Below are 218858 nucleotides of genomic sequence, written 5' to 3'. Positions count from 1 at the left end.
GCCGTCTCCGTCCTCGCCCCGCCGGCGCGGCTCGGCCCCGATCTCGACGCCGTCGCGGCCTACGGCCGACTCGACTGTCCCGTCCAGGTCTGTTACGGGGAACGCGACACGACCGTCGACTGGGAGCCGATCGTCGATCGAGCCCGTGAGCGGGGCGACGAGGTCGTGACGTTCTCGGCCGACCACTTCTTCGTCAACCAGCACGACGCGATCGCGAGCGAGGTCGGCTCGTTCTTCGAGCGGACGGTGGCCGGCGCCGCGTAGCGATCGGCGACTCAGTCCCGCCCGTGGCGGGTCAGGCACTTCGGGAGGCCGATCAGTTCGACGGGTTCGGAATTGTCCGGCGAGTAGACGACCATCTGTCCTTTCTCCATGTAGGGCACCTTCGACTCGAGGTTGCTGGGGATGTTGACGCTCTTGATCGCGTCCTCGTCGCCGAGGTTCAGGACGATCGTGGTGTTGATCTGCTTGAAGACGGCGTCGTCGATGTCCTGGGGGTCCTGGGTGATGAGGAACAGCCCCAGCCGTTCTTTGCGGCCCTGCTTGGCGGCCTCGGTGAACTTGCGGATGACCTTGCCCGCCTGCACCGAGTCCGCGTCGGTCAGGAAGTTGTGGGCCTCGTCCATCCCGAGCACGAGGGGCGTCTCCTTGATCCGATCGTAGGTCGGATCGTTCGAGAGCTTCTGGTCGATCAGCAGCGAGGAGAGCGCGAGGACGACGGCCTCCGTCGCCCGGGTGTCGTTGACGTGGTAGGTCGGGACGACCGAGAGGCCGCCGGGGCGGACGAACTCGTGGACGAGGTCGGTGATCGGGCGAGCGTCCTGGTCGAAGACGTGCCCGAAGCCAAGCACGCGCCGGCGCACGGCGTCGAACGTCGCCTCGTGGACCCGGCCGGACTCGTCGAGTTCCTCGCGCAGGGCCGGATCGTCGAGGAAGGTGGTGAACTCGTCGTAGGTCCCGTCCCAGCCGTACTGCTCGCGGAACCGGGGCAGGAGGACGCTCGTCAGCGCGCCGTACTGGTTGTCGTTCAGTCCGCTGCCCGCGACCAGCCACGGGTTCTCGTGGACCATCGTGAACGGAATGGTGAACTCGACCTGCTCCGCGCGGTGGTGGCCCGCCGAGTACGAGGCCGACCCGACTCTCGGGACGAACACCGTCGTGTCGTCGTGGCCACCGTAGGCGATCCCCTCCCGATCGAGCCGTCGCGCGAAGTCGTCGTCTAGATCGGGGTTGTCGTCGTGCATCTGGGCGTACTCGTCCTGCGGGTCGAACTGGACGACCGCCGGTTGGACCGATCGGCCGTCTTCCATGGGATACCGGCGCTCGTCGGCGAGATACTGGCGCAGAACGTTCTTCGCGCCGTGGGTCTTCCCCGACCCCGTGCCGCCGGCGATGAGCGTGTGCCGGAAGACGAGCGGATCGCCCGCCGCGTAGTCGTCCTTGAGGCGATAGTCGATCGTCGGCGGCGTCGCCGCAGTCTTCACCTTCTCGCCGCCGACGGAGAGGTGCCCGAGGAAGACGCCGTCGTCGGGCATCTTCAGCCCAGTCTTGATCTGCTCGGTGTCGGTCGCCCGCTCGATCACCGTCTGGGGCTTCGGGACGCGGTCGGTCATTCGTCGCTTCAGTTCCCCGTCGTCGCCGGACTGCGTCCGGCTGCTCGCGGAGCTTTGCTCCGCGCTGTCGTCGTACAGGATCGCGACTGGCTCGAGACTCGCGACGAACTTGTAGTCGGCCTCGTCGACGCCGTCGGTCCGCATCGCCCGGCGGGCGTGGATCTCCGTCGCGTCGTCCGCGTGGTACTGCTGGGCGTACTCGAGTCCCGTGATCCGGCAGAACAACGACTCCCCGTCCGGATAGGACGCGATCAGGTAGCTCCCGATGCGGATCGACGATCGGTTGCCGCGGGTGACGTACGCCCGGAGCGAGGTGTCGTCGTCGTCCTCGGCGATACGAAGGCCCTGGGAGACGCAGATGGTTCCGATGCCGACGTCGTCCCCGCGTGGCTCGACGGACGTATGTTCGAACTCGTCCTCGTCCGCGGCGTCCGGTTCGTCGTCGGCCGTCGACGCCGGGTCGGTTCCGCCGCCCGCGGCCGAATCGTCGGCGCCGTCCGCAGTAAACTCGCCAAAGTCGCCCAGATCGGTCATGGTACAGTCATCCCGCCGGTTCCACAAACACGTTTCCCTCCGACGGACTGTCTCCGATCGGCGACGATCCGCGTGGGAGGACGATCAGTCGAACTGAACCGTCGCAGACGCGGCTACGAACGAGCGTTCGACAGGGACGCCAGGAAGGGAGTTCAGACGAGTGTTCGACGGGGACGCCAGGAAGGGAGTTCGGACGTTCGGGTATCGACGGTTCCGTCGATCGAGACGAGACGGTTCGTGGATCCGTGGTGGTTCTCAGACCAGCGTGGGGAGCGAGTAGTCGGTTTCGCTCACCAGGCGGGAGTCGGCGTCGTACTCGAGGAGGGCGGCGTCCTCGAGCGCGGGGAGGTGCGAGTGGTGGAGTTCGATCCTGGCCCGGTCGGCGTCGACGACCACGTCTTGCTCTGCGAGTTCGGCGGCGAGTTCGTCGAGCGAGAGCGGCCGATCGCTGTCGGCGAGGATCGAACAGAGCGGAAGCCGGACCGGATGGACGATCGTCTCGAGGATCGCGGCCCCGTTTTCGCAGTCGGTGTACTCGAGCAACGCCGACAACTGGGCCGGCGCGATCGGGAACGAGTCGACGAGTTCGGCGCCGGTGCCGACGTCCCAGTCGACGACGTCGTACTCGGCCAGTCGTGGCAGGTGATTGTGGACGAGACTTACGCGGACGTCGTGGCGCGCCTGCCCGTTCGCGAGGTCGCGCGATTCCCGGGCGAGGAGTTCCGAGGTCAGTTCGGCGAGGCCGAGTCGCGCTCCGTGGCTACCGAGAATCTCGAGGATCCGGATCCGCCGCGGATTCCGGAGCGCGTCGTAACACTCCGCCGGGACGGTCGTCGGTGGCTCCCGCGTACTCCTACCGCCGATTGGGGCGTCCGAACTCATTACTCACTGCAACTGGTGCAAGGGGGATAAGCCCGTTTCCAAAACGATTTGGGTTGTGAATGTGACATTACTTTGCCGGCGCGGAAGTAGTTCCCCTATACGCCCGATATCGGCACGTAGCGCGTTCGTTCCGGCTCTCGTGACCGTCTGCCGATCGCGGTAGTGTCGGCTCCCGAACCAACGTTATCGGCGCTTACTCGCGATCGCGTCGATCGGCGGCTGCAGTAGCGGGTGATTTCGGAACCGCGATTCCGGTTTCGGCCGTCGATCTGCCGGACTCCACGGTCTTTTTGCGTCCACACCACGTAGAGGACCGTATGCTCATGGTACGCGGTTGCGCGGGTGGGACCGAACTCACCGGGACGCTGTACGAACGCGGTGAACGGGCCCCCTCCTTTCGTGGCGCGCCCGACGAAGACGCCGCGTACGTCTGGGTCTGTGACGAGTTCTACGAGGTTGACAGCGGCGGAACGACCCAGCTCGTCGACGGCCGGGAGGTAAACGTCGCGTTCGAATCCCCGATGCCGCGGGGGTTCGACACCCGCGACCAGGCGCTCGAACAGGCGAAAGAACACGTCCGGACGCAGTTCGCCCGGATCGGCGTCGATCCGGACGCAGTCGAGTTCGAGGTCGAGAAGGACGATCACAGCGACGCCGAGTGACCGTGTTCGCGGTCGCGATCGGTGGATGACCGCTGGACGTCCCAGATCCGCAGTCGCAGTCGGCCCGACCGCCGGTCGTTCTCCGGACGGCTAGCGATACTCCTCGTCCCAGCGGTGATCGTCGTAGGTCCGGTCCTGGCTCGTGTCGAACTGCGTCTCGAGCGTCTCGCGGAGCGATCGCTTCTCCGACCGGCCGATCCGGGCGAGTTCGTCGGCCTTCTCGACGATGGTCGGCGGCCCGTGCGCGATGGCCACGTCCTGGAGGAGTTGCATCGTCAGCCGCTCGCGGGTCTCCGGGTCGCGGGTGAACGCGTAGGGGGCCTCGATCCGGTAGCAGAGGTCGTCGCGCGGGTCGTAGACGACGAAGAACGTCACCTCGTACTGTTCGGGATCGAGATCGCGCTCGACGCCGAGGGCGTCGCCGTCGATCGAGAGGGGCCGATCGACGCCCCCGCGCGATCGGAACCAGTTCGTGTACGTCAGGGCCGACGTGTCGCGCTCCCAGCGCTGGCCCTCGATATCGTCGACGTACTCGCCGCGCTCAAGGAGGCGGGTGAACAGGGCGGCGTCGTCGGCCCACGGGGCGCTGACGTCGGCGTCGCGCTTCGCCTTCAGCGTCCGCGTGATGACCCGCGTCGCGGGGTTCTTGACGAAGCCGACGAGCGGCCGGTCCAGGTCGACGAACCGCTCGACCAGCCGAACGTAGTTCTCCAGCACCGTCTTCGGCTGCGGGTTCTCGAGCAGGAAGTCGGCGAGGTCGGGGTGCTGGTCGGCCCAGCGAAGCAGGCCGCGCGGGTAGAGCGGCCCGTCGAGCACGAGCAGGTCGGCGACATCGTCGGCGTGGTCGCGGGCGTGGGTGCTCTCGGCGAGGTACAGCGCCAGCGCGTGGACGACGCCCTCGGCGAACCGCGGGAGCGGCGGGATCTTGACCGCTCGGCTCCGGCTGTAGCCCTCGTCGAACTTGTCCCAGGACTCGTCGACCGTCATCGTCTCGTCGTTCGAGTGGACGGTCATCACGGTGGTCCGCGATCGGTGGAGGTCGAGGTCGCTCGGGGTCGCGCTCATCGCGGCCTGTGCGATGTCGATGACGAGACCGTTCTTGAACGTCGTCGGATTGATCGTCCCCGCGTCGAGGCCGTGCTCGGTCGGGTACGGTCGATCGCGCAGGGCGACGTCCTCGCAGTCGACGAGTCGCCGGGCCTGTTCGTCGACCGGGTCGACGATCGTCCGGCCCTCGTGGACGAGGGGGTCGAGGAACGCCGCCCAGACCGTCTCGGCGAAGGCACGGCGGTCGCGCTCGTCGGCACCGTGGTCGATCCGCCGCGCGAGGCGGGCGATGCCGTCGAAGTGGACCGGATCGAGTGTCATGCACGGTGGCTCCAACCCCATCCCCAAATATCCAGTGGTCGGCCGTAGTGGCGTACCGAGCCTGATCCGGTGCGGGAAACCGATGGCGTTCGTCCGGGTTCCCGCATCGGCCGATGCTTGGGGGTACCAGTCCGTGGTTAACTCGTGAGCGGGTAAATTATCATCAGAAAAATTATATGACGTGGTCGCATGGCTGCGGATACCCGATGTCAAAGCGAGGTCTGGAGACGGCCGACGTGACCGACGATTCGATCAACTGGCGACAGACGAACTCCGGCGTGACGGTCTACGACGAGGCCAATCCCGAGGCCTGGGTCCACATGGAATTCGAGGCCGGCGTCTCCCCCGAACACCGACTGTTCATGGTCTGTGATGAGTGTGGTGCCGTCTTCGCCCAGCGGAGCAAACCCGGCAGCGGCACCGTCTGTGGCGACTGCGGCGCGACGTTCGATCACGACCACGCCTGACGGCGCGCGCCGGCCGATTCGTCCCGATCGGGCGTCGTTGATCGATCGGCGCGACGCAACGTCACCTTTCTTATACGTTCGGTGACGAACGGCTGACACACCCCACTTCGATTCACCCCGATCGACCCGGAATCGACAACGACAGCTAGTTACGCCCGGATCCGTTCCCGTCGCACATGGACGCTGCGTTGATCATCCTCGACGGCTGGGGACTCGGCGACGGCGAGGGACGGAACGCGATCGAGGCGGCCCGAACGCCCGTTTTCGATCGGCTCGCCGGCGCGGGCGCGTACGGGACCCTGGAGGTGGCCGGCCGGCGCGTCGGCCTCCCCGAGGGCCAGATGGGCAACAGCGAGGTCGGCCACCTGAACATCGGCGCCGGCAGAGTCGTCTACCAGGAGTACACCCGCATCTCCGACTCGATCGCGGACGGTTCGTTCCGAAAGAACGACGCGATCAACACGGCATTTACCAACGCTCGCGAGAACGACGGGAAGATCCACTTCGTCGGCCTCGTCAGCGACGGCGGCGTCCACTCGGACCACGAGCACCTCCACGCGCTGATCGAACTCGCCGGCGATCGGGACGTCGAGGCGGTCACGCACGCGATCACGGACGGCCGCGACACCTCGCCGACCGGCGGCCGCGACTACCTCGCGACGCTCGAGGACGTCGTCGACGAGCACGGGGCCGGCGACGTGGCGACGGTGACCGGCCGGTACTACGCGATGGACCGCGACCAGAACTGGGACCGCACGAAGCGGGCGTACGACGCGATCGTGAGCCGCGAGGCCGAGTACGAGGCCGCGTCGGCGGTCGACGCCGTCGAGGCGTCCTACGATCGGGGCGAGACGGACGAGTTCGTCGAGCCGACCGTTATCTCTGGACGGCCCGCGCTCGAGGACGGCGATTCGGTCGTCTGGTTCAACTTCCGCTCCGATCGGGCCCGACAGCTCACGCGGATGCTCGCCGACATCCGGCCCGCAGACTGGGCCGACGAGTTCGAGACGTGCCCGCCCGACGCGGCGGTCGTCATGCTGACCCAGTACGACAAGACGTTCGACCTCCCCGTGGCCTACCCGCCCACCCAGCCCGAACAGGTGCTCGGCGAGGTGCTTTCCGACGCGGGTAAGACGCAACTGCGGATCGCCGAATCGGAAAAGTACGCCCACGTCACCTACTTCCTCAACGGCGGCCGCGAGATCAAATTCGACGGCGAGATCCGGAAAATCGTCGAGAGCCCCGACGTACCGACCTACGACCTTCAGCCCGAGATGAGCGCCCCCGAGGTCACCGACACGGCGATCGACACCGTTCGATCGGACGATCCCGACGTGCTCGTCCTCAACTACGCCAACCCGGACATGGTCGGCCACACCGGGGATTACAAGGCCGCGATCGAGGCCGTCGAGGCGGTCGACGCGCAACTCGGCCGACTCGTGGACGCCCTCGAGGGCGTCGGCGCGGACGTGCTGATCACCGCCGATCACGGTAACGCGGACGACATGGGGACCGAGGACGATCCGCACACGGCGCACACGTACAACGACGTGCCGTTCGTCTACGTTGATTCGCGCGGGACCGATGGCGGCCGGACCGTCCGCGAGGGCGGCACGCTCGCCGACATCGCGCCGACGATGCTCGAACTGATCGAGGTCGACCAGCCGCCCGAGATGACCGGCGAGCCGCTGCTCGAGTGAGACGGTCCGCTGTACCGAGTTCCCGGCGCAATCGCGAACGTCCTGCGGTTGCGCCGAAACTGACGGACAGTAGTCGTCTGAACGGCCCCGGAACCCGATCGCAGACGTCGCGATTCGACCGCGGGAGTCGGACGCGGCGCCTGCTTACGCGTCGATCGCTGGTGGTCGCCACGCGAGGCCGTGCGATCAGCGTGCCGCCGGGAATCCGAATTCGTTCGGCGAGAACCGGGATAGCGTCCGATTTTGCAGCTACTGGGAGGATTATCTTCCTCCGGTGGCAGGCACCGGTTATGGGAGACCGCAGCGACGATCACCGTTTCGCGACCGACAGCATCCACGCCGGGCAGGAACCGGATCCGACCACGGGGGCGCGCGCACCGCCGCTCTACCAGACCACCTCCTACGAGTTCGAGGACACCGAGCACGCGGCCGCCCTGTTCGGACTGGAGGAGTTCGGCAACATCTACTCGCGGATCATGAACCCGACGAACGCGATGCTCGAGGAGCGGATCGCGACGCTCGAGGGCGGGGTCGGTGCCCTCGCCACGGCCTCGGGGATGGCCGCGTTCGACCTCGCGACGTTCATCCTCGCGGACGTCGGGGACAACATCGTCTCCTCGTCGTCGCTGTACGGCGGCACCTACACGTACCTCACCCACACCGTCGCGAAACGCGGGGTCGAGACCACGTTCGTCGACACGCTCGACTACGAGGCTTACGCGGAGGCGATCGACGAGAACACCGCCTTCGTTCACCTCGAGACGATCGGCAACCCCGCCCTGGTGACGCCGGACATCGAGCGGATCGCCGACATCGCCCACGACCACGACGTGCCGCTGTTCGTCGACAATACGTTCGCCACGCCCTACCTGTGCCGGCCGCTCGAGCACGGCGCTGACCTCGTCTGGAACTCCACGACGAAGTGGATCCACGGCGCGGGGTCGACCGTCGGCGGGATCCTCGTCGACGGCGGATCGTTCCCCTGGGACGAGGGCGACTACCCCGAGCTCGCAGAACCCAATCCGGCCTACCACGGGGTCAACTTCCACGAAACCTTCGGCGAGCAGGCGTTCGCGATCGCAGCACGCACTCGTGGCCTCCGTGACCTGGGGAACCAGCAGTCGCCGTTCGACGCCTGGGTCACCCTCCAGAAACTCGAGTCCCTGCCCCTGCGGATGAAGAAACACTGCGAGAACGCCATGGCCGTCGCGGAGTACCTCGAGGACCGTCCCGACGTCGCGTGGGTCAACTATCCCGGTCTCGAAAGTCACGAGACCCACGAGAACGCGAACGAGTACCTCGACGGCGGCTACGGCGGCATGATCACCTTCGGACTCGAGGGCGGGTACGACGCGGCCGAAACCGTCTGCAACGAGGTCGACCTCGCCAGCCTGCTGGCGAACGTCGGCGACGCGAAGACGCTGATCATCCACCCCGCGAGCACGACTCACCAGCAACTCACGGAGGAAGAGAAACTCGCAAGCGGCGTCACGGACGACCTCGTGCGCCTCTCGGTCGGCATCGAGGACGTCGACGACGTGATCGCCGATCTCGATCGGGCGATCGAGCAGGCCTGAGTCTGCACCGATCGCGATACTGTCGGTCTCGGCCGACGGCCCCCGTCTCGAGGCGTACGAAGCCGTTCCGGCCGTGTTAGACCACGATTTCGTACCTCGGGTGACGCGAGCGACCGGCTAGCGATCGTCTACGTGCTCCGGGTTCTCTTCGGAATCGGACCGCGAGGACGGTGGCTGTCCCACGCTCGACTCGGACCCGATCGGGAGGCCCGACCCGAGTTCCTCGTGGGTACCGAGCAGTCGTGCGAAGCGCTGGCGCTCGACGGCGTGTCTGTCGAGAGTCATGCTGACTAACATACCGGGATCCGTTGTAGTAATGCAGGGCGTTTGCCCACGGAAATCCAGCACTACCGTCACGAAACGGCTCCCGTTTCGGCTGGCGGTTTCACGGTCAAGTGTCACTAGAAACGGAGTAGGACAGCGTAACACCCTTTTTTGCCACGCCCGTCTAGTCGCTCGATGACCGACCTTCCAGCGCCCGTCGAGCGCGAACTCGACGCCCACGACGCCTTCGCGTCGGCCGACGACGGCTACGAACTCACGACGACGGTCTTCGACGCGATCGTCACCGCCGACGAGGCGGAGGGGAAACGCGACGGTCGCTTCACCGCCACCGTCCGCCTGCCGACCCTCGACGCCGCAGTGGCCGGTGAGTCCGTCGCGCCCGTCGTCGAGGACGGGTGGTTCGAGACGCTCGAGCGCCGCCTGCAGGACGTCTTCACCGTCGCCCACACGAGTACCCACGAGGAGCCGGCGGTCGATCGGGAGGGCGACGACGTCACCGTCACGCTCGAGTACACCGCCTGGGACGCCGGCGAGGGCGTCGAGGACGCCAAGGCCCTGATCGAGTTCGTCGAGGGAACGTACGCACAGGGGATCATCCCGGGCTACGAGTACCGCGGCGAAGCCGCAACCTTGCTCGAGAACGCCCAGAACCGCGGCCAGCAGGCTGCGGACGGAGACGAGAGTAGCGGCGGGATGCCGATGTGACCGCTGTTCCGATCGCTGTGGCCGGGAGCGCGACTCGAGAAAACCGAGAGCCGCGCGACCCGGGGGCGGGAAGGCAGGTCAACCGATCACCGACCGCGGGAGAGCGCCACGGGCACTCTCGAGCGGGCCGACGACTGACCTGGAGTGAGCGATAGCGCGGCGCGTGGCGCCGCGAGTCGAGCGAATGAAAGGGAAGGAGGAGTGCTTTTCGTCCAAGTTTTGCCGAGTGCGTTCGCGCAGCGACAGCACGCAGCGCAACAGTTGGGTTCTAGTCCATCGCGATATACGTCTGCGTGTCCTCGATGCCGTCGATACCCTGGATCTGGGTCGCGGCGATCTCCTTAACCGCGGCGGGCGTCTCGACCCGGGCTTTCGCGATGATGTCGACGTCCCCTGCGACGATGTGTGCCGACTGCACGCCCTCGATCGATTCGACGCTGTCTCTGAGCCGATCCGCCTCGCCCGTGTTCGCTTTGATCATGACGAATGCCGTAACCATCAGTTGACACCTCCGGCGCCCGCGTTGGCGGCCGCGAGATCCGGATTCTCGCCGACGAGCAACTGTCTGACGTCGGAAAGCACCTCGAAGTCCGCGAGGACGACGAGGCGATCGCCGTCCTCGAGCGAGAGGTCCTCGGTGGGGATCTCGAGGGGTTCGTTGCGCTTGCCGAACGCGAGGACGGTCGCGTCGGCCGGGAGTTCCAGTTCGCTGATCGTGTAGCCGTTGACGGGGGCGCCGTTCGTGACCGTGAGTTCGACGACCTGCAGGTTCTGGGCGATGTCCGCGATCGCGCGGATCGTCCCGCCGAGGAGGGCGTTCTTGGCACCGATCGCGCCGAGTCGCTCGGGGTAGATCACCTCGTCGACCTCGTCGGCGTACTTCCGGTAGATCCCCTCGCGGTAGGCCTCGTCGATGCGCATGATCGTCCGGGCGCCGTAGTGGTCCCCGATCATGCAGGCGGTGAAGTTGACGTTCAGGTCGCCGGTCAGCGCACCGAGCGCGTCGGCCTCGCTGATGCCCGCCTCCTCGAGGAGCGCCTCTCGGGAGCCGTCACCGACGACGACGGTAAAGCCCTGGTCCCGGGCCCGGTCGGCTTTCCGTTCGTCGCGTTCGATGACCGTCACCTCGTGGCCCTCCTCGCGTAAGACGCGCGCTGTGCGCAGACCGACCCGTCCCGCGCCGATGATCACGAACCGCATGGGCAGGGGTACGCCCGCCCCGGTCAATAAGTTTGCCCTGGTGTCTCATACCAATCGATCGCCGATCGACCAAAGGCTTTAGTCGTGTGATAGTGTACCACACTACCGAGAGAGATGGTTCACGCGTTTATTATGGTGAAGACGGCCGCAGGGAAATCCGAGGGCCTCCTCGCGTCGATCAGGGATCTCGAGTCGGTCGCCGACGCCCACATCGTCGCCGGCAACTACGACATCATCACGGAGGTCGACGCCCAGGAGGTCTACGACGTTCTGAAGGTCGTCTCGTCGAACATCCAGGGCCTCGACGGCGTCACCGACACGAAGACGTACATCGCGATGGACTAGGGCCGAACTGTTGCGCTGCATGCGGTCCCAAAGCGACCGCACTCGGCAACACGTCGATGAAACGCCACCTCCCTCCGTTCGCTCGACTCCCGGCTTGCGCCGCTCGTCTCTCCGCGGCGCGTAGCGCCGCGCTATCGCTAACTCGCTCATATCGGACGGCGGCCCGTTCGCTCTCGCCAGTCGCTCACGGTCGATGGTCGGCGATTGGCCTGCCCTCCCCCGGGTCACGAGATTCTCGAGTCCCCTCTCGATCGGGTCGTACGGATCCGGCGACGATTTGTGTGCGATACCGAGTGACCGGCACACCCGCGACCTGTCCGCGGGTGCGCCGGAACTGACGGACAGCGGTCCGTATCAGTATTCCAGTTCCCGGACGTCTTCCGCCGCCGTGAAGTCCTCGAGCCACGCCCGCTGGTCGGCCAGTCTGGGCGGCACCTCGTCGTAGACGGGGTCGAACACGTCTTCGGGATCGGGCATGGGCGTCGATTCGGCGATTTCGACCGCCTCCTCGAGTTCCCGCTCGGCCTCGGCCTCGATCTCGCCGACGAGGTCGTCGTCGAGCACGCCCTCCTCGCGGAGGAACGACTCGTACCGATCGAGCGGATCGGCGGTGCGCCAGTCGGGCAGGTCGTCGCGATCGTCGCGGTACCGCGTGGGGTCGTCGCTGGTCGTGTGGGCGCCCTGCCGGTAGGTCAGGCTCTCGACGAGGACGGGATCGCCCTCGCGGGCGGCGTCGAGCGCCTCTGTGACGACCTCGCGGACCGCGAGCGGGTCGTTGCCGTCGACGCGGACGCCCTCGAAGCCGTACGCCTCGGCCTTCTGGGCGATGGTCGCGCTGGCGGTCTGGCGTTCGCGGGGGAGCGAGATGGCCCAGTGATTGTTCTCACAGAAGAAGACGACCGGGGCGTCGAAGACGCCGGCGAAGTTCAGTCCCTCGTGGAAGTCCCCTTCGGAGGTCGCGCCGTCGCCGAAGTAACAGCAGATGGCCTCCTCGGAGTCGGTGTAGTTCGCGGCCATTCCCAGCCCCGCCGCGTGGGGGATCTGGGTCGCGATCGGTACCGCCTGCGGGAACACGTTCAGGTCGTGGTCGGACGTGTACTCGGGGTAGCCCCGCCGAAAGAGGAGGATGTCGCTCATCGGCACGCCGTGTGCGATCTGCATCGCGTTCGATCGGTACGTCGGGACGAGCCAGTCGTTCTCGGCGAGGGCGTGGGCGGCCCCCACCTGCGAGGCTTCCTGCCCCTTGAACGGGGGGTAGCCGCTCATCCAGCCCCGCCGCTGGAGGGCGAGTGCCCGCTCGTCGAACCGACGCGTCCGCACCATGTCCCGGTAACACGCGAGGGCGTCCTCCGCGTTCACTCGGCTCGCTGCAAGCGACGTCTCACCAATGACGCGGTGCATGGGGGGTCGTCACCGCGGGCCGTGAAAGTGATTGCGAAATGACCTCCGAAACGAACCCGTGTCCACCGACGTCGCCGGTCGTCGCCCCGTCGTAGCCACTGAAACGGTTTACACACCGATCGCAACGCCGTCCTGCGGTCAGGTGGACACTGACTGTCAGTGGCTACTGTACTCGTCGGATTCGAGCGCCGACGCGAGGACGCGCTCGACCCGATCGAGCACCGCCGCTGGCTCCCGGCTCGCGTCCACGCGAACGAATCGATCGGAATCGCGCTCGACAAGTCGCTCGTAGTTGTCCCGGACCGCGGCGAGGTACTCGGCGTGCTCGAACTTGTTGGTTGTCCCGGCCCGTTCGGCCGCCGTCTCGGGGTCGAGGTCGAGGTAGATCGTCAGGTCGGGCTGGATCGAGAACGGGTCGTGCACGTCGACGACGTACTGGAGCGGATCCGCGAGTCGATCGCCGAGTCGCTCGTCCGCTGCGAGCGTCGCGCCCTGGTAGGCAAAGCGGGAGTCGGAGTACCGGTCGGAGACCACGAGGTCGCCCCGCTCGAGGGCCGGTTCGATCACGCGCGAGAGGTGGTCGGCGTGGTCCGCGGTGTACAGAAAGAGTTCCGCCAGCGGGTCGGCGTCGTCGTCCGCGATCGATCGGGAGACGGCCTCGCCGTACCACGAGTCGTCCGTCGGCTCGCGGGTAAAGACGGCGTCGGGATACGTCTCCTGCAGGGATTCCCAGACCGTCGTCTTGCCGCTGCCGTCCAGTCCCTCGAGCGTGACCAGCATGCTCCCCTCTCGTCGTGACTGGTACTACAATCTGTCGAGAGGTTACGTCCCCGCCGCGATCCCTTACAGTGTAGCCGTCCAGTTATTTACCGTCTCGAGTACATGTTCTCGGTATGAAGGTCCTCGTCGCCGGCGGCACCGGCTTCATCGGAACGAACCTCTGTGCGGAACTGGACGACCGCGGCCACGACGTCGCGGCGCTGTCCCGCGACCCGGAGGGGAGCGATCTTCCGGCGAGCGTCGCCCTCGCGATGGGGGACGTCGGCGCGTACGACTCGATCGCGGAGACCGTCGCGGACCACGACGCCGTCGTCAACCTCGTCTCGCTGTCCCCGCTGTACAAATCCCGCGGTGATCGGAGTCACGAGGACGTCCACCTCGGCGGGACCGAGAACCTCCTCCGCGCCGCCGAGGACGGTGACGTCGATCGGTTCCTCCAGATGAGCGCCCTCGGCGCCGATCCGAACGGCGACACCGACTACATCCGCGCCAAGGGGAAGGCCGAACGGGTGGTCCGGGAGTCGGATCTCGCGTGGACGATCGTTCGCCCGTCGGTGGTGTTCGGCGACGGCGGCGAGTTCGTCGAGTTCACGAAGACGTTGACGACGCCGTTCGTCACGGCGCTCCCCGGCGGCGGCGAGACCCGGTTCCAGCCCATCTGGGTCGGCGACCTCGTTTCCATGCTCGCGGACGCGCTCGAGGACGACGCGCACGTCGGCGAAATCTACGAACTCGCCGGCCCGCAGATCGTCACGCTCGCGGACGTGACGGAACTGGCCTACGAGGCCGAGGGCAAGTCCGTCACCGTCCTGCCGATCCCGATGCCGATCGCGAAACTCGGACTCACGGCGGCGGATCCGCTCCCGTTCGTCCCGTTCGGTCCCGACCAGGCGCGATCGCTGGAGTTCGACAACACCGTCGTCGACAACGACGTCACCGCGTTCGGCGTCGACCCGGACGAGTTGCGGACGCTCCGATCGTATCTCGGTATCGAACCACGCCCCGTCCGAGAGCGACAGTCGGCGTGAGCGCCTCTTCCGATCGATACGGGAGTCCCCGGGACGACGCGGCCGGGCCGGTGGCTATCGGCCCAAAGACTTCCCATAAAGGGATTTCACTCTGATAGTAACACCTGTTTTCTCGATCAGAATACGCCCCCGAATAGCCGTGCTGTCGACTGGTTTCGAGTAATACAAAATTATGAGAGAAATTCACATAATCAGAAGATTTATATCCTTAATACCACTGTTACCAATCCAACGGAGCCCCCTGACAAACAATGAAGCTGGCGATGATCGGATTCGGACAGGCCGGTGGCAAAATCGTCGATCGATTCCTCGATTACGACGATCGCACCAACAGCGGGATCGTCCGCGCGGCGATCGCGGTCAACTCCGCGAAGGCGGACCTCATCGGTCTCGACAACATTCCACAGGAGAACCGCGTACTCATCGGCCAGGCCCGCGTGAAGGGCCACGGCGTGGGTGCTGACAACGAACTCGGCGCGGAAGTCGCCGAGGAGGACATCGACGAGGTCCAGAACGCGATCGATCAGATCCCGACCCACGAGGTCGACGCGTTCCTGATCGTCTCCGGCATGGGCGGCGGGACGGGTTCCGGCGGCGCGCCCGTTCTCGCGAAACACCTCAAGCGGATCTACACCATCCCCGTCTACGGGCTGGGCGTCCTGCCCGGGACGGACGAGGGCGGGATCTACACGCTCAACGCGGCCCGATCGTTCCAGACGTTCGTCCGCGAAGTGGACAACCTGCTGGTCTTCGACAACGACTCCTGGCGACAGACCGGCGAGTCGGTCGAGGGCGGGTACGAACAGATCAACGAGGAGATCGTCCGACGCTTCGGGATCCTCTTCGGTGCGGGCGAAGTGGGCGACGGCCAGGAGGTCGCAGAGAGCGTCGTCGACTCCTCGGAGATCATCAACACGCTCTCCGGGGGCGGCGTCTCGACCGTCGGCTTCGCGAGCGAGGAGGTCGAACTCAACACGGGCGGTGGCCTCCTCTCGCGCTTTACCGGCGACGGTGGCGGCAGCGACGACGATCTCGACGCCGCGAACACGACCAACCGCATCACCAGCCTCGTCCGCAAGGCCGCACTCGGCCGGCTGACGCTTCCGTGTGAGATCGAAGGCACCGAACGCGCCCTGCTCGTGCTCTCCGGTCCCTCGGAGTACCTGAACCGGAAAGGCATCGAACGCGGCCGCAAGTGGCTCGAAGAGGAGACCGGGAGCATGGAAGTCCGTGGTGGCGACTTCCCGCGGGGCGAACCCGAGGTCGCCGCCGCCATCCTGCTATCCGGCGTGACGAACGTCCCGCGGATCAAGCGGCTCCAGCAGGTCGCGATCGAGGCACAGGACAACATCGACGACATCCAGTCCGAGAGCGAGGAGAACCTCGAGGAACTCGTCGAGGACGACGAGGACGAACTGGAACCGCTGTTCTGAGCCACCGGCAGTTTTCGACGGCGGACGCCGACGGCAGTGAGACGCACTCGGGAAAGGGGGCGGACCGATCGTCGCCCGACGCGTCGATTCGCGAGACGCGATCGAACGGGCGTCGGGCTACTAGAGACTCCGACGTGTTTTTGAGCGCGTACCGGCTACGTCCCCCAGATGCAGGTCGTCGTCCCGTTCGCAGTCGAGAACCCGAAGACCCGGCTCGAGCCGGTGCTCGATCCCGACGAGCGATCGACGGTCGCGCGAGCCATGCTCGCGGACGTCGTCACTGCCGTCGCCGACGCGGGCCACGAGCCGACGGTCCTGGCGACGGAGCCCCTCGATCTCGCGGTCGATACGGACTCGGTCGCGGTCGACGACCGGCCGCTGACGCCCGCGGTCAACGCACGGCTCGCGGCTGCGGACGGCCCCGTCGCAATCGTCATGGCCGATCTGGCGCTGGCGACGCCGGCGGCGCTCGCACGACTGTTCTCGGCGGACGGTGACGTGGTGATCGCGCCGGGGCGGGGCGGCGGAACGAACGCGCTCGTCGTTCGCCACCCCGAGTTCCGTGTCGACTACCACGGCGCGTCGTATCTCGATCACCGTGCGATCGCCCGCGAGGTCGGGGCCGCCGTCGAGACGATCGACTCGTTCCGGCTCGCGACTGACGTCGACGAACCGGCGGATCTCGTCGAGGTGCTCGTCCACGCCGACGGCCGGGCGGCCGACAGGCTTCGGGAGTTCGGGTTCGAACTCGACGCCTCCGACGGCCGGGTCGACGTCGCCCGCGTCTCGTCGGCGCGGGACTGAGGCAGAACCGATCGAAGGTGAAGCCTTATGTGCGCCGCGGCGACACTCCGAGGTGATGCTTCCCGGGGCGAGCGAGTACGGTATCGATCTGTCGATCGACGACGCGGCCGTCGAGCGGTTGCTGGACGTCGAACCGGGCGACGTCGCCGGGCCGTCGGAGCTGACGTTCGCGCGCAACGTCTTCGTCCCCCTGACGACGGCCTGCCGCTACACCTGTACCTACTGCACGTACTTCGATCCGCCGGGACAGGCCTCCCTGCTCTCTCTCGAGGAGGTCCGGGAAATCTGCCAGCGCGGGGCCGACGCGGGCTGTACGGAGGCCCTCTTTACCTTCGGCGACGATCCGGACGATCGCTACACGGCGATCCACGACCAGCTGGCGGAGTGGGGCCACGACTCGATCCACACCTACCTCCGCGAGGCCTGCGAGGTCGCGCTCGAGGAGGGGCTCCTGCCACACGCCAACCCGGGCGACCAGACTCGCGAGCAGATGGCCGAAGTCGCCGACGTCAACGCCAGCATGGGCGTCATGCTCGAGTCGACCGCCGCGGTCGACGCCCACGCCGGCCCGCGACGGAAGGAACCGGCCCAGCGCCTGCGAACGATCCGGACCGCCGGCGAACTCGACGTCGCCTTCACCACGGGGATCCTCGTCGGTATCGGCGAGACGTGGCGCGATCGGGCCGAGAGCCTGCTCGCGATCGCCGAGATGCACGACCGGTACGACCACGTCCAGGAGGTGATCGTCCAGCCGGTGGTGGAGAACGAGCGGTGGTCCGACGGCTCACCCGACCTCGAAACCATGCGCCGCGTGACGGCGATGGCCCGCGTCGCCTTGCCGGCGGAAATCTCCGTACAGGTCCCGCCGAACCTCGCGCCCGCCCGGGACCTGATCGACTGCGGCGTCGACGACCTCGGCGGTGTCTCGCCGATCACCGACGATCACATCAATCCCGACTACAAGTGGCCCGCCCTGCGGGAACTCGAGGAGATCGCCGAGACAGCGGGGCTCCCTCTGCACGAGCGCCTGCCCGTCTACGAACGGTTCCTGCCCGCCGACCTGCGACCGGCGGAGTTCGACGGGGTGCCCGCGGACGGGGCGGACGACGGCGACCGGGCGTGGATCTCCCCGACGATCCGATCGGCCCTCGCGGCCGACGACGCGGCCGGGGACCGATACCGGAGCGTGCTCCGGGACGGCACTCCCGACTGACGATCGACGCGGGCGTTTTCCGCGCGTCACGGCCGTTTCTCCGCACGTCGCGGCCGCTTTTCCCTCCGTCGCGACCGTTCTCCTCCCCACATCCGACGACTTATTGTGGGCTGACCACTACTTCCTGGTATGGTGTGTCACAACGTACCAATTCAGTCCGTTCCCCGGATCCGCGGTGGTGAGCCGGCGTGAGCGACGACCGACCGCCGACGGAGGACGATTCCTCTGCGGACGGGACACCCGACGGCGGCGACGATCGAACCGGCGCGAGTGGATTCCGCTTCGAGGTCGGACTTCGGTCGCTAACGGACCTCCTCGATGCCCTCGTCGACGTGACTGTCACCGACGTCCTGCCGCCACCGGCCGAACGGATCGATCGGCCGACTGACCGGGGACGTCGGTCGGACGACGACTCCGACCGATCGACCGTCGGCGATCGATCGAGCGGCGTTCGCGCGACGCGTCGGCGGCCACCATCGGCCGCCGGGCCCCTCGTCGACACTCGGCGCGCCGACGGCGAGTTCGTCGTCACCGCCGACGTTCCGGACGCGAACGGGGACGACGTCTCGGTCGGTATCGATCCGCGGACGAGCGAGCTGGTGATCACCGTCTCGGGGGTCGTCCTCGAACGAGTCGCGACGCCGTGGCGATCGGTCGAGGCGACCAGGGTCCGGTTCAACAACGGCGTGCTCGAGGTCAGGCTGCGGCCGGACAACTCCTGATACGGACTGCTGTACCGATGTACCGGGCGATTGCCGGCGGGTCGCTGTTGCGCCGAAACTGACGTCCAGCAGTCCGCACGACCCCGAGTCGATCGGCGGGCTATCGGGACGCGATCCCGAACCGATCGTCGTCGGTCCGTTCGAGGGTCGCTTCCTCGCGGAGTTTCACGACCCGGCCCGTCGGATTCGACTCGACCGCGGCGCTGGCGTCGATCGACTCGAGGGTGCCGAGCAACTGCGCTTTCGGCGGCTTCTGTGCGGCGGCGCAGTCGTAGATCGTGAGCAGTCCGCGATCGCTCGCCTCGCGCTCGTAGACGACGACCCGGGCGTGGTTCGGCAGGTGCCACCGGTCGTCGTCGATCGGGACGAGATGATTCATATCGGGGGAACGGTCGGAGTCGGGAAAAAGCTGATCCGGCCTCATACGGTTTACTGTAAGTCAGTTCCGGCGCAACCGCGATCCGGGCGGCGGTTGCGCCGGGACATCGGTACAGCAGTCCGTATCAGTCGTCGGCCGGCATCGGTCGTTCCTCGTCGGTCAACAGCGGCGTCCCGTCCGCCTTCGGCCCGAGGCGGGGCCCGAACGGCGGGTCGTCGGGGTCGATGACGCGCCGTTCGTCGTAGCCGGTCGATCGCTCGACCGGCACGCGGCCGATCGAGGCGATCATCTCGACGTAGTCGGCGACCGAGCGGTACTCGCCGTACTCGCCGCCGGCGCGTTTGGTGATCTCCTCGGAGAGGATCGTTCCCATGAAATCGTCCGCGCCGCACGAGAGCATCTTCAGTCCGCCCTCGTCACCGTACTTGACCCACGACGACTGGATGTGATCGACGTTGTCGAGGAAGAGCCGCGAGACGGCGATCATGAGTTCGTCCTCGGCCTGCGAGGCGCCGCCCGACACCACGTCGTGTTCGAACAGCGGCGTGTTCTGGTGGACGAACGAGAGCGGAACGAACTCCGTGATCGCGCCGTCGACCCGCTCTTGCAGGTCGCGAACGCGCTTCAGGTGCAGGGCGCGGTGGGCCTCGTTCTCGACGTGACCGTACATGATCGTCGCCGTCAGCCCGAGTCCGACGTTCGCGGCGGCCTCCATCGCTTCCAGCCAGTCGTCGGTGCCGATCTTGCCGGGACAGATGACGTCGCGAACCTCGTCGACGAGAATCTCCGCGGCCGTCCCGGGGACGGTGTCGAGTCCCGCCTCCTTCAGGCGGCCGTAGACCTCCTCGTAGGACCAGTCCGTGCCGCGGCGGGCGTGGTACCCCTCCTCGGGGGTCATCGAGTGGACGTGGACGCCGTCGACGCTCATCGCCGACATCTGATCGACGTAGGTACCGGGACTCGTCTCGTAGATGGCCGGCGATTTGTAGTTGACTTCCTTCGGCTCCGGGTGGGCCTCCAGGATTTCCCGGTGCTCCTCGTCCAGCGCGAACGCCGGGTGGAGGCCGGAGACCGAGGTAACCTCGTAGATCCCGCGAGCGACTGCGTCGGCCACGATCGCGCGGGACTCGCTCGGCGTCTTCGTGAAGCCGGCGGTCTCGACCGCCGCGTCCCGCTCGAAGGTGTGGGCGGCGTCCTTGAAGTTGCAGAACAGACAGCCCACGTTACAGGCCGTCGTGACGTTGTTGTTCAGGTTCGCGACGAAGGTGACCTCCTCGCCGACCACCTCGGCGCGGCGCCGATCGGCCGCCTCGAGCACCCGCTCTTTGCGATCGCGGCGGATGCCCTCGACGTCCGTTCCCGTGGTGAGTAACTCGATCGCGTCGTCGACCGTGAGTCGATCGCCGTCGCGCGCCTTTGCCAGTGCGTTCTCGAAGGACTGGTCGGTCTCGGGAACGTAGTCGAACGTGAGGTTGGCGTCGGTCACCGGTCGCTCCATCGTCGTACCGATGCCGGTACAGTGAGAAAAGCGTGATGGTCCCAGCGACGGGCATGCAGTTCCGGAGCGTGACCGATGCGGGCGTTTTCCGATCGCCGTCGGCAGCGACGGCCCGCCACAACGATACTGAAACCTTCTTACCGTCCGCCCACAGCAACTGGTGTATGAACTGCGGCCCGCGTGCCCGGGGGTGTCTCGGATGACGAGTGTCAAAGAGTTCCGGATCGAGGCGGAAGCGACGGCCGACAGCCTCGGTCGCGGGTCGTTCGTCTTCACCGACGACTACTCCGTCTTCGACTGGGGCAAGATGCCCGACCAGATCCCCCAGAAGGGGGCCAGCCTCTGTTCGATGGGCGCGTTCAACTTCGAACTGCTCGAGTCCGAGGGCGTCCCGACCCACTACCGCGGTGTTGTCGAGAACGGCGAGGTCGTCTCCCTCGCGGACGTCGAGAACCCGCCCTGGGAGATGGCGATCGACCTCACGCAGGTGCCCGACCTGCCACACGAGGGTCGGGAGTACGACTACGAGGCCTACCACGCCGACACGGGGGAGAACTACCTCGTCCCGCTCGAGATCGTCTTCCGCAACCGCGTCCCCGTCGGGTCGAGCCTGCGCCGGCGGACCGACCCCCCAGACCACGGTCTCGACTTCGCGGCGTGGCCCGACGAGGCCGTCGACCTCGACGAGCCGATCGTCGAGTTCTCCACGAAGTACGAGGAGAGCGATCGCTACCTCGATCGCGAGGAGGCGGATTACATCGCCGGCGACGCCGCTATCGACGACCTCGAGTCGGTCGCGCGCGAGGTCAACCGGATCGTCACCGAGCAGGCCGACGCGGCCGGGCTGGTCCACGAGGACGGCAAGATCGAGTGTCTCTACTACGGGGGCGAGATACGCGTCGGCGACGTCGTCGGCACGTTCGACGAGAACCGCTTCAGCTACGAGGGTACCCAGCTCTCGAAGGAAGTGATCCGCCAGTACCACAAGCGCACCCAGCCGGAGTGGGTCGAGGCGGTCTCCGAGGCGAAAGCGGAGGCGAAACGGGAGGGCGTCGCCGGCTGGAAGGGACTGTGTGACGTCGATCCCGAACCGCTCGACGGATCCGTGATCGAGACGGCCCGGGACATGTACTGCGCCGGTGCCAACGCGTACATGGACCGCGACCTGTTCGACGCACCGCCGCTCTCGAGCGCGATCGGGGCCGTCCAGCGTCTCTGACCCGCTCACTCCCGATCGATCGCCGTCGGATCTCGTCCGTGCGAACCCGCTCCAGTCGCGAGGCGTGTTACCACGTTTCTCCCGCTGACGGCGTCGATTCCCCTGCGACGCTCGGCGCACAAAGTAACCCTCATATGGCGGGCGTCCCGACCGTGTGACGAGCACAAATGACGGCTCCCATCGGTGGACTCGCAGCCAGTATCGTCCCGTCCAGTCCGACCGGCGCGATCGCGATCGTCGCCAGCGTCATGCTGCTGATTATCGTCGCGGTGTTCGCCTTCCTCGCGATCGCACCCCTCCTCTCCGAGTCGTGGACGGAGCAACTGAACGCCACCCCGAACGGCGGCCCGTCGATCGACCAGACGACCAACGAGGCCGACTAGAGATCGCCGCTCGACGCGACTCGGTTTTCTGTCACTGTGAATCGAGACGTCCCGTTTCGTCCAGCGACGAGCCTGCAATTCGGTCCGATCGCCGTATCGACGCGTCGGACGGCGGTTCGAGCCGTGCACGCGACGGTTCGGCCGGATCGTGCCACCCCCAGAGGTATGCCGTTCGCAGTGGTACGACGCCCGAGTTGATCCCATGACCGACAACCACCCAGAACGTACCCGCGAGCTCGGGGTCGAATTCGGCGACCTTTACTCGAAACTCCGCGAGCACGGCTATCCGATCACGACGGAGGAACTCGTCGACGTCTACGGCGAGGACGCGATTCAACTCCCGTGGGGGTCGACCCTGATCAAAGAGGTGCTCGATCCGATCGCCGCCGAAACGTACGAGTCTCCCGCGGAGGCCCGCGAGGCGATCTTCAACATGGTCGACAGCCGGGCGATCGGCCGAAAGTACTACTCCGATCGGACCCCGCCGGCCCTCGGTGAGCGACGACAGGACGAGCAACTGTCGTTTTGACGAGTCGACTCCCGCCGGCGTCACAGGGGGAGCCGACCGTCCGCTCGTCGTCGTGGTCTATAGATCGTACTGCTCGCGCACCAGGTGGGCCATCCCGCGTTCCTCGAGGACGTCCATCGGGGCGAGCATGTCCAGTTGGACGACGCCGGGGAGTCGACCGATCTGGACGCCGCCGGTGAACGTACACCGCGATCGGACCTCGCCCTCGCTCATGTCGAGCAGTTTCCCGGCGCGATCGAAGGCGTTATCGGTGGCGTCGTTGATCGTCGCACCCGAGCCGATGACCTGAATCGGCCCCATGTCGACCGCCATGTCTACGCCGTGTTTGTCGGCGAGTTCGCGGCCCGCCTCGAGTTCGTCCTCACTGTAGGGTCGGCTGATGAACGGTAGATCCTCCTCGTTCGGCAGGAGGATCGGGCCGTCGATCTCGAGCCCCTTGATGACCTCGACGTCCATCCGCACGGTGCCGCTCACGTCGGTCGTGTGGAGGGAGAGTTCGCCGTCGCCCTGGTTAGCGTGGAGGTCGCCGGCGTAGACGCCGCCGCCGTCGATCTTGACCGGGCAGATCAGCGTCGCACCAGCCCGGACCTCCGGGACGTCCATGTGGCCGTCGGTGCGCTCCTCGAGGTCCGCCTCGCTCTCCAGACCCCAGTCGTGCTCGGCGCCGACGAGGAACTGGCCGAAGTCGCCCGCGTTGTGCGAGTCCGGGAGTTCGACGGGTGGTGTCGTGCCGACGTTCCCGATGAACGGGCGCAGGCGACCGAGCGTGCCGGGCATCTCCGAGGGCTCGTACAGCAGGATGGGGTGTTGCCGGGAATTCTCGGGGATGTCCATCACCGCCTCGGCGTCTTCGGCGAGTTCGTGAGCACCCTCCCGATCCATCGTGAGGCCGACGGTGTGGTCGTCGTCGAAGGCGACGGTGTAGCCGTACTCGAAGCCGAAGGCGGAGGCGTTCGCGCCACACTCCGCACAGCGGACGGCGTCCTCGCCGGTGCCCTCGACGACGGAGTCGGGCCACTCCGTCCCGCACTCGGGACAGCGGTGGTCGACGAACGGATCGTCGCCGAACGCGCCCTCGCGCTCGCGCATCGATCCCGTACTCGTCGCGAGACTCGTCACGTCGATCTCCCGAATTCGCAGGGCGATCGCGTCACCGACCTCGGCGTTCTCGACCCGGATCGGCCGGGTTACCTCGTGGCCGCCGCGGAACTCGGGTGTAATCATCGGCCCCCAGCAGGCCGGCGGCGTGTACGTCTCGATCGTACCGCCGTCGGCGACGGTTCCCGCCCACTCCTGGTCGGGACCGACGAGGCCGAGCGTGTACTGGTCGACGGACAGTTCTTGCTGAATCTCTCGTTGTGACATACCATACCAAATTACGGCGGCCCCGTCGATAAACCCTGCAGTACACACGTCACAGCCCGTCACGGTCAGGATTCGTGATGTGACGCGGGGGCGGTCGGCTCGCGGACCGCGATCGGATCGCCAGGCTGCCATCGCATCGCTAATCAAATTGAAGGCGCAACTCGACGACGACCTCCACCCGCTGTTCGAGGGCGTCGCGATCGATCGGGAGAACGTGTGAGTGGTCGTCCGTCGCGTGACGACTCGATCGCGATCGTGTCGTTCGGTGCGCTCGAGTGAACGACGCCGCCACAACAGGTTCGTTGAAGTGAACGGCGTCCGTCCCGTCACCCATGATCGATTCGGTGGACGAGGACGAACCCGACTGTCACTACTGCGGCCTGCCCGTCGCATCGACGGACGACCGACGAGTCGTGACCACGATCGAGGAGGGGACGGCGATCCACACCCACTTCTGTAGCGACGACTGTCTGGCGGCCTGGGAGTCCTGACCGATCTCGCGGTTCGGCGCTGTGGCCGAAAAGGGTGATCCGGAGTTCTGCTTCGATGCGATTACTGGGACCGGTCCTCGGCGACCGCGGTCCCGATCCCGTCGACCGGCCGGTCCGGCGTGACGTCCTCCAGTTCCTCGGGCAGGCCGAGCTGGTAGCGATCGCCGTTCTCGCGCACGCTCGTCCGGCCGCGATGGACGGAGACGTCGCCGTTCAGGTGAAGCCGGACGGCCTCCAGCAGGGCGCTGGCCTCCAGTGGCTGGCCGCGACGTTTCATGTCGTCGAGGTCGGCGTCGTCCGGGACGTCGAACGCGCGCTGGGTGATGATCGGTCCCTGGTCCAGGTCGGTCGTCACGTAGTGGGCGGTGACGCCGGCGACGCGGACGCCCTCGTCCAGGGCCTGGCGGTAGGCCTCGGCACCGGGGAACGCCGGCAGGAGCGAGGGGTGGACGTTGATGATCCGATCCTCGTACCGGAAGACGACGTTGGGCGAGAGAATGCGCATGTAGCGCGCGAGGACGATCAGGTCGACGTCGTACTCGCCGAGGAGTTCGAGCAGTTGGTCCTCGTTCTGCTGGCCGCCATCGTCGCCGATGTCGTGGAACGGCACGTCGTAGTGTTCGGCGAGCGGCTGGAGGTCGTCGTGGTTACCGATGACGACCCCGATGTCGGCCCCGAGTTCGTCGTTGGCCCACGCCTCGAACAGCGCCTCGAGACAGTGGCTCTCCTTCGTGACGAGGACGGCGATCCGCTGGTGGTCCCGATCGGCCGGGAACCGGACCTGGACGTCGAGTCCGAGGTCGTCGCCGAGGTCGTGGAGGTCCGCGCGCAGCGTCTCCTCGGTACAGACCATCTCCGAGGTGTCCACCGCGAGGTACATCCGGAAGACGCCGTCCCGAACCGCCTGGTCGAGGTCCTCGATGTTGATCCTGCGCTCGAACAGGAGGCTCGTGACGCGAGCGATCAGTCCGGTGTCGTCGTCTCCGATAACCGTGATTTCGGTCAGGTCAGTCGTCATCCTGCCACCTCCGCTCGAGCGAATGTCGATCCATCAGTACGGATCCAGTCTACGGGCGGCTAAAAGTCCTGCTTTCCGTGGGTGCGTGTGAGAACGGTGGACACCACCCCGTAGTGGCGCTCCCCAGTCTCCCGATCGGTCCAGTTGGTCCAGTTGTGTCAGACGCACGCACGACGATCGGTGTCTGACAAACGGGTGACCCGGACCCCTCCCACGTCCCCCGATCGAATTGTATTCGTCGTACAAACTCGTGCAAAATGTCTGACAGGGTTTTATGGAGTCGTCTGTGGTGGGACCTTGTGTCACGACGCGTGACGATCTTCGCACGGTGAATACAATGACTGCAACACGATCGAACCACGGCGGAGCTGGGATCGACCCCAAGACGGAGACGGCGGTCGTCTCCCACGACTGGGAGACCGACACCTCACTATCTACCACCATCGTCTCGACCGTTTCGAGCCTCTCGGGGCGGGACCCGGCGGAACTCGACCGACTCTACGATCGGATCGACCCGGACAGCCTCGAGACGCTCTTCGAACCCGCGAACGGGTCCACCACCCGGAACGGCGGTCGGGTTTCGTTCCGATTCGACGCGTATTCGATAACGGTCCACGCGAGCGGAACCGTCGTCGTCACGCGGGAGGGGTAAGTGGGCTGTGGGCAGTGAGACGGTCTGCTGTACCGCGTTACCGGCACGACCCCGAACCGTTCTGCGGTTGTACCGGAACTGACTGGCATCGATCCGTACCCGTGGTCGTCGACGGATCGGCCGCCCGACGTCGACGGAGCGTCGCGCGAGGGGGAGCGGGTATCGACCGGTGACGCGGTCGAGGTCGCGATCGTCCTGCGCACACTCGTCAGGTACGTTCTCGAGGTGTCGCTCGACGACGGCGAACATCCCCATCGCGAGGACCGCAACGACGACAAGTACGACAGGTGACCGCTCGAGGCCCCCTCGAGGATAGAAGACCACACGGACGATACTGCCGGCGACGCGAACCCGACTTGTTTTGTGGACGTGGGCGATATTGGGTTCTATGAGCAAGATAAGTCCGGCCGAACTCGAGCGGCGACTCGAAGGCGACGATCGGGTGTTCGTTCTCGACATTCGACCGCGGAAGACGTACCAGCAATCACACATCGACGGGAGTCGGAACGTTCCCGTGTACCACGCGCTCCGGGGTGGAGACGACTCCGAACTGCGCGATTCGCTCTCGCGGATTCCGGACGACGGGACCGTCGTCACGGTCTGCAAAGCGGGAATCGTCGCCCGGAAGGCGACCGCGGTCCTCGAGGAGGAGGGGTACGACGCCACGACCCTCGCGGGAGGGATGCGCCGCTGGAAGGGCTACCGAAACGGATCACTCGGCTACCGACTCGGTGCCGCGATCCGTCGGCTGCTCCCGTGATCGCGCTGCGCCGATCGCATATCCACGAACGTGCATTACACAGGAAAGTCGAAAGCGTTTTTGAGCACGGATACGGGATTCAACGTAATGACCGCCTACACCGCGACGGTGACGGTTCGACTCAAACGCGGCGTCCTGGATCCCGAGGCCGAGACCACGAAGCAGGCCCTGGAGCGTCTCGGCTTCGAACTCGAGGCGCTCCGATCGGCCGACCGGTTCGAGGTCGACCTCGACGCGGACTCCGCGGAGGCCGCTCACGAGCGCGCGAGCGAGATGGCAGAACGGCTACTCGCGAACCCGACCATCCACGACTACGACGTGGAGGTCGACGAACGGTAGATGACGGTTTCGATCACACTGACCGAAACTGTCGGTCGCACCACCAGGGGGTGGCGACTGTGACAGTTTCGATCATCCGATTCGGCGGCTCGAACTGCGACCGCGACGCCGAGCGCGCGCTCGACCACCTTGGAATCGACGCCGAAATCGTCTGGCACGAGGACGGTCTGCCCGAGGACACCACGGGAATCTTGCTTCCCGGGGGCTTCTCCTACGGTGACTACCTCCGTGCGGGTGCGATGGCCGCCCGATCGCCGATCATGGCCGACGTCCGCGAGGCCGCCGCCGACGGCGTCCCCGTCCTCGGGGTCTGCAACGGGGCCCAGATCGGCTGCGAGGCGGGGCTGACCGAGGGCGCGTTCACCACCAACGAGAGCGCTCGTTTCCAGTGTGAACACGTCTACCTCAGGGTCGAGCGGGCGGACACGCCGTGGACCGAGGCCTACGAGGCGGGCGAGGTCATCGAGGTGCCGATCGCCCACGGCGACGGCCGGTACGAGATCGACGACGATCGACTGGCCGAACTCGAGGACGCGGACCGGGTCCTCTTCCGGTACTGCGACGAGACCGGCGAGACCGGGCCGGACGCGAATCCGAACGGCTCGAAACACGACGTCGCGGGCGTCCTCGGCGAGACCGACTCCGTCGCGGTCCTGATGCCCCATCCCGAGCGCGCGACGCTCCCGGACGTCGGCCCCACGGACGGGCAGGGCGTCCTCCGTGGCTTCGAGTCGTCCTGACGGCCGGCCATCACACTTATTCTCCCCCTCCGTCGATTCCCTCCAACGACTGCCGAACCAGGACTCACCGATTGAAACGAGTCGAACGGTTAGGACTCCCCGGTTCGTCGGTCCCGGTACTCGAACGATCAGAGAACGTCCCATGGCCCACGGAACACGTATCGTGTACGTCGATCCCGATGCGACGGGCGAGGTCAGCGCGGCCGCGAGCGACGCCGCGTTCACGGTCGAGGTCGTCGCGTCCGCAGCCGCCTGCCTGGAGCGACTCCCGAGTGCCGACTGCGTGGTGACGTCGGATCGCCTTCCCGACGCGAGTCCCGTCGACCTCTGTCGGCAGGTCCGCGACCGTCGGGCGGACCTGCCGATCGTCGTCTTCCCGATCGACGGGAGCGAAGCGCTCGCCGGCGAGGTGATCGCCGCCGGAGCCGACGGCTACGTCCCGCGATCGCAGGGGGTCGATACCCTCGTCTCGCGGCTCGACGAACTCGCCGACCGCGATCGCCACGACGACCGGGCCGTCGTCCGCGTCGGGTCGTCGACCGATCCCTCCGATCGGCTCGCGTTGCTCGTCGAGCAGTCGCCGCTCGCGATCGTCGAGTGGACGCTCGATCGGACCGTGGGCAGCTGGAACCCGGCCGCGGCGGACCTGTTCGGATACGCGGCTTCCGAGGCCGTCGGGAAATCGGCGACGGAACTGCTCGTTCCCGAAGCGCATCACGACGCGATCGACCAGTACTGGGCCGACCTCGTCGACGAGGACGTCGCGGGATCGGTCAGTCGGCGCGTCGTCCAGAACGTCCGCAAGGACGGGACGCCGATCACCTGCGAGTGGTTCAGTACGCCCCTGGTCGACGACGGCGAGGTCGTCAGCGTCCTCTCGTTCGTCCAGGACGTTACCAGGGACATCAAGCGGGCGAACGCGCTGGAGGCGCTTCAGGAGACGACGAACGAACTGATGCGCGCCGAATCGGTCGCGGAGATCGGCGAGATCGTCATGGACGCGACCGAAAACGTAATCGATCAGTCACTCGCCGGCATCAGGTTCTACGACGACGAGACCGAGACGCTCAGGATCGCCGCGACGACGTCTCGGCTCGAGGTCCACAGCGGCGACCTCTCGACGATCGGGCCGGACGACGGCCTCCTCTGGGACGTCTACCAGGACGGGGAACCGGCCGTGATCGACGACGCGTCCGCGGACATGGTTCCGTACGACCTCGATCGCACCGTCGGGAACGCGATCCTGCATCCGCTCGGGGAACACGGTCTCCTGACGGTCGCATCGTCCGGGACGGACGACCTCGACGTGGTCGACATCCACCTCGTTCACGTTCTCGCCGCGACCGCCGAGGCGGCGCTCGATCGGGCCGACCGCGAACGGGAACTCGAACGGACGAAGACGGTCGTCGAGACCGTCGGCGACAGCGTCTACGCGCTGGACCGGAACGGCTACTTCGTCACCGTCAACGACACGCTGACCGAGTTGACGGGCTACGATCGCGAGGAGCTGCTCGGGGAACACGTGTCGACGGTCCTCACCGAGGAAAGCGTCGAGCGCGGCCGGAAACGCATCCGGGCGCTGCTCTCGGCCGACGACCATCGGGTCGCGACCTACGAGGTGACCGCCGAAGCCGCCGACGGCGAGCGGATCGCCGGCGAGGTCAACATGACGCTCCTGTGGGCCGACGGTGACCTCGAGGGGACCGTCGGCATCTTCCGGGACATCAGCGACCGCAAGCGCATGCAGCGCGAACTCGTCGATCGCAAGGCGAAGATCGAGAGCCTCCACGAGATCGCGTCCCGACTCGACGACTGCGAGACGCGGGAGGCGGTGTTCGAGTTGACCGTCGACGCCGCCGAGCGGGTGTTGAACTTCGACGTCTGCGTGGCCGATCGGATCGACGGGGAGTACCTCGTGAAAGAAGCGATCTCCTCGACCCTCGACGACGCCGACTACGTCGAGCGGATCCACGTCGAGGAGGGGATCGCCGGCAAGACGTATCGGAACCGGCGAACCTACCGGATCGGGGACGTGGCCGACGCCGAGGACGCGGCCGGCGAGGCCGACACGTACCGGTCCCTGCTCAGCGTGCCGATCGGCGACCACGGCGTCTTCCAGGCCGTCGCGACGGACCGGAACGCGTTCGACGCCGACGACCAGGAACTCGCGGAACTGTTGCTCTCGCACGTCAGCGACACGCTGGATCGACTGGCGTTCGAGTCCGAACTCAGGGCGGAGCGCGATCGCTTCGTCGCGCTGTTCGAGAACGTCCCCGACGCTGTCGTCAGCGTTCGCGAACTCGGCTCCGGACCCACGGTCGAGGAGGTCAACCCGGCGTTCGAGCGCCTCTTCGGCTACGACGAGGAGACCGTCGTCGACGAACCCCTCGATCGGTTCATCGTCCCGACCGATCGGACGGCCGACGCCGATCGACTCAACGCCAAAGGGGGTCGCGGCGAACCCGTCGAAGCAGAGGTCAAACGCCGGACGGCCGACGGGTTGCGGGACTTCATGCTCCGGGTCGTCCCGATGCAGATCGACGAACGGTCCGAGCGGGCGTTCGGGCTCTACACGGACATCACCGAACAGAAGCAGCGCCAGCAACGGGTCGAGATCCTGAACCGTGTGCTGCGCCACGACCTGCGAAACGGGATGAACATCATCACCGGCTGTGCGCAGATGCTGGCCGAGGCGGTCGAGGGCGACGACGTCGAGTACGCCGAGAGCATCCAGGAACGGGCGAGCGAACTCATCAGTCTCGCCGAGAAGACAAGGGCGGTCGAGCGGACGCTCGAACGGGGCGAAGCGGCCACCGGGCCGGTCAACATTACCGAGGTCGTCCAGCAGGCCGCGTCGCGTCTCGAATCGACGTATCCCGAGGTCGAGGTCTCCTGTTCGGTCACCGACGGCATCTACGCCCGGACGGACGACTACTTCCAGACCGCGGTCTTCCAGGTGTTAGCGAACGCGGTCGAACACAACGACGAGCCGACACCGACCGTCGACGTCGAACTGCGTGACTGCCGGGAGGACGGCATGGTGACGCTCTCGATCGCCGACAACGGCCCCGGAATCCCGGCCGAGGAACGAGCCCTGCTCCAGGAAGACGAGGAAATCACTCAATTGCGCCACGCCAGCGGACTCGGCCTCTGGCTCGTCAACTGGGTCGTCACCCAGACGGGCGGACAACTGCGGTTCGGCGAGAACGACCCCCGCGGGACGATCGTCACGCTCGAAATTCCGCGCACCGACGTGGAATCCGCCCGCTCGGGGGTCGACGAGCGGGTGACTGACGATCGATCGGGCCGATCCTGACGGCGGGCTGATAGTGTCGTTCGGAGTGGACAGCCGATCGGCGTGGCGCACTGATTTCGGAACGCTTGTGATCGATTGTCGGAATGGGTGACTGTGAGCCGCGCTCGACTCTTCGCGTCCCTCTGTGGTCTCGTCTTTCTCCTCAACCTCGCGAGAATCGTCTTCGCACCGCTCTTGAACGTGTTTATCGACGAGTTCGCGATCGGCGAGGCGACGGCCGGACTCATCGTGACCCTCGCGTGGGTCGGGAGCGCCTCCCTTCGCCTCCCCACGGGGTGGCTCCTCACGAAAGTACCGCGTCACCACGTCGTGGTCGCGTCCGGGGTGATCCTCGCTGGGTCGTCCGCGCTCGCCGCGACCGCGAGGTCGGTTCCGCACCTCATGATCGGGGCGTTCCTCATGGGCATCGCCTCCGGCGTCTACTTCGTCTCGGCGAACCCGCTCCTGAGCGAACTCTACCCCGAGCGGGTCGGCCGGGTCGTCGGGATCCACGGGGCCGCCAGCCAGATCGCCGCGGTGATCGCCGCACCGTTCGTCCTCCTCACGCTGCTCGTCGACTGGCGGCTCTCGCTGTGGGCGATCGCCGCCGGCGCGGCGGCGGTGACGGCCTACACGTGGCTCGCCGCGAGGCGAACCGAGATGCCGACGGCGGGCCAGTCCGATCGCAACTTCGTCGCCGGCGCGCTGTCGGAGTGGCGACTCATCGTGACTGCGCTGGCGATCGTCGGCGCGGCGTCGTTCGTCTGGCAGGGCGTGTTCAACTTCTACGAGCTGTACATGCAGTCGAAGGGGCTCTCCGACCGGGCGGCGGGGACGATGCTCACGATCGTCTTCGCCGCCGGCGTGCCCGCGTTTTTCTTCGGCGGCGATCTGGCCGACCGGTTCCCGCAGGTGCCGTACCTGCTCGCGATCGTCGGGACGTTCTCCGCGAGCCTGCTCGCCCTGACGATGATCGAGGGTCTGGTCGCGCTCGTCGCGATCAGCGCGGTCGTCGGCTTCGTCATTCACGCGCTGTTCCCCGCCACGGACACGTATCTCCTCGATACGCTCCCGGACTCGTCCCGTGGGAGCGCCTACGCGGTGTTCAGTTCGATCTGGATGCTCACCCAGGCGATCGGCTCGTCCGTCCTCGGCCTGTTCATCGAACGCGGCTACGCCTACGACGCGGTGTTCGCCAGCGCCGCGCTCCTCCTCGGGGCGACGATCGTCGTCCTCGTCGTCCTCGAACGCGCGGGGCGACTCCCGAGTTGATCCGTCGCAGACAGGCCGTTGCCCGGTCGGCGATCCGTGACAGTGTTCGGTATTCGAACCTCCTCGTGGTGGGGCAGCAGACAGTCCGTGGGAACTGTCGAAATACTTGCTCGGAGATAGATTTCAGGAATCCTGCTGAATATAGAGGTTCAATACAGCACAGAGCATTCATTCATTTCGGGAGGAATTCGATGAACTAACTATTGGATAGATATGGGGTACTTACCGCTCGCTCCCCTCCCTATAAATGTCGAACGGTTCCGTCTCCACCGTCTCGTGAGCATCACCTTCAACAGTCATCTCATATGCTAAACTCTCTACTGGATCCGCAGTTGTTATTTCAATCCCATTAATGGAGATATCCACCCCGACATAATTAGTGTCCGAATCCGGCACCAATCTCATCGATACCGTCCAGTCATCGATCGTTGCTCTCTCAAGGACTGCACCGCGAATTTCCTCTTCGTTAATTACTGCCCCTTCGATCGTTCCATATTCCTCGAGCGTAGACATATCAATATCAATGAATAGTTCGTCAGCTTCTGGGGTTAGCCACTCGATAGAGAGCGGTTGAGACTGATCATGGTCAGAGAGGCGTTCCGGGTATAATGTCGGCGGGAGCAATTGAGGGTCTATGAGTTTGAACTCCCCGTTACCGTCACCACTATCATCGGAATGCACATATACGGCTTCCACATAATCGTCAGGAGATTGAACATCGTATTTAACCCTGCTCATTGATCCGATATCTGTGAACTGAAACCCCGTCAGTTCTAACCCGAGGAAATACTCATATGGTACATCCTCCAGCCGGGATACCACAAGGTCAATCACTCCATCGGTAATGTCTAATATATCGATAGTTGGGGTAACAGTATTGGAAGGCAGACTTTCCTGATCTGCCGTTTCTACAGAGAGACTTCCTACATCTCCCCCATATCGTCCCAAAGGAGAAGTATCTATTTTGATTTGATGTTCTTGATTTTCATCAGGAAGTCTCTTTCCCTGGTTGTCTGATATGATCAATTCTATAAGAATAAATTGTTTGTCATCGAATCCTACTATAAGATCATCCGGGCGGACGGCTACTCCCACCCACTCGTCATCTTGATCTTCCGATTCTGTGGATCCCAAACAGCCAGAAGCGGCAGCACTGAAGGAGGCACTTCCTACAACAATGAAATCTCGACGGTTCACGTCCTGACGGTGTCGGCGGACAAGTATATGCTTTCTGTGAAATTGGGTCTTGTCTTACCCATTTAACTCGTGGCGTAACCGAGTCGATCGATTCCACCGTTTTTACCGAATACGCTCGGTTGCTTCGCCTCGATATATTCTTCGTTCTCTTGATTTTACACTCTTTTTATATTTGAGGTATGCCTTTACTCTGGAGCGATATCTCCGATCTCGACTGCCTCGATCAGACTAGTCCCTCGTGCAAGACTCGCGCCTTGTATTCAGCAGGCAAATCTTGTCAGATACAGAGGGGTTCAACAGAGCCAGTCCGTGGTGACCCGGGTCCGTTACCGCATCGGCGGCGACCCGACTACCGCGTCAGCGGCTGGTTGAAACTCCGCTCGCGCTCCATCACGACCTCCCAGGTCCGCTCGCAGTCACAGGACACCTGTTCGAACACGGTCGGATCCTGCCGGAGGTCGAAGTCCTTGATCGCCTTCTGGACGAGGTCGTCGCACTCCCCGCAGTTGTGCGGGCCGCGATCGGAGCCGTGGCCGACCGGGTCCGAGACGACGATCGCGTCGACGTCGGCGGTTTCCTCGAGGACGTGCGCGACGGACCACAGCCACGGCGGCCGGTAGCCGTCGTTGAAGTAGAGTTCGTCCACCATCGTGTAGCGCTGGACGTTACAGGGGTTCATCGAGACGGTGTGACAGCCCGCGACGTCGGCACAGCGCTCGATCGACGAGATCATGTCGTCGACCGCCTCGGACTCGGTGAGAAACGGCGGCTTCATCAGGAGGTAGGCCTTGATCCCCGCCTCGGCGTCGTCGCCTGCGTCCTCGTCCGCCGTCGCGGCTTCCGCACAGGCCGCCTCGAAGTCCGCGAAGTCGAAGTACTTGTTCACGCAGTCGTGACGCACGCGATCGGTGGCCGTCTCCAGCCCGATCGCGACGTCGGTGTCGATCCCGTGTCGGGTGAAGTCGCCGATCTTCTCGCGATCGACGAAGTCCGGCAGGGACTCGACGACCATCCGCTCGCGGTCGGCGAAGGTCTCGGCGATCGCTCGTCGGGTCTCCGCGCCGACTTCACGCTCGTCCAGGAACGAGCCGGAGGTGTAGATCTTGATGAGTTCGGCGGGTTCGTCCGCGTGTTCCGCCTCGTGGTCGAGACAGACGTCGATCTGGTCCATCAGCGCCTCGTGAGACACGGAGCCGCCGTCGACGCTCTCCGCGACGTAGCCACACATCGTACAGCCGCCGGCGCGGGCCCAGCGACAGCCGCCGGTGTTCAGGATGATCGTCAGGCTCCGCTTGACGCCGGTCGGCGTGTTGTCCTCGTCGAGCCAGACGCGGGTGGGTTCGTGGGGATCGTAGCTCGCCTCCTTGCGCGAGCGGATCTCCCGCATCACCTTGTTGTGGGCGTCCATGCCCTTGCCCTGCTCGTAGACCTCGGGCGTGGGTTTACTCATTGTACGGGGCAAGCGGTCCAGCGCGTAAAGCGCCTTCGTCTGGCCCCGATCGTCGCCACTCGCGGGGTCGAGGCCCGACAGAAGCGCCACTCGTCAGTCGGCTCGCTACGACGCTCGGCTGGTCCCTACTCGAGACGCATCACTCTGGTCTCGACGGCGTTGCAGGTGGGACAGACGAACTGGTATCGGACGCGGCTCCCGGCGGCGGTGACTCGCCAGCCGCCGTCCTCGACGACGTAGCCACACTCCCCGCAGCGGGCCTCCGACTCGTCGAACTTCGCCCGGAGGCGCTCGAACGGCGATCGGTGTACAGACATGCGTTACCGTATAACGTGGTACGATATAACATTCGGGGGTGCGTCGGGTGCCGGGTCCCCTGCTCTACAACGCCGGGGGTTCTTTACGAATGTCCTTCCTATGTAGGCTCATGAACACTGTCGACACGGGTGGCGGGCCGAATCCGGCGGCAGCGACTGCCCTCGAACAGGTCGTCGACCCCGTCGTTGCGGTCGCCGACGAGACGGTCACGTACGCGAACCCGGCGGCCCGGGACGCGTTCGACCTGCCGTCAGCGGACGAGACCGGTGACGACGGTACGGGCCGGTGGGACGCGACGACCACCCTCGAACCCCACTGGGACGCGCTCGAGGCGGCGATCACGGAAACGACGGTCGGGACCGCTCGGGCCGTCGCGATCGACCACGGTCGGTACGACGCCCGCGTCCACAGGGGAGACGACGGGGCGACGATCACCTTCAAACTCACGGCGGACGCCGAGACGGCGGCGAGCGATCGCGCCGTCAAGGACCGGGCGATCAACGAGGCGCCGGTCGGGATCTCGATCTCCGATCCCGACCGGCCGGACAATCCGCTGGTCTACATCAACGACGCCTACGAGGAACTGACCGGCTACGGCTTCGACGAGGTGGTCGGCCGGAACTGTCGGCTCCTGCAGGGCGAAGAGTCCGATCCCGACGCGATCGCCGAGATGCGGGCGGCGATCGACGACGAACGGCCCGTCACCGTCGAACTGAAGAACTACCGCAAGGACGGCACCGAGTTCTGGAACGAGGTGACCATCGCGCCCGTCCGCGACGACGCGGGCGAGGTGACCAACTACGTCGGCTTCCAGAACGACGTCACGGCGCGCAAGGAGGCCGAACTCGCACTCGAGCGCCGAACCGAGGAACTCGAGTACATCCTCGATCGGGTGGAGGGGTTGATCCAGGACGTCACGGACGTCGTCGCCGGATCGACCACGAGATCGGAACTCGAGGCCGCGGTCTGTGACCGGATCGCCGCCGAGGCGGCCTACGACGGGGTCTGGATCGGGGAGCGCAATCCCGCGATCGGGACGATCGAGGTGCGATCGAGTGCCGGCGTCGAACTCGACGACGTGTCGGCCGACGCGGATCATCCGACGGCGGACGCGCTCGCGGCGAACGAGGCCACCGTGGCGACGATCGACGGGACGACCCACGCGGCGTTCCCGCTGATCTACAACGGGATCGAGTACGGCGTGTTGACGGTCTGTACGGATCGCGATCGCCCGATCGGCGACCGCGAGGCGGTCATCCTCTCGGCGCTGGCCCGGGCCGTCGCGAGCGGGGTCAACGCGCGCGAAACGAGTCGGATGCTCGCGACGGACGCCGTCGTCGCCGTCGACCTCGAACTCACCGATCGGTCGCTCGCGCCGGTCGCGATCTCGGCCGCGACCGGGTGCCACCTCGAATATCGTCGCTCGGTCCACCGCACCGGCGACGAGACGGCGTCGCTGTTCACTGCCACCGGCGCCAGCGGTGCGGATCTCGCCGCGGCCGCTGACGACCTGCCGGGGATCGATCTCTCCGTCCTCGTCGAGCGCGACGAGGGCGACACCTGCCTGGTCGAGGTGACCGGCGACGACGACCTCGTCGGGTGGCTCTCCGAGCGCGGCGTCCGGACGCGAGCGATCGAGAGCGAGGGCGGCCGCGCCCGGGTGACCCTCGAGATCCCCCGCTCGGCCAACGTGCGATCGATCGTCGAGGCCGTCGAGGACCGGTACGAGGGGACCGACGTCATCTCGTTCCAGCAGCGCGACCGCGAGGGGGAGACGCGCCAGGAGTTCGCGGCCCGTCTGGAGGACCGACTCACGGAGCGGCAGTTCGGCGCGTTACAGCGGGCCTATCTCGGCGGCTACTTCGAGTGGCCCCGGCCGACGACCGGCGAGGAACTGGCCCAGTCGATGGGGGTCTCCCGGCCGACCTTCCACGAACACCTGCGGACGGCGGAAGCCAAACTGTGCCGGGCGTTCTTCGGCGACGAGTGAGTCCGTCGACCTGCGGCCGCGGTTCCGCACGTCCCGTTGATCGTCGACCCTCTCCCCTGCGTCGTTGAACGGCACGTTAACCCGTTGTAGTCCGTTCTTAGAGGGTCGGACGGTCGCCTCCGTTTATGTAAGCCGACGTGGCAGCCGGTTTCATGCTCGAACTCGCAACGGCGACCCCGCTCCAGGTCGGCGGCGGTGGATTCCTGTACTGGGCAGTGATCTTTTTCGTCCTCGCGATCGTCGCCGCCGCCGTCGGTGCCCGCGGCGTCGCCGGCATCTCGATGGAGATCGCTCGCATCTTCGTGCTGATCTTCATCATCCTCGCGGTCGTCGCCTTGCTGTTGTAGGCGGGCGCGGGCCCCGCCAGTCGTCGATCGTCGGTCGCCAGCGCTACCCGCGAGTATCGGCTTCCGACCTGATCGGGTTCACACCTCCGAACTGTATCCACACGCCCCGCGTTCCGCTCGCGACGACCCGCGATCGGTTCTGGTTTCGAGTTCGCAGGTTTTGCCTGCCGCTGGTGTCGCTCCGAATCGGTGACGTTTCGCCCCTTCGGAGCGTCGATCGGCCGTCCGCTCCCACGGTGACGTAACCACGAGTGGTTACACAACGTTGGGAACGACTAACAGCCTCCACAGCATAGATAAGAGATAGGGTTTACCATGACAGAACTCGGCGGTTTTCAGGACAGGGTCGCCCGCATCGACCTCTCGGACGGGGAGGTCGCGTACGAGTCGATCGACGACGAGGACGCGAAGAAGTATATCGGTGCGCGCGGCCTGGGGGTAAAGCACGTCTTCGAGCAGGGGCCGGACGTCGATCCGCTGGGGCCCGACAACCTGCTGGCGTTCATGAACGGGCCGCTGTCGGGCACGCAGGTGACCATGAGCGGCCGAATCGCCGTCTGTACGAAGTCGCCGCTCACCGGCACCGTCACGGATAGTCACCACGGCGGCTGGTCCGGCGCGCGTCTGAAGTGGGCCGGCTTCGACGGCCTGCTGTTCGAGGGACAGGCCGACGACCCGGTCTACGCCTACGTGGAGGACGGCGAGGTCGAACTCCGCGACGCGTCGGACCTCTGGGGCAAAGGCGTCCACGAGACCCGTGACGCGCTCGAGGAGGAGGTCGACGGCACCTACGGGAAGAACCTGAGCTTCATGGGGATCGGTCCCGGCGGCGAGAACGAGATCAAGTACGCCTGCATCATCAACGAGGACGATCGCGCCTCGGGCCGGGGCGGCACCGGCTGCGTGATGGGCAACAAGGGGCTGAAGGCGATCGTCGTCAAGTCCTCGACGAAGATGCCCAAACCGGCGGACCAGGAGACGTTCACGGAGGGGCACCAGCAGGCGATGCAGGCCATCCAGGAGTCCGAAGTGACCGCCCCCAACGAGGGCGGCCTCTCGATGTACGGGACGAACGTCCTGATGAACGTCGCCGAGGAGATGGACGGCCTCCCGACGAAAAACGGGAAGTTCACCTCGACCCGGGCTATGCGCGACGCGGAGGGCGTCGACATCGACGCCGAGGAGGTCTCCGGCGAGAACGTCCGGGAGAACATCCTCGTCGACGAGCCCACCTGCCACTCCTGTCCCGTCGCCTGCAAGAAGGAAGTCGAGGTGCAGGCGATGCACAAGGGCGAGGAGATGAACGTCCGGATGGAGTCCTACGAGTACGAATCGGCCTACGCACTCGGGCCGAACTCCGGCAACTCCGCACGCGACGAGATCGCCCTCATGATCGATCGCTGTAACGACATGGGCGTCGACACGATCGAGACGGGCAACATGATGGCGATGGCCATGGAGATGACCGAGGAGGGCAAACTCGACGATGTCGGCGGCCTCGAGTGGGGCGACACCGAGACGATGATCGACATGATCGAGCGGATCGCCCGCCGCGAGGACGACCTCGCGGACCTGCTGGCCGAGGGGCCGCGCCGCGTGGCCGAGGCCCGCGACGCCCACGACAACTCGCTCGCGGTCAAGGGACAGACGATCGCAGCCTACGATCCCCGCTGCATGAAGGGGATGGGAATCGGCTACGCCACCTCGAACCGCGGGGCCTGCCACCTGCGCGGGTACACGCCCGCCGCGGAGATCCTCGGCATCCCCGAGAAGGTCGATCCCTACGAGTACGAGGGGAAAGGCGAACTCACGGCTGAGTTCCAGAACCTCCACGCCATCAGCGACTCGTTCGACATCTGCAAGTTCAACGCGTTCGCGGAGGGCATCGAGGAGTACGTCCTCCAGTACAACGGGATGACCGGACTGGACGTGAGCGAGGAGGAACTGATGGAGGCCGGCGAGCGGGTCTACAACCTCGAACGGTACTACAACAACCTCGCGGGCTTCGACGGGAGCGACGACTCCCTGCCGGCGCGGTTCCTCGAAGACGGCATCCCCGGCCAGGGTGCCAGCGAGGGCGAGTACTGCGAACTCGAGGAGATGAAAGAAGAGTACTACGACTACCGCGGCTGGGTCGACGGCGTCGTCCCCGACGAGAAACTCGACGAACTCGGGATCGAGATCGGACCCGGCACCGGCGTCAGCGCGGACGAGGGTGGTGCGGCGGCTCCGTCGGACGACTGACGCGCGGCGCTACGCGCCGCGGAATTGCGAGCGGGGCTGTGCCCCGCGAGCACGGCCGAGCGTTCATCGCGAACCCGCGGCTTTCGACGGCTAGCGCGCGACTGCCCGTTTTCGATCGCGCCTCACTCTTTCCACAGCCGCCAGCACGCGCGATACAGCGTCCACATGTCGCAGTCGAGGCGTGCCGCGAGCGATCGGCAGGTCTCGAGATACGTCCGGTATTCCGAAACAGACGGCGGGTCGGGATAGGGATCGGCGAGGTGGCCGTGCTCGCGAAGCACCGCCCACTCGCGCTCGCCGACGACGATGCAGGCGTCGGGATCGCAAAACAGCAGGAAGGCGGACGCGACCGGGACGTCGACGCCCTCGAGTGCGGTCAGCCGATCGATCCGATCGGCCGGGTCGGTCGCCGCGGTGACGGCGGCGATCGCGTCCCGGACGTCCTCGAAGTCGTTTCGGCCGAACCGGTCCTCGCGGTCGCGGCGCTCGGCGTTCGAAACTGCGCCGAGGAACCGCCGATAGTACCACTGGACGACCCACTCGACGTCCCGCCAGCCGAAGTCGCCGGCCGCGAAGGCCGCCGGGAACGTCTCGATACCTTCCCGTTCGACCGGGTACAGGGGCTCGTGCTCCCGGTATTCGTCGGCTTTCGTCGCGACGAGCGAACGAGTGAGTGCCATCTCTCGCGTCTTCGCGGCGGCGATCCGTGAGCGTTTCCCCGCACTGGCCCTCGCAGACTGGTCGTGGCGATCGGGCCCGCCTCGCCGGGTCCATGCCAGAAAGACTCATGCCGGTGGACGGTAACAGTACACGTGGTACCGACTCGCGGTCCGAAATTTAACAAATCAGAACAATGTCCAGTGACAAGCGCGATCCGGTCAAAACGATCTGCCCGTACTGCGGAGTCGGTTGCGGGATCCAGATTCAGCAGGGCGAAGAGCCAGGCGACGTACAGTTCATGCCGTGGGGTGACGCGCCGGTCAACGAGGGCCGCATCTGCATCAAGGGCGGCGCGGCGACGGAGGTGGTCGATCACGAGGATCGACTCACCGACCCGTTGATCGAGGAAGACGGCGAGTTCCGCGAGGCGACCTGGGAGGAGGCCTACGATCGAATCGTCGACGAACTCGAGCGGATCCGCGAGGAGTACGGCCCGGACGCGATGGGCTTTTTCGGCTCGTCGAAGACGATGAACGAGGAGAACTACCTCCTCCAGAAGATCGCTCGCCGCTACGGCACCAACAACGTCGACAACTGCACGCGGATGTGTCACGCCTCGACGGTCTGGGCGCTCCGGACGAGCCTGGGCGCGGGCGCGATGACCAACAGCATGCGGGACCTCCGGGAGGAAGCCGACGTGTTCTGGATCCAGGGGGCGAACCCGGGCGAACAGCACCCGATCGCCAACAGCCAGTACTTCCGCCAGGCCGTCCTCGACGGTGCGACGGTGATCCAGGTCGATCCACACGCGAACAAGACGACGCGATCGTTCCAGATCGACGACACCGATCGCCACCAGCACCTACAGTTGAATCCGGGGACCGACATCCCGCTCCTGAATATCGTCCTCAAGACGATCCTCGAGCACCACGAGGAACACCCAGAGGACGGGTGGGTCGACGAGGCGTTCATCGAGGAGCGCACCGACGGGTTCGACCACCTGAAAGAGACGCTCGCGGACTTCGACGAGGAGGCGGCGGCCGAGGAGTGCGGTGTCCCGCTCGAAGACATCGAACTGGCCGCCGAGAAGTACGCCAGCGCCGACAACGCGGCTATCTTCACGGGGATGGGGATGAGCCAGCACGCCTGCGGCGTCGACAACGTCCAGAACGAGATCAACCTGGCCCTGATCACCGGGAACGTCGGCCGTCCCGGCACCGGGGTCAACCCGTTGCGCGGCCAGAACAACGTCCAGGGTACCTGTGACGTCGGTGCGATGCCGAACGTCCTGCCGGGCTACCAGCTCGTCGACGACGACGACTCGCGCGCGGCCGTCGAGGAGGTCTGGGGGTTCGACGTGCCCGACGAACCCGGGCTCACGAACGTCGAACTCTCCCACGAGTTCGGCGAGTCGGTCCACGGCCTGTACGTCATGGGCGAGAACCCCGTCATGTCCGAACCCGACGCCAACCGCGTCGCCGAGCGGATCCAGCAACTCGAGTTCATGGTCGTCCAGGACATCTTCATGACGGAAACCGCGAAGTACGCCGACGTGATCCTGCCGGCGACGACCTGGGCCGAACGCGACGGGACCGTCACCAACACCGATCGCCGCGTCCAGCGAATGCGCGGCGTCGACAGAGTCCACGAGAACACGAAACACGACCTCGAGATTCTCTCGACGGTAGGAAGCCGCCTGTTCGACCCCGAGGACTTCACGTTCGACGACCCCGAGGCCGTCTTCGAGGAACTCCGGCGGGTCTGTCCGATCTACCACGGGATGACCTACGACGCGCTGGGCGAAGAGGGACTGCACTGGCCCTGCTACGAACCGGGCGACGAGGGCGATCCGTACCTCTACGAGGACGAGTTCGACACCGAGAGCGGCCTGGGCCACATCGAGGGCGTCAGCCACCAGCCCCCGAAGGAGACGCCCGACGACGAGTACCCGCTGATCCTGACGACCGCGCGCCTCGAGGAACACTACAACACGGGGACGATGAGCCGCCGATCGCCGACGCTGAACCGCCAGACGCCCGAGAACTTCGTCGACGTCCACCCCAGCGACGCCGAACGGTACGGCATCGAGGACGGCGAGGACGTCGTCCTCAAATCCCGACGGGGCGAGATTACGGTCCAGGCCCAGGTCACCGAGGACATCAAGGAGGGATCGGTGTGGACGACTCCGCACTTCGCGGCCGCCTCGGCCAACCGGCTCACGAACGACGTGCTCGACGAACGGGCGAAGATCCCCGAGTACAAGGCCGCCGCCGCGGAGATCGAGGTCGGGATCGAACCCGCGGACGCCGGATCGCCGGCCGACGACTGACAGATCGATCGGACACCGTCGGGTGCGATCGACTCTCCGGGTCCTCGACGATCGGATCCGCGTCCATCTATTATTTCCTCGTAGACATTCACTTCGGTAAATATTTATAATATTGTTATAACTCGAACAGCATGGGATTCGCGAAACAGTGGAAGGGAGTCAACGGGTACATGATCCGCGATCCGGGAACGTTCTTCACGAAGTACGACGAAACGCGCGGGGTCGGCTTTCCGATCGCGTTCATGCTGGTCTCGTTCGTCGCCGTCATGGTGCCGCTCGCGGTGCTCTCTGCCGCGCTGAACGTCACGGCGCCGGCCGACGCGGCGATCGGTCTGGTCGCATTCCTGGCATTCGGCGTCGTCTTCTGGGTCCTGGGGCTCATCGAGGCGCTTCTCGCACACGGCATCGCCTACCTGTTCGGTGCGCGCGGACTGGCGAAGACGCTCGAGGCGTACGCGTTCCCGACCGTCGTTCGGTACGGCCTGTGGTGGATCCCGATCGTCAATCTCGTCGGCCTGTACGGGTTCTACCTCCAGATCAAGGGCATGGCCGAGTTTCACGACATCTCGACCGGGAAAGCCGCGATCGTCGGCATTCTCGCGTCGGTCCTGTACTTCCTCCCGGTCATCGTCGTCCTCGCCGCCGTGATCGGCGCGTTCGTCCTCAATCTCGGTTCGACGCCGGAACCAGCGCCGGCCGTGCTCCGCTTCGAGCACGTCGCGTAGTCGTCGGGGTCAGGTCCTGCCGGTGCGGTTCCTGACGGTCAGTTCGCGGGAAAGAGCCGAGAATGCGGCCGCGGGACGTCGGAGTAGAAGCGAGGGTCGCGTCGAACGGGCCGACGGATCAGTCACCGGCGACGGCGGTCATCGACTCGGAGTCGGAACTGGCGTCCGGTTGGGTCAGTTCGATTTCGACCTCGCCGGCGTCGCCGACGGAGACGACGACGTCGTCGAAGCATCGACGGTACTCCGTGGCGTGTTTGCCGGAGGTGTTGATCCGGATGTGTTCTTCGACGAGGTCCGCCTCGGTCAGTTTCTCGACTTTTCGATAGGCAGTCGAGGTCGGGATGTCACACTGCTCGGCGAGTTCCGTCGCGGTCAGGCTCTCGCCGGTCGTCGCGTCGAGAATCGCGCGGCAGCCGTCGTCGTCCAGTGCGGAGAGAACCGCCTGTGCATCGACGTCGTCGTCGGTTGGCCACCCGGGCTGCGTCGTGGGACTGCGTTTCATCGGTGACATCGGTTTCTACTCCATGATACTGGCCGGGGCCCCTCCAATTGAGTCCCACTAAATACAGGGGACTTTATATGGCGGTGCGGGATTTGGCCGTGTCACCGTCTCACAACCCCATTCTGTGATCCACGCCGGTGACGCCCGACACCGTTCGCCGGTCGATCGGCGCGTGTCGGGGACGACACGGGTTCGCGGGCGTAGGCTGTCGATCGCGCCGAGGTACCGACCGGAGATACCGATCGCGGGCGGTGGGTTTAGGGGGCCGGGCCTCCGATGGACGGACGATGCCGTCGGGAATTCGCGCGGAGATACGGATCGACGACCCGGACGGGTGTGTCGTCGCGCAAGCGGCTGCGGCGGCCGGCGGAGCGGCACAGTCGGTGACCAAGAGCGTCGATCCGACAGCGCCCGAGCGGATGACCGAGGAATTCATGCTCGAGGCCGAGGAGCCGCCGGCCGAGTTCGACACCGACGTCGACCTCGTGGAGATCTTCTCCTACGGGTCGCAGTCGGTCTACCGGTTCCAGCGCGACCTCGAACGCGGCTGTCCGTGCGAGGCAATCGAACAGCACGACTGTCCCGTCGTCGACGTTCGCGCACAGGGGTCAGCGCTGTACCTCACCTTTCACGCTCCGGACATGAAGGGGTTGCAGGCCGTCATCGCGACGCTCCAGGATCGTCACTCGAACCTCGACGTCCAGCGACTCCTCCAGTCCGAACAGGACCACGCGGAGCAACACCTCGTGTTCGTCGATCGGAGCACGCTGACCAACCGCCAGTTGGAAGTCCTCGAGACGGCCCACGAGATGGGGTACTTCGATCACCCGAAACGGGCGAACGCAGGCGAGGTCGCGTCGGAACTCGGGATCACCGGGACGACGTTCACGGAGCATCTGGCTGCCGCCCAGCGGAAGCTCCTCGACGCGATTCTCGACGACTGAACCTCCTCCCCTAAGAACGCTTCGGGAACTACTGCCCCGTAGTACCGAACCGCAATCCTATATATACTGGAACGACAGCTATAATCTAGGCAACTACCAGTCCGTCACCCACCCCGTCATGAGCAGGTACGAGTTTACGTGTCCCGAATGTGGACAAGAGATCGAGGTCAACGAGTCGATGCGTGAGGCGACTCTCTCTCACGGCTGTCCGGTCTGTGGTGCAAACGTTTCCCCGGCGGACTTCGTCGCAGAACAGCCAACGAACTGATTTCGGCCGGGTCGGTGCCGTCGCTCCTGCGGACTGTCGCTACTCCTCCCGATTGACTTCCGTTCGCCGTCCGTCGAGCGTCTCCGGGTCGAGGCGATAGAGTTCGATGTTCAGCGTGTCTTTTCCTTCGGCCCAGATTTCGAACAGCGGCCGCTTCGCGTCGCCGTACTGGGCGATCTGGTCCGGCGTCAGATCGTTCGGCTCGATGCGCTCTAGGGTCCCGGTCGCGATGACGCTCCGGTAGGTCGATTCGGCCTCGTCGTAGATGACGAGACGACTCTGGGGCGTCGACGCGAGGAACTCGCGTTTTTCGCTGTCCGGCGTCGAGACCAGTCGCATGTAGAAGTCCCGGTTCTCCTCGTCGTAGCCGTACGAAATCGGGATCGCGTACGGATCGTTGTCCCGGGCCAGCGATAACACCCCGGTTTCGCGATGACCGAGGAACTCGTCGATTTCCGCATCGGTCATGTCGGCTTCCTTGTCGATAGCCATCGTCTCGTTGCTTTGCCAAAGGAGAAACACTATCTTTAGAGTTGCCATCGTCACCGGCCGGATCCGCCGGTCGCCGGCGGCGTTCCACAGGCCCCCGACGGAGACCGATAGGCACTCGCCCTCGCCGGTCGCTCCGCCCTCGCACCCTCGGGCCCCTACTGGCTCCCGTCGCTCCCCACTCGCACCTTCTGTCCTTACTCGCCCCCGTCGCCGGTCCCGACGAGGACCGGTTCGCGGATCTCGAGGGCCGTCTCGAACTCCGACTCCCGATCGCATCGACGGCCGACCCGCAACAGCTGTTCCTCGTGTGCCCGGCGAACGGCCGACAGTTCGCGGTCCTCGAACCCGAGTTCGTCGCCGATCGTCTCCCAGTGGCCGGACTCGACCAGAAACGCCTCGAACGACTCCCCGTCGTAGATCCGTTCGTACTCGCGACGGTACCGATCGCGTTCCCCTGCCAGCAACTCCTGGGTGAGGTCGACGAGGTCGGGGAGCCGGGTCCCCGCGACGCTCGCCTTCGCGGCCGTGAGCAGGAGCACCTGCCCCTCGATCGGTTCGCCCGCCATCAGCCACCCGCACGCATCGCTTTTCGGGCGAAGTCCTCGACGAGCGGGTCCAGCGTCTCCGCCTCGCCCTCGAAAACGATCGTCACCTCCGTCAGCGTCAGCGAGGGGCCGATTCCGACCGACTCGGACGAGATCGACGCCGACCAGTCCTCGCCTTCGACCGTGCCGTCGTCGACGCGCTCGCCACCCAGGTTCGTCAGGTACCGGATCGCGAGGCGCTCGGAGATGCCGCGAAAGGAGCGTTCGATGCGTGTTCCCATGCGGTCCCGTTGGTTCCCCGGCGGGTTAAAGACGGCTGTCGGCCGATCGGCTCCGGTTCTTCGAACCGGGAATCGCCCGACCGAATCCCGCTACTGCCCGTACAGCACCAGGACGGTCCCGACGATCGCAACGACGAGTCCGGCCCAGCCCGCGACGGCGACGGTGACCCAGACCGCAGCGAGGAGGCAGCCGAATCCCAGGAGCAGACACGTCCACTCGGCCCTCGATCGGGTCCCGTCCCGGCCGAGCAGGGTCTCGACCAGTCCGTCGAGGACGAGACGAAGCACCGTTTCGAGCATACCGACACGTCTCAGACAGGAATACCAAACGTTCCGGTGGTCGGGGAGCGATCGGCGACGCTGTGGCGATGTGCCTGGTACGGGGACGACGTAGCGGTGGGACCGGTACGGCGACGCTGTAGCGATGGGGCGGCCGGCAACCGACTACGCCGCGCCGCCGGCGACCGGCGGGAACACCGAGACCACGTCGCCCTCGGCAAGTTCCGTCGCCGGACCTTCCATGTGGACCACGTTGCGCCCGTTCTTGAGCACGCTCAACTGCGGTCGAATCGCGTCGCCGTCTTCCGTCAACAGTTGGCCCTCGAGGTCCTCGTACTCGTTCTCGAGGCCCTCGAGAACGTCTCCGACGGTCGCGTCGTCCGCGACCGTCCGACTGCGCTCTTTGGAACCGACGGCCTCGCGGAAGGTGGCGAAAAACCGAAGCTCGATATCCATATCGGATTCTTGGCCCGTGAGGACATAAACGTAGGTCCGGATGCGGATCGCGATCGGAGAGCGGACCAGCGGAGCCGTACCGCCCGGATCGATCTAGGCTGCCGACGCCGCTGGCGCGGAGGTGTACGTGACGGCGTCGACGTCCGCGTTCTCGAGCGCGTCGTCGATCGCGCTCGCACCGGTCTCGGCCGCGACGTCGGCGTCCTCGGCCTCGACGACGACGGTCACGGTGAACGCGACCGTGATCGTGTACGGGTCGAACGGCGCGGTCGGGTGTTCGTACACCTCGGCGTCCTCGATCGTCCAGTCGGCGATCCGCCCCTCGGCGTCGAGCGACTCCAGGTTGCCGGTCAGTTCCGCGGTGGCGGCGTCACAGGCAGTCGTGTCGGTGCCCTCGTGGAGCGTCACGAGGGTCGCTCCGTCGCGGGAGACGGCGTATTCCATGTCCCCCTCTACCAAGTCCGGGGATTTGAACGCTTGGGCTGGTATCGCGGCCGCTTCGTGTCGACGTCACGGAACCCGGCCGATCGTCCCGGTTCGGTTGCGATCAGGCTCGCTCTCGCCACGACTGGCTCCGTGAGGCGACGACGTCCAGTCCCGGGCTGTAGTAGGTGACCGGCTCCGAATCCGGTCGTCGGAAGCCGTTGGCCGTCAACAGGGTGTTCGTCTCGACGTCGGCAGTTGCCGGGTAGAGCGTCCACGGGTCGTGGTCGACCGCGGTGTACCGGAGGGTGCCGTCGGAGGCTTCCGTGTAGAACCGGTACCGCTCGACGAGGTATCGTGCGAGCGGGTCTTCGGGTGCCGAGAACGGGTCGCCGGTCGGCCAGTACGTGGCGTCGTAGTGCGCGGGACGCGCTCCGGGATGTCGCCGGCGACTCGAGAACTGCACCCGCCCGTCGTTCCAGTCGAGCGAGATGCGAGCGTAGTAGTACGGCAGGTGCTGGAACACCCGTGCACCGATCACGCTCGCCAGGCCCTGTGCATCCAGACTGAAGAAGTAAACTCCGGGTTCACCGTCACAGGTGACGTACGTCCGCAAATTGAGTTCGGGCAGCGGGATGCCCGCTCGGGCGGGAACCCCCCGCGGCCGAACGGCTACGTTCGTGAACGGAACCACCGAGAGCCAGCCGCTCCCGTCGTGTTCGTCGACGTCGAGCGCGTCGGGGAGGCGTGCGTCGATCACGCTCGCCTCGACCGGCCAGTTCTCGAACAGCAGGTGCCGCCAGCCCATCTCCAGCGGGAGGACCATAGCGACGACATGTCTGCCAGCGCAAAAAACGTGGTTCCTCTCGCACCCCACTCGTCCCGGACGATCGGCGATGCCGGCCGCCCGACACCGCTCGATTCGCCGCCTCACGCGTCCAGCGCGTCGTAGACCGTCGCCAGCTGTTCGAGGGAGTGCTCGACCGAGAGCATCGCGCGGCGCCGGTGACAGAGATCCGAGAGCCGATCGTTCTCCGAGAGCGCCCGGCGGATCGCCCAGCGGAACCCCGTCAGATCGCCGGGGTCGTACCGGTAGCCGGTCTCGCCATGGATGACGCTGTCGGTGAGCGCGCCCGCGTCGACCGCGACGACCGGCGTTCCGCAGGCGGTCGCCTCGAGCGCGACCAGCCCTTGGGTCTCGACCGGACTCGGGAAGACGAAGGCGTCGAGGGCCGAGTAAAACGCGGGGAGGTCCTCGCGATCGAGAAAGCCGAGGAAGCGAACGTCGGCGTCGGCGTCCGCGGCGTACGCTTCGAGGTCCTCGCGAGCGGGGCCGTCCCCGGCCAGGACGAACGTGTAGTCGGTTCCGTCGACCGCGTCGATCGCTTCTTCGATGTTCTTCTCCGGACTGTGCCGGCCGCTGTATCCCAACAGCGGTCCTTCGGGCAGGTCGTAGCGGTCCCGAAACGCCGCCGCGTCGACGGGCTGGAAGAACTCGGTGTCGATGCCGTTCGAAACGACGCTCACGTCGACGTCGGCTCCGACGTGGTTTCGGAGGTACCGTCGGGCGAACGAGGTCGGGGTGACGACGTGGTCGACGCGTTCGAAGAACGATCGCTCGTACGCCCGGCAGACACGCTGGAGTTCACCGACGAGAGGGTCAGGAACGTGCTGGTCGACCCGATCGCCGAGCAGGGTGTGGTAGGAGGCGACGACCGGAACGTCGCGTTTGCGAGCGAACCGGAGTCCGGCGATGCCGACCGTAAACGGCGTGTGGAGGTGGACGACGTCGGACGCGGGAACGTCGTCGGGAACCGCCGGGAGGCCGAGCCGGTACTGCGAATACAACGGCGCGGGAACGCTCGGCAGCGCGTACTCCCCCTCTTCGGGGTCGTAGCCGTCCATCGCCGGGAAGACGACGGCCATCGAGTCCCGACACCGGGGCCAGCGCTCGCGCCAGAGCACCACCGTGTAGGAGACGCCGTTGATCGTCGGCAGGTAGAGGTCCGTAAAGGCGGTGACGGTCGACGCTCTGGTCATCGATCGACGATCCAACGGCATCACCCAAACCGGTTCCGGAACCGACACGTCCACCGCAGAAGGTGGCGTCCCCGGTGAAACCCCCGAGTCAGTCGATCCGGAACGTCACGTCGTGGGTCAACAGCAGCGATCGCATCCGTTCGACGCCGCCCGTCGTGTCCCAGCCGTCGCCCCGGTAGTGTTTGAGCGGGTGCCGGAGCCACGAGTACTCCCGGTGGGCGAACACGTCGATCGCGTCGGACCCGTTCTCGAACAGCGCGACGTGGAGTTGCCACGTCGCGAGCGGCCGTTTCCGCCGGACCCAGCTTCCGGCCGAGAGTCGGCCGTCGCGATGGACCTTCAGTGACGCGATCGGTTCCGGTTCGAACGCCATCGCCTCGAGGTCCGTCCGGAACTCGCGGAGTCCGTACTGGACGGTACCGACGTACTCGTCGGGATGCTGTACACACTGTGCGAACCCGCCGAGCGGTTCCTTGATGCGGTGGAGGGTCGGGAGCACGCGACGGCGGACGCGCGTGGTCAGGTCGACCGCGCTCGAGCGGTCGTCGTCGGGTCGATCGATTCTCGTCGCCACAGGAGAGCATACCGCGAACGGGTCCAAAATCGTTGTGCTTCCGGTCGCGCGGGCCCGCGTCACAGGTCCTGCAACCGGATTCCGTCCTCGACCAGGCGCTGGTTTCGTTCCCGCTCGAGGTGCTCGGCGAGATCCTCGTGCTCGTAGAGCTGTGCGATCACGTCGGCGTACAGCGTCCGCCACGCGATCGCGTAGATCGGCGACTGGCCCCACGCGCGCAGTTCCGGCACGAGGTCGTCGTAGGTCTGGTGGCGGTCCTCGAACCGATCGATCGCGTCGAGGACCATCCCGGCCGCCTCGCGCTCGTCGTCGGCGTCCGCGATCGCCTCGTTCAGGCGCCCTTCCCAGCCCGCGACGGCCTCCTGCATGTCCGCGGCCGCGGCAGCGTCGTCGTCCGGCAGGCGATCGAGCAACGGCTGTGGCACGCCGAGTGAAATCTCCTCCATGGGGTGGTGTAGACAGCCCACCCGCAAGAAACTACGGCTCCCGGGCCCCGCGCCGACCGGCCTACGGCCACGTCGCCAGCAGGACTTCGTCGACGAACTCGTCGTCGATCAGGTACTGTTCCTCGCGCCGGCCCTCGCGGTCCCACCCGTTGGCCTCGAGGAACGCGATCGCCTCCTCGTTCGTCGCGGGGATGCTCTGGTAGATCTTCCGGTAGCCGGCGTCGTCGGCCCACTCGAGGCCGTCTTCGAGAAGCGTCGAGCCGATCTCGTTCCGCCGGAAGTCGGGTCGGACGCCGACGGTCACCTCGGCCGTGTGTCGCAACGACGGGAGTTCGGGCGCGTCGACGTGGAGCCAGCCGACGATTTCCGCCGCGTCGGTCGCGCCCGCTCCGGTTTCCGAGTCGCCGTCACCCTGCTCCTCGGTCTCCTCGTCCGGTTCGAACGCGGCGACGAAGAACATCCGCGATCGTTCGTCGTTCGCCCGGATCAGCGCCGAGTCGCGCTCGAGTTGTGCGGCGACGTTCTCCGCGACGATGTACGTCCCGTCGGTCGCCACCGTCCGCATCGTCTCGACCACGCCCGGGCGGTCCTCCTCGCGCGCCGGGCGAACCGTGACGGTTCCCTCGTCGAGTTCGAGTTCGGTCGGACTCCCCGCGACGGCGATCCGGAGTTTGCCGTTCGTCTCGACCAGGTCGCCTCGCTCTTTCAACCCCTCGACACACGATCGGAGTTCGTCCGGCGAGAGCGGTTTCTCCTCGGTGTACGTGGCCGATCGGGCCGGTTTGGAGTGACAGCGCCCCGTCTCGACGCGGATCGATCGGGCCAGTTCGTCGGGCGTGACCGCCCCGTGTCGCTCGACGTACTCGTAGATCGTCCGCTGGACGGGATCGTCGAACGACAGCGTGGAGTGGACGCTCATACGGCCACCGGCACCGACCGTCGCCATTATTATGCTTCCCCTATCCACCCGGTGTCGATCGCGCGCGGCTTCGAATCGCCTCGTTGCCGATCGACCCGGAACCGTTTCGACCCGCCAGCGTGGCCGTCGCGTCCCGCCAATCCTTCGTTGGGTCGCTCGCTTCTCGGCTCGATCCGGTCTCGTTCCGATTCGTCTCCGATCGCCAGTATTTGATATCGCAGTATGTGGTTTATTGGTCGGTGCGGGCGGCTCGGTCCGGACGCGAACGCCGATCGTCCCCCGCTGGGGGTCGACTCACGGCGTCACGTTCGCTCCACTCCCAGCGAATCGCTCGCTCGGCGACCGGTCGTCCGGTCCACGCGGATCCGACGGTCGGTGCCGGAGACCGCGGCGGTTCGCCGGCCGAACCGACTCGATCGTCTCCCGGTGTTCGATGCAGTACCGATCCGGCAGCGGGGCCTCCATAGATCGCTCCGGCAGGCGTCGGTCCTCGCCCGAACGCCAAGGTCGGCCGTGGACAGTCCGTACTCGTCGCGGCTCGCTTTCCCTCGCCTCCTGGTCCGGGAGTCGCCGTCCGGCGGAGTCACCACGGTCGGCGATCGCGCTGTCCACCGACGGCGGGGCGGACTCGATCGCGCTCTCCTCGGACCCGACGAATTCCGTTCGATCGGGCCTATCCACTGTCCCGAATCGAACGGTCCCTGAACTCGACCCCTGGCGTGGAACGGGGTTTCGACGGTCGGAACCAGGGGTTCGTGGCCGCCGTTCACCCATCGTCGACCCGTTCTCTCGCACCCATCGACCGGACCGCGGGCCGATTCGCGGCGGACGTCGTTGTACCCGGCACCGAGAACTGATCGGGCCGAGGGGTGGAATTTCGGATGCCGGACGGCGAGTGTCGTTCGAACGGGCCGTCGGCTGTGGCGATCGCTCGCGGTGCGGACGTCGCCCCTGCTCGCGCGCGGGTACACGAACATGCGGCTCTCGTCTCGATCGCCGGATCGAGTCGCCCGGGATTCGGTTCGGGGATCGAGTCGACGTCGATCGCCCAGCGTCTGGTCGGGCGACTGGAGCGACACGCGGGTAACCGCGTTGACGCACGGCCCGTCGATCGTGGGACTATCGCGGATCGAACGGCGCTGCGATCGAATCGATCCCCCCGGATGTGTCGCCTCCGGGCCATTGGGGAAACGGGGAGTCGCCGATAAACCGCCGAACTGCGTGACCGAGTACGGCATCGGTGGGGGTCCAGGACGGCCATCCATAAGTGGTAAACCACATACTGCGATATCGAATTGCCGTCGTTTCCCCAGACATGGGCATCGCCGTCCCGATGCGAGACGATCGCTCACCTTCGATTCGAGCGGCGTCGGATCGTGTGGCGTCGTCGGCTGTGCGACTCACCGATCGGCGGCCCGGGCGAGACCGCTCCGTCCACGCCGCATCGAGTCCGGGTCGGTTCCGATTTTCGGAAGTTTCGGAAGCGGCCCGCCGTGGCTTAAGGTGATCCAGCCAAAACAGACAGTCGTGATCGTCGACGGCCGCGTCCTGCGCGAGGACTTCGTCCCGAGCGAGGTGGTCCATCGCCACGACGAGGTGAACCTCCTCTCGGAGAGCCTGGAGCCGCTGCTGTACGATCGGCGTCCGGATCCGGCGTTCCTGTTCGGGCCGACCGGCGTCGGCAAGACCTGCATCGCCCGGTACACGCTCTCGCAACTGCGCGAACAGGAGCCGTCGGTCGCGGTCGCCTACGTCAACTGCTGGCAGGAGTACACCCGGTTTCGGGTGCTCTACAGTCTGCTCGAGTCGATCGATCGGACGGTCGGCGTCCACCGATCGACGCCGAAGGACGAACTGTTCGGGCGGCTGGCCGACGCCGACGACCGCCCGATCGTCGCGATCTTAGACGAGGTCGACCAGCTAGAGGAGACGGCCGCGCTCTACGACCTCCACCGGCTGGGCCACGTCTCGCTCGTGTTGATCGCCAACCGCGAGGAGGAACTGTTCGCGAGCTTCGACGATCGGGTGCGGTCGCGGCTGCGGGCCGGGACCCGGGTGCAGTTCGACCGTTACGGTACCGACGAACTCGTCGCGATCCTCGCGGAACGGGCGAGCCAGGGGCTCGAACCGGGTTCGATCACCGAGGATCAGTTGCGGACGATCGCCGACGCGGCCTCCGGCGACGCGCGGGTCGGCATCGGGATCCTCCGATCGGCGGCCCGGCGGGCGGACCGTAACGGGGACGAGTCGATCACGGACGAGGTGCTCGCGGCGGCGATTCCCGACGCTCGGACGGCCATCCGCCGTAAGACGGTGGAGGGGCTGATCGAACACCAGCGCGTCCTCTACGACGTGATCGCCGAGGCGGGCGAGATCGAACCCGGCGACCTCTACGCCGAGTACGAGCGACGGGTCGCGGACCCGAAGACGAAACGGACCCTGCGCAACTACCTGACGAAGATGGTCCACTACGACCTGATCGAGGCCGACGGGAAGCGCCGCGGTCGGACCTACCGTCCAGTCGAGGACGAAGACGGTGACGAAGTCGAGGAAGCGGGTGAAGAGAACGCGGGAGATCCGGACGCAGATGGGACTGCGGACGGGATCGATCGCGACTGATACGGTTTACTGTAAGTCATTTCCGGCGCAACCGCCGCCCGGATCGCGGTTGCGCCGGTACATCGGTACGGCAATCCGTATGAGCCCCGATCGCCGATCTACGCGCGATCGCGATCGGACGGCTAACGGCTATTTTCGGAAAGTGTCCTAGGCGACGGAACCGAGGACTCTGGCGGCCATTCGCGCGTCTCACCGGTGACTATCGGAAATCGGAAACGGCCGTCCGACGCTTATGGGGCGGCCTCGCGATCGATCGCGTATGCACGAGTTCGACCTCGATCCGGGGCTGACGCTCCTGCGGACGGAGTCGCCCCGATCGACAATCGTCCACCGGCTGGCCTGCGATCGACTGGCTGACGCCGACGGGCCGGCGTACTGGATCGACGCGCGAAACGCCGCGGCGACGCACGTCCTGTACGACTGCGTCTCCCGGCCGCGAATGCTGGACGGCCTGCGCGTTGCGCGGGCGTTTACCGCCTACCAGCACCACTCGCTGGTTCGGGCGGTGACGCGACGGGCGAGACCCGACACCGCTCTGCTGGTCGCACCGAACGTCGCCGCCCTCTACCGGGACGACGACGTGGCCGAGTGGGAGCGCGACCTGCTCGCCGCGAGCCTGGAGACGCTGTCCGAACTGGGACGGGTGCTGGAGTGTCCCGTCCTCGTGACGAGCGCGAGCGACGCCGACGCGGAGCGGATCGCCGATCGCGCCGCGACGACGATCGAGTGCGTCCGCACGCGCGAGGGCGTTCGCCTCGAGTCCGCGGACGGCGATCGGCTGACCGAGGGCTACTGGCACGGGGAGTACTGGCAGACGACGATCCCCTACTGGGTCGATCTCTGCGGCGCCGTCGACGGGTTCGACCCCGTCGCCGCCCACGATCGGGGGCTACTGGAGGTGACGGCCTGATGGGACGAACGAACCCCACCTATCGCGACGCCGTCCGGCGACTCGAAGCCGACTGGGAGCCGATGCGGCGCGCGCTTCGCCGGGAGTACCAGTCGGACTTCGATCGGCTCTTCGACCGGGCGCGATCGGTCGCCGACGCGGCGGGCCACGCGAACCCGCGGGATCCCGAGCGGGCCCTGTTGCTGTCGATCCTGCTCGTCCACGAGATCGAACTGCGACGGCTCCGGGCGGAACTCGAGGCCGATGCGGGCGAGCGCGATTCCGCCTCGTCGACGGACGAATGAGTCCGTACACCTTCGAGTTCGAGGACGGCGTCGTCCGCGAGTGGCGACTGACCGAGACGGGCGCCGAACCCACGACGGTCGCGGACTACGCGCCGTCGCTGTTCGTCGACGGCCCGGCGGACGCGCTCGCGGACCTGCGGGATCGGCTCGCGTCGGACCCGAAGGTCGTCGCGACGGCGCGCGAACGGTGGGCGACGGACCTCCACGAGGCCCACGTCGGCGATCGCTCTCGGGTCCTTCGCGTCGACCTCGATCGGGTCGGCGAGGTGCGGACGCTCGCCCGCGAGATCCGGGGCGTCCACGAGCGCGAGACCCACGCCCCCGGCACGTTTCGCCTGTACGACGTGGACCTCGCACCCGGCTTTCGCTACTGTCTCGATCGGGGACTCGATCCGACGCCCGCCCGCGATCCGCGGACGATCGGCCTCGATCTGCCGGAACCGGCGCTTGCCGACGGCGACGTCTCGGCGCTGGAGGTCGACGGCGAACCGATCGGCGCTGGCGGTGACGCCGACGACGCCAGCAACGACCCCGCGAGCGTGCTCCGCGCGCTCGCGGCCGCCCTCGATCGGCGGGATCCGGACGTGCTCGTCCTGAGCCACGCCGATCTGGTCCCGCTGCTCGGGGAGCGGGCGTCGGACCTGGGTCTCGCGGACTTCCGACTGGGTCGACGCCCGGGCTGGACCCGCCTCGCGACCGAGAACACCTACGAGAGCTACGGCCGGGTCGGTCACTCGCCGGCCCGGTATCGGGTCCCGGGTCGGGCAATCGTCGACGCCTCGAACAGCTTCCTCTGGCACCAGTCGGGACTCGAGGGGATCCGCTACATGGTCGGCCGGACGGGGCGCCCCCTGCAGGAGGCCGCGTGGGGGAGCATCGGCACCCTGCTGACCTCGCGGCAGATCCGGCTGGCACGCATCGAACGGGGCGTGCTCGCCCCCTGGAACAAGTGGGAGCCCGAGCGGTTTACCGACGTCGAGACGCTCCACGCGGCCGATCGGGGCGGGTTCACGTTCGCACCCGAGGTCGGCTTCCACGAGACCGTCCACGAGATCGACTTCGCGTCGCTGTACCCGCGGATCATCCGCGAGCACAACGTGAGTCCGGAGACGGTCGACTGTCGCTGTGGGGGCGATTCTCGCCCCGTGCCGGAACTGGGCTACGAGATCTGCGAGCGCGACGGCTTTCTCCCGACGGTTCTCGACCCCCTGCTCGACGATCGGGCGGCGATCAAGCGGGCCTTGCGCGAGGACCCGCCGGAGGCGGCGGCCGATCGGCTCCGCGCGGAGTCGGGCGCGATCAAGTGGGTGCTCGTCTCCTGCTTCGGCTACCAGGGGTACCGCAACGCCAAGTACGGCCGGATCGAGTGTCACGAGGCGATCAACGCCTACGCTCGCGAGATCGCCCTCGCGGCGAAGGCGCGACTCGAGGACGCCGGCTGGCGGATCGTCCACGGCATCGTCGACAGCCTCTGGGTGACGCCGCGGATCGACGATCCGGAGCCGATCGAGTCCGTCGTCGCCGACGTCTCCGACGCGGTGGGGATCTCGCTCGAACACGACGGCCGCTACGAGTGGGTCTGTTTCGTCCCGCTACGCGACGCGATCGCTGGCGACGGGAACGGGACTCGTTCGGGTGCCGGATCGGCGAGCGGGGCGGGTCCGAGCCCGCGGTCCCGGGGCGGCGTCGCGTCCGGCCCCGCGGGTGCACTCACGAAGTACTTCGGCAAGCGCGAGGGTGGCGAGTACCGGTTCCGCGGCATCGAACTTCGCCAGCGGAGCACCCCGGCGTTCGTCGCGGCGAGCCAGCGGGCGTTCGTCGAGACGCTCGATCGCGAGCGCGATCCCGAGGCGGTCTGTGACGTGCTCGGGCGCCGACTCGGCGATCTCCGGCGCGGTGCGGTCGACCCCGCCGCCCTCGAGATCACGAACCGCGTCTCGAAGTCGCTCGAGGCGTACCGCCAGCGGACCCGGGCCGTCGCGGCGCTAGAGCGGTACGACCGCCACGGGATCGATCGCCGGCCCGGCCAGTCGGTCCGATACGTCGTCGTCGACGACGCCGCTCGCGGACCCGAGCGGGTTCGCCTGCCGTTCGAGGAGCCCTCGAGCTACGACCCCGACTACTACGCCGCCCTCCTGGTGCGGGCCTGCGAGAGCGTCGTCTCGCCGCTGGGCTGGGATCGGGCCCGGATCCGGGACTATCTGCGCGTCGGCGAGCCGGTCCGGCTGTCGAGCTTCGTGGAGTGATCGCGGCCCCGAACGGTCTCGACGCCGAAACGGTCTGCGTCGGCGAACAGTCGGCCGTATCGGCGGATTTGGGCACTACATTTATCCTCGTCAACCGGCTTTTGCATACCAACTGCTTATGCCAGGGACCGATCGGAACACGAGTGCGGGTGCTGAGGGAGAGGCCGCACGTATATCCGTGTTCGCAGCGAAGGACCGGACAACGCAGGGGGGCACCATTCGCGAGCAGGCACTCCGCATCGAACCCGATCGGACGGACGATCGCTTCCGGGCGTGTGTCCGTCGCTACGGGTCGACGTTCTCCGTGAGCGTCCCGACACCAACTGATATATGACTGAGCCAGATTCGTTTCGGCCGGAGCCAGCACAGATTCTGTTAGTCGAAGACAACCCGGGTGACGTTCGATTGACGAAGGAAGCGTTCAAACAGGGACGGATCGAGAACGATCTCCACACCGTCTCGGACGGGACACAGGCGCTCGACTTCCTCGAACAGCGCGGCGAGTACGCGGACGTACCGCGACCGGATCTCGTCCTGCTCGACCTCAACCTTCCCCGGACGGACGGGGAAGAGGTTCTCGAGGAACTCAAGGGGGATCCGGAGCTTCGATCGATCCCCGTGATCGTCCTGACGAGTTCGCGGGCCGAGGAGGACGTCGTCAGGTCCTACGAACTGCACGCGAACGCCTATCTCACGAAACCCGTCGACCCCGACGAGTTCATCGAGACCGTCCGCGCGTTCGAGAAGTTCTGGTTCTCGGTGGTCAGGCTGCCACCGGAGGGAGGCCAATCATGAGCGAGACGAACGCCCGGTCGGAGCGGGACTGGGATCGAGACGGGGGCCTCGAGGTAACCGGCACGCTCCAACTCCTGTTGATCGAGGACAATCCGGGCGACGCACGGCTCATCCAGGAGATGCTCAGAGACTCCGACGAACTCTCGCGGCGCGTCAACCCGGACGAGTCGGAGAGCCAGACCCCGGACGTCGTCAGGGAGAACCGCCTCGAGGACGGTCTCGACGCCCTCGCGTCGGAACCCACGGATCTCGTCTTGCTCGACCTGAACCTCCCCGACAGCACCGGGCTCGAGACCCTCGAGACGGTCAGCGAGGCGAGCGACGAGACGCCGATCGTCGTGTTGACCGGCCTGCGGGACCAGGAGGTCGGCGTCCAGGCGATTCAGCAGGGCGCCCAGGACTTCCTCGTCAAGGACGAGGTGACGAGCGAGCTGCTCGTCCGGACGATCCACCACGCGATCGAACGGGCCAGACAGGACCGCCAGCGCCGCCGCCAGCGCGAGCAACTCGAGGCGCTGAACCGCCTCAACCGGATCGGTCACGACATCACGCACGCGGTGATCACGACCGAGACGCGGGCGGAACTCGAACAGCAGGTCTGCGATCGGCTGGTCGAATCCGACGGGTACCGGTTCGCCTGGATCGGAAGCGTCGATCCGGGGAACAGCGACGTCGTTCCGAAGGCGGCGGCGGGCGTCGAGAAGGGATATCTCGACGAGATCGAGGTCACCACCGACGAGGACGAACCGACCGGTCAGGGGCCGGCGGGAACGGCGATCCGGACCGGGTCGGTCCAGGTGATAAACGACGCGACGACCGATGCCGAGTTCGAGCCGTGGCGCGAACCGGCACGCGAACGCGGCTACCGTTCGTCGGCGGCGATCCCGATCGTCCACGAGGACCTCGTCTACGGCGTGCTCGGCGTCTACTCGTCGTCACCCCGCGCCTTTACGGGGCCGGAGACGACGATCCTCGCGCGGATCGGCGACGTGATCGCTCACGCGATCACCGCCATCGAGCGTCGGGACGCGCTGGTCAGCGACGCCGTCATCGAACTCGAGTTCCGGGTCGGGGAGATGGCGGAGGAACTGGTCGAACTCTCGGCGAGCGAAGAGTGTACGATCGAGTTCGAACAACTGGTCCAGGGAGACGAGACGCTGCTGGCGTACGGTTCGGCACGGGACATCTCGGAAGAGGCGTTCCGCGACACGGTCGACGAAACGGACGGGATCAGCGACCTCCGGGTGCTCGCGGCCCGGCGGAACGCTTTCGAGTTCGAACTCGTCGCGCCGGCCGCCGTCTCGCTGTTCGAGACGATCGCGACCCACGGCGGCCGCGTCGCGTCGGCGACGATCGCCGACGGCGAGTTCCGCTTCGTCGTCGAACTCCCGCGAGGTCGTGACACCAGGCAGATGATCGAACTGATCAGGGACCAGCACGCCGACATCACCTACCTCGCACAGCGGACCACCGAACGAAGCGATCACGGCGAGGGCGGGTCCGCGTCGGTCCTCGAGGAGATGCTCACCGAGAAACAGCGGTCGGCGATCGAGACGGCCTACTTCGCCGGCTACTTCGACTGGCCCCGCGAGAGTACGGGCGAGGAGATCGCCGAACGGCTCGGCATCTCCCCCGCGACCTTCAACCAGCACCTCCGGACGGCAGAGCGGAAGTTCTTCGACTCCGTCTTCGGGGAGTGACCGCGATCGGCCGTGTTCGAGCGACTCGTCGTCGACTCCGCGGTCGTCGATCCCCCCGATCCGAAACGGCGAGGTGGCTCGATCGCGTCCGTTCGAGCGTGACCGACGCCCTATCAGACGAGCAGCCACGACGCGAGTGTGCAGTCTGTGGTGCCGACGTTCCGGTTGCGATCTATCGCGAGCACCTGCTCAAGGAGTGTCCCGGTCCCTATAGTAGCCACTGAAGGTCAATGCACACCCGATCGCAGGACAACGATGCGATCGGTGTATGAATCGTTTCAGTGGCTGCTATAGCCGACGGAAAAATCGTGGTTCGTACGGACTGCTGTACGTCAGTTCCGCCGCACCCGCGATCCGCCTGCGGTCGCGCCGGGAACTGGGTACACCGATCCGTATCAGGCCCCGCGCGGTTCGGTTGCGGGCTGGTCCGCCTCGCCGACCGGCCGGCCGGCGTAGGCGACGACCGCCATCGAGATGCCGGTCATGAAGAGGCTGATGCCGACGAGCAGTCCGATCGCCCAGGCCGCACTGGCCGGGAAACCGGCCCAGAGGAGGCCCGCGAGGACGATCGAGATGACGCCGCTGACGGCGACCGCCGCGCGGCCGGGCTGGTCGGCCATCCGCACCGCCATCGCCAGTTCCGCGACGCCGTCGACCAGCAGGTACGCGACGAGCAGGAGCGTCAGCGTTACCAGCGCGACGACCGGGTTGACGAGCAGAGCGAGACCGGCGATCACCGAGACGACCGCGAGGGTCACCTGCCAGAGCGATCCCTTCCAGCCGCGTGCGGTGAACGCGTGCGCGCCGTGGACGAGACCGCTCAGAACGAGCAGGCCGCCGAGGACGAACGCGATCGAGATTCCCGCGACGAACGGGAGCGCGATCGCGAGGAGGCCGATCAATCCGACGACGCCGCCGGCGATCGCGAGCGTGCGCCATCCGCGCTCGACGGAGTATTCCGCGGCCGAGTCGCTATCGGTTGTAACTGAGTTCATTGTAGTCACCGTCACGTTCTAGGTCGTGTGAGAAGATAAACACGTATTCACGGTTTGCGGGTCTATCCGATCGCCGGACCGGTCCGCGATCGGGAGGAAGGCCGGTCCGATCCGCGATCGGGACGAACGGCGATCGTGCGTGTCTGCCGCCGTCCCGATCGCGGTTGCGACGCTTCTGCGGGGCTCGGTGCGTGCGGTCCGGCGGACTACTTCTCTTCGACGTGGCGGATCTCGCAGGCGATCCCGCGCGTGCTCTCGCGCATCTCGCGGCCGAACATCTCGGCGCGACCGACGCCGAAGGCGTTCGGCCCCTCGACGACGACCTCGTCGCCTACGCGGATGTCCTCGTCGGCGTCGACGACGCCGGGCGCGAGGACGCTCCCGTGGGGAACGAAGCCGTCGATCTCGACGCGCTTGGTGGGAGCGTCGCTGTCGACCCACTGCTTCGCGCCCTCGAGCGTAAAGGAGAGGGTACCGTACTGGGGCACCATCGTCGCGAGCTGGGTGTCCTCGCGATCGCGAACCTGGATCTTCGGGTAGCGGCTCGTGGTCTGGATGTCCGCGAAGAGGGCGTCGCCGGCCCCGTCGCCGAGCAGGTAGTCCGCGATCGCGCGGACGGTGTTGTGTTCGCGGTCGCGCTTGGAGTACTTCAGTTCGCCCGCGAGCGCCTCGGAGAGGTTCGAGATCGACTTGTCGTCGGTGGGGTGGCCGCCCTCGGGAACGGTGTAGGAGATCTCGAGATCCAGGTCGTCTTCGACCCGTTCGACGATGTCGCGGTAGCCCTCGTCGGGGACGTGGGCGACGATCGACGGGTACTCGTTGCGCCGGAGGTACCGCTGGAGGACCTCGCTCACGAACGCCTTCTCGTCTTCGGACCAGCGCCCCGTGACCACGGTGTCGTAGTGCTGGGCGGGGTAGGTCGTCTCGAGTTCCTGCGGGACGACGCCGATCGGGCTTGTCATCGAGACGAGGTGGCCGCGCCACTGGATCGCGTCGTGGAACTGGCGGTGGCTCTGGGACTCGCTGTAGGGTTTCGTCGCCGAACACGGAACCAGCACGAGCGGGTTGTCGAACCGGTTGCGATAACGGGTCGTGACCCGATCGGCGAACCGCTGGATCTCGACCCGTCGGAGGGTGTCCTCCGTCGCGGCGTCGATCCGCGCATCGCGCAGGATCGGCGTGCGCTCTTCGAGGTAGCCCCACTGGGCGTCCAGTTCCCGCACCGCGGCGGTGAGCCACTGGTCGTGGCGGGCCTGGCCCTCCACGTAGTCGCGAAGCCGGCCGTCACGGATGCGGCGGCGGACGATCCCCAGTTCCGCCCGGAGCGCGTTGACGTTGTGCTCGACGCAGTCCTCGCGGGTGAACTCCTGGCGGGGCCTCTGGCAGGCCGGGCAGGAACACGGCAACTCCTCCAGGTCCTCGAGGAAGTACGCCTCGTCGGTCGTGAGGTACCGGCCCTCGGTGCCCTTCACGACGGCCGCGGTCTCGTCGAACAGGTCGACGCCGGCGTAGGCGAGCAGGGCGACGTTCCGCGGCGTCGCGACGCCCGAAAAGAGGAGGGCCGTGTCGGTGGGAATCGTCTCGCGGACGGTCACGACGGCCTCGACGAGCGCCGCGCCGTGGCCCATCACCGACTGGACGTCGGAGAGGGCGTAGGCGTCCGTCCCGTGATCCCCGGCGCTCTCGCTCGAGACGACGGCGACGCTCGGATACTCGACGTCCGGGTAGTCGACGGCGAACGACTCCTGGACCTCTGCGGCGGTCCCGCCGGGAAACGCCCGGTGGGGCGGGACGGTCAACCGGGACTCGTCGCCCTCGGGGACCTCGCGATCGGCCGCCCAGAGCGACCCCGCGTCCGCCAGGACGTCGTCGACGAGCGCGGGCGTCGTCCGGGGCGACTCGAGGCGGAGTTCGCCCACGCGCGCGGCCCCGTCGCGTGCGTGTACTTCGAAGTACTCGGTCATACCCGATATGACCGCGGCGTGCGAAAGAGGCTGTCGATAGCGTGCGATCGACCGAGAAGCGTCGGCGTTCGAGTCGCCGCCGCAGCGACGGCGTCCCGGCGGCGGCCGCTACTCGCCGGTTACGGCGATCCCGTCGTCGGTCACGACGACGCGAACGCCCTCGTACCGGAAGCGAACGGCGCAGTCGCCCCCGTGGGACGCCAGCGCGTCGAGCGCGTCGCCGTCGATCAGCCGTCCCGTTCCGATCGCCGTATCGCCGGCCAGATCGCGACGAGCACGTAACAGAGCCCGAGCAGTCGGGCTGCGGGGCGGACCCACGGTTTCGGCCGGATCTCGTCGGCGTTCTCGTAGGCCGTTCGGAGCGCGGCGTCGAAGACTGGATCCGGGAGCACGAGCGCCGGGAGTCCGACCGTCCCGAACAGCGGTCGCAGGCCGGGCCACGCCCGGTCCCACTTCCAGGCGAGCCACAGCGCGACGATCCCCTCTACTCGGGCCATCGGGAGCGTCCAGCCGCGTAGCCGGGCCGTCTCTGGGTTTTCGAACGCGAGTTGTTCGGCGCGGGATACGATCCGGTCGGGAACGGCGATCTCGATGACGGCGAAGAGTGCGAGTGCGAGGAGCGATCGTCGCATACGCACCCGACACCGCCCGTGGTGAAAATACTGACCGCCTACCAGGGTCGTCAGGCCCGATCGACGAACGTCGCCGTCGCGGAGGTGTGGCCGCGGTTAAAGGAGAGGATCTTGGCTCGGATCACGTCCGTCTCGGCGAGTCCGCCGGGCAGGTCCTCGACGAAGACGACGAACCCCTCGACCTTGCAGACGGCCTGGCGCTCGCCCGAGTGGTGGGTGGTGAACTCCTCGATCGCGACCGTCCGCACGTCGCCGATATCGACCGGCGGATCGCGTTCCTGGGCCTCCCGGTGGCGCTCCCAGGATTCCCGTTGCTCGCCGGAGCGGCCGCCGCGGAACCGTCCGATCAGCCACGACGCGAACAGCACCGTCGCGAGCACGCCGAGCGCGATCGCCGTTGCCCAGATCATACGGGGAGTGTTCGGGGCCTCGTCTTTGTCTTTCTGGTGTCGGCGCGTCGCCGTTCGACCGGCGAACCGACCGCCCGTTCGGGAATTGGACCAGATCAGGTATACTCCGCTAGTTCCAAGATCCGATATGGACGAACGAACCCCATCGTTCGGTACCGATCGAAGACCAACTCGTCGAACCGTGCTGGGCGGACTTGGAGTCGGCGCGCTCGGAGCGATCGCCGGCTGCCTCGGCGGGGACGAGACGGACGACGCTCCCGACCCGATCAGTATCGACGGGGAACAGGGCTGTGACAACTGCACGATGGTCATCGGGAACTATCCCGGGCCGGCCGGACAGGCGCACTACGAGGACCCGGCCGAGGTGCTCGACGAGGACCGTCCGGCCCAGTTCTGTAGCTCGCTGTGTACGTACGCGTTCACCTTCGACCAGGACGTCGATCCCACGGTCAGCTACCTGACTGACTACTCGACGGTCGAGTACGACATCGAGGAGGGCGACGACGGCCCCGTAATCTCCCGTCACCTCGAGGCCGACGGGTTCGGGGACCGATCGGACCTGACGCTGATCGCCGACAGCGACGTGGGCGGTGCCATGGGGGCCTCGCTCGTGCCGTTCAGCGACGAGGACGAGGCCGCGGCGTTCCAGGAGGAACACGGCGGCGACAGCTACGCGGACGACGAGGTCACGCAGGAAATCATCATGTCGCTGATGTAAGCGGCGCACAGCAGGCGTCGCGCTCGGACAGCGACGATCGACGGTGGTATCGCCGATCGGGATCGAAGTCAGAACACGAGACGATCGCTCTTTTGTCGGGACCTCACCGGTTCAGCGCCCACGCCGCGAACCCGAGCGAGACGATCGTCCAGGCGGCGAGGCTCGCCAGGCTCGCGATCGGCGAGGCGACCGCCGGCCCGGTCCCCGCCGCGACGACGATGGCGCTCTCGAAGACGAGCCCACGATAGGCGCTGAGCGGGCTGAGCGCCAGCGAGTAGACGAGTTCCGCGTCGCCGATCGCGCCGGCCGACACCCCGAACGCGATCGCCAGGTCGAGGCCGACCAGCAGGACGACGAGCGCGACGACCGCCAGCGCGAGCGCGCTGCGGGTGCCGCTGACCGCCGCCGAGATCGCGATCGCGACGGCGAGCACCGCCAGCGCGAACAGGACCGTCAGGACGACGAACCGGGCGAACAGGATCGGGGAGTCGGCCCCCGAGTGGGACGCGTAGGTAGACAGCGCGTCGTCCTCGAACCGAACCACCGCGGCGGCGACGACCGCCAGCGGGAGGACGATCGTCGCGAGGAGGCCGATCGCCCGCCCGGCGTAGACGCCGAGGACGATCTCGCGGTGGGAGACGGGGTAGGTTTCGAGCACGTCGAGTTCGCCGCGTTGCTCGTCGCCGAGGATGGCGCGATAGCCGTAGGCGACGGCGACCACCGGCACGAGCAACTCCAGGGGCGTGAGCAGGTCGACCAGCGTCGGGACGTAGCCGGCCCGGACGCTCCCGCCAACCCAGGCGATCCCCAGCAGGACGGCGGCGAACGCCAGTCCGAGCACGAAGAACGTCCGGGTCCGGACGACCGTCCGGAGTTCCCGTCCGACGATCGTCGCGAGACGGCGTTTCGAGTCGGGTGCGGCCGGCCGCGCGCGATCGGTCTCGCTCGCGTCCTCCCGGACGGCCGTCCGGGATTCGGTGGCCTGTAGCTCGCCGCTCATGCGTGTTCACCCTGGACCCGGACGGTATCGAGATCGCCGCCGATCGCGGTCTCGTAGACCGACCACAGCGAGTCGGCCTCGAGGTCGTCCCGCAGTTGCTGGGTCGAGCCCTGCCGCACGATCCGGCCGTCGGAGAGCACCAGCACGCGATCGGCGACCCGCTCGACGAGTTCCAGGTCGTGGGAACTCAGCAGGACCGCGATCCCGTCGTCGGCGAGTTCCGCCGCGACGTCGAACACGTGCATGCTCATCCCCGGATCCAGCCCGCTGCCGGGTTCGTCGAGGACGACGACGGGTGGGTCGCCGATCGTCGCCTGTGCGATGCCGAGAAGACGGGTCATCCCGCCGGAGAGCGCCTCGACCGGTCGATCGGCCGCGTCCGCGAGTCCGACCCGATCGAGGTGAGCCATCGCGTCGGTTTCGTCGCCCCCCACGAGCGACGCGTAGAACTCGAGCGTCTCGAGGCACGTGAACCCGGGCCGGAACGCGGGGTGCTGGGGCAGGTACCCGATCCGTCGTGCCGTTTCGGGACCGTGGTACGCGATTTCGCCCGCCGTCGGTTCGTGGAGGCCGGCGAGCGATCGGATCAGCGTCGTCTTGCCGGAGCCGTTCGGGCCGATCAGGGCCGTCACGGTCCCCCGACGGAGGGTGGCGGAGACGTTCTCAAGGACGGAGATCGTCCCGTAGTCGTGGTCGATGTCGGTCGCCTCGAGTATCGGTAGCGTGTCAGTCATGGGTCGTCCGTGTCGTCTCGTAGCACGTCCAGGCGTGCTCGGCCCACTCGGTGCGCTCGAGCAGGTCCGGGTTGTTCGGTTCGCAGGTCGGTGCCTGGTCGACGATACTGCCGGTTCGCATGCCGGGGACCGAGCCCTCGAGTCCGCCGAGGGCCCTGAGCGCGGGTGCCCGGACGAGCGTCGGCGCACCGTCCGTCCGGTGCAAGCGTCGGTCGATGGCGTCGGTCGGCGCGTACGACAGGTCGGCCCGGTCGCCGTCGGCGACCGTGGCACTGCCCTGCCAGTAGTTTCCGGCGTCGCCGTCGCTCCAGACCCGGAGCGGCCCCGACCTCGCGTCGGCGTGGACGTCGTTGCCGACGAAGTCGTTGCCGACGACGCGGTTCGTCGGGAGCATGGCGGAAACCTCCGCACCCACGTCGTTGCCGACGATCACGTTGTTCTCGTAGATCGACGCGGTCGAACCGACGAGGAGCCCGAGTTCGGAGTCCGCGACGAGGTTCGATGCGACGTAGGTGTCGCTCCCGCCCGTGCTGAGGGCGACCTCCGCGTCCCGGACCGTGTTCCCGACGACCGCGTTCCTCACGGGACCGGTCATGATGTACAGCCCGGCGTTCTGCTGGCCACGAAGGTCGTTGTCCGCGATCAGGGCGTCGTTCGTGTGCATCAGGTGGATGCCGATCTGGTTCCCTTCGACCGCGTTCGAGCGAACGACGGCGGTCGGGGAGCGGAAGAAGTACACGCCGTTCCTGCCGCCCAGGATCGTCGAGTCCTCGACGACTGCCGGTGAGTGGTACAGCAGCATGCCGGCGAGCCCCTCGGACGGCTCCTCGGGCCCTCTCACCGTGACGTTCCGGATGACGGCGTCCGTGCTCTCGTAGGTGATGATTCCGCTCGCCGGGGTGTCGATGCGGACGTCCTCGACCAGGAGTTCCTCGGCGGTGTAGGCCCCGATCCCTGCGTCCGTGCCGGCGTAGTACTTCGTGAAGGTGGCGTCCCAGGCCTCGTCGTCCATCTCGACGGGGAGTTCCTCGCCGCCTTTCGTCCGGTTCCCGACGCCCTCGATATCGAGCCCCTTGATCGCGGCCCGCTCGGTCGTGACGGTGATCACCGTGCTGTTGCCGTCGCCGCGGATCGTCGCGTTCCCCTCGCCGGCGAGCGTGATCGGGCGATCGATCTCGATCGTCTCCGCGTAGGTCCCCTCGGGAACGACGACGGTGGTGTTCGCCGGCGCCTCGTCGATCGCCGCCTGAACGGTGGCCGCGTCCTCGCCGACGACGACCGACGTCGGTCGATCCGCGAGCCGTGTGGCCGCGTCGACCCGCTCGTCCGCCAGGTCGCGCCGATCGTCGACGCGGTCGCGGGCGACGGTCGCGTCGTCGCTCTCGAAGGACACCTCGAGCAGCGAGTCCCACGCGTGGACCGTCCCGCCGTGGGCCTCGGCGAACGCCGCCGCCTCGTCGCGATCGGCGAACGAGACGACGGTGTCCCCGTCGGGGGTTCGCGCGTCGCTGTCGACCACGTACCACGCCTCCTCGGCCGCGATCCAGCCGGGCGCTCGATCCGTGACCGGGTACCCCTCGTCGGTCAACTCGATCCCGGTCCCGCCGTAGTCGGTGACGTACACCGCCAGCGGGTGGCCGAACCGCTGTTCGTGGTCCGGTGCGCGCTGGTTCTCGACGAACGTTTCGACGCCGTAGTAGCCGACGACGTACTGGTACTGCGAGTAGAACACCTGTGCGCGGGGGAGCGTGACGTCGTCGTTGTCGTCGAGCGCGAACTCGGACTCGAGCGTCAGGCCGACCGGCACCGTCTCGTCGAACGCGACGGGATCGGGTGACGTCGACCCGACGTCGACGGCGAACAGCCCGGCACCGGCCAGCGCCACGACGACGAAAACCCCCAGAAATATCGTAGTATGAGAACGGTCGGGCACGTCCGACGGTTGGTCCCTGCGAAAAATATACCATCTGGTTCACATCTCGAACGAACGTGTGCCTGTCCCCACAGGTCGCGGCGAACCTATTTCTGTCCCTATACGTCGCGGCGAACCTGTGTCTGAACCTACACGTCGCGGGTCTGTGGCGCGTGAGCAGTTACCGCGCCGATCGTCCGAGCCCTCCCTTCGACCGACTCACGGGCGATCGTCGGCCAGGTCGATCAGCGCGACGCCGTCCGGGACGCGATCGAGCACGTCCGCGGGCCACCCCCGGTGGGCGAGCGCGAACTCGCTTTCCGGGTTCGCGTCGACGAGTCGTGCGACGCCATCCGCCGCGGCCGCGAGGGCCGATCGGTCGGTTCGTTCCGGAACCTCGGCGGTGAGCGGGTAGCTCTTCGAGAGCGCCCGGGGGAAGGGGCCGAACGGTGGCTCGATGCGCCACGAGTCGTCGAACCCGCTCCCGTCTGCCGATCGTCCTTCCGTGAGCAACAGCGAGTCGGGGACGGCCAGCCGATCGAGCCGCTGGTGGTGACGGAGTACTTCGGGCCGGCGAGCGCTCTCGTGGGAGGTGTAGAAGAACGAGCCTTTCGAGACGGGGTCGGTACGTTCTAGCTGGGCGGCGTGGTCGAGCAGGGCGCGGTAGCCGTCGAGCATGGCGGGATGAGCGCGAGCGCGCTGTTCGACGAGTTCGAGGAGGTTTCCCGCGCGGATGGCCTCCTTGATCCGGCGGATCTCCGCGAAGGTGGCGTGGAGGTTGTGCGCGGCCAGTTCTTCCTCGCGTTCCCGGTCGGGCAGCGCCCGAAGGTCGTCGGGCGAGTGTTCGAGACAGACCGGACAGGAGCACGGGAGGTACTCCAGGTCGTCGAGATGACGGGTGCCGCGGACGGTGAGATAGCGATCGTCGCGGGCGTAGAGGGCGTACGCGGCGGAATCGAAGAGGTCACAGCCCATCGCGACGGCGAGTGCGAACATCATCGGGTGGCCGGCACCGAAGAGGTGGACCGGCGCATCCGCGCCCAGTCCGCGCTTTGCGCCGGCGACGACGTCGACCATGTCGTCGTACCGGTAGTCGTTCATCAGCGGGACGACCGCGCCGACGGGGAAGACGTCGAGTTCGGTCGCGTCGGCCTCTCGGCCGGCCCGCTCCCGGAGGTCCGGGTAGATCGATCCCTGGACGGGTGCGTTGACGAGCATCTCACCCGTGTCGACGTTCTCGGCGATCTCGAGGCGTTCCTGGGTGGTCTCGAGTTCCCGTTCAGCCTGCTCGCGGGAGACGTCCGGCGGCGTCGGGATGTCGACCGGCGTCCCGATATCCGAACCGATCGCGTGCTGGAACTCGAGGATCTCCTCGGTGGTGACGTCGATCTCGCCGTATTCGGAGAGCTGGAACGAGCCGGAGTCGGTCATGATCGCGCCGGGGAAGTCGAGCAGGTCGTGCAGGCCGTCCTCGAGGGCCCGTTCGCGAACGTCGTCGGTGCCGTAGATGATGTAGGAGTTCGTGATGAGAATCTCGGCACCGAACTCCTCGGCGAGTCGGCGGGGGCTGATCGTGTCCAGATTCGGATTAATCACCGGCAGGAGGGCGGGGGTCTCGACGGTGACGTCGGCACGCGGCACGGTGAGGTCACCGATTCGGCCGCCCGCGTCCGTCTCCCGGAGTTCGAAGCACTCGCGCATCGAGCGTTCGTTGGATCGTCTGACGTAAGTCATGACGGTTTTCGTCCCGGCGATCGGTCGCTCCGGCGGGGCGTGGGTGTCGGTAACGTCTCGTTCCCCTGTAGCGGAAATAGTCGGGTAGCGGGTGCAAGCACAAGGCCCACCGATCGCAACTCGGGGCGGCCGTCGGGGCTCGCCGGAACCGTCACGCGATCGATCGCGAGGCCCGGCGATCGGATACCGTTACACGTGCCAAACCGACCGTTTCGCCGAGACGAGGGTGTAACGGACACCCTGTTTTAGCCGGGACACCACCGTAGGCCGGAGCGCATGGTTTCACGAGCGCAGACGATCGGCGACCGCTCCCGGCGGTTCATGCGTCGCCGAGCAGGTGATAGTAGGAGACGCCGAGAACTGCCCGGCCGTCGCGAATCGTCCCCTCGCGCACCGCGTCGAGCAACTCCTCGAACGGCATCGTCGAGACCCGGATGCTCTCGTTGTGATCCAGTCGCTGCTCGGTGGTCGGGCGACAGCCGTGCGCGACGAAGAAGTGCAGAACGACGTCGGCGATGCCGTTCGCCGGTTCGACCGTGGTTAGCGGTTCGAGCCGATCGGCCTCGTAGCCGGTTTCCTCGGCGAGTTCGCGGCGGGCGGCGGCCTCGAGGTCGTCGTCCTCGGGTTCGGTACCGCCGACGGGGAGGCCGCGGCTGACGCGGTCGACGGCCTGTCGCCACTCCTCGATACAGACGACGTCGCCGTCGGGGGTGAACGGCAGGACGCAGACGCTGGCCGGTTCCGAGAGGTAGTCGAAGTCGGTTTCGGTCCCGTCGGGCAAGCGAACGGACTCGTTAACCACGTCGAACCCCGGACAGGTGTAGGCTACCTGCCGATCGAGGGTTTCCCAGGCGAGCGAATCTTTCGACATACCGCCCGGTACGGCGGTCGTGGTCAAAAACGCCGCGTCGCGCTCGCCGGCATCGCGGGTCGTCCCCGGCAGGTGTCGCCCGCGCTCTGCCGTCGTGCGTTTGGGTGAGGATGCGGGCCCGTACCATCTCTATAACAAAACCACGGATCAGTGAAGGTTCGTTTTCAGAGGGTGATCCATGGATCAGCTAACTGGATTCCAGCGTGACTTGCTGTACGTCATCGCGGGCAAAGACCGACCGTCAGGCCAGGAGATTCTCGACGACATCAACCACTACATCGACCAGCCGGTCACCCACGGCAGGCTGTATCCGAACCTCGACACCCTCGTCGAGAAGGAACTCGTCGAGAAAGGCCAACTCGATCGGCGGACGAACTACTACGCACTGACCCCGAAAGGGCGACGTGAACTGCAACGACGCCAGGAGTGGGTCGACCAGTACGTCGACGTCTAGACTCCGGCGATCTCTTCTCTCGCGGCTCCTGTGAGGACCGTGTCTCGACGGCTGGCCCGCACGGTGCAGAACGCCTGTCGGGTCGCTGGCTCGCCTCCAGCGCAGACTCCGTCGCCGTCGAATCCGCCCGACTCACTGCTCGTCGAACGAAACCCGCGAGAGATCGGCTTCGAGGTCGTCGACGTGGTCGTTGAAGGCGTCGACGAACGCCGGGACGTCGTCCACGAGTCGCCGCACGTCCGGTGCCGAGGCCGGCCCGTACTGGGAGAGCAAATAGGTGCCGTCGCTCCCGCCGACCCGCAGGTACGAGGCGACGTCGCCCTCCCACTTTAGCTCCCAGCGCCGGCCCGATACCGTCGTCGCGTAGGTTCCGTACTCCCCGTCGTAGCGGTGGAGTTCGCACGCCATCGCGTTCGCCACGTCCCGGATCCGCTCGACGATCCGATCGCGCTCGGCCACCAGTTCCGCCGTCGACGCGATCGGTGGGAACTCGTCGGGCGTCTCCGCGAGCAGGCCGTCGAACGAGTCGATGTGATCGTTGAACGCGCCGACGAAGGCCTCGTAGTCGGCCATCGCGGTCTCCAGCGGGCCGGGTTCCGGCGGCTGTTTGCTCGAGACGACGTAGGTCTCGGCCCCCGAATTCGGTTCGAAGCGGAGGTACTGGACGTCGCCCGCCTCGTACTTGAGCGTCCAGGTGCCGCCGTCGGTGTCGAACGTCTCCTGCCCGTAATCGCCGCCCTGCAGGACGGCCAGTTCGCGCGCCATCTGCCCCGCGTGAGTCCGGACGCGGGCCGCCAGTTCGTCCCGCCGCTCCGCGACGGCGGCCGCGTCGTCGATGTCCGCGTCGAGTCCGTCGGTCATCGGTGGAGGGACGCACCCGTGACCGGTAACAGTTGTGCCTCGACCGCGCTGGCATGCGGCGGCCGGCCGACCTCCGAACCGACGCGGTCCGACCACCGTCGATCGCGGTAGTGGCGCCCAGTTCGGCGTACGGTGCCTGTCGTACGGTCGTCTGACTGACTTTCAAGCCTCGCCGCGTTGGCATCGATCGTATGGTACAGCACGAACGACTTCGGGGGTTCCGGGCGGCACGTCTCGGTACGCGGTCGCGGGCCTCGGGACGGGGGCCGATCGGCAGATGACCGATTCACACCGCTTCGGGGGCTCGGTCCACCCCCACGCTCGAACGATCGTCCCGTTTCTCGTCGCGATGGCGATCACGATCGTCGGGGCGGTCGTCTACCTGGGACTCGTGGGCGTCCTCCTCGGGGTCTTCACGGAACTGCTGGGGTAGCGACGGCGCGCCGATCGGGAACCGAACCCGGTCACGGCGTCCACCGATCGCTCACAGCCACGGCGGCCTGCGGACCAGAAAAATTACTACGGTCTGGTTCAGATCCAGTTCGCAGTCAATGACCGATCGACCCCCGTCGCCCTCGACACCGCCTTCCACCCCATCGATCGCGACCGCCTCCGACGCGGAGTCCGACACCGACCGTCGAATCGTCGCGACGACGCCCCAACTCGTCGACGCGATCGAGTCGTCGCTTGACTGTCGCCTCGACGAGCGCGTCGTCTCCGACCTCCTCGTGGAACTCGACCGCCACGACTACGTCGAGTGGGTGACTGTCACCCAGTCCGGTGCCGTCGCCTGGGATCTCACCGAGACGCCCGAGCGACTCGCCGACGCGATCGCCGCGGCGGTCGCCGATCGGGTCACGGCGTTACTCGAGGAGTGAGTCCGCCGCGAGGGGTTGCGATCGACGTGCCACCCCTCGAACGGCCACGGTGCCCCGATTCGCTCGCCCGTCTCCGCCCCGGGACTGACGAGTGCCGCAGTCCGGCCGGTACCGATCGTGTCGGTGACGCAACCGCTTCCGATCTGTCCGACCCATGATGCACGTCAACCAATAGCGTGGGATTGAAGAGCGGCGTTAGCGAACTGAAACCTGGGCCGGAGAAACCACCATCACCACCTACCGCTCCGGCCCAACTTCGGATTTGTACGGATGCGTGTATAATGGTTCTGCCTGATTACACGTTGTTCGCGGCGGGGTCGATCGCTTCGACGAGACCGGGCGTTCACACGCCGTCGTCGACGTGCCGACTGTGGACGTAACGCTCGCGGTCGAGTAACAGCGTGACGACCGGATCGCCCCGGCCTGCAAGCGCGTCGCGATCGGCAGTTTGGAGTGCGGGAGTAGTATGAGCCGACGCAGATGTCGAACAGCGCAAACCTCGCTACGCTCGGTTTGCTGGCTCGAATCTTTGCGGTTGCATTTCACCCCACTTCGGACTCCTCGCTCCGTTCGTCGTTTTGAAGTGGGGTGAAAATGGGCCAGCACAGATGTCGAACACGGGAAGACGGTCGTCCTCACTCCGATCGGGCGCTGCGACTTCCCTGAGTCGAATCTGCCTGGGTCCATTTCCCCGCATCACAGACTCGTCGCTTCGCTCCTCGCGTTGCGATGCGGGAAAAGTGGGCCGGCGCAGATTCGAACTGCGGTTACGGCCACCCGAAGGCCGAAGGATACCAAGCTACCCCACCGGCCCGCATTCGAATTGTGAGCACCGGATCGTTTAACGCTTCCGAAAGCTGCTGTCGGTCTACCGGGTCGCGATTCCGGGCCTCAAAACTCGGCGTATCCCGCGGTATCCAGGTAGTGGTGGGCGATCGTGATCGCCTGGTCGGCGTGCAACAGTTCGGGACCCAGTCGGATCCGTCGATCGACCCGCTCTTCTAGCGTAGTCGCCTCCGCGTCGGTGAAATCCCGGTGGTCGGACAGCACGAAGATCGGGTCGGGCAACTCGTCGACGTCGACGATCGCCTCGCCGTCCTCGTGGAGCTGGACGATCGAGCCCTCGTCGACGAGGGCGTCGAGCGTGGCTTCGAGGCCGCGCCGGTAGACGGAGATTCCGGGGCTGGGTTCGGCCGGGAGCGCGCCGATCGCCTCGTCGCGGTGTTCCAGTGCCGTGCGCACCAGCGCGGCAGTGGAGCGCTCGTCGGGGTTCAGTCGCCGCAGTTCGCTCCCGTCGAAGCTGATGGTGAGTTCGTCCTGCACGACGAGGTGGGTGCGGACGTCCTCGCGGATCCCGTGGGAGGTGACGAACGAGGCGGTGATCGATCGGCAGAGGGCGTCGAGTCGCCCGGCGCCGCCGGCGAGGTCGTCGAGCGAGAAGTCGGCCTCCGTGGGGACGTCGTGGGCGATGAGTACGAACTGGCGCATAGCGAGGGAAGGCCGACCGCGGGCAAAGGGGCCACGGTTTCCCGCGGACCGATCGGCCGGGCGGGTACCGATCGCCGACTCCCCCATCCCGGTGGGCCGGCCGATCGGCTCAGGACCGGACCCGGGTTTCGAGTCGATCGATCGACGACCACAGGCGCTCGAGACCGGGACGGCCGTCGCGATACCAGACCAGCGCGGCGACGACGAACAGAGCCAGCTGGAACACCTCGTACGATCCCATCGAGTAGTAGTGGAGGATGGCGTCGAGGAGACCGCCGACGGGGTCCTCCGGGGGCTGGTCGACGAGTGGCCACGCGAGGTACGCGATCCCGGTGCGATCGCCGGCGAACACCGATGGCGGGACGTCCGTGAAGAGGTGTGTGACGTACCCCAGGACGAACGCCACGCCACCGTCACGCCGATCGAGGTGGATCGCGACTGCCGTTATCGCGGGAACGAGCAACGCGGCGACCAGCAGCGAGTGGGTGAACGTCCGGCCGCCGGGCAGGACGCCGACCGACCACGCGAGGGGTTTGTCGATCAGGTCGGGAAACTGGGAACCGACGGCGAGAGCGAGCAACGGCCACGCACGCGGTGGTCGATCGAACCGAACCCTCGTGCTGGCGGTGTACAGGAGGTACGCGACGGCGAGGTGTCCCCAGGGCCACATCCTGCGGGGCTTCACCCGTGGGGGAAATAGCCCTGTCGACTCGCAGCGGTCGGTGCGAGCGACGGTCCCGATCGCGTTGCATAGGCAGGGCCAACGGTTTCGCCGTTCTCGAGTATGGAATGGCTACATGGCGAAATCACGGTCCTCACAGTCCGGCGGGCAGGAAGCGAAGTTGCTGTCGATGCTCGCGGGCCGATCGTGCCCCCACTGTTCGGACGGCGAACTCGAGCAGGGGATCTACAAGGACAACCGGGCGATCGTCTGTAACACGTGCGAGACGCCCCGCGTCCAGCTCTGGTGAGCGCCGGCGTCGGGTGACTTCCGCGTTACAGTTCGAGCGCCCCGATCCAGGCGTCATCGCCGTGGACGGCACACCACGATCGATGGTTCTCCGAACACCGCGCGTCCATCGTGTACCCGCACTCACACCAGTGCTGGGAATCACCCGGGACCGGTCGACGGCAAAGTGGGCAACGGGTGTACATGTGTGAACACACCACTGGGGAGTACGTAGCCCTTTTCTCGGATGCGAAACACTGTCTAGGGAGTCGATACGTGACCGGGTTCGAAAGAGTCCGGTTGGGGTCGACGGGCGACAGCGGGGGCCCGGCGATCGTGCGTCAGCGAGGGGCCGGCGATCGAGCGCGCAGGCCCGCGATCACCGCGTTCGGGAGCCGTCGTACTCGTGACCGACGACGAGTGCGAAGGCGTGGAGGGCGAGCAGGCCGACGAACAGCGAGAGTCGACTCATGGAGTCGATTCCGGCCAGGATCACGGGCACGTAGGCGACGGGCAGGAGGGTTCCGAGCCAGAAGCCGGCGGCCGTGACGCGGTGTTCCACTGCCATGGGCCTAGCGCATCGTGGTGAGGTCGACGAACGCGTCGTCGTGAGCCACGATCCAGTTGGTCATCTGGTCGAGGTCGCTCGACTCGCGTGGAAAGAGGGCACACTCGTCGGGAGCATCCTCGTTCTCGATCGTGACGTGATCGAGTGCGGTCGTCGGCTCGGTCGGCGGTCGGGCCTCGATGTCGGAGTCGGTCGTCATGTGAGTCCAGGCGGCGGTGGGGTTGCGCCGACTGGGGCTATCCGGTACCAACCTATTGTTATCGACTCGCTAAACCCCGTGAGCGCTCCGGAACGACTAATTTCCGTCCGTTCCGGGACGACCCCGTCGCGATACGTGACCGTCACGGATTCCGACGAGTACGAGGCTGTTACGGACGCATAAGCACGGCGACCGGTAGTGTCGATCGCAGTAATCACTCCCTTCAACGAACTGTTTACCGGTCGATCGCAGTCTGCCGTTCGTCCGGCCCCGATCGGTTACTCCTGTCCCGTCCCGATCGGTTGCCACTGTCTCGACCCCCCGTCGATCGAGGCGGCGCTGGAGCGGTCGGCCTACGCTTCGGGCCGCGATCCGAGCGTCAGGTCCGTCGATCGCTCGGCGCCGTCGCGCCGGTAGTCGACGGTGATCGTCTCGCCGGGGCTGGTCTCGAGTGCGAGGAAGGTCGACAGCGCGTGGCGGTCCGGGATCGGGTTGCCGTCCAGCGCGCGGACGACGTCGCCGCCGACCGGGATGAGTTCGCCGCGGCGTTCGACGGTGCCGTCGCTTTCCCGGAGGCCGGCTTCCGCGGCGGCTTCGCCCGCGAGGACGTCGGTGAGGATGACGCCGGTCGCCTCCGAAAGATCGTTCTCTTCGGCGACGAGTCGATCGACCGTCCGGAGCCCGATGCCCATGTAGGGGTGGTCGTACGCCCCGTCCTCGATGAGTGACGGCACGACGCGACTCGTCAGGGATGCAGAGATGGCGAAGCCGATGTTCTCCCCGCTGGTAGCGTTGACGACGCCGACCACGTCGCCGTCCAGGTCGACGAGCGGACCGCCGCTGTTGCCGGGATTGACGGCCGCGTCGGTCTGAATCACGTCCGAGAAGGAGAACTGTCGGTCCGGCGGGTTCAGCGTCCGTTCGACGCCGCTGACGATCCCCGTCGACATCGATCCCTCGAGTCCGTAGGGGTTGCCGATCGCGGCGACCTGCTGGCCGACGACGGGGCGCTCGTCGGCGAGCGAGAGCGGTGTCGCGGCGTCGGGGACGTGATCGGCCTCGAGAACCGCGAGGTCGCTGTAGTAGTCGGCCCCGACGAGTCGCGTGCTCGTCCAGTCGCCGTTGATGTACTGGAGGTCGGCGTCCTCGGCCCCGGCGACGACGTGCTGGTTGGTGACGACGTGGCTGTCGTCGACGACGAAGCCGGAGCCCTGTCCACGCCCCTCTTCCCCGGTGACCGGATCGTCGACGCCGAAGGCCCGGACCTGGGTGACCGAGTCGATGAGTCCCTCGTAGACCTCGGTGTAAACGGAGCCGTCGGCGAGATTCTCCCGATCGATCTCGTGCGACGAGGTGCCCTCGATCGAGTTGTCCGCTCTGGGCTCGGTACAGCCGGCGACGGTACCGGCAAGCCCGGCACCCGCCGCGGAGAGCAGCCTGCGCCGACTCAGTCGCGTCTCGTCCATGTCCGCCGGCTAGGACCCCACCTATATGAACCTCGTGGGGACTGTCCGGTCGATCGATCCCTCGACGATCGTGGGGGCCTGACGGCCGTCGGCTGCCGCGTTGGTCGCCCGATCGTCGGCTGCCGCGCTGGCCGACCGCCGCGTTGGTCGGCCGTCGACGCCAGTGCTGACCCGAAGGGAAAACGTGTTACCCGCGGCCGCCCGAGTCACGGCCATGCTTACGGACGACGCCCGTGCGCTGCTGGCGACGGGACCGGTCTGTGACTCCTGTCTGGGCCGTCCCTTCGCCGAGCGGAGTTTCGGGCTGACCAACGCCGAGCGCGGCCGGGCGCTGCGAACGACGGTCGCGATGGAAGACGACGCCGACTTCGACCCCGACGACCCCGAGGAGTGCTGGGTCTGCGAGGGCTACTGTGGCACCTTCGACGCGATCGCCGAGACGATCGTCGACGCCCTGGCGGGCATCGAGTTCGAGACCTACCAGGTGGGGACGCAGGTGCCGCCGCTGGTCGAGGAGAACGAGCGCCTCCTCCGGGAGGACGCCGACCTCGATCCGGAGGGCGGCGAGTCGATCAAACGCGAGATGAACCGCGAAGTGGGTCGGCGGGTCGGCGCGAAAACGGGCGCCGAGGTCGGCTTCGAGCGGCCGGACGTGCTCGCGGTCGTCGATCTCGAGGGCTTCGACCCGTTCGACGTGCTCGCGGACGGAGACGTGACGAGCCACGCGATCGACCTGCAGGTCAACCCGGCGTTCGTCTACGGCCGCTACCGGAAACTCGAGCGGGACATTCCGCAGACGGAGTGGCCCTGCCGTGAGTGTGGCGGCAGCGGCGTCCAACTCGGCGACGACGGCGAAGAGCCCTGCGACTACTGCGACGGCTCGGGCTACATGTACGACACCAGCGTCGAACAGACGGTCCGCCCGCACGTCGTTGAGGCGATGGACGGCGACGAGGGTACCTTCCACGGCGCGGGCCGCGAGGACGTCGACGCCCGGATGCTCGACGAGGGCCGGCCGTTCGTCCTCGAGGTCAAGCGCCCGCGCAAGCGCGATCCCGATCCGGCCGAACTCGAACGCGAGATCAACGAGGCCGCCGAGGGACGCGTCGAGGTCGAGGGGCTCCGGCTGGCGACCTACGAGATGGTCGAACGGGTCAAGGAACACGACGCGAGCAAGCACTACCGCGCGGACGTCGAATTCGCCGAGCCGATCGACGAGGCGGCCTTCGACGACGCGCTCGAGGCGCTCGACGGGGCCGCGGTCGAGCAGTACACGCCCCAGCGGGTCGATCACCGACGGGCGAACCTGACCCGCGAGCGGACCGTGTACGCGATCGAGGGCGACCTCCGCGAGCCGACCGTGGCCGAGGTCCGGGTCCACGGCGAGGGCGGCCTCTACATCAAGGAACTGATCAGCAGCGACGACGGCCGGACGGTGCCGAGTCTCGCCGGACTCCTCGAGACGGACGCCGAGGTGACGGCGCTCGACGTCACCGGCGTCGAGGGCGAGGACGAACCGTTCGAACTCGAGGCGTACTTCCGAGACGAGCCACGCGGCGAAACCGAGGACGCCGTCGAAGCGACCGACTGATACGGATTGCTGTAACTATGTACCGCCGATCACCAGGACGGGATCGACGATCGGCGGTAATTGACTACAGCAGTCCGTATGAGCCCCCGACGGCGAGTCACAACGACTTTTGTGCCCCCCAACGAGGGATCGGTACATGCCATTCGGCGTCGACGAAGCGGGGAAAGGGCCGGCGATCGGGTCGATGTTCGCGGCCGCGATCTGGGTCGCGGATCGGGACGCGCTCCCGGACGGGATCGCCGACTCGAAGCGACTCGCGCCCGATCGGCGCGAGGAACTGGCCGCCGTCCTGCGCGAGGACGATCGGATCCGCGTCGGCGTCGGCGAGATCACGACCGATCGGATCGACGAGCCGGCGACGGACATGAACTCGCTGACGGTGCGGGCCCACGCCGACGCGATCGAGGCGGCCCTCCCCGACGATCCCGGGTCCGACGCCGACACCCCGACCGGTCTCTGTGACGCCTGCGACACCGACGCCGATCGGTTCGCGGGTCGCGTGACCGACGCCTGCGCGGTCCCGGTCGACGTCGACGCGAGACACGGCGCCGACGACGAGTCACCGATCGTCGGCGCAGCGAGCATCGTCGCCAAGGTCGAACGCGACGCCCACGTCGCCCGACTGGCCGAGCAGTACGGCCCGATCGGGAGCGGCTACCCGAGCGATCCGACCACCCGCGAGTTCCTCGAGCGCTACGTCGCCGACCACGGCGAATTACCGCCGGTCGCCCGCGCGTCGTGGTCGACCTGCGAGGACGTCCTCGCCGCGGCCGAACAGACGGGTCTCGGACAGTTCTCGAGCGCTTCGTCGATCGATCCGTAGGGGCGGATTTAAGCGCGCGTTTCTCAGAGTGACTGTCATGATAGACGTCCTCGTTCTCTTCGGGCTGGCGACGGGTGCCACGATCGTCGTCTGGAAGGGAAGCACGTGGCTCGAAGAGGCTGCGAACACGCTCGCAGCCGGATACGGGGCCCCGGGGATCGTCCAGGGTGCGGTCATCGCGGCCGTCGGGTCGAGCATGCCCGAACTGGCGAGCGTCCTCGTCGCGACGCTGTTACACAACGAGTTCGAACTCGGCGTGGGCGCGATCGTCGGTTCGGCGGTGTTCAACCTGCTCGTGATCCCCGGCGTGGCGGCGCTGGTCGGGGGGACGATGGACACGAACCGCGACCTGGTGTACAAGGAGGCGCTGTTCTACATGCTCGCGGTCGCGGGCCTCCTGCTGACGTTCTCGCTCGCCGTGATCTACTATCCGCTCTCTGACGGGGGGCTCGAAGGGACCGTGACGCGCCCGCTGGCGCTGTTCCCGCTCGGGTTGTACGTCCTCTACCTGTTCACGCAGTACCTCGATCTCACCGAGGGAGGCCCGGAACCGGCGGACGTACCCCTCCTCCGGTCGTGGGGCTGGTTCGCCCTCGGATTGGTGCTCATCGTCGTCGGCGTCGAGGGTCTCGTCCGGGCCGCGATCGGCCTCGGCGAGGCGTTCGGCACTCCCGCGTTCCTCTGGGGGATGGTCGTCGTCGCCGCCGGGTCGAGCATCCCCGACGCGTTCGTCAGCGTGGTCGCCGCCCGCGGTGGCCGGGCGACGGTCAGCCTCGCGAACGTCCTCGGGAGCAACATTTTCGACCTGCTGGTCGCGGTCCCGCTCGGGGTCCTCGTCGCCGGCTCCCTGACGATCACGTTCCCCCACATCGTGCCGATGATGGCGTTCCTGATCCTCGCGACGATCGTTTTCTTCACCGTCATGCGGACGAACATGCTCCTCACGGAGCGGGAGGCCTGGACGTTGCTCGTGCTGTACGGCCTGTTCGTCGGCTGGATCGTCCTCGAGAGCGTCGGGCTGACGTCGGTCGTTCCGAACTGAGTCGCGTCGGGCCGGAATCGAACGCCGCCGGGACCCGTCGTCGCAGTCGCAGGCTGAGCCCCTTTGCTCGTCGCGGCGATCAGTTACGGTGATGCCGATCTGTATGCAGTGCGAAAACCCGGTTTCGATCGATTTTGCGCGCGTCTACGGTGACGACGGGACCGTCGACTGGTGTCCGCGGTGTCGATCCGAGCAAGCAGCGAAAATGGGGCGGTCAGCGATCGGTCAGCAGGTGCTCCAAAATGTCACCGTAGGCCGGCCGGGTGACCAGCACCCCGACGAGGACGCCGAGGATCGTGACGATGGCGAACCCCTGCAGGTCGCCGAGGCTCAGCACGGCCAGCGGCGACATTGCGATGATCGTCGTCGCAGCGGCGGCGCCGATCACCCAGAACGCCTTGCGGAAGCGCGACTCGAACACCCGCCGCGAACTGACGTCGCCCTCGTCCATCACCTCGTCGGCGATGATGACGAGGTCGTCCACCCCCGTCCCGACGACGGCGATGAACCCGGCGATGTGGGAGAGATCCAGCGGCATGCGTATCAGCGCGACGAAGCCGAGCAGGATCACCACCTCCGACAGGGCGGTGAGGATCATCGGTGCCGCGACCCGGGCGTTCGTGTACCGCAGGTAGACCACGCCGCTGACCGTCAGCACCGAGAGCAGGCCGATGAACAGCGAGTAGAGCTTGTAGTCGTCGGCCAGCGCCGGCTGGATCGAGAACACCTCGCCCTTCTCGAAGTCCAGCGGCGCGGGCAGGCTGCCCGCACGGAGGTTGACCGACAGCGAGTAGGCCTCCTCCTGGGACGGGACGATCATCCGGAACGAGGGATCGTTCTCGAACGTGCCGTCCTGCATTCCTTGTGCGAGGTCGCCTCCCATACTGTGAGCGTCGACGGGTTCGCCGTCGACCTCGGTGACTAGACACCACTGGTCGTTCTCGTGATCGAAGTCGAACTCGCCGGCCTGTCGGTCGTGGATCCCACACTGGCCGACGCCCTCACCGGTGAAGCCGTACTCGTTCATCTTCGACTGGTACTCCTCGGCGGCTTCGTCGGTGAGCGTGACGGAGACGTAGTGCTGGTCCCGCTGCTCTTCGTACGACGCGAAGCCGATCGACGCGAAGTCGTCCCGCTCGAGGACGGTCTCGTTGACCTGCGTCCCGTTCTCGGGGTAGTACGCGACGACCGTCACGACGCCCCGTTCGGTGAGCAGTTCACGGAGTTCCTGTTCGTTCATGTCGTCGCCCCGGTCGGGGACCTCGACGACGATCTGCGGAGTAGTCCCGGAGCGTTCCGAGACGTCCCCGCCCGACAGGCCGGCCTCGTTGATCTTCGAGTCGATCGCCTGGACCGTGTCGTCGCGCGTCGACTGCGTGACGCCGTCCCGGACCTCGCCGTAGTCGGCGGCGCTGTCGGCGGCGTCGAGCGCGCCCGCAAGATCGTCGGTGGAGACGTTCTTCACGAACACCTCGGTGGTGTAGCTACCGTCGTCGGTACGTTCGACGCGCACGTCGGTCGCCTCGACGTCGAGTTCCGCGGCCACGTCGCTCTCGACCGTGCCCGGGTCGGCGGAATCAGCCAGTTCGACGTCTTCGGCGGTCACGCCGACGACGGGCGCGCTGATCCGGGTCCCCCCGTCGAGTCCCAGCCCGTAGACGAGGTTCGTCCAGCCGTCGTCGGCCTGTACGCTCTCGTTTGCCGCCTGCTCGCCCGCGGTATTCTGTTCGGCGAAGACGCCGCCGGGGACGAACAGCGCGAACAGCGCGAACGCCACGAAGACGAGCAACAGCAGGACGCGCCAGTTCGAGACGATCGTGTCCCTGACGTTCATCGTCGCACCCCCTCGAACTTGTACCAGCGAAGGAGACTCAGGTTGAGCATGTAGGTGTTCATCAGGTCGGCCGCGAGTCCGACGAAGAGGATGATCCCGATCGACGCGAGCAGCCCGATTCCGAGCGCGTACGCGACGACCGCCATGACGAGCATCGCCGCCATCGACGTCACCGTCATCATGACGCCGGTCCGCATCGCCCGGTGGGTGCTCTCGTAGAAGTCACCGCTCCGCCGGAGGATGTGGTTGTTCAGCAGGATGTCCGAGTCGACGGAGTACCCGATCAGCAACAGAAGTCCGGCGACGGTACCGAGCGTGAGTTCGATCCCGACGAGGTTCATGAACGCGAGCGGGATCACGAGATCGGAGAACGCCGAGAGGACGATCGCGATCGACGGGACGAACGTCCGGAATAGCAGGAACACGATCACGCTCATCCCGAGGAACGCGATCGTAACTCCGAACAGCGCCGTCGTCCTGAGCTGGTCCCCGAAGCTCTCGGAGACGCCCGACAGCGACTGGACGACGTCGTTGCCGGAGTCGGTCGGTTCGAGGTTCTCCTCGGCCTGCGATCGCAACGCGTCCTGGTCGGTCTCGGTGAACTGGACGATGTACCGATCGTCCGCCGTTTGCTGGACGGTCGACGGGTCCTCGTCGAACGCGGCCGGGATCTCGCTCCCCGGCGTCGACGTCTCGACGGTCATCTCGGTGCCGCCGCCGAACTCGATTCCGTAGTTGGCCGGTGCACCGGTAAACATGTACCAGCCGCCGATCACTGCCAGCGCGACGAACAGAACAGCGACCGGTACCGCCGCGAGTTGCCGGTTACTGTACCGGGTGTAGTCGATTTCCGGTACGTCGAAGTACCCCATATACCCGTCCACTGTTGGTCGGCCCGTGTAAGCCTTCTCAATTTCTGTGACATCCACGAAGATTACTACGGCCGAACCGCGACGCCCTGAAGCCTCTCGAGTACGTAGGCAGGAACATGACGTCGAAACCAGGCCCAGCGTCCGAATCGCCGAAACCGGACTCCGAGGGCGACCTCGCCGACGAACCGTCGGACGCATCCCCCCGCGCCGACCGGATCGTCGTTTCGTACCCGTCGGATCTCTCGGACTGGGGCCGTTTCCAGGTCGAGAAGCCGTCGTTCCGGGCGTTCCTCAGAAAAACTCGCGAGCGGGCCCGGGAGGGCGACGTCTGGGAGGAGTTCGTCGGCGTCGGTTGCTGTGGCAACACGCTCGACGTGCCGTTGCGCGTCGAACGGGTCGACGGCGGCGAACGCGTCGATGCGGACACCGAGATCAGCTACGACGTGCGCGAGGCCTGCGGGATCGAAGGCGGCTGGCAGGTCCAGAGCGCGGGGAGTCCGGATCAGGACTGACCGCTTCCGGCCCCGATCGCTCGTCTCGAACCGCTCACCGAACTCAATCCGGCAGGTACCGCACGCTCACCACGCCGTCGTCGACCGATCGGCGCACCTCGACCCGAACCGCCTCGAGCCGTGCCGCGCGTGCGATCGTCTCCTCGTCGTCGAGGACGTCCTGCGCGGCGGCCTCCACCTCGTCTTCCGGGAGACAGAGGACGTGAATCTCCCCGGTTCCGGCCCGCTCTTCCGTGACGAGGTCGCCGACGTCGGCCTCCTCCGCGAGGGACTTCTCCCGTGTCGTCGGCTCCATGTCGCTATCGATCAGGTCGATCGATCGTCGGTCTTCGACCTCGACCACCTGCCACGTGATCTCCAGCGGCGGATCCGGCGCGACGGTCCCCTCGAGGACGTCGTGAACGTCGAGGCCGGGATTCGTCGCGAGCGTGTGCACCTGTGCGGTCTCGACGTCGCGGACCACGGCCGACTCCGACTCGGCGTGGGTGACGACGAACGTGCCCGTCTTTTCGCTCATGGGAGGAGGTAGGTGGGTCCCCGTTTTCCGGGTTTCGGCTTCCGAATCCCGTCCTGCACCCGACTCGGTCTCCTCAAAACTCGACGCCGTCGCCGACGGCGATCGTCCCCGACCCGACGACGTTCGCGTTCAGCCCGCCGCGGTGGACCAGCGCGTCGACTGCGCCCGGCGTATCGGCGAGCGATTCCATGTACCCGCAGGGTTCACAGAGCCGGACGCCGACGAGCGTCGCCCCTCCGACCCTGAACTCCCGATCGACGAGGTGATTCAGCGGAACGTCCCGCGTCAAAATGTTCCGTCGCGTTTCGCGCGGCCGAAGCTCCGTCCCGTCGTCGCGGGCCGCCGCATCGAGGGCTTCCCGCTCGACGAGCGTGACGTCGGTCGCCTCCGGCAGGTCCTCGCGGCGGTCGTACAGCCCCCGCTCGCGGAAGTACCGATCGCCGCGGAGTCCCCGACCGGCGACCGCTTCGACGGCGTCGCGTTCCCGCATCGGGTCGCCCGAATCCGGCGCGACGTAGATTCCCTCGACGGTTCCTCGAGCGTCCATGGTCGGGAGTCGGCCGATCGGGACAAAACCCTTTGGAGACGCCGGACGGGGTCTCGCGGCCGCCCGCGGACGATCGATCGCGTGACGGAACGCCTTTACACCCGGCCGTCGCCGGCACAGGTATGAACGTCGACATCGGCAACGCGCTCGCGTCGGTCGCCTCGCCGGGCGTCTCGCGCGAGGCCCTCGATCGGCTGGACGAGCAGGTCGCGGACGCACACGAACGGATCGAGCGGGGGATGGCGAACGCGGAGCACGGCTACGAGGCACTCAATCTCCCGGAGCGGACCGACCCGGACGCGATCCGCGCGGCCGTCGACCCCGTCGCCGACGCCGAGGCGCTGGTCACGATCGGTATCGGCGGGAGTTCGCTGGGAGCGGCGACGATCGTCGACGCGTTGGAAAGCGACACCGAGACCGTCTTCCTCGACAACGTCGACCCCGAGTGGGTCACCGCACACCTGGATCGACTCCCGCTCGAGGACACGGCGATCAACGTGGTCTCTCGATCGGGAACGACGGCGGAGACGCTCGCGAACTTCCTCGTCGTTCGCGACGCCTTCGAGTCGGCCGGCGTCGACTGGACCGAGCGAACGATCGTGACGACGGGCGACGCCGGACCGCTTCGCGACCTCGCCGATCGGCACGACCTGCCGTCGCTGAAGGTTCCGGCCGGTGTCCCCGGTCGGTTCTCGGCGCTCTCGGCGGTCGGGATGGTCGCCGCGGCGGTCTGCGGCCACGATCTCGACGCGTTACTCGAGGGGGCCGCCGCCGAGGCCGAGACGCTCACCGGGTCGCTCTACGAGTGTCCCGCCTACGCCTACGGTGCGACGACCTACGCGCTCGACGCTCGCGGGGCCGGGATGAACGCGATGGTGCCCTACGCCGAGTCGCTCGAGACCTACTCGGAGTGGTTCGCCCAGCTGTGGGCCGAGAGCCTCGGGAAGGACGACCTCGGCCAGACGCCGCTTCGCGCGCTCGGCGTGACCGACCAGCACTCGCAACTCCAGCTCTATCGCGCGGGCCCGCGAGACAAGGTCGTCACGTTCGTCAGGCCAACGGGGTCCGCGGACCGATCGATCCCCGCCACCGACGTCGCGGACCTCGCCTATCTCGGCGACGCCTCGCTCGGCGACCTCCTCGCGGCGGAGTTCGAGGCGACCGAGGCGAGCCTCGCCGCCGCCGGCCGGCCGAACGTCCGCGTCGAAATCGATCGGGTCGACGAGTACGAACTCGGCGGCCTGCTATACGGGATGGAAGCCGCGTGCGTGCTCGCGGGCGAACTCTACGGCGTGAACACGTTCGAACAGCCGGCCGTCGAGTGGGCGAAGAAGGCCACGCGGGGACTGCTCGGCGGGGGCGAGTTCGCGGAAGCCGACGCGGTCGCCGAGAAGACGGAACTCCGGATCGAGCGGTGACCGGTGACGATCGGGCGAGCAGGTCGGCGGCCGAACGCCGATCCCAAAAAATCCATAGTTCGGTTCGGTGATGGGTTCGCTATGGGGTACAACACTGGACTCGACTACGCCCGGTGGACGAAGCGCGGACTCGGCCTCGGCGTCGCGATGTTCGTGCTCGGGGCCGCGATCGCGGGACTCGGCACGCAGCTGTTCGGGTCGCTCCCCGAGTGGGAACTCACGCTCGCCGTCGACATGATGGTGCTCGGCATCGCGACCGGTTTCGCCGCCGTCTTCGGATTCGGCGTCGTGCTCCCGCTGATCGAGTGAGCGGCTCCCGGGCGGACGCCCGTGATCTTACTGCCCGGAACCGAACCGATGACTGACCGGAGCCGAATCCGGTGCGTTCGCGGAGGCGAGGAGACCATCGGAGCTGATCCCGGTTGCCTCGCGGATGCCGACATCCCGGTAGCGTTGCGGAGATCATATGTGGATACGCACGAACGGTGTACTATGAACGAAACCGCACGGGCCGACGACGCCGGCCCGTACGCTTCCGGGGCCGCGCCGGCCATCGGGACCGTTCTCGCCGCCGTGACGGTCGCCGCGATGGCCGTCCCCGTTCGTCGCGGCGTCGACGATCCCATCGTCTGGACCGGTGTCGCCTTCGCGCTGGCGGCGGTCCTCGCCTTTCTCGGCAGTCGACACGGTCGGATCGATCGCCGACTCGCCGGCTCGATCGCGGCCGCGTCGAGTTTCGCCGTCGTCTTGCTCTCGGGCTACGCGCTGAACCAGGGCGTGTCCGTTCCGGTGACGCTCCCGGCGATCGGGTGGTCGATCTCGCTGTTGTTCACGGCCTTCCTCACGGCGGGGGTCGCCACGGGGATCGGCGTCGCCGACTACTTCGGGATCGGCGGCCGGGGGCTCAAGACGCGCGGACTCCAGGTCACGCTGCTGCTCGTCGTCGGACTCTCGGGGCTGATCGCGGCGCAGGTCGCGACGATCCTGCTCGCACTCCCCGTCTTCGCCGTCGTCGGCCCGCCCCTCTCGCAGTTTCAGGCGACCGTCCTCAGCCAGTTCGGGATGGCGCTCGGGACGGCGATCGTCGCCGGGGGGTACCTCGCGTTCCGGCAGTACGACTGGTCGTATCTCGATCTCAGGCTCCCGACGGTACGGGAACTCGCCTGGACGATCGGCGGGCTCCTCGTCCTGTTCGGCACGCTGTTTGCGATCTCGTTCCTGTTCCAGTCGACGGGAGTCGAGAGCGCCGACCACTCGACGGCCAAGCAGGCCCAGGAGAACCCCGAGATCATGCTGGTGCTGGTCCCCGCCGCGATCCTGATCATCGGGCCCTTCGAGGAACTGCTCTACCGGAACGTCATCCAGAAATCGCTGTACGAGACCTTCTCTCGCGTCGGAGCGGTCGTCGTCGCCAGCGTGATCTTCGCGTTCGTCCACGTGCTGGCCTACGGCACCGCCGGCCCGGGACAGATCATCGCCAGCCTGACCGTGATCTTCGGGCTCTCGATCGTCCTGGGGACGCTCTACGAACGCACCGAGAATCTCCTCGTGCCGGCGCTCGTCCACGGCGTGTACAACGCGATCCTATTCGCGAACCTGTACTTCACCTACGCCTGAGTATCGCTTCTGCTTGCCCATCGTTTCCGCCCGTCGTTCACCGGCGACTCACGATTTTCTGCGACTGTCGTTTACCTGCGACCGGCTCCCCGTGCCGTGGTTGTTGGCGATTGTATCAGAACGAGAGTCTATTTCCTACGACGGATTCTTCCGGGCGAGCTGTGAGCCACAGATCGGGCACCGATCCTTCTCCTCGTCGAACTCCCGACCACAGCCCTGGCACTGGTAGTGCCACTGGCGCTGTTCCTCGATGCCCTCGCGGGCGATCACCTGGACGTCGACGTTCAGTTTCTCGGCGACGTTTTGCATCGCGTAGTCGTCGGTGACGAGCGTCCCGTCGAGTTCGAAACTGGCGGCGACGAGTCGAACGTCGGTCTCCGAGAGGACTCCGAAATCGCCGGATTCCTTCGCCGCGCGCTGGACCTTTTCCGTGGTGTCCTCGTTCGGGATGTGGATGTGCATCCCGGAGCCTTCCATCGCGTCGTAGCGATAGGCGCTCTCGTCTTCGAGTTCCTCGCGGACGAGCGGAATCGTCGCAGTCTGTTCTGTCGTGTGAAAATCGTGAATAAAAGCCGAGGAGTCGAGAACGTACATACCGTTAGCGCTGGACGACGATGTAGTCTTTCACCGCCTGGACGCGGCCGACGGAGACCAGGAAGCGGCCGGTGTCGTCGCGGTCGAAGTCGACGTTCCGGGGGGACAGTTCGTCGTCCGGTTCGATGACGAGATCGTGGAGTTTCCCCGACTTGAGGTCCATCGTGATGTTGTAGAGCATTCCCAGTTCAGTTCCGTCCGATCCCATGACGGACTTCCCCGAGAGGTTTTCAGCGAGTATATCGCTCATACATACCCGTTCTTACTAGTCGCTATTAAAAACCACGGGGTCGCTGTGAGCCGTTGTCACGTTCCCGACGCGATCGATCGGCGACGTGCGCTCGACGGAGAGCACGGATGACGATGGGTTTAACTACCGCTCCGCCGACGCGTTAGACAAGACCTTCTCGGGTGGTCACCATGTCTGATTCGGATACACACGACCCCACATCTCTGCGAACTCCGATCGTCGCTGTCCTCGGACACGTCGATCACGGGAAGACGAGTCTCCTCGACAAGATCCGCGGCTCGGCGGTGATCGAGGGCGAAGCAGGTGCGATTACTCAGCACATCGGCGCGACGGCGGTCCCGCTCGACGTCGTGTCGTCGATCGCGGGCGAACTCGTCGACCCCGACGACTTCGACCTCCCGGGACTGCTGTTCATCGACACGCCGGGGCACCACTCGTTCACGACGCTTCGCTCCCGCGGCGGCGCGCTCGCGGACATCGCGATCCTCGTCGTCGACGTCAACGACGGGTTCCAGCCCCAGACGCTCGAGGCGCTCGACATCCTGCGCCGATCGGAGACGCCCTTCATCGTCGCGGCGAACAAGATCGACACCGTCCCGGGGTGGAACGAAAACGAGAACTCGCCGATCAACGACACGTACGAGGCCCAGTCCGATCGGGTCACGTCGCGACTCGACGAGAAACTCTACGAGATCATCGGCAACCTCTCCGACGAGGGGTTCTCCGCGGACCTGTACTGGCGCGTCCAGAACTTCCAGCGCAACGTCGGCGTCGTGCCCGTCTCGGCGATGACCGGCGAGGGCGTCCCGGACCTGCTGGCCGTCATGATGGGCCTCTCCCAGCGGTACATGAAAGAGGAGATGGAGATCGACGTCGCCGGCCCCGGCGTCGGCACCGTCCTCGAGGTCAAAGAGGAGAAGGGCTTCGGGAAGACGATCGACATCGTCCTCTACGACGGCACCATCAGAGCGGACGACCAAATCGTCGTCGGCGGACAGAACGATCCGATCGTCACCGAGGTCCGGGCCCTGCTCCAGCCGCGCCCGCTCGCGGAGATCCGGACCGAGAGCCGGTTCGAGAAAGTCGACGAGGTCTCGGCGGCCGCCGGGATCAAGGTCGCCGCACCGGAACTCGGCGACGCGATGGCCGGCGCACCCGTCCGCGTCGTCCGCGATCGCGACCTCGACGACGTCATCGACGAGGTCGAGGCCGAACTCGCGGACATCGCGGTCGACACCGCCGAGGAGGGCGTCGTCGTCAAGGCCGACACGCTCGGCAGTCTGGAGGCGATGGCCGACGCCCTGGAGGACGCGGAGGTGCCGATCGTCCGCGCCGAAGTGGGCGACGTCGCGCCCCGTGACGTCTCCGTGGCCTCGACGGCGGAGGATCCAAAACAGCAGGTCATCCTCGGATTCAACGTCGACGTGCTGTCCGACGCCGATCGGCGCGCCGAGGTCGACGACGTGACGATCTTTACGGACGAGGTCATCTACCAGTTGATCGAGGAGTACGAGGAGTACGTCGAGGAGATCGAACGCGCCCAGCAGGACACCATCCTCGAGAACATCGTCCGGCCCGCCCGGTTCCGGATCCTGCCGGATCACACCTTCCGCCAGAACGACCCCGCGGTCGTCGGCGTCGAGGTGAACTCGGGCACCGTCCAGAACAACACGAACGTCGTGAAGTTCGAAGGCAACGAACCCGAACGCGTCGGCCAGATCAAGGGCATCCAGGAACAGGGCGAAGACGTCGACGAGGCCCGCGCCGGCAACCGGGTCTCGGTCGCGATCGACGGCCCCACCGTCGGCCGCCAGATCGAGGAGGACGACGAACTCTGGACCGAGATCCCCGAGAAACACGCGAAGATCCTCGAACAGGAACTGGCGAGCGAGATCCCCGGCGACGAACTCGAGGCGCTGAACATGTACCTCGACAAGCAGCGCAGTCGCGATCCGTTCTGGGGCAAGTAGCCGTCGGCCGTCGATCGAATCGTCCGACCACGCATCTGCCCCGTCCAGGATTAACCCGCTGCTCGTAGTGGTTGCGCCCGTGCTCGTACAACTCCGGCAGTACAAACACGAGGAGGTCCAGTTCGACGACAACCGGACGACCGGCGAGTCCCAGACCGAGGACGCGGTGAACCCCGACTCCGAGGAGTACTTCGACAAAGACTTCGACGAGTTCGACGTCGAGACGTGGGAGACCGTCGAGTACGAGGGCGACCCGATCCAGCGCCGCTCCGTCACGATCGACGGAGTCGCCGCCGTCTCCGTCCCGCAGGGGTCGATCGCGGAGGGGGAATCGGATCTCCCCGGGCGAACGATTCAGGTCCGGATGGAGGGCGGCATCGAGGAGTTCGATCGGGCCGCGATCGTCGAGGTGCAGGACGAGAATCCCCGGTAGCCGGCGGGCGGATCGATCGCTGGAACGGGGACGCCGCGCGTCGGCTCGAACCTGTCACGGGCGAGAATGACAGCGTCTCCCGGAGGCGATCCGGTCCCGAAATCGTTTTCAACTCGTCACTCGGACAGTCGGTATGCCGACGGAATCGGACACTCATTATGACCCCTCGCTGGGGAACAAGTTCATCTTCGTCACCGGCGGCGTGATGTCCGGACTCGGGAAGGGGATCACGGCCGCGAGCACCGGCCGTCTGCTCAAGAACGCCGGGTTCGACGTCACCGCCGTCAAGATCGACCCGTATCTCAACGTGGACGCGGGGACGATGAACCCCTACCAGCACGGGGAAGTCTACGTCCTGGAGGACGGGGGCGAGGTCGACCTCGACCTGGGGAACTACGAGCGGTTCCTCGACGTCGACATGACCTCGGATCACAACATCACCACCGGGAAGACCTACCAGCACGTCATCGAGAAGGAACGTGCCGGCGACTACCTGGGGAAGACGGTCCAGATTATCCCGCACATCACCGACGACATCAAGCGACGGATCCGCGAGGCCGCCGCGGGGACCGACGTCTGTATCGTCGAGGTCGGCGGCACCGTGGGCGACATCGAGGGGATGCCCTACCTCGAGGCGCTTCGCCAGTTCGCCCACGAGGAACCCGAGGAGAACGTCCTGTTCGTCCACGTCACGCTCGTTCCCTACTCGAAGAACGGCGAACAGAAGACCAAGCCCACCCAGCACAGCGTCAAGGAGGTCCGATCGATCGGGCTCCAGCCCGACGTGATCGTCGGCCGCTGCGAGGACCGACTCGATCCCAAGACGAAAGAGAAGATCGCACTGTTCTGCGACATTCCTACCGAGGCGGTCTTCTCGAACCCGGACGTCGAGGACGTCTATCACGTCCCGCTGATGGTCGAGGACGAGGGGCTCGACCAGTACGTGCTGGAGCGGTTCGGACTCGCGGACGAGGCGCTCCCGGAGGGCGAGCGAGCGAACGACTGGCGCGAGATCGTTACGACCGAGAAGAACGGGTCGGTCGACGTCGCGCTGGTCGGCAAGTACGACCTGGAGGACGCCTACATGTCGATCCACGAGTCGCTGAAACACGCCGGCTTCGAGTGTGGGGTTGACGTGAACGTCCACTGGGTCTCCGCCGGCGAGATGGCAGGTGGCCACGACGGTCAGCTCGACGACGTCGACGGCGTCATCGTCCCCGGCGGCTTCGGGATGCGCGGCTCGGAGGGCAAGATCGAGGCCGTCCGCTACGCCCGCGAGAACGACGTGCCCTTCCTCGGACTCTGTCTCGGCTTCCAGATGGCCGTCGTCGAGTACGCCCGGAACGTGCTGGGACTCGAGGATGCCCACTCGGCGGAGATGGACGAGGAGACGCCCCATCCCGTCATCGACATCCTGCCGGAACAGTACGAGGTCGAGGACATGGGCGGCACGATGCGGCTGGGCGAGCACACGACCGTGATCGAACCCGAGACGCTCGCGTACGACCTCTACGGCGATACGTCCTGCTCGGAGCGCCACCGCCACCGCTACGAGGTCAATCCCGAGTACTTCGATCAGTTCGAGGAGGAACCGCTCGTCTTCTCCGGTACCGCCGGCAACCGGATGGAGATCCTCGAACTCGAGACCCACCCGTACTTCCTCGGGACGCAGTTCCACCCCGAGTACACGTCCCGTCCGGGTCAGCCGAGTCCGCCGTTCCTCGGACTGGTCGAGGCCGTCCTCGAGCGAACCGACGAGACGCCGGCCGACGCGGACACCGATGCGGAAACGGAGGTAACCCACTGATGGTAGAAACGGACACGTTCGTCCCGGAGGCAGTTGCAGAGATCGAAGACGAAATCGGCGACGCGAACGCCGTCATCGCCCTTTCGGGCGGGGTCGACTCCTCGGTCGCCGCCGCCCTCGCCTATGAAGCGATCGGCGATCGGCTCACCCCGGTCTACGTCGACACCGGGCTGATGCGGAAAGGCGAGACCGACCAGATCCGGGAGACGTTCGACTACATGGAGTCGCTGCGGATCGTCGACGCGAAAGATCGGTTCCTCGACGCGCTCGCGGGCGTGACCGACCCGGAGGAGAAACGCGAGATCATCGGCGAGCAGTTCATCCGCGAGTTCGAGCGCGAGGCGAACGACGCCGAGGCCGACTACCTCGTCCAGGGGACGATCTACCCCGATCGGATCGAGAGCGAGGGCGGGATCAAGTCCCACCATAACGTGGGCGGACTCCCGGACGTCGTCGACTTCGAGGGCATCGTCGAACCCGTCCGCGACCTCTACAAGGACGAGGTTCGCGAGGTCGCACGACACCTGGGACTGGACGAACTCGTCGCCGAGCGGATGCCGTTCCCCGGTCCCGGACTCGCGGTGCGCGTGATCGGCGAGGTCACCGAGGAGAAACTCGAGGTCGCCCGCCACGCCTGCCACGTCGTCGAGGAGGAACTCGAGGAGTACGAGCCCTGGCAGGCCCTCGCGGCCGTCATCGGCAAGGCCACGGGCGTCAAGGGCGACAACCGCGTCCACGGCTGGGTCGTCTCCGTCCGATCGGTCGACTCCCGGGACGGGATGACCGCCCGCGCCCAGGAGATCGACTGGGAGACGCTCCAGCGGATTCAGTCGCGGATCACCGGCCAGAACGAGAACGTCGCCCGCGTCGTCTACGACGTGACCCACAAACCGCCCGCGACGATCGAGTACGAATGAGCATGGACGCGATCGTCGCCGGCCCGGACGAGGACGGCATCGCGGACGCACTCGAGGCCGAAGGCGTCGACGTGACCCGCGTGACAGGCGTCGTCTCGCGCCCCGCGCTCGAGGAGGCGGGAATCTGCGAGGTCGCCCTGTACGTCCTGACCGACGTCGGGCAGGCGACGACCATCCCGATCGCACACGACCTGAACGACGACCTGCGGACGGTCACGTACGCGCGAGAGACCATCCCCGAGTTCGTCAAGGGCCAACTCGACCTCGCGATCGATCCGCAGTTGATGGACGCCACCGTCGTCGCCGAAGAATTGACTGGCTGACGGACCGCCTCCGGATCGGTCGCCCCTCGTCCAGCTGTCAGCCCGGCATAAAGTTAATTTAAAACAATTATAAACACTTACATCTGCGGTATAAACTTTCTCGACCTGGTTATCCATCGATTGAACCCGAATTAAATTCGGGAGAATTCGACATAAGACTCCGATACCGTCTCCCCCGTTCAAGTGGGTCCCGCCACAAGCCTCGCGTGGAGGTCGACGGGCAGACCCCACCGAAGGCACCCACAGCCTTGTCCCGTGACTTCCAGCAACCCCACCACAGCACCCTTCCCCCACCATTGCCACACCGTTTCCCGTTCGACCTCGTGGGCGTTTGCACCGGCCTGCGACGTCGCGCGGTTCTGGCACCCGGGGCGTCCCCGCGCCCCGGACGCGTTTTCGACCCGTCAGTTGCGATTATTCCTCACGTGACCCGTCAGATCGATCGCGAAGCCGCTGTAACATCGGAATCTCCTCGCGTCGTTCCGCGTCGAGCAACGTCCAGTCGACGCCCGTCGGCTGGCGCTCGACGGGTGGCTGAAGCGTCCGCTCGGGCGTGACGACCAGCGTCATCGCGACGTCGTGGTCCCCGATCGCGACCGGGTCGTCGATCACCTGTCGCTCGTGGACCGTCGTCGCGATCGGCGTCTCGTCGTCGACCAGCCCGAGGTCCCGGAGGACGGCGTACTCGAGGTCGCTGTAGCCCTCGCCCTTGCCGATGCGGCCGCCGTCCGTCGTCACTGCAACGCTCCCGGAGACGACGAGATCGATCGGTTCGACGGCCTCGGGACCGACCTGTTCGCCGTGCGTCGCCGATCCCGAGACCGTCGTCGCCGCGTCGTAGTCGTCGAGCGCGTCGGGATTGAGTTTCAGGAAACACCGCTCCTCGGCGAGCCTGGGGACGGCCATGTAGACCGTCTTGCCGTCCCGAAGGGCCTGCCGGCGGACGGGCAACTGCGGCGCGTCGGGATTCGTCTTGATCGTTTCGGCCGCCTCCCACTCGGGCTGGTCGGCCAGTCGATCGGCAGCCCGGTCCGCGCCCTCGAAGTTCGGAATGCGGCCGTGGGGCGGGAAGGGGAACCGGGCGACGCCGCTTTCTTCCAGATCGTCCCAGACGCGCTGCCGGATGGGTTCCTTGTCGACGACCGCGGTCGGGTGATCGTCGTCGTCGCTGTGATCGTCGGTTCGATCGCCGCTACTGCGATCCTCGGCTCGATCGTCGCCGGTCATCTCTCGTCACCGGTCGCGTCGGGATCGGCCTCGTCGGCCACGTCGGAACTCCGGTCCGATCGGGCGAGGTCGACGAGTGCGGCCGCTTCCGGGAGGATGATCTCCTCGATGGCGAGCGCGGCCGCGTCCGGATCGCCGGGGAGACAGAAGACGAGAACCTCCTCGGAGACGCCGGCGAGCGTCCGCGCCGAGACGATGCGCGAGCCGACCAGTTCGTACCCGAGTTGCGTGAACAGTTCGTCGAAGGCGGTGAGTTCCTGCTCGAGCAGGGGTTCGACGGCTTCGAGCGTGACGTCGTCGGGTTCGATACTCGTCGCCCCGGCGGTGACCACGAAGTCGACGTCGTCCCGTTCGATCATCCGCTCGACGATCGACTGGACCTTGTCGTAGTCGGTGCCGACGTGTTCGCGCATGGCGATCTCGTGTCCCTCGGCTTCCAGCCCCGTGACGACGGCTTCGCCGGCCTCGTCCGAGGCGAGGTCGCGATCGGCGGCGATCGTAACGATCCCGACGCAGAACGTGCGCTCGCCGGCGTCGGTGGCGTCCGCGTTGTGCTCGCTCATACCTCGACGTTCCACCGGGATCGAATAAAACGCATGGCAAGCCGATCGGGCGGGCAGCCCAACTGTTATGCCCACGGTTTCCGTCAGTCCGCGTGTATGCAAGCGGTCAAAATCACCGAGCACGGCGATACTGACGTCATCGAGTACGGCGACTACCCCGATCCCGAGGTCGGACGGGACGAGGTTCTGGTGGACGTGAAGGCGGGCGCGCTGAACCACCTCGACGTCTGGGTCCGCCGTGGGCTGCCGACCCTCGACCTCGAGATGCCCCACGTCCCGGGCAGCGACATGGCGGGCGTCGTCGCGGAGACGGGCCCCGACGTCACCCGGTTCGAGGAGGGCGATCGGGTCGCGCTCACCGCCGGAGTTAACTGCGGCGAGTGCGAGTTCTGTCGCCACGGCGATCCGACGCTCTGTGTCAACTTCCACCTGATCGGCGAACACGTCACCGGGGTCCACTCCGAGTACGCCGCCGTCCCCGAGGACAACCTGATCCCGGTCCCTGAGGGGGTCGACTGGGTCACTGCGGGGGCCTCGTCGCTCGTCTTCCAGACCGCCTGGCGGATGCTGATCGATCGAGCGGACATCGAACCGGGCGAGACGGTCCTCGTGCTCGGGGCGAGCGGCGGCGTCGGCCACGCCGCCGTCCAGATCGCCGACTACGCCGGCGCGGAGGTGTACGCGACGGGAAGCACCGACGAAAAGCTCCAGCACGCCCGCGAGCTCGGTGCGGACCACGTCGTCAACTACGAGGAGCAGAACTTCGCGAGCTGGGTGCGCGAGGAGACGGGCAACCGCGGCGTCGACGTGGTCGTCGACTACATCGGGGCCGGCACGTGGCGCGATTCGATCAAGAGCCTCGCGAAGGACGGTCGGCTGGTCACCTGCGGCGGGACCGCCGGACCGAATCCCGAGACGGACATCCCGCGGATCTTCTGGAACCAGCTACACATCATCGGATCGACCATGGGGACGCCCGGTCAGGTCGACGACGTGATGGAACTCGTCTGGGACGGCACCTTCGAACCCGCGATCCGCGAGGTGATGCCGATGAGCGAGACGCCCCGGGCCCACGAGATCATCGAGGGCCGCGAGGGCTTCGGCAAGGTCGTCGTGCGTCCCGATAGCGAACTCTAGGCCCCGGCCGAACGGGTTCGGCCGCGATCGATACCGGAACCGTGAGGGCTTTGCTTTCGCGCCCGAAACCGTCGACCGTGACCTCGAGCGACGACGGCGGCTACGTGCACGAACCCGGAGCGTTCGACGAGGACGGGACGCGCCGGGAGTCGGCCGACGACCGGGTCGGCGATCCGCCCCATCCCGAGACGGCCGATCGGGAGTTCGACTGGCGCGGCTGGACGCTCGTCGCCGTCATCGTCTTCGCGTTCGTCGTCGCCCCGGTGGCGATCCTCCTGTTCCCGCCCGGTGCCGAGGGCTACCGGTTCGCGCTACTGATCCTGCCGCTCTTCCCCGCCCTCTTGCTGGCGCTGACCGCCGTCTGGGCGACGACGCGGCCCTGATCGCACGGCATCCTGGCGTACTCGGCACCGGCTACTCGCCGCGTTCGTCGCGGCGTCGAAAAACGATTTTTCTCAGTGCTCGGCCTCGAGGAGTTCCTCGAGCCGTGTCAGTACGGCCGATCCGTGGACGTCGTCCTGCTGGGGTATCCCGTCCTGGTCGACGTACTCGCCGAGCGCGTCGTGGAGGCGACGCGCCTGATAGCCGGTGAGCGTCTCCGCACCGGATTCGATCGTCTCGACCAGATCGAGCGTCCAGTCCGGCGGGGTCTCCTCGTCGTCGAGCGCGTCGTCGACGCGCGTCGACAGGACGTGGTGGACGACCCACTGCTCTTCTCTGGAGAGCGTGACTTCGTGCGTCTCGGTTTCCTGGGGTGTGGAACTCATTACGTCACACGGACCGATTTGTCGGCCCTCGGACGACGCTACGAAGGGTGGTGTAATAAACCTTGTTACCAATTGGCATACTGGCGCCGACGGCGTCGGCTTCGGGGCGGATCGACGGGGCGAGAACGCCGGGGAACCGATCGCGCTCGGTGTCGTCCGGCCGGCCGATCGTGGACCGTTGGGGCGAGTATCGTCCGATCGATCGAAAACCGGATTTCGGCGGCAGTGTCGGGCGCGAGGCGTCAGTCCGATCGGACGTCCCGGCGCATCGCGATCTCGAACCACGGACAGAGCCGGAGCTGGCGGTACCACTCGGGGTTCGAGTGGAGCCGTTCGTAGGGGACCCACATGAGGCCGGCGACCTCCTCCTCGTCGGGATCGAGCGTCGTGTCCGTCAGCGTGAGCTGGAGGACAGCACAGACCTCGTGTTCGACGCCCGCGTTCTCGAAGTAGCGCTTGTACTCGAAGCGATCGGTCAGGCGCAGGTCGTCGTACTGGTCGGGGGTGATGCCGAGTTCCTCCTCGAGCCGCTGGCGGGTGGCCTCCTCCTGGCTCTGACCCTGGACGGGGTGGGAGGCGACGGTGCCGTCCCAGTACGTGCCCCAGAGGCGCTTCCCGGGAGCCCGCTGGGCGAGCAGGATGTTGTCCTCCTCGTCGAAGACGAGCGAGGTGAACGCCCGATGGCGGATGCCGTCGCCCGTGTGGGCCTCGAGACGGTTGACGAGGTCGAGTTCGGTGTCGTCTTCGTCGACGGCGATGACGTCCTGGGATGCGTTCTTGTGCGGGAGGTTGTCCTCCTGGGTGCTCATACGCCCACAATTACGGCGACTCTTGAAACCAGTATCGGCTTGATCGCCTCGAGCGAGTCCGGCGCGGTCGCGGTGCCCGCGAGCGGCCGTCAGCGATCGCCGTCGTTCGACACCGAGATCGATCACAGCTCTCCGTCGTCGGGATCGGGCTGATAGCCGTCTCCGACGGCGAACTCGAGCGTTCCCGGCTCGGTTTCGAGGTGCAACGTCCGGGTCTCGAGCATCTCGCCGTCGAGGCTGTACTCGACCGTGCCCCGCCGACTCTCGAGGACGAGCGACGGCGTCCGACGCCGGACGATGTGCGTACTGTCCGCGCCGAACAGGCCCTCGAGCGCCGCCCCGCCGAGCAGGTTGGGCGTCGCGGCGTCTTCGACGATCGTGACCTCGAACAGCCCGTCCTCGACGTTGGCCTGCGCGGCCCGGGTCCCGCTGAACCGCCGGCAGTTTCCGACGAAGACGAACAGGGCTTCACCCTCCCAGGCCCGTGCCGACTCGCCGTTCGGTCCCGCGGCCGTCTCCAGTCGTAACGGGAGCGAGTCGAACGAGCCGATCGTATCCAGCGTGTTCTTGACGTACGCGAGCACGCCCAACTCGGCTTTGCTCTCTGAGGTCGTCTCGCTGCTCGCTTCGGCGGTGACACCCCCTACACAGGAGTTGACGAAGAGCCGCTCGTCCGCGATCCCGACGTCGATCGATCGGCGTCGACCGTCCTCGACGACGGCAAAGGCGTCTTCGATACCTCGGATCCCGAGATTCGTCGCGAAGTTGTTCCCCGTCCCGGCGGGGACGACGGCCGCGGTCGTCGTTTCGAGTTCGTCTGCTGCCCCGATCCCGTTGACGACTTCGTTGAGGGTCCCGTCGCCACCGGCCGCGGCGACGAGGTCCGCATCGGGTGCGGCCTCGCGAGCCAGACGCATCGCGTCACCGCTCTCCTCGGTCGTTCGGATCTCGAAGCCGTGTTCGGCCCCGAGTTCGGTCACGTCGTCGACGTGGTCCTCGCTCCCGCTTACGGGATTGAGGACGAGGACGCGATCGCTCGCTCCGTCGGATCCCATGGTGCGGTCCATGCCGGCCGCACGCAAAAGGGCCTCCCCGGCGTTTGCCCCAGTATGTACGCCGTCGATCTCCACACGCACACGCGATTCTTCCACGGCCGTCGCCCCCTCGGGGACCGGTTCGACCCGCTCGGCGTCCGGTTGCTCGCCGCGGCGGCCGAGCGTCGCGGCCTCGACGGGATCGCGACGACCAACCACGATTATTACACGGCGTTCGATCCCGCCCCGGATCTCGAGACGCTGCCGGGGATCGAGATCACGACCGATCGCGGTCACGTCCTCGTCGTCGGCCCCGATCCGCCGGCGGCGACGAAGCCGGGTGCGCTCTCCCCGGACGAGGCCGTCGCACTCGCTCACGACCGGGACTGCGCCGCGATCGTCGCTCATCCCTTCCGGAACAGCACGGTGCGGGAACTCGAGGACGTCCCGTTCGACGCAATCGAGGTCAACGGCAAACACCCGCGCTCGCAACCGCTCGTCGAGGAACTCGCGGCCGAGCGGGACCTCCCGCTGGTCGGCGGCAGCGACGCCCACTACCCGTTCGAGGTGGGCCGGGCGTACACCGTCGTCGACGCCGATCGGCTCACCCCCGAATCGATCGTCGACGCGATCCGCGACGGGAACGTCAGCGCACGCGTCTCCCGCTCGTGGCTCGATCGGACCCTGCGCCGGGGCTACCGGGCGATCCACCGCCGCAAACGCGTGATCGACGCGATCGAACGACCGACGCCGGGCGTGGGAACGCCGCCGGGCGAGGAGTGACACGTAGCGAGGGGGAATCCCCTAGTTGCGGAGCAGTCCTAGACGCTGTATCGTGGGGAGCTCCCAGTCGTACGTTACCGCGACTACCCGAGTCCCGACGGTCACTACCGCACATACCACCGCAGCCGTACTCTCGGCACCGCCGACCGTTACAACCAGCCAGTAGGCGCTTCCGCCCAGGACCGCACAGCTCGCGTAGAAATCCTCGAAGAGGATGAACGGGGAGCGGTCGAGAAGAACGTCCGCAACCGCCCCACCACCGACGGCGTTGATCGTTGCGATCGCGACGACGCCGAACGCGGAGACGCCCGCTTCGGCTGCGACGATCGCGCCGGTCGTCGCAAACGTGGCGAGTCCGATAGCGTCGGCCACGAGGGTGACCGGATGGCGCTCCGGCGACGACAGAACGGCGCTCAACGCGATCGCCAGACCAACTCCGAGGAGCCCGAGACTGATTTCGAGCGGCGACTGGAGTGCCAGCGGGACTCGCACCACGAGGAGATCGCGTGTGACGCCACCGGCGAACGCCATCGCCAGCCCGACGATGGTCACCCCGAAGACGTCGAACTCCTCACGGATCGCCTTCGACGAGCCGACGAGTGCGAACGCGACCAACCCGATCGTGTTCATAACGGCAAACGGATCGCCGAAGAGTACCGTGATGGCGTCCTGACTCACTGCTCCGTCCTACGCGGAGGAGTCGTTTGAGTGCTACGTCTCACGACTCGCGCCGACGCCGGCCAACTGTACGGGAGCGTCTACACCGATTGGTCCCGCGACGTCAGGCCGCTCGAATTCTGATCCTGATTCCGTCCGGGTCGGCGATTTCGATCCCGTCGGCGCGCTCTTCGACCGCGATCGCGGCGTCCGCGAGGCGCCGACGAACCGTCGCGAGCGCCCGTTCGTCCGGGACGACGAACTCGAACCACGCGAGTCCACGACCGCCCGCCGGCCGTGATCGGCCCTTCCACGTGTTCACGCCGAGGTGGTGGTGATAGTCTCCGGCCGCGAGAAACAGCGCCGACCGGGCTTCCGTCTGGAGGGTGAGCCCCAACGTGTCGACGTAGAACGCCCGCGCATCCTCGAGCGACGTCGCTTCCAGGTGGACGTGCCCGATCGTCGTTCCGGCCGGGGCGTCGACGCCCCCGTCCGATCGGGCAGCGACGTCGGACAGATCGAGAGGGACGGTACCGATCTCGATCGTGCCGTCGGTTGCGCGCGGCCACTCCTCCCGTGGCCGATCCGCGTAGATTTCGACGCCGTTTCCCTCGGGGTCAGAGAGGTACAGCGCCTCGCTCACGTAGTGATCGGACGCGCCAGCCGCCTGCCAGCGATCGCGAATCCGCTCGAGTGCAGCCCCGAGTGCGGTGCGCGAGGGAACCTTGAACGCGGTGTGGAACAGTCCCGCCTGATCTCGTCCCCGGGACGGTTCGTTCTCCGCCCGTCGCAAGACGAGTAGCGGCGTTTCGTCGACGCCGAGCGTTGCCGTCGTCTCACGGCGCGTGAGGACCGTGAGGCCGACGACGTCTCGATAGAAGGCGACCATCTCTTCGAGATCCGTGACGAGCAGTGCTGTGCGGCCGATCCGCGCCGTCTCCGGAATGAGAGGGGACTCAGACATAGTCTCGCTAGCGATTGGCGGACGTTCAGCATGTGTCTTTGCGAACGCCGACCGAACCTGGTGACGGTACTGTTACCGGGCCACTCGGGCCCCGAGGGGGAGACGACAACGGACCCAGGGGCAGCGTCTCACGGGATCCGATCGGACACACCGTCGCGTGCCGTCTGCGATCGCAGACGTCGGGGAGTCGTCCGATCGTCGTTCGACAGACTCGGACGGTGCGTCGCGGTCCGGAACGCCACCGTGCGGTATCGAGACTCTAGCCGAGTTCTTCGTCCAGAATCAGCCGCGTTTTCGTGCTCACGACTTCCTCCTGGTCCCGCGCTTTCGTGATCAGATCGTTGACCCCGCGCGTGTCCGCGGCGTCGACCACGAGGACGATGTCCTGCTCGCCCGAAACCATCCAGACGAAGTCGACTTCGTCCCACTCGGCCATCCGCTCCGAGACGGCCTTGGTGTCGACGTCGACCGCGACGCTGATCTCGAGCATCGCCTGGACGTTCCCGGTCCGGGTCGAGATGGTAAAGCGTTCGATGACGTCGTCGTCCATCATCCGCTCGACGCGATTGCGGACGGTGCCTTCGCTCGTCCCGACCTCGTCTGCGATCTCCGTGTACGGCGTCCGGGCGTCACGCCGGAGAATATCGAGGATCTGTCGGTCCAGGTCGTCCATGGAGATGCGTGACTACGTGTGTCCCGCACTTACCGATTACGAATTTCGTAACTCAGCTTCGAAGACAACACTTATGGCGGTAGGATCAATACGTAGTTCGTAATGACACCAGCCTACGTTGCACTGGAGGGCGGCCACGTAATCGAGGGGCGTGGTCGTGCTCCGGGAACGGCTCGTGGCGAACTGGTTTTCACGACGGCCTACACCGGTTACGAGGAGAGCCTGACCGATCCGTCGTACGAGGAACAGGTCCTGACGTTCTCGTACCCGCTGATCGGCAACTACGGCGTCCGGGAAGAACGGTTCGAGTCCGATCGCGTCCACCCGCGTGCGGTCCTCGCCCGCGAACTCACCGAGGACGTCGCCGAGTGGCTCGAGAGCGAAGGCGTCCCCGCGCTCGACCACCTCGACACGCGAGAGGTCGTCACCGACATCCGCGACGGCGGCGCCATGAAGTGCGGGATCGCCGTCGGCGAGGACGTCACCGAAGCGGACGCCCTCGAGCAACTCGAGCAGTGCAAGGCGATGAGCGACCACACCGAGATCGGCGCGCAGGTCAGCGTCGACGAGACGGTCGTCCACGGCGCCGACAACGACGGCGAGACCGTCGCGCTGGTCGACTGCGGCGCGAAGGGATCGATCGTCGACTCGCTGCTCGAGCGCGACGCGACCGTGCACGTCTTCCCGCACGACGCGACGCCCGCGGCCGTCGAGGCCGTCGACCCCGACATCCTGTTCATCTCGAACGGGCCCGGCGACCCCGCGAACTACGAGGAAGCGATCGCGCTCGTCGAGGCGTTCGTCGAGGACACGCCCGTGGCCGGCATCTGTCTCGGCCAGCAGATCGTCGCCGAGGCGCTCGGCGGCACGACCGAGAAGATGACCTTCGGCCACCGCGGCGTCAATCAGCCGGTCCTCGACCTCGAGTCCGGCCAGGTCGTGATGACGACCCAGAACCACGGCTACACGGTCGACGATCCGGGCGAACATCTCGAGGTGACCCAGATCAACGTCAACGACGACACGCCGGAGGGCATCGACGGCATCGAGTACGACGTCATCACCCGCCAGTACCACCCCGAGGCCAACCCCGGTCCGGAGGACACCCTCGATTTCTTCGACGACGTCCTCGCCATGGCGGACGGGCAGAGCCAGCGAGCCGTTCCCGCCGACGACTGACGCCGTTTCGGCCGTTCGTTCCTCTCGGTTCGCGTTGCTGGACTCCCTCTGGAAGAGCCGATCGTGTAGCTCTCACACTGCTCTCTTGCCTACCGTTCGAACTCGTACACCACCGTCACGCTCGCGCTCACGGTTACCGGATCGGCGTCGAACGACGTCTCGGGCGCGGCACCGTCCGCGCTTTCCGCGACGTCGTCGGCCGCGTATCGGACCGAACCGATCCGCGCGTCGCTCGTCGTGACGGATTTCGTGCCGGTAATCTCGACGTCCCGGTTGGCCGCGACGTGTTCGGCCTCGCTGTCGGCGTTGTCGAGCGCGTCGTCGAGTGCATCGTTGCGCAGGTCGTCGCGCGTCTCCGCTTGCAGGGTAAAATTCACGCGGCCGACGTCGTCCGCCCCGGCCTCGATCGCCGCGTCGACGACCTCGCCGACGCGGTCCACGTCGTCGATCGTGAGGTGGAACGATCGCGATCCGCGGAAGCCGTCCCCGATGTCCTCCCGGTTCCGATCGGGGGAGACGCGATACCGGCCTTCCTCGACGTTCTCGTCGGGAAGGCCAAGGTCGTCGAACGCCTCCCGGAGCGGGTCCGATCGCGTGGCCAGTTCGTCACGGACCGCCTCGGCCGTGTCGCCGCGTGCCTCGATGCCGACGCTGACCGTCGCCCTGTCCGGATCCGCTTCGACCTCGCCGTCGGCGCTGACGGTGATCTCGTACCCGGTCTCGTCAGTGGTCGTCGCACCCTGGTTCTCGTCGCTGCTGAGGGCGCTTCCGGCACAGCCTGCCATCGCCGTTGCGACACCGACGCTCGATGCCGCGAGGAACTGTCGTCGATCCATATCCGATCGCTCTCGTGGCAGTGAATTAACACCTCGTCAAGCTCAAATGGATCTTTGAGTGATGCTGTTCCCGTCGGACGGGTCAGGTACTTGTCGCGACACGTGGTCACTGACGGCACGGCGCCCTTCACCCATGCCACCCGATCGCCTCTTGCTCCCCGTCGCGAACCCGGACACCGCCGATCGACTGCTCGACACGGCGATCGACATCGCTCGCGATCGCGCGCTGGAGATCCTCGTGCTGTCGGTCGTCACCGTTCCGGTCCAGCTTTCGCTCGAACAGGCGCGCCGTGAACTCGAGATCGACGATCGCGAGGCACTCGTCGACGACGTGGTCGAGCAGGCCCGGGCGAACGGCGTCGACGCGACGGGTCGGATCAGGTTCGCCCGCAACGTGGCGGCTGCGATCTGCGGACTCGCCGAGGACGACCCCGTGTCGACGATCCTGCTCGGTTGGCGCGGTCGGCCGCGCCGACAGGACGTCGTTCTCGGGAGCACGATCGACGCGGTGGTGGCCGACGCGCCGTGTGACGTGCTCGTCGAGCGACTCGACGAGGGGCCGGGTGGAATCTCGTCGATTCTCGTCCCCGTCGCCGGCGGGCCGAACACCGCCCTCGCCGCCGAGACCGCCGGGTCGCTCGCCCGGGAACGCGAGGCCCACGTCGAACTCGTCACGATCGTCACGGACCGCGACGACGACACGGTCGCCGACGCGCGGGACCTGCTCGCCAGCACGGAGTCGGCGCTGGGTGCCGTCCCGTCCGTCGAGCGGACCGTTCTCACGGGGCCGGTCGTCGAGACGATCGTCGATCGGACGGCACGCCACGACGTGACCGTCGTCGGTGCCGCCGAGGGCGGCTTTCTCCGGCGCGTGCTCGTGGGCAGCGTCCCGGAAGCCGTCGCGCGCGGGGCCGACAGTACGGTGATCATGGCAAGACGCAACGAACCCGTTTCTCGGACGCTCTGGCGGCGAGTTCGCGATCGGATCCGGTGGTGACCGCTCTCTCGATGAGCACCGGGATCGTCGCGATCGCAACAGCAGTCCCGTCGGGTTCAGGCGTCCTCGAGCGCGTCGAAGGCGTAATCCGGTCGGTTCGTGACGAGGACGTCGAGATCGTGTTCGAGCACGTCGCGGATGGTCTCTTTCGTATCGACGAGTTTCCAGACGCCGGCGGTGAGTCCCCGGTTCCGCGCCTCGTCGACGAAGGTCGGCACGCCGTGGGGTGCGTAGTGCGTGAACGCCGCGTCGGCACCGGCGGTCGCCGCGTCCTCGGCGAGCCACGGCGTCGGCACCGACCCGACCAGGCCAGTCGAAACGCCGGCCGCCTGTGCCGGGTCGAGCGCCGGTTCGTCGAACGAGATGATCGTGGTCCGATCGGTGAGGCCGTGCTCCGCGACGGTCTCGAGGACCGTCTCGGTGTAGCCGCCGTCTTTCAGTTCGAGGTAGATCGACGCGTCCGTCGGCGCGATCATCTCGAGCGCCGGATCGAGCGTGATGAGTGGTTCGCCGTCGACTCGGGTCCCCTGAATCTCGTCCCAGGGCGTGTTCCGGATCCAGCCGTGCCCGGTCGAGTCCCAGTCGAGGACGGGGTCGTGGAACAACAGTAGTTCGCCGTCGCTGGTCAGTCGCACGTCGAGTTCCACGCCGTCGACGCCGACCTCGAGCGCGCGCCGGATCGCGGCCGCCGTGTTTGGCGGTGCGAGGCCCTCCGCGCCGCGGTGACCGACGATTCGCGGCCGATCTTCGGTCACTGATCCGGACCCGACCAGCGGCGACAGTCCCCAAACGGCGATTCCCGAGATTCCCGCACCCATTCCGGCGAGCAGCCGTCGCCGCGAGACGTCGGGTCGGGAGGGAAACGACATATTCGACGTCTTTCATTGCATCCATATCAATTTTCTTCCGGCGAAATGACGGTGCATGGTACCACACGCGCACGGTCACTCGGCCGGTCGGGGGCTCTGTGTATCGCCGAATCCGCAACAGCTTTACTGTCAAATGGTCAGGATGGCGACGTGAATCGACTCGAGCGCGTCACGGCCTGGCTCCGGGCCCGTCCCGTTCTCACGGTCTTTCTCGCGCTCGCGGCCGTGCCGACCTGCCTCGCGGCGCTTTCCTTCCGCCAGCCGATCGGGCTCCCCACCGCCGTCCTCTCCGGATTCGAACTGCTCTTCTCGCTGCTGGTCTACGCGCCGGTCGCGGGCATCCGGTCGTGGCTGCTCGAACCGATCGGACTCGACGCGCTCTTTGCCGTTCCCGGCCTCCAGCAGACCCTCGTGTTCGTTTTCCTGCTCGGATTTTACTACGTCCTCAGTGTGGCGATCGTTCGGATCGGCACGACGATCCGGGCCCACTACCGGACCCGGACGTGACGGCCGACGGTCAGAGACGTACCGCGCCGATCAGGACGGCGACGAGAGGCACGGCGACGGCGGCGTGAACGATTACCAACACCGCCTGTCCGACCGGCGAAACGCCCATCGAGGGCGCGATGAGGAACACCGGGGCCAGCATGGCAACGAAGACGACGGCGGCGAGGGCGACGAAGTTCCGGGTTGGGCGGGCGGTCGCGCGGGCCAATACCGCGTAGGCGACGGCGGCCCCGGCGCCGGCGACGATGACGCTCGCGATCGTCGGTCCGGCGGCGAACGGGCTGTCCGGCCCGGAAACGCCGAGGTCGACGCCGAGAAGGGAGACGACCCCGAGAACGAGCAGGCTGGCGGCGATCGCGACCACGATGCCGAGTGTCGTCCGACGAACGAGACTGCTCGCACTCGTGGCTACCGGGTACCGTGTGTTTGTGGTTCCCATGCGGGTGGTAGGCAGGGGGCGGCTATAAACTACGCACTCGCCGATGGGCCCGAACGCGGTCGTGTCCGAGCGATCGGCGTCCGGATTTCAGTCGTGTCGAAAGCTCCGCTGACCCGTAAACGCCATCGCCATGTCGTGTTCGTCCGCGGCTTCGATCACGTCGTCGTCGTTGACCGACCCGCCGGGCTGAACGACCGCCTCGATCCCCGCCTTCGCGGCCTCCTCGATGCCGTCCGGGAACGGGAAGAACGCGTCGGAGGCCATGACCGCGCCCTCGGCGTCCTTGCCCTCGGCGTGTTCGTCGGCCTTCATCGCGGCGAGGCGGACCGCGTCGACGCGGGACACCTGCCCCATCCCGATCCCGACCGTCTCGGTGCCGTCGGCGAAGAGGATCCCGTTCGATTTGACGTGCTTGAGCGTCTGCCACGCGAACACCATCGACTCGAGTTCCTCGTCCGTCGGTTCGCGCTCGGTCACGACTTCGAGGTCGTCTGCCGAGATCGATTGCAGATCCCGCTCCTGAACGAGTCGGCCGCCGACGATCGGCTTCTCGGTGAACCGTTCCGTCGTCCCCCCGAGTGCTCGCGGCTGGTCGCCGTCGTCTCGCGGTTCCGCCGCTCGACTGTCCGCGGAACTCCGTTCCGCGCTACTCGCGTCCGAGGCGCTACGCGCCTCGCGACCGACGTCGAGCACCCGCAGGTTCTCTTTCCCGAAGAGTACGTCGAGAGCCTCGTCAGTGTAGCCCGGCGCGACGACGACCTCCTTGAAGGAGTCGACGATCTGCTCGGCGGTCTCGGCGTCACACTCCCGGTTGAGCGCGACGATGCCGCCGAAGGCGCTCATCGGGTCAGTCGAGAGCGCCTTCTCGTAGGCCTCGGCCAGCGAGTCGGCGGTCGCACAGCCCGCCGGGTTGGTGTGCTTGATGACCGCCGCCGCGGGCGCGTCGAACTCCTTGATGAGGTTCAGCGCGCCGTCGGCGTCGTTGTAGTTGTTGTACGACAGCGCCTTCGCGCCCTCGTTCAGCTGATCCGCGTGGACGACGCTCGCCTCGTCGCAGGTGTAGTCGGCGTAGACCGCGGCGTCCTGGTGGGGGTTCTCCCCGTACCGGAGGGTGCCGGCGCGATCGCTCGAGACGAGTCGGCGAGCGGGTAGCCCCTCGGCGTCCGGCGCGGTGGAGGCGTCCGCGTCGACCGTCACTTCGCCCGCCTCCGTATCCACGTCGACGGCACCCTCGGCGAACCACTTCACTGCACGCGGGTAGGCGCGGAACTCGCCCTCGTAGAGGACGCGCTCCTTGAGCGTCTCCTCGTCGTCGCCCTCGTAGACCGGGATCGGCTCCTGGGTGACGATCGGGCCGCCGTCGACCTCGCTTTCGACGACACTCCCGTCCTCGTCGGTCGCGTCGGTGACGACGTGGACCGTACAGCCGGTCACTGAGACGCCGGCGTCGAGCGCGTCGCCCCAGGCATCCATCCCGGGGAACGACGGGAGCAGTGCGGGGTGGACGTTCAGCGTCGTCGGCTGGGCGTCGAGGAACGTGTCCGAGAGGATCCGCATGTAGCCGTCCAGGCAGACGAGGTCGAACTCGTGGCCCGAAAGCGCCTCGTTGACCGCCTCCTCGTGCTCGCGGCGGCTCATGTCGTCCTCGAGCGGGACGACCTCGGTCGGAATCCCGCGCTCGGCGGCGGACTCGAGCACCGGCGCGTCCTCGCCGTTCGTCAGCACGACGGCGAGTTCGGCCCCGCCCGGGGCTCGATCGGCGATGTTCAACAGGTTGCGCCCTCGGTTGCCGGCCATCCCGGCGATTCGCGTCATGGTCGGACTCCCACCCGCGAAGGCCAAAGTGGTTGCGGTCTCGACCGGCTAATTATACATAATTGTGTATATATTTGCGACAATACTCGATCGCACGCGTCGAAATATGCACAGTCGTGGCTCCGACTTTCGATACCCTTTTGCGCGACGGTGGAAAGAATCGGACGATGACCGACACCGACGCCCTGTACGCCGTCTCGCCGCTCGACGGCCGCTACGGTAGCCGGACCGCACCGCTGTCGCCGTACGCCAGCGAGGCCGCGCTCATGCGGGCCCGCGTCCGCGTCGAGGTCGAGTACCTGATCGCCCTCGCGGACCTGGACGCGACGCCGCTCGAACTCGACATCGACGATCGCGAACACCTCCGTGGACTGTACAGGCACTTCGCGGAGGAGGACGCCCAGTTGATCAAGAAACTCGAGACTGAGGGCCACGCCGGTTTCGAGGCGACGAACCACGACGTCAAGGCGGTCGAGTACTTCGTCCGCCACCGACTCCCGGAAGGCAGCGACGCCTCTGCGTGGATCCACTTCGGCCTGACCAGCGAGGACGTGAACAACCTCGCCCATCGACTGCTCGTCCGCGACGCCGTCGACGAGGTCCTCCTGCCGGAACTGTACGCGGTCCAGGACGCGCTCGCGGAGATGGCCCGCGACTACCGTGACCTGCCGATGCTCGCGCGCACCCACGGCCAGCCCGCGACCCCGACGACCTTCGGCAAGGAGATGGCCGTCTACGCCGCCCGCCTCGGGCGCGCGACGGGCCGCATCCGCGAGGCGACCGACGCCCTCGCCGGCAAACTCGGCGGTGCCTCCGGGACCTACGCCGCGCACGTGGCAGCCTACCCCGACGTGGACTGGCAGGCCGTCGCCGAGGAGTTCGTCACCGGTCTCGGCCTCGAATTCGAACCGCTCACCACGCAGGTCAACCCCTGCGACGACCTCGCCGCGCTGTTCGACGCCTTCCGGGGGGCCAACGACGTGCTGCTCGACCTCGACCTCGACATGTGGCTCTACGTCTCCGATCGCTACCTCGGCCAGGAAGCGGTCGCGGGCGAAACGGGGTCGTCGACGATGCCCCACAAGGTCAACCCGATCGACTTCGAGAACAGCGAGGGGAACCTCTCGAAGGCCAACTCCGATCTCGGATTCCTCGCCGACTACGTGACGACCTCGCGGCTCCAGCGCGACCTCTCGGACTCGACGGTCAAGCGCAACATCGGTGCCGCGTTCGCCCACTGCCTGATCGGCTACGGCAAGACCGCGGCCGGCCTCGAGAAGGTCGTCCCCAACGAGCAGGTCATGCGCGGGGCCCTCGAGTCGACCCCCGAGATCATCGGCGAAGCGGTCCAGACGATCCTCCGTCGCGAAGGCCAGGCGGACGCCTACGAGCGCGTCAAGGACGTCACCCGGGGGAAGGACGTCACGATCGAGGACTTCCGCAGGCTATTCGACGACCTAGACGTCGACGAGGACGTCCGCGAGGAACTGCACGCGCTAACGCCCGAAGGGTACACCGGGGTCGCGAGCGACCTGGTCGACGACCTCGAGCGGTAACCGATCGCGACGGGCGCCGATCGGAGTCTTTGTAAGCCGATATGCGGAACCGAGGGTACGAATCCGAGATGAGCGACAGTCCCACGTCCCGGTCCCTCGACGCCGAATACGTCGGCATCGCGCTGGTGCTCCTCTCGGCGATCGGGTTCGGGACGCTCGGCATCTTCGGGACGTACGCCCAGCGTGCGAACCTCTCGATCCCGACGGTGCTCGTCTTTCGCTTCCTGCTCGCCGGTCTGCTCGTCTGGCTCTTCCTCGCGTGGCGGGGCGAGGCGACGATCCTCCGCGGCCGACCGCTGTGGATCGCCCTCGCACTCGGGGCGATCGGCTACACGGCCCAGAGCGGGCTCTACTTCCTCGGACTGGAGTTCATGACCGCCGGACTGGTCGCGATCGTTCTCTACACGTATCCCGCGTTCGTCGTCGTTCTCGCGGTCGCGACGATCGGCGAGCGGCCGAGTCGGCCCATGCTGGTCGCACTCTGTCTGGCCTTCGCGGGCATCGTCCTCGTCACCGGTGCGAACCCGGCCGGTGCGTCGCTCGTCGGCGTGATCGTCGTGCTCGGCGGCGCGCTCGCGTACGCCTTCTACATCACCGGCTCGAGAGCGGTACTCGATGCGGTCGACCCGATGGTCCTGACCGCATACGTGCTTCCGGCCGCCGGGGCGTCGTACGTCGTCATCGGCACGGCGACGGGGCAACTCGCGGTTCCGACGACCCCGTCGGCGTGGGCGATTCTGCTCTGTATCGCCGTCTTCGCGACGACCGTCCCGGTCGTGACGTTCTTCGCGGGCCTGCAGTACGTGGGGGCCAGCCGAGCGAGCATCGTCAGCACCGCGGAACCGCCCGTGACGGTCGCCCTCGGTGCGATACTGTTCGCCGAACCGGTCACGGCGACGACCGTCGTCGGCGGCGTCCTGATCCTGACCGGCGTGATCGTGCTCGAACGGGAGTAACGAGGCGTGAGCCGTCCGCCGATCGGATCACCGTTCGATTTCGATAGTCTCGCTGGAACTGGTCGTGACCGATCGGTCCATCACTCGCGTCGACACTGCCGTATCGACGACTATCTTTTATCACTTGTCATGTGGTATGATGGTACGTACCATGGAACACCACCACGGGGATCGGCTCACACACGCGGGTGCACTTCCGACGATGGCGGCCGATCGGTACGGGGAGAAGACGGCGTTCTCGTTCATGGGGAGCGAGCAGAGCTACGAGGAGTTCGAGGCGCAGGCGAACAGCGTCGCGAACGTCCTGGTCGACCACGGCGTCGAACCGGGCGATCGGGTCGGCCTGTTCATCCCGAACACGACACAGTTCCCGTCGGCCTACTTCGGGATCCTCAAGGCGGGCGCGGTGGCGACGCCACTGAACCTGCGGATGGACCCCGAGACGCTCGGGTACGTCATCCAGGACGCGGGCATCGACACGATGATCGCCTCCGCGTTCCTCGCGGACGAGGCCCAGGACCTCGCGGCGGCCGCGGGCGTCGAGACGCTGTTCCTGCCCGGCGTCGCCGACGAAGCGCGCGGGGTCGTCAACTACTCGCACGCGACGATGGCAGCCGACGAGACGTTCGACCCGGTCGATCGCGGGATGGACGAGATCGCCGTCCAGCCCTACACCAGTGGTACGACGGGGCGACCGAAGGGGGTTCTGCTCAGCCACCGGAACATCCTCTCGACGCTCGAGAGTTACAGCCGCGGCGGGCTGGCGGTCGACGCCGACGACTCGATCCTGCTCGTGTTGCCGCTGTTCCACATCTACGCGCTGAACGCTTTGCTGGGGTCGTTCGTCTATCGCGGCGCGACGATGGTCCTGCAGCCCGAACCCGATCCGGTCGACATGCTCACGGCGATCGACGAACACGACCTGACGAAGTTCGCGGGCGTCCCGGCGATGTACACCATGATGTTCCGGGAGTACCGCGAGAACCCCGACGAGTACGACGTCTCGTCGCTGGACGACGTCACCTGCGCGGCCGCGCCGCTGGCCGAGGAGGTCCGCCGGAGCATCGAGGAGGCCTGGAACGTGCCCGTCGTCGAAGGGTGGGGAATGACCGAAACATCGCCCGGCGGCACGCTCGAACCGGCCCGCGGCGTGCGCAAGGAGGCCGGCTGTATCGGTCCGCCGTTGCCGAACATCGAGTTGAAGATCGTCGATCCGGCGACCCGCGAGACGAAGATCGCACCGGACGACCTCGAACCGTTCCCGGATCCCGAGATCGACTTCGACGACGAGGAGGCGGTGACGGGCGAACTCGCGATCCGCGGGCCGAACGTCTTCGAGGGGTATCACAACCGGCCCGAGAAGACCGCCGAGGTGTTCGACGACGAGGGCTGGTTCTACACCGAGGACGTCGCCCGCGTCGACGAGGACGGCTACTTCTGGATGGTCGATCGGGCCGACGACATGATCCTCACCGGCGGGAACAACGTCTACCCGGCGGAAGTCGAGGACGCGCTGTACGAGCACCCCGACGTCGCGGAGGCCGCGGTCGTCGCCGCACCCCACGAGGTGAAAGGCGAGGCCCCGGTCGCGTTCGTCGTCCCCGAGGCGGGAGCGGACGTCTCCGAGGCCGACCTGCGTGCGTTCGCGCTCGATCGAGTCGCGACCTACGCCCACCCGCGGCGGGTGTTCACGGTCAAGGAACTCTCCCGCAGCGCGACACAGAAGGTCCAGCGCTACGTCCTCGAAGAGGAAGTCGAGGAGCGACTCGACGAACCGCTCCAGTCGACCGACGAGGAACTGTAGAACCGGCCCCTCACTCTGTAGAATCGGTCCTCGAACCGGGAATCCGGACCCGACGATCCGACGCGGAACCGACGGCCGCCACCGGGTAACCTCGCCCAGCGGCGCCCCTAGATTCATCCCGGTCTGTGGTGTAGGATGCTGAGGCAGCCCCCAGCGCACCGATCGAGTCGGCGTGCCGGCCTGCTCGGTTCTCGAACCGGCGGCCCCGGGCCGTGACTCCGAACGCGACTCACCCACGACACGTATGAGCCAGCGAACCCGCGTCACCGTCGCCGTCGTCGTCATCGTCCTGCTAATCGCGTCGCTCGGGATCCAGGCGGTCGCGATCGATCGCGATCCGACCGTCGTCGACGACGGCGATAGGTACCCCGGGAACACGCTCGTCGGCGTCCACTCGTTCTCCAGCGACGGGCGCATCGTCGAACTGTCGCCCGACGGCGAGGTCGTCTGGGAGTGGTCGGTGCCGGACTCGCGCGTCTTCGGCGTCGAACGACTCGACGAGCGGACGGTGCTCGCGGCCGTCGCAGTCAGGACGCCTGCCGAAGATTGCGACGAGGAGTTCCTCGAGTACGAGGAGGAGGACGATCACTGCGTCCACAACCGCGTCGTCGAGATCGACACCGAGACGGACGAGGTCGTCTGGGAGTACGACTGGTACGACGAGTTCATCGCCGACCACGAGGTCCACGACGTCGAGCGCCTCGAGAACGGCGAGACGGCGATCGTCGATACCGGGGCCGATCGTGCGTTTACCGTCGACCGCGACGGCGAGATCACCTGGGAGTGGCAGGCAGAAGACCACCTGACGCCCGGCACGCCGTTTTACGAGGAGTACGGCGGCCCCGAAAAGGAGGGAGAACACGACGACTGGACGCACGTGAACGACATCGATCGGCTGGAGAACGGCAACTTCCAGTTGAGCATCCGCAACTTCGACGTGATCATCGAGGTGGACCCGGAGACCGACGACGTCGTCGACGTCATCGGTACCCCTGGCGATCACGACGTCATGGCCAGACAGCACAATCCACACCGCATCGAAGCCGCGGGGACGATGGTCGTCGCGGACAGCGGGAACGATCGCATCGTCGAACTCGACACGGCGACAGAAGAACGCGTCTGGCAGTACACCGGCCCCTCGAGCGAGCGCCTCCAGTGGCCCCGGGACGCCGATCGGCTGCCCAACGGCAACACGCTGATCACGGACACCCGGAACAACCGCGTGCTCGAGGTCGACCCCGACGGCGAGATCGTCTGGCAGTTCCACGATCCCCGCGGCGAGGTGATGCCGCAGCCGTACGAGGCCGACCGGGTCGGCGTCGGCGAACGATCGGACGTCCCGCCGGGGACCGAACTGACCGACGTCGACGGCGAACCTGGCCCCCTCGAGTCGACGATCCGGGAGTGGGAGGCCATGGCCCGGTACGTCTTCCCGACGTGGATGCACCTCCCGCAGATACTGCACGTCGTCGGCATCGGCCTCGGCGCGCTGTGGCTCTGTGCGGAGGGGGGCGTCTTCACCTGGCGACGGTTCACCGCCGATCGGTGATCCGTGGTCGGTCGCCGTCGATCGGTGAGCGGGAACGCGATCGCTCATCGGGATGCCTTGTCCGTCACCGGGATGCCTTGTACGTGAGAAACACCGCCGTCCCGAGCGCCGCGGCGTACCACAGCGTCCCCACGCGGATCACGATCGTGGCGGCCGCCGCGACGGCTTCCGGGTAGCCGAACGTAACCAGCACGCCGACCATCGACGCCTCCGCGGCCGCGAGTCCCCCGGGGAGCATCGACACGGCGCCGACGACCGATCCGAGGCCGAAGACGAACAGGCCGACCACGACGCCCGCCTCGACGCCGAAGCCGTCGAGTACCAGCCAGAGCGCGACTCCCTCGAGCCCCCACGCGGCGAGACTGAACAGGGTCGAGACGACCAGCGGGCGAACCTGGAACAGGCGGTACGCGCTCTCGTAAAACTGCTCCAGTTCGGTCGCGTGGCCGCCGACGACCGGAAACGACTCGAGTCGATCGAGGATCGCTAGACAGAGCCGTCGCCACTGGAGCAGGCCGATCCCGGCCCCGATGGCGCCGAGGACGATGACGATCGGGAGCGACGATCGGCTGTAGACCACCAGGCCGAGCGCGGCCATCGCGCCGAGCGCGACGAGGTCCGTCACCCGCTCGGCGCCGACGACGGAGGTGGTCTTGCTCGCGGGCACGCCGCGGTTGTCTCTGAGGAACCACGCCTTCCAGACCTCGCCGGCCTTCCCGGGCGTGACGACCATCATCAGGCCGCTGAAGAACGTGACGGCGCTCGCGTCCAGCGGAACGTCGACCTCGAGACACCGGAGGTAGTAGTGCCACTTGGCGAACCGGAAGCCGTAGCCGACGGTCGTCAGGCCGAGGACGGCCGCGAACGTGCGCCAGTCGACGGCCGCGAGGGCGCTCGTCACGTCGCCGACGTCCGCGTAGACGGCGAGACCGAGGAAGACGACGACCGAGAACAGCGCCGTCACCCAGACGCCGTGGTCCCGGACGACCGCCCGGCCGCGATCGACGACGGTCTCGCTGTAGTCGCTCATCGTCGCAGGACTCCCCCCGACGTGAGGCTCGCGACGGCGCGACTGGAGGCGGTTCGGAACTGGAGGAGTTTCGTCGCGACGTGTCCCGAGAGGTACCGTCCGCGGCCCCCCGGCCGGACGCGCCCGTCGCGAACGGCGTCAGCGAGCGTGCCGTCGCCCTCGACGCTGGTGTACGCCCGGCCGACTTCCATCGGGAAGTGCGCGTCGCTCCCGCCGGTCGCCGGCAGGTCGCGGGCGGTCGCGAACGCCGCCGCGCGATCGTTGAACCGACGGCGGACGCACCGGGAGTTCACCGCTTCGACGCCGTCGACGGCGGCCGCGAGGGCGCCGAGATCCGTCTCGTAGCACTGTCGCAACGTGTCGAACGGGTGCGAGAGGACGGCGACGCCGCCCTGTTCGTGGACGCGATCGACGGCCGTCAGCGGGTCGGTCAGGGGCGGCGCCGCCGTAACGTCGATCGCGAGCAGGTGTCCCTCGGTCGTCGTCACCTCGACCCCGGGAACCACGTCGAGGTGGTCCGGCGCGGCCGCCCGAACGGCGTCGACGTTGGCGAGCGTGTCGTGATCGGTGACGACGATGCCGTCGAGTCCGGCGTCGGCCGCCGCCGCGGCCACGCGCTCGGGCGACGCGCTCGAGCAGGGGGAGGCGTCCGTGTGCACCTGGAGATCGTATCGCCGGGTCATGCTGGTCTCGATGTGGAGCGGTGTGTGCGAGTCACGCGATCGTCCCGACTAATCGGGCCGGAACCTCGTAAAGGACCGCGACGACGAGCAGTCCCCAGACGGCGAGATTGACGAGAAACGGAGGGTCGCCGAAGAGGAACTTCGGGTCGCCGCCCAGGTTCCGCGTGTGAGCGAGGAAATGGTAGCGAAAGGCCGCGAAGAAGGCGAACGGGAGCGTGGACATCATCCACAGTCCGCCGCGGAAGAACGTGTACAGCGAGTAGGAGACGATCAGCGCGGCGAGGACGACGACGAGCAACTGGTCGAGCGTCTCCTCGGTGTACTCGGCGAGGGTCGCGCGCGACGCCGCCGGATCGTCGCTGACGGCCATCTCGTGGCGGCGCTTCCCGAGCGCGAGCATCAACGCCCCGAGGAAGGTACAGACGACGAGCCAGGGGCTCAGGTAGACGTCGATTGCGACGACGCCCGCGATCGCTCGCAGCACGAACCCGATCGCGATGATCATCACGTCGACGATGACGACGTCCTTCAGGAACGAGGAGTAGAGCGCGTTCTGGCCGAGGTAGGTGAGCACGACGAGGAGGAACAGCGGGCCGACGTACCACGAGAGCGCGAGTCCGCCCACGAAGAGCACGAGTGCGAACGAGACCGCTACGGCCACCGGGACCTGGCCGCTGGCGATGGGACGGTGTTTCTTCCGCGGGTGGTTGCGGTCTTCCTCGACGTCGAGGATGTCGTTGCCGATGTAGGTCGTGCCGGCGATCGCACAGAAGGCGACGATGCCGAGGGCGACGTTCGTGACCGCAACCGGATCGAACAGGTTCTTCGAGAAGACCAGTCCCAGAAGGAGCACGCTCTGCTTGTACCACTGCCAGGGGCGAATCTCCTTTACCAGGCCGGAGACGGTTACTGCGACCCGACGTTGGGCAGGGTGTGCGCGGGCCATCTGTCTCTATGGCCCCACACAGGGGAGCAAAAAGATCCGGCTTGCTTGTGTCCGATTTACGGGGATACCCTGACGCTAACCGACGGCAGGGGCCGGATGACCGATCCCCGAATTCGACGCAGGGACGACCGATCGGTCGGTCGGGTCGGTTCCAGAACCGGAACGGATCGATCGGGGTACGAGAACCGACCGTCGAACGCCCGTACCCGCCGCTGCCGCTCTCGCGGGCCCGTGTTCGGGCGGTCGTGACCGATCGGGACACCCACTCCCGTAACGTTCCATTGGAGTCAGAACAACCGCTTCGCGAGCGGGTGAACGGCTCGATTTCGCGACGCGGAACGATTGCTCGTCTCGGATTCGGCCCCTCTCTAATCGCCCCGCCGCGACGGCGGTCTTCGGCGCCGTATAAGATGTATTCGACCAGTACAAGGGACGCTACTCGGCGATACACTATTGGGGCACCGTATTGACGTCCCGCCTGAAATCACGATGAGCGATAGCGAGTACGTCGCGGACGACTCGACCGACTCGGTTCTCGTCACCGGGGGGACCGGATTCCTCGGCCTCCACACGTGCCAGTACTTCCGCGATCGGGGGTGGGACGTCACCGCGTTCGATCTCAAGCCCTTCGAAGCGGACGACGACGCGGACGGCATCGAGTTCGTCGAAGGTGACGTCCGGAGCGAGGCGGCCGTGGCCGACGCGCTCGAGGCGAGCGGAGCGACCGCCGTCGTGCACGCGGCGGCCGCCCTCCCGCTGTGGGACGCCGATCGCATCCGCGAGACGACCATCGACGGGACGCGAAACGTGCTCTGGGGGGCGAACGAACGCGACGTCGATCGCGTCTGTTACATCTCCTCGACCGCGGTCTACGGGACCCACGACGAACACCCCATCACCGAGGAGTCGCCCCTGGACGGGGTCGGCCCTTACGGCGAGGCCAAGATCCAGGCCGAGAAGGTCTGCCAGGACTTCCGTCGCATGGGGATGTGCGTCCCGATCCTCCGCCCGAAGACCTTCATCGGGCCGCAGCGACTCGGCGTGTTCCAGGTCCTGTTCGACTGGATCGAAGACGGCGCGAACGTCCCCCTCGTCGGGTGGGGAAACAACCGCTACCAACTGTTGCACGTCCACGACCTCGTCACCGCTATCGAGTTGCTGCTCACCGGCGACGAGGCGGACGTCAACGACACGTTCAACGTCGGCGCCGACGAGTTCGGCACGATGAAGGAGGACTTCCAGGCCCCGATCGACTACGCGGGGACGGGCAAGCGAACGATCGGGACGCCCGCCACTCTCACCGTCGCCGTTCTCCGCGTCCTGGAGAAACTGAACCTCTCCCCGCTGTACCCGTGGGTCTACGAGACCGCCCACGAGGACTCCTACGTCTCCGTCGAGAAACTGAAGGGGCTCGGCTGGGAGCCCGAGTACTCGAACCGGGAGGCGCTCGTGGAGACCTACGAGTGGTACCTGGAGCACTACGAGGCCGACGAGGCGGCCGACGACACCGGCCTCGACCACCGCGTCGCGTGGGACCAGGGCGCCCTCGCCGTCGCGAAGAAGGTTTCACAGCGCATCTGAGATGGCTGCGCGTTCACGTCTCCAGTCCCGCTCCGACTGGGTCGCCATCCTCGGACCGATCGTCGCCGTCCTGTTCGCCGCGGGGCTCGCGGACTATCTGCTGACCGGGTGGCCGCGGATCGCGACCGATCCGGCGTTCTTCCAGCACACGGGCTGGTACGTCCTCCGGGGCGGCGTCCCGTACGTCGACGTCTGGGACGTGAACCCGCCGGTTCCGTTCGCCATCACGGCCGCGCTCGCCGCCGTTTCGGGCGGGGACATGCTCGTCCTGCACGGCCTGAGCGTGGCGCTCACGGTGTTGGTCGCCGCCGCGAGCGTCATGCTCGTCGGATGGGTGGCGTACCTCGTGACCGGCCGGAACGCGGCCGCGATCGCCGCCGGCCTCACGATGCTCGTCGTCCCGGAACTCTTCTTCCTCTCTCCGGAAGGGGTTCGGGCGCAGTTCTACGCGCTGTTCTTCGGGACGCTGGCGCTCGCGCTGGCCCTTCGCGATCGGCCGTTTCTCGCTGGCGCCGCGGCGGCGCTGAGCGCCGGGTCGTGGCAGTCGGGGATGGTCTTCGCGCCGCTGGTCGTCGGAATGGCGTACCAGCGAGCCGGTGGGAAGAACGCGCTCCGGGCGATCGCGGGCGGCGGCGTCGTGACCGGGTTCGTCGTTCTCGCGTTCGCGGCCGCGGGGGCGCTCGTTCCGATGGTCGTCCAGGCGATCGTCGCGCCGCTGTCCGCGGGATCGTCGTACACTTTGGCCGAGAACGTCTACTCGATCCTGCTGATATTCGGCTACGGATCCGTGCTCCTCCCGGTGGCGCTGTTCGGCTGGGCCGACGCCGCGGTTCGCGACCTGCGGCGGCTGTGGTGGGTGCCGACGGGCGGGCTGCTCCTCGGCTACCAGGTGCTGTTCATCGATCTCGACGGTTCGACGGACGCGTTGCCGTGGCTCGCGTTCGTCGCGATCGGCGTCGCCCTCGCCGTCGATCGCGTGCTCGCGCGGCGATCGACGACGACCGATCGCCGCGGCGACGACCCGGTCCCGACGTTCGACCGTCGCGTGGCGGTCGTCGCCGTTCTCGCCGTCGTCGGGCTGCTCGTCCTCTCGGGAGTCGCCTGGGACACCGGCTCGCCGTACCCGCAGTCGACGCTGCGGACGATGCAACAGGACGCCGAGGCGGACGGCGAGCCCCTGCCGATAACGCCGGCCGACGGCGAGGCCCCGTCGATGCAGACCATCTACTGGGAGCAACTCGAACCCGAAACCTGTCACTACCGGTTGAGCTGGAACGAAGTACGGTGGGTCGCGATGACCGACGATCGACTGGACAGGCGGCAGTGCGACGGGTGGCCGAGTCGAACCGATCGCGGCTAGCGGTTCGGCATCGCCGGCGCGCGTCAGTCTTCCGGCGCGATCATCTGATCAGTCGTCGATTCGAGCGGTCTCGATCGCCGACGGCGATGCTCGCTTCCGCGCCCGCGTCCGTCTCCGACTCACCCTCCGCTGCGGTGCGCTCGAACCGGACCGCCGTGATTCCGTTGTACCGGCGCTCCGCCACCGGCCCGCGGTACCCGTCGCTGGACGCCACCGCCTGGCGGATCCGCCGGTCGGTCGACGAGTCGGTGTACGAGAGGACGATCCAGACGTCGTCGTGGCCGTCGACGGAGTCCCGTATGTCGGCGGTCGACGCGTCGGGCGGGATTCGCACCGTCGCCACGTCCGATCGATCGACGTAGTAGTCGAAGGGGCGCTCCGCGAACGGTCTGCTCACGAGGACGACGTCGTCACCGTCGGCGGTCGCCTCGACGTCGGCGGCGGCCTCCCGCCACTGTTCTTTCTGGTCCGCCTGGTAGTACGTCGGGAGCGGCGCGACGAGGACGACGAGGAGGACCCCGACCACGACGAACCGAAGCGACGATCGAGAGATCGTCCGCACCCCGACCGCGATCAGGAGGAAGAACGCCAGCGACGCCCCGATCGAGTACCGATCCACGAAGATCGGCGCGACGACGTGCGAGAGGGCGACCGGGACGAGTATCGGCACGACGAGCCAGAGGAGGGTCAGGTAGACGGCGTTTACCGGTGGCTCCTGACGATCGGCCTCCGCCGCGGTTGTGGTCGCGCGATCGCCCGAGAGCGCGAGGACCAGACAGCCCACGACGACAAGCGAGACGAGCAACGGGAACGACTCGCCGAACAGGTAGCCACCGAGATAGGCCGCGAACGTCTCTCTGACGGTCTCGGCCGTCGGGAGCGGTATCCACGAGACGTTACCCGCTTCTCCCCCGCGTGCTGCCATCGTCCGACGGAGCAATCGCACCACCCACGGGAGGAGGAGCGCGGCGGTGATCCCCTGGAGTGCGATCCAGCGGCGGAGCGTCAGCCGCGATCGGGGGACGATCCGGACGACGGGCCGAGAGAAGACGTACGCGTTCTGTGCGAGGATCGCGAACAGGCCGAACACGTGCGTGTACCCGAGGAGGGCCGTGGAGACGACGTACCCGAGATCGTCCCGAGATCCGGTGTCGTCGGCGGGTCGCACCGTCTGCAACCGGACGAACCAGTAGAACGAGAGCACGGTCAGCAGCGCGAGCAGATTGTACATCCGCACCTCCTGGGAGTACCAGACGTGGAACGGCGAGACGGCGACGAGCAACGCTGCGATCGCCCCGACCTCTCGGTCGAAGAGTCGGCGGCCCACCCCGTAGAGGACGACGACGGTGGCGACGCCGACGAGGGCAGACAGCAGTCGCGTGGCCAGTTCCGACGTTCCGAAGATCGCCGTCCACCCGGACAGGAGGAGATAGTACAGCGGCGGGTGCGGATCGTTCCCCGGGACGCTGACCAGGAGTTCGATCGGCGCGTTCGACGTGACGATCGTCACCGAGACGACTTCGTCGAGCCAGTAACTCTCGGACTCCAGCCGGAACAGCCGAAGCGAAGCGGCGAGGAGCGCGATCGGGTACAGTTCGATCGGGAGGCCCGCCGGGGACCGTTCACCGACCCGCCCGATCGTCGGGGGAACCGACATGGTGTCGATTGCACCGATTCGAGGGATGAATGTTTGCCGACTAACGGGGGTCCCGACTCGAGTCGAGCGCCCGTGACGCGGGCGGCACCCGAGGCGGGAAACGGGTGCCGTTTCGAGGGCGTTGCCACGTCGACGGTCGCGATTCCGTCGACGTCGGCCTGCACCTCAGGCCTCGAACGCGTTCACCTTCTCCGGTTCGATCGAGATGATGACTCGTTCCGTCTCGATCGGGTTCGGATACTCGTCTTCGCCCATGTACCGCCGGGCGAGTTCGTCGATGTGTTCGCGTGCGCCCTCGGTCGTGAGTTCGTCGACCTCGCCGGTCACCGACAGCATCCGATAGGGGTTGTCCGGATCGGTCATGCTGACGGCGATCCGCGGATCCTTGCGGACGTTTTTCTCCTTTCGCCGATCGCGCTCGGTGTTGACGAGCAGCCGATCGGCGTCGGGATCGTAATCGATCCATACCGGCGTCACGTGCGGTGCCCCGTCGGGCAACAGGGTCGAGACGTGGGCGAACGTCTTCTTTTCGAACAGGTCCTGGTAGTCGTCCGGGATCGAGGCCATATCCACAGTGCTGCGCCCCGGCATAAATTCACGATGCCTTTCTATGCAACCGGGACGAACGAGCCGATCGGGTCGGAGATCGGATCCGGAGCGCCGAATATCGGACGTTCGGTTCCGCGGGGATCGATCGACCCACAGACGGACTACTGAACGTCGGTTCCGGTGCAACCGCGACCGCCCTGCGGTTACTCCTGGATATCGTGACAGCAGACTGCATCAGTACGATCGCGGCAGGCCGAGGGTATGCTCCGCGAGGAAGTTCCGGACCATCTCGTTGGTGATCGGGACGGTCTTGAGCAGCCGGGAGTTCTGCCAGATGTCGTAGACTTCGTACTCCGCCGAGAAGCCGTTGCCGCCGTGGGTCTGGACCGCCTGATCGGCCGCTTTCGTCGCGGCCTCGCTCGATCGGAGTTTGGCGATGTTCGCTTCGGCGCCGGCGTCCTCGCCGTGGTCCCACCTGGAGGCCGCCTTGTAGGTCATCTCGCGGGCGCACATGAGTTCGGCGTAGGCGTCGGCGAGCGGGTGCTGGATCGCCTGGTGGCCGCCGATCTTCTGCCCGAAGACCGATCGCTCGTTCGCGTAGTCGACGGCGAGATCGATCGCCCGAAGGCCACCGCCGATCGCGCTGGCCGCGCCGGCGATCCGCTCGGTGTTCAGGGTGTCCCACAGGAGGTAGAGGCCGCCGTCCTCCGCGCCGAGGATGCGGTCCTCGTGGACCCGCAGACCGTCGATGTCGACCTGGTACTGGGTCTCGAACCACGGGACCTCGACGTCGAGCGGGGTGAGCGAGATGCCCTCCCGTTCGGCGGGGTCGGGCACGAGGAACATCGAGACGCCGTGGGTCGGGTTGTCCGGGTCGAGGTCGGACGTGCGGGCGATCAGTAGCATTTCGTCGGCGTTCTCGACGCCGCTGATCCACATCTTCTGACCGGAGACGACGAACTCGTCGCCGTCTCGCTCCGCGGTCGTATCGATGTTGATCGTGTTCGTCCCCGCGCCGGCCTCGGTCAGTCCCATACAGAAGCGCATCTCGCCGTCGGCGATCGCCGGGAGATACTCCTCCTTCTGTTCCTCGGTACCGTGGCGCTGAATGCTGATCCCGCCGAAGACGGGCGTGAGTACGAAGATGATCCCGCCCTGTCCGCCGCCCCGCGAGAGTTCCTCGATCACCATCGACATTTCGAGCATCCCCAGGCCGGCCCCGCCGTACTCCTCGGGGATGGTGACCCCGAGCCACCCGTCTCGCGCGAGATCGGACCAGTACTCCTCGGGGAACTGCTTCTCCTCGATGCAGGTTTTCCAGTACTCCCAGTCGTAATCGCTGGCGATGTCCCGGACGCTCTCCCGGATCAACTGTTGTTCCTCGGTCTCGGTGTAGTCCATGCGTATCGATACCAATCGATGCACACGCTTGTTACACTTTCCCACGATCGCAAACGGCAACGCCGTTCAACCAGTGACGGGAGCCGAATGCATTTGTCACTTGGTACCAATCCTCCGTCTATGAGCGAGCGATCCCGTATCCACGGCGGGTGGTGGCGATGAGGATCACCGTCGACGCGACACCCGACGAAGAGACGGCCCGGGCGATCGCGAGCGCCCTCGCCGCCCACCTCGATCGGGGGGTCGAACTGGTCGTCGACGGGGACGAGGAACCGGTGGCGACCGCCGGCAACGGCGACGGGGGCTGGGACGACGCGGTGATCACCGAGCGCGAACGCGTACTTCGCGACGAGGTCGAGGAGATCCTCTCGGGCGGGCCCGAACGCGGCCACGAGAAGATCGAGGAGTTAGGAAAGCTGTTCGTCCGCGATCGACTGGACCTCGTCTTCGACGAAATCGAGTACGAGGACGGCACGTTCGCCCGCCACGACGCGGACGGGGACCTCCCCGCCGACGGGATGATCACGGGCGTCGGGACCATCCACGGCCGGACGGTTTTCTTCGCGGCGAACGACTACACCGTCAAGGCGGGCTCGCTCGGCGGGATGGGCGTCGAGAAGGAGATCCGCCTCGCCGAGCGCGCAGCCGAGGCCGGCGCGCCGATCCTGCGGTTGATCGACTCGACGGGCGCGCGCCTGAACCTGGACGATCGGGAGCCCGGCGACACCCACATGGACCGGTACCGGGGCGGGCGGATGTTCTTCAACCAGTGCATCCACTCCGGACAGGTCCCCCAGATCGGCGTCCTCTACGGCCCCGATATCGCGGGTTCGGCCTACACCCCGGTGTTCTGTGACTACCTCGTCATGGTCGAGGAGATCAGCGGGATGGCGATCGCCAGCCCGCGCGTCGTCGAGGCCGTGACGGGCGAACGGACGACGATGCAGGAACTCGGCGGGCCCCGCGTCCACGCGACCCGGTCCGGCAGTGCCGACCTCGTCGTCGAGGACGAACGCGCCGCGGCCGACGCCGTGCGCGACCTCCTGACCTACCTCCCACAGCGCCACGACGCGCCGCTCCCGACTCGCGAACCCGACGTCCCCGCGGCGAATCCGAAGGGGCTCGACGCCGTCATCCCCGACGAACCCAACGAGGGCTACGACGTCCAGGGGGTGATCGATCGACTCGTCGACGACGGCTCGTGGTTCGAACTCAAGCCGCGGTTCGCGCCGGAACTCGTCACCGGATTCGGCCGGATCGAGGGGCGGCCGATCGGCATCGTCGCGAACCAGCCCGCAGTCAAGAGCGGGGCGATCTTCCCCGACTCCGCGGAGAAGGGGGCCGGGTTCGTCTGGACCTGCGACGCCTTCGGGATTCCGCTGATCTACCTCTGTGACACGCCGGGATTCATGGTCGGCTCCCAGGTCGAACGCGAGGGCGTCCTCCAGAAGGGCCGGAAGTTCATCTACGCGACCTCGAACGCGCAGGTACCGAAGCTCTGCGTCATCACCCGCAAGGCGTACGGCGCGGGCATCTACGCGATGGCCGGCCCCTCCTTCGACCCGGACGCCACGCTCGCACTTCCGAGCGCCGAGATCGCCGTGATGGGGCCCGATGCCACGATCAACGCGCTCTTCGCGGAGCAACTCGAGGAGATGGATCCCGAGTCGCGGCAGGCCTTCACGGAGAGCATGCGCGAGGAGTACGACGAGCACATCGACGTCCGCGCACAGGCGGCGAAGATGCAGGTCGACGAACTGCTCCCGGCCGGCGACCTGCGCGACCAACTCGCGGCGCGACTGCGCGCGCTGCGGAACAAGCGCCGGACGGAGCGCGATCGGTACCACGGGACGGTGCTGTTCTGATCGGCGGAGTCCGACGCGGCCACCGGAACCGGCACACATTACTTCGGTCGCCACTGTATCGAACGAATACGGATCGGACTCTCCATGCCGCCCCGACTGCTCCACTACTCCGACGTCGAGAACGCGTACGACGACCCCGAACGGATCGGACGGCTGGCGGGGCTCCTTCGCCAGCGTCGCGACGAAACGACGATCGTCTGCGGGACCGGCGACACGACTGCGCCGGGCGTCCTCGCGATGGAGACCGACGGGAACCACGCGCGTCGGTTCTTCGATGGCGTCGGCCCCGACGTCTCGACGTTCGGGAACCACGAGTTCGACCACGGGCTCGAGTCTCTGTGCGACCTCGTGGCGGACACGCCCCAGCAGTGGCTGACGGCGAACCTGCGGACGGGGACCGGTCCGTTCGCGGCCGATCGCGGCGTCCAGCGGACCGCGGTGGTCTCGGCCGGGGGCGACCGCATCGGCTTCGTCGGCGTCACCGACCCCCGATCGGTTCGCGGCCACCCCGCTACCGACGGCGTCACCGTCGACGATCCGATCGAGGCGGTCAGTGACGCCGTCGACGACCTGGAGCGGGACGACGTCGACTCGATCGTCGTCCTCTCGCACGCGGGCGAACTGGACGACGAGATCGCCCGCACCGACGGCGTCGACGTCGTCCTCGGCGGCCACACGCACGACGTTCGAGCGGACGTCTTGGAGGGAACGCCGATCGTCCACCCCGGCGAGCGGGCGGCGCTGGTGGGCGAGGTTCGGCTGACGGGCCCCACTCCCGCGGTCGACCTGCACCGGGTTCCGGAAGCGTCGGTCGCGACCGACGTCGAGGCCGACTACCGGGCCCTGTTCGCCGAGCGCGGCCTCACCGACACCGTCGCAACGATCGACGCGTCGCTGTCCCGGGATCCCGCGGCGTGCTTCCCCGAGAGTCCGATCGGGAACGTCGTCGCCGACGCCTACCGCTGGGCGGCCGACGCGGACGTCGCGGTGTACAACGCCAGGATGCTCCGCGCCGGACCGCCGCTGTCCGGCGACGTGACCGTCGGCGACCTCCGATCGCTGACGCCGTTCGACAACGAGATCCATACCGCGCGGCTGACCGGTGCGGAACTCCGGAATCTGTTCGAGAATCTCGTGGTGCCGGACGCCGTCGACGCCCACCTCGAAGTGTTCGGCCACGTCAGCGGCGCGACCCTCGCGTGGCGGCGGACCGCCACCGATCTCGGACTCGCGTCGGCGACGGTGGCCGGCTCGGAACCGGATCCCGACGCCGTCTACGAGGTTGCGGCGCCGACGTTCGCGTTCGAAAACGACATCTTCGCCCCGCTGTCGGCGGAGCGGATCGAGGCCACTCACGGCCACCAGCACCGCGCTCTCACCGGGTACGTCCGCCGGTACGGATTTCCGGGCGGCTGCGACGGACGAATGGAGGCGATCAGCGATACCGCGCCGGAGTCGGTCCACTCGCTCCGATGACTCGGGATCTCGTTCCGCAGTCGTGACGTCTCGTGCCGGCGATCGCCCCTACTGGGAGTTGCAATCGCGGAGCCGCGATCACATCGGCGTCGGCGCGAGCAACTGCCCGCCGTCGACCGCGTAGTACGAACCGGTCACGTACGCCGCGGCCGGACTCGAGAGGAACAGCGCCACGGCGACGCAGTCGGCCGGCGTCCCGAGCCGATCGGCCGCCAGATCCTCCTCGACAACTTGCTCCGCGACCGCTTCGCCCATCACCTCCATGATGCCCTCGGTCCGGATCACGCCGGGCGCGACCGTGTTCGCACGGATCCCGTACCGGGCCCACTCCGCGGCGACGGTCTGCATGAGGTTGTGGACGCCGGCCTTGCCCGCGCCCGAGTGGGCGTGGTAGGGCGCGCCGCGGACGGAGTTGGTCGCGCCCATCGAGACGATCGCGCCGCCGCCGCGATCGATCAGGTGGTCGCCGACCGCGAAGGTGCAGTTCGCGGTACCGTCGAGGATGGTCCCGACGACGGAGCGCCAGCCGTTGGCGGACATGTCCTCGGCGGGACAGAGGAAGTTCGCGCCGGCGTTGTTGACGAGGATCGAGCAATCGCCCAACTCGTCGAGGACGGTCTCGAGCATCGTATCGACGTCGTCGGGGTCGCGCACGTCGACCGTGGTCGCGCAGGCGTCGGCCCCGCGCTCCTCGAGTTCGTCGGCGACGGGAGCGAGGTTGTCCATCGAGCGGCTGGCGATCGCCACGTCCGCGCCGTGGTCGGCGTACCCGAGCGCGAGTTCCCGACCGATGCCGGTGCCGCCGCCCGTGACGAGCGCCGTCTCCCCCTCGAGCAGGTCCTCGGCGAAGAGGTCGGTCGTGGGCGGCGTTCGCTCGAAACTCATCCGTTCACCCCCAGGATCTCGCGGGCCTCGTCGGGCGTCGCGGGTTCGCGGCCAACCTGTTCGGCCATCTCCACGGCGTCGGCGACCAGGTCCGCGTTGCTCTCGGCCATCTCGCCGGACGGCCGGTAGAAGTTGTCCTCGAGACCGACCCGGACGTTCCCGCCCATCGCGATCGCGGCCGAGACGAGCGGCCACTGGTCCCGACCGATGCCGATCACCTGCCAGGTGCAGTCGTCGGGGAGTTGCCGCACCTGGTGGGAGAGGTTGTCGACCGTCGCCGGAATCCCGCCGAGCATGCCCATGATCAGGCTGACGTGGAACGGCCGATCGAGCACGCCCTCCTGCAGGAGGGGCCGCGTGTTCCCGATGTGTCCGGTGTCGAAACACTCGAGTTCGGGCGTCACGCCGGCCTCGTTCATCCCCTCGAGGAGGTCCCGAATCTCGGAGAAGGGGTTCTCGAACACCATGTCGAAGACGTAGTCCTCGCGGGACTCGGAGTACTTCGCGTAGTTCATCGAACCCATGTTCAGCGCCGCGATTTCGGGCCCGACTTCCTGCACGTACTCGAGGCGTTGCTCGAGGGGCGTCTCGATCGCGCCCGTCGAGAAGTTGATCACGATGTCGGTGCGATCGCGTACCGCGTCGTAGATCTCTCGGTAGGTCTCCGTGCTGAACGTCGGCGCGCCGTCGTCGGTCCGGGCGTGGATGTGGGCCACTGCGGCACCGGCCTCCCGCGCGACGGCGGCTTCGTCTGCGATCTCGTCGGGCGTGTAGGGGATCGCAGGACACTGGTCGCGGGTCGTCAACGCACCCGTTAGCGCCGCGGAGACGACCACGGTGTCGGGATCGTTCCCCTTCGTCGAGTCCTGTCGCTCGTAGATGCTCCCGGTCATGCTATCGCCCCCGCCACTCGGGTTCGCGATCGGTCAGGAACGCGTCGATCCCCTCCTCGGTCTCCTCGCTCATGGCGATCATGGCGATGATCTCCCTGAGGTAGGCGAGCGCGGCCCCGAAGTCCATGTCGCGTTGCTCGTAGTAGGCCGCCTTGCCCATCTCGATCAGGACGGGGCTGTTGGCCGCCAGCGTGTCCACGAGGTCGTCGAGTTCCGCCTCGAACGCCTCCGGCGCGACGACGTCGGTCACCAGCCCTATCTCGCGGGCACGTTCGGCCACCACGCGATCGCCGGTGAACAGCAGTTCGAGCGCCGCTTTCTCGCTCGCGGCGCGGGTGATCGGGGCCATCGCCTGCGCGGGGAAGAGGCCGACCTCGACCTCGGGCGTGCCGAACTCGGCGTCGGCGCTCGCGAGGACGAACTCGCAGGCCGTCGCGAGGCCGAGTCCGCCCGCCAGGCAGTGCCCCTCGACGGCGGCGACCGTGAGCGCGCTCGTCTCCTGTAACTGCTCGACGAGCCCCGAGAGCGCGCCGAAACTCTCCCGGTAGGCCTGGGTCCCCTGCCCGATCGGGAACTCGCGCAGGTCCCCGCCCGAACAGAAGGTCCCCTCGGCGCCCCGGATAACGACCACCCGCGTCGGTCCCTCGTCGGCGGCCGCGAGGACGTCGATCAGGCCTCGGATGACGCCGTCGTTGAGCGCGTTGCGTCGATCGGGCCGGTCGATCGTCGCCCTGACGACGAGTTCGTCGTCGCTGACCGCCACCGCGAGGTCGTCGTTCGAGAGTCGTTCGGCGTCGGTCATCGTCGCCTCCGGGCCGATACCCGACCGCCCGGTCGGTCGTTTCGCCGGGAACGCCACCGGTGGCCCCTCTCGTCCCCGCGTTCGCGCTGGTCCGCTCCGTCGGCACCGTTTCGATCGTCCCTGCTCATATGACTGGGAATGACAACCACGAACGTAAACGTTCAGCAAGACAACTCGTCGCGCGTCGCGCGGCGTTTCCGGGCGACGGCCCACACGCGGGGATCGACTCGAAGCGCCTCGCGATCGACCTATTCGACCAGCGCGGCGAGCGTCTCCTCGAGCGCCGTCGCCGCGGCTTCGACCGCCGAGACGCGGACGTACTCCCGCGGTGAGTGGGCGACGGCACCCTCGTCGTCGGCCAGCACGCCCGGGCCGAAGACGACCGTGGGCGCGTCGGCCGCGAAGTACGAGGCCTCCGTCGCGGCGGTGAACGGGCGGACGTCGCCGCCGGCGGCGTCCGCCAGCAGGTCGACCACCCGTGCCTCGGGATCGGTGTCCCAGGCCTCGAGGAACGGCGTCGGCCGATCGGTGAACCGGAACTCGACGCCGACGTCCTCGGGAACTGCAGATTCGAGGTGGGCTGTCAGCGCCTCGTGGAACGCGGCGGCCGTCTCGGGCGGGACGCTCCGCCGATCGAGCGTCAGCGCGCAGTCGGCGGGCACCTGGTTGGTCGATTCGCCGCCCTCGACGACGGTCGGCGTGAGCGTCGCGGACCCGAGTTGCGGGTGGGTCGGCGGGGCGTCGTCGCGATCGTCGAAGCTGCGAACCGCCGCGAGGACGGGTTCGAGTGCCGCGATCGCGTTCGTCCCCGACTGGGGTTCGGCCGCGTGGGCGCTCGCCCCCGAGAGGTGAACCGTCCCCTGGAAGCGCCCCTTCGCGGCCGTACAGACGTCGAGGTCGGTCGGTTCGCCGACGATTACGGCGTCGGCCGCGGCCGTCAGCGACTGCTCGCCGGAGACGAGCGCGTGGGCCCCCGTCGAGAGCACCTCCTCGTCCGGGGTGACGGCGAGGGTCACCGTCGCGTCGACGGGATCGATCGCGAAGAAGGCCGATAGCAGGGCTGCGAGCGGCCCCTTGGCGTCACAGGAGCCGCGGCCGCGGATGACCTCGTCTCCGACCGACTCGTCTTCGCCCTCGTGGCGATCGAACGGAACGTGCGGCGAGACCGTGTCGATGTGCGTGTTCAGGACGACGTGGGTGTCGGCGTCGGCCGACCCGCGACTCGCGAGGACGTTCCCGGCGTCGTCGACCCGCGGCGTGACGCCGCGGTCCTCGATCGTCTCGCACAGGAACGCCCGCATCGGCTCGACGTCCTCGTTCGAGGGGTGCTGGACGGCCGTCTCGAGGAACTCGATCGGGTCGAACCCGCTCGCGCGAGCGGCGTCGCCCCCGGTCACGGCTCGACCGGCGGTTCGACGGACACCTCGCCGTCGAACTCGTGTTCGACGGGGCCGGCGAGCATCGCCCGCCCGCGATCGTTGAAGCTCACCTGCAGGTCGCCGCCCGGCGGTCGGACCTCGACCGGGTCCGCGTCGGTGTACCCGAGTCGACGCGCCACGACGGCGATGGCGACCGCGCCGGTGCCACAGGAGTCGGTTTCGCCCTCGACGCCCCGTTCGTAGGTGCGCTGGGAGAAGCCGCCGTCGCCGTCCGGACTGGCCACGGTGACGTTCGTCCCGCGGGGGAAGACATCCGCGTGGCGAACCGGCGGCGCGATCGTCTCGAGGTCGACGTCGTCGACGTCGTCGACGAACGAGACGGCGTGGGGGACGCCGGTGTTGACCATCGTCACCTCGAGTCCCTCGACCTCCTCCTCGAAGACTCCCTCGTCGGCGTCGACGGGGATCTCGGCGGGGTCGAACGTGAGTTCGGTCATCTCGACGGCGACGCCGTCGTCGGTGCGATCGGCCCGCAGGGTCCCCGCCTGCGTGTCGATCATCACGCTGTCGGTTCCCGCCCGCTGCATGGCCCACTCGGCCGCACAGCGCGCGCCGTTGCCGCACATCGGGGCCGTCTCCCCGTCCGGCTGGACCAGCGTCATCACGACCCGCGGGGGCCGGAACACCTCCTCGAGCGCGAGAAAGAGGACCCCGTCGGCGCCGACGCCGTCGGTCCGGTCGCACTCGCGTCTGGCGAGTTCGCCCCGATCGGGGACGGTGTGTTCGTCCGCGTCGATGATCAGAAAGTCGTTGCCGGTGCCGTGGTACTTTTCGAATGGAACGGTCATCGTCCTGTCTCCTGGGTGCTGTCGCGATCGGATCGCCGTCGGTCCGTCTCCAGTCGCGTCACGTCGTCGATCGTCTCGCGACGACGGGCGAGGGAGACCTCACCGCCGTCAACGACGACCGAGGCGGGTCGCGGCCGGGTGTTGTACTGCGTCGCCATCTCGTAGCCGTACGCGCCCGCGTTGCCGATCGCGAGCACGTCGCCGCGCTCGCTCGCGGGCAGTTCGCGGTCCGTACAGAAAACGTCCCCGCTCTCGCAGATCGGGCCGGCGATCGTCTGTGGGACCGTCTCTCGCGCGCCACCGTCGTCGGCCGACGCGTCGGCCGTCAGGTTCCGGATCGGGTGGTACGAGCCGTACATCGCCGGCCGGGCGAGCGTCGTCATCCCGGCGTCGACGCCGACGACGGTCGTCTCGCGGGCCTCCTTGACCGTGTTGACGTCGGTCAGGAGCACGCCCGCGTCGGCGACGACGTAGCGGCCGGGTTCGATCGACAGCGTCGCGTCGATGTCGCCGATCGCATCGCGGGTGGCCTCGGCGACGGCGTCGAGATCGAGGGGGGCCTCGTCCTCGCGGTAGGGGACGCCGAAGCCGCCGCCGACGTCGACGAACTCGAGGTCGCCGACGGCGTCGGCCACGTCCCTCGCGAGATCGCCCATCCGCGCGACGAACTCCCGGTGGGCGTCCAGCTGGTCGGTCTGCACGCCGGAGCCGACGTGGGCGTGGATCCCGACGACGTCGAACCCCCGATCGGCCGCGTCGGCGAGCACGTCGACCGCCCGCTCGGCCGGGACGCCGAACTTCGCGGCGGCGCCGGTTCGGACCTTCTCGTGGTGGCCGGCCCCGATACCGGGGTTGACCCGGAGACAGAGCCGCCCGTCGTAGCCGCGGTCGGCGAGGCGATCGATCGTGTCCTCGGCCCCGGCGGTGACCGTCAGGTCGGGGGAGTCTTCCCACGCCTCGACGACGACGTCGAGGTCGCGGGCGGGCGGATTGACGGCCGTGTAGCGGACCGCAGACCCCGGCGCGCCCGCCGCGAGCGCCCGCGTGACTTCGCCCGCGGAGGCGCACTCGAGTCCCGCGCCGGCCTCGTGGATCGTCTCGAGGAGCGTCCCGAGCGCGTTCGCCTTCACCGCGTAGAGGATCTCCGCGTCGGGAAACGCCCGATCGAGTCGCCGGTAGTTCTCCCGGACGCGATCGAGGTCGAGGACGTACAGCGGCGAGCCGTACTCGTCGACGAGGGGCCGGAGCGCGTCGGCGTTCCAGTCGTCGAGTCGGCGCACCGCCGGACTCCGATCCTGTGCCTCGCCGTCCGCGTCCGTGTTCACCATCGTCGGACCTTCGGCCTGACGTGCATCGTGATCCCCCGGATCACTCAATCCCTGAGCACCTCCTCGCGTTCGGTCGCCTCGAGCGTCTCCGTCTCGAGATCGGTCGCGACGACGGCGGGCTTGTACGCGCCGCCGTCGAAGAGGTCGTGATCGCTGATCGAGGACTCGACGAACCGGGTGAAGGCGCGTCGATCGGCCGGGAGTTCGCCGTACAGGACTTCCTCCTCCACGAGATCGTAGACCGGAATCCGCGGCGTCAGCAGGGTGTTCTCGCCGACGACGCTGTTCTCGCCGACGACGAAGCCGCTCGTGACGCGACAGCCCGCGCCGAGCGAGACGTTGTCCTCGACGATCACGGGCGCGTTCTCGACGGGTTCGAGCACGCCTCCGATGAGGGTGTTCGCGCCGAGTTTGACGTTCGAGCCGATCTGGGCGCAGGAGCCGACCGTATCGCAGGAGTCGACGAGCGTCCCGTCGCCGACGTGTGCGCCGATGTTGACGAAGGCGGGGCTCATCAGGATGCAGTCCGACCCGATACGTGCACCACGGCGGACGACGGTCCCGTCCGGCGTGTTGCGGCTCCCGCGATCGCCGTACGCGCCCGTCTCCGCGAGCGGCAGGACGTCGTTGTAGGTGACGCCGCCGTGCTCGTACTGGCCGATCGATCGCAGGCCGAAGTTGAGCAGGATGCCCTGCTTGACCCACTCGTTCGCCTCCCACTCGCCGCCGTGCTTCTCGGCGGCGCGAACCGCGCCGTCCTCGAGGGCGTCGAGGAACGCGTCGAGCGTGGCGTACTCGTCCTCGCCGGCCGAGTCGGCGCCGACGTCGCCGTCGTCGTATCGCGTCCAGAGGTGTTCGATTTCGTCCTGTAGTGCACTCATTCGTCGATCACGTCCGCAAACTCGTAGCGGCCCGCCTTCCGTCCTGCGATCCAGACCGCCGCGTCGACGGCCCCGGCGGCGAAGACGCCCCGATCCTCCGCGCGGTGAGTGAGTCGAACCTCCTCGTGGTTGCCCGCGATGAGCACCTCGTGTTCGCCGGTCACGTCGCCGGCGCGGAGCGCGTGGACGCCGATTTCGGCCCCCTCGCGCGGCTCCTCGCCTTCGCGGCCGTGCGTGCGGCCGTCGAACTCGCCGCTGGCTTCGATCTCGGAGAGCAGCCGCTTCGCGGTGCCGCTCGGGGCGTCCCGCTTCGCGTTGTGGTGGGTCTCGACCAGTTCCACGTCGTAGCCCGGCAGGTTCCGCACCGCTTCGCCGACGACGTTCAGCAGGGCCTGTACCCCGCGGGCGAAGTTCGGCGCGTCGAGGACGGGGACGTCCTCGCTCGCCGCCTCGAGCGTCGCGTCCTGGTCGCCGTCGAAGCCGGTCGTGCCCGTGACGAAGGCGACGCCCGCCGCCGCGCAGGTTTCGGCGTAGTCGATCGCCGACGCCGGTCCCGTGAAGTCGATCACGACGGTCGGTTCCCGATCGGCGACCAGCGAATCGAATTCTGCCGCGGGTTCGACGTCGATGCCGTCGACGGCTTCGTCGTCCGGGTCCCGGTTGACGGCGAGGACGACCTCACAGTCCGCGTGGTCGTCGGCCGCGGCGATGACCTCCCGGCCCATGCGGCCCGTCGCGCCGGTGACGCCGATGCGGACCGTCATCGATCACCCTCTGGCGCGTCCGCGACCGTGGTCGAGTCGCGATCGAGGTCGGCGAGGACCGCCTCGAGGTCGTCGCGGTACTCGTCGGCCAGTCGCGTGAGCGGCGGCCGCATTCGAGCGGGACCGTAGCCGCGGATCTCCATCGCCTCCTTGACGGGGATCGGATTGGTCTCGACGAACAGGGCTCTGAAGAGCGGCCCGAGTTCGTGGTGCAGCCGACGGGCGCGCTCGTAGTCGCCGTCCAGCGCCGCACCGACCATCGCGCAGGTGCGCTCGGGTTCGATGTTCGCGGCGACGCTGATCGTCCCCGTTCCGCCGACGGAGATGGTCGGGAGCGTGAGCGCGTCGTCGCCCGACAGCACCGCGAACTCCTCGTCGGTCGTCCGCTCTGTGATCTCGCCGATCTGGCCGAGATCGCCGCTCGCGGCCTTGTAGCCCGCGATGTTTTCGTGGCTCGCGAGTTCGACGGCTGTGTCGGGTTCGATGTTCTGGCCCGTCCGCGACGGGACGTTGTAGACGATCTGTGGCAGGTCGACGGCGTCGGCGATCGTCCGGTAGTGTTCGATCAGGCCGCGCTGTTCGGGCTTGTTGTAGTACGGCGAGATCAGCAGGAGTCCGTCGGCACCGGCTTCGGCGGCGCGCTCGGACAGTTCCAGCGCCTCGCGGGTGTTGTTCGAACCGGTGCCCGCGATGACCGGCACGTCGTCGACGGCCTCGATGACGGCCTCGACGACGCGGACGTGTTCGTCGTGGGTCAGCGTCGCCGACTCGCCGGTGGAGCCGACGGGAACGAGTCCGTCGACGCCGGCGGCCTCGAGTCGCTGGGCGTCGGTCTGCAGTGTTTCGAAGTCGATTCGTTCGTCCTCGTCGAAGGGCGTGCACATCGCCGGAAAGACGCCCGAAAGGTCGATATCTGAGCTCATGTGTGTCGGAGTCGGTGTGGTGTGTCTCGGTCAGCGGCCGTGGTGTAGTTGATGATCGATCGTGCGTGGTCGAACCGTGCCCGGGACGGGGGTGCCACTCCCGCCGCGAGCACACTCACACGCGTTTGCGTTTCGAAAAACGAGGGGCGGCGCCGCTCGCGACGCGATCGACGGACGGGTGAGCGGCGCGGCGCATATGTGACACAACCGTGTTCGACTGACTTATCCGTTGTGACTCGGCTCAACTCTTGCCACGATCGATGAACCGCGTGCCCCGGTCGCCCGTGGAGGGCGCTCCCGTCCTCCCGGCGAGCGGATGCGCTCGCGCTCGTGTCACCAGATACCATGAAATTCCGCGCAATTTATACCCGTCGCGGACCGTCGATTCGTATATGACTGACTTCGGCCTGAAAGTGCGAATGGCGGTCGTCGGATCGATCCTGTTCGCGTTCTACATGCTGGTCGGCGCGTTCGGGCTGGCGATGTTCGGCTTCGGCGCGTGGCCGCTGGTCCTGCTCGGTCTCCTCGCTCTCCCGTTCCTCCAGTACAAGATCGGCGTCTGGTCCGCGACCAGACGCGCCGAGGAGATGCCCGAGGAGGGCCAGTACCGGGATATTCACCGGATGACCGAGTCCCTCTCCCGGGACATGGGCATCGAGAAACCCACGCTGATGGTCATGGACATGGGCGTCCCGAACGCCTTCGCGACCGGCCGGAAGGGCAACGGCGTCGTCGTCGTCTCGACGGAACTCGTCCGCCTCCTCCAGCGCGACGAACTCGAGGGCGTGATCGCCCACGAACTCGCCCACATCAAGAACCGCGACGTCCTCGCGATGGTCGTCGGCAGTTCCATCGCGATGATGGTCGGCTGGGTCGCCTACATGGTCTACATCATGAGCAACGAGCGCGGAATCGGCGGCATCATCGTCGGAATGGTCATCTCGAACGTCGCGCAGATGCTCGTGATGGTCTTCGTGCTCGCCATCTCGCGGTACCGCGAGTACGTCGCCGACGACGACGCGCGCCAGTACATCGGCAGCGGCGACCCGCTCGCACGCGCCCTCGAGAAGATCTCGAAGGGCGCCGAGGGCCGGGAGTCGACGGTCGACGACAGCGTGAGCGCGCTGTGTATCTTCAACGCGAACCGGAGCCTCCTGGCGCAGCTGTTCGCCACCCACCCGCCGACCGAGAAGCGGATCGAGAATCTCCGCCGCTGAAATCGGCTACCGGAACGGATTCTCGCGGCTGAGATTCTTGCGGCTGCTCTCGTTTCCGCGTGTCCGGTCTCGCGGCCGTGAGCAATCGATCGCACTGCTCACCCAGGGCGTTTCGCCGACCCGGATCGATCGGACTGGCCCGACCGATCGAACTGCCCGATCTTCTCCGCGAACCGGGCCAACTCGAGGGAAGCGGTTTTTACGATCGCCCGTCACGGCTAGACTATGACCGAGATTCATCCGGGCCAGCGCGTCGCCGTTCTCGTCGACGCCCAGAACCTCTATCACACGGCCCAGAGCCTCCACAGCCGCAACATCGACTACTCCGCGCTGCTCGACAAGGCGGTCCAGGACCGCCAGCTAACGCGTGCGATCGCCTACGTCATCCGGGCCGACTCCCCCGAGGAAGAGAGCTTCTTCGAGGCGCTGGTCGACATCGGCTTCGAGACGAAGATCAAGGACATCAAGACGTTCGCCGACGGCTCGAAGAAGGCCGACTGGGACGTCGGGATGAGCCTCGACGCGGTGACGCTCGCCAACCACGTCGACACGATCGTCCTCTGTACCGGCGACGGGGACTTCTCGCGGCTCTGTTCGCACCTGCGCCACGAGGGCGTTCGCGTCGAGGTGATGGCCTTCGAGTCCTCGACCGCGGAGGAACTGATCGCGGAGGCCGAATCCTTTCTCGATCTGGGCGAACGCCACGAAACGTTCCTCCTCTAGGCGTCGCCGGATCGCTACTTCTTCACCGGCCGATCGTCCTTCGCCACGCCGACGAGCAACGCGCCCGCCGAGACGACGAGCGTCGCACCCGTCAGTGCGTAGACAAGGACGGGCGACTCGACCACGGCTGGCCCGGCGAACGTCAGGGAACTCACCACGAGGAGCGCCACCCCGAGGGAAATCTGCGTGAGATCCATCTCAGCACCCGTGTACCGAGTCGGCCTATATAACATTCGTGATGACTGTCCGTCTATGGCGAATGTCAGCACGGAACGGCCCCACGCCGACGCAGTCGAAGGGCTTTCGACGGCCCACGCCGAACGGGAACCGATGACCGATCCAGCCGACGGGAGCGCGGGCCTGGCCCAGCTCCGGACGATCGCGGACTACCAGTTCGGCGCTGGCGCGGGACGAGCGCTGTTCCCGCCCGACGAGTCGTTGACGATCAAGCGGACCTCTTCGGGCCGACCCCAGCAGGTCCACGGCGCGAACGGGCGGATCGTCTCGTTCGGGATCGACGGCCGGTTCACGCTCGGCATCGACGGCGGTCGCCGGCTGGACGCGGCCCTCGAGGAACCGGCCTATCGCGTCGTCGTCGACGACGAGAGCGAACCCTTCGTCCGCGACGAGAAGAACGTCTTCGCGAAGTTCGTCGTCAACGCCGGCCCGGAGATCCGGCCCGGCGACGAAGTCGTGGTCACCCACGAGCGCGGCGAGGTGCTCGCGGTCGGCCGCGCGGAACTCGACGCGGCGGCGATCGCGGACTTCGACACCGGGATGGCCGTCAACGTACGCGAGGGCGTGCCGGCGGAGCACTGACGTGGCAGTTCGGCTGGTGGCACTGTCGGCTCCCGGCGATCGGAGATTCGGTCCCCGCACGATCCGCTCCGGTCCCGAAAGACAAAGTAAAAGGCCGCGGGTGGCGACGTCACGAGTATGTTTGGAGGAGGCGGCGGACTCAATCCGCGCAAGATGGAACAGATGATGGAGCAGATGGGCATCGACGTCGAGGACATCGACGCCGAGGAGGTCATCATCCGCACCGAGGAGTACGACCTCGTGTTCGGGGACGCCGAAGTCACGAAGATGGACGCCCGCGGGCAGGAGACCTACCAGGTCATCGGCTCGCCGGAACAGGTCGAGTCCGGCGCGGCCGGCGGTGACGCGGACGCCGGTAGCGACGCCGGACCGTCGATCCCTGACGAGGACGTCGAACTCGTCGCCGGCCGCGCCGGCGTCAGCGAGGACGAGGCCCGCGAGGCCCTCGAGGCGAACGACGGCGACCTCGCCGCCGCAGTCGAGTCCCTCGAGTGACCCGCGCGTGAGTCAGCCGGTCCTGCTGGTCCGCGACGATCGCGAGTACCTCGCCGAACCCGGCACGGAGAAAGGCACCGACCTCGGCGTCCTCGAGATTCCCGCCGACGTCGAACCCGGCGACACGATCGAGACGCATCTCGGGAACGAGTTCCGGGTCCGCCGACTCCGGGGGCCGGACCTGTTCCACCACTTCGAGCGGACCGGCGCGCCGATGGTTCCCCGCGACGTCGGCCTGGTGATCGGCGAAACCGGCGTCTCGCGGGGCGATCGCATCCTCGACGCGGGGACCGGGACCGGCGTCCTCGCGGCGTCGATGGCCCGGGCCGGCGCGACGGTCGTGACCTACGAACGGGATCCCAACTTCGCCGACGTGGCCCGCGAGAACATGGCGCTGGGCGGCGTCGGCGACGCCGTCGAGGTCCGGACCGGTGACGTCACCGACGACGTGGACGACCTCGAGCCGTCGTCGTTCGACGTGGTGACGCTCGACACCGCCGACGCGCCCGCGATGGTCGCTCGTGCGCCCGAGTTGCTCGTCGAGGGCGGGTTCGTCGCGGTCTACAGCCCGTTCGTCGAGTCGACACGGGAGGTCGCCCGGACGGCACGCGAGGCGGGCCTATCGAACGTCCGGACCCGCGAGACGATCCAGCGGGAGATGGACTTCGACGATCGCGGCTCGCGACCGTCGACGGCTCCCGTCGGCCACACGGGCTACCTGACGATCGCCCGGAACGAGTAGCCGGACCCGACGATCGCCCTGCGAACCCGCGTCCGGGCCGGAACGTACCAAACACTGTTGGCACTGTCTCTTTACTGTTCCCTGTCCAACAGGCGAGTGCCGTTCGAGAACGGCACACTGCCATCCAGTCCAGTGACCCTGCCATCACCGATGGACCCCCATACGGTCTGCTGTACCGGTGTAGCCGCGAACCCCCTGCGGTTGCACCGGTACTGACGGCCAGCAGCCCCGACAGTGGTTGCACCACCTCCCACCAGCCACCCTCGTCGTGCCGCCGGAGGTCGACGCTTGCACCCCCGTCACTTCCGGCGATCCACCCTTCCGGCGATCCACCCTTCCGGCGATCCACCCTTCCGGCGATCCACCTTCAGCGTTCGGCGGTTCGCGGTCTCGGGCCGATCGGCCGGTCCGATACCCCTCCGGACCGGCGAGTTCGATCCTGCACGTTCGTCGGCACGTCGGGTCGACTCATACGGTTTACTGTAAGTCAGTTCCGGCGCAACCGCGATCCGGGCGGCGGTTGCGCCGGTACATCGGTACAGCAATCCGTATCAGTTGTCGTCTTCGCGCCACTTGTGCTCGCACTCCGAACAGATGAAAAAGCGCGTCTCGGACTCGTCGGCCGAACGGATCTGTTGCATGTACCAGTAGGCCCGATCGTTCCCGCACTCGGGACAGTGGGCGTCGGTTTCGGGCAGCGACGTCTCCTCGGAGGACTCGATGATCTCGCTCGCCTCCTGGTCTTCCGTGATCGTGTACTCGGCGGCGTCGCCTTTCGGCTTCGTAAAGCCGCAACTCCCACACTCCCAGCTGCCGTCCTCCGCTTTCATCATCGAACCGCATTCGTCGCAGAATTCCATCGTTGTCCGGGCTACGTCGGTCGAGCGACTTAAGCGGCCCGTTTGGGTCGTCCGCGCGGGTCGATCGAAGTCGGGCAGTCACGTCGCCGGATCGCCCACCGAACCGACGTCGGTCCGGTCCGTTTCGGACCGGTCTTCCTCCCGCTGGTCGGCGACGCGATCGGCGAACTCGTCGAGCGTGTGCTCGGATCTGGCGCGGGGACCCTCGCGCTCCGGGTCGGTCAGGATCGGGAGGATCATCCGGACGAACGTCACGATGAACAGCATCAGGAACGGCCCGAGGAAGATGCCGGACCACCCGAACAGCGGCGGGCCGAACAGGTACGCGAACATCACCAGTCCGGTGTTGAGCAGGCGCCCGGAGAGGTACGGCCGGATGTACGTCCGGACGAGGTTGTCGAACGCGACGATCATGACCGCGAGGAACGCGAGCGGCACCCAGAGGAATCGCGGATCGACGGCGATCGCCTGGACGGAGAGGACGGCGGCGATCGCGGCGTAGACGATCGACCGCCCGACGAGCGGGACGAGGGTAAAGAGACCGGTGACGACGGCGAACAGCACGGCCGAGGGGATCGCGATCCCTGCCGGAGCGGCGAGGTTGAACGCCGCGTAGATGAGCGCCGAGAGGATGATGACCGCGAAGATCGTCATCGTGTACCCGAAGTAAATCGATCCGAGTCCCCGATCGACGGCCGACAGGTACGCCGACGCGAGGCTGTCCTCGCCGAACACGTTCGCTTCGAACCAGGCGGCGATGTCGCGATCGCTGATCAGCAGGAAGAACGCGATCAACAGCGAGATGAACGCGTTGAACAGCACCGCGCCGATCGCACCGAACACGCCGCCGACCGTTCCCAGCAGGTTCTGGACGGTCGGTTCCTGGATCAGCACGAGCGTCGTGTCGTACACCTCCGAGGGCGTGTTCGGGAGATCCGAGATCGGGATCGGTAACTGCGCGGCGATCCTGTCGACCGGCACGTTCGAGACCGCCGTCACGAGTTGTCCGAGGGCGACGAGCAGGAGTACCCCGACCAGCAGGACGATCGGGACGATGATCAGGAGCAAGGTTAGGGCCGCGACGAGCGTCGGCGAGTCGATGCGCCGTTCGAGTCGTCGGGTGATGGGCCGTGCGACGTAGTAGACGAACAGTCCGAAGACGAGCCACGGGAGGTACTGGGCGACGACGAGTCCCAGCACGGCCAGCAACGCGGCCCCCAGAAGCCACCAGCCGAGGGGTTCGCGCGCCGGCCCGACGCGGACGGTTCGAACCGGCGTCTCGGTTTCACTCATGGGTTGTGATACCACACTGAGAGTATTAACGAACGTGTCCGTTCGGGATGAATTACCGGAAATCGGGCGTTCAGATCGTCAAAACGCCCGAAACGCACTGCTCTCTCGTCCGGCCGCGATGCCGGATCCGGAGTTACCCCTCGCCCTCCGACTGGTACGGCTCGCCGACCGCCTCGCGGGGTAACACGTTGTTGAGTTCCGACTCGAGGTCGGCGGCCGACTCGAACCGATCGCTGGTGCTCTTGGCGACCAGGTCGCCCAGGTTCCGCTCCCCGTCGGCGAGCAAGAGCGTGACGTTAGCCAGTTCCCCCGCGGCCTCGTCGCAGGTGACGGGGTAGTCGAGCGGTTCCAGCGTCGATTTCATCTCACTGAGTTTGACCTCTTTCGCCATGCACTGCTTTACGCGAGCGATCGGCTTGTACCTCGCTCCCGCCAGTGCTGACTGTGCCCCGGGTCGACATTTCGATTCGAAACCGTGATCGGGATGGATCACGGAATGGTGACTCGATGCGAGGTTTCGCCAGTCGGATCGTCGCCGGATTCGCCGTCGATCGTCGAGTCCTCGCGCTGTCGTTCGCCCGGATGGCCGACGGGGTCGGCAACTCGTTTCTGATCATCGTGATCCCGCTGTACGTCGCGAGCGACGTCGTCAGCGGGGCGACGTTCGGCCTCGGCGAGTCGATGGTCATCGGCGTCATCCTCTCGATCTTCGGCTTTCTCAACAGTTCGTTCCAGCCCCTGACCGGCCGGTTCTCCGATCGCGTCGGGAAGCGCAAGGCGTTCATCCTCGTCGGGCTCGTTGGGCTCACGATCACCAATCTCGCCTACGTCGTCGCCGAGTCGTACGTCTCGTTGCTGGTCATCCGCGGGCTCCAGGGAATCAGCGTCGCGTTCATCATCCCCACCTCGGTCGCGCTGGTCAACGAACTCTCGACGACCGGCGCACGCGGCGGGAGCATGGGCGTCTACAACACCTTTCGGCTGGTCGGCTTCGGCGCCGGTCCCGTGGTGGCCGGCGCGGTCGTCAACGCCGGTCCGTACGCGATCGGCGGCCTCTCGATCGACGGCTTCGACGCGGCCTTCTACGTCGCCGCGATCACGGCCGCGCTGAGTTCCCTGCTGGTGACGGCGCTCATCACCGATCCCGACGCGACGCGGGCGAACGCGGGCGCGGACCTCTCGATCGACGTCTTCGATTCCTCGGGAACCCACCTGCTCGATCCCATCTTCACGCTCGGCGTCGCCTCGCTGTTCATGGCGACCGCGATCGCGCTGTTCGCGACGATCCAGCCGCAGGTCAACGCCCGCCTGGATCAGGGTTCGGGCTGGTTCGGCCTCCAGTTCGCGGCGTTCATCTTCGCCCAGGTCCTGCTCCAGACGCCGATCGGGCGCGCCTGTGACGTGTACGGGCGGCGACCGTTCGTCGTCGGCGGCATGGTCCTGCTGATCCCGACGACGCTCGTCCAGGGGCTCGTCTGGACCCCGGAGGCGATGTTCGTCGCGCGTCTCTTCCAGGGGATCGCGGGCGCGATGGTGTTCGCACCGGCCCTCGCGCTGGCCGGCGATCTCGCGGGCGAGGGCGAGTCCGGGTCGAAACTCTCGGTGCTGACGATGGCGTTCGGCTTCGGGATCGCGATCGGCCCGCTCTCCTCGGGCGCGCTGATCGGCGTCGCCTTCCTGGCTCCGTTCGCGTTCGGGTCCGTCCTCGCCGTCCTCGGCGCAATCATGGTCTACACGCAGATCGAGGAGACCCTCGAGACGACCGCACCGGTGCCGGTACTCGGGGACGACTGATCGGGTGCCCGACGGCGTCGTCCCGATCGCCCCACCGGCGCCGGGACGCAACGCAAAAGTACCGGATCCGCATACGCTTCGACGATGACGCTCTCGGAGGAGGCCAGGGATCGGCTGGCGGACGTGGTCGAACTGCAGCCGACGAAGAACGCGGAGCTACAGGAACGGTGGGGCATGGACAGCGGTAGCGAAGTACACGGCTACCTCGAGAACGAACTGGGCGACTACTACTTCCGCGACGACAACAGCCTGATCCGGGCGACCAGCGAGGCCGCGGACCTCGTCGACGTCGAACCAGGGATCGAGAGCGATCCCGAGGACGACGGGGTCCCCTCCCGGATCCGCGTCCCCGAACTCCACGCACGGATCGTCGCGGTACTGGCCGGCCCCGAGGAGGAGTCCGAAAGCGTCGTCTCGGTCCTGCACAAACTCCGGGACGAGTACGACGTCGATCCCGACGCCGAGGACGTCCGATCGGGCCTGCAGAGCCTCCGACGCAAGGGCGTCGTCGAGGTCGAGTACCGGACCGTCCCCACGTTCCGACTGACCGTCGAACGTGCGGACCTCGACGTCGACGTCTCCGACTAGCCGTCGAGAGAACTCGTTCTCCCCACCGTCTGCGGCCGTTTTCCGGCTACTGGCCCGGCCGCCGTCGCCGCCGTCGATCCTCTAGCAACTGCCGGCATCGAGTCCCCGGTCCGCCCTCGATCGGCCACCCGCGGGTTCGCCACGCGGGCGGTTCCGGTTCGAAGTCGGAGCAGGAACCGGCACACGCCGCGGCGGTCTGACAGCCCCCCTTCGCGCCGCAGTAGGGCACCAGCTGGTTCCCGGGCCGGGAGCGCAACTCGAAGTGCCGGCAGTCGGGACGCATCGTCTCGACGAACGATCGCCAGCCGCGCTCGTAGGCCCGTTCGGCGATCGCGAGCCGTTTCGCGGCCTTCGCGTCCGGATCGACGTACTCGAAGCGGGCGGCGGAGCCGTCCCGCCGGCCGCCCTCGGGCCGCTCTTCGATTCGCGTCCCCGGATCGTCGACGGCGAGCGATCGGGGATACCAGGCGACCGCGGCCGACAGCGTCTCCGGATCGAGCGCGAGGACGCCGGCCTCGACCGGGAGGTCCTCGAAGAGGATCGGCTCGACGCGCTCGTCCGTTCGCCGGGTCGCGACCCAGACTTCGTCTGCCAGCCCCATCGCGACGTCGTACTCGAGTTGGCTCCCGAGGACGCGGGCCGCGCTCCTGTCGAGGTCGGGCTTGTTCTCGATCGCGACGATTCGCTCGACCCAGTCGGGATAGGGCCACTTGCGGCGGATCTGGATTCGGTTTCCGTTCCGGCTGGTTTCGAGGATACCGCGATCGTCGGCGCGGTGGATCGCCTCGCGAACGTACCGCCACGGGTAGCCCGGGTGCGGGAGCGCGTCGCGGTAGTAGGCCCACTCGGCGGGCGCGTTCCGGACGACGTGGAGCAGGTCGCCGTCCAGCCGATCGGGGCCGAACCGGGCGCGGCGCTCGAGTCCGTCGGGGTCACACTCGAGGACGATCGTGTCCCACCGCCGCCGCTTCGTCCCGAGTTGCCGGGCGACGACGATCGGTCCCGGATCGCGTCGCTCCCCGATCGGCGGCCACGTTCGCTCGGCCCACCGGCAGGTGCGCAGTTCGAACGCGAACTCGCTGTCGGGAGGGGTGGGATCGGTCACGGTGCAATCGACGGCGTCCGGTAGGTGATCGACGACAAAGGTCGCTGCGGTTCGATCGACATACGCCCCGCAAAACGAGTATTGAGGGTCGCTCCGATCGGGAGTCAGACGCCGACGGGCTGCCCAGCACCGTGCGTGCCGGCACCGCCGTTGCTCTTCGCGAACGCGAGGCCGAACATCCGGAAGATCGTGATGTACGCGTAGAACGAGACGAACGGCACCAGCACGATGCCGATGATGGTGATGCCGAGGATGACCCCGACGATATTCAGCGCAACCCCGACGACGAACGGCATCAGGATCGCGACCACGTAGTCGCTGCTGAGCAAGACGGGCTTGAGCGCGTCGAAGTCGAACGCCGCCCCGATCGTCCCCTCGCTGGCGAAGTTGGCCAGCGCGGCCGGCACGAGGTAGTAGATCACGAACATGAGCGGGACGATCAGCAGCATCGTCAGGAGGCCGATTCCGGCGAGGAGTCCACCGCCGTCACCGCCCATGGCACCGCCCGCACCGATCAACCCGAAGACGACGAACAGGTACACTGCGGTCGGGATCACCGAGTAGACGAAAGCGATAATCGTCGCTTTCACCCCGTCGACGAAGAGGTCACCCCACTCGTCGAACTCCGGCGGCTCGGAAGAGCCACTGATCGTCCGTTCGAGGACCCGTACGTAGTACCCCATGACGAAGAACGCCGGGAGCAACACCACCGAGAGCGCCGTCAGAACGCCGCCGATGAGAATTCGTCCGATCCAGTCGTCGCGCAGTGGGTATGAGAGACTGTCTTCTAGCATATTCTTATAGTTCAATGATCGTATATTCATCGTCCGCTGGTAAATGCTTCGGCTGTCCGGCCGATCGAGTCACGGGATTCCCGCCGGAGCGAGCGACAGTGGTGTGCCGATCGGGACCAATCGCATTCGACATCCGTCGGTACCGAAGCGGTTCTCCGGACGTGGTCGGGACGCCTACGGCGTCACGGTCTGTGGGTCGAGACCGACGAGACGACCCCGCTGGTCGGGCTCAGACCTCGTTTTCCTCCTCGAGTTCGTCGAGGAACTCGTGGGCGTCCTCCAGAATTTCCCGTGGTCCGTCCTGCGTGACGGTGTTGACCGCCTGTTCGTAGTCGCGCCACTGGAGGTCGCGATGTTCGTTCGACAGTTCCGCGCTGGCCTCGAAGGACTTCGCGACAAAGAGGTGAACGGTTTTGTGGATCGTTTTCCCGTTCGCCTCGAAGACGTAGTCGTAGTCCTTGCGAAAGCCGTCGAGTAGCCGGAACTGTTCGATACCTGCCTCTTCCTTTACTTCGCGGATCGCCGTCTGTTGTAGCTCTTCATCTCCTTCGACACCGCCCTTGGGAAACTCCCAGTCACCTGGGCGGCTCTTGAGTAGAAGATACTCGCGCCGGCCCCGCGTATCGCGGAAGAGGATCGCGCCTGCGCTCGTAGCTTCGACTGCCATTACCCAAAATAACGGGTGCGCCGTTAAGAGAATATCGGACTGTTCGTCCAGCGGAGACGTATCTCAGCAGGTTTTTACCCGCTGGCCGTAGACGTTCCCACAGCACCAGCCATGACCTTCGTCACCCGTCTCACGCTCCAGAGCGGCGATAGAGCCGCCCTCGATGCGATCGTCGACGACATCAAATCGACGGCCGAACGCAAGGGGGCCGCGCTGAAAGGGCCCCACTCGCATCCGCCGGAGAAACTCTCGGTTCCCCAGCACGCTCGGCTCCACGGCGACGACGATCGGCGGTTCTCCTCGTGGGACTACACGGTCTTCACGCGGGAGCTCGAGATCCACGGCCACGACAACCTCGCGCGAAACATCGCCGAACAGGAGTTCCCCGACTCGGTCCACATCGAGGCCGAGGTCGAACAGATCCACGGCGTCGGCCGCGGAAACTGAACGCGCGGGACGGCCCGGTTCCGGTGCCGATACTTATTGGTGGACCGCCGATCTCTCTCCGGGTGTGACCGACTCCGATCTCGTAACCCTTCGTCGTGACCTGCATCGCAAACCGGAACCCGCCTGGCGCGAGTTCTACACGACCGCCCGGATCGTCGAGGAACTCGAGTCGCGCGTCGATCTGGACGCCCTCCACGTCGGCCCGGACGCGATCGTCGCCGACCAGCGGATGGGCGTCCCCGACGCCGCGGAACTGGCCGCCTGGCACGATCGGGCCCGCGAGGCGGGTGCCGATCCGGACCTGCTGGCCGACCTGGAAGGCGGCCACACGGGCGCCGTCGCGGTCGTAGAGTGCGGCGAGGGACCGACGGTCGGCCTCCGGGTCGACATCGACGGCCTCCCGCGCCCCGAGAGCGACGACCCCGACCACGCCCCCGCCGCGGCGGGCTTTCGCTCGGAACACGAGGGAGCGATGCACGCCTGCGGACACGACGCCCACGCGACGATCGGGATCGGCGTCCTCGAGCGGATCGCCGAGAGCGACTTCGCGGGGACGCTGAAGGTGTTCTTCCAACCGGCCGAGGAGGTCATCGGCGGCGGCAAGTCGATGGCCAAAAGCGAGCACCTCGCGGACGTCGACTACCTGCTGGCGCTCCACATCGGCCTCGATCACCCCACCGGCGAGATCGTCGCCGGAATCGACGGCTTCCTCGCCGTGCGCCACCTCGACGCGACGATCACGGGCGGGTCGGCCCACGCGGGCGGCCACCCCGAACAGGGACGCAACGCCGTCCAGGCGATGGCGACCGCGGTCCAGAACCTCTACGGGATCCCCCGGCACAACGACGGCGCGACGCGGGTCAACGCGGGCGTCGTCGAGGCCGGCAGCGCGTCGAACGTCATCCCCGAAGAAGCGTACGTGCAGATCGAGGTCCGCGGCGAGACGACCGACCTGATGGAGTACATGACCGAGAACGCCGAGCGCGTCCTCCGATCCGCCGCCGAGATGCACGAGTGTGACGTCGAAACCGAGATCGGTGCGGAGGCCCCGAGCGCGACGAGCGACGAGGAACTGGTATCGATCGTCGCCGGCGCGGCCGGACGCGTGGACGGCGTCGAGACCGTCCTCGAACGCGATCGACTCGGCGGGAGCGAGGACGCGACCTACCTGATGCGGGAGGTCCAGCAAAACGGCGGCCTGGCCTGCTACGTCGGCGTCGGCACCGACCATCCCGGCGGCCACCACACCGCGACGTTCGACGTCGACGAGGACAGCATCGGCTACGGGATCGAGACGATCGCCGGTGCGATCGAACGGATCGCTCGCGATCGGCCGTAACGTCGGGGCCGCAGCGGTCGGTCCAACTATTCGTCGCCGTCCCCGTCGCCGTGGGCGTCCGAAACGACTTCGAGATCGAACGCCTCGTCGGCGGGTGCCGCTCCGGGTTCGAGGTAGCCGACGGCGAACGCGGAGTAGACGCCGCCGGCCTCCGTGGCGACGTCGAACGTGGCGACGACGTCGCCGTCGTTGCCGTCGGTCGCGGGTCGTACTTCGAGGGTGTACTCGCCGGCTTCGACCTCCACCGTGGCGGCGTCGCCGAAGGCGGCGTCCTCGAACAGGACCGTCTCGCCGTCGCCGACCGTGACGTCGACCGCGGGCGCGTCGGGGGACGCGTGGACGAGTCGGACGCGAGCCATCTCGCCCGGGTCGCTCGGGTCGTCCTCGAACACGGCGACCTCGAACGGCTGGTTCTCCTCGGCGAGTTCGCCGATCGCGGCGACCGTGACCGCGCCCGACGTCACCTCGAGGTCCTCGTCGAAGACGACGGTGTCGGCGTCGCCCGCAGCCGTGATCATCACGCCGTACGTGCCGGGGTCGAGTTCGAGGTAGTCGCTGACCGTACGGAACGGAACGTCCTCGAGTACCGCATCGCCGTCGACGTAGACGTCGACGTTCGGCGCGTCGGGCGAGAGATGTGCGACGCGGACGTGGGCAGCGTCGTCCGTCTCGTCTCCGTCGTCCATCTCGTCGTCCGAACCGTCGTCCATCTCGTCGTCTGCATCGTCGTTCGTGTCGTCATCCGTGCCGTCGTCCGTATCGCCGCTCATTTCGTCGTCGCCGTCGTCGCCGCCGAGACAGCCAGCTACGAGCGCGATACCGGTTCCGCCAGCGATCGACAGGACACGACGCCTGGAATGCTTGTGGGGCATCGTCAGCATTTTGGACAGTAACTCAAATGTGAGATGCCCCTAACAGAGAAGGGGTTCTTCAATCACATCCGACAGGTTGCCCGGAACCCCGCGGCTGGGGCCGGCGTTCCGCGGGTCCGATCGGTCCATCGGACGGGTGTGGGTATGCGAGAGCGCGGCGAGAACGGTCGCCGTCAGTACTTCGGATCGGCCCCGGTCGTCTCGTAGACCGATTCCATCAGGTCGTCGCGGCGGCGCTGCCAGTTCTCGAGTGCGCCCGGGTGGGAGGGGTAGTTCCCGTAGTGGGCCAGCAGTTCGTCGGCGCGGCGTTTCGTCCGGTAGAGGTTCCAGATCGTCCCCCAGTGGCCGCGGCTCTTGAGCAGGGCCTCGAGTTTGAGTTTCAGACCGATGTTCGTACTTCCCGAGTAGAGCGCCTCGGCGAGTTTGTCGCCGGGCATCGCGGCGAGCAGTCCCATCAGGTCGTCGACGTCGACGGCCGTCGAGAGGATGTTGTAGACGTCGAGTGCGGCGTAGCGGCCCCCGAAGTGGTCCATCACGCGCTCGTTGTACTCCCAGAACGCGGCTTCGCTGTAGTCGTCGGTCTCGAGGGCCTCGATCGCCGCCTCGGCGGCGTAGGTAGCGGCGTAGGCGGCCCCGGCGATGCCACCGCCGGTGGTCGGGTTGACGTGTCCGGCGGCGTCCCCGATGGCCATGTAGCCGGGGTGGACCGCGGAGTCGTACGGCCGGCGGGTGGGCAGTGCGGCCCCGAGTTTGTCTTCGACCTCCGCGCCGGCGAACTCCGGCCGGTTCTGGAGGTCACGCTTCAGGTCGTCGACGAGTTCCATCGGTTCCTCGGTCATCTGGAAGCCGAGTCCGGCGTTGATCTCCGTCTCGGTGCGCGGGAAGTACCAGAGGTAGCCCGCGGCGCGCTCGGTCGGCTTGAACACCAGCGCGTCCGACCATTCGACCGGTTCGTCGACGTGGACGATCTCGCGGTAGGCCGAACAGAAGTGCGTGTAGTTGACGTTCGTATCGAACGTCGAGTTTGAGAAGTCGACGTTGTCCTGGAGCACCGACAGCGACCCGGCCGCGTCGATCACGACGTCCGCCTCGTACGTGTGGGGCGTGCCTTTGCGAATCGCCTCGACGCCGGTCACCCGGCCGTCGTCGGCCTGTGTCACGTTCTGAACGACAGTGTCGTACTGGAACGTTGCACCGGCGTCGCCCGCGCCTTCGATGATCCGCCGGCCGTACTCCCAGCGATCGATGACCGCCAGTTCGCCGGGGACCGGAATCTCGAGGACGGTGTCCTCCTGTGGGATCTCGAAGCGCCCGTGGTCGACGTCCGTGTTGGTGAACGCGGGTTCGAGCTGCGACTTCGGGATCGCCTCGGGGAAGGCGTCGGCCCCTTTCAGCGCATCGCCGCAGGCGATGTGGCCCGCTTCCGACTCGGATTTGCGCTCGAGGACGACGACGTCGTATCCCTCGCGTGCGATCGCGGCTGCAGCGTAACATCCCGCAGTCCCGGCCCCCACCACGACGACGTCGGGCGAGTGTCGTTCGGGAGTGGCGGTGGCGGACTGCTCCTGCGTACTCATACCAGCAGTGTGCACACCGCGGTAAGAAAACGTTTTATGTGCGATTCGCCCCGATCCGATCGGAGAAAGCCCGCGGTAACGGCCCGAAACGGATCGATCGGCGCCTGACTCGTCCGTGCGGTTCTGTTCGAGGCCGTGCAGTTCCGGTCGAGGCGTCCGGTGGGACGCGCCCGTGGTCGAAACCACAGCCGCAAGTACTGTTGGATCGAGTGCAACAAAAATCTAATAAAGAGTTTTGGTGGGGTCTTTCGTAGCGACCGGTATGACAGAGTACACGGTCGAGTTCGTCGGGACCGGCGAATCGATCACGTGCACGGACAAGGAGACCATCCTGAGCCGGTGTCTCGAGGAGGGGATCGCCCAGGAGTACTCCTGCCGGGTCGGCATGTGTCTGGCCTGTTCCGCCGAAATCGTCGAAGGAGAGGTCGTCCAGCCCGCCGCTCGCGGCCTCACGGAGGCGGAGGCCGAGAACTACGCGCTCACCTGCATGGCACGCCCGCAGTCGGACCTGAAACTCGATCGCGGAAAGTACCCGCCGAGCATCGAGGCTGACCTCGAAGCCGACGGGCCGACCGACGCGGCCGCGGCGGACGACTGATACGGATTGCTGTACCAATGTACCGGCGCAACCGCCGCCCGGATCGCGGTTGCGCCGGAACTGACTTACAGGAAACCGTATGACGCCGCGATCGCCCGATCAGCCGGCGACCGCACAGTTGTTCGGACCTAGTTCGAGTTCGAACGCCGTCTCCGCGTCGACGGTCTCGCGTCCGAGGTTCACCGCGACGATACGCTCGTGGTTGGCCGGTCGCGGCGGGAGATCGCTCGTGGCGTGGGCGACGAAGTCTTCCTCGACCGCCGAGAGCGCGTCGATCCGATCGCGCAGGTCCCCGAGTCGGGCGGCGAACGTCCCGTCCGCGTGCGCTTCGGCGGCGTCGCCGTAGTGGCCCGGCGCGATCGTCGTCCCGTCCGGCAGAGACAGAATCTCGGTCTGGAGAGTCTCGTACAACTGCCGGGCGGCAGCGGCCGCACCGTCGTCGCCGCGCTCCAGGTCCGGCCGCCCGACCCCTCCGAGAAACAGCGTATCGCCGGTGAACAGGACGTCCGCCAGACGGACGGAGCACGATTCGGTCGTGTGACCGGGCGTCGCCACGGCGGTCAGCGTGACGTCGCCGACGCGGAGTTCGTCTCCGTCCGCGACGGTCCTGGCGTCGAACGCGAGGCCGCGATCGCGAGCAGCCGCCGGGACGACTGCCGTCGCACCGGCCTGGGATTCGAGGGTGCGCACGCCGCTGACGTGATCCGCGTGGACGTGCGTGTCGATCGCGTAGCGCAGGTCTGCGCCCCGGTCCGCGAGGTCCTCGACGTACCGATCGGCGAACGCGCGGAGCGGGTCGATCACCGCGGCCTCGCCGTCGCTTTCGATCGCGTAGGCGAGACAGCCGCTGGAGGGGCGGTCGTACTGCAGGATCGTCGCGGGCGCGTCGACGTCGAGTTCGCGGGCGACGTACAGGTCGGCCCAGGCGTCCATTCCGCCGGCGAGATTGCGCGCGTCGACGTCGGCCGCCCGGAGGAGCGACACGGCGTGGGCGCTCGCCTCCCCGTGGCCACAGACCGCGACGATCGGATCCCCGAGGTCGGCCACGAGGCCGGTCACGTTCCCCGTCGCTTCGGCCTGGACGAACCGGACGTGCGGAACCTGGACGGCCTCGACTCCCTCGCCGTCGACGTGCCAGCGCTCGAACTCGTCGCGGTCGCGGACGTCGAGGACGGTCAGGTCGTCGCCCGCTCGCAACCGCTCGGCCAGCGTGTCGGGAGCGATCGAGGAGGGGTCGTCGATCGATCGTTCGTCGGCCGCGCTCCGATCGGTCATACCGGCCGGTACGCGTCCCCGGCAGTTAACGTCGCGGCCGACGCTCGGCGCGCGGACCGCCACCAACGTTCAACACGAGCGACGTAGTCGTGCCAGTATGGACGCTGCTGACTTCCAGCGCACGGTCGAGGAGGGGATGGCGACCGAACTCGAACGACTCGGATCGTCCAAACTCCTCGTCGCGCTCACCGATGCGGACCTGACGGCGGAGACGGTCCTTCGAACCGCTGCCGACAGCGAACGCGCTGCGATGGAGACCTTCGAAGCCTGGGTTGCGGACGAGGAACACGCCGACGCGCGCGATGCGTTCGCCGCGTTTCGCGACGCGGAACGAGAGCACTACGATCGGGTCGTGGCCCTGCTCGACGGTTCGCACGACGCCGCCGACGCTGACGCTGGAGGGATGCACGACCGCCTGCGATCGTTCGAGACGACGGCAACCCGCCTCGGCGGCGTCGTCGGCCGATCGCTGGTCGGCGATCGGACGCACCTGCAGGTCGTGAGCTTCTTCGTCAACGAAAGCGACGAGCGACGCGCCGACGTGTTCCGGGAGTTGCGAACCGAGACGTCTTCCCAGGGCGATCGGGCCGCGTCGGTGCTGGAAACCGTCTGCGAGGAGCGCGAAGACGACGCGTGGGATCGCGCGAGCGAGGCCGCAGCGGACGTCGTCGACGACGCCTACGAGGCGTACGCGGACTCGCTCGACGACCTCGGCATCGATCCGAAGCCGATCTGTTGACTGCGGGGAGCGGCGAATCCGTCCCAGCGGTCGCTATGGCGAAGCAAATCTCCGGTGAACGCGCCACAGAATTCCGACTCGAACCGCCGACGCGGCCGTCTCGAGGCCGATCAGTCGACGAAGTCGATGTCGTCGCCCTGCGGTTCCGGCTGGACGGCCTCGCCGTCCGGCCGGCCGTAGATCTGGGGCGATTCGACGCCCGTGACGACGATCATCGTCCGCATACTGCCCTCGAGCGTCTCGTCGATCGAGGTCCCCCAGATGATGCGCGCGTCGGGGTCGATCCGGTCGTAGATCTCTTCGACGACGCCCTCGGCCTCCTCGATGGCCATGTCGTTGCCGCCGGTGACGTTGACCAGCGCGGAATTCGCGCCGGAGATGTCGACGTCCAGGAGCGGCGATCGGAGGGCGGTCTTGACGGAGTCTTCGGCCTTGGCCTCCGAATCCGCCTCGCCGAGGCCGATCATCGCGACGCCGCCGCGCTCCATGACGGTCCGGACGTCGGCGAAGTCGAGGTTGACGAGGCCGGGTTTCGTGATCAGTTCCGTGATGCCCTTGACCGAGCGCATCAGCACCTCGTCGCTGACCTTGAACGCCTGTCGGACGGGGAGTTTGCCGACCGAGTCGAGCAGGCGATCGTTCGGGACGACGATCACGGTGTCCGAGACGTCGCGCAGGCGCTCGAGACCGGCTTCGGCGTTCGTTCGGCGGACCTCACCCTCTGCGGTGAACGGCGTCGTGACGATCGAGATCGTCAGCGCGCCGGCTTCTCGGGCCGCCTTGGCGACCACGGGTGCAGAGCCGGTTCCCGTACCGCCGCCGAGGCCCGCGGTGACGAAGACCATGTCCGAGCCGTCGATCGCGTCGTAGATGTCCTGCTGGCTCTCGAGAGCGGCCTCCTCGCCGACCTGGGGGAGCGACCCGGCGCCGCGGCCGCCGGTCTTGTCCTCGCCCATGAGGATCTTGGTGTCGGCCTCGATCTCCACGAGGTGCTGGACGTCGGTGTTGGCGGCGACGAGTTTCGCGCCGTGGATCCCCTCCTCGTGCATGCGGTTGATGGTGTTCCCGCCGGCACCGCCACAGCCGACGACGGTGATGTCGGTCTGGAGGTCCTGAAGAACGTCTTTCAGTTCGTCGTCGGTCATCGTTCCCGTGTCTCGGGTCCCGTCTGCCGCCCCCTCGGAGGGTTCGTGGCCATCCTGTGGCACGCCGCCGGGAGTTTCCCCCGACTCCCCTTCGGCCTCGTCGATGGCGTCGTCGATGATGGAGTCCATTCTTGGCACTGACTATAAGATGGAGCATAATTACCTTTCCCCTACACGTCAGCCGCGCGTCTGACACGTAAATGGAATATTACGTGTCTACGATCGAATACGACGAGAGCGAATTACGGCGTGCGGAACGCCTGAATTAGTGTCTCGTTTCCCTTCGATCAGATCGGGAACTCGTGAGTCCGTCGACTGGAAACTCTCTCGGGAGTGACCTGTTCGCCGTCGATCGTGACCGACTCGCCCGAGGCGAGGGCACCGAACTTCGGTCCCTCCGGGACGCCGACCTCGCGAGCGAGCGCCGGGTCGAACGCGGTCTCCTCGGCGACGACGGCGTCGTCCTCGATCCGCACCGTCTCGTACTTCCGTTCGAGCACCGCCGCCAGCGCCTCGACGATCGCGTCGCGGTCCTCGATCGCCGGGACGGCCGCCGTCGAACCGACGCGACTGCCCCCGTTCTCGGTCGCGAACGCGACGGTGGTCTCCGCGACGATCGTTCGCACCCGCTCGGGATCGATCGCCTCCGCGGCGTCGAGCAGGTCGGTGGGGAGGTCGACGACGACGAACGACGACTCGCGCCGATCGCCGAACCGAATCCCGTCGTCGACGGGGCCGAGGTCCGTCTCGACCGCCTCGACGAGGTCCAGCGATCGATCCGCGACCTCGCGGAGCCAAGTCTCACCCACGACGCGATAGCCGAGGCCCTCGATCGTCGCCGCGAGGTCGGGGTGGTCGCCGTCGAGCACCGCGATGTCGGCCTCGCTGGCCGCGAAGGCCCGATCGAGCACGTCCCGGTTGCTGGCCGGTCGGCCCATCGACTCGAGCGCCCAGTCGGCGGCGACGTGGCCGACGGCCCACGGCGTCTCGCGGACGATCCGACCGAACCGGGGCGCGTAATGGTTGCCGCCGAAGCCGACGACGTGCCGTCCCCGGTGGGGATCGACCCCGCGCAGGTCGAGGATGGCGCGCGCGACGGCTTCGGCACCCGCCGGATCGTCCCACTGCTCGTCGCCGCTGCCGAGTTCGGCGAACAGCGACGGACACCCCACCGCGGACGGGCCGTGGTGGGTACACTCCATGCCGACGTCGTAGCCGTCGGGTGCGTACTCGTCGAAGGCCGCGAGGAGGCGCGCGAGCGCGTTCGGAGCCGCTTCCGCGAGGGCCTCGTCGTCGCCGCCGAACTCCGCCGGGCCGAAGTTCCCGGTGAAGTGGCCCGTCAGGAGTCGGCCGGTGTCTCCGGAGTGGCGCGAGGCGAACACCAGCAGGTCGGGTTCGCAGTCGAACGCGTCGGCGGGCGACTCGAGTTCGATGTGGAGGCCGTCAAACGAGCGGAGTTCGGCACCGTCGGCCCGGTAGTAGGTGCCGCCGCCGTCGGCCGGATCGCGGTCCTCGTCGGTTCGTTCCGTCCAGTCCGCGTGATCGCGGAGGTGGTCACAGATGTGGACCGACGCGCGATCGGCGCGGCTTTCGACGATGGCGAGGGTCATACCGGAAGCGGGGGCGGGAGGCCGTTAACGGAATCGATTCGCCGGTCCCGGGGGGTGCGTTCAGGTATCACGTATTACCATAGGTAGCGCGCGTTAGCCGGTGACGAACTTTTGGATCTGGATGAAATAGTGACACGTCCTTCGACACCCGAGATGACCGACAACGATCGGACTGGTGGGCCGGACGAGTTTCCCGTCGAGGCGCGTCGGGTAGCCAACCTGGTGCCCAACTGTGCGATCTACGTCCTCGATCGGGACGGCTACGTGGCGGTCTGGAGCGAGGCTGCCAGTCGACTCACCGGGTACCCCGAGTCCGACGCCGTCGGTACCCACTACAGCCAGTTCTTCCCGGAGCCGGTACGCGAAGCGGACCGGGCCGAGCAACTGCTCTCGGAGACGGATGCGGCCGAGCAGGTTCGAACCGAGGGGTGGCGGCAGAAACGCGACGGCTCGCGGTACCGGGCCCGCGAGGTCCTCGCCGTGGTGCGAGACGAGGACTCGGCGGCGGATGGATACGTGGTCGTCACGCACGACGTGACCGTCGAGCACGAGCAGGCGGACGCACTTCGTACCGAGAAGGCGGTCGTCGAGAGCCTCCTCGACGCGCAGCCGGACATCCTCTACGCGTTCGACCGCGACGACACCCTGCTTCACTGGAACGATCGGCTCGAGACGGTGACCGGTTACGATCCCGACGACCTCACTGACATGGGTCCGCTCGCGTTCATCGCCCCGGAGGATCGCGATCGGGTCGGTGCCGCGATCGATCGAATTCTCGAGACCGGCGACCGCGTCGCGCTCGAGGGAACCCTCATCACCGCGGCGGGAGAGCGAATCCCCTACGAGTTCAACAGCGCCCCGATCGTCGACGAGTACGGGACCGTGCTGGGCGTTACCGGGGTCGGCCGGGACGTCAGCGATCGACGGGCGCGCGAGCGGGAACTCCGCGAGGAGAAGGCCTTCACCGAGAGCATCTTCGCCGCCCAGCCCGACATCCTCTACGCGTTCGACACGGACGGGACCTTCCGCGAGTGGAACGAGCAGGTGCCGGTCGTCACGGGATACTCGGACGCGGAACTGGCCGAGATGGAGCCGACCGAGTTCGTCGCGGCCGAAGACCGCGATCGGGTGCGGGAGGCGATCGGGCGGATCCTCGACGCGGGCGAGCAGATCACCGCGGAGGCGGATCTCCTGACGAAAGACGGGACGCGGATTCCCTACGAGTTCAGCGGGGCCCGGATGAGCGCCGGGGACGGTACCGTGCTGGGATTCACCGGCGTCGGCCGCGACGTCAGCGATCGGCGGGCGCGCGAACGGGAACTCGAACGGATCGACCGGCTCAACGGTGTCGTCCGGACGATTACCGACGCGCTCGTCGACGTCGAGACGCGGCGAGAACTCGAGACGACGATCGTCGAGACGTTCGCCACCGACGACTCGATCGCCGGGGCCGTCGTCGCCACGTACGACGCCGCGGACGGGTTCGATCCGCGCGTCCAGGCCGGCGGCGACGTGCCGGCGGACGCCGGTCTCCTTCCCGAACCCGCCGAGGCGTCGGCGGTCGATCCCGCAGACGTCGCCGGGGAACGGGAGCGCGTCGCGACGCGTCGGCACCTCCGGGACGACCCGATCGACGAGTGGCGGGCCGTCGCCGACGAGCACGGCTCCCGCGCCGTCGCGGCGGTCCCGTTCGTCGCGGAACGGCGGCTTGTCGGCATGCTCGGCCTGTACGCGTCCGTCCCGGACGCGTTCGGCGAGCGCGAGCGCGAACTGCTCCAGGAGTTCGGCGGTACGATCGGCCACGCGATCAACGCGATGGCTGTTCGTCGCCTCCTCTACGCGGACACCGTCGTCGAACTCGAGTTCGAGGCGACCGATCGCGGAGACGCGTGTATCGACCTCTCCCGGGAGGGAGACTGTCGGCTCTCGATCGATCACCTGCTCCCGCTGACCGACGAGGTGTTCGTCTACTACCTCTCCGCGTCGGAGATCGACCCCGATCGGTTCCGTGACCTCGCGGCGGCGCGGCCGGAGATCGGGGATCTGCGCCGGATCGACGGCGACCCGACGGCCCACCGCTGGGAGGTCGAGATCCACGGCGCGACGATCGCGGCCTTCCTCACCGAGTACGGTGCGCGAGTTCGCTCCCAGGAGATCGACGGCGGCGTGGCGACCCTGGTCGTCGAGGCCAGCCCCGACACGGCGGTTCGCGAACTCACCAGCGCGCTCCGGTCGTCCTTCCCCGAGACGTCCCTCGTCGCCAAACGAACCGTCGAACGACCGCTCGACGCGGAACGGGACGTCGGATCCGCGATCGACCCGGACCTGACGGAGAAACAGCGGACGGCACTCGAGGCGGCCTACTACGGCGGCTACTTCGTGTGGCCTAGCCGGCAGAGCGACGCCGGCGATATCGCCGATCGGCTCGGGATCGCTCGCCAGACGTTCCACCAGCACCTGCGCGTGGCCGAGGCGAAGCTTCTCGAGGCGTATCTCGAGGACGGGACCTGACGATCGGGTCCGATACGGCCGCGACGCCCCGTTTTTCGGCGGAGACGACTCGATTTCACAACCAGGTAATACCAGAGCACGCAGGTACACTCCTTTCCCGCATTCGTCGTCTGGCTCGTGTAATGACAGCACGTTCGACCGAGACTGATCCGACGACCGCCGCGTTCGACGCCCTCTCGTCGTCTCGACGCCGCTATCTCCTCGCCCTTCTCTGCGATCGAGACGACGCGATGCCGGTCTCGCTGTCGACGCTCGCGACAGACGTCGCGACCCTTGAACACGACCACCCGATCGTGACCGACGAGCAGTCGCGCCGCGCGCACGTCCGACTCGTCCACGTCGACGTGCCGAAACTCGTCGATCTGGGCGTCGTCACGCGCGAGGCGGGACGGGCGGACGGCGGGTCGAACGCGACCGAGGACGCGATCGCGCTCGCGGACCACCCCATGCTCGCGGAACCGTGGGTTCGAACGCTCCTCGAGACGCCGGGCGGGTCGGTCTGCGACGAGGCGACGCTCGATCGGACGCTCGAGACGCTCCGGCTTCCCCGGCGTCGAACCGTTCTCACCGTCCTCGCGGGCCAGCGCGACCCGGTTTCGATCGCCGACCTGGCCACGCTGGTCGTCGCGACCGAATCGGACGGGAAACGACTGGTCGACGTCACCGAACCGGAATCGACGGCCGTCGAGCGGACGCTCGTCCACGAGCACGTCCCGGCGCTCGAAGACGCCGGCCTGATCGCCGGGGACGACGACCGCGTCGCGATCGCTGCCGACGCACCGCAGTTCGAGGCCGACTGGATCGCCGAGAGTCCGATCGGCGACGTCGCCGACCTGGGACCGGCATCGCCGGTACAGGGCGCACCGAGTTCGGTTCCGGACAGACCCGAGGGGCCCGGAGCGACACCCGCGAGCGGACACTGCTGGACGGTCGAGGGATGTGAGGCGGTGATCGCGAGAGGGAACGAGATCGCCGACCGCGCCAGCGACGAACTGTTCGTGACCGTCTCCGACCGGGGACGGCTCCAGGATCGGTGTCTCGAACGCTGGAGTGCCGCCGCCGATCGCGGCGTCGACGTCTACGTCGGTTCCAGTTCGGATCGCGTTCGCGAGATCGTTCGGTGCGCGTCCGACCACATAACCGTCTGCGAGCCACAGTTCGACTGGCTCAACCTCCCGATCGAGCGCATCCACCCCGGCCGCGTCGTGTTCGCCGACCGCGAGGCCGCAATGCTCGTCACGATCGACGACCGGGAGGCCGCCGACCAAGCGCGGGCGACGGCGATCACCGGGACGGGGCCGGAGAACGCCCTGGTCCAACTCCTCGGCGAACACCTCGGTCCCCGCCTCGATCGGCTCGCGGCCCGCTCCGACGACGTCGACGAGTGCGACGAGTGCGTGATCCCGATTCCGATGTGAGCGCGGCTGCTGTCCGTTCACCCGCCGGATTCCGACCACCTGACCAGCACGGGGCGCGGCGAGGGTCGGTTACGGATGTCGCGGGCGATGAACGTCGGACAACATTTATTATCGTGTGCGTTGCTATCATTCATCGTGATTCTGGATGAGTAGACGAAACTACGAGTGCGAGGAGTGTGCCGAGACAGTGCATCCGCACACCTACCGCGCAACCTGTCCGGAGTGTGGTGGGTCCCTGCGAACCGGGCAGATCCCGTAGTCGGCAGTGTGTCACCGCGATCGGTGTGACCGGTAACTGTCGGTCGCGGTTCAGGGAACCAGCAGGTAGATGAAGGCGACGTAGCCGACGACGAGTGCGGCCCCGTCGAGTCGAGTTAGCCGGCGGCCGTAGCCCATCATCCCGACCAGCAGGACGGTGAAGACGACCATGATCGGGAGTTCGAACCGGAGCGTCGGTGCGGCGATTTCGATCGGGGTGATCAGCGCGACGATCCCGAGGACGGCGAGCACGTTGTAGATGTTCGAGCCGACGACGTTGCCGATCGCGAACGCGGTCTCGTCCCGGAGTGCGCCGACGACGGAGGCCGCCAGTTCGGGCAGCGACGTCCCCAGCGCGAGGACGGTGAGCCCGATGAACAGGTCGGAGAAGCCAAGCGCCGACAGGAGGGTCGTGCCGCCGGAGACGAGCCACCGGGAGCCGAGCACGAGCGCGACGAGGCCGCCGATCACGAGCGCCACGTCGCGAACCCCGATTCCGCCGCCCGCATCCGGTTCGTCCATCATCGGTGCCGGATCGGCGTTCACGGAGTGGAGGAGGTAGCCGGTGAACCCAGCGAGGACCAGCAGAAAGATCGTGCCTTCGAGGCGACCGATCGTACCGTTCGCGCCGAGACCGACGAGCAAGAGTGCCGCGAGGACCATGAACGGAACGTGGCGGCGCATGACGGTCTCGGAGACCGACAGTGGCTTGATGAGGGCGGAGACGCCCAGCACCAGCCCGATGTTCGCGATGTTCGAGCCGACGACGGCGCCGAGCCCGATATCCGTCGAGACGTTGAGCGCACCGATGGTCGCGACGAAGAGTTCGGGGGCCGTGGTGGCGAAGGCGATGACCGTCACGCCGACGGTCGCCGCGCGGAGCCCGAACCCGAGTGCGAGCCGCCCCGCGCCGGCGACGAGCAACTCGGCCCCGCCATAGAGCGCGACGATCCCGGCCAGGAGCAACAGTATCGCGAGCGGGATCCCGGAGAGCATGTGGCCCGCTACTCGTGACCCGGGGATAAGAATCCCGAAACGGCCCGGCGGCTCAGGGTTCCGGAAGTCGATCGGCGGATCGGTTCGCGCTCGGCCCGACGATCAGAACTGCCGCCGGCGGAGTTCGTCGAGACAGTTCTCGCCGTCGAACTCGATCGACGACGGCTTGAAGTGACGACTGAATCCGATCCGTCCCGGGTCCGATCGTCTCCCCGTGTGGGGCGTGACGAAGCCACATCCGTTATGACCCTGCCGACGCGTGGATCCCGTATGGCTATGGACGTGTACGGGTTGCTGGGCAACCCGGTCGGTCACTCGCTGTCGCCGCCGATGCACGAGGCGGCCTACGACGAACGCGGACTCGACGCGCGCTACGTCACCTTCGAACCCGATCGGGACGCGATCGAAGCCGCGATCGACGGCGCCGAGGCGCTCGGCCTCGCGGGACTGAACGTGACGATTCCGTTCAAACGGGACGTCCTCGATCACGTCGCGACGGACGACCTGGCGCGGCGAATCGGGGCGGTCAACACGATCGACTTCTCGGGCGACGGGCCGCCGACGGGACACAACACCGACGCGGTGGGCGCCATGCGCGCGCTCCGGGACCACGACGTCGCGGTCGACGGCGCGGACGCGGTCGTCGTCGGGGCCGGGGGTGCCGGGCGGGCGATCGCGTTCGGACTCGCGGACGCGGGCGCGACCGTGGCGATCGCGAACCGGACCGAATCGACGGCCCACGATCTCGCGGCCGAGGTACCCGGGGCGACGGGGCACGGCCTCGACGCGCTCGCCGACCTGCTCGGGGACGCGGACGTGGTGATCAACGCGACTAGCGTCGGCATGGAAGAAGACGCGACGCCGGTACCCGCCGAAGCGTTGCACGGCGATCTGGCCGTGATGGACGCCGTCTACCGGCCGCTCGAAACGCGACTGCTTCGAGACGCCGCGGCGGTCGGGGCGACGACCGTCGACGGCGCCTGGATGTTGCTCTACCAGGGCGTCGAAGCGTTCGAACTGTGGACCGGTCTGGACGCGCCGGTCGACGCGATGAACGCGGCGTTGCGGTCACGGCTGTGACTTCCGACTCACCCGCCCGATCGATCGGACCGTCTCGTATCAGCCGAATTTAAGTGCCGGTGCCGACTATATCGGGATAATGGCAATCCTCCAAAAGCTGAAGTCGCTGCTGGGGTTCGACGACTCGGGTCAGGAGCGAGGGTCTGCACGCGAGGTCGGCGTGACCGTCGAACGAGAGGGGAGCGAACCGGACACCGATCGCTCGGACGACACCGACACCGTCGTCGCACCGGCACCCTCGTCCGCCACGGACACCGCCGACGAGGGCGACGCGGCCGACGAATCCGACGCCGACGAATCCGAATCGGTTGCGGCCGAATCGACTGCCGCGGGTGCGACCGACTCGATCGTCGAGCCGACCGACGAACCCGACGAGGCGGCCGAACCGGCCGAAGCGACCGGTCCGACCGAGACTGACGCGGCACCGACCGCCGAGAAGACGCCCGACGAAGGGGTCGAGTCGACGGCCACGGGCGACGAACCGTCGGTCGCGGACGGGGAAAGCGAAGCGGCCGAAGAACCCGAGGACGGTGACGACGCCGCCGAAGCCGACGCCGAACCGGCGGAGTCCGCGGACGAACCCGAAGCCGACGCCGACGAGAGCGAACCGGTCGACGTGATCAAGGGGATCGGCCCCGCCTACGCGGATCGACTCGCGGACGCCGGCGTCGAAACCGTCGCCGACCTCGCGGCCGCCGACGCGGCCGACCTCGAGACCGAGACCGACATCTCCGAGACGCGGATCCAGGGCTGGATCGACAGGGCCGAAGTCAGATAGCGCGCACCCAGTCGTTCGACCCCCGACCGACCACCCTCCGATCGTCGATTTTCGTCTCCGAAATCACAAAACGATTATAGTAGCAACTGAACGTCAATTCACACCTGATCGCAGGACGGCTGTGCGATCGGTGTGCAAATCGTTTCAGTTGCTACTATAGTCACCCGGCCCCTCTCGGGACACATGAGCGATCCGCGGGTCGTCACCACGCTCGACGCGTTCCGCGCCGGCGTTCGGGAGAGCGACGTTGCCGACGAGTCGACGACCCGCGGCGGACTCCGGGTCCCGATCGAGGTCCGGGTCACCGTTCCCGATCCGTTTCTCGCCTACCGCAGGGCCCGATCGGACGGCGGGGGTGCGTTCCTCGAGACGACCGGCGGCCAGCCAGGCTGGGGCTACTTCGGCGTCGACCCCGTCGATCGGCTCACCGTCGGCCCGGATGCAGTACCGCGAACCGCCGGCGGCGAGTCGCCGACGCTGGCCGCCCTGGAGGGACTCCTCGACGCCGATCGGCTCGCCCGCGGCGACTGCGACGTACCCTATCCCTGCGGGACGGTGGGCTGGCTCTCGTACGACGTCGCCCGCGAACTGGAGTCGCTCCCCGAATCCGCCGTCGACGATCGCGGCCTGCCCCGGCTCGAGGTGGCCGTCTTCGATCGGCTCGCGGCCTGGGAGGGGCCGACCGACGGCGACGTGACGCTGCGGATAACGGCCTGTCCGCGCGTCGACGCGAGCGCCGGCGACGTGGCCACGGCGAACGCCGCTGGCGACGGAATCGCGGCCGACGAGGATGCCATCGGGGCCGCCTACGATCGCGGCCGGAAGCGCGCGCTCGAACTCGCGCGAGCCGTCGTCGACGGCGATCCGACGATCGGCGAGCCACCGGTCGCGACCCGGGAAGCGACGTTCGAGAGCGACTGCGGGCGGACGGCGTTCGCCGACCGGGTCCGGCGGGCGAAGGCGTACGTCCGCGACGGAGACACCTTCCAGGCGAATATTTCCCAGCGGCTGACCGCACCCGCCGCGGTCCACCCGGTCGCCGCCTACGACGCCGTGCGGCGGGTGAACCCGGCACCCTACTCCTGCCTGCTCGAGTTCCGGGCGGCGGATCTCGTGAGTGCGAGCCCCGAATTACTCCTCGAGCGCGACGGCGGCTTCGTCCGCACCGAACCGATCGCGGGCACCCGTCCGCGCGGGGCGACCCCCGAGGCGGACGCCGAATTCGAGGCCGACCTCCGCACCGACGAGAAGGAGCGCGCGGAACACGCGATGCTGGTCGATCTCGAGCGCAACGATCTCGGGAAGGTCTGTGAATACGGCTCCGTCGCGGTCGATGAGTACCGCCGGATCGATCGCTACGCCGAAGTGATGCACCTCGTCTCGAACGTCACGGGGCGACTCCGGCCGGACGAAACGCTCGCCGATGCGATCGCGGCGGTGTTTCCCGGCGGGACGATCACCGGGGCCCCGAAGCCGCGGACGATGGAGATCATCGACGAACTCGAGGCGACCCGCCGCGGACCGTACACGGGAAGCGTCGGGATCTTCGGCTTCGACGGCCGTGCGACGCTGAACATCGTCATCCGGACGCTCGTCCGCCAGGCCGACGAGTACCACCTCCGAGTCGGCGCGGGGATCGTCCACGATTCCGATCCCGATCGGGAGTACGACGAGACCCTCGACAAGGCCCGCGCGCTGATCACGGCCGTCGACGAGGCGCTGGGCGAGCGGGCCGAACTGGAACTCGAGGCCGACGGCAGATCGGACCCGAAGCAGGCCGGCGAAGACGGGGGTGAGTCCGGTGACTGACGCCCCGACTCGAATCCTCGTGGTCGACAACTACGACTCGTTCGTCTACAACCTCGTTCAGTACGTCGGCGAGATCGCCGACGACGTGATCGTCCGACGCAACGACGCGATCGACCTCGCCGGCGTTCGGGACGTCGACCCGACAGGAATCGTCGTCTCGCCGGGACCGGGGACGCCAGCAGCGGCCGGGATCTCGATCCCGCTGTTCGCCGAGACCGAGTATCCGATCCTCGGGGTGTGTCTCGGCCACCAGGCCCTGTGTGCGGCACACGGCGCGCCGGTCGTCCACGCGCCCGAGGTGGTCCACGGGAAGCCCTCGACGGTCAGCCACGACGGCGCGGGGATCTTCGCGGGCCTGCCGGCGGAGTTCCAGGTCGGCCGCTACCACTCGCTCGCGATCGAGCGGGACGACCTGCCAGCGTCGCTCGTCGAGACGGCACGGACGACCGACGAACGCGGCGTGCTGATGGCGGTTCGACACCGCGAGAGGCCCCACGTCGGGGTTCAGTTCCACCCCGAGAGCATCCTCACGCGGGCCCACGACGAGGGACGCGACGCCGACGTGAGCGGAACCGCGGACGGGGACGGTGATCAGGCCGCGAACGGCATCTCGCTCGCGATCGGCAACCGACTGATCGGGAACTTCTGTGATCTGGCCGCCGACCACCAGCGACGACGGCCGGAGGGAGGACGACGATGACCGAGACCGATCCCCTCCTGTACCACGTCGACGGCGACCTCGTGCCCGCGAGCGAGGCGACCGTCAGCGTCGACGATCGCGGCTTTCGCTACGGCGACGCCGCCTTCGAGACCTGCCGGGCTTACGGCGGGACGATCTTCGCGTGGGACGCCCACGCCGATCGGCTCGCCCGGACCTGCGAGGCGCTGTCGCTCGATCACGGACTCTCGGCCGACGACCTGCACGCGCGGATCGACGAGACCCTCGCGGCGAACGGGCTGGAAGACGCGTACGTTCGACTCTCGATCACCCGGGGGATCCAGCCCGGCAAACTCGACCCACAACCCGAGGTCGACCCGACGGTCGTGATCTACGTCGCGCCGCTCCCCCGCGGCGGCACCGCGGGCGAGGCGGTCTGGGACGAACCGGCCACGGTCCGGACCGTCGAGACGCGCCGGATCCCCGACGCGGCGATCCCGGCGGCCGCCAAGACGCACAACTACCTGAACGGGATTCTCGCGCGGGCCGAACTCCGGGAGACCGACGCGGACGAGGCCCTCGTCCGTGATCTCGACGGGAACGTGGCGGAAGGTGCCACGAGCAACCTCTGGTTCGTCCGCGAGGGAACGCTCCACACGCCGACGACGGACGGCCCCGTCCTGCCGGGGATCACCCGTGCGATCGTCCGAGAACTGGCCGCCGAGGACGGGATTCCGGTTCAGGAAGGGGCGTACGAAGTCGCGGACGTGCGCGCGGCTGACGAGGCCTTCCTCACGAACCGAACCTGGGAGCTACGGCCGATCGCGACCCTCGACGGGCACGCGATCGGCGGCGGCCCCGTAACCGATCGGCTGTCGCGGCTGTACGACGAGCGCGTCGAGCGGACGTGTTACGAGTGAGCAGGGCTACCGCGCGACGATCGGATCGATACCGGATCGGGGCGCACCCGGTCCGGTACCGTTACGTCCCCGTGCGGTCCTCGTACCGTATGCCCAGTCCGACGTTCTGGAGCGCGTTTCGGCTCCTCGGCGGCGTCTTGCTCGTCCTCAGCGGCCCGTACGTCTTCGTCGTCGCGGGAAGCCGGCTCTTCGGTGTACTCTGTGTGGTCCTGGGACTCGTCTGGATCGTCAGGGAGGGGCCCCGGTTGTACCGGACGCTTCGATCGGAGTCTCGATCCCCGTAGGTCGAGGTCGTGCCGATCGCAACACCGGCTCGCCGACCATCGATCGGTCCGTTCCCGGAGTGCCGCCTCCAACAGGTTCAAGCGGTCCACCGCCCGATTTCGGGCCGTGTTCTCCGGAGGACGACGACGGCTGTTGGAGGTCTGGCGGCGGGTGTTCGACCTCTCGTGGCCGGTGATGGTCGAGCAGTTCCTCCGGACGCTGATGCGGACGACGGACGTCGTCGTCACGGGGCTGTTCTCGCCCGCGGCGGTCGCCGCCGTCGGCCTTGCCGACCTGTACGCCCGATTGCCGCTTCGCATCGGGCTCGGCCTCGGTAGCGGGGTGATCGCCCTCTCGAGCCAGGATACGGGCAGCGGCGCGACCGCGAACCGGGACGAGGCGATCACCCAGGCGATCCTGATCGGCGCGGTCGCCGGCCTCCCGTTCGTCCTGTTCGGGTACTTCTTCGGCCGGTGGGCGATCGCGATCCTGGGGGCCGAAGCGGACGTCGCCCGCACGGGCGGGCTCTACCTCGCGGTCATCTTCGCGACCAGTCCGGCCAGACACGTTACGCTCGTCGCCGCGCGATCGATTCAGGGGGCCGGCGACACGCGGACGCCGATGTACGTCAACGGCGTTTCGAATACGCTCAACATCGTCGGGACACTGGTTCTCGGGCTGGGTCTCGGCCCGGCCCCGCGACTCCACATCCTCGGCGTCGGCATCGCGACCGCGTTCGGCAACGTCTTCTCCGCGGTCGTGCTCGCCGGTGCGATCTGGGGACCGTGGACGCCCGCCGGGTTCGTCCGGCCGCGCCAGTGGACGATCACCAGGCAGTTGCTCGCGATCAGCGCCCCGCGGATCGCCGAGGGGCTGGTGACGACGGCGATCGAGTTTCCGTTCAACTCGATCCTGCTGGTCTTCGGGACGGAGGTCAACGCCGGCTACCAGATCGGCAGGCGCGTCTACCAGCAACTCACCGGCCCGCTGTCGCGGGGGTATCGCACCGGGACGAGTATCGTCGTCGGCCAGACGCTCGGCGACGGCGACCCGGCAGGGGCGCGGTACAACGGCTGGGCCGCGGCCGCACTCGGGGTCGTGTCCGTCGGCTCGCTCGGGGTCGTCCTCTTCGCCGGTGCCGAACCGCTCGTCTCCCTCTTCACCGACGATCCGGAGACGCTGTCCGCCGCGGCCGGCTTCGCTCGGGCCTACGCGCTCACGGCACCGGTTACCGCGCTGTACATCGTTCTCGCGGGCGCGCTCACGAGCGGGAGCGACACGCGGACGCCGTTCGTCGCCCGGGTCACGGGCATGTTCGTCGGGATGCTCGGCGTCTCGGCCGTGGGCGGCATCGCGCTCGGCTACGGCGTCCCGGCGGTGTACGCGTCGATCGTCGTCTACTACGTCTGGGCCACGTGCTACGTCGTCGGCTACTACCGGGGCGAGTGGGTCGATCGAACGCGGGCGATGATGGACGAGCGCGGCAGTACGCCGGGCGAGGACTGACGGTCGCACGTCGGTGCCTGCGATCGGGTCGGAACGGTGTCACGTCTCGGATTCGGGTGCCGATCGGAGTTCCTCGCTCGAATCGGCGGGGGTGTCGAGCAGTTCCAAGTCCGTCCCCGCGAGGTCGAGCGCGAAATCGGTGCCCAGCGCGGTCGCCGGAGTCTGGAATCCGTTCGGGACGCGGCCCTCCCCGTCGAGGACCCGCTCGGCCGCGCTCACCGCGGATTCGGCCGTCAGCGCATAGGGGTTCGGCGTCCCCAGTCGGCCGCGGGCGGTCCGACCGGTCTCCGTGTCCCGGACCTCACCCCAGACCACTGCGGTGTCGGTCGCCAGCTCCCGTCCGCTCGGCCCGTCGATGGCGGCGTCGATCGCCCACTCGAGGGCGCGCTCGATCGGCCGCCGATCGACCAGCCAGCCGAGCGCGGTCGCCAGTCCCAGCGCCCGTCTCGCGGCGGGCGGGACGGCGACGTACACCGCGATCGACTCGACGCCGGTGCTGTGCGCTGCGGTGACGACGTCGCCCCACGGAGCCGAGACGGCGGGTTCGGGACCGTCCCCGAAGTCGATCTCGCGGGTCCGGAACGCCGCCGGAACCTCGACGAGGCGGCCGTTTCGTCGGACGACGCCCGTCCCGAGCAGATCGAGGATCGTTCGGGCCGTCCCGCGGGAAACGGAGACGGAGCCGCTGATCCCCAGCGTGAGTTCGTCGGCCGCCGGCAACTGGTCGTGGAGGACGGCGGCCAGACAGTCCGAGGGGACGACGTCGAAGCCGACGCCGGGCAGGATCGTGATCCCCGCCTCGCGGGCGTCCGCGTCGTGCTGACGGAGCCGTTCGAACACGGTGAACTCGCCGGTGATGTCGAGGTAGTCCGTCCCGGTGGCGAGACAGGCCTCGAGCAGTGGATCGGCCGTCTCGGCGAACGGGCCCGCACAGTTCAACACCGCGTCGAAGCCGTCGATCCGGGCGGCGACGTCGCCCGCGAGGTCGAAGGTCCGGGCCTCGACGCCGAGTTCGTCGGCCTGTTTGCGTACCTGTCGTCCGTCGCGACCGGCGACGACGGGCGACCCACCTCGTGCGACGGCTTCGCGCGCTACCAGCCGACCGGTGTAGCCGTACGACCCGTAGACGAGGAGGGAGTCCATAGCTGGCGTTGGTCGCTGGGGATGTTAAAGGGTCGGCAGACGAGCGGCCCGGACGCGGGACGGTCCGGCGTACCGAAATGTTCACCACGGGTGGCACGTAATCGAGTGTCGATGGCGGCCACAGACCGGATCACACCGCTTTCGGACGTTCCCGACTCCTCCACGTTTTGCTTTCGCGTCCGGAACGGGAGTGACGACGAACGGGAGGCGATCCTCGTCAGGGATGGCACCGACGACGTCGCGTGCTGGCTCAACTACTGCCAGCACTTCACGCACATCAATCTGGACAAGGGATCGGGCGCACCGATGCGCGACGGCGAGATCGTCTGTGCCAACCACGGGGCGTACTTCGACGCCGACTCCGGACAGTGTACCTTCGGCCCGTGTGAAGGTGCGTATCTCACGGCGATCGACGTCACCGTCGACGACGGCGTCGTCTACCTGACCGACGGGGCCTACGAGTTCGTCGGACCTGGCCCGATCGAAACCGACGACGCCGATCACACCTCGACGTCGAACGTCGAATTTTGAGGCCTACCGGACGGCGGCCGGGGAGACGAGGTCTCGTTCCTGGTCGTACTCGAGCAGGCCGGCGTCGACCAGTCGCGGGAGGTGATCGTGATACAGCGAGATGTATACGTCGGCGACCGTCTCGGCGGAGAGTTCCGTTACCTTTCGCCCGGTTTCCCGGACGGCGACCTCCTCGGCGGCGTCGGGAAGGGTGAGCTCTTCGCCGTACGTGGCCATCACCTCGAGCAGCAGTCGACGACGACGGCTGGCGAGGAGCGAGAAGGCGTCGTCGACTGCGTCTGGCGACGTCTCCTGCATGTCGAGCCAGTCGAGGACCGAGAGCACGAGATCGACACAGTCGGACTCGGGATGGGACGTGGCAGTCATTCGTATTCTCCCCCGGAGTCGTGGGCGACCGTGCCTGGAGACGAGATCGACGGTGCCGGTGGGACGAGGTGCGGTCGCCGGTCGCTCGCGGGTTCCTATCGGGTTCTCGACTCGCCGCTAAATATGCGTGTCGAAACGGGTCGATGACCGTTCGGGCCACGCGCGAACCGAGTCGATCGGGCGCTGTTCCGGCCTCGTTCGGTCGGACTGGCCGTCACTCGATCGTCAGCGTCGGTTCGTCGACGCTCTCGCTCTTGCAGTCGGGACACCGCGAGGGACGATTCAGCAGGTCGTCGAAGTCGTCGAACCCACACTCCCGACAGGTCGGCGGGGCGACGAGGAACTGCTCGTCAGTCGCCTCGACCGATCGGGCGACGTGTTCGACGTGGCCGAGCACGGCCTCCGGCGTCAGGTCGAGGCGAGCGGCCAGTTCGCTCGGCGTCGCCGGTTCCGCACGGAGGGCGTCGGCGAGTCGCTGTCGGGTCGTCTCGTCTGCCTCTCGCATACCCGAGTGTTTCTCCACGGGGTGTTAGCTCTTCGGCATTCACCGTCTTCGGGACGGCGGCGATTCGGCGCTCACGGACACCCGACTCGCGGCGGTTCGAAAAAGGGTAAGTGACTTACATCCTGCCGATGAATCGGGGCGCATGAAGGCCGTCGTTCTTGCTGGCGGGTACGCGACGCGAATGTGGCCGATCACGAAGCATCGACCCAAGATGTTCCTCCCGATCGGCGACTCGACCGTCGTCGATCGCATCTTCGCCGAACTCGAGGCCGACGAGCGGATCGACGACGTCTACGTGAGCACGAACGAGCGGTTCGCGCCCGACTTCGAGGCCCACCTCGCCGACAGCGAGTTCGCGAAACCCCAGCTCTCGATCGAGGAGACGACCGAAGAAGACGACAAGTTCGGCGTCGTCGGCGCGCTCGCCCAGTTGATCGATCGCGAGAACGTCGACGACGACCTGCTGGTGATCGCCGGCGACAACCTGATCAGTTTCGACGTCGCCGACTTCCTCGACGAGTTCGAGGCGAACGGCGCACCGACGCTCGCCGCCTACGACGTCGGCTCCCGCGAGAAGGCCAAATCGTACGGCCTCGTCGAACTCGAGGACGATCGCGTCGTCGACTTCCAGGAGAAGCCCGACGACCCGAACAGCACGCTCGTCTCGATCGCCTGTTACGCGTTCCCCCGGGAGTCGCTCGACCTCCTCCCGACCTACCTCGAGGAGGGGAACAACCCCGACGAACCGGGCTGGTTCGTCCAGTGGCTCCAGGACCGGGAGCCGACCTACGCCTACACCTTCGAGGGCGCGTGGTTCGACATCGGCACCCCCGAGAGCTACCTCGACGCCGTCGCGTGGCAACTGGACGGCGAGTCGCTCGTCGCCGACTCCGCGTCCCTCGAGGACGCCACGATCGGCGACAACGTCCACGTGATGGGCGACGTCACCCTGGAGAGCACGAACCTCGACCACGCGGTGATCTTCCCCGGGGCGACGGTCCGCAACGCCGACATCCGTCACTCGATCATCGACGAGGGGACCCACCTCGAGGACCTCGACCTCGCGGGGGCGCTGATCGGGGCCCACACGACGATCACGAACGGCTCACCGCAGTGACGAACGGCTCGCACCAGTGACGCGCCCGCAGACCGGGTCCGGGCCGCGGTCTCGATCGCCGCGCCCGGTCCCGATCGGCAGTACAGCTTTATATCTCCCGTGTGATGGCTGGAACAGACGGTCATGACGTCCCCACAGGCGGTCCTCGATCGGTACGCGCACGGAACGCCCGCCCGGGCCCTCGCCGACGCGCACCGATCGCTCGATTGGTGGACCGGCTCCGACCCGCTGTTATTGCTCGCGGAAGCCGCCGCCTCGACGACCGGGCAGCGCTTCGTCAGCGGAATCGTGCCGTGCGTCGACCGGTTTCGCGACGCGTTCGTCGATCCTGGTCGCGTGACGACGTTCGCCGACCTCGCCGCGATCGAGGCCGAGGACGACGCCCTCGTCGCGGCCTTCGGGGCGCAGCGCAAGCGCCACGTCCTCCTGGAGACCGCGTCGATCCTCGCCGATCGGCCCGAAGACGACGACCTCGCGGCGTTGCAGGCCTGGGCGGCGACCGCGGACCACTACCGCTACGAGGCGGACCCGATCGGCGCCATCTCCGGCGTCGGCCCCGCGACGTTCCAGTACCTCAGACAGCTCGCGGGCGTCGACACGGTCAGGCCGGATCCGAAAGTGAGGGAGTTCGTCGAGACCGTCGCGTCCGAACTCGAGTCGTCGCCGCTTTCGACGACGACGGCATTGCGAACGATCGCCTCCTGCGAGTGGCTCGCGTTTCAGACGAGCTACAGCCCGCTCGAGATCGATCGGCTCGCGTGGTGGACGGTCACCGATCCGGACGACCGCGAGGCGGTGCTCGAGGCCAGCGGCGTCGCCCTCCCGTCACTCTATCAGTAGACAGTAGCACGGTTTCTTTATTCAGAATCCTATGTGAAACTCGTGTTACGTACAGGCCAAGTAGGTAACGGAGGGACGATCAATCTCTCCGATAGCTGTCAAAAGCCGCCTGCTGAAGATAGAGAATGGGTTCAGCACGACGACTTCGGTTGTTTCACGCCGGAACTGGTGAACCACCTGCTCACTACACGTGCGAACTGATCACTCGATTTCTAACTGGCCGCTCTCGCTGTCTCCCTCACTGCCGTTCTCGTCCCATTCGAGTTCGAACTCGATACTCAATTTACCGGGCCCGTCCGTCGGCCCTTCGCGTTCGGCTTTGACCTCAAACGTTGGGTGGGCTGGCGGTTCCATCGTCACGGACTCAGAACCCGATTTTAGCGTGACTGCGTCGCCTTGTTCGAGTTTCTTGGCGACACTATGAAGATACGATGCGATTTCTTCTCGGTTCTGGCCGCTCTCTGATTTGAACAGCACTTCTTCGGGCATGCAGAGGAACAATACACTGCCTGTGCCGATAAGTGCATTCTCTGTACTGATCGATCACCACCTTCGCAAATCGGGCCCGATCTCGTGCGACATTCGCGCCCGTATTCAGTATGACATTCTGAATACCAATAATTTCTGATAGAACGGCCGGCGGTCAGTTCGCATCTGCACGTGACGAATCGACTGGCTCAGATTCACGGCGCAGACGGAATAAAGAAACCGTATTACCAACTACTGCTATAGTAGCAACTGAAACGAGTTACCACTGATCGCAACGCAGTCCTGCGATCAGGTGTGCTTTGACTTTCAGTTGTTACTCTAGATCGCGGTCAGTTTCTGCGCCCGATCGAGCCCGGTTTCCATCTCCGTCTTCGTCGTCTCGAGTTGTTCGACGACCTCGTTGGGCACGTTCATCCGATCAGCGAGTTCGAGGAGCATCTCGACCTTCGTGATCTCGAGGCGCTCGATCGCCCGGGCCAGTTCGGCCTCGACGAGGTCGCCGAGGACCGGATCCTGGAGGTCCGCGACGACCGCCTCGCGCTCCTCGCGGAGGCCCTCGAGCGCCGCGTTCTCGATCGGACCGGGTTCGACCTCGGCCTCGATCGCGTCGAGCAGCGTCTCGAGCCGCCCGATCTGGTCGGTCGTCGTCTCGCTGTGGGCCGTGAAGAACGTCTGGAGGTCCTCGTCCGTGGCCGACTCGGCCAACTCGGTCTGGAGGTCCTCGAGTTCGCGCTCGACGTGATAGAGTTCCCGAAGCTCCCGGACGAACAGGTCGCGATCGCTTCCGATCATCCCATCGGCCCTGTCGCCGACGACCTGCAAAGAGGTTCGGCCGTCGAGTGAAACGCTGGGTCCATCGATCGTTCAGGAGAACGGGCTGGTCCGGTCGACCGGCCGGAATCCGCTCACTCCAGTTTCGCGTCCGTGACCCGGACCGTCCCGCGGGGCCCCTCCCACTCGGGTTCGTACTCGAGATCGATCGCCCGATCCATGTGCGGCCCGTCCACGACCAGCGTCTCGAACTCGCCGCCTTCCCCCAGGATGTGGACGCCGTACTCCTCGTTGAGCCGCTCGAGGTCGGCGAGCGCCTCGCGATCGAGTCGCCGGCCGAGCCACGACTCGTCGAGCCCGTGGGCGGCGACCCGGATGATCCGAATGTCGAATCCGGCGTCGAGCATCGCGTCGGCGAGCGCTCGGGGGTCCTCCTGCCAGAGGGGGGCGAAGAGGTCACAGCCGAGCCGATCGCACATGGCCTCGATCCGACTCGTCTGGTACTCGCTCTCGACGGCCCCCGCGGTGACGCCGGCGATGCCGCCCGCGAGGTCGTCGTCGAGGGCGACGAGGGCCGCCTCAAGTGGCTCGAGTTCGTCGTCGCCCTGGGCGCTCGCGTCGATCGCCGACTCGGCGTCGAAGTCGTCGGGTTCGACGTCGACCAGCGGGATGCCGATGCTCTCGGCGGCTAGCCCGGCCAGGTTGGTCGCCGGGACGTGGTACATGTAGGAGTCGCCGTCGGGGTGGACGGTGACGAGTCGCCGGACGTCGAGTCCTCGTTCGAGCGCCCGGTACAGCGCCCACGCGGAGTCCTTGCCGCCCGAGAAGAGACTGACCCACGCGCCGTCTGTCTCGCTCATGGTGGTGACTGGGGGCTCAGTAATAAAGGCGTGCCGAGTCGGGCCGGCGCGTCACTCCTCCCGGGCATTCGGCCGATCGGCGTCGGCGCCGGTGCTCGCGTCCCGCCGATCGGATTCGAGGTCGTCGTCGCGGGTCGCGGCGTCGGCCGGCGACCGCGTCGGGTAGTCGGCCGTCGGACCGCCGTCGGTGAGTTCGGAGGCGGCCTCGCCGCCGTCGGTCACCTCGCCGCTCTCGACGGTTCGGCTGAAGTGCGACGCGACCTGCGCGCCGACGAGGCTCACCACGATCGCGGTGACGACGAACAGCGCCAGCCGCTCGCCCGCAGTCACGGTGAAACTGTCGACCGAGAGCACGCCCTGCTCGATCGCCGGGACGACGAACGGTTCGATCACGCCCTGTTCTTCGAGGAAGTACGCGGAGAACCCCCGGATCACCAGTCCGACGGCGACGACGATGAACGGAAGGTTGAGGTACGAACTCCGGATCGGTTCGTCGCCGATGATCTCGTCGAGCAGTCGACCGGCGCTCGCGGTGAGGGCGGCCATCGCGAGCCACGGGACGCTGTCGAAGGCGAACTGCATCGCGGGAATCAGGACGCCCGGCTGGTTCTCGAGGCCCGAGACGGCGAGTCCGCCGGCGAACACGCCCATGAGCGTCAGCCCGGCGGCGACGACGTAGGTGACGACCGACACCTGACCGGAGTACAGCGACTCGCGGACCTGGTGGGCGAGCCCGGTCAGGACCTCGTCGACGTTGAACCCCTTGTAGAGCAGGAAGAGTCCGATGACGGTGGTGATCGCGGCCGCGCCCTCGGCGGGACCGGCAAAGGCCGCGAGCATCGGGAACACCAGAAGCGTCAGCCCGATCGGCACGAGCACCGTCTGGCGGAGTTCCTCGTCCGCGAGGAACTGCTTGAGCAGGTAGTAGGTCGACTCGATGTCCCGCGCCTGGCGGACCACCACCCGATCGACCGAATCGACCTGGACGCGGCTCTCGACGATCGGTACCAGCCGCTCGTCTTCCGCGCTGTCGATCACGACGACCGCGGAGTCGGGATCGTGATCGTCGATCAGGTCGTCGAGCTGGCGTGCGACGGCCCGATCGGCCGAGACCATCGACTCCCGGTCGCCGGAGACGACGGCGGCGACGACGTCCTCGTCCTCGTCGCGGAGGCTCTGGGCGACCCGGAGCGTCTCGAGCAGGGTGTTGACCCCCGAATCTTCCGGATCCGCGAGGCCGACGTCGGTCACGAGCGCGCGGACTGCCTCCCAGCCGACGACGGGCGACCGGAGCCCGGTCTTGCGCCCGACGTCGTCGGTTCGGTCGAGACAGACGACCAGCGTTGTCACGGTAGCCGTTCCATTCTGTGCAACGATAAAACCACTTACTCGTTCACCCGTCAGCGTCCGATCGGCGTCTCTCGCGGCGGTCGCGGCCGACGGCCCTTCGGGATCGATCAGGTGCGCAGACGGAACTCGCGATCGCCGTCCTCGCCCAGCACGGCACCGCCAATCCCCGCGCCGAGTGCGTACGCGACGCTCCGGGCGCCGGCTCCGACGCGGGCCATCAGCGGCCGTTCGGGTTCGAACTCCTCGACGGTCACCTCGTCGGTGTCGAGCCGATCGGCCAGTTCGCGCTCGAGGTCTCGACGGGTGCCGAGGTGATCGACCAGCCCCATCTCGACGGCGGTTTCGCCGAGGTAGATCCGGGCTTCCGTCTCGCGGATCGCTTCGGGATCGAGTCCGCGGCCGTCGCTGACTCGCTCGACGAACGTCTCGTAGTAGTCGTCGATCAGCCCCTGCAGGTACGCGCGCTCGTCCTCGTCCATCTCCTTGAGCGCGGTCCCGGCGTCCTTGTACTCGCCCGCGGCGAACCGTTCGTAGGAGAGGCCCACCTTGTCGGCGAGGTCGCTCGCGTTGATCCGCGAGCCGATGACGCCGATCGAGCCCACGATGCTCGCGTCGCGGGCCCAGAGTTCGTCACAGCCGCTCGCGATCCAGTAACCGCCGCTGGCGCAGACGTCGCTCGTGTAGGCGATCGTCGGCCCGTCGAACCGCTCGGCGGCGCGTTTGATGTCGTCGCTGGGGACGACCTCGCCCCCCGGCGTGTTGAGCTTCAGCAACAGCGCCTGTGCGCTGTCGTCCTCGTCGGCCCGATCGATCTGCTCGACGACGTCGTCTGCCGGCGTCGTCCGCGGACTCGAGGGCAATCGCCCGCCGCCGCCGTCGCGGGTGATCGGCCCCTCGACGGCGACCTCGGCGACGTCGTACCCCGGGAACTGCGAGTCGGCGATCGATCCCGCGATCCGGAGGCCGATCCCGACGACGACGAGCGCGGCGATGACTCCGAGGAGGTCCGCGAGCGTCGCCGGGTAGGCCACGAAGAGAGCGAACCCGATCACGGCGAACGCGACGCCGCCGGCGAGTACGATCACCAGTCTGCCGATTCCCTCGCTACTGACCACTGGAGACACCTCGATGCATACCGGTGGCTGGGGGTGCGGTCCCGTTAAGTGTTGCCGGTCCGAGAACGCCACGGCAGTCGATCGGTGGCCTCTAGCGACGGATCGGTTTGGCGGCCTACGGCGACGGATCGGTTTCGACCGTATCCCGCTCGTCGTCGATCGGGCCGTCCCCGGCGGCCGACGCGTCCGATCGAGCGTCGTCGACCAGCCGCGGCCGCGCGTACCCGTCCCACCAGTCCCGGACGACGTTCAACCCGTCCCTGACGAACGGGCGCGGATCGTCGGCGACGGCGTAGTCGAACCGGGGTTCGCGAACGAGGGAGGTCGCGACCTCGCGGAGTGCGGGTCCGAACGCGGGGCGCTCGACCGTCGGGTACTCCTCGGCGAGGATGCTGTGCAGGTAGCTCACCTCGCCCCGGAGCAGGTGGCCGCCGACGCCGACCGCGTAGGTCGGCCCCGGTTCGATCGGTTCGTCCATCGCCATCCGCCAGTAGTAGTACGGAAAGTCGGCCCCGACGCGAACGGAGAAGGGAAGCGACGACCAGAACCGGGGGTTGATCTCCATCAGCTTGAACGCGTCCGTCTCGGGGTCGCGCAGGAACTCGACCATCGCGAGGCCGTGCCACTCGAGTTCGTCGAGCAGGGACCGACCCGCGTCCTCCAGCGCCGGGATCGAGACGGACTCGCGGTAGGCGCTCGGCCCGCCGCAGTACTCCCAGCCGCGGTGCTGGCAGTGCTGGAACGTCGCGATCGGCTCCCCGTGGTCGTAGAGGGCAAAAAAGCCGTACTCCCGCGAGTCGGGGACCAGTTCCTGGACGAGCGGTTCGTGGCCGTGTCGTTCGATGGCGGCGGCGACGTCCGGCGGACTCCCGGGCGTCCGGTAGACCGTCGACCCGATCTCGCAGTCGGCGTCCGGACCGAGATACTCCGGTGCGGCCACCGTGTACCGGGGTTTGACGATCGTCTCGCGCTCCCAGTCGGTCCACTCGGACAAGAGCGTCGTTTCGGGGGTCGCCACGCCGGCCGCCTCCGCGGCCGCGAAGAGGTCGACGCGGTCCTGAACCTGCCGGAGCGTGTCGAACGTCGGCCACGGCGTCGCGACGACGTCGGCGAACGCCGCCCTGTTCGCTGCGAGGACGTAAACGTCCTCCTCCCGGACCGGGACGATCGTCCGGACGTCCGGTCGCTCGGCGATCGAGAGCAACGCGTCGCCGTACGCGGACAGATCCGCCGCCGGATCGGGTAGCTGGACGAACTCGTCGCAGTATCTCGAGGCGGCAGCCGGCGTCGTCGCGCGCTCCGAGCCGACGATCGTCCGGACCCCGCGTGGACGCAACGAGCGCAGGCAGGCGACCGTGCTCGGGGCGTCGATCCCCGGCACGAGGACGCTCGCGTCGTCCCTCTCTCCGTACATGATCGATGGAAGCGAGTCCGAGGATATTATTATAAGTAGACTAACCCGCGCCGGCCCGCTGGCGGTCGATTCCGGCGCGAACGCGGTGCGGTAGGAACGGACTACGACCGGCGGAACGGCGGCAGTTCTCGACCCCCCATTCCGGGTCGCCGCGCCGCTAGCGAACCGCCGCCAGCACCCCTCACGCCGGTGCAGACCGCGCGTAGGCTCGCGATACGATCGCGGTCACGGATCGAAAAGGGGTGTGGAAGCGCCGCGAACGCGACCAGCCAGTTCGAAGGCGGTGACGATTCACGGGAGTGAGACGCTGGCGGTCGGTACCAGGTGCGTGAAAACCCGCGGATCGCGACGCAGTCGCTCACGGGGTGAGCGAAAACGGCAGAGACACAGGTGGACGAACCGAGCTAGAGCAGTCCCGTCTTCTGGAGTTTCATCAGGTCCTCGGTGTCGAGGGTTTCGCCTTCCTTGAACTTCTGATAGATCTCCTCGGCCTCTTCTTTGGCCTCCTCTTTCTTCTTGTCGCGCTCGGACTTGCGCTCCTCTTCTTCCTTCTTGTCCAGTTCGCGCAGGCGCTTCTGGACGCGCACGAAGTCCTCGTGGTGCTGGTCGGCGGCCTCCTGGGCCTCCACGAACTTCTCGTGCATCTCGTCGGCCTCGTCACGGATGTCGTCGGCCTCGCGGTAGGCCTCGATCATCTGGTTGTGATGTTCCTGGGCCTTGTCCGCGAGTTCCGTGACGTTCTGGTGGTGCTGGGAGGCTTCCGATCGGACTTCCTCGGCTTCCTCGACGAGTTCTTCCAGGTCCTCGTTCTGATCGAGTTTCTGCTTGCGCTCCTCGTACTCCTCGCGCTTGGACTCGATCTTCTCGATGAGCTCTTTCTCCTCCTCGCTGGAGAGAACCTCGGTCTGTTGCTTGAACTCGAGCTGCTCGATCTCCTCCTCGAGTTCCTCGAGGTCCTTACCCTCGTTGAGCTCCATGTCCGATTTGAGCTCCTCGACGCGGTCGAACAGCTCGTTGGCTTCGGCGTTGAGCTCGTTGCGCTTTTCTTTGTGTTCCTGGACCTTCTCGTTGAGCTCGTCGCGCTTCTCGCGGTGTTCCTGGGCCTCGTCGACCTTCTCGCGCGTCTTCGCGTTGAGCTCGTCGCGTTTGGACGCCCGTTCGGACGCCATCTGGTTCAGCTCGTTTCGCCGGTCTCGGAGTTGACCGGCCATCTTGATGAGCTGTCCTTTCGATTTGTTTTCGAGGTCGTCGTCTGTCAGTTCGATGTTTTTCGATTCGTCTACCATGTGTTAGTCAAACCTCTGTGCCATACCCGCACCGGGGAAGTGGCCGTCCGTCGCCGTCGAGACCTGACCCGTCGGTCGGGCGGAATCCGTCTGGAGACGTCTGGCCGTGTAAAGCGACCGCTCACGATCTGCGAAACCTCGGTGAATAAGATTTCCTGTCATCGATCGTCGAGCGATACGCGCCCCGGTGGCGTTCTGGTACCGCCAACTACTGTCGCCTGTAATTTAAATGTACCGGTCACGAAACCCGTGAAAACCGTTAGCAGGGCCCCCGTTCTACCGTGTTGGACCGTAACAAGGGTGACGAGCCGCTTATAAATCGTACCGGTTGCGAACCGTTCGATCGGACGTCGATACTTCGAGGTCGATTCGATCGGCGTCGGCCGGAATCGTCGCCGTTCCCGCACTCGCGGTTTCGAGCGGGCCGACGCTGACGGACGTCTGGCCGGTCTCGGTCCCGGCACGCCAGCCGACGGTGGGTTCGAGCTCGTCGGCCGTGTCGTTACAGAGGGTGATGCCGACGCTGCCGGGTTCCGGCGGCCCGTCGAGGACGGCCTGGACCGGTTCGTACGACAGCGCGATCGCCTCGTAGGCCGATTTCGGCTCGCCGTCGTGGGCCAGGACGCCCATCCCGCCACCCGGCGTCGGGTCCCGGAGCGTCGCCGCGGTGAGGACGCCACAGCCCCGCCGCCGGAGCGCCTCGCTCACGGTCTTCAGCGTCCGGGTCTGGTAGCGCTGGGAGTCCTCGACGTCGTCCGGCCGCCGGGCGGGAGCGGCCCGATCGAGCCCCGGCACCGCCTCGGGATCGACGTCCGCGGCCAGCGATCCGGCCCCGAACCCGGTGACGATCGACCCGAGCGACGGGTACCGATCGAGGAGCCAGTCCACGTCCGCGGGCGCGAGGTACTGCCAACCCGGCGCGAGGTGGGCGGCGTCGGGATCGGTCCCCGGCGCGCCCGTGACGGGGACGACCGGCCGATCGTCCGGGAAGGCGTCGGCGATCGATCTCGCCGCGTCGTGGTCGACCGTCGTCTGCCACACCCGGTACCGGAGTCGAAGCTTCGCGAGGAATCCCGCTCCGAGCGGGTCGGCGAACGGGTCCGTCGGCTGGTCCTGGACGCCGTACATCGCGAGACTCGGATGATGTCCGTACGCGTCCGCGAGCGTCGCCGCCAGCGTCGTCCCGCGGTCGACGTCGATGTCGGGGCCGATCGCCGGGAGGTCCTGCCAGACGAGGAGGCCGGCCTCGTCGGCGGCCCGGTAGAATTCCCGCGGTGGAACGTGTGCGCGGGCGCGAACGATCGTCGCGTTCGCCTCGACCGCCCGCTCGACGTCGGTCTCCGGATCGCCGCCCGGGAGTCGCGTGAAGCCGCGGGCGGGGACCCGGGTCCCGTTGACGACCAGACCGTCGTCGTCGCGCTCGACGTGACAGAACCCGACCGTCTCCTCGACGGCGTCCCCGCCGAGTTTCGCGCGCACGGTGTACCGACGCGGGGGGCCGTGTCCGCGCGGCCACCACAGCGACGGGTTGCGAACCTCGATCGTCCTGGAGACGGTCACGCGCTCGCCGGCGGCCGCCGTGACTGGCGTTCGCTCCATCGAGGCGCCGCCGCGGAACCCCTCGGGTCGAACCGAGAACGTGACGGCGTCGTCGAGCGCCGCGCCGGCGTCTATCTCGAGGTCGACATCGATCGCGGCCCCGTCCCCGTCCAGTCGCGGCGTCACGTCGAGTCGTCGGCAGAACGTCCGGGGTCGGGAGTCGACGGTTACGTCCCACCAGATCCCGGGCGTCGCCGTCTCGGGCGGAACCTCGTCGGTGCCGTAGATCCCGTCGAACGACGACGGCGGTTCGCAGACGACGAGCAGTTCGTTCTCGGCGTCCGGTTCGAACTCGAACCGCGCCGGGACGAAGTGCGGTTCGTGTTCGCCCAGTTCGGTCCCGTTCATCCAGACCCGCGTGCGACCGTACGTCCCGCGGAGTTCCAGGAGCGTTCGTTCGATGTCGCGCTCGCGCGGATCCGGGACCGTCGCCCGGTACGCGATCGTTCCGTCGTCTCGATCGGCGGCGAACGCGCCGGACCGGCCGGGAACGGTGACCGGCTGCCACTCGTCGACGGTGGGCGACCCGTCGGCTCCGATCGATTCGACGACCCCGCCAGTCCACCCGTCAGTCATTATCACGGTAGAGTGAACCGAAAGTAAAAATCACTTCCGACGTTTCACTCCCGATCTAGAACAGGTTCTCGAGTCGATCGTCCGCGAACGCCTCGGCGTGATCGGTGTCGTCGCGCTCCTGGGCGCGTTTCGCCTCCCTGGCGCGCTCCATGAACCGATCGATCCGATCGGAGCGTTCGGCCCCGCCCAGCAGGACGAGCGCGCCGAGTCGATCGCTCTCGAGCGGGAAGTCGCCGCCGCGGACCTGCATGCTCTCGGTCTCCTCCTCGAGCCACTTGCGGGATTTTTCGACGCCCTTGCGGGGAATTCGGTCGGGATCGCCGGCGACGACCAGCAGCGCCGAGTCGGCCGTCGTCGCGTCCGGCAGGCTGGTGCCGGTCAGCAGGGCCTGTCGTGCGACGGTCATCACCGTGTTGATGTTCTCCGCGCTCTCCTCGGCGGCGACCGCGCTGGCGTAGCCGAGCGTCGCCACGCCGCCCGATCGAAGGGTGTTGATCACTTCGCTCGAGTCGACGACGCTTTCGCCGACCCCCTCGACCGCCTCGCCGGAAGCGAACAGCAGGCCGACCCGGCGGGCAATCTTCTCGTTGATCGTCTCGAAGGCACCTTCGACGCTCTCGCCCTGCTCGTGCCAGGCGTCGTTGTCGATCAGGAGCGTCGCGTCGGCCTCGCGGAGGAGCGTCTTCAGCGATCGGCCGGCGTTGGCCTGGTAGAGCGAGCCCTCGTTGCGGCCGGGCAGGACGCCCAGCGCGTAGACGGGGACGTCGTAGACCCGCTGGAGGTGGTGGACGAGAACGGGTGCGCCGCCGCTGCCGGTGCCGCCGCCGAGGCCGGCGACGACGAAAATCGCCTCGGCTTTCGAGGTGACGCGGCCGTCGAGCGCGCCGAGAACCTGCTCGATGTCGGACTGCATGATCTCGGTGCCGAGTTCGTTGTCGCCGCCGACGCCGTGGCCGTTGACGCGATCGGCACCGATCAGTTGCGTATCCGCGAACTCGAGCGATTCGAGGTCCGGTTCCGCGGAGTTGATGGCCAGTGCACCCTGGACGGCACCGTATCCCATGTTCGCGTCGAATCGGGTGAGCTGTTCGGTGACCTTTCCACCGGCCTGTCCAACCCCAATAAGGGCGACTTTCATATTCGCCAATACGTGGGACCCCTGTTGAACGTTTGGGGTTCGTACCCGTCCGGCCAGCCCCCGAGTTTCGGTGGGGAACAGGACACTGGCTCCCGTGGATGGGGCACGGAACAATGGTAATTCACTTGGGCCCGCCCGCACTCACGTTCGGTATGTTCTACGAACAGCGGATGTCCGTCCCGGACTCGCCCGCGGCCCTCCGAGACGAGTACGATCGCGACCTCGCGGCGGTCGTCGCGGAGCACGGTCTCGACGCCGTCGCCGACGAAACCGACGTCGATCGCGACCGGCTCGAAGCGCTGGTCGACGGCGACTCGCCGGCCCTCACGCTCGAGGAGGCCGCCCAGATCCAGTCGCTGGCCGACGGCGAACCCGACGCCGAGACGATCGAAACGATGGCCACCGAGCACCTCTTGCTTGGAATGTCGACCGCGGTGCTCGACGTGGACGCCGTCGAGAGCCGTCTCGAGATCGAGATGGACGCCAAGGAGGTACAACAGAAGATCGAACGGCGCGCGCCGATGTCCTTCGAGGAGTTCGTCCACGTCCAGTACGTGATCGCGGACGGCGCGCCCTGACGCAGCCGTCGGCCTCCGATCGCGTCGGGCTACCGGTAGATGTCGTCTTCTCGCGTCCGGAACTCCCGGAGCGCGAGGCGTGCGCGACGGCGCGAGATGAAGCCGAAGCCGACCGCCGGACACGTCTCGTCCGGACACTCCCAGCGGTAGGTGCCGGTCGACGGATCCCGCCGGACCCTGGTCGCTCGATCGCATCGTGGACAGTCCCAGCCCCACCGGACGTCGCCCGGTTCGCGGTTCGATCGCGACATGTACTCTGTGTCGGGGTTCGCCCCACTCCACGAGTATCTTCTGGTCCGGTTCAACCGGATACCTCGGCGGACGATCGGCATACGTGTCGCTGCTCGGTTCGGGTGAACGGTGGAACGCGGCGAAGTGCGTTCACCTTTCCGAACCGTGACACTAACAACCGAGCCACCAGCAGCGAGTGTCTCGAATCGAGCCAATCCGTCGAAATCGCCCGACTACGGCGATCCGATAAACCGAGACAAACCGGGGAAAACGACGTTGAATCGGAGTCAACAAGTTCAGTGTATATCAGGAACTGTGATAGATGAGCGGATGCAATGAGAACACGACAGCTGATCACGATCGCGGTTGCGGCCCTGCTCCTGTTCGGCGGTGCGGCGGCGCTCGGTGCCGCCAGCCCGGCCGACCAGGCGAACGACAGCGGTACCGACGCGTACGACGACAACCCCCCGGCTGACGACGGCGGAGTTGCCGACGCCGGCGAGGACCGCGCCGACAACGCTGACGGCGTCGGTCCGAGCGACGGGCTGCCCGAGCAGGTGCCCGACCGCGTGAGCGAGATCCACGACAGTATCGAGTCGTTCCTTAGCGGTTCGATCGACAATCTCGGCGAGTCACTGAGCGACCTGCTTGGTGACGGCGAGACCGCAGACGAGAACGCTGACAGAGGCGCCGACGCATAACCGACCGCTCGACTATTTGCGTTTGCGATACATATCAGAATACATACCAATGGACACGAATAATACTGCCATCGATCGACGGACGTATCTCGCGACAACTGGCGCCGTGACGGCAGGGATAGTCGGACTCGCCGGCTGTCTCGGCGGCTCGACCGGCACGCTTGCGACGCAGGTGACTGACCAGCCCGGAGACATCGGGGACTTCGAGTCGTGTGTCGTCACCATCGTCGGAATGTGGCTCGGTCCGGAGGACGCCGAGGCCGGCGACGAAGAGGGTGAAGAGCCCGCCGATCGCGACTACTATGAGTACGACGAGCCACAGAACGCCGATCTCGTCCAGTTACAGGGTGATGCCACTCAGCTCGTCGACGAGCGCGATCTCGAGACGGCTACGTACGAGTTTCTCCAGCTGGACACCGATGGGATCGACGCCACGCTCGAGGACGGTTCCGATGCGACAGTCGAGGTCCCCGGTGAGGCACCACTGACCTTCAACGAGCAGTTCGACATCCGCGAGGACACACGCACGACGTTCACGGCGGACTTCATGCCGGTTGGACGTGGAGAGACGGATAGTTACGTCCTCAAGCCCGTCCCCGAAGGAATCGCCGTCGAGTACCAGGATGGTTAGATCCACATGAATTGGAAACACGTCATGGGGGGTATCCTCGTCGTAGTGCTTCTGTTCATCGGCCTCGGGACGGCCTTTTACCTTGGCGTCGGTCCGGCTCCGGGAAGTGGATCCGGTGACACCATCGACGAATTCCCCACTGGGACGGAGTACGATCAAGAATCGGACGGCGATGCGGATGTCCCGCCGTTCTCGTTCACGCTGCACGAAATCGAGGAGTGCGGGCAGACCTGTCGCGACGTGACGGCGGCCGTAGACAACAACCAGAACGAAACCGCGAGCGAGGTAACCGTATACACCAGAATATTCGCCGGAGAGGACAGTACCGACACGGACGACCTCGTCTGGGAGGGGACGGAAGATGTCGGCACGCTTGAATCCGGCGCATCCCACACGACGACCAAACGCGTCGAACTCACGTTACAAGAGGCCCGCAAGATCGAGCAACACGACGGGTGGATCACGATCGTCACGACTGTCGAATCGGACGAAGAGACTGTCACGTTCACTGACAGCGAACAGGTGTCGTAACGTCCGATGCGAGGAATCTCGACGGTGCCGTTCGATCGGAAGCGGTCCTCTGTGACGGCGAGACGGTGGGTTGTGTAGTCAAGTGACGCGATTCACGCCCGCCCCAAAGGGCGGGATTCTCTCGCTGTTTTAAGATAGTAGCCACTGAAAGTCGCTGCACACCTGATCGCACGAAAAAGCCACGAAAACGCGCCGAAAAACGAGCCGCGAGCGGTGTGGTTATGACGATCCACACACGAAATCCGGTATGAACGTCGCAATTCTCGGCTGTGGGTACGTCGGGCTGGAGCTCGGCCGACAGCTCACCGATCGGGGCCACGAAGTCGTCGGCGTCCGCCGGTCGGCCGAGGGCGTCGAGGAAATCGGAAACGCGGGCTTCGAGGGGATTCGGGCGGACGTCACCGACCCGGACGACCTCGCGGGGGTTCCGGACGTCGACGCGATCGTCTTCGCCGCCAGCAGCGGCGGCCGCGGTGCCGAGGCGGCCCGCGAGGTGTACGTCGATGGACTGGAGACGGCGATCGAGGGCTTCGGCGAGCGCGACGGCCCGCCGGAACGGCTGGTTTACACCTCCTCGACGGGGGTCCACGGCGACCACGACGGGGACTGGGTCGACGAGGAGACGCCGATCGAGCCGACCACCGACAAGACCGCGGTACTCGCCGAGGCCGAGCGGATCGCGCTCGAACGACCCCCGGAGTACGGGTTCGACGGCACCGTGGCGCGCTACGCCGGCCTCTACGGTCCCGATCGGTACCGCCTCGATCGCTACCTCGAGGGGCCGGTCACAGAAGGGTACCTGAACATGGTTCACCGGGACGACGCCGCCGGCGCGGTTCGCTACCTGCTCGAAGAGAACCTCGCTCGCGGCGAGGTCGTCCAGGTCGTCGACGACGAACCCGTCGACAAGTGGGACTTCGCGGACTGGCTGGCCGACGAGTGCGGAACCGATCGGCCGCCGAAGCGAACCAAAGAGGAGCGACTCGAGGCCGACGACCTCTCGGAAGCCGCGCGGCGACGGCTCCTGACCAGCAAGCGCTGTGCCAACGAGAAACTTCGCAACCTCGGCTACGAGTTCGCGTACCCGACGTTTCGCGAGGGGTACCGCGACGCGATCGAGACCTACCGCGAGTGATCGTCCGCAGATCGTCCGAACGAGCTGCTGAGATGGCTGATAACTGCGATCCGTCGTAGCCGATCGGAACACCGTTCTTAAGGGGAAATTTCATGGGGGTTCAATTTGATTGTCCGATATGGGTTCCCGGAGCGTCCCCCCGAGTGCCGCGTCCGGGGCGGACGTGTTGGTAATCGAGTCAGTCTCCGACTGGGCACAGTCGCTCGATCCGCTAGTTCTCTCGTTGCTCGTCCTCGCCGTGGTCGGACTCGGACTCGGCGGCTGGTGGGTCGTCCGCTGGTTCCGCCGTCCGCCGGGCGTTCGGCTCCAGCGGGTACTCGACTCCCACGACGACGTGGCGATCCTGATGCACCCCAATCCGGACCCGGACGCGATGTCGTGTGCGATGGGCGTCGCCGCGATCGCGGAGACGGTCGACACCGACACGACGCTGCAGTTCCCCGGCGAGATCCGCCACCAGGAGAACCGTGCGTTCCGGACCGTTCTCGACCTCGACCTGGAGCGGGTCGAGTCGGGATCGGGTCTAGCCGCCGACGCGGTCGTCCTGGTCGATCACAACACGCCGCGCGGGTTCACGGGCGCGCAGATGATCGAACCGATCGCCGTGGTCGACCACCATCCGGGCAACGGTGCCGGGACGGAGTTTACGGACGTCCGAACCGAGTACGGCGCGGCGTCGACGATCCTCGTCGAGTACGTCGAGGAGATCGGCGGGACGGCGGACGACGAGGAGGACGGCCCGCCGATCCCGCCGGAACTCGCGACGGGCCTGCTCTACGGCATCCAGTCCGACACGAACCACCTGACCAACGGCTGTTCGCGGGCCGAGTTCGAGGCCGCCGCGTACCTCTACGACGCCATCGACGAGGACCTGCTCGAACGGATCGCCAACCCGCAGGTCAGCGACGACGTCCTGCAGATCAAGGCGAGGGCGATCACCGAGAAACGCGTCGAGGGGCCGTTCGCGATCTGCGACGTCGGCGAAATCGGCAACGTCGACGCGATTCCCCAGGCGGCGGACGAACTCATGCACCTCGAGGGGGTGACGGCCGTGGTCGTCTACGGCGAGCACGACGGGACCCTCCATCTCTCCGGCCGATCGCGGGACGACCGGGTGCACATGGGCGAGACGCTCCGCCACGCCGTCAGCGACATTCCGATGGCCAACGCGGGCGGGCACGCCCGCATGGGCGGCGGGCAGATCTCGATCGATCACATGGAGGGGATCGGCCCCTCCGACGGGATCAGCAAACCGGAGTTCGAGGAACGTATCTTCTCGGCGCTGTCGGGCGAGCGAGCGTAGCGATCGTTCTCACGGGTGGTCTCGCAACCGCGCGTCCAGCGCTTCGACGTCGGCGGTCTCGCCGGTCGCGACGAACGCGGCTGCACACGCGTTCCCGAGAGCCAGCGCGGCCTCCCACGGCCACTCTCGCGCCAGCGCGCAGGCGAGCGCACCGGAGAAACGGTCCCCCGCGCCGAGCGTGAGCGCCGGGTCGCGAGTCTCGAGCATCGCGACAGAAATCGCACCCGTCCGCGTGGCCGCGACCGCGTCGTCCGCGCCGTGGTAGACGACGGCGGTGATCCCGAGCGCGGACCGCACCGCTTCGGCGTGGTCGGTCGTCGGCTCGCCGGGGACACCGGCGACGGCCGCGACGGTCTCGTACTCGGTCCGGTTGACGCTCAGGACGACGTCGATCGAGTCGTCGGCGCGAGCCAGCGCGTCGAGCAGGGTCTCGAGGTCGGCGTCCGCGACCAGTTCGATCGCGCCGGGGTCGACCACGACGGGCACGCCGTCGGCGCTCGCGGCCAGTCGATGGAGAACGCCCGTGAGACCGCGATAGATGGCCCAGTTCGCACAGCAGAGGGCGTCCGCGGTGGCGACCCGGTCCCAGTCGACGACCGCGGTGAGGTCGTCGACGGTCCAGTCGGGCGGCTGACTCGATCGTTCCGGGAAGAGGACCTCCTCGCCGTCGAACGCGAAGACGCGGATCGTTGCGGGCGCCCCCATCGAGTGGGTCTCGAAGGGCAGAGCCGCGAGCACTTCGTCATCGAGGTGACCGACGACCGTCGCGTCGTCGCCCAGCGCGTGGCCCTGCGTCGCGGCGTTGACCGCCTGCCCGCCGGGGCGGACGTCGACCAGTTCGATCGGGAACGTCTCGCCGTCGCCCGCACGGAGGTGGCGGCCGAGCGCCGCGGACGATTCGATCCGATCGCCGGCCGCTCCCGACACTCGGTAGCAGTAGTCGACGCTGCCGTCGGGGAGCGTGACGATCCGCTTCGACTCGTCGGCGAGCGACGGGAGTCGATCGCGCAGGACTGCGTAGCTCACGCCCGACACTGCGACGCTGGAGCGTAAAAGGGTGTACCCGGCTCTGCCGGATCGTCGCGGGTGCGAGCGGCTTCCGGGACCGGCCACACCGGACCGGTTCGACGATGCCGGTCCGCCTCAGCGGATCTCCTTCCACTCCGCTGCGCAGTCGGGACAGATCCGGACCGTCTTGATCTCGTCCGGATCGTTCTCGGTCTTCAGGGGCTTCTCGCACTCGCAACAGACGAGTCGATCGTACGTGTCCTTCTCGAGTTCGCCGTCACGGAGTGCCTTCCGGACTGATTTCATATTGCCGACGTACGCAGGTAGGGGAGAAAAAGACCGGGGCTTTCCCGAAGGTCGAGGCGGGGCCGTCCCGTCGGCCGTGCGTCGACCGATCCGGGGGTGACGCCGATCGACGCTGGCGCGAGCGAACACCGTTCGCCGGAGTCGTGGCCGTTTTACCGGTTCGGCCGAATACCCTACCGATGGAGTACGTCCAGGAGCGGATCGCGACGCTCCACGATTTCGGCGCGGCAGGGAGCGTCGCGACGGGTGACGCGCTCGCGGGGGCCGTCCGGGACGCGGCGGTCGTCGTCCCGATGACCGATCGCGAACTCGAGAGTTCGGCCGCCGCGCGCGTGCTCGGCGAACTCGAACGCCTCGATCCCGCCGCCGTGATCGTTCCCGTCCGCTCCGCTCTCGATCGGATCGGCCCCTTCCGCGAGTGGCTCGCGTCCTTCGGGCTCCCGATCGAGATGCTGTGGTGCAACGCGCCCGCGGTCGATACCCTCCTGGACGAGGCCGGACTGGCGGGCGAGTTCGGGAAGGGCCGGGACGTCTGGCTCGCGCTCGGCCCCGCGGCCGAGGTCGGCGAGTACGTGGTCGTCCACGACGCCGACGCCCGCAGCTACGAAGCCGAGCACGTCCGCCGCCTGCTCGCGCCCCTGGCGATGGACGTCGCCTTCTCGAAGGGGTACTACGCGCGCGTCGAGGAGGGCAGGCTCTACGGCCGACTCTTCCGCCTGTTCTACGAACCCCTGCTCCGGACGCTCTCCGGGGCCCACGATGGGGCGATCCTCGACTATCTCGGCTCGTTCCGCTACGCGCTCGCCGGCGAGTTCGCGGCCACCGCCGACCTCGCCCGCCGCCTCCGATCGCCCCGCACGTGGGGACTGGAGGTCGGCACGCTCGGCGACGCGTTCGCCCACGCCGGCTTCGCGGGTACCGCGCAGGTCGACCTCGGCCGCCACGTCCACGACCACCGCGCGGTCGCCGGCGAGGCCGGTCTGGAGGGAATGAGCCGCGACGTCGCGACCACCCTCCTGCGGGTGATCGAGGAACACGGGGTCGCGCCCGACTACGACACCCTCCCCGATCGGTACCGGAGCGTCGGCGAGCGACTGATCGATCAGTACGCCGCCGACGCGGCGTTCAACGGCCTCTCGTACGATCGAGCCGGCGAACGGGATCAACTGGCCCGCTACGCCGAGTCGATCGTCCCGCCGGGTCCCGATCGACGACTGCCGTCGTGGCGCGAGGCCCCCTTCGCGCCGGGGGACGTTCGCGCGGCGGCGCAACCGTGGGTCGGCGGCCGAATCGGCTCCAGCGCGGACGACTGAGACGGTCTGCTGTACCGAGTTCCCCGCGCAACCGCGACCGTCCTGGGTCGCACCGGCACTGACGGACGGGGGTCCGTACGGCGCCGGGCGACGCGCTCACAGTCTTTATCAAATCACCACCCGTTGTGCCTCCTATGGACGCCACCGCCGACGAACTCGCCGGCGTGGTCGACCTTTTCGGCGGGTTGACCCGCGCGGAACTCGAACGCGCACTCTCGGAGGCCGCCTTCCGGGCCGACGGCCAGTCCGTCGACGAGACCGCCCTCGCGGACGCGATCGAGCGGTCCCTCGAGACGTTCGCCCTCGTCCGGTACGAGCGGGATGGCACCGACGGTGCCGGCGACGAGGACGCCGGGCCGCTACTGGTCGCGGGACCGACGGCGTTTCCGACGGTTCCGGAGCACGCCGAGGACGTCCCCCACATCCTCGACGTCGAGCCGCGACGGCTCGACCGCGAGGCCCTCGGGGACCGGACGCGCGAGCGGTTCGCCGCCGCGGTCGATCGAGCGATCGAAGCGGGCGACGACGACCGGATCGATCACCTGATCGACGTCAGCTACGATCTCGAAGCGTGGGCCCCGATCGACGTGGCCGACGACCGACGGCGGCTAGAGGCGGCCCGCGAGTGATCGCATGCCAGGACCGACACTGACCCTCGACCCGATCGCGAGCCACGAGCCGCGAGAGATCGACGACCAGGAGTACGACGCGGCCGTCCTCGCGCCGATCATCGAGCGCGACGGCGAACATCACCTGCTGTTCACCCGCCGGGCCGACCACCTCGGCGAGCACCCCGGGCAGATGAGTTTCCCCGGCGGCGGTGCCGAACCCGTCGACGAGACGATCCTCGACACGGCGCTCCGGGAGGCCAACGAGGAGATCGGACTCGAGGCCGCCGAGGCGGAGGTCGTCGGCCAGCTAGACGACATCCGGACGATCACGGAGTACGCCGTGACGCCGTTCGTGGCCCGCGTTCCGGACCGGGAGTACGTCCGTGACGATCGGGAAGTCGCCGAGATCGTCGTCCTGCCGCTCTCGGGCCTGCTCGATCCGGACAACTACGAGTACGAGCGCCGGGACCACCCCTACTACGGCGACATCGTCATCCACTACTTCCACGTCGACGGCTACACCGTCTGGGGTGCGACCGGCCGCATCCTCGTCCAGTTGCTCGAACTGGCGACCGACTTCGAAGCGCCGGAACGGGTCGATCGATCGACGTTGTAATCGACCGGCGCTGTCGAAATCCATAGCGATCGACGGAAGATTCGTGCCGAATACAGGGGATACGTTCAGTACGACGACGTCGTTTGGTTCACGCCGAACCCGGTGAACCACCCGCTCACTACACGTGCGAACTGAACGGGGGAGTCTTTAGCAGTTACCGATGATGGTTGTCGAGTCGTGCTGCATATACAGCGCACTAGCGCGCTCCGTTCTCGAACAGAGGCTGTTTAACAACCACAGATAATGAAGGGGGAGGTGTTTCTCAGTGGCGATGGAGATCACGCACTGATGGGTTTCCCCGAGATAGATTCGGCCGTTTTCTTCGGTTCGATTACGATGGTAACGTGGGGAATCTGGGTCGTCCTGGGCAACGCTGCGTCGGAGTCCATCGACCCGAGGACGGCCGCCGCGATCTCCTATCTCGTCGCGGGACCCCTCGCACTCGGATTCATCCTCGTTTCAGACGCATCGCTCGCCATTACTGCGAGAGGAGGACTGCTCGCTGGCACGGCCGGATTGTTCACCGGAATCGGCCTTATTTCGATGTACGTCGGCCTCTCCGGAGGGTCAACGACGATCGTCTCTACCCTCGGTGCGATGTACTTCGTCATCGCGGCCCTCATCGGTATGGTCGTCCTCGGAGACGAAGTTACGATAACGAGACTTGCCGGGATAGCGTTCGCAGTTATTGGGGTCGTCCTGGTTACCCAATAGTTGACCTCCTCCACGGCCTAAAGACCGTGGAATCCCGCCACCGGATTTCGGGTCGGGATACCGGTCCTTCGAGGTTTCAAGACGCATACGTTCCACTCGTCGCCGGGCGGGTTTCGCCCTCTGAGTGGCTGTCTTGTGGCCCGGTCAATGAGGTCGTTCGAAAATCGAAGATTTTCGTGATCACGAGAGACGAAGTCTCTCGAACGACCCCATCCGTGGCCGAGTCATCGCCAGCCGCCTTCTGACCGGAATCCCGGTCTCGATATCCCCCGTCGAGTGCTGCACGGAACGTCACCCTTTTGCGCACTGGCCTCTCAGCAGGCCTATGGTCGCACAGACGATGGATCGAGTTCCGCACCGACTGTGAACGCTTGCAGTTACTCGTTCTGAGTGGTGAGTATCGATGTTGACAGCCTCGAGTACCGTCGCCCGCGTCGGACTGGACGCGATCGCGCTCAAGCCGACCGAGTGTGACGTCTCGGCGGCCGCGTCGCTCCCGGTCGAGACGATCGCGGTCGACTACGAGGGCCGCGAACACCTGCCGGACCCGGACGTGCTCGAGACGCTCGCCGCCGAGGCCGAGGTCCGGGTCACGACGCCGGTCCGGGCCGACGGCTTCGACCCGCTCGGCGACGCGTCGCTGGTCGCGGACTTTCCCGACTCGATCGGGCGCGTGCTGGTTGCCGGCCACCCGGCCTACCTCACCGACGCGGAGCGATCGCGGGCGGTCGCGCCGCGCCTCGGACGCGCGCTCGAGGCCGACCCGGACGCGTGGGTTGGCACCGAGAGCGTCGAACGGATCGCGATGGCGACCGGCGGGACCCAGTACGACCTCCTCTCCCGGACGACCGATCGGGAACTCCGGGCGCTCCGGGCGGCCGGCTTCGACGGGGACATCGCGGTCTACGCGCCGACGGTGCTGACCGACGACGAGGACGCCGTCCTCGACGCCGTCGGGGACTACGTCGCGCGACGGCAGTCGGTCGCGGCCGCACTCCCCGACGGTGCGCCGACCGACGCGAACGCGACCGGTCGCGCGCGTGAAATCCTGTCGAAGGCGGCCCGGGACTACGCGCTGGTGGGGACCGAAGCCGCGGTCCGCGAGCGGACGGACGCGCTTCGTGAGGCTGGAGCGACGACGATCGTCGGCTATCCGGCGCGCGGACTCGACTCGCTTCGGTCCTGACCCCGGCGTATCGAATTCGATCGCCAGTCCCGTGCACATAAGAGCCTCCGGCATCCACAGGAGGGCATGACACTGCTCGCCGAACGCACGACGGCGACGGCCGCTGACGCACTGGGGGCGGCCGACGTCGGCGTGCTCCCCGTCGGCAGTACCGAACAGCACGGGCCAGCGCTGGCGCTCGGGATGGATCACCTGGCCGCGGAGGCGTTCGCCCGATCGGCGACCGATCGCGAGGACAGCGTCGTCCTCCCCACGATCCCCGTGGGCGTCAGCGCCCACCACCGCCAGTTCGACGGGACGCTGTACGTCTCCCCGGAGGCGTTCGAGCGCTACGTCACGGAGACGATCGCGAGCCTCGCCGAGCACGGCGTCCGGAAGGTCGTGGTCGTCAACGGTCACGGCGGGAACACGGGCGCGTTGCGCCGGGCCGCGCGAACCCTGCGCGACGATCGGACGGCCTTCGCGCCGCCGTGGAACTGGTGGGACAGCGTCGAGGACGTCGCCGACGACCTGTTCGACGAGGCGGGCGGCCACGCGGACGCGATGGAATCGAGCCTGCTCTGGCACCTGCACGAGGACCTCGTCGATGCGGACGAACTCGCGGCCGCCGAGGAGGGAGCGAGCGACGGCTGGGGCGAGTCCGTCCACGGGGCCGCGGTCGGCTTCGACACGATCGACTTCTCCGAGAGCGGCGCGGTCGGTCGTCCGACGCAGGCCGACCCCGAGAAGGGGGCACAGGTGTTCGAGGCCGCTCGCGACCAGTTGCACGCGTTGCTCGACTGGCTCGCGGCCCGACCGATCGACGACTGCTGGCCGCGTGATCACGAATGACCGACGACCAACCCGAACTCGCGGTCGGTGCGGACGCGTTCACGCAGGCGGGGGCCGGACTCGAGGTGGCCGTCGTCGGCGGCGGTGCCGTCGGCGCGACGGCGGCCTACGACCTCGCGCGCGAGGGGACGGACGTCACGCTGTACGATCGCGGTCCGATCGCGAGCGGCGCGAGCGGCCGGGCGGCGGGCGTCTGTTACGACGCCTTCGCCGACCCGCTCGACGCCGAAATCGCGAGCGACGCGATCGAGCGCTTCCGCGCCCTCTCGGGTGACGACACCTTCCCGTTCGCCGAGTGTCCCTACGTCTGGCTGGCCCGCGAGGGCGACACCGAGCGGGCCGACGCGATCCGCGAGCAGGTCCGTCTGATGCAAGCCCAGGGCGTCGTCGCGCTGGAGGCCGGGCCGGACGACCTCGCCGAGCGATTTCCTGCGATCGAGACCGACGACATCGAGGTCGCCGGAATCGCGGGCGCGGCGGGCTACACGGACCCCGCGGCGTACACGGCGTGTCTCGCCGCCGCGGCGAACGGGGCCGGTGCGGCGCTCGAGACCGAGACGCCGGTCACGGTTCGATCCGATCCGCCCCGTGTCGTTCGCGAGGACGATTCCGTCCACGAGGTCGACGCCGTGCTCGTGACCGCCGGCGCGCGATCGAAGTCACTGCTCGCCGACGCGGGCTACGCCATCGCGATGAAACCCTACCGCGTCCAGGCGCTGGTCGCCGACGCCGACGTTCCGGAGCCGATGGTGTTCGACGCGACCGAGGACTTTTACTTGCGGCCCCACCCCGACGGCCTGCTCGCCGGCGACGGGACGGAGCGGGTCGAGGCCGACCCCGACGCCTACGATCGCGACGCGAATCCGGGCTTTGCGGACGCGCTCGCCGATCGCGTCGCGGGACGGCTTTCCGACGTCGCGATCGAGGTCGATCGATCGTGGGCGGGGCTCTGCACCGCGACGCCGGACCGCGATCCGCTGGTCGGCGAACTCGACGATGGACTGTACGTCGCGACCGGGTTCCAGGGCCACGGCTTCATGCGCGCGCCGGCGATCGGCGAACGGATCGCGAGCGAGATCCTCGGCGGGGACGGGATCGATCGCTTCGACCCGACGCGGTTCGACGGCGACGAGTCGTTCGAAATCGAAGCGGGAATGACGATCGAGTCGGACGAATAACGTCCGCTCGTCGACTGACGGGGTCGACTCGCCGTTAGTCGTCGACGGTGACTTCCGTCGTCCCGGAGTCGGCGTCGTCGGTCGTCGCTGTGGCGGCACCGGTATCGTCGGCGTCGATCGCCGATCGCTTCGGAATCTCGATGCTGAGGGTGCCGGTTTCGGAGAGTCGGGCGGTACCGGCGTCGGGGTCGACGACCGCGTCGTCGGGCAACTCGGCCTCGCCGTCGAGGGCCATCCCGCGGCCGGGGAACCGCATCTCGTAGCCCTCGTGGAACTGGCGGAACCGATCGATCCGGGTTCGGACGGTGCCCGAGAGGTACCGGACCTGGACGTCGTCGGGTTCGGCACCGGGGGCGTCGAAGACGACGAGGTAGGTGGTCTCGTTTTCGAGGACGTCGACGGGGAGCGAGCGCTGATTCTGGAGGTGGGCGTTCGCGCGGCCGATCTGCCGGTAGATCGCGTTCCCGACGGACGACCCGAGGTCTTTGAGACTCACGGTACATCACCCATCGGACGCGGCGTGTCGCTGGCGGGGACCTGGCCAGGATGCTGGCGGAGCGGAAGAGACATGTCCGGATGAACCGTTACGATCGGCACGTTCTTATTGCTTTTGGCAATTGAAAAAGAAACGTCTGACGAGTGGAACGCCGATATCGTGCCCGTCCCGTCATAGCTCGACGGGTTCCAGGCAGTCGGTTCCGCCACACACCGGACAGGAGAGGTCGGACACCTCGAGGTCGTCCGGCACGTCGTAGGTGTAGTGGTTCTCGAACAGGTCCAGAAAGCAGTCCTCGGCGGTACAGACGATTTCCTCGGTCGGTGGCATGTCCGTTGCTAGCGGTAGCAGACTCATTAACGCGGTGGTAGCGGCACGCGCCGACGCGATCGGTCAACCGCGCCCGTCCCGTTCTTCCGTCCGGCCTGGTCGCTCTCCCGCGCGATCCGAAACGGCTCCGATCGATCGCCGTCCCGCGTGTAGTCACCGTTTTACCACTCGAGGCGCTACGCGGGGACATGACCGACCCCGAACGCCTCTCCGTGACGATCGTCGACGGCTACGTCGACGAACCCGCACACTTCGGGGTGCCGCCGTACATCTCGACCTACCCGCGGTACGTGGCGGGTGCGCTCGTCGACGCGGGCGTCCCCCGCGAGGGGATCACGTACCACACGATCGACGGCCTGCGCGACGACCCCGATCGGTGGCGCGACGTCGACGAGGCCGACCTCATGATCTACCTGGGCGGGATGACCGTGCCGGGCAAGTACGTCGGCGGTACTCCCGCAGAGCCGGACGAAGTACGAAAGCTCGCGTGGACGGCGAACGGGACGAGCCTGATGGGCGGTCCCGTCAAGTTCGGCGTCGGCGACGAGAACGCCGGCGCGACCGAGACCGAACGCCAGGACCTGGACTTCGACTTCGTCGCCAAGGGCGACGTCGAGGCCGCCGTCTTCGACCTCGTCGAGAGCGGACTCGAGGGGTTCAACAACCGGATGCGCGACGTCGACGAGGTGTCGCGATGGGCCCGGGACGGCGCCTTCATCGTCGAACATCATCCCAATCATCCCGACCACCTCATCGCCGAACTCGAGACCTCCCGGGGCTGTGCGTATCGCTGCTCGTTCTGCACCGAACCCCTCTACGGCACCCCCTCGTTTCGGCCGCCGCCGACCGTCGTGGGCGAGGTGGACGCCCTCTCGGACCACGGCGTCAAACACTTCCGGATCGGCCGGCAGGCCGATATCCTGGCCTACGGCGGCGACGGCGAAGCGCCGAACCCGGACGCCCTCCGGCAGCTCTACGGCGGCATCCGCGATGTCGCACCGGACCTCGAGACGCTCCATCTGGACAACATGAACCCCATCACGATCGTCAACTGGCCCGAGGAGAGCCGGGAGGGGATCAGGATCATCGCCGAGCACAACACGCCCGGCGACACGGCCGCGTTCGGGCTCGAGTCAGCCGATCCGATCGTCCAGGCGGAGAACAACCTGAACGTCACCGCCGAGGAGTGCTTCGAGGCAGTCCGGATCGTCAACGAGGAAGCGGGCTGGCGACCCGGCGAGGATCCCGCCGACGCGCCCACGTTCGGTCCGGACGCCCCGCGACGGCTCCCGAAACTTCTGCCGGGGATCAACCTCCTGCACGGCCTCAAGGGTGAACGCGAGGAGACCTACGAGCGCAACCGCGAGTTCCTCCAGCGCGTCTACGACGAGGGGTACATGCTCCGCCGGATCAACATCCGGCAGGTGATGGCCTTCGACGGCACCGACATGAGCGAGACGGGGGCCCAGATCGCCAACGAGCACAAACAGCTGTTCAAGCGCTACAAGACCCAGATCCGCGAGGAAATCGACCAGCCGATGCTCGAACGGGTCGCCCCGCCCGGAACGGTCCTCCCCGACGTCCACCTCGAGTACCACCAGGACGGGCGGACCTTCGGCCGCCAGCTGGGAACCTATCCGCTGCTGGTCGGCATACCCGGCGAGCGTGATCTCGAACGCACCATCGACGTCGCGGTCGTCGATCACGGCTACCGATCGGTCACCGCCGTCCCCTACCCGCTCGATCTCAACGCCGCCTCGATGGACGAACTCACCGCCATCCCCGGCGTCGGCGACAGCACCGCCGGCGACATCGTCGTCAACCGTCCCTACGAGTCCGTTCTCGAGGCCGACCTCGGCACGGAGTTCGATCTCACGCAGTTCGTGACGACCCGTCCGATCGAGCGCGCGGAGTGAGTGTGCCGATCGAGCACGGGTCGGGCGCGGTTCGTACCGTGCACTGACAGGCCTGTCCGACGCCGATCCGGAACCCCGCCGATCGCGCGCGGACTCGATCGATCACGTGCTGAATCTGTCGTTTGTGAGGCAATAATTGCGGTCGAGTGACCTAATCCGTCGCTACGTGCGGCTATTTGCCGTGGAATGACGACAATCGGTCGGTAGTTCTATTATGGAGGGGCCGCAGAGTGAACATCGAGGGTCTACCTGTGGAAATATCTGAAAAACTGCTGTGTCTGTTCAGTACGGAGGTCTCGGCGGAGGACGATCGGTACGTCATCGAGGTACCGCGTCAGGAAGTCGAAACTGGGGACATCGATCCGGGGGAGGTGTACCGCGTGGCGCTCATCTCGCGGGACGAATCGACCGACGACGGATCGGCGACGACCCAGACCGAAACCGCACCGTCTGAGCCACAGCCACCAGTCGACGTCGGCGAAACGCGGTACGTTGAGATCGAAGACATCGGCAAGCAGGGCGACGGCATCGCGCGCGTCGAACGGGGATACGTCATCATCGTTCCCGGCGCAGACGTCGGCGAGCGCGTCAAGATCGAAGTCACCGAGGTCAAGTCGAACTTCGCCGTCGGCGAGATCATCGAGGAAACGTTCTAAAAACGAACTTTTTTGACCGGGTCCTCGCGCGGCCGCGGGCCGCGCTCGAACACCGGCCAAAAAACTTCGATGAAAAAAGGCCGACTGCGCCTCAGGCGCAGTCGGAGAAACGGCGCGCACAGCGCGCCGTACGCTTGATTCTCGCTTCACTCCTCGATCGGCGTCCCGTCCGCTCGCTTCGCCCCTTCGGAGTCGTGGACGACGACCTCGCCGGGCCCCGGATCCGCAGGTTCGTAGTTGTCGCGGACCGCGATCGCTTCTTCGAGTTCTCTGACCGCCCGTTCTTTCAGGGCGACGGCGAGGTCCTCGGCGTCCTCGCGGGAAATGTCACGGCCCAGCCCTTCGCACTCGTGGGCGCGGACGACGCCCCTCTCGTCGACCGCCTCGCCCATCGGCTGGCTGGTTCCAGCTACGGCGACGCTGAAGGGGTACGTGCGACAGATCAAGGGTCGATCGTCGTGCGCGCGGCAGGCCCCGGTTCCGTCGTCGTCCTCCGCGTAGAAGACGCAGTCGCCGCAGTCAGCGGTCTGGAGCGCCCACTCGAAGGTTTCCCCCTCGAGGTCGCCGTCCCGGTCCTCGAGGCCGTAGGGCATCGGCCGCGCGACGTCGCGCCAATCGTACTCGCCGTCGTATTCGTCACTCGCCGCGAGAGCCCGAACCTCGTCCGGAAACACGGTCGCCGTGTGGTCGTCCTCGTCGTCACCCTTGCAACAGGCCCCACAGCGGGTACACTCGAAGCCGATCGACTCGACGGCGTCGGCGAGATCGTCGACTGTGAGCGCGCGGGCCGCCTCGAGTTCGGCTTCGAGCGATTGCACGCCTGATCCTACGCGCCGATGCGGAAAAACCAGTCGCTACCGAAGCGGTCGGTCCCGCCCGTACCGGGTCGGGGGAACACGCTTACGCCCGATCGTGTCCTATAATACCTAATGACATCTCTCAACGACGAGATGGCCAACGCACAGTCGCAGGTCGCCGAGGTCAGGGACCATCTCAGACAAGAGATACCGGACCTGTTCGAATTCGACGTCATCGTCGGCGGCATCGAGTACAACGCGAACAACAACACCGTCACGATCACGGTCGAGCCGAGCGCCGACGCGCGAGAACAACTCTCCGACCGGTTCGGCGGCGTCAAGGTGAAAATCGAGGACGAGTTGACGTTCCAGTTCCAGCTCACCTCGCCCGATCGGGTCGAGTAACGAACCGAGCGACGGGCCGACGAGTTACGGCCTGGAGACACGGGCGCGCTCGCCGTCCCACGCGAGCCGATTTTCGACGTCGAGTTTCTCGAGGTGTGCGCGCACGGTCGCCCGCGCGAGGTCCTCGACGCCCGTCAGGTCCTTCTCGTAGGCACCGTCGAGGATCTCGGAAAGCGTTTCGGCGCCGTCGTCGACCGCGTCCAGCACGCGTCGTTCCCGCCTGACCCGGTGGGTGAGTAACCGCTCGAGGGTCGTTCTCGGCGCGTCGATCGCGGGCCCGTGGCCGGGATAGAGTGTAGGCGGGTCGATCGCCCAGAGCCGTCGCAGGGTACTCAGGTACGCGCGCATGTCCCCCTCGGGAGCGCCGACGACGACGCTCCCCTCCCGGATTGCGCAGTCACCACACAGGATCGGGCCGCCCTCGCCGGCTTCGAGGGTGACGTGATCGGGTGCGTGACCGGGAGCGTCGCGGATCGTCACGTGGCCGCCGTCGACCGGGATCGTCGTCCCCGGCGCGAAGACCCGATCGGGTTCACGACCGGTCGCGTCCCGGAACCGATCGGTTCGGCCGACCCGCGCCCAGACGGTCGCACCCGTCTCCGCGGCGTACGCGTCGACGCCGCCGACGTGGTCGGCGTGCGTATGGGTCACCAGGACGTGTTCGACGCGCCGGTCGCGAACCAGGCGATCGAGGTCGTCCGTCCGGGCCGCGGGATCGACGAGAACGGCGGGGTCGGAGCCGAGCAGATAGGCGTTCGTCGTGCCGGTGGGCACGCGGCTCGACGACGAGACCGAACAGCGGGTGACGTCCATATCGTCCACTCAGACTGCGAGCAAAAGGGAGTGTCGACCGCGTCCGTGCCACCCCACGTGGCCGGTCGAGCCCGTGAAACGTCGGCGTGTGATCGCGTCCGCCGGTTCGTGTCGGCAGTGCCGCTTCGTCAGTGCTTGAGGTAGTAGACCTGTTTGCGGGCGTCCCGGAAGCTGTACCGGGAGCCGACGATGTCGACGTCCTCGAGGCGGTTGAGCGCGTAGCGGACGGTTCGATCGGGGAGCAGGGATTCCTCGGCGAGCTGGCCCTGCGAGAGCGGCGAGTCGGACTCGAGAACCTTGGCGACGAGTTTCGCACTCGGGGGCAGGTCACGCAGGCGGTCACGGTATTCGTCTTCCGAGAGGGTCTCCTCGGCGGCTGCGGCACGATCGTCAGCGGTACTCATGCTCATACCACACCACGCGGAATCGGTGGTGGTAAAGCTTCCCTATATGTAGATACGAATAATCTATTTTGTATAAGGTGTATGAATGAGGTATTAACACAAAAGGGCCGGACCCGCTCCGGTCGGACGATTGCCGTTATATACCCACCTGCTCGAACGAGGCCGGGTCCGAGATCGATTAATTGACGAGTGGTCACTCCAGGGCGTCTCGTCGCCACCGGCGCGGGTGGTGGATCGATGCGATCGAGTTGCGACCTCGTTCGGAACGGACCGGCCCGCTCGACCGGGACGACCGGGCGGGCGTCCAGAAGGTCGCGGCCTCTCGAACGCGCGCCGGCGGACTCCAGTATCGTTTTATCCTCCGCCTCCTGTAGTTGCGCCCAGTGTGAAAGGACAGGAGTGGTACCAGGCCGACGACGTCGCCCAGGAGTACGACGACAAGCGGTTCTCCCGTGGCGGGCAGCTGATCGACCGCCGGGAGAAAGAAGCCGTCCTCGACGCGATCATGCCTGTCGAGGGGAAAAACGTACTCGAGATCGCCTGTGGTACCGGGCGATTTACCGTCATGCTCGCGGAGCGTGGTGCTGACGTCGTGGGACTCGATATTTCGGCGGCGATGCTACAGCAGGGTCGCCAGAAGGTACAGGACGCCAATCTCGCGGGGACGCTCGAATTCCTCCGCGGTGACGCCGGACGACTCCCCTTCCCGGACGATCACTTCGACATCGTCATCGCGATGCGCTTTTTCCACCTCGCGGACGATCCGGAAGCGTTCCTGCGGGAGATGCGCCGGGTCTCGAGCGACCAGATCGTCTTCGACACGTTCAACCGGTTCAGTGCCCGCAGCATCTACAACTGGGCACTGCCCATGGGGTCGCGACTCTACTCGAAGAGCGAGGTGGCGACGCTGCTGGCCAAGACCGATCTGACGCTCGTCGACGTGGAAGACGACTTCCTCGCACCCTACGGCCTCTACCGATCGATTCCGAACGCGCTCGCCGAACCGATCAGGAACCTCGACGCCGCGGTCGGTGGCCACCCGATCACGGATCACTTCGCGTCCGTCTCCTACTGGAATACGCGCGTTCGATCGTCGGCCAGCAACTGACGCGCCGATCGCCGTCGCGTTTCGAGTCGATCGGCCGTCGTGTCGTCTCACGTCGGTCGCGGTCGCCGGGGCAGAGACCGACCGCTGACGATAACCCCCGTATTTTTACCCCTCGAAGATTCTACCCCCTAGTATGGAGCTCTCGGTAGTGGTGTCGACGCTCAACGACCGAGAGCAGTTACTGTCGGCTCTCGACGCGCTCCACCAGCAAACGCCGTCCGAAACGGAGATCATCGTGGTCAACGGCCCCTCCTCGGACGGGACGTCCGGCGTCGTCCGCGATCGGCCGGACGTCGACGTCCTCGTCGAAATCTCCGAACGGAACCCGAACGTCTCGCGCAACGCCGGTTTCGAGGTCGCCTCGGGGGACGTCGTCGCCTTCCTCGGCGGCGAGTTCGTCGTCGAACCCGGGTGGTACGACGCGCTCGCGGGCGCGATCGAGACCGACGCGGACGTCGTCAGCGGCCCCATCACGGCCGCCGACGGCTCCGTCGAGGATCCCGTTCGTACGATCGCCGGCCGACGCGTGGTTCACCTCGAGGGCACCAACGCCGCGTTCGATCGGACCGTGCTCGAGGCCCTCGACGGGTTCGACGAGTACCTCGCGGCCGACGGTGCGCGGGACTGTGCCCACCGCGTGGCTGGACTCGGATTCGACGTCGCGTGGACCCCGGAGATGGCCGCCCGTAGCGACGTCGGCGCCGACGGCGGACGGGCAGATCCGGACTGGGGCGACATCTATCGGGCGCTCGCGTATCGGCTGGCGAAAAACTACGGCCCGCGACCCGGCGTCCTCGCACGGACGATCGGGAGCGCCGTTCGCGACGGGGCCGCCGGCGCTCGCGGAATCCTCGAAGGTGACGAGAAGCCGACGGAGTGGCTCGGCGACGGGACCGACGTCGCCAAGAGCTCTCTCTGCGGGTTTCGGGACGGACTCCGCGCCAGGTTCGCCGATCGATCGACCCGACGCAACCCGAACGGCCTCTCGACGCGCCACGATCGGGCGGTCCGGATCTACGATCGGCGGTGACGTGCGGACCGTCGCTCGCCGACCGCGCTACTCGCGGCGGAATTCCGGCTCTCGATCCTCGAGTCGGGCCTCGAACCCTTCTCGGTAGTCGCGGGTGTCGTCCAGTTCGTGGCCGAGCGACCGTTCGAGCGCCAGCCCCTGTTCGAGGGGCATCTCCAGCGAGGCGTTGAGCGCGCGTTTCGCGTACTCGAGGCCGAGCGGGGCGTTCTCGGTGAGCCGATCGGCGAACGCTTTCGTTCGCTCGTCGACGTCTTCGTCGGGATGGACCTCGTGGACCAGCCCCATCTCGGCCGCGTCCTCGGGGGCGACGAAGTCGCCGGTGAGGACGATCTCCGTGGCGTTCGAGAGGCCGACGAGTCGCGGGAGCCGCTGGGTACCGCCGCCGTGGGGGAACGTGCCCAGCGCGACCTCCAGCAGGCCGTACTTCGCGTCCTCGCCGAGGATCCGGAAGTCACACGGGAGCGTGAGTTCGAACGCCCCCGCGGGCGCGGCGCGCTTGATGCCCGCGACGACGGGCTGTCGCAACTCCTCGATCGTCTCGAGCAGGTCGGGGAAGACGTCACGGTCGATTCCCGCGTCGGGATCGACCCGGTCCCGCATCATCTCGAGGTCCATACCCGCCGAAAAGACCGGCCCCTCGCCGAGGAGCGTGACCGCCCACACGTCCTCGTTCGCGTCGACTCGCTCGAAGGCTCCGGTGAGGTCGCGCATGAGGTCGACGGTCATCGCGTTTCGCTTCTCCGGCCGCGAGAGGTAGACGTCCGCGCGCCGGTCGTTCCAGTCGATCGATGCGAGTCCCGTGCCAACAGATTCCATGGGGGACGATCTCGGGCCGTCCTCTTAATTTCCCGGACAGGGTGAACGTGCTGCCGATACCGAACCGCTCCGATCGGGGTCGGAGCCGGAACGGGCGCGGGTACGGCGTCTGGCGGTCGACTCCAGCCGTCCCGAGTAGCGCGGCCGACGAGTTACTCCCGTTACTCCCGGATCTCCGCGTCCGGCCCGAGCGCGTCGATCACCCGACAGGCGTTCTTCGAGAAGACCCGCCAGAGTTTGTCCTCCGAGACGTCCAGAGTGAGGATTTCCATGACGGCGACGTCGGGGTGACAGGCCGGCGTGCCGCTACCGAACAGGACCCGATCGGGGTGTTCAAGCAGGGCGCGCTCGAGTTCCCGACGGTACCTGACGAAACTCGTCTCGACGTAGCAGTCGTCGTACTCGTCGAGCAGGTCGATCATCCCGTTCATGAGGGATCGTTCGAGCGGGTGGCCGCCGAAGTGGGCCACGACGACCGGGAAGGAGTGGTCGAGAAGCATCGTCGAGAGCGTCCCGGGGGGTGCGTCGACGCCGCCGCCGACGAGCACCGGCAGGCCGACGTCGTCGAGGACGGCGAGCACGTCGTCGTCCGGATAGCCGTCCAGGCCCGGTTCGAGCACGAACCCGTGGAACCGATCGTCGTAGGCGTAGCGCTCGACGTCCTCGGGCGTCGTGTGGTGGTCCTTGCGCCGGCTCACGGCGTTGCGGAGGCGACCGGTCGCGCTTGCTTCGGGCCGCTGGGTGCCGTTGATCCGGGCGAAGGCGACGAACGGCCGATCGACGCTGTGGCGGGCGACCCCGTTGTTCGGCGCGACGTAGCTCGTCCCCGGCCGTGCGGGCGGGAAGACGACGGCCTTCGTGATCCCGGCCTGGTGCATCTCCCGCTCCAGTCGATCGGGCGTGATCGCGTCCTCGCCCGTCCCGTCGTCCGGGGGAAGCTGCGTGTAGACGTCGACGATGCGAAACCCGTGTTCCAGCTCCAGCATCCCACTGGATGGTTGCTACCGGGCCCATATTGTGCTACCGGCTTCCGGTCGGGGCGCGATCGGTTGGGTGTGCCGATCGGTCACACGGGGGAATCGCCAGAGGGAGCGGTGTCGGTAGGGAAACTTTTATATAGAAGTGCTGACGACATGGTTAGTGAGTACAACCATGGCACAACAGCGACGCATGGGCGGACAGCCCATGTTCATCATGAGCGAGGACAGCCAGCGAACCCAGGGCCGGGACGCCCAGTCGTCCAACATTATGGCCGGCAAGGCCGTCGCCGAAGCGGTACGGACGACACTCGGTCCCCGCGGAATGGACAAGATGCTCGTCGACTCGGGCGGGGAGGTCGTCATCACGAACGACGGCGCGACCATCCTCAACGAGATGGACATCGAACATCCCGCGGCCCAGATGATCGTCGAGGTCGCCGACTCCCAGGAGGAGGAGGTCGGCGACGGCACGACGACGGCGGCCGTGATCGCTGGCAACCTGCTCGGCGAGGCCGAGGACCTCATCGAGCAGGACGTCCACGCGACGACGATCGTCGAGGGCTACCACGAGGCCGCCGAGATCGCGCTCGAGGCGATCACGGAGCAGGTCCAGGAAGCCGAGGTCGACGACGACGTGCTCAAGCAGGTCGCCGAGTCGAGCATGACCGGCAAGGGTACCGGCGGTCTGACCGCCGAGTCGCTGGCCGAGACGGTCGTCGAGGCCATCCGCCACGTCGAGACCGACGACGGCGTCGCCCGCGACAACGTCTCCATCCACACCCAGATCGGTGCCTCCTCGAACGCGACCGAACTCGTCCCCGGGATCATCGTCGACGAGGAGCCCGCCCACGACGCGATGCCCACGAACGTCGAGGACGCCTCGATCGCGGTCCTCGACGTCGAACTCGGCGTCCGGACCGGCGAGATCGACGCCGAGTACGCCATCGACTCGATCGACCAGCTCAACCAGGCGATCGACGCCGAGGAGAGCGAGGTTCGGGGCTACGCAGAGACGATCGCCGAGAGCGGCGCTGACGTCGTCTTCACCACGGAAGACGTCGACGACCGCGTCAGCTCGTTCCTCGCAAACGAGGACGTGCTCGTCTTCGAGAGCGTCGGCGACTCCGACGCCCGCGACATCGCCTCCGCGACGGGCGCTCGCCGCGTCGGCGCGCTCGACGATCTGGAGGAGGAGGACTTCGGTGCCGCCGACCGCATCCGGACGAAGAACTACGGCGACGACGACCTCGCGTTCGTCGAGGGCGGCGCGGCCGCCGAAGCCGTCACCGTCTTCGTCCGGGGCGGGACCGAACACGTCGCCGACGAACTCGAACGTGCCATCGAGGACGCGCTCGACGTCGTCGCGACGGCCCTCGCCTCCGGCGAGGTCGTCCCCGGTGCCGGCGCGACCGAGATCGCGATCGCAGACACGATCCGCTCGGAAGCCGCCGGTATCGAGGGCCGCAAACAGCTCGCCGTCAACGCCTTCGCGGACGCGATCGACGTCGTCCCGCGCACGCTCGCGGCCAACACGGGTCAGGACCCGATCGACTCGCTCGTGGACCTCCGTGCCGCCCACGAGTCCGAGGGACGCGCCGGCCTCATCACCGCCGGTGAGGAGGTCACGATCGACGATCCCTTCGAGTACGGCGTCATCGACCCCGCAGACGTCAAGCGCGAGGCGATCGAGAGCGCGACCGAGGCCGCGACGATGATCGTCCGCATCGACGACGTCATCGCCGCCGAGTAACGCCGATCGCCACCGAGTTCGACCGTTTTTTGCGACGGGGCGCGTTCCGACGACCGAGACGCCAGTCCCGCGACCGATCAGGTGCGCGAGAGTAGTCGCTGGCACCGTCTCCACATCGATCGTACAGGGGGCGTGCGATCGGGTGTGCACTGACTGTCATTGCTCCTCTCTGCTGGGCGCGGGCTCGAGGACGACCTCGTCCCCGGGTGCGAGCCCGAACGCCTCGTCGCCCCGACCCTGGTTGACGTCCAGTTCCACGTAGCCGTGACTGCCGATCGTCGCGAGCCGATCGCCGACCGGAACCGCCGCGAACGTCTCGCCGACAGGGACGGTGTCGCCGTTCGCGCGGATCCGCTCGCGGCCGTCGAGGTAGCCGCCGGGGACGTTCGTGATCACGTTGCCGAAGTCGTCGACGACCAGTACGTCCCCGCGTGCGCGGTCGTCCTCGACGGACGCCGTCGGTAACTCGAGGTCGACGACGGACTCGGCCGGGGTCAGGAACGCGAGGTCGTCGAGCGTCGAGAGCGGAACGTCGTGAACCGCCGCGGCGGCCGGCGCGAAGACGTCCCGGCCGTGGAAGGTGTTGCTCGCGGGTCCCCCGTCGCCGTCTCCGTCCGCCCCGAGAACGTCGGCGTCGGCCGCCGGCCCGGACGCGGGTTCGACCGGGTCGAGGCGGGTCGCGTCGATCGCGTACGTCTCGATCGAGCCCTCGGCGGCGAGCCGTCGCGCCGGCGGACGCAGGACGCCGTTGTCCGGCCCGACGAGTGCGTGCTCGCCCGCCCGGACGACGATCGCGTTCCGATCGGTGCCGACGCCGGGATCGATCACGACGAGGTGCGTCGCGGGCGGGAAGTACGGGAGCGTCTCGCGGAGCCAGAACGCGGCCGCCCGGACGTCCTGCCGGGGGAAGTCGTGGGCGACGTCGACGAGTCGCGCGTCGGTTCGCTGGCAGAGGACGCCTTTCATCGCCGCCGGGTACGGGGAACCGAAGTCCGATGCGAGCGTGAGCATGACCGGGGGTAGCCGTGCGATCGGTAAAAGTCGGTGCGTCTCGCGATCGGCACTCCGCGGGCGGGAGCCGGTCCGATCAGGGGGTGGGGACGGTGACGGGGGTCGCGGGGGTTACTTGCCGTTCGAGTCGGACTGGCTGACCATCTGGATCCGCTCGATGCCGCCGATTTCGGCGACGACTTCGGCGACGGCTTCGGGAACGAGCGTCTCCCAGTCGCCGTCGTTGATCATCCGCTCGCGGACTTCCGAGCCCTCGAGTACCTCCCGGTTGAACATCGGCGACTGACGGATCTCGATGTCGGCCTCGCGAAACAACTGGATGACGAGCGGGTTGTTCGAGTAGGCGACGTCGAAGTCCGGACTCATGCTCTGGACGTGGCTCACCCACACCGAGTTTCGCTCAAGGTCCTCGATCGGGACGGCGTAGGTGACGAGGTCGTAGTCGACGAGGGACTTCGTGATCATCATGATCCGTTCGCCCGCCGTGAACGGATTCCGGGTCGTGTGCGAGTCGTCGGCGCTCCCGATCCCCAGGACGAGTTCGTCGACGTCCTCGGCGATCTGTTCGACCATGCTGAGGTGGCCGTTGTGGAAGGGCTGGAACCGGCCGATGTAGAACCCCCGGGTCATGGGAAACACTGTTCGTGGCGTCCGCTTAAGCATGGCGTGTTTCGGCCAGCGTCGTACGAACTGCTGGCCGTCAGTTCCGGCGCGATCGCGCCCCGTCTGTGGGTGCGCCGGGAACTCGGGACAGCAATCCGTATCGGCCCGTCGCCGCTTCGTCCGGACGAGTCCCGACGTAGACGGTCAGGAGCCGCCGGTCTCCAGCCCGGAACGTTCGTCGGCAGGGACAGGTCGGCGCCGAGATAATTCACGCCGATTGCGGCTGTACGAAATTCCTGATCGATAATCCCCAATCATGCCCGTCGGCCGCTGTAGAAGGCGGTATCACCAACTGACACGATCCTCCGCATGGAGAAAGTATATCAGTGGCAATCCCTTCGAATCAGGTACTGAACAGAGTTCTATGAGCAACGATACGAACGTTGACGACCCTCCCGAAGACGCTACCGGGACCCCTGCGCGTGAGGACGAGTCTCACGAGCAGACCCAGGACCAGGAGCGTCAGGGAGATCGGTCGCCGCTCGAGGAGGGCGACCGTCACGACGACGTCGACGACCCGATCGAGGAGTTCGATCCCGAATCGGTGTCCGACGACGACGGTGACGACGACATCGAGACCGTCGAGGACCTCGGCAGCGACGTCGAGGTCGATCCGGGCGTCGAGGTCGACGAGGAGAACGCCGAGGACGACCTCCTCGGCGGCCTCAAGATCGACACGACCGAGGACATCGAGGTCCCCGATCGACTCGTCGACCAGGTCATCGGACAGGACGAGGCACGAGACATCATCATCAAGGCGGCAAAGCAGCGTCGCCACGTGATGATGATCGGTTCGCCGGGGACCGGGAAGTCGATGCTGGCGAAGGCGATGAGCCAGCTTCTGCCCCAGGAGGACCTGCAAGACGTCCTCGTCTATCACAACCCCGACGACGGGAACGCGCCGAAGGTGCGGACCGTTCCCGCAGGCAAGGGCGAACAGATCATCGACGCGCACAAGGAGGAAGCCCGCAAGCGAAACCAGATGCGATCGATCCTGATGTGGATCATCATCGCGATCGTCATCGGGTACGCGATCCTCACCGCGAACATCCTGCTCGGCATCCTCGCGGCGGGTATCGTCTGGTTGATCTTCCGCTACACCTCTCGCGGCACGGACGCGATGGTGCCGAACATGATCGTCGACAACGGCGATCAGCGCACCGCGCCGTTCGAGGACGCGACCGGCGCTCACGCCGGCGCACTGCTGGGCGACGTCCGCCACGACCCGTTCCAGTCCGGTGGCATGGAGACGCCGTCCCACGATCGGGTCGAACCCGGCTCCATCCACAAGTCGAACAAGGGCGTGCTGTTCGTCGACGAGATCAACACGCTCGACGTCCGCACCCAGCAGAAGCTGATGACGGCGATCCAGGAGGGCGAGTTCTCCATTACGGGCCAGTCCGAGCGCTCCTCGGGCGCGATGGTCCAGACCGAACCCGTCCCCTGTGATTTCGTCATGATCGCGGCGGGGAACTTAGACGCGATGGAGAACATGCACCCCGCGCTCCGGAACCGGATCAAGGGGTACGGGTACGAGGTCTACATGGAGGACACCATCGAGGACACCCCCGAGATGCGCCGGAAGTACGCCCGGTTCGTCGCCCAGGAGGTCGAACGCGACGGCCGGCTCCCGCACTTCACGCGCGACGCCGTCGAGGAAATCATCCTCGAGGCCAAGCGCCGCTCGGGCCGGAAGAACCACCTGACGCTTCACTTCCGGACGCTCGGCGGCCTCGTCCGCGTCGCCGGCGACATCGCCCGCTCCGAAGACCGGGAGTTCACCACCCGCGAGGACGTCCTGCAGGCCAAGGGTCGCTCGCGCTCGATCGAGCAACAGCTCGCAGACGACTACATCGAGCGCCGCAAGGACTACGAGCTGCAGGTCGCCGAGGGCGGCGTCGAGGGCCGCGTCAACGGCCTCGCCGTCATGGGCGAAGACAGCGGGATCATGCTCCCCGTGATGGCCGAGATCGCCCCGGCGCAGGGCCAGGGACAGGTCATCGCCACCGGCCAGCTCAAGGAGATGGCCGAGGAGTCGGTCCAGAACGTCTCGGCGATCATCAAGAAGTTCTCCGACGTGAACCTCTCGGAGAAGGACATCCACATCCAGTTCGTCCAGACCGGCCAGCAGGGCGTCGACGGCGACTCCGCCTCCATCACGGTGGCGACGGCCGTCATCAGCGCCCTGGAGGACATCCCGGTCGACCAGACCGTCGCGATGACTGGGTCGCTCTCCGTTCGCGGGGACGTGCTCCCGGTCGGCGGCGTCACGCACAAGATCGAGGCCGCGGCCAAGGCCGGCTGTGACACGGTCATCATCCCGAAGGCCAACGAACAGGACGTGATGATCGAGGACGAGTACGAGGAGATGGTCGACATCGTCCCGTGCTCGAACATCAGCGAAGTCCTGGAGGTCGCCCTGATGGGCGAACCGAAGAAGGACTCGCTCGTCGATCGGCTCAAGTCGATCACCGGCTCGGCGCTCGATCACGGCGCCGTCGGCTCGACCAGCGGGTCGAACCCGAGTCCGCAGTAATGCCGCAGTGGGCGACGTTCGCCGGGATAACGGGCGTCGTCCTCGTACTCTTGCTCGTTCTTTCGCATCTCACGCAGGCCTCGGTTACCAGCGGGACCGACGCGTCCGACGGCGACGCCGATCCGGATCCACGGGACGTGTTCGGGCCCCGACTCCCTCAATCGGGACCCGACGGACCGACGTCGATCGATCGATCGTCGCCGCCGACGGCCCGGGAGTCGCCAGATACGGAGGAGCGCCCACACGATGGGTCCGAACCCCACCCACACGACGGGGCCGAACCCCAGCGCGACGCGCCTGCGGGCGGATCGTCGCAGAAGCAGCCGTCGTCCGCGTCGCCCGCCGATCGCCACTCGCAGGCCGATCGAGCGCCGGCCGATTCCCGATCGCCCGACGGGACGCTCGAGTACCCGTCCCGGCCCCGTGGCGGGCGCGACCACCAGGTCGACCCGGAATCGCTGTCGACCGGAATGGTGCTGGCGAACGTGGCGGCCTCGCAGGGACTGTTCGCGCTCGTACTGATCGGCGCGGCGATCTACACCGGTATTCCGGCGGACGCGCTCGGCATCGACGTCTCGCGATCGTACCTGGAGACCGGGATCCTCTGGGGAACGGCGTTCGGGGTCGCCCTCTACGTCGCGAACGAGGTCGGTGCGGCGGCCGCAACGCGGTTCGGCTTCGACCACGACGAGGGATTGCGCGAACTGCTGGCCCCGGACTCGATCCAGGGCTGGGTCGTGCTCCTGGTGGGCGTCCTGCCGATCATCGCGGTGTTCGAGGAACTGCTCTTTCGCGCGGCGCTGATCGGTGCGATCTCGACCGGCTTCGGCGTCTCGGTCTGGCTGCTGGCGTTCGGCTCCTCGATCGCGTTCGCGCTGGGTCACGGGATGCAGGGGACCGTCGGCATCGTCGTCACCGGCGCGCTGGGCTTCGTGCTCGCGGCGGGGTTTGTTCTCACCGGAAGCTTCCTCGTGGTCGTCGTCGCCCACTACTGGATCAACGCGCTCGAGTTCGTCGTCCACGAGGGGCTGGGCTTCGAGTGGGCCAGTGTCCTCGAAAGCTAAGAGGACGGCGTTCGTTCGACGTGATATGACGAGACTCGAGGATGCCCCGCCGCTGGTGTACCGGACGATCGTGGTCGGCGTCGTCGGCTACTTTCTCCTGCTCGCCTACGCGACGATCACCGGGGACCCGCTCGCGCGTTCCGTCGCCGACGCCCTGTTCGGGCTCATCGCGATCGGCGTCGGAAGCGTCCTCTACTGGCAGTCCTCGCGCGAACTCGATCCCATCACCGCCGCCGCGACCTGTCTCGTCGTGGGCGGCGTGACGCAACTGGCGGGCCTCGCCGTCCCGGAACTGGATCTGATCGCCTCGATCACCGTGTTCCTCGGCATCCTCCTCTACGGGTACGCGATCTACACGCGGCACGGCGAGCCGTCGCCGCGGTAAAACGAGGATCCGGGCACGCTGGCCCTGATCAGAGGCCCTCGATCGATCAGCCCCGATCAGAGGCCCTCGATCGATCGCAACTTCTGTTCGATCGCCGGTGGTGCGGCGCTCGGGCCGTCGCGAACGCGGTGATCGGGGAGCAAGATCGGTGCAGGGTTGGCGTCGAGTGCGGTCCGCACCAGCGTGATGTCGTTCTGGTCGTCCGGATCGAGTTCGGGGGTCATCCGGGTGAGGCTCTTCACGCCGACCTGTTCGCCGTAGGGGATCTCCCTGAGTTGTTCCAGCACCGCACGCTGGTCCGTCGGCATGGTCAGCGCCACCTGCACGTCGTCGAAGTCGATCTCCTCGAGTCCCTCGAGGTACTCGAAGATCCGATCGAGGACGGGGTGGTCCTCCTCGGCGTCCGTCTCCGGCGTCTCCGGGAACGACACCCGCAGGACGCGGCCGCTCGCTGCACCGATCTGTACGTACCGGTCGAGGTAGGTCGACTCCCGCGCGTAGATCCCCGCGTCGGTGACCTCTTCCATACCTGCCCGAAGGGGGCCGATCCTTGAATATCCGCCGGTCCCGCCGATCCCGTGCCTCGCCGCCGTCACGAACGCCGGCCGCGCGGATGGCGCAAGCCTTATGTACATATGAGTACGTCGATGTACAATAATGAACTCTGAAACGGAGGTCGCGCCGGCCGTGGCGTCGATCCTCGCGGCCGCGCGGGAGCGATCGGCCGACGGCCACGATCGCGTCTCGGTCGCGCCACGGTCGCTCCCGGACGCGATCGAACGGGCGGCGGCAGACGGGCGTGTTCCGGTGATCGCGGAAGTGAAACCGACGAGTCCGACGGCCGACGGGACGCGCGACGACGACCCCGTCGAACTGGCCCAGGCGATGGTCGACGGCGGCGCGGCGGCCATCTCGGTGCTGACCGAACCCTCGCACTTCGGTGGCTCGCCCGAGGCGCTGACTCGCGTCCGTGAAGCCGTCGACGTCCCGGTGCTCCGGAAGGACTTCCTCCTGCGGGAAGAACAACTGGACGTCGTCGAGTCCGATCTCGTCCTGCTCATCGCGCGGTTCGTGGACGATCTCGCGGGGCTGGTGACGGCCGCCCGCGATCGCGGGTTCCAGCCGCTGGTCGAGGTCCACGATCGGGCGGAACTCGAGACCGCGATCGAGGCCGGCGCGGAGATTATCGGCGTGAACAACCGCGATCTGGCGAAACTGGAGGTCGATCTCGAAACGTTCGAGGCGATCGCGCCTGCGGTTCCGGACGACGTGACTCTGATCGCCGAAAGCGGCGTCTCGACGCCCGCCGACGTGCGGCGAATGCGCGCGGCGGGTGCCGACGCCTTGCTCGTGGGGAGCGCGATCATGGATCACGACGGGAACGGCGACGTGTCGGAGAATACGCGCCGATTGACCCGCGCGGAGACGACAGACGAGACGGAGACACAGACATGAGCACGAGCGAACGCAATCGGGAGCGCGACAGCGAGAGTACGTTCGGCGACTACGGCGGCCAGTACGTCCCCGAGGCGCTGATGCCGGCCCTGCAGGAACTCGAGGACGCCTACGAACGGTACGTCCTCGAGAACGATGACGGCTTCATGGACGAGTTCCGCGATCGAATGCGGGACTTCGGCGGCCGACCGACGCCGCTCCAGCGGGCCGATCGGTTGAGCGAGCGCTACGATCGGGAGATCTACCTCAAGCGCGAGGACCTCGTCCACGGTGGCGCGCACAAACTGAACAACGCGCTCGGTCAGGTACTGCTGGCGAAGTATATGGGCAAAGAGCGGATCATCGCCGAGACCGGGGCCGGCCAGCACGGGACCGCGACGGCGATGGCGGCGGCCCACCTCGATATGCCCTGCGAGATCTACATGGGCCGGACGGACATCAACCGCCAGCGGCCGAACGTCTACCGGATGCGGATGAACGGGGCCGAGGTGAACCCCGTGACTGCGGGATCGGGCACGCTGAAGGAGGCGATCAACGAGACGATGCGCGACTGGGCGACGACCGTCGAGCGGACCCACTACGTGATCGGGTCGGTCGTCGGTCCGCACCCCTTCCCGAAACTGGTCCGGGATTTCCAGTCGGTGATCGGCCGCGAGGCTCGCGCGCAGATCCAGGACCGGGCGGGGCGACTCCCGGACAGCGTCGTCGCCTGCGCGGGCGGCGGTTCGAACACGATGGGTGCGTTTCACGAGTTCGTTCCTGACGAGGACGTCGACCTCGTCGCCGTCGAAGCCGGCGGTTCGAGCCTCGAGATCGACGAGGCGGCGGGACTCGCGCCCAACTCCGCGACGCTCTCGACGGGGACCGACGGGGTGCTCCACGGCGCGATGACGAAACTCCTCCAGCAAGGGGACGGCCAAATCGTCGAATCCCACAGCGTCAGTGCGGGACTCGACTACGCCGGCGTCGGACCGGAACTCGCCCACCTCGTCGAGACCGGCCGGGTGACGCCGGTCACCGTCGACGACGAGGCGGCGCTGAACGGCTTCCACCGACTCTCGAACCTCGAGGGGATCATCCCGGCGCTCGAATCGAGTCACGCGCTGGGACACCTCGAAGAATCGCACGACGAACTCGGGGACGTCGTCGTCGTCAACGTCTCCGGTCGCGGCGACAAGGACCTCGAGACGGTGCTCGAGGAGACCGAGAAGCGCGATCTGGAGGCCGCGCCGGACGTGGAGGTGTTCGACGGATGACCGAAACGGGGACGGAACTCGACAGCGACGTCGAGGCCGCCATCCGCGAGAACTATCCAGCGCTGATCGCCTACGTCACGGCGGGCGATCCCTCCCTCGCGGACACGAAGCAATACGTCGAGGCGCTCGATCGCGGCGGCGCGGACCTGATCGAACTCGGCCTGCCGTTCTCGGAGCCGATCGCGGAGGGGCCGACGATTCAG

General features: G+C 67.2%; 232 protein-coding genes, 1 tRNA gene and 1 pseudogene (2 of these 234 only partly in view). 118 read left to right on the top strand and 116 right to left on the bottom strand.

Features of this window, described 5'->3' with window-relative positions; translation table 11 throughout:
* Positions 1 to 264, top strand: the end of a protein-coding gene (locus tag AC6I6X_RS14185) for an alpha/beta hydrolase (RefSeq protein ID WP_497931177.1). Its footprint begins 345 nt before the window's first position; 264 of the gene's 609 nt are visible here — the last part of the coding sequence; its start codon lies beyond the left edge, outside the window; the stop codon is at positions 262 to 264.
* 11 nt (positions 265 to 275) lie between these two features.
* On the opposite strand, the gene AC6I6X_RS14180 is transcribed toward AC6I6X_RS14185, so the two are convergent.
* Together AC6I6X_RS14180 and AC6I6X_RS14175 are read right to left on the bottom strand one after the other, a co-directional pair.
* Positions 276 to 2147, bottom strand: coding sequence for an ATP-binding protein (locus tag AC6I6X_RS14180; protein WP_497931176.1), 1872 nt, complete (start codon positions 2145 to 2147; stop codon positions 276 to 278).
* Between the two features lie 255 nt (positions 2148 to 2402).
* Positions 2403 to 3029 (bottom strand): DUF7344 domain-containing protein, encoded by a 627-nt coding sequence (locus AC6I6X_RS14175; protein WP_497931175.1) that lies wholly within the window; start codon positions 3027 to 3029, stop codon positions 2403 to 2405.
* Positions 3030 to 3346: 317 nt separating this feature from the next.
* Here AC6I6X_RS14175 and AC6I6X_RS14170 point away from each other — a divergent pair, with 317 nt between their 5' ends.
* Positions 3347 to 3691 carry a DUF7113 family protein gene (locus AC6I6X_RS14170; protein WP_497931174.1) on the top strand — a complete coding sequence of 115 codons (345 nt, stop codon included), beginning with the start codon at positions 3347 to 3349 and terminating at the stop codon, positions 3689 to 3691.
* A gap of 90 nt (positions 3692 to 3781) precedes the next feature.
* Here AC6I6X_RS14170 and AC6I6X_RS14165 read toward each other — a convergent pair whose 3' ends face one another.
* Positions 3782 to 5059 carry a DNA double-strand break repair nuclease NurA gene (locus AC6I6X_RS14165; protein ID WP_497931173.1) on the bottom strand — a complete coding sequence of 426 codons (1278 nt, stop codon included), beginning with the start codon at positions 5057 to 5059 and terminating at the stop codon, positions 3782 to 3784.
* 206 nt (positions 5060 to 5265) lie between these two features.
* On the opposite strand from AC6I6X_RS14165, the gene AC6I6X_RS14160 reads away from it, so the two are divergent.
* From AC6I6X_RS14160 to AC6I6X_RS14150, 3 genes are all read left to right on the top strand, one after another.
* The gene (locus AC6I6X_RS14160) at positions 5266 to 5526 is read left to right on the top strand and encodes a hypothetical protein (protein ID WP_497931172.1); all 261 of its coding nucleotides are present in this window, start codon (positions 5266 to 5268) and stop codon (positions 5524 to 5526) included.
* Positions 5527 to 5702: 176 nt separating this feature from the next.
* Positions 5703 to 7226, top strand: a complete 1524-nt coding sequence (gene gpmI, locus AC6I6X_RS14155) for a 2,3-bisphosphoglycerate-independent phosphoglycerate mutase (protein ID WP_497931170.1) — start codon at positions 5703 to 5705, stop codon at positions 7224 to 7226.
* 290 nt (positions 7227 to 7516) lie between these two features.
* Positions 7517 to 8803 (top strand): O-acetylhomoserine aminocarboxypropyltransferase/cysteine synthase family protein, encoded by a 1287-nt coding sequence (locus tag AC6I6X_RS14150; RefSeq protein ID WP_497931169.1) that lies wholly within the window; start codon positions 7517 to 7519, stop codon positions 8801 to 8803.
* A gap of 117 nt (positions 8804 to 8920) precedes the next feature.
* On the opposite strand, the gene AC6I6X_RS14145 is transcribed toward AC6I6X_RS14150, so the two are convergent.
* Positions 8921 to 9088: a hypothetical protein gene (locus AC6I6X_RS14145; protein ID WP_497931168.1), complete on the bottom strand. Its 168-nt coding sequence runs from the start codon at positions 9086 to 9088 to the stop codon at positions 8921 to 8923.
* Between the two features lie 174 nt (positions 9089 to 9262).
* On the opposite strand from AC6I6X_RS14145, the gene AC6I6X_RS14140 reads away from it, so the two are divergent.
* Positions 9263 to 9793, top strand: coding sequence for a DUF5813 family protein (locus AC6I6X_RS14140; protein WP_497931167.1), 531 nt, complete (start codon positions 9263 to 9265; stop codon positions 9791 to 9793).
* A 268-nt stretch (positions 9794 to 10061) separates the two neighbouring features.
* On the opposite strand, the gene AC6I6X_RS14135 is transcribed toward AC6I6X_RS14140, so the two are convergent.
* On the bottom strand, positions 10062 to 10292 hold the full coding sequence (locus AC6I6X_RS14135) for an Lrp/AsnC family transcriptional regulator (RefSeq protein ID WP_497931166.1): 231 nt from the start codon (positions 10290 to 10292) through the stop codon (positions 10062 to 10064).
* Positions 10292 to 10993, bottom strand: a complete 702-nt coding sequence (locus AC6I6X_RS14130; RefSeq protein WP_497931165.1) for a potassium channel family protein — start codon at positions 10991 to 10993, stop codon at positions 10292 to 10294. The genes AC6I6X_RS14135 and AC6I6X_RS14130 overlap by 1 nt, the downstream gene beginning before the upstream one ends.
* Before the next feature lie 114 nt (positions 10994 to 11107).
* On the opposite strand from AC6I6X_RS14130, the gene AC6I6X_RS14125 reads away from it, so the two are divergent.
* Entirely contained in the window at positions 11108 to 11338 is a 231-nt protein-coding gene (locus AC6I6X_RS14125; RefSeq protein ID WP_497931164.1) for an Lrp/AsnC ligand binding domain-containing protein, read from the top strand.
* 354 nt (positions 11339 to 11692) lie between these two features.
* Here the strand turns inward: AC6I6X_RS14125 and pdhA are convergent, their stop codons facing one another.
* Positions 11693 to 12739: a pyruvate dehydrogenase (acetyl-transferring) E1 component subunit alpha gene (gene pdhA, locus AC6I6X_RS14120; protein WP_497931163.1), complete on the bottom strand. Its 1047-nt coding sequence runs from the start codon at positions 12737 to 12739 to the stop codon at positions 11693 to 11695.
* 156 nt (positions 12740 to 12895) lie between these two features.
* A complete protein-coding gene (gene tmk, locus AC6I6X_RS14115; RefSeq protein WP_497931162.1) occupies positions 12896 to 13519 on the bottom strand; it encodes a dTMP kinase in 624 nt (207 codons plus the stop codon).
* 113 nt (positions 13520 to 13632) lie between these two features.
* Here tmk and AC6I6X_RS14110 point away from each other — a divergent pair, with 113 nt between their 5' ends.
* The 5 genes from AC6I6X_RS14110 to AC6I6X_RS14090 all read left to right on the top strand — a co-directional run bounded on the left by AC6I6X_RS14110 (position 13633) and on the right by AC6I6X_RS14090 (position 18719).
* Positions 13633 to 14547 (top strand): complex I NDUFA9 subunit family protein, encoded by a 915-nt coding sequence (locus AC6I6X_RS14110; RefSeq protein ID WP_497931161.1) that lies wholly within the window; start codon positions 13633 to 13635, stop codon positions 14545 to 14547.
* 251 nt (positions 14548 to 14798) lie between these two features.
* Positions 14799 to 15980, top strand: coding sequence for a tubulin/FtsZ family protein (locus tag AC6I6X_RS14105; protein WP_497931160.1), 1182 nt, complete (start codon positions 14799 to 14801; stop codon positions 15978 to 15980).
* Between the two features lie 168 nt (positions 15981 to 16148).
* Positions 16149 to 16784 carry a 2-phospho-L-lactate guanylyltransferase gene (gene cofC, locus AC6I6X_RS14100; protein WP_497931159.1) on the top strand — a complete coding sequence of 212 codons (636 nt, stop codon included), beginning with the start codon at positions 16149 to 16151 and terminating at the stop codon, positions 16782 to 16784.
* A gap of 55 nt (positions 16785 to 16839) precedes the next feature.
* On the top strand, positions 16840 to 17997 hold the full coding sequence (cofG, locus tag AC6I6X_RS14095) for a 7,8-didemethyl-8-hydroxy-5-deazariboflavin synthase subunit CofG (protein WP_497931158.1): 1158 nt from the start codon (positions 16840 to 16842) through the stop codon (positions 17995 to 17997).
* Between the two features lie 188 nt (positions 17998 to 18185).
* A complete protein-coding gene (locus AC6I6X_RS14090; RefSeq protein WP_497931157.1) occupies positions 18186 to 18719 on the top strand; it encodes an Hsp20/alpha crystallin family protein in 534 nt (177 codons plus the stop codon).
* 100 nt (positions 18720 to 18819) lie between these two features.
* Here the strand turns inward: AC6I6X_RS14090 and AC6I6X_RS14085 are convergent, their stop codons facing one another.
* Positions 18820 to 19098, bottom strand: coding sequence for a hypothetical protein (locus AC6I6X_RS14085; protein WP_497931156.1), 279 nt, complete (start codon positions 19096 to 19098; stop codon positions 18820 to 18822).
* Between the two features lie 124 nt (positions 19099 to 19222).
* Positions 19223 to 20596, bottom strand: a complete 1374-nt coding sequence (cofH, locus tag AC6I6X_RS14080) for a 7,8-didemethyl-8-hydroxy-5-deazariboflavin synthase subunit CofH (protein ID WP_497931155.1) — start codon at positions 20594 to 20596, stop codon at positions 19223 to 19225.
* 199 nt (positions 20597 to 20795) lie between these two features.
* Between cofH and AC6I6X_RS14075 the strand changes: the two genes are divergently transcribed.
* From AC6I6X_RS14075 to AC6I6X_RS14065, 3 genes are all read left to right on the top strand, one after another.
* Positions 20796 to 21815 (top strand): phosphoribosylaminoimidazolesuccinocarboxamide synthase, encoded by a 1020-nt coding sequence (locus AC6I6X_RS14075; RefSeq protein ID WP_497931154.1) that lies wholly within the window; start codon positions 20796 to 20798, stop codon positions 21813 to 21815.
* Between the two features lie 167 nt (positions 21816 to 21982).
* Complete coding sequence (locus tag AC6I6X_RS14070; protein WP_497931153.1) at positions 21983 to 22198, top strand: hypothetical protein; 216 nt, start codon at positions 21983 to 21985, stop codon at positions 22196 to 22198.
* A gap of 202 nt (positions 22199 to 22400) precedes the next feature.
* Complete coding sequence (locus AC6I6X_RS14065) at positions 22401 to 22727, top strand: DUF5789 family protein (protein ID WP_497931152.1); 327 nt, start codon at positions 22401 to 22403, stop codon at positions 22725 to 22727.
* A gap of 57 nt (positions 22728 to 22784) precedes the next feature.
* Here the strand turns inward: AC6I6X_RS14065 and AC6I6X_RS14060 are convergent, their stop codons facing one another.
* A complete protein-coding gene (locus AC6I6X_RS14060) occupies positions 22785 to 24092 on the bottom strand; it encodes an acetamidase/formamidase family protein (protein WP_497931151.1) in 1308 nt (435 codons plus the stop codon).
* Positions 24093 to 24171: 79 nt separating this feature from the next.
* Here AC6I6X_RS14060 and AC6I6X_RS14055 point away from each other — a divergent pair, with 79 nt between their 5' ends.
* Positions 24172 to 24312, top strand: coding sequence for a hypothetical protein (locus AC6I6X_RS14055; protein WP_497931150.1), 141 nt, complete (start codon positions 24172 to 24174; stop codon positions 24310 to 24312).
* A gap of 112 nt (positions 24313 to 24424) precedes the next feature.
* On the top strand, positions 24425 to 24583 hold the full coding sequence (locus AC6I6X_RS14050; protein WP_497931149.1) for a DUF7576 family protein: 159 nt from the start codon (positions 24425 to 24427) through the stop codon (positions 24581 to 24583).
* A gap of 61 nt (positions 24584 to 24644) precedes the next feature.
* Here AC6I6X_RS14050 and AC6I6X_RS14045 read toward each other — a convergent pair whose 3' ends face one another.
* A complete protein-coding gene (locus tag AC6I6X_RS14045; RefSeq protein WP_497931148.1) occupies positions 24645 to 25601 on the bottom strand; it encodes a formyltetrahydrofolate deformylase in 957 nt (318 codons plus the stop codon).
* A gap of 337 nt (positions 25602 to 25938) precedes the next feature.
* Here AC6I6X_RS14045 and ddfA point away from each other — a divergent pair, with 337 nt between their 5' ends.
* From ddfA to AC6I6X_RS14015, 6 genes are all read left to right on the top strand, one after another.
* Entirely contained in the window at positions 25939 to 26253 is a 315-nt protein-coding gene (gene ddfA / locus AC6I6X_RS14040) for a DdfA family disk-determining factor (protein ID WP_497931147.1), read from the top strand.
* A gap of 388 nt (positions 26254 to 26641) precedes the next feature.
* A complete protein-coding gene (locus tag AC6I6X_RS14035) occupies positions 26642 to 27013 on the top strand; it encodes a rhodanese-like domain-containing protein (RefSeq protein ID WP_497931146.1) in 372 nt (123 codons plus the stop codon).
* A gap of 87 nt (positions 27014 to 27100) precedes the next feature.
* Positions 27101 to 27352 (top strand): phosphoribosylformylglycinamidine synthase subunit PurS, encoded by a 252-nt coding sequence (purS, locus tag AC6I6X_RS14030; protein WP_497931145.1) that lies wholly within the window; start codon positions 27101 to 27103, stop codon positions 27350 to 27352.
* A gap of 59 nt (positions 27353 to 27411) precedes the next feature.
* Positions 27412 to 28092, top strand: a complete 681-nt coding sequence (gene purQ / locus AC6I6X_RS14025) for a phosphoribosylformylglycinamidine synthase I (protein WP_497931144.1) — start codon at positions 27412 to 27414, stop codon at positions 28090 to 28092.
* 142 nt (positions 28093 to 28234) lie between these two features.
* Complete coding sequence (locus AC6I6X_RS14020; RefSeq protein WP_497931143.1) at positions 28235 to 31408, top strand: PAS domain S-box protein; 3174 nt, start codon at positions 28235 to 28237, stop codon at positions 31406 to 31408.
* 93 nt (positions 31409 to 31501) lie between these two features.
* Positions 31502 to 32659 carry an MFS transporter gene (locus tag AC6I6X_RS14015; RefSeq protein WP_497931142.1) on the top strand — a complete coding sequence of 386 codons (1158 nt, stop codon included), beginning with the start codon at positions 31502 to 31504 and terminating at the stop codon, positions 32657 to 32659.
* A 222-nt stretch (positions 32660 to 32881) separates the two neighbouring features.
* Here the strand turns inward: AC6I6X_RS14015 and AC6I6X_RS14010 are convergent, their stop codons facing one another.
* The 3 genes from AC6I6X_RS14010 to AC6I6X_RS14000 form a co-directional block, all read right to left on the bottom strand.
* On the bottom strand, positions 32882 to 33856 hold the full coding sequence (locus AC6I6X_RS14010) for a hypothetical protein (protein WP_497931141.1): 975 nt from the start codon (positions 33854 to 33856) through the stop codon (positions 32882 to 32884).
* Positions 33857 to 34205: 349 nt separating this feature from the next.
* Positions 34206 to 35306 carry an archaeosine biosynthesis radical SAM protein RaSEA gene (locus AC6I6X_RS14005; RefSeq protein WP_497931140.1) on the bottom strand — a complete coding sequence of 367 codons (1101 nt, stop codon included), beginning with the start codon at positions 35304 to 35306 and terminating at the stop codon, positions 34206 to 34208.
* A gap of 125 nt (positions 35307 to 35431) precedes the next feature.
* Positions 35432 to 35623 carry an HVO_0649 family zinc finger protein gene (locus AC6I6X_RS14000; protein WP_250142063.1) on the bottom strand — a complete coding sequence of 64 codons (192 nt, stop codon included), beginning with the start codon at positions 35621 to 35623 and terminating at the stop codon, positions 35432 to 35434.
* 110 nt (positions 35624 to 35733) lie between these two features.
* Between AC6I6X_RS14000 and AC6I6X_RS13995 the strand changes: the two genes are divergently transcribed.
* The 3 genes from AC6I6X_RS13995 (at position 35734) to AC6I6X_RS13985 (ending at position 40205) form a co-directional block, all read left to right on the top strand.
* Complete coding sequence (locus AC6I6X_RS13995; RefSeq protein ID WP_497931139.1) at positions 35734 to 37614, top strand: bacterio-opsin activator domain-containing protein; 1881 nt, start codon at positions 35734 to 35736, stop codon at positions 37612 to 37614.
* A 152-nt stretch (positions 37615 to 37766) separates the two neighbouring features.
* Positions 37767 to 37961: a DUF1328 family protein gene (locus tag AC6I6X_RS13990; RefSeq protein ID WP_265112525.1), complete on the top strand. Its 195-nt coding sequence runs from the start codon at positions 37767 to 37769 to the stop codon at positions 37959 to 37961.
* Between the two features lie 315 nt (positions 37962 to 38276).
* Positions 38277 to 40205, top strand: coding sequence for an aldehyde ferredoxin oxidoreductase family protein (locus AC6I6X_RS13985; protein WP_497931138.1), 1929 nt, complete (start codon positions 38277 to 38279; stop codon positions 40203 to 40205).
* A gap of 122 nt (positions 40206 to 40327) precedes the next feature.
* Here AC6I6X_RS13985 and AC6I6X_RS13980 read toward each other — a convergent pair whose 3' ends face one another.
* A complete protein-coding gene (locus AC6I6X_RS13980; protein ID WP_497931137.1) occupies positions 40328 to 40885 on the bottom strand; it encodes a hypothetical protein in 558 nt (185 codons plus the stop codon).
* A 173-nt stretch (positions 40886 to 41058) separates the two neighbouring features.
* Between AC6I6X_RS13980 and fdhF the strand changes: the two genes are divergently transcribed.
* Together fdhF and AC6I6X_RS13970 are read left to right on the top strand one after the other, a co-directional pair.
* A complete protein-coding gene (gene fdhF / locus AC6I6X_RS13975; protein ID WP_497931136.1) occupies positions 41059 to 43194 on the top strand; it encodes a formate dehydrogenase subunit alpha in 2136 nt (711 codons plus the stop codon).
* 131 nt (positions 43195 to 43325) lie between these two features.
* Positions 43326 to 43919: a YIP1 family protein gene (locus AC6I6X_RS13970; protein ID WP_497931135.1), complete on the top strand. Its 594-nt coding sequence runs from the start codon at positions 43326 to 43328 to the stop codon at positions 43917 to 43919.
* Between the two features lie 118 nt (positions 43920 to 44037).
* On the opposite strand, the gene AC6I6X_RS13965 is transcribed toward AC6I6X_RS13970, so the two are convergent.
* A complete protein-coding gene (locus AC6I6X_RS13965; RefSeq protein WP_497931134.1) occupies positions 44038 to 44421 on the bottom strand; it encodes a helix-turn-helix domain-containing protein in 384 nt (127 codons plus the stop codon).
* Positions 44422 to 44708: 287 nt separating this feature from the next.
* Between AC6I6X_RS13965 and AC6I6X_RS13960 the strand changes: the two genes are divergently transcribed.
* Together AC6I6X_RS13960 and AC6I6X_RS13955 are read left to right on the top strand one after the other, a co-directional pair.
* Entirely contained in the window at positions 44709 to 45365 is a 657-nt protein-coding gene (locus AC6I6X_RS13960) for a helix-turn-helix domain-containing protein (protein WP_497931133.1), read from the top strand.
* 118 nt (positions 45366 to 45483) lie between these two features.
* The gene (locus tag AC6I6X_RS13955) at positions 45484 to 45633 is read left to right on the top strand and encodes a DUF7560 family zinc ribbon protein (protein WP_265110184.1); all 150 of its coding nucleotides are present in this window, start codon (positions 45484 to 45486) and stop codon (positions 45631 to 45633) included.
* Between the two features lie 39 nt (positions 45634 to 45672).
* On the opposite strand, the gene AC6I6X_RS13950 is transcribed toward AC6I6X_RS13955, so the two are convergent.
* From AC6I6X_RS13950 to AC6I6X_RS13900, 11 genes are all read right to left on the bottom strand, one after another.
* Positions 45673 to 46125 carry a pyridoxamine 5'-phosphate oxidase family protein gene (locus AC6I6X_RS13950; RefSeq protein WP_497931132.1) on the bottom strand — a complete coding sequence of 151 codons (453 nt, stop codon included), beginning with the start codon at positions 46123 to 46125 and terminating at the stop codon, positions 45673 to 45675.
* A 194-nt stretch (positions 46126 to 46319) separates the two neighbouring features.
* Entirely contained in the window at positions 46320 to 46691 is a 372-nt protein-coding gene (locus tag AC6I6X_RS13945; RefSeq protein WP_497931131.1) for a DUF8048 family protein, read from the bottom strand.
* Complete coding sequence (locus AC6I6X_RS13940; protein ID WP_497931130.1) at positions 46691 to 46951, bottom strand: MoaD-like domain-containing protein; 261 nt, start codon at positions 46949 to 46951, stop codon at positions 46691 to 46693. The genes AC6I6X_RS13945 and AC6I6X_RS13940 overlap by 1 nt, the downstream gene beginning before the upstream one ends.
* Positions 46952 to 47041: 90 nt before the next feature.
* Complete coding sequence (locus tag AC6I6X_RS13935; RefSeq protein ID WP_497931129.1) at positions 47042 to 47251, bottom strand: hypothetical protein; 210 nt, start codon at positions 47249 to 47251, stop codon at positions 47042 to 47044.
* Between the two features lie 144 nt (positions 47252 to 47395).
* Positions 47396 to 47686, bottom strand: a complete 291-nt coding sequence (locus AC6I6X_RS13930; protein WP_497931128.1) for a ubiquitin-like small modifier protein 1 — start codon at positions 47684 to 47686, stop codon at positions 47396 to 47398.
* Positions 47687 to 47779: 93 nt separating this feature from the next.
* Entirely contained in the window at positions 47780 to 48130 is a 351-nt protein-coding gene (locus AC6I6X_RS13925; RefSeq protein ID WP_497931127.1) for a hypothetical protein, read from the bottom strand.
* 103 nt (positions 48131 to 48233) lie between these two features.
* Complete coding sequence (locus AC6I6X_RS13920; protein ID WP_497931126.1) at positions 48234 to 48935, bottom strand: YqjF family protein; 702 nt, start codon at positions 48933 to 48935, stop codon at positions 48234 to 48236.
* A gap of 104 nt (positions 48936 to 49039) precedes the next feature.
* Entirely contained in the window at positions 49040 to 50149 is a 1110-nt protein-coding gene (locus AC6I6X_RS13915) for a glycosyltransferase (RefSeq protein ID WP_497931125.1), read from the bottom strand.
* 88 nt (positions 50150 to 50237) lie between these two features.
* Positions 50238 to 50723, bottom strand: coding sequence for a hypothetical protein (locus AC6I6X_RS13910; protein WP_497931124.1), 486 nt, complete (start codon positions 50721 to 50723; stop codon positions 50238 to 50240).
* Between the two features lie 59 nt (positions 50724 to 50782).
* Positions 50783 to 51169, bottom strand: coding sequence for a DUF7971 family protein (locus AC6I6X_RS13905; RefSeq protein ID WP_497931123.1), 387 nt, complete (start codon positions 51167 to 51169; stop codon positions 50783 to 50785).
* Positions 51170 to 51230: 61 nt separating this feature from the next.
* Positions 51231 to 52088, bottom strand: a complete 858-nt coding sequence (locus tag AC6I6X_RS13900; RefSeq protein ID WP_497931122.1) for a GNAT family N-acetyltransferase — start codon at positions 52086 to 52088, stop codon at positions 51231 to 51233.
* 1527 nt (positions 52089 to 53615) lie between these two features.
* On the opposite strand from AC6I6X_RS13900, the gene AC6I6X_RS13895 reads away from it, so the two are divergent.
* The 7 genes from AC6I6X_RS13895 to AC6I6X_RS13865 all read left to right on the top strand — a co-directional run bounded on the left by AC6I6X_RS13895 (position 53616) and on the right by AC6I6X_RS13865 (position 60866).
* Positions 53616 to 54707, top strand: a complete 1092-nt coding sequence (locus tag AC6I6X_RS13895) for a Cdc6/Cdc18 family protein (protein ID WP_497931297.1) — start codon at positions 53616 to 53618, stop codon at positions 54705 to 54707.
* 259 nt (positions 54708 to 54966) lie between these two features.
* Entirely contained in the window at positions 54967 to 55617 is a 651-nt protein-coding gene (locus AC6I6X_RS13890) for a hypothetical protein (protein ID WP_497931121.1), read from the top strand.
* Positions 55617 to 55901, top strand: coding sequence for a DUF8156 family protein (locus AC6I6X_RS13885; protein WP_497931120.1), 285 nt, complete (start codon positions 55617 to 55619; stop codon positions 55899 to 55901). The genes AC6I6X_RS13890 and AC6I6X_RS13885 overlap by 1 nt, the downstream gene beginning before the upstream one ends.
* The gene (locus AC6I6X_RS13880; RefSeq protein ID WP_497931118.1) at positions 55898 to 58147 is read left to right on the top strand and encodes a DNA polymerase domain-containing protein; all 2250 of its coding nucleotides are present in this window, start codon (positions 55898 to 55900) and stop codon (positions 58145 to 58147) included. The genes AC6I6X_RS13885 and AC6I6X_RS13880 overlap by 4 nt, the downstream gene beginning before the upstream one ends.
* Positions 58148 to 58477: 330 nt before the next feature.
* Entirely contained in the window at positions 58478 to 58942 is a 465-nt protein-coding gene (locus AC6I6X_RS13875; RefSeq protein WP_497931117.1) for a response regulator, read from the top strand.
* Positions 58939 to 60642: a bacterio-opsin activator domain-containing protein gene (locus tag AC6I6X_RS13870; RefSeq protein ID WP_497931116.1), complete on the top strand. Its 1704-nt coding sequence runs from the start codon at positions 58939 to 58941 to the stop codon at positions 60640 to 60642. Before AC6I6X_RS13875 ends, AC6I6X_RS13870 begins: the two co-directional genes overlap by 4 nt.
* Before the next feature lie 98 nt (positions 60643 to 60740).
* Complete coding sequence (locus AC6I6X_RS13865) at positions 60741 to 60866, top strand: hypothetical protein (RefSeq protein ID WP_497931115.1); 126 nt, start codon at positions 60741 to 60743, stop codon at positions 60864 to 60866.
* A 171-nt stretch (positions 60867 to 61037) separates the two neighbouring features.
* Here AC6I6X_RS13865 and AC6I6X_RS13860 read toward each other — a convergent pair whose 3' ends face one another.
* From AC6I6X_RS13860 to AC6I6X_RS13840, 5 genes are all read right to left on the bottom strand, one after another.
* On the bottom strand, positions 61038 to 61637 hold the full coding sequence (locus tag AC6I6X_RS13860; protein WP_497931114.1) for an HdeD family acid-resistance protein: 600 nt from the start codon (positions 61635 to 61637) through the stop codon (positions 61038 to 61040).
* A gap of 206 nt (positions 61638 to 61843) precedes the next feature.
* Positions 61844 to 63601, bottom strand: a complete 1758-nt coding sequence (gene arcS / locus AC6I6X_RS13855; protein WP_497931113.1) for an archaeosine synthase subunit alpha — start codon at positions 63599 to 63601, stop codon at positions 61844 to 61846.
* Positions 63602 to 63709: 108 nt separating this feature from the next.
* Positions 63710 to 63919: a HalOD1 output domain-containing protein gene (locus tag AC6I6X_RS13850; RefSeq protein ID WP_497931112.1), complete on the bottom strand. Its 210-nt coding sequence runs from the start codon at positions 63917 to 63919 to the stop codon at positions 63710 to 63712.
* Positions 63829 to 64233 carry a hypothetical protein gene (locus AC6I6X_RS13845; RefSeq protein ID WP_497931111.1) on the bottom strand — a complete coding sequence of 135 codons (405 nt, stop codon included), beginning with the start codon at positions 64231 to 64233 and terminating at the stop codon, positions 63829 to 63831. The genes AC6I6X_RS13850 and AC6I6X_RS13845 overlap by 91 nt, the downstream gene beginning before the upstream one ends.
* A gap of 50 nt (positions 64234 to 64283) precedes the next feature.
* Positions 64284 to 64643 carry a TRAM domain-containing protein gene (locus AC6I6X_RS13840; protein WP_497931109.1) on the bottom strand — a complete coding sequence of 120 codons (360 nt, stop codon included), beginning with the start codon at positions 64641 to 64643 and terminating at the stop codon, positions 64284 to 64286.
* 127 nt (positions 64644 to 64770) lie between these two features.
* Here AC6I6X_RS13840 and AC6I6X_RS13835 point away from each other — a divergent pair, with 127 nt between their 5' ends.
* Positions 64771 to 65361 (top strand): nitrous oxide reductase accessory protein NosL, encoded by a 591-nt coding sequence (locus tag AC6I6X_RS13835; protein ID WP_497931108.1) that lies wholly within the window; start codon positions 64771 to 64773, stop codon positions 65359 to 65361.
* Between the two features lie 103 nt (positions 65362 to 65464).
* On the opposite strand, the gene AC6I6X_RS13830 is transcribed toward AC6I6X_RS13835, so the two are convergent.
* From AC6I6X_RS13830 to AC6I6X_RS13810, 5 genes are all read right to left on the bottom strand, one after another.
* A complete protein-coding gene (locus AC6I6X_RS13830; protein WP_497931107.1) occupies positions 65465 to 66361 on the bottom strand; it encodes an ABC transporter permease in 897 nt (298 codons plus the stop codon).
* On the bottom strand, positions 66358 to 67095 hold the full coding sequence (locus AC6I6X_RS13825) for an ABC transporter ATP-binding protein (protein ID WP_497931106.1): 738 nt from the start codon (positions 67093 to 67095) through the stop codon (positions 66358 to 66360). The genes AC6I6X_RS13830 and AC6I6X_RS13825 overlap by 4 nt, the downstream gene beginning before the upstream one ends.
* Positions 67088 to 69028: a NosD domain-containing protein gene (locus AC6I6X_RS13820; RefSeq protein ID WP_497931105.1), complete on the bottom strand. Its 1941-nt coding sequence runs from the start codon at positions 69026 to 69028 to the stop codon at positions 67088 to 67090. Before AC6I6X_RS13820 ends, AC6I6X_RS13825 begins: the two co-directional genes overlap by 8 nt.
* A gap of 198 nt (positions 69029 to 69226) precedes the next feature.
* Positions 69227 to 70708: a tRNA guanosine(15) transglycosylase TgtA gene (gene tgtA / locus AC6I6X_RS13815; RefSeq protein ID WP_497931103.1), complete on the bottom strand. Its 1482-nt coding sequence runs from the start codon at positions 70706 to 70708 to the stop codon at positions 69227 to 69229.
* 352 nt (positions 70709 to 71060) lie between these two features.
* Entirely contained in the window at positions 71061 to 71612 is a 552-nt protein-coding gene (locus AC6I6X_RS13810) for an NUDIX hydrolase (RefSeq protein ID WP_497931102.1), read from the bottom strand.
* Between the two features lie 178 nt (positions 71613 to 71790).
* On the opposite strand from AC6I6X_RS13810, the gene AC6I6X_RS13805 reads away from it, so the two are divergent.
* Complete coding sequence (locus AC6I6X_RS13805) at positions 71791 to 72066, top strand: PadR family transcriptional regulator (protein ID WP_008162643.1); 276 nt, start codon at positions 71791 to 71793, stop codon at positions 72064 to 72066.
* 132 nt (positions 72067 to 72198) lie between these two features.
* Here the strand turns inward: AC6I6X_RS13805 and AC6I6X_RS13800 are convergent, their stop codons facing one another.
* A complete protein-coding gene (locus AC6I6X_RS13800) occupies positions 72199 to 72927 on the bottom strand; it encodes a profilin-fold protein (protein WP_497931101.1) in 729 nt (242 codons plus the stop codon).
* 277 nt (positions 72928 to 73204) lie between these two features.
* Here AC6I6X_RS13800 and AC6I6X_RS13795 point away from each other — a divergent pair, with 277 nt between their 5' ends.
* Both AC6I6X_RS13795 and AC6I6X_RS13790 read left to right on the top strand, forming a co-directional pair.
* Positions 73205 to 73360, top strand: a complete 156-nt coding sequence (locus tag AC6I6X_RS13795; protein ID WP_497931100.1) for a hypothetical protein — start codon at positions 73205 to 73207, stop codon at positions 73358 to 73360.
* A gap of 118 nt (positions 73361 to 73478) precedes the next feature.
* On the top strand, positions 73479 to 73805 hold the full coding sequence (locus tag AC6I6X_RS13790) for a hypothetical protein (protein WP_497931099.1): 327 nt from the start codon (positions 73479 to 73481) through the stop codon (positions 73803 to 73805).
* Between the two features lie 741 nt (positions 73806 to 74546).
* On the opposite strand, the gene AC6I6X_RS13785 is transcribed toward AC6I6X_RS13790, so the two are convergent.
* From AC6I6X_RS13785 to AC6I6X_RS13775, 3 genes are all read right to left on the bottom strand, one after another.
* A tRNA-Pro gene (locus AC6I6X_RS13785) sits at positions 74547 to 74619 on the bottom strand.
* A gap of 77 nt (positions 74620 to 74696) precedes the next feature.
* Positions 74697 to 75293 carry a tRNA (pseudouridine(54)-N(1))-methyltransferase TrmY gene (gene trmY, locus AC6I6X_RS13780; protein ID WP_497931098.1) on the bottom strand — a complete coding sequence of 199 codons (597 nt, stop codon included), beginning with the start codon at positions 75291 to 75293 and terminating at the stop codon, positions 74697 to 74699.
* A 109-nt stretch (positions 75294 to 75402) separates the two neighbouring features.
* Positions 75403 to 75963, bottom strand: coding sequence for a metal-dependent hydrolase (locus tag AC6I6X_RS13775; RefSeq protein WP_497931097.1), 561 nt, complete (start codon positions 75961 to 75963; stop codon positions 75403 to 75405).
* A gap of 127 nt (positions 75964 to 76090) precedes the next feature.
* On the opposite strand from AC6I6X_RS13775, the gene AC6I6X_RS13770 reads away from it, so the two are divergent.
* Entirely contained in the window at positions 76091 to 76264 is a 174-nt protein-coding gene (locus AC6I6X_RS13770) for an HVO_A0556 family zinc finger protein (RefSeq protein ID WP_497931095.1), read from the top strand.
* 357 nt (positions 76265 to 76621) lie between these two features.
* Here the strand turns inward: AC6I6X_RS13770 and AC6I6X_RS13765 are convergent, their stop codons facing one another.
* From AC6I6X_RS13765 to AC6I6X_RS13755, 3 genes are all read right to left on the bottom strand, one after another.
* On the bottom strand, positions 76622 to 76810 hold the full coding sequence (locus tag AC6I6X_RS13765; RefSeq protein ID WP_497931094.1) for a DUF8028 family protein: 189 nt from the start codon (positions 76808 to 76810) through the stop codon (positions 76622 to 76624).
* Positions 76811 to 76814: 4 nt separating this feature from the next.
* Positions 76815 to 77009 carry a DUF7511 domain-containing protein gene (locus AC6I6X_RS13760; protein ID WP_497931093.1) on the bottom strand — a complete coding sequence of 65 codons (195 nt, stop codon included), beginning with the start codon at positions 77007 to 77009 and terminating at the stop codon, positions 76815 to 76817.
* A 353-nt stretch (positions 77010 to 77362) separates the two neighbouring features.
* The gene (locus AC6I6X_RS13755; protein ID WP_497931092.1) at positions 77363 to 78475 is read right to left on the bottom strand and encodes a S1C family serine protease; all 1113 of its coding nucleotides are present in this window, start codon (positions 78473 to 78475) and stop codon (positions 77363 to 77365) included.
* Positions 78476 to 78689: 214 nt separating this feature from the next.
* On the opposite strand from AC6I6X_RS13755, the gene AC6I6X_RS13750 reads away from it, so the two are divergent.
* From AC6I6X_RS13750 to AC6I6X_RS13735, 4 genes and pseudogenes are all read left to right on the top strand, one after another.
* On the top strand, positions 78690 to 80066 hold the full coding sequence (locus AC6I6X_RS13750) for a tRNA pseudouridine(54/55) synthase Pus10 (RefSeq protein WP_497931091.1): 1377 nt from the start codon (positions 78690 to 78692) through the stop codon (positions 80064 to 80066).
* A 136-nt stretch (positions 80067 to 80202) separates the two neighbouring features.
* Positions 80203 to 80889, top strand: coding sequence for a ribonuclease HII (rnhB, locus tag AC6I6X_RS13745; RefSeq protein WP_497931090.1), 687 nt, complete (start codon positions 80203 to 80205; stop codon positions 80887 to 80889).
* Between the two features lie 37 nt (positions 80890 to 80926).
* Complete coding sequence (locus AC6I6X_RS13740; protein WP_497931089.1) at positions 80927 to 81931, top strand: sodium:calcium antiporter; 1005 nt, start codon at positions 80927 to 80929, stop codon at positions 81929 to 81931.
* Positions 81932 to 82022: 91 nt separating this feature from the next.
* Positions 82023 to 82115, top strand: a pseudogene (locus tag AC6I6X_RS13735) (DUF7563 family protein); the annotation flags it as partial.
* A 30-nt stretch (positions 82116 to 82145) separates the two neighbouring features.
* Here AC6I6X_RS13735 and AC6I6X_RS13730 read toward each other — a convergent pair.
* Together AC6I6X_RS13730 and secF are read right to left on the bottom strand one after the other, a co-directional pair.
* Positions 82146 to 83765, bottom strand: a complete 1620-nt coding sequence (locus tag AC6I6X_RS13730; protein ID WP_497931088.1) for a preprotein translocase subunit SecD — start codon at positions 83763 to 83765, stop codon at positions 82146 to 82148.
* Positions 83762 to 84637, bottom strand: a complete 876-nt coding sequence (secF, locus tag AC6I6X_RS13725; RefSeq protein WP_497931087.1) for a protein translocase subunit SecF — start codon at positions 84635 to 84637, stop codon at positions 83762 to 83764. Before secF ends, AC6I6X_RS13730 begins: the two co-directional genes overlap by 4 nt.
* Positions 84638 to 84753: 116 nt before the next feature.
* Here secF and AC6I6X_RS13720 point away from each other — a divergent pair, with 116 nt between their 5' ends.
* Positions 84754 to 85149 (top strand): DUF7968 family protein, encoded by a 396-nt coding sequence (locus AC6I6X_RS13720; protein ID WP_497931086.1) that lies wholly within the window; start codon positions 84754 to 84756, stop codon positions 85147 to 85149.
* A gap of 43 nt (positions 85150 to 85192) precedes the next feature.
* On the opposite strand, the gene AC6I6X_RS13715 is transcribed toward AC6I6X_RS13720, so the two are convergent.
* Together AC6I6X_RS13715 and AC6I6X_RS13710 are read right to left on the bottom strand one after the other, a co-directional pair.
* Positions 85193 to 85666, bottom strand: a complete 474-nt coding sequence (locus AC6I6X_RS13715; RefSeq protein ID WP_497931085.1) for a DUF5812 family protein — start codon at positions 85664 to 85666, stop codon at positions 85193 to 85195.
* Between the two features lie 73 nt (positions 85667 to 85739).
* On the bottom strand, positions 85740 to 86213 hold the full coding sequence (locus tag AC6I6X_RS13710; protein WP_497931084.1) for an MOSC domain-containing protein: 474 nt from the start codon (positions 86211 to 86213) through the stop codon (positions 85740 to 85742).
* Between the two features lie 122 nt (positions 86214 to 86335).
* Between AC6I6X_RS13710 and AC6I6X_RS13705 the strand changes: the two genes are divergently transcribed.
* From AC6I6X_RS13705 to AC6I6X_RS13695, 3 genes are all read left to right on the top strand, one after another.
* The gene (locus tag AC6I6X_RS13705) at positions 86336 to 87631 is read left to right on the top strand and encodes a phosphoglucose isomerase-related protein (protein WP_497931083.1); all 1296 of its coding nucleotides are present in this window, start codon (positions 86336 to 86338) and stop codon (positions 87629 to 87631) included.
* Positions 87632 to 87712: 81 nt separating this feature from the next.
* On the top strand, positions 87713 to 87940 hold the full coding sequence (locus tag AC6I6X_RS13700) for a DUF7860 family protein (protein ID WP_497931082.1): 228 nt from the start codon (positions 87713 to 87715) through the stop codon (positions 87938 to 87940).
* A 183-nt stretch (positions 87941 to 88123) separates the two neighbouring features.
* Entirely contained in the window at positions 88124 to 89248 is a 1125-nt protein-coding gene (locus AC6I6X_RS13695) for a CPBP family intramembrane glutamic endopeptidase (RefSeq protein ID WP_497931081.1), read from the top strand.
* 135 nt (positions 89249 to 89383) lie between these two features.
* Here the strand turns inward: AC6I6X_RS13695 and AC6I6X_RS13690 are convergent, their stop codons facing one another.
* On the bottom strand, positions 89384 to 89842 hold the full coding sequence (locus tag AC6I6X_RS13690) for an NOB1 family endonuclease (RefSeq protein WP_497931080.1): 459 nt from the start codon (positions 89840 to 89842) through the stop codon (positions 89384 to 89386).
* A 4-nt stretch (positions 89843 to 89846) separates the two neighbouring features.
* A complete protein-coding gene (locus AC6I6X_RS13685) occupies positions 89847 to 90092 on the bottom strand; it encodes a PRC-barrel domain-containing protein (protein WP_497931079.1) in 246 nt (81 codons plus the stop codon).
* Positions 90093 to 90262: 170 nt separating this feature from the next.
* Between AC6I6X_RS13685 and infB the strand changes: the two genes are divergently transcribed.
* The 5 genes from infB to AC6I6X_RS13660 all read left to right on the top strand — a co-directional run bounded on the left by infB (position 90263) and on the right by AC6I6X_RS13660 (position 95542).
* On the top strand, positions 90263 to 92062 hold the full coding sequence (infB, locus tag AC6I6X_RS13680; protein WP_497931078.1) for a translation initiation factor IF-2: 1800 nt from the start codon (positions 90263 to 90265) through the stop codon (positions 92060 to 92062).
* Between the two features lie 79 nt (positions 92063 to 92141).
* Positions 92142 to 92495 carry a hypothetical protein gene (locus tag AC6I6X_RS13675; RefSeq protein ID WP_497931077.1) on the top strand — a complete coding sequence of 118 codons (354 nt, stop codon included), beginning with the start codon at positions 92142 to 92144 and terminating at the stop codon, positions 92493 to 92495.
* Between the two features lie 133 nt (positions 92496 to 92628).
* Complete coding sequence (gene pyrG, locus AC6I6X_RS13670; protein ID WP_497931076.1) at positions 92629 to 94302, top strand: glutamine hydrolyzing CTP synthase; 1674 nt, start codon at positions 92629 to 92631, stop codon at positions 94300 to 94302.
* Complete coding sequence (gene guaA, locus AC6I6X_RS13665; RefSeq protein ID WP_497931075.1) at positions 94302 to 95219, top strand: glutamine-hydrolyzing GMP synthase; 918 nt, start codon at positions 94302 to 94304, stop codon at positions 95217 to 95219. The genes pyrG and guaA overlap by 1 nt, the downstream gene beginning before the upstream one ends.
* A complete protein-coding gene (locus AC6I6X_RS13660; protein ID WP_497931074.1) occupies positions 95216 to 95542 on the top strand; it encodes a DUF7126 family protein in 327 nt (108 codons plus the stop codon). Before guaA ends, AC6I6X_RS13660 begins: the two co-directional genes overlap by 4 nt.
* A 414-nt stretch (positions 95543 to 95956) precedes the next feature.
* Here AC6I6X_RS13660 and AC6I6X_RS13655 read toward each other — a convergent pair whose 3' ends face one another.
* Together AC6I6X_RS13655 and AC6I6X_RS13650 are read right to left on the bottom strand one after the other, a co-directional pair.
* The gene (locus AC6I6X_RS13655; protein WP_497931073.1) at positions 95957 to 96769 is read right to left on the bottom strand and encodes a 5-formyltetrahydrofolate cyclo-ligase; all 813 of its coding nucleotides are present in this window, start codon (positions 96767 to 96769) and stop codon (positions 95957 to 95959) included.
* Positions 96766 to 97332, bottom strand: coding sequence for a MogA/MoaB family molybdenum cofactor biosynthesis protein (locus tag AC6I6X_RS13650; RefSeq protein WP_497931072.1), 567 nt, complete (start codon positions 97330 to 97332; stop codon positions 96766 to 96768). The genes AC6I6X_RS13655 and AC6I6X_RS13650 overlap by 4 nt, the downstream gene beginning before the upstream one ends.
* Before the next feature lie 96 nt (positions 97333 to 97428).
* On the opposite strand from AC6I6X_RS13650, the gene AC6I6X_RS13645 reads away from it, so the two are divergent.
* Positions 97429 to 98469: a zinc-binding dehydrogenase gene (locus AC6I6X_RS13645; RefSeq protein WP_497931071.1), complete on the top strand. Its 1041-nt coding sequence runs from the start codon at positions 97429 to 97431 to the stop codon at positions 98467 to 98469.
* A 77-nt stretch (positions 98470 to 98546) separates the two neighbouring features.
* Positions 98547 to 98852 carry a DUF7977 family protein gene (locus AC6I6X_RS13640; protein WP_497931070.1) on the top strand — a complete coding sequence of 102 codons (306 nt, stop codon included), beginning with the start codon at positions 98547 to 98549 and terminating at the stop codon, positions 98850 to 98852.
* Positions 98853 to 98924: 72 nt separating this feature from the next.
* On the opposite strand, the gene AC6I6X_RS13635 is transcribed toward AC6I6X_RS13640, so the two are convergent.
* From AC6I6X_RS13635 to AC6I6X_RS13625, 3 genes are all read right to left on the bottom strand, one after another.
* Positions 98925 to 99236, bottom strand: a complete 312-nt coding sequence (locus AC6I6X_RS13635; protein WP_497931069.1) for a DUF7853 family protein — start codon at positions 99234 to 99236, stop codon at positions 98925 to 98927.
* Positions 99237 to 99478: 242 nt separating this feature from the next.
* Entirely contained in the window at positions 99479 to 100045 is a 567-nt protein-coding gene (locus tag AC6I6X_RS13630) for an NUDIX hydrolase (protein WP_497931068.1), read from the bottom strand.
* A gap of 122 nt (positions 100046 to 100167) precedes the next feature.
* Complete coding sequence (locus AC6I6X_RS13625) at positions 100168 to 101100, bottom strand: diacylglycerol/lipid kinase family protein (RefSeq protein ID WP_497931067.1); 933 nt, start codon at positions 101098 to 101100, stop codon at positions 100168 to 100170.
* A 54-nt stretch (positions 101101 to 101154) separates the two neighbouring features.
* Between AC6I6X_RS13625 and AC6I6X_RS13620 the strand changes: the two genes are divergently transcribed.
* Positions 101155 to 101862, top strand: coding sequence for a PHP domain-containing protein (locus tag AC6I6X_RS13620; RefSeq protein ID WP_497931066.1), 708 nt, complete (start codon positions 101155 to 101157; stop codon positions 101860 to 101862).
* A 21-nt stretch (positions 101863 to 101883) separates the two neighbouring features.
* Here AC6I6X_RS13620 and AC6I6X_RS13615 read toward each other — a convergent pair whose 3' ends face one another.
* The 3 genes from AC6I6X_RS13615 to AC6I6X_RS13605 form a co-directional block, all read right to left on the bottom strand.
* Entirely contained in the window at positions 101884 to 102540 is a 657-nt protein-coding gene (locus AC6I6X_RS13615; RefSeq protein WP_497931065.1) for a trimeric intracellular cation channel family protein, read from the bottom strand.
* 103 nt (positions 102541 to 102643) lie between these two features.
* The gene (locus tag AC6I6X_RS13610) at positions 102644 to 103483 is read right to left on the bottom strand and encodes a VOC family protein (protein WP_497931064.1); all 840 of its coding nucleotides are present in this window, start codon (positions 103481 to 103483) and stop codon (positions 102644 to 102646) included.
* A 259-nt stretch (positions 103484 to 103742) separates the two neighbouring features.
* On the bottom strand, positions 103743 to 104156 hold the full coding sequence (locus tag AC6I6X_RS13605; protein ID WP_250140834.1) for an Lrp/AsnC family transcriptional regulator: 414 nt from the start codon (positions 104154 to 104156) through the stop codon (positions 103743 to 103745).
* A gap of 102 nt (positions 104157 to 104258) precedes the next feature.
* Between AC6I6X_RS13605 and carA the strand changes: the two genes are divergently transcribed.
* A complete protein-coding gene (gene carA, locus AC6I6X_RS13600; RefSeq protein WP_497931063.1) occupies positions 104259 to 105335 on the top strand; it encodes a glutamine-hydrolyzing carbamoyl-phosphate synthase small subunit in 1077 nt (358 codons plus the stop codon).
* 89 nt (positions 105336 to 105424) lie between these two features.
* Here carA and AC6I6X_RS13595 read toward each other — a convergent pair whose 3' ends face one another.
* Positions 105425 to 106171, bottom strand: a complete 747-nt coding sequence (locus AC6I6X_RS13595) for an SIMPL domain-containing protein (RefSeq protein WP_497931062.1) — start codon at positions 106169 to 106171, stop codon at positions 105425 to 105427.
* Positions 106172 to 106304: 133 nt separating this feature from the next.
* Here AC6I6X_RS13595 and AC6I6X_RS13590 point away from each other — a divergent pair, with 133 nt between their 5' ends.
* The gene (locus tag AC6I6X_RS13590) at positions 106305 to 107168 is read left to right on the top strand and encodes a universal stress protein (protein ID WP_497931061.1); all 864 of its coding nucleotides are present in this window, start codon (positions 106305 to 106307) and stop codon (positions 107166 to 107168) included.
* 56 nt (positions 107169 to 107224) lie between these two features.
* Here AC6I6X_RS13590 and AC6I6X_RS13585 read toward each other — a convergent pair whose 3' ends face one another.
* The gene (locus AC6I6X_RS13585) at positions 107225 to 108037 is read right to left on the bottom strand and encodes a glycerophosphodiester phosphodiesterase (RefSeq protein WP_497931060.1); all 813 of its coding nucleotides are present in this window, start codon (positions 108035 to 108037) and stop codon (positions 107225 to 107227) included.
* A 150-nt stretch (positions 108038 to 108187) separates the two neighbouring features.
* Between AC6I6X_RS13585 and AC6I6X_RS13580 the strand changes: the two genes are divergently transcribed.
* The gene (locus AC6I6X_RS13580; protein WP_497931059.1) at positions 108188 to 108544 is read left to right on the top strand and encodes a hypothetical protein; all 357 of its coding nucleotides are present in this window, start codon (positions 108188 to 108190) and stop codon (positions 108542 to 108544) included.
* Positions 108545 to 108554: 10 nt separating this feature from the next.
* Here AC6I6X_RS13580 and AC6I6X_RS13575 read toward each other — a convergent pair whose 3' ends face one another.
* Positions 108555 to 108983: a DUF6069 family protein gene (locus AC6I6X_RS13575; RefSeq protein ID WP_497931058.1), complete on the bottom strand. Its 429-nt coding sequence runs from the start codon at positions 108981 to 108983 to the stop codon at positions 108555 to 108557.
* Positions 108984 to 109070: 87 nt separating this feature from the next.
* Positions 109071 to 110798: a formyltransferase family protein gene (locus AC6I6X_RS13570; RefSeq protein WP_497931057.1), complete on the bottom strand. Its 1728-nt coding sequence runs from the start codon at positions 110796 to 110798 to the stop codon at positions 109071 to 109073.
* 167 nt (positions 110799 to 110965) lie between these two features.
* Here AC6I6X_RS13570 and purB point away from each other — a divergent pair, with 167 nt between their 5' ends.
* From purB to AC6I6X_RS13550, 4 genes are all read left to right on the top strand, one after another.
* Positions 110966 to 112354 (top strand): adenylosuccinate lyase, encoded by a 1389-nt coding sequence (gene purB, locus AC6I6X_RS13565; protein WP_497931056.1) that lies wholly within the window; start codon positions 110966 to 110968, stop codon positions 112352 to 112354.
* A 68-nt stretch (positions 112355 to 112422) separates the two neighbouring features.
* The gene (locus AC6I6X_RS13560; protein ID WP_497931055.1) at positions 112423 to 113310 is read left to right on the top strand and encodes a DMT family transporter; all 888 of its coding nucleotides are present in this window, start codon (positions 112423 to 112425) and stop codon (positions 113308 to 113310) included.
* A 151-nt stretch (positions 113311 to 113461) separates the two neighbouring features.
* On the top strand, positions 113462 to 115114 hold the full coding sequence (locus AC6I6X_RS13555) for a class I adenylate-forming enzyme family protein (RefSeq protein WP_497931053.1): 1653 nt from the start codon (positions 113462 to 113464) through the stop codon (positions 115112 to 115114).
* Positions 115115 to 115358: 244 nt separating this feature from the next.
* Entirely contained in the window at positions 115359 to 116663 is a 1305-nt protein-coding gene (locus tag AC6I6X_RS13550; protein WP_497931052.1) for an aryl-sulfate sulfotransferase, read from the top strand.
* Between the two features lie 64 nt (positions 116664 to 116727).
* Here the strand turns inward: AC6I6X_RS13550 and AC6I6X_RS13545 are convergent, their stop codons facing one another.
* The 3 genes from AC6I6X_RS13545 to AC6I6X_RS13535 are packed head-to-tail and all read right to left on the bottom strand — an operon-like array spanning position 116728 to position 119322.
* Positions 116728 to 117693, bottom strand: a complete 966-nt coding sequence (locus AC6I6X_RS13545) for a lysylphosphatidylglycerol synthase transmembrane domain-containing protein (RefSeq protein WP_497931051.1) — start codon at positions 117691 to 117693, stop codon at positions 116728 to 116730.
* Positions 117690 to 118376: a PHP domain-containing protein gene (locus tag AC6I6X_RS13540; RefSeq protein WP_497931050.1), complete on the bottom strand. Its 687-nt coding sequence runs from the start codon at positions 118374 to 118376 to the stop codon at positions 117690 to 117692. The genes AC6I6X_RS13545 and AC6I6X_RS13540 overlap by 4 nt, the downstream gene beginning before the upstream one ends.
* A 31-nt stretch (positions 118377 to 118407) precedes the next feature.
* On the bottom strand, positions 118408 to 119322 hold the full coding sequence (locus tag AC6I6X_RS13535) for a decaprenyl-phosphate phosphoribosyltransferase (protein WP_497931049.1): 915 nt from the start codon (positions 119320 to 119322) through the stop codon (positions 118408 to 118410).
* Positions 119323 to 119811: 489 nt separating this feature from the next.
* Between AC6I6X_RS13535 and AC6I6X_RS13530 the strand changes: the two genes are divergently transcribed.
* Complete coding sequence (locus AC6I6X_RS13530; RefSeq protein WP_497931048.1) at positions 119812 to 120903, top strand: NAD-dependent epimerase/dehydratase family protein; 1092 nt, start codon at positions 119812 to 119814, stop codon at positions 120901 to 120903.
* 1 nt (position 120904) lies between these two features.
* Positions 120905 to 122263 carry a DolP-mannose mannosyltransferase gene (locus AC6I6X_RS13525; protein ID WP_497931047.1) on the top strand — a complete coding sequence of 453 codons (1359 nt, stop codon included), beginning with the start codon at positions 120905 to 120907 and terminating at the stop codon, positions 122261 to 122263.
* A 40-nt stretch (positions 122264 to 122303) separates the two neighbouring features.
* Here AC6I6X_RS13525 and AC6I6X_RS13520 read toward each other — a convergent pair whose 3' ends face one another.
* From AC6I6X_RS13520 to AC6I6X_RS13510, 3 genes are all read right to left on the bottom strand, one after another.
* On the bottom strand, positions 122304 to 123920 hold the full coding sequence (locus tag AC6I6X_RS13520) for a glycosyltransferase family 39 protein (protein WP_497931046.1): 1617 nt from the start codon (positions 123918 to 123920) through the stop codon (positions 122304 to 122306).
* Between the two features lie 165 nt (positions 123921 to 124085).
* Positions 124086 to 124487 carry a PPOX class F420-dependent oxidoreductase gene (locus tag AC6I6X_RS13515; protein ID WP_497931045.1) on the bottom strand — a complete coding sequence of 134 codons (402 nt, stop codon included), beginning with the start codon at positions 124485 to 124487 and terminating at the stop codon, positions 124086 to 124088.
* A 216-nt stretch (positions 124488 to 124703) separates the two neighbouring features.
* Positions 124704 to 125870, bottom strand: coding sequence for an acyl-CoA dehydrogenase family protein (locus AC6I6X_RS13510; RefSeq protein ID WP_497931044.1), 1167 nt, complete (start codon positions 125868 to 125870; stop codon positions 124704 to 124706).
* A 158-nt stretch (positions 125871 to 126028) separates the two neighbouring features.
* On the opposite strand from AC6I6X_RS13510, the gene AC6I6X_RS13505 reads away from it, so the two are divergent.
* Together AC6I6X_RS13505 and AC6I6X_RS13500 are read left to right on the top strand one after the other, a co-directional pair.
* Positions 126029 to 127735 (top strand): acyl-CoA carboxylase subunit beta, encoded by a 1707-nt coding sequence (locus tag AC6I6X_RS13505; protein WP_497931043.1) that lies wholly within the window; start codon positions 126029 to 126031, stop codon positions 127733 to 127735.
* A gap of 84 nt (positions 127736 to 127819) precedes the next feature.
* Complete coding sequence (locus AC6I6X_RS13500; protein WP_497931042.1) at positions 127820 to 129211, top strand: bifunctional metallophosphatase/5'-nucleotidase; 1392 nt, start codon at positions 127820 to 127822, stop codon at positions 129209 to 129211.
* A gap of 78 nt (positions 129212 to 129289) precedes the next feature.
* Here the strand turns inward: AC6I6X_RS13500 and AC6I6X_RS13495 are convergent, their stop codons facing one another.
* From AC6I6X_RS13495 to dapA, 9 genes are all read right to left on the bottom strand, one after another.
* Positions 129290 to 130096 (bottom strand): SDR family oxidoreductase, encoded by an 807-nt coding sequence (locus tag AC6I6X_RS13495; RefSeq protein ID WP_497931041.1) that lies wholly within the window; start codon positions 130094 to 130096, stop codon positions 129290 to 129292.
* Positions 130093 to 130989 carry a beta-keto acid cleavage family enzyme gene (locus AC6I6X_RS13490; RefSeq protein ID WP_497931040.1) on the bottom strand — a complete coding sequence of 299 codons (897 nt, stop codon included), beginning with the start codon at positions 130987 to 130989 and terminating at the stop codon, positions 130093 to 130095. The genes AC6I6X_RS13495 and AC6I6X_RS13490 overlap by 4 nt, the downstream gene beginning before the upstream one ends.
* A 1-nt stretch (position 130990) precedes the next feature.
* Positions 130991 to 131791 carry an enoyl-CoA hydratase/isomerase family protein gene (locus AC6I6X_RS13485; protein ID WP_497931039.1) on the bottom strand — a complete coding sequence of 267 codons (801 nt, stop codon included), beginning with the start codon at positions 131789 to 131791 and terminating at the stop codon, positions 130991 to 130993.
* Positions 131792 to 132039: 248 nt separating this feature from the next.
* Entirely contained in the window at positions 132040 to 133188 is a 1149-nt protein-coding gene (locus AC6I6X_RS13480; RefSeq protein ID WP_497931038.1) for a M20 family metallopeptidase, read from the bottom strand.
* Positions 133185 to 134018, bottom strand: coding sequence for a diaminopimelate epimerase (dapF, locus tag AC6I6X_RS13475; protein WP_497931037.1), 834 nt, complete (start codon positions 134016 to 134018; stop codon positions 133185 to 133187). Before dapF ends, AC6I6X_RS13480 begins: the two co-directional genes overlap by 4 nt.
* Entirely contained in the window at positions 134015 to 135346 is a 1332-nt protein-coding gene (gene lysA / locus AC6I6X_RS13470) for a diaminopimelate decarboxylase (protein WP_497931296.1), read from the bottom strand. Before lysA ends, dapF begins: the two co-directional genes overlap by 4 nt.
* 44 nt (positions 135347 to 135390) lie before the next feature.
* Positions 135391 to 136227 carry a 2,3,4,5-tetrahydropyridine-2,6-dicarboxylate N-succinyltransferase gene (locus tag AC6I6X_RS13465; protein ID WP_497931036.1) on the bottom strand — a complete coding sequence of 279 codons (837 nt, stop codon included), beginning with the start codon at positions 136225 to 136227 and terminating at the stop codon, positions 135391 to 135393.
* Complete coding sequence (dapB, locus tag AC6I6X_RS13460) at positions 136224 to 136991, bottom strand: 4-hydroxy-tetrahydrodipicolinate reductase (RefSeq protein ID WP_497931034.1); 768 nt, start codon at positions 136989 to 136991, stop codon at positions 136224 to 136226. Before dapB ends, AC6I6X_RS13465 begins: the two co-directional genes overlap by 4 nt.
* Positions 136988 to 137914 (bottom strand): 4-hydroxy-tetrahydrodipicolinate synthase, encoded by a 927-nt coding sequence (gene dapA / locus AC6I6X_RS13455; protein ID WP_497931033.1) that lies wholly within the window; start codon positions 137912 to 137914, stop codon positions 136988 to 136990. The genes dapB and dapA overlap by 4 nt, the downstream gene beginning before the upstream one ends.
* A gap of 392 nt (positions 137915 to 138306) precedes the next feature.
* On the opposite strand from dapA, the gene AC6I6X_RS13450 reads away from it, so the two are divergent.
* Positions 138307 to 139131 carry a M48 family metallopeptidase gene (locus tag AC6I6X_RS13450; protein WP_497931032.1) on the top strand — a complete coding sequence of 275 codons (825 nt, stop codon included), beginning with the start codon at positions 138307 to 138309 and terminating at the stop codon, positions 139129 to 139131.
* 225 nt (positions 139132 to 139356) lie between these two features.
* Positions 139357 to 139854 (top strand): LabA-like NYN domain-containing protein, encoded by a 498-nt coding sequence (locus AC6I6X_RS13445; protein WP_497931031.1) that lies wholly within the window; start codon positions 139357 to 139359, stop codon positions 139852 to 139854.
* Positions 139855 to 139868: 14 nt separating this feature from the next.
* On the opposite strand, the gene AC6I6X_RS13440 is transcribed toward AC6I6X_RS13445, so the two are convergent.
* On the bottom strand, positions 139869 to 140051 hold the full coding sequence (locus AC6I6X_RS13440) for a hypothetical protein (RefSeq protein WP_497931030.1): 183 nt from the start codon (positions 140049 to 140051) through the stop codon (positions 139869 to 139871).
* A 133-nt stretch (positions 140052 to 140184) separates the two neighbouring features.
* Here AC6I6X_RS13440 and AC6I6X_RS13435 point away from each other — a divergent pair, with 133 nt between their 5' ends.
* The 3 genes from AC6I6X_RS13435 (at position 140185) to AC6I6X_RS13425 (ending at position 141910) form a co-directional block, all read left to right on the top strand.
* The gene (locus tag AC6I6X_RS13435) at positions 140185 to 140673 is read left to right on the top strand and encodes a PUA domain-containing protein (protein ID WP_497931295.1); all 489 of its coding nucleotides are present in this window, start codon (positions 140185 to 140187) and stop codon (positions 140671 to 140673) included.
* Between the two features lie 117 nt (positions 140674 to 140790).
* A complete protein-coding gene (locus tag AC6I6X_RS13430) occupies positions 140791 to 141168 on the top strand; it encodes a nascent polypeptide-associated complex protein (protein WP_497931029.1) in 378 nt (125 codons plus the stop codon).
* A 7-nt stretch (positions 141169 to 141175) separates the two neighbouring features.
* Positions 141176 to 141910, top strand: a complete 735-nt coding sequence (locus AC6I6X_RS13425) for a methyltransferase domain-containing protein (protein WP_497931028.1) — start codon at positions 141176 to 141178, stop codon at positions 141908 to 141910.
* 551 nt (positions 141911 to 142461) lie between these two features.
* Here AC6I6X_RS13425 and AC6I6X_RS13420 read toward each other — a convergent pair.
* The 3 genes from AC6I6X_RS13420 to AC6I6X_RS13410 form a co-directional block, all read right to left on the bottom strand.
* On the bottom strand, positions 142462 to 142770 hold the full coding sequence (locus tag AC6I6X_RS13420; RefSeq protein ID WP_497931027.1) for a transcription factor S: 309 nt from the start codon (positions 142768 to 142770) through the stop codon (positions 142462 to 142464).
* Between the two features lie 78 nt (positions 142771 to 142848).
* Complete coding sequence (locus AC6I6X_RS13415) at positions 142849 to 144063, bottom strand: AI-2E family transporter (RefSeq protein WP_497931026.1); 1215 nt, start codon at positions 144061 to 144063, stop codon at positions 142849 to 142851.
* A 133-nt stretch (positions 144064 to 144196) separates the two neighbouring features.
* Complete coding sequence (locus AC6I6X_RS13410) at positions 144197 to 144454, bottom strand: DUF5789 family protein (protein ID WP_497931025.1); 258 nt, start codon at positions 144452 to 144454, stop codon at positions 144197 to 144199.
* Between the two features lie 116 nt (positions 144455 to 144570).
* Here AC6I6X_RS13410 and AC6I6X_RS13405 point away from each other — a divergent pair, with 116 nt between their 5' ends.
* Positions 144571 to 145857 (top strand): MFS transporter, encoded by a 1287-nt coding sequence (locus tag AC6I6X_RS13405; RefSeq protein ID WP_497931024.1) that lies wholly within the window; start codon positions 144571 to 144573, stop codon positions 145855 to 145857.
* An 84-nt stretch (positions 145858 to 145941) separates the two neighbouring features.
* Positions 145942 to 146445 carry a DUF5797 family protein gene (locus AC6I6X_RS13400; protein WP_497931023.1) on the top strand — a complete coding sequence of 168 codons (504 nt, stop codon included), beginning with the start codon at positions 145942 to 145944 and terminating at the stop codon, positions 146443 to 146445.
* A gap of 46 nt (positions 146446 to 146491) precedes the next feature.
* On the opposite strand, the gene AC6I6X_RS13395 is transcribed toward AC6I6X_RS13400, so the two are convergent.
* The 3 genes from AC6I6X_RS13395 to AC6I6X_RS13385 all read right to left on the bottom strand — a co-directional run bounded on the left by AC6I6X_RS13395 (position 146492) and on the right by AC6I6X_RS13385 (position 149011).
* A complete protein-coding gene (locus tag AC6I6X_RS13395) occupies positions 146492 to 147550 on the bottom strand; it encodes a DUF5787 family protein (RefSeq protein ID WP_497931022.1) in 1059 nt (352 codons plus the stop codon).
* Between the two features lie 104 nt (positions 147551 to 147654).
* Positions 147655 to 148344, bottom strand: a complete 690-nt coding sequence (locus AC6I6X_RS13390; RefSeq protein WP_497931021.1) for a DUF4013 domain-containing protein — start codon at positions 148342 to 148344, stop codon at positions 147655 to 147657.
* A gap of 229 nt (positions 148345 to 148573) precedes the next feature.
* Complete coding sequence (locus tag AC6I6X_RS13385; RefSeq protein ID WP_250140900.1) at positions 148574 to 149011, bottom strand: bis(5'-nucleosyl)-tetraphosphatase; 438 nt, start codon at positions 149009 to 149011, stop codon at positions 148574 to 148576.
* A gap of 111 nt (positions 149012 to 149122) precedes the next feature.
* Here AC6I6X_RS13385 and AC6I6X_RS13380 point away from each other — a divergent pair, with 111 nt between their 5' ends.
* Both AC6I6X_RS13380 and AC6I6X_RS13375 read left to right on the top strand, forming a co-directional pair.
* The gene (locus AC6I6X_RS13380) at positions 149123 to 149458 is read left to right on the top strand and encodes a 30S ribosomal protein S10 (protein ID WP_497931020.1); all 336 of its coding nucleotides are present in this window, start codon (positions 149123 to 149125) and stop codon (positions 149456 to 149458) included.
* Between the two features lie 64 nt (positions 149459 to 149522).
* A complete protein-coding gene (locus AC6I6X_RS13375; RefSeq protein WP_497931019.1) occupies positions 149523 to 150797 on the top strand; it encodes an amidohydrolase in 1275 nt (424 codons plus the stop codon).
* Positions 150798 to 150823: 26 nt separating this feature from the next.
* On the opposite strand, the gene AC6I6X_RS13370 is transcribed toward AC6I6X_RS13375, so the two are convergent.
* Complete coding sequence (locus tag AC6I6X_RS13370; RefSeq protein ID WP_497931018.1) at positions 150824 to 151669, bottom strand: DUF4397 domain-containing protein; 846 nt, start codon at positions 151667 to 151669, stop codon at positions 150824 to 150826.
* A gap of 173 nt (positions 151670 to 151842) precedes the next feature.
* Positions 151843 to 153246: a geranylgeranyl reductase family protein gene (locus tag AC6I6X_RS13365; protein WP_497931017.1), complete on the bottom strand. Its 1404-nt coding sequence runs from the start codon at positions 153244 to 153246 to the stop codon at positions 151843 to 151845.
* A gap of 262 nt (positions 153247 to 153508) precedes the next feature.
* Between AC6I6X_RS13365 and AC6I6X_RS13360 the strand changes: the two genes are divergently transcribed.
* The gene (locus tag AC6I6X_RS13360) at positions 153509 to 153844 is read left to right on the top strand and encodes a 2Fe-2S iron-sulfur cluster-binding protein (protein WP_497931016.1); all 336 of its coding nucleotides are present in this window, start codon (positions 153509 to 153511) and stop codon (positions 153842 to 153844) included.
* Positions 153845 to 153943: 99 nt separating this feature from the next.
* Here the strand turns inward: AC6I6X_RS13360 and AC6I6X_RS13355 are convergent, their stop codons facing one another.
* Positions 153944 to 155119 carry an MBL fold metallo-hydrolase gene (locus AC6I6X_RS13355; protein ID WP_497931015.1) on the bottom strand — a complete coding sequence of 392 codons (1176 nt, stop codon included), beginning with the start codon at positions 155117 to 155119 and terminating at the stop codon, positions 153944 to 153946.
* Positions 155120 to 155216: 97 nt separating this feature from the next.
* Here AC6I6X_RS13355 and AC6I6X_RS13350 point away from each other — a divergent pair, with 97 nt between their 5' ends.
* A complete protein-coding gene (locus AC6I6X_RS13350; RefSeq protein WP_497931014.1) occupies positions 155217 to 155858 on the top strand; it encodes a rubrerythrin family protein in 642 nt (213 codons plus the stop codon).
* Positions 155859 to 155968: 110 nt separating this feature from the next.
* On the opposite strand, the gene ftsZ is transcribed toward AC6I6X_RS13350, so the two are convergent.
* Together ftsZ and AC6I6X_RS13340 are read right to left on the bottom strand one after the other, a co-directional pair.
* Complete coding sequence (gene ftsZ, locus AC6I6X_RS13345) at positions 155969 to 157132, bottom strand: cell division protein FtsZ (RefSeq protein WP_497931013.1); 1164 nt, start codon at positions 157130 to 157132, stop codon at positions 155969 to 155971.
* 158 nt (positions 157133 to 157290) lie between these two features.
* A complete protein-coding gene (locus AC6I6X_RS13340; protein WP_497931012.1) occupies positions 157291 to 158613 on the bottom strand; it encodes a D-aminoacyl-tRNA deacylase in 1323 nt (440 codons plus the stop codon).
* Between the two features lie 153 nt (positions 158614 to 158766).
* On the opposite strand from AC6I6X_RS13340, the gene AC6I6X_RS13335 reads away from it, so the two are divergent.
* The 3 genes from AC6I6X_RS13335 to AC6I6X_RS13325 all read left to right on the top strand — a co-directional run bounded on the left by AC6I6X_RS13335 (position 158767) and on the right by AC6I6X_RS13325 (position 162801).
* The gene (locus AC6I6X_RS13335; protein WP_497931011.1) at positions 158767 to 161124 is read left to right on the top strand and encodes a PAS domain S-box protein; all 2358 of its coding nucleotides are present in this window, start codon (positions 158767 to 158769) and stop codon (positions 161122 to 161124) included.
* Between the two features lie 122 nt (positions 161125 to 161246).
* Positions 161247 to 162542 (top strand): DUF7344 domain-containing protein, encoded by a 1296-nt coding sequence (locus AC6I6X_RS13330; RefSeq protein WP_497931010.1) that lies wholly within the window; start codon positions 161247 to 161249, stop codon positions 162540 to 162542.
* Positions 162543 to 162687: 145 nt separating this feature from the next.
* Positions 162688 to 162801 (top strand): rubrerythrin-like domain-containing protein, encoded by a 114-nt coding sequence (locus AC6I6X_RS13325; RefSeq protein WP_497931009.1) that lies wholly within the window; start codon positions 162688 to 162690, stop codon positions 162799 to 162801.
* Between the two features lie 50 nt (positions 162802 to 162851).
* Here AC6I6X_RS13325 and AC6I6X_RS13320 read toward each other — a convergent pair whose 3' ends face one another.
* Positions 162852 to 163796 carry a calcium/sodium antiporter gene (locus tag AC6I6X_RS13320; protein ID WP_497931008.1) on the bottom strand — a complete coding sequence of 315 codons (945 nt, stop codon included), beginning with the start codon at positions 163794 to 163796 and terminating at the stop codon, positions 162852 to 162854.
* Between the two features lie 276 nt (positions 163797 to 164072).
* Between AC6I6X_RS13320 and AC6I6X_RS13315 the strand changes: the two genes are divergently transcribed.
* The 7 genes from AC6I6X_RS13315 (at position 164073) to AC6I6X_RS13285 (ending at position 170811) form a co-directional block, all read left to right on the top strand.
* Positions 164073 to 164876 carry a shikimate dehydrogenase gene (locus AC6I6X_RS13315; protein ID WP_497931294.1) on the top strand — a complete coding sequence of 268 codons (804 nt, stop codon included), beginning with the start codon at positions 164073 to 164075 and terminating at the stop codon, positions 164874 to 164876.
* A gap of 79 nt (positions 164877 to 164955) precedes the next feature.
* A complete protein-coding gene (locus tag AC6I6X_RS13310; RefSeq protein WP_497931007.1) occupies positions 164956 to 165654 on the top strand; it encodes a helix-hairpin-helix domain-containing protein in 699 nt (232 codons plus the stop codon).
* 183 nt (positions 165655 to 165837) lie between these two features.
* The gene (locus AC6I6X_RS13305) at positions 165838 to 167463 is read left to right on the top strand and encodes an anthranilate synthase component I family protein (RefSeq protein WP_497931006.1); all 1626 of its coding nucleotides are present in this window, start codon (positions 165838 to 165840) and stop codon (positions 167461 to 167463) included.
* Positions 167456 to 168163 carry an anthranilate synthase component II gene (locus AC6I6X_RS13300; RefSeq protein ID WP_497931005.1) on the top strand — a complete coding sequence of 236 codons (708 nt, stop codon included), beginning with the start codon at positions 167456 to 167458 and terminating at the stop codon, positions 168161 to 168163. The genes AC6I6X_RS13305 and AC6I6X_RS13300 overlap by 8 nt, the downstream gene beginning before the upstream one ends.
* Positions 168160 to 169041, top strand: a complete 882-nt coding sequence (locus AC6I6X_RS13295) for an aminotransferase class IV (protein WP_497931004.1) — start codon at positions 168160 to 168162, stop codon at positions 169039 to 169041. The genes AC6I6X_RS13300 and AC6I6X_RS13295 overlap by 4 nt, the downstream gene beginning before the upstream one ends.
* A gap of 89 nt (positions 169042 to 169130) precedes the next feature.
* Positions 169131 to 169325 carry a hypothetical protein gene (locus tag AC6I6X_RS13290; RefSeq protein WP_497931003.1) on the top strand — a complete coding sequence of 65 codons (195 nt, stop codon included), beginning with the start codon at positions 169131 to 169133 and terminating at the stop codon, positions 169323 to 169325.
* Between the two features lie 106 nt (positions 169326 to 169431).
* Positions 169432 to 170811, top strand: coding sequence for an MATE family efflux transporter (locus tag AC6I6X_RS13285; protein WP_497931002.1), 1380 nt, complete (start codon positions 169432 to 169434; stop codon positions 170809 to 170811).
* Between the two features lie 39 nt (positions 170812 to 170850).
* Here AC6I6X_RS13285 and AC6I6X_RS13280 read toward each other — a convergent pair whose 3' ends face one another.
* Positions 170851 to 171954 (bottom strand): saccharopine dehydrogenase family protein, encoded by a 1104-nt coding sequence (locus AC6I6X_RS13280; RefSeq protein ID WP_497931001.1) that lies wholly within the window; start codon positions 171952 to 171954, stop codon positions 170851 to 170853.
* 111 nt (positions 171955 to 172065) lie between these two features.
* On the opposite strand from AC6I6X_RS13280, the gene AC6I6X_RS13275 reads away from it, so the two are divergent.
* The gene (locus AC6I6X_RS13275; protein ID WP_497931000.1) at positions 172066 to 172485 is read left to right on the top strand and encodes a Rieske (2Fe-2S) protein; all 420 of its coding nucleotides are present in this window, start codon (positions 172066 to 172068) and stop codon (positions 172483 to 172485) included.
* Between the two features lie 3 nt (positions 172486 to 172488).
* Here AC6I6X_RS13275 and AC6I6X_RS13270 read toward each other — a convergent pair whose 3' ends face one another.
* Both AC6I6X_RS13270 and AC6I6X_RS13265 read right to left on the bottom strand, forming a co-directional pair.
* The gene (locus tag AC6I6X_RS13270; RefSeq protein ID WP_497930999.1) at positions 172489 to 172851 is read right to left on the bottom strand and encodes a DUF7344 domain-containing protein; all 363 of its coding nucleotides are present in this window, start codon (positions 172849 to 172851) and stop codon (positions 172489 to 172491) included.
* A 214-nt stretch (positions 172852 to 173065) separates the two neighbouring features.
* A complete protein-coding gene (locus AC6I6X_RS13265; protein WP_497930998.1) occupies positions 173066 to 173356 on the bottom strand; it encodes a transcriptional regulator in 291 nt (96 codons plus the stop codon).
* Between the two features lie 142 nt (positions 173357 to 173498).
* Here AC6I6X_RS13265 and AC6I6X_RS13260 point away from each other — a divergent pair, with 142 nt between their 5' ends.
* Together AC6I6X_RS13260 and AC6I6X_RS13255 are read left to right on the top strand one after the other, a co-directional pair.
* On the top strand, positions 173499 to 174473 hold the full coding sequence (locus AC6I6X_RS13260; protein WP_497930997.1) for a nucleotidyltransferase family protein: 975 nt from the start codon (positions 173499 to 173501) through the stop codon (positions 174471 to 174473).
* Between the two features lie 123 nt (positions 174474 to 174596).
* Positions 174597 to 175313: a hypothetical protein gene (locus tag AC6I6X_RS13255; RefSeq protein WP_497930996.1), complete on the top strand. Its 717-nt coding sequence runs from the start codon at positions 174597 to 174599 to the stop codon at positions 175311 to 175313.
* A 201-nt stretch (positions 175314 to 175514) separates the two neighbouring features.
* Here the strand turns inward: AC6I6X_RS13255 and AC6I6X_RS13250 are convergent, their stop codons facing one another.
* The 9 genes from AC6I6X_RS13250 to AC6I6X_RS13210 all read right to left on the bottom strand — a co-directional run bounded on the left by AC6I6X_RS13250 (position 175515) and on the right by AC6I6X_RS13210 (position 185911).
* A complete protein-coding gene (locus AC6I6X_RS13250) occupies positions 175515 to 175802 on the bottom strand; it encodes an amphi-Trp domain-containing protein (RefSeq protein ID WP_497930995.1) in 288 nt (95 codons plus the stop codon).
* 318 nt (positions 175803 to 176120) lie between these two features.
* Positions 176121 to 176594 (bottom strand): DUF892 family protein, encoded by a 474-nt coding sequence (locus AC6I6X_RS13245; RefSeq protein ID WP_497930994.1) that lies wholly within the window; start codon positions 176592 to 176594, stop codon positions 176121 to 176123.
* Positions 176595 to 176707: 113 nt separating this feature from the next.
* Positions 176708 to 177433: a diphthine--ammonia ligase gene (locus tag AC6I6X_RS13240; protein ID WP_497930993.1), complete on the bottom strand. Its 726-nt coding sequence runs from the start codon at positions 177431 to 177433 to the stop codon at positions 176708 to 176710.
* 51 nt (positions 177434 to 177484) lie between these two features.
* On the bottom strand, positions 177485 to 178783 hold the full coding sequence (locus AC6I6X_RS13235; protein WP_497930992.1) for a DUF373 family protein: 1299 nt from the start codon (positions 178781 to 178783) through the stop codon (positions 177485 to 177487).
* A gap of 107 nt (positions 178784 to 178890) precedes the next feature.
* Positions 178891 to 179898, bottom strand: coding sequence for a signal peptide peptidase SppA (sppA, locus tag AC6I6X_RS13230; RefSeq protein ID WP_497930991.1), 1008 nt, complete (start codon positions 179896 to 179898; stop codon positions 178891 to 178893).
* 115 nt (positions 179899 to 180013) lie between these two features.
* Complete coding sequence (locus AC6I6X_RS13225) at positions 180014 to 181312, bottom strand: carboxylate--amine ligase (RefSeq protein WP_497930990.1); 1299 nt, start codon at positions 181310 to 181312, stop codon at positions 180014 to 180016.
* Between the two features lie 404 nt (positions 181313 to 181716).
* A complete protein-coding gene (locus AC6I6X_RS13220) occupies positions 181717 to 182598 on the bottom strand; it encodes a coiled-coil protein (RefSeq protein WP_497930989.1) in 882 nt (293 codons plus the stop codon).
* 312 nt (positions 182599 to 182910) lie between these two features.
* Positions 182911 to 184773: a glycoside hydrolase family 2 protein gene (locus AC6I6X_RS13215; protein ID WP_497930988.1), complete on the bottom strand. Its 1863-nt coding sequence runs from the start codon at positions 184771 to 184773 to the stop codon at positions 182911 to 182913.
* Positions 184774 to 184828: 55 nt separating this feature from the next.
* Positions 184829 to 185911, bottom strand: coding sequence for a tubulin/FtsZ family protein (locus tag AC6I6X_RS13210; protein ID WP_497930987.1), 1083 nt, complete (start codon positions 185909 to 185911; stop codon positions 184829 to 184831).
* 152 nt (positions 185912 to 186063) lie between these two features.
* Between AC6I6X_RS13210 and AC6I6X_RS13205 the strand changes: the two genes are divergently transcribed.
* Positions 186064 to 186489, top strand: a complete 426-nt coding sequence (locus AC6I6X_RS13205) for a DUF5791 family protein (protein WP_497930986.1) — start codon at positions 186064 to 186066, stop codon at positions 186487 to 186489.
* A 29-nt stretch (positions 186490 to 186518) separates the two neighbouring features.
* On the opposite strand, the gene AC6I6X_RS13200 is transcribed toward AC6I6X_RS13205, so the two are convergent.
* Positions 186519 to 186740, bottom strand: a complete 222-nt coding sequence (locus AC6I6X_RS13200) for a hypothetical protein (protein WP_497930985.1) — start codon at positions 186738 to 186740, stop codon at positions 186519 to 186521.
* Positions 186741 to 187055: 315 nt separating this feature from the next.
* Here AC6I6X_RS13200 and AC6I6X_RS13195 point away from each other — a divergent pair, with 315 nt between their 5' ends.
* The 5 genes from AC6I6X_RS13195 (at position 187056) to AC6I6X_RS13175 (ending at position 191021) form a co-directional block, all read left to right on the top strand.
* The gene (locus AC6I6X_RS13195) at positions 187056 to 187421 is read left to right on the top strand and encodes a hypothetical protein (protein ID WP_497930984.1); all 366 of its coding nucleotides are present in this window, start codon (positions 187056 to 187058) and stop codon (positions 187419 to 187421) included.
* A gap of 49 nt (positions 187422 to 187470) precedes the next feature.
* Positions 187471 to 188052, top strand: coding sequence for a DUF4382 domain-containing protein (locus AC6I6X_RS13190; protein ID WP_497930983.1), 582 nt, complete (start codon positions 187471 to 187473; stop codon positions 188050 to 188052).
* 6 nt (positions 188053 to 188058) lie between these two features.
* Positions 188059 to 188583: a hypothetical protein gene (locus tag AC6I6X_RS13185; protein WP_497930982.1), complete on the top strand. Its 525-nt coding sequence runs from the start codon at positions 188059 to 188061 to the stop codon at positions 188581 to 188583.
* Between the two features lie 247 nt (positions 188584 to 188830).
* Complete coding sequence (locus tag AC6I6X_RS13180) at positions 188831 to 189718, top strand: SDR family oxidoreductase (protein WP_497930981.1); 888 nt, start codon at positions 188831 to 188833, stop codon at positions 189716 to 189718.
* A gap of 118 nt (positions 189719 to 189836) precedes the next feature.
* Positions 189837 to 191021 carry a DHH family phosphoesterase gene (locus tag AC6I6X_RS13175; protein ID WP_497930980.1) on the top strand — a complete coding sequence of 395 codons (1185 nt, stop codon included), beginning with the start codon at positions 189837 to 189839 and terminating at the stop codon, positions 191019 to 191021.
* Positions 191022 to 191030: 9 nt separating this feature from the next.
* Here the strand turns inward: AC6I6X_RS13175 and AC6I6X_RS13170 are convergent, their stop codons facing one another.
* The gene (locus tag AC6I6X_RS13170; RefSeq protein ID WP_497930979.1) at positions 191031 to 192047 is read right to left on the bottom strand and encodes a carbohydrate kinase family protein; all 1017 of its coding nucleotides are present in this window, start codon (positions 192045 to 192047) and stop codon (positions 191031 to 191033) included.
* A 117-nt stretch (positions 192048 to 192164) separates the two neighbouring features.
* On the bottom strand, positions 192165 to 192335 hold the full coding sequence (locus AC6I6X_RS13165; protein WP_497930978.1) for an HVO_0758 family zinc finger protein: 171 nt from the start codon (positions 192333 to 192335) through the stop codon (positions 192165 to 192167).
* 179 nt (positions 192336 to 192514) lie between these two features.
* On the opposite strand from AC6I6X_RS13165, the gene AC6I6X_RS13160 reads away from it, so the two are divergent.
* The 7 genes from AC6I6X_RS13160 (at position 192515) to AC6I6X_RS13130 (ending at position 198784) form a co-directional block, all read left to right on the top strand.
* A complete protein-coding gene (locus AC6I6X_RS13160) occupies positions 192515 to 193648 on the top strand; it encodes a glycosyltransferase family protein (protein ID WP_497930977.1) in 1134 nt (377 codons plus the stop codon).
* A gap of 134 nt (positions 193649 to 193782) precedes the next feature.
* The gene (locus tag AC6I6X_RS13155; protein ID WP_497930976.1) at positions 193783 to 194277 is read left to right on the top strand and encodes a DUF7109 family protein; all 495 of its coding nucleotides are present in this window, start codon (positions 193783 to 193785) and stop codon (positions 194275 to 194277) included.
* Positions 194278 to 194281: 4 nt separating this feature from the next.
* Complete coding sequence (locus tag AC6I6X_RS13150; protein ID WP_497930975.1) at positions 194282 to 194875, top strand: NUDIX hydrolase; 594 nt, start codon at positions 194282 to 194284, stop codon at positions 194873 to 194875.
* 288 nt (positions 194876 to 195163) lie between these two features.
* On the top strand, positions 195164 to 195589 hold the full coding sequence (locus AC6I6X_RS13145) for an EamA family transporter (RefSeq protein ID WP_497930974.1): 426 nt from the start codon (positions 195164 to 195166) through the stop codon (positions 195587 to 195589).
* 406 nt (positions 195590 to 195995) lie between these two features.
* Positions 195996 to 196775, top strand: coding sequence for a DUF7388 family protein (locus AC6I6X_RS13140; protein ID WP_497931293.1), 780 nt, complete (start codon positions 195996 to 195998; stop codon positions 196773 to 196775).
* A gap of 66 nt (positions 196776 to 196841) precedes the next feature.
* Positions 196842 to 197606 carry a creatininase family protein gene (locus tag AC6I6X_RS13135; RefSeq protein ID WP_497930973.1) on the top strand — a complete coding sequence of 255 codons (765 nt, stop codon included), beginning with the start codon at positions 196842 to 196844 and terminating at the stop codon, positions 197604 to 197606.
* Entirely contained in the window at positions 197603 to 198784 is a 1182-nt protein-coding gene (locus AC6I6X_RS13130; RefSeq protein ID WP_497930972.1) for an NAD(P)/FAD-dependent oxidoreductase, read from the top strand. Before AC6I6X_RS13135 ends, AC6I6X_RS13130 begins: the two co-directional genes overlap by 4 nt.
* A gap of 34 nt (positions 198785 to 198818) precedes the next feature.
* On the opposite strand, the gene AC6I6X_RS13125 is transcribed toward AC6I6X_RS13130, so the two are convergent.
* Together AC6I6X_RS13125 and AC6I6X_RS13120 are read right to left on the bottom strand one after the other, a co-directional pair.
* On the bottom strand, positions 198819 to 199280 hold the full coding sequence (locus AC6I6X_RS13125) for an Hsp20/alpha crystallin family protein (protein WP_497930971.1): 462 nt from the start codon (positions 199278 to 199280) through the stop codon (positions 198819 to 198821).
* 171 nt (positions 199281 to 199451) lie between these two features.
* Entirely contained in the window at positions 199452 to 199610 is a 159-nt protein-coding gene (locus AC6I6X_RS13120; RefSeq protein ID WP_497930970.1) for a DUF7559 family protein, read from the bottom strand.
* 188 nt (positions 199611 to 199798) lie between these two features.
* On the opposite strand from AC6I6X_RS13120, the gene AC6I6X_RS13115 reads away from it, so the two are divergent.
* Both AC6I6X_RS13115 and AC6I6X_RS13110 read left to right on the top strand, forming a co-directional pair.
* Positions 199799 to 201526, top strand: coding sequence for a radical SAM protein (locus tag AC6I6X_RS13115; protein WP_497930969.1), 1728 nt, complete (start codon positions 199799 to 199801; stop codon positions 201524 to 201526).
* A gap of 251 nt (positions 201527 to 201777) precedes the next feature.
* On the top strand, positions 201778 to 202182 hold the full coding sequence (locus tag AC6I6X_RS13110; RefSeq protein WP_497930968.1) for a TRAM domain-containing protein: 405 nt from the start codon (positions 201778 to 201780) through the stop codon (positions 202180 to 202182).
* A 146-nt stretch (positions 202183 to 202328) separates the two neighbouring features.
* Here the strand turns inward: AC6I6X_RS13110 and AC6I6X_RS13105 are convergent, their stop codons facing one another.
* Positions 202329 to 203000: a YkgJ family cysteine cluster protein gene (locus AC6I6X_RS13105; RefSeq protein WP_497930967.1), complete on the bottom strand. Its 672-nt coding sequence runs from the start codon at positions 202998 to 203000 to the stop codon at positions 202329 to 202331.
* Positions 203001 to 203111: 111 nt separating this feature from the next.
* On the opposite strand from AC6I6X_RS13105, the gene AC6I6X_RS13100 reads away from it, so the two are divergent.
* Positions 203112 to 203384 carry a hypothetical protein gene (locus AC6I6X_RS13100; RefSeq protein ID WP_497930966.1) on the top strand — a complete coding sequence of 91 codons (273 nt, stop codon included), beginning with the start codon at positions 203112 to 203114 and terminating at the stop codon, positions 203382 to 203384.
* 24 nt (positions 203385 to 203408) lie between these two features.
* On the opposite strand, the gene AC6I6X_RS13095 is transcribed toward AC6I6X_RS13100, so the two are convergent.
* Positions 203409 to 204197 (bottom strand): MBL fold metallo-hydrolase, encoded by a 789-nt coding sequence (locus AC6I6X_RS13095; RefSeq protein ID WP_497930965.1) that lies wholly within the window; start codon positions 204195 to 204197, stop codon positions 203409 to 203411.
* 128 nt (positions 204198 to 204325) lie between these two features.
* Positions 204326 to 204607 (bottom strand): helix-turn-helix domain-containing protein, encoded by a 282-nt coding sequence (locus AC6I6X_RS13090; protein ID WP_250140958.1) that lies wholly within the window; start codon positions 204605 to 204607, stop codon positions 204326 to 204328.
* Between the two features lie 379 nt (positions 204608 to 204986).
* Here AC6I6X_RS13090 and AC6I6X_RS13085 point away from each other — a divergent pair, with 379 nt between their 5' ends.
* Complete coding sequence (locus AC6I6X_RS13085) at positions 204987 to 205709, top strand: class I SAM-dependent methyltransferase (protein WP_497930964.1); 723 nt, start codon at positions 204987 to 204989, stop codon at positions 205707 to 205709.
* 133 nt (positions 205710 to 205842) lie between these two features.
* Complete coding sequence (locus tag AC6I6X_RS13080) at positions 205843 to 206739, top strand: glycosyltransferase family 2 protein (protein ID WP_497930963.1); 897 nt, start codon at positions 205843 to 205845, stop codon at positions 206737 to 206739.
* Between the two features lie 27 nt (positions 206740 to 206766).
* Here AC6I6X_RS13080 and AC6I6X_RS13075 read toward each other — a convergent pair whose 3' ends face one another.
* Together AC6I6X_RS13075 and AC6I6X_RS13070 are read right to left on the bottom strand one after the other, a co-directional pair.
* Complete coding sequence (locus AC6I6X_RS13075; protein ID WP_497930962.1) at positions 206767 to 207555, bottom strand: enoyl-CoA hydratase/isomerase family protein; 789 nt, start codon at positions 207553 to 207555, stop codon at positions 206767 to 206769.
* A 161-nt stretch (positions 207556 to 207716) separates the two neighbouring features.
* Positions 207717 to 208541: an amidohydrolase family protein gene (locus AC6I6X_RS13070; RefSeq protein ID WP_497930961.1), complete on the bottom strand. Its 825-nt coding sequence runs from the start codon at positions 208539 to 208541 to the stop codon at positions 207717 to 207719.
* Positions 208542 to 208740: 199 nt separating this feature from the next.
* Here AC6I6X_RS13070 and thsA point away from each other — a divergent pair, with 199 nt between their 5' ends.
* Entirely contained in the window at positions 208741 to 210285 is a 1545-nt protein-coding gene (gene thsA, locus AC6I6X_RS13065; RefSeq protein WP_497931292.1) for a thermosome subunit alpha, read from the top strand.
* Between the two features lie 156 nt (positions 210286 to 210441).
* Here thsA and AC6I6X_RS13060 read toward each other — a convergent pair whose 3' ends face one another.
* Both AC6I6X_RS13060 and AC6I6X_RS13055 read right to left on the bottom strand, forming a co-directional pair.
* A complete protein-coding gene (locus AC6I6X_RS13060; RefSeq protein WP_497930960.1) occupies positions 210442 to 211296 on the bottom strand; it encodes an SAM hydrolase/SAM-dependent halogenase family protein in 855 nt (284 codons plus the stop codon).
* 111 nt (positions 211297 to 211407) lie between these two features.
* On the bottom strand, positions 211408 to 211926 hold the full coding sequence (locus AC6I6X_RS13055) for a nicotinamide-nucleotide adenylyltransferase (protein WP_497930959.1): 519 nt from the start codon (positions 211924 to 211926) through the stop codon (positions 211408 to 211410).
* Positions 211927 to 212323: 397 nt separating this feature from the next.
* On the opposite strand from AC6I6X_RS13055, the gene lonB reads away from it, so the two are divergent.
* The 3 genes from lonB to AC6I6X_RS13040 are packed head-to-tail and all read left to right on the top strand — an operon-like array spanning position 212324 to position 215944.
* Positions 212324 to 214495: an ATP-dependent protease LonB gene (gene lonB / locus AC6I6X_RS13050; protein WP_497930958.1), complete on the top strand. Its 2172-nt coding sequence runs from the start codon at positions 212324 to 212326 to the stop codon at positions 214493 to 214495.
* Positions 214495 to 215559 carry a CPBP family glutamic-type intramembrane protease gene (locus AC6I6X_RS13045; RefSeq protein ID WP_497930957.1) on the top strand — a complete coding sequence of 355 codons (1065 nt, stop codon included), beginning with the start codon at positions 214495 to 214497 and terminating at the stop codon, positions 215557 to 215559. Before lonB ends, AC6I6X_RS13045 begins: the two co-directional genes overlap by 1 nt.
* A 25-nt stretch (positions 215560 to 215584) precedes the next feature.
* A complete protein-coding gene (locus AC6I6X_RS13040) occupies positions 215585 to 215944 on the top strand; it encodes a hypothetical protein (RefSeq protein WP_497930956.1) in 360 nt (119 codons plus the stop codon).
* 56 nt (positions 215945 to 216000) lie between these two features.
* On the opposite strand, the gene AC6I6X_RS13035 is transcribed toward AC6I6X_RS13040, so the two are convergent.
* Positions 216001 to 216471 carry a methylated-DNA--[protein]-cysteine S-methyltransferase gene (locus AC6I6X_RS13035; protein ID WP_497930955.1) on the bottom strand — a complete coding sequence of 157 codons (471 nt, stop codon included), beginning with the start codon at positions 216469 to 216471 and terminating at the stop codon, positions 216001 to 216003.
* A 130-nt stretch (positions 216472 to 216601) separates the two neighbouring features.
* Between AC6I6X_RS13035 and trpC the strand changes: the two genes are divergently transcribed.
* The 3 genes in view from trpC to trpA are tightly spaced (each overlapping or abutting the next) and all read left to right on the top strand, a layout consistent with a single transcriptional unit that may run on beyond the window.
* Positions 216602 to 217399, top strand: a complete 798-nt coding sequence (trpC, locus tag AC6I6X_RS13030; RefSeq protein ID WP_497930954.1) for an indole-3-glycerol phosphate synthase — start codon at positions 216602 to 216604, stop codon at positions 217397 to 217399.
* Positions 217396 to 218655 carry a tryptophan synthase subunit beta gene (gene trpB, locus AC6I6X_RS13025; protein ID WP_497930953.1) on the top strand — a complete coding sequence of 420 codons (1260 nt, stop codon included), beginning with the start codon at positions 217396 to 217398 and terminating at the stop codon, positions 218653 to 218655. The genes trpC and trpB overlap by 4 nt, the downstream gene beginning before the upstream one ends.
* A protein-coding gene (gene trpA, locus AC6I6X_RS13020) for a tryptophan synthase subunit alpha (RefSeq protein ID WP_497930952.1) crosses the window boundary here: on the top strand, positions 218652 to 218858 show its beginning. 693 nt of this gene lie beyond the right edge of the window; only the first 207 of its 900 coding nucleotides appear in the window; it begins with the start codon at positions 218652 to 218654; the stop codon falls past the right edge of the window. Before trpB ends, trpA begins: the two co-directional genes overlap by 4 nt.

It is taken from the genome of Halosolutus sp. YCN4 (assembly GCF_059736495.1).
Note: the sequence above shows the minus strand (reverse complement) of the source record. Positions and strands in the feature narration are given on the sequence as shown.

Excerpts from the sequence above, each read along its gene's own strand:
- AC6I6X_RS14180 (WP_497931176.1), bottom strand. The coding sequence starts at position 2,147 with ATGACCGATCTGGGCGACTTTGGCGAGTTTACTGCGGACGGCGCCGAC.
- AC6I6X_RS14175 (WP_497931175.1), bottom strand. The coding sequence starts at position 3,029 with ATGAGTTCGGACGCCCCAATCGGCGGTAGGAGTACGCGGGAGCCACCG.
- AC6I6X_RS14170 (WP_497931174.1), top strand. The coding sequence starts at position 3,347 with ATGCTCATGGTACGCGGTTGCGCGGGTGGGACCGAACTCACCGGGACG.
- AC6I6X_RS14165 (WP_497931173.1), bottom strand. The coding sequence starts at position 5,059 with ATGACACTCGATCCGGTCCACTTCGACGGCATCGCCCGCCTCGCGCGG.
- AC6I6X_RS14160 (WP_497931172.1), top strand. The coding sequence starts at position 5,266 with ATGTCAAAGCGAGGTCTGGAGACGGCCGACGTGACCGACGATTCGATC.
- gpmI (WP_497931170.1), top strand. The coding sequence starts at position 5,703 with ATGGACGCTGCGTTGATCATCCTCGACGGCTGGGGACTCGGCGACGGC.
- AC6I6X_RS14150 (WP_497931169.1), top strand. The coding sequence starts at position 7,517 with ATGGGAGACCGCAGCGACGATCACCGTTTCGCGACCGACAGCATCCAC.
- AC6I6X_RS14145 (WP_497931168.1), bottom strand. The coding sequence starts at position 9,088 with ATGACTCTCGACAGACACGCCGTCGAGCGCCAGCGCTTCGCACGACTG.
- AC6I6X_RS14140 (WP_497931167.1), top strand. The coding sequence starts at position 9,263 with ATGACCGACCTTCCAGCGCCCGTCGAGCGCGAACTCGACGCCCACGAC.
- AC6I6X_RS14135 (WP_497931166.1), bottom strand. The coding sequence starts at position 10,292 with ATGGTTACGGCATTCGTCATGATCAAAGCGAACACGGGCGAGGCGGAT.
- AC6I6X_RS14130 (WP_497931165.1), bottom strand. The coding sequence starts at position 10,993 with ATGCGGTTCGTGATCATCGGCGCGGGACGGGTCGGTCTGCGCACAGCG.
- AC6I6X_RS14125 (WP_497931164.1), top strand. The coding sequence starts at position 11,108 with ATGGTTCACGCGTTTATTATGGTGAAGACGGCCGCAGGGAAATCCGAG.
- pdhA (WP_497931163.1), bottom strand. The coding sequence starts at position 12,739 with ATGCACCGCGTCATTGGTGAGACGTCGCTTGCAGCGAGCCGAGTGAAC.
- tmk (WP_497931162.1), bottom strand. The coding sequence starts at position 13,519 with ATGCTGGTCACGCTCGAGGGACTGGACGGCAGCGGCAAGACGACGGTC.
- AC6I6X_RS14110 (WP_497931161.1), top strand. The coding sequence starts at position 13,633 with ATGAAGGTCCTCGTCGCCGGCGGCACCGGCTTCATCGGAACGAACCTC.
- AC6I6X_RS14105 (WP_497931160.1), top strand. The coding sequence starts at position 14,799 with ATGAAGCTGGCGATGATCGGATTCGGACAGGCCGGTGGCAAAATCGTC.
- cofC (WP_497931159.1), top strand. The coding sequence starts at position 16,149 with ATGCAGGTCGTCGTCCCGTTCGCAGTCGAGAACCCGAAGACCCGGCTC.
- cofG (WP_497931158.1), top strand. The coding sequence starts at position 16,840 with ATGCTTCCCGGGGCGAGCGAGTACGGTATCGATCTGTCGATCGACGAC.
- AC6I6X_RS14085 (WP_497931156.1), bottom strand. The coding sequence starts at position 19,098 with ATGAATCATCTCGTCCCGATCGACGACGACCGGTGGCACCTGCCGAAC.
- cofH (WP_497931155.1), bottom strand. The coding sequence starts at position 20,596 with ATGGAGCGACCGGTGACCGACGCCAACCTCACGTTCGACTACGTTCCC.
- AC6I6X_RS14075 (WP_497931154.1), top strand. The coding sequence starts at position 20,796 with ATGACGAGTGTCAAAGAGTTCCGGATCGAGGCGGAAGCGACGGCCGAC.
- AC6I6X_RS14070 (WP_497931153.1), top strand. The coding sequence starts at position 21,983 with ATGACGGCTCCCATCGGTGGACTCGCAGCCAGTATCGTCCCGTCCAGT.
- AC6I6X_RS14065 (WP_497931152.1), top strand. The coding sequence starts at position 22,401 with ATGACCGACAACCACCCAGAACGTACCCGCGAGCTCGGGGTCGAATTC.
- AC6I6X_RS14060 (WP_497931151.1), bottom strand. The coding sequence starts at position 24,092 with ATGTCACAACGAGAGATTCAGCAAGAACTGTCCGTCGACCAGTACACG.
- AC6I6X_RS14050 (WP_497931149.1), top strand. The coding sequence starts at position 24,425 with ATGATCGATTCGGTGGACGAGGACGAACCCGACTGTCACTACTGCGGC.
- AC6I6X_RS14045 (WP_497931148.1), bottom strand. The coding sequence starts at position 25,601 with ATGACGACTGACCTGACCGAAATCACGGTTATCGGAGACGACGACACC.
- ddfA (WP_497931147.1), top strand. The coding sequence starts at position 25,939 with ATGACTGCAACACGATCGAACCACGGCGGAGCTGGGATCGACCCCAAG.
- AC6I6X_RS14035 (WP_497931146.1), top strand. The coding sequence starts at position 26,642 with ATGAGCAAGATAAGTCCGGCCGAACTCGAGCGGCGACTCGAAGGCGAC.
- purS (WP_497931145.1), top strand. The coding sequence starts at position 27,101 with ATGACCGCCTACACCGCGACGGTGACGGTTCGACTCAAACGCGGCGTC.
- AC6I6X_RS14020 (WP_497931143.1), top strand. The coding sequence starts at position 28,235 with ATGGCCCACGGAACACGTATCGTGTACGTCGATCCCGATGCGACGGGC.
- AC6I6X_RS14005 (WP_497931140.1), bottom strand. The coding sequence starts at position 35,306 with ATGAGTAAACCCACGCCCGAGGTCTACGAGCAGGGCAAGGGCATGGAC.
- AC6I6X_RS14000 (WP_250142063.1), bottom strand. The coding sequence starts at position 35,623 with ATGTCTGTACACCGATCGCCGTTCGAGCGCCTCCGGGCGAAGTTCGAC.
- AC6I6X_RS13995 (WP_497931139.1), top strand. The coding sequence starts at position 35,734 with ATGAACACTGTCGACACGGGTGGCGGGCCGAATCCGGCGGCAGCGACT.
- AC6I6X_RS13990 (WP_265112525.1), top strand. The coding sequence starts at position 37,767 with ATGCTCGAACTCGCAACGGCGACCCCGCTCCAGGTCGGCGGCGGTGGA.
- AC6I6X_RS13985 (WP_497931138.1), top strand. The coding sequence starts at position 38,277 with ATGACAGAACTCGGCGGTTTTCAGGACAGGGTCGCCCGCATCGACCTC.
- AC6I6X_RS13980 (WP_497931137.1), bottom strand. The coding sequence starts at position 40,885 with ATGGCACTCACTCGTTCGCTCGTCGCGACGAAAGCCGACGAATACCGG.
- fdhF (WP_497931136.1), top strand. The coding sequence starts at position 41,059 with ATGTCCAGTGACAAGCGCGATCCGGTCAAAACGATCTGCCCGTACTGC.
- AC6I6X_RS13970 (WP_497931135.1), top strand. The coding sequence starts at position 43,326 with ATGGGATTCGCGAAACAGTGGAAGGGAGTCAACGGGTACATGATCCGC.
- AC6I6X_RS13965 (WP_497931134.1), bottom strand. The coding sequence starts at position 44,421 with ATGAAACGCAGTCCCACGACGCAGCCCGGGTGGCCAACCGACGACGAC.
- AC6I6X_RS13960 (WP_497931133.1), top strand. The coding sequence starts at position 44,709 with ATGCCGTCGGGAATTCGCGCGGAGATACGGATCGACGACCCGGACGGG.
- AC6I6X_RS13955 (WP_265110184.1), top strand. The coding sequence starts at position 45,484 with ATGAGCAGGTACGAGTTTACGTGTCCCGAATGTGGACAAGAGATCGAG.
- AC6I6X_RS13950 (WP_497931132.1), bottom strand. The coding sequence starts at position 46,125 with ATGGCTATCGACAAGGAAGCCGACATGACCGATGCGGAAATCGACGAG.
- AC6I6X_RS13945 (WP_497931131.1), bottom strand. The coding sequence starts at position 46,691 with ATGGCGGGCGAACCGATCGAGGGGCAGGTGCTCCTGCTCACGGCCGCG.
- AC6I6X_RS13940 (WP_497931130.1), bottom strand. The coding sequence starts at position 46,951 with ATGGGAACACGCATCGAACGCTCCTTTCGCGGCATCTCCGAGCGCCTC.
- AC6I6X_RS13935 (WP_497931129.1), bottom strand. The coding sequence starts at position 47,251 with ATGCTCGAAACGGTGCTTCGTCTCGTCCTCGACGGACTGGTCGAGACC.
- AC6I6X_RS13930 (WP_497931128.1), bottom strand. The coding sequence starts at position 47,686 with ATGGATATCGAGCTTCGGTTTTTCGCCACCTTCCGCGAGGCCGTCGGT.
- AC6I6X_RS13925 (WP_497931127.1), bottom strand. The coding sequence starts at position 48,130 with ATGGAATACGCCGTCTCCCGCGACGGAGCGACCCTCGTGACGCTCCAC.
- AC6I6X_RS13920 (WP_497931126.1), bottom strand. The coding sequence starts at position 48,935 with ATGGTCCTCCCGCTGGAGATGGGCTGGCGGCACCTGCTGTTCGAGAAC.
- AC6I6X_RS13915 (WP_497931125.1), bottom strand. The coding sequence starts at position 50,149 with ATGACCAGAGCGTCGACCGTCACCGCCTTTACGGACCTCTACCTGCCG.
- AC6I6X_RS13905 (WP_497931123.1), bottom strand. The coding sequence starts at position 51,169 with ATGGAGGAGATTTCACTCGGCGTGCCACAGCCGTTGCTCGATCGCCTG.
- AC6I6X_RS13900 (WP_497931122.1), bottom strand. The coding sequence starts at position 52,088 with ATGAGCGTCCACTCCACGCTGTCGTTCGACGATCCCGTCCAGCGGACG.
- AC6I6X_RS13890 (WP_497931121.1), top strand. The coding sequence starts at position 54,967 with ATGCACGAGTTCGACCTCGATCCGGGGCTGACGCTCCTGCGGACGGAG.
- AC6I6X_RS13885 (WP_497931120.1), top strand. The coding sequence starts at position 55,617 with ATGGGACGAACGAACCCCACCTATCGCGACGCCGTCCGGCGACTCGAA.
- AC6I6X_RS13880 (WP_497931118.1), top strand. The coding sequence starts at position 55,898 with ATGAGTCCGTACACCTTCGAGTTCGAGGACGGCGTCGTCCGCGAGTGG.
- AC6I6X_RS13875 (WP_497931117.1), top strand. The coding sequence starts at position 58,478 with ATGACTGAGCCAGATTCGTTTCGGCCGGAGCCAGCACAGATTCTGTTA.
- AC6I6X_RS13870 (WP_497931116.1), top strand. The coding sequence starts at position 58,939 with ATGAGCGAGACGAACGCCCGGTCGGAGCGGGACTGGGATCGAGACGGG.
- AC6I6X_RS13860 (WP_497931114.1), bottom strand. The coding sequence starts at position 61,637 with ATGAACTCAGTTACAACCGATAGCGACTCGGCCGCGGAATACTCCGTC.
- arcS (WP_497931113.1), bottom strand. The coding sequence starts at position 63,601 with ATGACCGAGTACTTCGAAGTACACGCACGCGACGGGGCCGCGCGCGTG.
- AC6I6X_RS13845 (WP_497931111.1), bottom strand. The coding sequence starts at position 64,233 with ATGCGACGATCGCTCCTCGCACTCGCACTCTTCGCCGTCATCGAGATC.
- AC6I6X_RS13840 (WP_497931109.1), bottom strand. The coding sequence starts at position 64,643 with ATGATCTGGGCAACGGCGATCGCGCTCGGCGTGCTCGCGACGGTGCTG.
- AC6I6X_RS13835 (WP_497931108.1), top strand. The coding sequence starts at position 64,771 with ATGGACGAACGAACCCCATCGTTCGGTACCGATCGAAGACCAACTCGT.
- AC6I6X_RS13830 (WP_497931107.1), bottom strand. The coding sequence starts at position 66,361 with ATGAGCGGCGAGCTACAGGCCACCGAATCCCGGACGGCCGTCCGGGAG.
- AC6I6X_RS13825 (WP_497931106.1), bottom strand. The coding sequence starts at position 67,095 with ATGACTGACACGCTACCGATACTCGAGGCGACCGACATCGACCACGAC.
- tgtA (WP_497931103.1), bottom strand. The coding sequence starts at position 70,708 with ATGCGCGAGTGCTTCGAACTCCGGGAGACGGACGCGGGCGGCCGAATC.
- AC6I6X_RS13810 (WP_497931102.1), bottom strand. The coding sequence starts at position 71,612 with ATGTCGAAAGATTCGCTCGCCTGGGAAACCCTCGATCGGCAGGTAGCC.
- AC6I6X_RS13805 (WP_008162643.1), top strand. The coding sequence starts at position 71,791 with ATGGATCAGCTAACTGGATTCCAGCGTGACTTGCTGTACGTCATCGCG.
- AC6I6X_RS13800 (WP_497931101.1), bottom strand. The coding sequence starts at position 72,927 with ATGACCGACGGACTCGACGCGGACATCGACGACGCGGCCGCCGTCGCG.
- AC6I6X_RS13795 (WP_497931100.1), top strand. The coding sequence starts at position 73,205 with ATGACCGATTCACACCGCTTCGGGGGCTCGGTCCACCCCCACGCTCGA.
- AC6I6X_RS13790 (WP_497931099.1), top strand. The coding sequence starts at position 73,479 with ATGACCGATCGACCCCCGTCGCCCTCGACACCGCCTTCCACCCCATCG.
- trmY (WP_497931098.1), bottom strand. The coding sequence starts at position 75,293 with ATGCGCCAGTTCGTACTCATCGCCCACGACGTCCCCACGGAGGCCGAC.
- AC6I6X_RS13775 (WP_497931097.1), bottom strand. The coding sequence starts at position 75,963 with ATGTGGCCCTGGGGACACCTCGCCGTCGCGTACCTCCTGTACACCGCC.
- AC6I6X_RS13770 (WP_497931095.1), top strand. The coding sequence starts at position 76,091 with ATGGCGAAATCACGGTCCTCACAGTCCGGCGGGCAGGAAGCGAAGTTG.
- AC6I6X_RS13765 (WP_497931094.1), bottom strand. The coding sequence starts at position 76,810 with ATGGCAGTGGAACACCGCGTCACGGCCGCCGGCTTCTGGCTCGGAACC.
- AC6I6X_RS13760 (WP_497931093.1), bottom strand. The coding sequence starts at position 77,009 with ATGACGACCGACTCCGACATCGAGGCCCGACCGCCGACCGAGCCGACG.
- AC6I6X_RS13755 (WP_497931092.1), bottom strand. The coding sequence starts at position 78,475 with ATGGACGAGACGCGACTGAGTCGGCGCAGGCTGCTCTCCGCGGCGGGT.
- AC6I6X_RS13750 (WP_497931091.1), top strand. The coding sequence starts at position 78,690 with ATGCTTACGGACGACGCCCGTGCGCTGCTGGCGACGGGACCGGTCTGT.
- rnhB (WP_497931090.1), top strand. The coding sequence starts at position 80,203 with ATGCCATTCGGCGTCGACGAAGCGGGGAAAGGGCCGGCGATCGGGTCG.
- AC6I6X_RS13740 (WP_497931089.1), top strand. The coding sequence starts at position 80,927 with ATGATAGACGTCCTCGTTCTCTTCGGGCTGGCGACGGGTGCCACGATC.
- AC6I6X_RS13730 (WP_497931088.1), bottom strand. The coding sequence starts at position 83,765 with ATGAACGTCAGGGACACGATCGTCTCGAACTGGCGCGTCCTGCTGTTG.
- secF (WP_497931087.1), bottom strand. The coding sequence starts at position 84,637 with ATGGGGTACTTCGACGTACCGGAAATCGACTACACCCGGTACAGTAAC.
- AC6I6X_RS13720 (WP_497931086.1), top strand. The coding sequence starts at position 84,754 with ATGACGTCGAAACCAGGCCCAGCGTCCGAATCGCCGAAACCGGACTCC.
- AC6I6X_RS13715 (WP_497931085.1), bottom strand. The coding sequence starts at position 85,666 with ATGAGCGAAAAGACGGGCACGTTCGTCGTCACCCACGCCGAGTCGGAG.
- AC6I6X_RS13710 (WP_497931084.1), bottom strand. The coding sequence starts at position 86,213 with ATGGACGCTCGAGGAACCGTCGAGGGAATCTACGTCGCGCCGGATTCG.
- AC6I6X_RS13705 (WP_497931083.1), top strand. The coding sequence starts at position 86,336 with ATGAACGTCGACATCGGCAACGCGCTCGCGTCGGTCGCCTCGCCGGGC.
- AC6I6X_RS13700 (WP_497931082.1), top strand. The coding sequence starts at position 87,713 with ATGGGGTACAACACTGGACTCGACTACGCCCGGTGGACGAAGCGCGGA.
- AC6I6X_RS13695 (WP_497931081.1), top strand. The coding sequence starts at position 88,124 with ATGAACGAAACCGCACGGGCCGACGACGCCGGCCCGTACGCTTCCGGG.
- AC6I6X_RS13690 (WP_497931080.1), bottom strand. The coding sequence starts at position 89,842 with ATGTACGTTCTCGACTCCTCGGCTTTTATTCACGATTTTCACACGACA.
- AC6I6X_RS13685 (WP_497931079.1), bottom strand. The coding sequence starts at position 90,092 with ATGAGCGATATACTCGCTGAAAACCTCTCGGGGAAGTCCGTCATGGGA.
- infB (WP_497931078.1), top strand. The coding sequence starts at position 90,263 with ATGTCTGATTCGGATACACACGACCCCACATCTCTGCGAACTCCGATC.
- pyrG (WP_497931076.1), top strand. The coding sequence starts at position 92,629 with ATGCCGACGGAATCGGACACTCATTATGACCCCTCGCTGGGGAACAAG.
- guaA (WP_497931075.1), top strand. The coding sequence starts at position 94,302 with ATGGTAGAAACGGACACGTTCGTCCCGGAGGCAGTTGCAGAGATCGAA.
- AC6I6X_RS13660 (WP_497931074.1), top strand. The coding sequence starts at position 95,216 with ATGAGCATGGACGCGATCGTCGCCGGCCCGGACGAGGACGGCATCGCG.
- AC6I6X_RS13655 (WP_497931073.1), bottom strand. The coding sequence starts at position 96,769 with ATGACCGGCGACGATCGAGCCGAGGATCGCAGTAGCGGCGATCGAACC.
- AC6I6X_RS13650 (WP_497931072.1), bottom strand. The coding sequence starts at position 97,332 with ATGAGCGAGCACAACGCGGACGCCACCGACGCCGGCGAGCGCACGTTC.
- AC6I6X_RS13645 (WP_497931071.1), top strand. The coding sequence starts at position 97,429 with ATGCAAGCGGTCAAAATCACCGAGCACGGCGATACTGACGTCATCGAG.
- AC6I6X_RS13635 (WP_497931069.1), bottom strand. The coding sequence starts at position 99,236 with ATGAGTTCCACACCCCAGGAAACCGAGACGCACGAAGTCACGCTCTCC.
- AC6I6X_RS13630 (WP_497931068.1), bottom strand. The coding sequence starts at position 100,045 with ATGAGCACCCAGGAGGACAACCTCCCGCACAAGAACGCATCCCAGGAC.
- AC6I6X_RS13625 (WP_497931067.1), bottom strand. The coding sequence starts at position 101,100 with ATGGGATCCGACGGAGCGAGCGATCGCGTCCTCGTCCTCAATCCCGTA.
- AC6I6X_RS13620 (WP_497931066.1), top strand. The coding sequence starts at position 101,155 with ATGTACGCCGTCGATCTCCACACGCACACGCGATTCTTCCACGGCCGT.
- AC6I6X_RS13610 (WP_497931064.1), bottom strand. The coding sequence starts at position 103,483 with ATGTCTGAGTCCCCTCTCATTCCGGAGACGGCGCGGATCGGCCGCACA.
- AC6I6X_RS13605 (WP_250140834.1), bottom strand. The coding sequence starts at position 104,156 with ATGGACGACCTGGACCGACAGATCCTCGATATTCTCCGGCGTGACGCC.
- carA (WP_497931063.1), top strand. The coding sequence starts at position 104,259 with ATGACACCAGCCTACGTTGCACTGGAGGGCGGCCACGTAATCGAGGGG.
- AC6I6X_RS13595 (WP_497931062.1), bottom strand. The coding sequence starts at position 106,171 with ATGGATCGACGACAGTTCCTCGCGGCATCGAGCGTCGGTGTCGCAACG.
- AC6I6X_RS13590 (WP_497931061.1), top strand. The coding sequence starts at position 106,305 with ATGCCACCCGATCGCCTCTTGCTCCCCGTCGCGAACCCGGACACCGCC.
- AC6I6X_RS13585 (WP_497931060.1), bottom strand. The coding sequence starts at position 108,037 with ATGTCGTTTCCCTCCCGACCCGACGTCTCGCGGCGACGGCTGCTCGCC.
- AC6I6X_RS13575 (WP_497931058.1), bottom strand. The coding sequence starts at position 108,983 with ATGGGAACCACAAACACACGGTACCCGGTAGCCACGAGTGCGAGCAGT.
- AC6I6X_RS13570 (WP_497931057.1), bottom strand. The coding sequence starts at position 110,798 with ATGACGCGAATCGCCGGGATGGCCGGCAACCGAGGGCGCAACCTGTTG.
- purB (WP_497931056.1), top strand. The coding sequence starts at position 110,966 with ATGACCGACACCGACGCCCTGTACGCCGTCTCGCCGCTCGACGGCCGC.
- AC6I6X_RS13560 (WP_497931055.1), top strand. The coding sequence starts at position 112,423 with ATGAGCGACAGTCCCACGTCCCGGTCCCTCGACGCCGAATACGTCGGC.
- AC6I6X_RS13555 (WP_497931053.1), top strand. The coding sequence starts at position 113,462 with ATGGAACACCACCACGGGGATCGGCTCACACACGCGGGTGCACTTCCG.
- AC6I6X_RS13550 (WP_497931052.1), top strand. The coding sequence starts at position 115,359 with ATGAGCCAGCGAACCCGCGTCACCGTCGCCGTCGTCGTCATCGTCCTG.
- AC6I6X_RS13545 (WP_497931051.1), bottom strand. The coding sequence starts at position 117,693 with ATGAGCGACTACAGCGAGACCGTCGTCGATCGCGGCCGGGCGGTCGTC.
- AC6I6X_RS13540 (WP_497931050.1), bottom strand. The coding sequence starts at position 118,376 with ATGACCCGGCGATACGATCTCCAGGTGCACACGGACGCCTCCCCCTGC.
- AC6I6X_RS13535 (WP_497931049.1), bottom strand. The coding sequence starts at position 119,322 with ATGGCCCGCGCACACCCTGCCCAACGTCGGGTCGCAGTAACCGTCTCC.
- AC6I6X_RS13530 (WP_497931048.1), top strand. The coding sequence starts at position 119,812 with ATGAGCGATAGCGAGTACGTCGCGGACGACTCGACCGACTCGGTTCTC.
- AC6I6X_RS13525 (WP_497931047.1), top strand. The coding sequence starts at position 120,905 with ATGGCTGCGCGTTCACGTCTCCAGTCCCGCTCCGACTGGGTCGCCATC.
- AC6I6X_RS13520 (WP_497931046.1), bottom strand. The coding sequence starts at position 123,920 with ATGTCGGTTCCCCCGACGATCGGGCGGGTCGGTGAACGGTCCCCGGCG.
- AC6I6X_RS13515 (WP_497931045.1), bottom strand. The coding sequence starts at position 124,487 with ATGGCCTCGATCCCGGACGACTACCAGGACCTGTTCGAAAAGAAGACG.
- AC6I6X_RS13510 (WP_497931044.1), bottom strand. The coding sequence starts at position 125,870 with ATGGACTACACCGAGACCGAGGAACAACAGTTGATCCGGGAGAGCGTC.
- AC6I6X_RS13505 (WP_497931043.1), top strand. The coding sequence starts at position 126,029 with ATGAGGATCACCGTCGACGCGACACCCGACGAAGAGACGGCCCGGGCG.
- AC6I6X_RS13500 (WP_497931042.1), top strand. The coding sequence starts at position 127,820 with ATGCCGCCCCGACTGCTCCACTACTCCGACGTCGAGAACGCGTACGAC.
- AC6I6X_RS13495 (WP_497931041.1), bottom strand. The coding sequence starts at position 130,096 with ATGAGTTTCGAGCGAACGCCGCCCACGACCGACCTCTTCGCCGAGGAC.
- AC6I6X_RS13490 (WP_497931040.1), bottom strand. The coding sequence starts at position 130,989 with ATGACCGGGAGCATCTACGAGCGACAGGACTCGACGAAGGGGAACGAT.
- AC6I6X_RS13485 (WP_497931039.1), bottom strand. The coding sequence starts at position 131,791 with ATGACCGACGCCGAACGACTCTCGAACGACGACCTCGCGGTGGCGGTC.
- dapF (WP_497931037.1), bottom strand. The coding sequence starts at position 134,018 with ATGACCGTTCCATTCGAAAAGTACCACGGCACCGGCAACGACTTTCTG.
- lysA (WP_497931296.1), bottom strand. The coding sequence starts at position 135,346 with ATGGTGAACACGGACGCGGACGGCGAGGCACAGGATCGGAGTCCGGCG.
- AC6I6X_RS13465 (WP_497931036.1), bottom strand. The coding sequence starts at position 136,227 with ATGAGTGCACTACAGGACGAAATCGAACACCTCTGGACGCGATACGAC.
- dapB (WP_497931034.1), bottom strand. The coding sequence starts at position 136,991 with ATGACGGTCCGCATCGGCGTCACCGGCGCGACGGGCCGCATGGGCCGG.
- dapA (WP_497931033.1), bottom strand. The coding sequence starts at position 137,914 with ATGAGCTCAGATATCGACCTTTCGGGCGTCTTTCCGGCGATGTGCACG.
- AC6I6X_RS13450 (WP_497931032.1), top strand. The coding sequence starts at position 138,307 with ATGACTGACTTCGGCCTGAAAGTGCGAATGGCGGTCGTCGGATCGATC.
- AC6I6X_RS13445 (WP_497931031.1), top strand. The coding sequence starts at position 139,357 with ATGACCGAGATTCATCCGGGCCAGCGCGTCGCCGTTCTCGTCGACGCC.
- AC6I6X_RS13440 (WP_497931030.1), bottom strand. The coding sequence starts at position 140,051 with ATGGATCTCACGCAGATTTCCCTCGGGGTGGCGCTCCTCGTGGTGAGT.
- AC6I6X_RS13435 (WP_497931295.1), top strand. The coding sequence starts at position 140,185 with ATGACCGATCCAGCCGACGGGAGCGCGGGCCTGGCCCAGCTCCGGACG.
- AC6I6X_RS13430 (WP_497931029.1), top strand. The coding sequence starts at position 140,791 with ATGTTTGGAGGAGGCGGCGGACTCAATCCGCGCAAGATGGAACAGATG.
- AC6I6X_RS13420 (WP_497931027.1), bottom strand. The coding sequence starts at position 142,770 with ATGGAATTCTGCGACGAATGCGGTTCGATGATGAAAGCGGAGGACGGC.
- AC6I6X_RS13415 (WP_497931026.1), bottom strand. The coding sequence starts at position 144,063 with ATGAGTGAAACCGAGACGCCGGTTCGAACCGTCCGCGTCGGGCCGGCG.
- AC6I6X_RS13410 (WP_497931025.1), bottom strand. The coding sequence starts at position 144,454 with ATGGCGAAAGAGGTCAAACTCAGTGAGATGAAATCGACGCTGGAACCG.
- AC6I6X_RS13405 (WP_497931024.1), top strand. The coding sequence starts at position 144,571 with ATGCGAGGTTTCGCCAGTCGGATCGTCGCCGGATTCGCCGTCGATCGT.
- AC6I6X_RS13400 (WP_497931023.1), top strand. The coding sequence starts at position 145,942 with ATGACGCTCTCGGAGGAGGCCAGGGATCGGCTGGCGGACGTGGTCGAA.
- AC6I6X_RS13390 (WP_497931021.1), bottom strand. The coding sequence starts at position 148,344 with ATGCTAGAAGACAGTCTCTCATACCCACTGCGCGACGACTGGATCGGA.
- AC6I6X_RS13385 (WP_250140900.1), bottom strand. The coding sequence starts at position 149,011 with ATGGCAGTCGAAGCTACGAGCGCAGGCGCGATCCTCTTCCGCGATACG.
- AC6I6X_RS13380 (WP_497931020.1), top strand. The coding sequence starts at position 149,123 with ATGACCTTCGTCACCCGTCTCACGCTCCAGAGCGGCGATAGAGCCGCC.
- AC6I6X_RS13370 (WP_497931018.1), bottom strand. The coding sequence starts at position 151,669 with ATGCCCCACAAGCATTCCAGGCGTCGTGTCCTGTCGATCGCTGGCGGA.
- AC6I6X_RS13365 (WP_497931017.1), bottom strand. The coding sequence starts at position 153,246 with ATGAGTACGCAGGAGCAGTCCGCCACCGCCACTCCCGAACGACACTCG.
- AC6I6X_RS13360 (WP_497931016.1), top strand. The coding sequence starts at position 153,509 with ATGACAGAGTACACGGTCGAGTTCGTCGGGACCGGCGAATCGATCACG.
- AC6I6X_RS13355 (WP_497931015.1), bottom strand. The coding sequence starts at position 155,119 with ATGACCGATCGGAGCGCGGCCGACGAACGATCGATCGACGACCCCTCC.
- AC6I6X_RS13350 (WP_497931014.1), top strand. The coding sequence starts at position 155,217 with ATGGACGCTGCTGACTTCCAGCGCACGGTCGAGGAGGGGATGGCGACC.
- ftsZ (WP_497931013.1), bottom strand. The coding sequence starts at position 157,132 with ATGGACTCCATCATCGACGACGCCATCGACGAGGCCGAAGGGGAGTCG.
- AC6I6X_RS13340 (WP_497931012.1), bottom strand. The coding sequence starts at position 158,613 with ATGACCCTCGCCATCGTCGAAAGCCGCGCCGATCGCGCGTCGGTCCAC.
- AC6I6X_RS13335 (WP_497931011.1), top strand. The coding sequence starts at position 158,767 with ATGACCGACAACGATCGGACTGGTGGGCCGGACGAGTTTCCCGTCGAG.
- AC6I6X_RS13330 (WP_497931010.1), top strand. The coding sequence starts at position 161,247 with ATGACAGCACGTTCGACCGAGACTGATCCGACGACCGCCGCGTTCGAC.
- AC6I6X_RS13325 (WP_497931009.1), top strand. The coding sequence starts at position 162,688 with ATGAGTAGACGAAACTACGAGTGCGAGGAGTGTGCCGAGACAGTGCAT.
- AC6I6X_RS13320 (WP_497931008.1), bottom strand. The coding sequence starts at position 163,796 with ATGCTCTCCGGGATCCCGCTCGCGATACTGTTGCTCCTGGCCGGGATC.
- AC6I6X_RS13315 (WP_497931294.1), top strand. The coding sequence starts at position 164,073 with ATGGACGTGTACGGGTTGCTGGGCAACCCGGTCGGTCACTCGCTGTCG.
- AC6I6X_RS13310 (WP_497931007.1), top strand. The coding sequence starts at position 164,956 with ATGGCAATCCTCCAAAAGCTGAAGTCGCTGCTGGGGTTCGACGACTCG.
- AC6I6X_RS13305 (WP_497931006.1), top strand. The coding sequence starts at position 165,838 with ATGAGCGATCCGCGGGTCGTCACCACGCTCGACGCGTTCCGCGCCGGC.
- AC6I6X_RS13295 (WP_497931004.1), top strand. The coding sequence starts at position 168,160 with ATGACCGAGACCGATCCCCTCCTGTACCACGTCGACGGCGACCTCGTG.
- AC6I6X_RS13290 (WP_497931003.1), top strand. The coding sequence starts at position 169,131 with ATGCCCAGTCCGACGTTCTGGAGCGCGTTTCGGCTCCTCGGCGGCGTC.
- AC6I6X_RS13280 (WP_497931001.1), bottom strand. The coding sequence starts at position 171,954 with ATGGACTCCCTCCTCGTCTACGGGTCGTACGGCTACACCGGTCGGCTG.
- AC6I6X_RS13275 (WP_497931000.1), top strand. The coding sequence starts at position 172,066 with ATGGCGGCCACAGACCGGATCACACCGCTTTCGGACGTTCCCGACTCC.
- AC6I6X_RS13270 (WP_497930999.1), bottom strand. The coding sequence starts at position 172,851 with ATGACTGCCACGTCCCATCCCGAGTCCGACTGTGTCGATCTCGTGCTC.
- AC6I6X_RS13265 (WP_497930998.1), bottom strand. The coding sequence starts at position 173,356 with ATGCGAGAGGCAGACGAGACGACCCGACAGCGACTCGCCGACGCCCTC.
- AC6I6X_RS13260 (WP_497930997.1), top strand. The coding sequence starts at position 173,499 with ATGAAGGCCGTCGTTCTTGCTGGCGGGTACGCGACGCGAATGTGGCCG.
- AC6I6X_RS13255 (WP_497930996.1), top strand. The coding sequence starts at position 174,597 with ATGACGTCCCCACAGGCGGTCCTCGATCGGTACGCGCACGGAACGCCC.
- AC6I6X_RS13250 (WP_497930995.1), bottom strand. The coding sequence starts at position 175,802 with ATGCCCGAAGAAGTGCTGTTCAAATCAGAGAGCGGCCAGAACCGAGAA.
- AC6I6X_RS13245 (WP_497930994.1), bottom strand. The coding sequence starts at position 176,594 with ATGATCGGAAGCGATCGCGACCTGTTCGTCCGGGAGCTTCGGGAACTC.
- AC6I6X_RS13240 (WP_497930993.1), bottom strand. The coding sequence starts at position 177,433 with ATGAGCGAGACAGACGGCGCGTGGGTCAGTCTCTTCTCGGGCGGCAAG.
- AC6I6X_RS13225 (WP_497930990.1), bottom strand. The coding sequence starts at position 181,312 with ATGTACGGAGAGAGGGACGACGCGAGCGTCCTCGTGCCGGGGATCGAC.
- AC6I6X_RS13220 (WP_497930989.1), bottom strand. The coding sequence starts at position 182,598 with ATGGTAGACGAATCGAAAAACATCGAACTGACAGACGACGACCTCGAA.
- AC6I6X_RS13215 (WP_497930988.1), bottom strand. The coding sequence starts at position 184,773 with ATGACTGACGGGTGGACTGGCGGGGTCGTCGAATCGATCGGAGCCGAC.
- AC6I6X_RS13210 (WP_497930987.1), bottom strand. The coding sequence starts at position 185,911 with ATGAAAGTCGCCCTTATTGGGGTTGGACAGGCCGGTGGAAAGGTCACC.
- AC6I6X_RS13205 (WP_497930986.1), top strand. The coding sequence starts at position 186,064 with ATGTTCTACGAACAGCGGATGTCCGTCCCGGACTCGCCCGCGGCCCTC.
- AC6I6X_RS13200 (WP_497930985.1), bottom strand. The coding sequence starts at position 186,740 with ATGTCGCGATCGAACCGCGAACCGGGCGACGTCCGGTGGGGCTGGGAC.
- AC6I6X_RS13195 (WP_497930984.1), top strand. The coding sequence starts at position 187,056 with ATGAGAACACGACAGCTGATCACGATCGCGGTTGCGGCCCTGCTCCTG.
- AC6I6X_RS13190 (WP_497930983.1), top strand. The coding sequence starts at position 187,471 with ATGGACACGAATAATACTGCCATCGATCGACGGACGTATCTCGCGACA.
- AC6I6X_RS13185 (WP_497930982.1), top strand. The coding sequence starts at position 188,059 with ATGAATTGGAAACACGTCATGGGGGGTATCCTCGTCGTAGTGCTTCTG.
- AC6I6X_RS13180 (WP_497930981.1), top strand. The coding sequence starts at position 188,831 with ATGAACGTCGCAATTCTCGGCTGTGGGTACGTCGGGCTGGAGCTCGGC.
- AC6I6X_RS13175 (WP_497930980.1), top strand. The coding sequence starts at position 189,837 with ATGGGTTCCCGGAGCGTCCCCCCGAGTGCCGCGTCCGGGGCGGACGTG.
- AC6I6X_RS13165 (WP_497930978.1), bottom strand. The coding sequence starts at position 192,335 with ATGAAATCAGTCCGGAAGGCACTCCGTGACGGCGAACTCGAGAAGGAC.
- AC6I6X_RS13160 (WP_497930977.1), top strand. The coding sequence starts at position 192,515 with ATGGAGTACGTCCAGGAGCGGATCGCGACGCTCCACGATTTCGGCGCG.
- AC6I6X_RS13155 (WP_497930976.1), top strand. The coding sequence starts at position 193,783 with ATGGACGCCACCGCCGACGAACTCGCCGGCGTGGTCGACCTTTTCGGC.
- AC6I6X_RS13150 (WP_497930975.1), top strand. The coding sequence starts at position 194,282 with ATGCCAGGACCGACACTGACCCTCGACCCGATCGCGAGCCACGAGCCG.
- AC6I6X_RS13145 (WP_497930974.1), top strand. The coding sequence starts at position 195,164 with ATGGGTTTCCCCGAGATAGATTCGGCCGTTTTCTTCGGTTCGATTACG.
- AC6I6X_RS13135 (WP_497930973.1), top strand. The coding sequence starts at position 196,842 with ATGACACTGCTCGCCGAACGCACGACGGCGACGGCCGCTGACGCACTG.
- AC6I6X_RS13130 (WP_497930972.1), top strand. The coding sequence starts at position 197,603 with ATGACCGACGACCAACCCGAACTCGCGGTCGGTGCGGACGCGTTCACG.
- AC6I6X_RS13120 (WP_497930970.1), bottom strand. The coding sequence starts at position 199,610 with ATGCCACCGACCGAGGAAATCGTCTGTACCGCCGAGGACTGCTTTCTG.
- AC6I6X_RS13115 (WP_497930969.1), top strand. The coding sequence starts at position 199,799 with ATGACCGACCCCGAACGCCTCTCCGTGACGATCGTCGACGGCTACGTC.
- AC6I6X_RS13100 (WP_497930966.1), top strand. The coding sequence starts at position 203,112 with ATGACATCTCTCAACGACGAGATGGCCAACGCACAGTCGCAGGTCGCC.
- AC6I6X_RS13095 (WP_497930965.1), bottom strand. The coding sequence starts at position 204,197 with ATGGACGTCACCCGCTGTTCGGTCTCGTCGTCGAGCCGCGTGCCCACC.
- AC6I6X_RS13090 (WP_250140958.1), bottom strand. The coding sequence starts at position 204,607 with ATGAGCATGAGTACCGCTGACGATCGTGCCGCAGCCGCCGAGGAGACC.
- AC6I6X_RS13080 (WP_497930963.1), top strand. The coding sequence starts at position 205,843 with ATGGAGCTCTCGGTAGTGGTGTCGACGCTCAACGACCGAGAGCAGTTA.
- AC6I6X_RS13075 (WP_497930962.1), bottom strand. The coding sequence starts at position 207,555 with ATGGAATCTGTTGGCACGGGACTCGCATCGATCGACTGGAACGACCGG.
- AC6I6X_RS13070 (WP_497930961.1), bottom strand. The coding sequence starts at position 208,541 with ATGCTGGAGCTGGAACACGGGTTTCGCATCGTCGACGTCTACACGCAG.
- thsA (WP_497931292.1), top strand. The coding sequence starts at position 208,741 with ATGTTCATCATGAGCGAGGACAGCCAGCGAACCCAGGGCCGGGACGCC.
- AC6I6X_RS13060 (WP_497930960.1), bottom strand. The coding sequence starts at position 211,296 with ATGCTCACGCTCGCATCGGACTTCGGTTCCCCGTACCCGGCGGCGATG.
- AC6I6X_RS13055 (WP_497930959.1), bottom strand. The coding sequence starts at position 211,926 with ATGACCCGGGGGTTCTACATCGGCCGGTTCCAGCCCTTCCACAACGGC.
- lonB (WP_497930958.1), top strand. The coding sequence starts at position 212,324 with ATGAGCAACGATACGAACGTTGACGACCCTCCCGAAGACGCTACCGGG.
- AC6I6X_RS13045 (WP_497930957.1), top strand. The coding sequence starts at position 214,495 with ATGCCGCAGTGGGCGACGTTCGCCGGGATAACGGGCGTCGTCCTCGTA.
- AC6I6X_RS13040 (WP_497930956.1), top strand. The coding sequence starts at position 215,585 with ATGACGAGACTCGAGGATGCCCCGCCGCTGGTGTACCGGACGATCGTG.
- AC6I6X_RS13035 (WP_497930955.1), bottom strand. The coding sequence starts at position 216,471 with ATGGAAGAGGTCACCGACGCGGGGATCTACGCGCGGGAGTCGACCTAC.
- trpC (WP_497930954.1), top strand. The coding sequence starts at position 216,602 with ATGAACTCTGAAACGGAGGTCGCGCCGGCCGTGGCGTCGATCCTCGCG.
- trpB (WP_497930953.1), top strand. The coding sequence starts at position 217,396 with ATGAGCACGAGCGAACGCAATCGGGAGCGCGACAGCGAGAGTACGTTC.